This window comes from Streptomyces sp. 2131.1, assembly GCF_900105515.1.
GTDB lineage: Bacteria > Actinomycetota > Actinomycetes > Streptomycetales > Streptomycetaceae > Streptomyces > Streptomyces drozdowiczii.
The window spans coordinates 3,239,650-3,470,335 of the sequence record NZ_FNSY01000001.1; the positions used below are offsets into that span (position 1 = coordinate 3,239,650).

Sequence of the window (230,686 nt, forward strand, 5' to 3'; positions counted from 1 at the left end):
ATTCGCCGGCCTCCTCGCCCACGGTGCCTGGCCCGACGGCGTCACCCTGGCCGAGACGCCCCTGGCCCTGCGCCGACTGCTCGCGGCCCCGCACGACCTCCCCGCCGCCTGGCCGACCACACCACCGGACGAACTCTCCGGATACGGCCTGTTCTGGGGCCTGCTCATCGGCGAACTGATGGTGTTCGTGGTGCTGACGGTGTTCGTCATGGGCGTCGTCACCCGCTGGCGCGCCGTCCGGGCCGACCGCCGCGCGGAACGCACCGAGCGACTGGCACTCCTCGAACAGGCACGCAGGGAGGAACGGGCCCGGCGCCGGATCCAGCAGGGCAAGGGACGCGCCCGCGGCCGACGGAGCAAGGACGGGGAGTACGCGTACGAGGCGGCGCTCCCCGCACCCGAACCGGATACCGGGCGCAGAACAGCCCCCGTTCCCGCGGAGCCCGTCACCGAAACCGCGCCCGTAGCCGTCGTCGAACCGGAGACACAGCCCCTGCCGGCCACCACAGTGCCCGTCCCGGCGGTGACCGCCCCCACCGTCCCCTCCCCGCGCACCCCCCTCGTCCTCTACGGCCACGCAGCCACCCGCCGCGCCACCGCCGTCGAGGCCATCCGCGAGGCCGAGGGCCCCGTGCTCGTCGTGACGTCCGACCCCAGCCTGTGGGCCGAGACCAAGGACGCCCGCTCCAAGCTCGGCCCCGTCCTCGTCTACGACCCCGGCCACCTCTGCGACACCCCGGACCGGCTGCACTGGGCACCCACCACCGGCTGCGAACAGGCCGACCGGGCCGCCGAACGCGCCACCGCCCTGCTCGCCCCCGTCCGCCCGCAGGCCCGCGTGGACGCGGGGACGGCCGACACCGCCGAGACCCTGCTGCGCTGCTGGCTGCACGCCGCCGCCGTGGACGGCCGCCCCTTCCGCCAGGTGCACCGCTGGGCCATGGGCGGCAACGCCCACGAAGCGGTCCGCCTGCTGCGCACCCACCCGAAGGCGGCACCCGGGTTCGCCGGGCTCCTGGAGTCCGCGCTCACCGGCCACCCCGAACGCCGCGAGATGGCACAGGAGCTGACGGTCCGTGCGTTCGAAGCCCTGTCCTCCGTCCACGTCCGGGACGCCTGCACCCCAAATCGAGCAGATGCCCTCGCACTGGATTCTTTTGCGATCGAAGGGGGCAGCCTCTATGTGGTGGGTGAATCCATCGAGACCCCGCGATCCGGTCCAGGGACGATGCCCCTGCTCACCGCGCTCGCCTCAGACGTGGTCGAGCACGGCCGCCGCATGGCCGCACGGTCATCCGACGGCCGGCTCGACCCACCAATGACCCTCGTCCTCGACGACGTCGCGGCCGTCGCACCCCTGCCCCGGCTGCCGGACCTGCTGAGATCCGGCCAGACCCAGGGCCTTGCGACCATCGCCCTGCTCCGCTCCCAGGAACAGGCCCGCTCCCAGTGGACGCAGCAGCTCCGGACACCCAGCACCCTCTGACGCGTTACGGCTCAGGGTCGCGCAACCTCGTACTCCAGCTCACGCGCCGACGGATCCCCGGGCATCGCCACCGACTCCCCCGTCGGCACGAAGCCGAACCGCCGGTAGAACGCCGCAGCGCGCGGATTGTCCTCGTGCACATACAGCCGTACGCGCTCCAGCCGCGGCTTCTCCAGCGCCCACGCCCACTCCACGGCCGCCCGGAAGAGCGCATCCGCCACCCCCGAGCCCCGCGCCTCCGGCCGCACGAACACTCCGACCAGATGCCCCTGGTTCACCGACGCCGGCTCACCGAACCGCATCTCGACGTCCGGCCCCTCGACGAGCACGGTCACCGATCCCGCCCACGAGCCGTCGGGGCCCTCGGCAACGAACTGCCGCACCTCGCCCGCGCCGCCCTCGGAGGCGTTCACCGTACGCTCACGCCATGCGTCGTCCGCCCGCTTCACGCTCTCCTCGTACGTCTCCAGGAAGGCCACCGGCGCCGCCGGGTCCCGGAGCGCGGCCTGCCGGAGTTCCTTCACCGATTGCCACTCGTCGGCGCGCACCGGCCGTATCACGTAGTCCATGAACCGATCCTGACCCGCTCTCCCGCACCCACGCAAACGCATTCGCCCCGTCGTACCCCGGTACTACCCGCCCCCGCAGATCCCCCCACTGTCCGACGACCGGCCCGCACCAGCCCCGTACCGTCGACCGCATGTTCAGGGCACACGCACTCACCAAGCGCCGCGGGCCGGACACCGCCACCCCGCTCCCGGACGCAAGGGACCGGGAGCCTGTGCCCGCGTCCACCCCGCTCACCGGCCACATACAGCGCCTCTTCCAGCACATCCGCGCCTTCGACCGCCTCCGCCCGGCCGTCTGGAACGGCACCCTCACCACGTTCTGGGTGCTCTTCGCCGTCCTCGACGTCTCCACCGGCGGCTGGCGCACGGTCGCCGTCGACCGGCAGGTGCCGGAGGCGCTGGTCTTCCCGATGAGCATCGCGTTCTCCGCTCCGCTGCTGTGGCGCCGCAGCCACCCGCTACTCGTACTGGCCTTCATGGCGCCGTTCTCCCTCGTCAACGTGTGGACGGGCGCGGTCGTCCAGGTATCGCTGCTGCAGGAGATCGTGGTCTTCAACATCGCGGTACGGCTCCCGATGCGCACCCTGGCCCGGTCCGGCGCACTGCTCGCCACACCCCTCGTGATCGCCTCGGGGCGGTTCCCGGACGACTGGGGCCGGCTGGTGCTCCCGCACGTCTGGATGTTCGCCGTCGCCGCCCTGGCGGGCATCCTGGTGCGTACGCGCAAGGAGTACACGGAGGCCCTCGTCGACCGCGCCGACCGGCTGGAGCGCGAACGCGACCAGCAGGCCCGCCTCGCCGCCGCCGCCGAACGCACCCGGATCGCCCGCGAGATGCACGACATCATCGGCCACAACCTCTCCGTCATCACGGGCCTGGCCGACGGTGGTTCGTACGCGGTGGCCCGCAGCCCGGAACGCGCGGCCCAGGCCCTGGACGCCATCGGCACCACCAGCCGCCAGGCCCTCGACGACCTCCGCCGCCTGCTCGGGGTGTTGCGCGACCAGCCGGAGGACGCCGACCGCACACCGCAGCCCACGCTCGACGACATCGACGCGCTACTGGAAGGCGTACGCCGGGCGGGACTGCCGGTGCGTCTGGATATACAGGGCACCCCTCCGACACAACCACCTTCCCCTGGACGCCAGCTGACGGCCTACCGGGTCGTGCAGGAGTCCCTTACCAACACGCTGAAACACGCGGGCGCCGCTCCCTCGCTGACGGCCGACGTCACCCTGACCTACCGGCCCGGCACACTCGAGGCCTTGATCACGGACAATGGCACCTCGCGCTCTGACGGCCGGACCTCCGGACCCACCGGACCCACCGGACAGGGCCTCACCGGGATGCGCGCCCGCGCTTCCCTGTACGACGGCACACTCGAAGCCGGGCCGTCGGCCGAAGCCGGCTGGCAGGTGCGGCTCCGGCTCCCTCTGGAGGACTCCTCGTGACGACCGTGCTCATCGCGGACGACCAGCCGATGCAACGTTTCGGCTTCCGCATGCTGCTGGAGAGCCAGGACGACATGACGGTCGTCGGCGAGGCCGCCAACGGCCACGAAGCACTCCAGCTCGTCGCCCGGCACCAGCCGGACGTGGCCCTGATGGACATCCGCATGCCGCTCCTGGACGGCATAGAAGCGACCCGCCGCATCATCAGGGCCGGTTCCCGCACCCGCGTCCTGATCGTCACGACGTTCGACCTCGACCGGTACGCCTACGACGGGCTCCGCGCCGGCGCCAGCGGCTTCCTCATCAAGGACGCCTTGCCGGAGGAGCTCCTCTCCGGCATCCGGGCAGTGGCCGGCGGCGACGCCGTGGTCGCACCGAGCCTGACCCGGCGCCTCCTGGACGCCTACGTGCAACATTTGCCCGCCGCCCCGGGGGGCGCGGGAACCCAGGACCCGCGTATTGCCGGTCTCACCGGACGCGAGCTGGAAATCCTCACGGTCATCGGCCGGGGCTGGACCAATGGGGAGATCTCCGAACGCCTGCACCTCGCCGAGTCGACGGTGAAGACCCATATCACCCGCATCCTCGCGAAGACCGGTGCAAGAGACCGCGTCCAGGCGGTGATCCTGGCATACGACACCCGTCTGGTCACTGCGGACTGACGCCGGGGCCCAGAACGCAGAAAAGCCCCGTGCCATCGGCACGGGGCTTTCCCACAATGATTGTTCGGCGGCGTCCTACTCTCCCACAGGGTCCCCCCTGCAGTACCATCGGCGCTGAAAGGCTTAGCTTCCGGGTTCGGAATGTAACCGGGCGTTTCCCTAACGCAATGACCACCGAAACACTATGAAATTTGAACACCGGGCAACAACACGGCTGTTCGTTATTTCAGAACTAACACAGTGGACGCGAGCAACTGAGGACAAGCCCTCGGCCTATTAGTACCAGTCAGCTCCACCCGTTACCGGGCTTCCACATCTGGCCTATCAACCCAGTCGTCTACTGGGAGCCTTAACCCTTCAAGAGGGTGGGAATACTCATCTCGAAGCAGGCTTCCCGCTTAGATGCTTTCAGCGGTTATCCTTTCCGAACGTAGCCAACCAGCCATGCCCTTGGCAGAACAACTGGCACACCAGAGGTTCGTCCGTCCCGGTCCTCTCGTACTAGGGACAGCCCTTCTCAATATTCCTACGCGCACAGCGGATAGGGACCGAACTGTCTCACGACGTTCTAAACCCAGCTCGCGTACCGCTTTAATGGGCGAACAGCCCAACCCTTGGGACCGACTCCAGCCCCAGGATGCGACGAGCCGACATCGAGGTGCCAAACCATCCCGTCGATATGGACTCTTGGGGAAGATCAGCCTGTTATCCCCGGGGTACCTTTTATCCGTTGAGCGACAGCGCTTCCACAAGCCACTGCCGGATCACTAGTCCCGACTTTCGTCCCTGCTCGACCCGTCGGTCTCACAGTCAAGCTCCCTTGTGCACTTACACTCAACACCTGATTGCCAACCAGGCTGAGGGAACCTTTGGGCGCCTCCGTTACTCTTTAGGAGGCAACCGCCCCAGTTAAACTACCCATCAGACACTGTCCCTGATCCGGATCACGGACCCAGGTTAGACATCCAGCACGACCAGAGTGGTATTTCAACGACGACTCCACAACCACTGGCGTGGCCGCTTCAAAGTCTCCCACCTATCCTACACAAGCCGAACCGAACACCAATATCAAACTATAGTAAAGGTCCCGGGGTCTTTCCGTCCTGCTGCGCGAAACGAGCATCTTTACTCGTAGTGCAATTTCACCGGGCCTATGGTTGAGACAGTCGAGAAGTCGTTACGCCATTCGTGCAGGTCGGAACTTACCCGACAAGGAATTTCGCTACCTTAGGATGGTTATAGTTACCACCGCCGTTTACTGGCGCTTAAGTTCTCAGCTTCGCCACCCCGAAGAGCAGCTAACCGGTCCCCTTAACGTTCCAGCACCGGGCAGGCGTCAGTCCGTATACATCGCCTTACGGCTTCGCACGGACCTGTGTTTTTAGTAAACAGTCGCTTCTCGCTGGTCTCTGCGGCCACCCCCAGCTCACCGAGTAAATCGGATCACCAGTGATGGCCCCCCTTCTCCCGAAGTTACGGGGGCATTTTGCCGAGTTCCTTAACCATAGTTCACCCGAACGCCTCGGTATTCTCTACCTGACCACCTGAGTCGGTTTAGGGTACGGGCCGCCATGAAACTCGCTAGAGGCTTTTCTCGACAGCATAGGATCATCCACTTCACCACAATCGGCTCGGCATCAGGTCTCAGACTTATATGCACGACGGATTTGCCTACCGTGCGTCCTACACCCTTACCCCGGGACAACCACCGCCCGGGCTGGACTACCTTCCTGCGTCACCCCATCGCTTACCTACTACAAGTCTGGTTCGTCGGCTCCACCACTACCCTCAACTCCGAAGAGATCGGGCCGGCTTCACGGACTTAGCATCGCCTGATTCAGTATTGGGCGTTTCAAAGCGGGTACCGGAATATCAACCGGTTGTCCATCGACTACGCCTGTCGGCCTCGCCTTAGGTCCCGACTTACCCTGGGCAGATCAGCTTGACCCAGGAACCCTTAGTCAATCGGCGCACACGTTTCTCACGTGTGTATCGCTACTCATGCCTGCATTCTCACTCGTGAACCGTCCACAACTCGCTTCCGCGGCTGCTTCACCCGGCACACGACGCTCCCCTACCCATCCATACAGGCGTTGGCCCTATGCGTATGAATGACACGACTTCGGCGGTACGCTTGAGCCCCGCTACATTGTCGGCGCGGAATCACTTGACCAGTGAGCTATTACGCACTCTTTCAAGGGTGGCTGCTTCTAAGCCAACCTCCTGGTTGTCTCTGCGACTCCACATCCTTTCCCACTTAGCGTACGCTTAGGGGCCTTAGTCGATGCTCTGGGCTGTTTCCCTCTCGACCATGGAGCTTATCCCCCACAGTCTCACTGCCGCGCTCTCACTTACCGGCATTCGGAGTTTGGCTAAGGTCAGTAACCCGGTAGGGCCCATCGCCTATCCAGTGCTCTACCTCCGGCAAGAAACACACGACGCTGCACCTAAATGCATTTCGGGGAGAACCAGCTATCACGGAGTTTGATTGGCCTTTCACCCCTAACCACAGGTCATCCCCCAGGTTTTCAACCCTGGTGGGTTCGGTCCTCCACGAAGTCTTACCTCCGCTTCAACCTGCCCATGGCTAGATCACTCCGCTTCGGGTCTTGAGCGCGCTACTGAATCGCCCTATTCGGACTCGCTTTCGCTACGGCTTCCCCACACGGGTTAACCTCGCAACACACCGCAAACTCGCAGGCTCATTCTTCAAAAGGCACGCAGTCACGACTGCATGTGCAAGCACACACAGCGACGCTCCCACGGCTTGTAGGCACACGGTTTCAGGTACTATTTCACTCCGCTCCCGCGGTACTTTTCACCATTCCCTCACGGTACTATCCGCTATCGGTCACCAGGGAATATTTAGGCTTAACGGGTGGTCCCGCCAGATTCACACGGGATTTCTCGGGCCCCGTGCTACTTGGGTGTCTCTCAAACAAGCCGCTGATGTTTCAGCTACGGGGGTCTTACCCTCTACGCCGGACCTTTCGCATGTCCTTCGCCTACATCAACGGTTTCTGACTCGTCTCACAGCCGGCAGACTGTGAAAGAGAGATCCCACAACCCCGCATACGCAACCCCTGCCGGGTATCACACGCATACGGTTTGGCCTGATCCAGTTTCGCTCGCCACTACTCCCGGAATCACGGTTGTTTTCTCTTCCTGAGGGTACTGAGATGTTTCACTTCCCCTCGTTCCCTCCACACTGCCTATGTGTTCAGCAGCGGGTGACAGCCCATGACGACTGCCGGGTTTCCCCATTCGGAAACCCCCGGATCAAAGTCTGGTTGACGACTCCCCGGGGACTATCGTGGCCTCCCACGTCCTTCATCGGTTCCTGGTGCCAAGGCATCCACCGTGCGCCCTTAAAAACTTGGCCACAGATGCTCGCGTCCACTGTGCAGTTCTCAAACAACGACCAGCCACCCATCACCCCACCCTTACCAGGTGAGTGCACTGGGGCCGGCAACCGAAGGACGACCATGACGGCCGCACCTTCAGATACCCAACAGCGTGCCCGACCCAGCCCATCAACCCTCACGTTCCACGCCGAAGCAGTACTAGTGAAGACCCATGTGCTGTGCCGAGTAGTCAACGTTCCACCCATGAGCTGACCACCGTCGAACATTTGCCGACGTAGTGGCTCTGGATTCCTTGCGGAATCTAGATGCTCCTTAGAAAGGAGGTGATCCAGCCGCACCTTCCGGTACGGCTACCTTGTTACGACTTCGTCCCAATCGCCAGTCCCACCTTCGACAGCTCCCTCCCACAAGGGGTTGGGCCACCGGCTTCGGGTGTTACCGACTTTCGTGACGTGACGGGCGGTGTGTACAAGGCCCGGGAACGTATTCACCGCAGCAATGCTGATCTGCGATTACTAGCAACTCCGACTTCATGGGGTCGAGTTGCAGACCCCAATCCGAACTGAGACCGGCTTTTTGAGATTCGCTCCGCCTCGCGGCATCGCAGCTCATTGTACCGGCCATTGTAGCACGTGTGCAGCCCAAGACATAAGGGGCATGATGACTTGACGTCGTCCCCACCTTCCTCCGAGTTGACCCCGGCAGTCTCCTGTGAGTCCCCATCACCCCGAAGGGCATGCTGGCAACACAGAACAAGGGTTGCGCTCGTTGCGGGACTTAACCCAACATCTCACGACACGAGCTGACGACAGCCATGCACCACCTGTACACCGACCACAAGGGGGGCACCATCTCTGATGCTTTCCGGTGTATGTCAAGCCTTGGTAAGGTTCTTCGCGTTGCGTCGAATTAAGCCACATGCTCCGCTGCTTGTGCGGGCCCCCGTCAATTCCTTTGAGTTTTAGCCTTGCGGCCGTACTCCCCAGGCGGGGAACTTAATGCGTTAGCTGCGGCACCGACGACGTGGAATGTCGCCAACACCTAGTTCCCAACGTTTACGGCGTGGACTACCAGGGTATCTAATCCTGTTCGCTCCCCACGCTTTCGCTCCTCAGCGTCAGTAATGGCCCAGAGATCCGCCTTCGCCACCGGTGTTCCTCCTGATATCTGCGCATTTCACCGCTACACCAGGAATTCCGATCTCCCCTACCACACTCTAGCCTGCCCGTATCGACTGCAGACCCGGGGTTAAGCCCCGGGCTTTCACAACCGACGTGACAAGCCGCCTACGAGCTCTTTACGCCCAATAATTCCGGACAACGCTTGCGCCCTACGTATTACCGCGGCTGCTGGCACGTAGTTAGCCGGCGCTTCTTCTGCAGGTACCGTCACTTTCGCTTCTTCCCTGCTGAAAGAGGTTTACAACCCGAAGGCCGTCATCCCTCACGCGGCGTCGCTGCATCAGGCTTTCGCCCATTGTGCAATATTCCCCACTGCTGCCTCCCGTAGGAGTCTGGGCCGTGTCTCAGTCCCAGTGTGGCCGGTCGCCCTCTCAGGCCGGCTACCCGTCGTCGCCTTGGTAGGCCATTACCCCACCAACTAGCTGATAGGCCGCGGGCTCATCCTTCACCGCCGGAGCTTTCAACCTTCCTCCAGGAGGAGGAAAGTATTATCCGGTATTAGACCCCGTTTCCAGGGCTTGTCCCAGAGTGAAGGGCAGATTGCCCACGTGTTACTCACCCGTTCGCCACTAATCCACCCCGAAGGGCTTCATCGTTCGACTTGCATGTGTTAAGCACGCCGCCAGCGTTCGTCCTGAGCCAGGATCAAACTCTCCGTGAATGTTTTCCCGTAATCGGGGAACACATCACGAGAGCGGAACAACAAGGTCGGAATAAGACCCGTTGTCCACTGCGTCCTCGCTGTGTTTTTGCCTGCCGAACCCGAAGGTTTCGCAGGACTTTCAAAGGAACCACCAACCTGCCGTAGCAGGCCGGGGTATCAACATATCTGGCGTTGACTTTTGGCACGCTGTTGAGTTCTCAAGGAACGGACGCTTCCTTTGTACTCACCCTCTCGGGCTTTCCTCCGGGCGCTTCCCTTCGGTCTTGCGTTTCCGACTCTATCAGACTCTTTCGTGTCCGATTCCCGGTCGAAGCGGGTCAAGCGATTTTCGCTTTCCAGTTCTTCGCTTTCGCGTTTCCCTTTCCGGCGACTCCGACTCTATCAGATCCTTTCGGGCCTGATTCCCAGTCAGCGGGGCTTGTCCTCCCGGCCGTTCAGCCGTTCCGACGTCCAAAACTCTAGCGGATTTTCCCGGCGGCTCATAATCGAGCCCTCGAAATGAATTCCGGCATGCCGAAATTTCCCCGAGCGGGAGATCGTGCTGAGTTGAGGTTGCCGCATTCGCGGCGGGATCGGTTGCCCCAGGAACCCTTCGGCTCCGTGGCAACCCGAAGAACCTTACGGATCGCGGAGGGGCATGTCAACTCCCCTCCGAGTCGGTCCAGTCGCGGGCCTCAATCCAGGTCGGTGAGGCGGCCGCCGGCGTCCGGCTGGGCGTGTTCCACCCGGCGCAGCAGCCGGGTCAGCATCTCGCCGAGCACCCCGCGCTCGCCGCTCCCGAGGTCCTGGAGCAGGTCCGCCTCGAAGTCGGTGGCCATCCGCATCGCCTCCAGCCACTTCGTCCGGCCCTCGTCCGTCAGCTCGACGATGACGCGGACGCGGTTGTTCTCGTCGCGGTCGCGGGTCACCAGGCCCTCGCCCGCCATCCGGTCGATGCGGTGAGTCATCGCGGCCGGGGTGAGACCGAGCCGCTTGGCGAGCTCGCCCGGGCCCAGGCGGTACGGCTCGCCGCCCAGGACGAGGGTCTTGAGCACCTCCCACTCGGCGTTGCTGATGCCGAGCGCGGCGAGCTGTCTTCCGTACGCCACGTTCATGCGGCGGTTCAGCCGGCCGAGGGCGGAGACGACCTGCTCGACCTGGGGGTCCAGGTCGCGGTACTCGCGCTGGTAGGCGGCGATCTGCTCGTCGAGGCTCGGCTCATCGAGTCCGGGCTCGGTGGTGTCAGACATGGCGCGCAGTATGGCACGCCACCCACAGCCGTCGAAGTCCTTCAAGTCGTAGTGTTCAACATCTAACTTTAGTGATAAAGTCTTCGGGTTCGAGTCGTTCACTTCGTACGACTCAGAGGTTTCGAGAGCTTGAGGTAGGTGAGTGTGACCAGGGAAATGGGCGCAGCACTGCGGCGGATCCAGCTGGGGAGCGCGCTGAGTGCGTTCGGGCTCGGGTTCACCGTCCCGTATCTGTACGTCTACGTGGCGCAGGTACGGGATCTGGGCGCCGGTACGGCCGGGATCGTGCTGGCGGTCTTCGCCATGGCGGCGCTCGCCGTCCTGCCGTTCACCGGCCGGGCGATCGACCGTCGCGGGCCGCTGCCCGTGCTGATCGTCGCCTCGGCCGTCGCTTCCCTGGGCGCCGTCGCGCTCGGCGTGTCCTCGCAGGTCACCGCCGCCGTCCTGTCGGCGGCCGTGCTCGGCGCGGGTACCGCCGTCATGCAGCCGGCGCTCGCCACCATGCTCGTCCGGTGCACCGGTCCCGCCACCCGCACCCGTGCCTTCGCCATGCAGTTCTTCCTGCAGAACCTGGGCCTCGGCATCGGCGGTCTCGTCGGCGGGCAGATCGTCGACACCACCAGCCCCGCTTCGTTCACGCTGCTGTTCCTGATCGAAGCCGTGATGTTCCTGGTGCTCGGCGTCATCGCGGCGACCGTGCGCATGCCGCGTATCCCCGTGACCTCGCCGGAGGCCGCTGCCGGGGCACCGGCGGCGGGCGGCGGGCTGCGGGCGCTGCTCTCGCACCGGGCGATGGTGCAGCTGTGCGTGCTGGGCTTCGTGCTGTTCTTCGCCTGCTACGGGCAGTTCGAGTCCGGGCTCGCGGCCTACGGCACCGAGGCCGCCGGGATCGAGCCCTCCACGCTCGGTGTCGCGCTGGCCGCCAACACCGCCGTCATCGTCGTCGCCCAGTTCGTGGTGCTGCGCCTCGTGGAGCGTCGGCGGCGCACCCGGGTGATCGCCGCGGTCGGCCTGATCTGGGCCTTCGCCTGGATCGTGGCGGGCTACGCGGGCCTCGGGCACGGCAGCCAGACCATGGCGACGGCCGCGATGATCTCGACGTACGCGATGTTCGGGCTCGGCGAGTCCATGCTGTCGCCGACCGTCGCACCGCTCGTCGCGGACCTGGCGCCGGAGTCGATGGTGGGCCAGTACAACTCGGCGTTCGCGCTGTGCAAGCAGCTCGCGCTTGCGGTCGGCCCCGCGGTCGGCGGTCCGATGGGGGCCTCGCTTCACGGTCCGTACATCGTGACGTTCGTGCTGTTCTCGCTGGGCATCACCGCGCTCGCGCTGCGGCTGGGCCGGCGGCTCACCCCGGTACAGGACCAGCCCTCGCTCGCGCACGTGCCGTCGCGTGTGGTGGCCGTTTCGGTGCCGGAGAGCGTGCCGGAGCCCGTGGCCGCCGCGCGCTGACCGCGGGCGCTACCGCGGCAGGACGAACTCGCACCACACCGCCTTGCCGCCGCCCGGCGTGCGGCGGCTGCCCCACGACGTGGCGATCGACTCGACGATGGTGATGCCCCGACCCGCCTCGTCCGCCGGATCGGCGCGGCGGCGGCGGGGCAGGTGGTCGTCCCCGTCCGTCACCTCGATGATCAGGCGGCGGTCGGTGCGGCGCAGGCCCAGCCGCATGGGCGGGGTGCCGTGCTGCAGGGAGTTGGCCACCAGCTCCCCCGCTGCCAGCACCCCGAGGTCGCACAGCTCCACCGGGAAACGCCACGAGGCCAGCACGCCCGTCGCGAAGGCTCGGGCGCGGGGAGCCGCCTCGATGCCGCCGAGCAGGTCGAGCGAGGCGTTGTGGAACAGTTCGGCGGCGGCCCCCGTGCGAGCGGGGTGCTGCACCACCAGGACCGCCACGTCGTCATCGTGCTCCGCGGTGACGTTGAGGGACCGGATCAGCCGGTCGCACACCACCTGCGGCGCGCCCTTCGCACCGGACAGCGCGCGCTCCAGCGCGCCCACGCCCTCGTCGATGTCCTCGCTGCGGCGCTCAACCAGCCCGTCCGTGTAGAGGACGGCCGTCGAACCGGGCGGCAGCGGGATCGTGCCCGAGCTGTGGAGCCAGCCGCCGGTGCCCAGCGGCGGGCCGATCGGATCCTCCGCACGGCGGACCGTGCCGTCCTCGTCGCGCACCAGGATCGGCAGGTGTCCGGCGGAGGAGTAGACGAGCAGGCCCTCGTTGGGGTCGTGCACGGCGTACGCGCAGGTGGCGATCTGGCTGGCGTCGATCTCGGCGGCGAGCCCGTCGAGCAGCTGGAGGACCTCGTGCGGCGGGAGGTCGAGGCGGGCGTAGGCCCGTACGGCGGTGCGCAGCTGGCCCATCACGGCGGCGGCGCGCACCCCGCGGCCCATCACGTCCCCGATGACGAGCGCGGTGCGGCCCGCGCCGAGGGTGATCACGTCGTACCAGTCGCCGCCGACTGCGGCGTCGGTGCCGCCCGGCTGGTAGGTGGCGGCGATCCGCAGGTCGTCGGGCTGCTCCAGCTCCTGCGGGAGCAGGGAGCGCTGGAGCGTGACGGCGGTCTCGCGGTGGCGGCCCTCGCTGGTGCGCAGCCGCTCGGCGGCCTCGGCGTGGTCGGTGACGTCGGCCGCGTACACGAGGACCCCGCCGTCGCGCCCCTTCTCCTTGTCGGATCGCACGGGGGTGCAGGTCACGGTGTACGAGCGGCCGTCGGCGGCCTTGCGGGACTTGACCGTGCGCGGCGTGCCGCTGCGCAGGACCTGGTCCATGAGGGGCAGCAGGCCGATCTCGGTCAGCTCGGGCATCGCGTCGGCGGCGGGGGCTCCGCAGGGGCGGCTCCCGAAGGCGGCGGCGTACGCCTCGTTGACGTAGGCGATGCGGTGGTCGGGACCGTGCACCAGGGCGACGAGGGCCGGCAGCCTGCCCAGGATGTCGAGGGCGGTGAGGTCCTCCAGATCGGGCGCCGAGGGCAGGGGGCTCCCGGCGGGCCCGTTTTGCGGCGGACCCTCGCCCGCTTCCGCCCTGCTGTACTCGGCGCGGGCCGCCGGGACGGAGCTGTGGTCGTCCCGGGCGGCGCGACGCTGCGTACCGGGGAGGCGGGCGCTCCAACGCGTGAAGTTCACGGAATTTCTGGCCTCGTGTGTCGGTCTGGTCCGCTCGGGCGGGCTGCTTCCTCTGCCAGGGCGTCGAGGGCTCCGTCGCCCCCGGGGGGTGTCTTCGCTGGTCACTGTCGGTTGCTGCCGGCCGGGTCACTCTGTGCAGATCTGGGCCCACCCATGGTCACACGTCCAGAGTGTCGGACCCTACTGACGGTCGTCCCCGCCGGGCCGCGGCCGGCGCCCCGCGGCGAGTTCGAACTCGGCCCTGGGGTGCTCCAGGGAGCCCAGGGAGACGATCTCGCGTTTGAAGAAGGCGGCGAGCGTCCATTCGGCCAGGACGCGTGCCTTCCGGTTGAAGGTGGGGACCCGGCTGAGGTGGTACATGCGGTGTATCAGCCAGGCCGGATAGCCCTTCAGCCTGCGCCCGTAGATGTGCGCGACGCCCTTGTGGAGTCCGAGCGAGGCGACGGATCCCGCGTAGCTGTGGCGGTACTCGGTGAGCGGTGTGCCGTCGAGTGCGGCGACGACGTTGTCCGCGAGGACCTTCGCCTGACGGACGGCGTGCTGGGCGTTGGGCGCGGTGGTGCGGCCGGTTTCGGCGGCGGTGAGGTCGGGTACGGCGGCGGCGTCGCCCGCGGACCATGCGTGCTCGACGCCCTCGACGGTCAGCTCGGCGGTGCAGGCCAGCCGGCCGCGTTCGTCGAGGGGGAGGCCGGTGGCGGCGAGGAGCGGGGCGGGTTTGACGCCTGCCGTCCACACGAGGGTGCGGGTCGGGAAGCGGGAGCCGTCGCTGAGGACGGCGACCCGGTCCTCGCAGGACTCGAGCCGGGTGTCGAGGCGTACGTCGATGTTGCGGCCGCGCAGTTCCCGCACGGCGTAGCGGCCCAGGGATTCGCCGACCTCGGGCAGGATCCGGCCGGTGGCCTCGACGAGGATCCACTTCAGGTCCTCGGCCTTGATGTTGTGGTAGTACCGCGAGGTGTAGCGCGCCATGTCCTCCAGCTCGGCGAGCGCCTCGACGCCCGCGTAGCCGCCGCCTACGAAGACGAAGGTCAGGGCGGCGTCACGGACGGCGGGATCGCGGGTGGCGGAGGCGATGTCCATCTGTTCGATGACGTGGTTGCGCAGCCCGATGGCCTCCTCGATCGTCTTGAAACCCACGCCGTGGTCGGCGAGGCCGGGGACGGGGAGGGTGCGCGAGACGGAGCCGGGGGCCAGGACGACCTCGTCGTACGCGATCTCCAGGGCGCCGGTGCCGTCCTCACCGCTGGCCAGGGTGGTGACAGTGGCGGTTCGATTGGCGTGGTCGATGCCGCTGACCTCGCCGATGACGATGGTGCAGTGCGGCAGGACACGGCGCAGCGGTACGACGACGTGGCGCGGTGAGATCGAGCCGGCGGCGGCTTCCGGGAGGAATGGTTGATACGTCATGTAGGGCTCGGGCGCGACCACGACGATCTCGGCCTCGCCGCATCTCAGCCGCTGCTTCAGCTTCCGCTGGAGACGCAGCGCTGTGTACATCCCGACGTAGCCTCCGCCGACGACGAGAACGCGTGTCGCCGGCGGGGGGCCGGGGGGCGTGCCCCCGGAAGCTGAAGCCATCACCACCCCATGACGCAACGTGCACCGGAGTTTGTCCACAGCCCCGGCAAATTGTGTGACCGGAGGTCGCGAACCGGCCACCGGCGCCGGAGGGACCGTTGGCGCGCAAGCCCCGCAGGTCAGGCACCGCGGTCCGGGGTATGGCTGCGGACCAACTGGTGACCAACCGGTCCTTGCTCCGATCCGGGGGCGCTCCGGGCGGAACTGCCCCCTTCTGAATTGACCCCGGCTCAACTATGTTCGTATGTCGTCGGGTGTCGGACGGTGACGATCGGTCCACCTCGACCGACACGGCGGGAGTCTCCGGGGGGAGACGTCATATCCGGGGGAACAGTTATGGATATTCAGGATTCGCATTGGTCGACCACTGCCGTGACGCCTGAAGAAGGCGTACATATCGGGGCAGTTGGCACTCTCAACGGAGTGGGGGGCGCCACGACCACGACGCCTTCCGCTTCGGTGAGCGCGCTCGGCAACGGACTCGGCGCCCCGACCGGCACCGCGTCCGCGCAGTTGCGGGCGGCCCCGCTGCGGGTGGACGCGCAGCGCAATCTGGAGCACGTACTGCGCGCTGCGCGCGAGGTGTTCGGGGAGCTGGGATACGGCGCGCCGATGGAGGACGTGGCCCGTCGGGCCAGGGTCGGTGTCGGCACGGTCTACCGGCGTTTTCCCAGCAAGGACGTGCTGGTGCGCCGGATAGCCGAGGAGGAGACCTCCAGGCTGACCGACCAGGCGCGGTCCGCGCTGGGGCAGGAGGACGAACCGTGGTCGGCGCTCTCGCGCTTCCTGCGGACCTCGGTCGCCTCGGGTGCGGGACGGCTCCTGCCCCGCAGATACTGCGGGTCGGGGTGGAGGCCGAGGACTCGACCGTGGTCGGTGAGGCCGGTGAATCCGCGGGGGACGAGCCGCGAGTGCCGCAGCAGCGGCAGGAGGCGGGCACGGCCGCGCACCGGGCGCCCGGGCAGCGGACCGCGCCGGAGGCCGACGAGGACCTGGGCGCCGGTGCGGCCGAACTGCTGGAGGTCGTGGGGCGGCTGGTCGAGCGGGCACGGACCTCGGGCGAGCTGCGCCGCGATGTGACGGTGTCGGACGTCCTGCTGGTCATCGCGACGGCGGCCCCTTCGCTGCCGGACGCCGCGCAGCAGGCGGCGGCCTCCTCTCGGCTGCTGGACATCCTGTTGGAAGGGCTGCGCTCGCGGCCCGAGTGATCCGGCGTCGGGTGATGGGGCAGGGCCATGCCCTTCCCATCACCCGCGGTCACGTCAACCCAGACCGTCGCACCTTCCCCGAATGAGTACCCATTAGGGCCTGTCCGACCGTGTCCGTCGTCGCCCGGAGGGCGGCCGGACGGCGTCAGGTGCGTGCTCTCGGCGTCCCGGCCCCAGATTCCTGTACTGGACGTACTGGGGTCTGGGGCCGGTGCGGCGAGAGTGCGTGCATGGCGTCGCCCGGCAGACGGGAATGGTCGGACAGGCCCTAGTGCTCACGTTCACGGAGGACGCCCCGGATGAGTGGTTGGTAGGACTGGAGGCCCCCCGCATCGGTGCTCTGTGGCACGCTTGCCCGGTATTCGGGTCCGATGGCGCATACGGGGGCGTCCGCGATGAGCAGTGACGGGCAGAGGGAAGAGTCGCACGACGGTGTGTCCACCGCGGACGACGGTACGGGGCAGGCCGGCCCGTCCGGGCACCACGTGCCGAGCCAGGCCGTTCCCGGCCACCAGGGTGTCGACGAGGCCGACGCAGGCGGAACGGTCCTGCCGGGGCCCTGGCCGCCCGCGCCGGTCGACGACGGCGCCGCGGGCGGCGATCCCGGAGGCGTCGGGACGGCGGCCGAGGCGGTTCCCGCCGTGCCGATGCAACGGTCGGGGCGGGGCTCGGGTCCCGTGGACGCCGCCGCGGCCGGTCCTTCGGACGCGCAGCTGATCCAGCGGATGCGCGAGGGCGACGACCTCGCGTACGACGAGCTGTTCCGGCGCCACTCGCAGTCCGTCCGCCGGTACGCCCGCACCTGCTGCCGGGACGCGCACACCGCTGACGACCTGACGGCCGAGGTGTTCGCCCGGACCCTGCAGGCGGTACGGGGCGGCAAGGGGCCAGAGGAGGCGGTGCGCGCCTACCTGATGACGGCCGTCCGGCATGTGGCCGCCGCCTGGACGAAGACCGCGAAGCGCGAGCAACTGGTCGACGACTTCGCCGCGTTCGCCGCGCAGGCCGCCCGGTCGTCGGAGGTGTCGGACGCGGACACCCTCGACCTCGGCGCGGACGTGCTGGCGATGCACGAGGCCGAGCAGTCGATGGCGATGCAGGCCTTCCGCAGCCTCCCGGAGCGCTGGCAGGCGGTCCTGTGGCACACCACCGTCGAGGAGGAGTCGCCCAGCGACATCGCCCCGCTCTTCGGGCTGACCGCGAACGCCACATCGGTGCTGGCCAGCCGGGCTCGTGAAGGGCTCAAGCAGGCCTACCTCCAGGCCCATGTGAGCCAGGCGCTCACCGCGGGCGGCGACTGCGCGCGGTACGCCGACCGGCTCGGCGCGTATGCCCGGGGCGGGTTGCGGATGCGGGCGGAGCGCGGGCTGCGGGGGCATCTGGACGAGTGCGCGAAGTGCCGGGTGGCGGCGGGCGAGCTCGCCCAGGTCAACGCCGGCATCCCCGCGCTGCTGCCGATCGCGGTCATCGGCTGGTTCGCCGCCGGATACACGCTCAAGGCTGCCGGGATCGTGGCGGGAGGCGCCGTCGGAGCCGCCGGTGCGGGGGCCGCGGCGGCGGCGACCGGAGGGGGCTCATCCGCGGGCTCCGCCGGTGGCGCGGCCGCATCCGAGGGGCTCGGTGCCCCGGCCAAGGCAGGAATCGCCGCGGCGGTCGCCGTCGCGGCGGCGGCCGGGCTCGTCTGGGCCCTGGTGGGCGACGACAGTCCCCGGCCCGAGGCAAAGCCGGCCGTCACGCCCCCGGCCGTGGCGCCCGCGGTGCCCTCGCCGACGCCGCCGGAGCCGACACCTCCGAAGCCCGAGCCGATCCCGCCGCAGCCCGCTCCGCCGGCTGCCACGCCACCGACGCCCACGCCGACTCCGACACCCGCCCCCCCGACACCCACCCCGACGCCAACGCCTACACCAACCCCGACACCCACGCCGACACCCACACCGCCCCCGAAGCCCACGCCCACGCCGACTCCGACGCCTCCCGCGCCGGCGCCGGAGGTCTACCAGGTCAGCGAGATGGACTACACGCTTCTCGGCGACCACACCGAGCCCGAGGTGGTGCTCGGTGAGAGCGGCTGGGTCTGGCAGCGCTCCGGGATGTCGATCGGCGGCTCCCGGTACGCGCACGGGGTGACGGTCAACGGCCGCTCCTCGGTGGTCATCCAGCTGAACCGCCAGTGCACCCGGTACGAGGCCATGGCCGGGGTCGACGACCTCACCCTGGGGCTCGGAGCGGTGCGGTTCTCGGTGTTCGGCGGGGACGGGACACGGCTGTGGCAGTCCCCGGTGGTGCGCGGCGACGACCCCGCCGTACCGGTCGGGATCAACGTCACGGGGCAGCAGCGGATCCGGCTGGTCGTGGAGCCGGAGCAGCCGTTCGGCGGGGTCGCCCTCGCCGACTGGGCCGAGTCACGCATCAGCTGCCGCTGACGGGCCGCACCCGGTCCGCTGCCCCTTCACGGCAGGTCCGCGACGATGCCCTCCAGCAGACCGATGACGTCGTCGAGGGTCAGCGCACGGCCGGCGGCGATCTCCTCCTCGTAACGCGCGTCGCCCAGCGTCTCCCGGCACACGCGCTCTGCCGCGTCGATCTCGGCCTGCTCCCCCTCGGTCCTCCGGCTCGACGTCCGCCGCCAGTCGTCGGCGGCGGCGAGGATACGGACGGCGGCCGCCTCGTGGCCCAGCCTCGACAGGACCGTCACAGCACCGTCCGCCAGTTGCCCGGTGACGATCTCGGCGCACTGCGCCTCCCTCGCCGCGACGAGGGACGCGGTCAGCCCGCGCACCCCGGCGACCGGGCCGCCCTCCGGCCCCGGCTCGTGCACGGCGACCCGGGCCGACAGGCCGCCCATCGCCACGGTGAAGTGCGACGGCGGACCGCCGCGCCCGGCCTCCTCCATCGCCGCGTCGACCCGGCGCCGGGCGTCCGCGATGTCGCCCCGGTGGAACGCCATGATGGCGCGCAGGTAGTGGACGTACGCGGTGGCGTCGTGCGCCTGGTGGCGCTCCGCCTCGGCCTCCGAACTGTCCAGCCGCTGTTGGGCGTCCACCATGTCGCCGGTGCGGTAGGAGAGTTCGGCCAGCCGGGCCAGATGGAACGGGGCCTCGGCATGGGCGCCGACCTCGCGGGAGAGCAGCAGCGCCTCCTCGTACGCGGCGCGGGCCTCGTCATAACGGCCGCGCATCATGCCCGCCTCGGCCACCGCGCTCGCGACCTGCGCCCGCATCCAGCGGTCCCCGACGCGGCGGCCCAGGGCGCGCAGTTCGTCGAGGTCGTCGTCGATGCCGGGCATACCCCCCGGCATGTCGACCAGCATGTGCGCGCGGAACATCAGGATGACGCCGTACTCCCACGGGCCGCCGTGCGCACGGGCGTTGTCGACCGCCTTGTCGATCTTGGCCCGGGTGTCCTCCGACGTACCGGTGAGATACGAGGTCATCGGCCAGAGCAGCCCCGGGAAGCGGACGCTCTGGGCAGGTGAGGCGGCGAACACGTCGGCCACCCGGATCACGAGCGCGTGAAGCGCGGGATCGTCGTACGCCGTCGCGGCCTGCCCGCTCTCCGCCGCGTAGAAGAACCACAGCAGGTGGAGGTTCATCCGGGGCCAGTACCGCGGGTCCGACTCGTCGGTGGGCTCGGGACCGATCGAGCGGGCCTTCCGGGTCCAGGACAGGCCCTCGGGGCGGTAGTTGCGCAGCCACCAGAACCAGCCCATCCCGAGCACCAGACGGGCGGCCTCCGCCTCGGAGTGGGCGGCAGGGTCCATGGTGCGATGGAGGGCTGCCCGAATGTTGTCGAGCTCGGTCTCCAGGCTCTGGATCCAGGGCAGCTGGTCGCCGGAGCGCAGGCGCGGCTCGGCCTCCTCGACGAGGGCGAGGAAGTACGCGGTGTGCGCCCTCTCGGCAGTCGCGCGGACCTCGGGGGCCTCGGCGGACCGCTCGGTGGCGTATTCGTGGATCGTCTCCAGGAGGCGGTAGCGCATCGCGCCGTCCGCCGCCGGGGCGGCCACGACCAGGGACTTGTCGACGAGCGCGCCGAGCAGGTCGGCGGTGTCGGACGGTGTCCTGATGACGGCTTCGGCGGCGGTCAGGTCCCAGCCGCCCGCAAAGACGGAGACCTGGCGCAGGGCGGTGCGCTCGTCCTCGTCGAGGAGGTCCCACGACCAGTCGACGACCGCCCTCAGGGTCTGCTGGCGGGGCAGTACGGTCCGGCTTCCGCCCGTGAGCAGCCGGAACCGGTCGTCGAGCCGGTCCGCGATCTGACGCGGTCCGAGCAGGCGCAGCCGGGCGGCGGCCAGTTCGATGGCGAGCGGCAGCCCGTCCAGCCGGCGGCAGATCTCCGCGACGGCTTCCGCGTCGTGTGCGGGCTCGTGGTCGGGGTCGAATCCGGGGCGTACGGCCCGGGCACGTTCGGTGAACAGCCGGTGGGCGGGATCGGCCGGGAGCGGACCGACGGGGCGTACGGACTCACCGGGGACGGCGAGCGGTTCCCGGCTGGTGGCAAGGACGCGCAGGTGCGGGCACCGGGTCAGCAGCGTCTCGGCCAGCGCGGCGGCGGCCCCGATGACGTGCTCGCAGTTGTCGAGGATGAGGAGGACCGGTGCCGGGCGGGAGCCGTGTCCCAGGCGGTCGACGAGTAGGTCGACCGGGTCGGTGCGCGGGGGTACCCCGTCGAGCGTGGTGTCCCGCAGCAACGTGGTCTCGCGCAGCCCGAGCGCGGAGAGCACGGCATCCGGGACGGCCTCGGGGTCTTCCACGGGGGCGAGTTCCGCGATCCAGACGTCCGGTGCCGGAGTGCCGGGGGCGGGCTCATGGCGGGCCGCTGACTCCTCGGCTAGGCGGGTCTTGCCGGAGCCACCGGGGCCGGTGAGGGTGACCAGCCGCGACCGGGTCAGATCATCGTGGATGGCGCGCAGTTCGGGCTCGCGCCCCACGAAGGAGGTCAGCCGGGGGCGGAGATTGCTCCGACCGGGTTTCACGTGAAACAACCCGGTTTCGGCGCGGTCGGGCGTGGGGGTCAGGAGTTCGCGGTGGAGGGCCGCGAGTTCGGGCCCGGGATCGGTGCCGAGGCCGTCGGCGAGGGCACGGCGCGCGTCCTCGTACGCGGCCAGCGCATCGGCCTGCCGGCCGTCGGCACGCAGGGCCCGTATGAGCTGTGCCCGGAAGCGCTCGTCGTACGGATGGGCGGCGGCCAGCTCCGTCAGCTCAGCTGCGAGAGACGCGGCGGGCGGGGCGGGCGGGACCGAGGCGTCGGCTTCCGGTGAGACCGCGCCGGGGGCGGCATCCGTGAGACCTGCACCTCCGGCGCCGTGGGAGTCGCAGGCGTCGCCCGCCGTCACCCGACGCAGGTCCGCCTCGATGCGGCGTTCCAGGGCGGCCAGGCGGTGGGCCTCGGGGCGGAGGGCGTGGCCCCGGTCTCCGTCGGGCAGGTCGGCCAGGGCCGGGCCGCGCCAGAGCGCCAGGGCAGTACGCAGAGTGCGGGCGGCCTCCTCGGGGGCGCCCGCCTCCAGCTCGGCGCCGCCCTGCCGGGCCAGCCGCTCGAACACGTACAGGTCGACGTCGTCCGGGCCGGCCGTCAGCCGGTAGCCGCCCGGGGTACTGGCCAGCACCTCCCGGCCGAGCACTCTGCGCAGTCGGCCGACGAGGGCCTGGAGTGCGGCGAGCGCGTCGGCCGGGGGATCGTCCGCCCAGACGTCGTCAACGAGATCGGCGACGGGCACTGGGCGTCCCGGGCGCAGGGCAAGGGCGGCGAGAAGGGCACGCAGCCGGCTGCCGCCGAGGGGCAGCACGCCACCGTTCTCGTCTCGCGCCTCGGTGGCGCCCAGGATCAGATACCGCACGCCACCATTGTGTCCCGGCGGCACCCCGGGTGAGCCGTGGTCGGACGGACCGGGAGGTCTCCGGACGATCCCTCCGGACCTGCTGGCCGGCCGCGAAGAGGCAAGGGCCCGAGCCGCCCCCGCGCACTCGACCGGCCCCGCGACAGCCGCGCTCAGTCCTGCAACAGACACCCGGCCCCGCGGCAACCGCACTCAGCCCTGCAACAGACACCCCGCCGCACTCAGCCCCTGCAACAGACACCCCGCCGCACTCAGCCCCTGCGACAGACACCCGGCCGCACTCAGCCCCTGCAAGGGAGCGCCTGGCCGCGTTCAGTCCCGCAACAGGCACCTGACCGCGCTCACCCCTGCAACGACCGCCGCGCCGGGACCACGCCCCCCGCCACCGCGCGCTGGCGCGGGGCCGCCGTGCCCGTCCAGCAGGTGCCGCGTCGTGAGACGAGCCGGCGCAGCCACAGTTCCGTGGAGGCCAGCTCGGCGAGGCCGTCCAGCGGCAGCGGCTCGCCCTCGGAGGCGGCGCGCAGGGCCTTGCGTACGACCCGGGCCTCCACCAGGCCGGCGTCGGCGAGCAGCGGGGCGTCGAAGAGGGCGATCAGCTCGGGCAGGGCGGCACGCAGGCCCGTCCGGGTCACCGCGGTAGAGGTGTGCTGCGAGGGGGCACCCCAGCCGGGGGGCAGCTCGTGGATGCCCGCGCCGGCCAGCACGCGCCGCAGGATCGCCGCACGGGCACCCGGTTGGACCCGCAGGGACTCCGGGAGCGCCCGGGCGGCGCGTACCACCTGGTTGTCGAGGAAGGGAGCATGGAGCCGCTGGCTGCGGATCTCGGCGGCCTGCTCCAGGATGCGGTGGTCGGCGGCGCTGCGCGCGAGGGCTGCCCTGGCGCGGGCCTCGCCGGGGCGCTGGACGGAGGAGGGGCGGATCGCCGCCTCCTGGAGGCGAACCGATACTTCAGCCAGCGCCTCCCCGGTCAGCCACCGGGCGGCCGGCCCCGGTCTCGACCAGGCGAGCGCGGCGAGCGAGGCGTCGGCCGGGGTGTCGAGTCCGGGAGCGATCCGGTTGGCGTCGGGCAGCCGGACGGCGGCAGTTTCGAGACCGGTGCGGTACGACGTACGGGCGAGCCGGCGGGCCGCCCGGTAGACGGTCAGCGGAACGAACAGGGACTGCGCGGAGGGCCCTTCGGCCTTGGCGAGGGCCGCGACCGGGCGCAGCAGGTGGCGGCGGCGCCGGTCCATCAGCAGGTCGGCGAGACGGGCCGGGTGGGCGTCGAGCACCTGTCGGGCACCGGCCCCCACGAAGTGGTCGGCGCTGCCCGCGGAGAGCCGGCGCCGGTGGCGTTCGGCCAGGACGAGCGAGGGAGCCGGCTCGTCGGTGAGCGCGCCGGCGCCCAGTTCGGCATAGGGCAGGGCCTCCTCGCCGGCCGCGACGACGACGTGGTGGAGCCGGGGGTTGGCCGCGATGGCGCGGGCGCGTTCGAGTTCGGGCTCGTGGGCGCGGGTCGTCAGGTCGTTGAAGGTGACGGCGAGCAGCCGCTCCCCCGCTCCGGTGCCGTGGCCCAGGATCGTGCCGGGCAGCCCGGGGAGACCGGCGGCGAGCAGGGCGAGGGTCGCCGAGGCGCTGCCACCGGAGAGGTCGGCGCCGATGCCGGGGACGGGGGCGCCGCGGGCGGCGCGGCGTTCGGCCGGTCCCATGCCGGGGACCGGGCCGGGGTCGGGCGGCAGGGTCTCCGGAGCGTGGCGCGGGGCGAGCAGCCGGGCGCGTACGGCTTCGACCAGCGCGTCGCGCACGCCGTCGACCGCGCTCACCGGATCGAGCTCGGGCGCGGCCACGGCGAGGGAGGCCACGGCCTCGTACCCGGTGATCTCGCGCGAGCCCTCGCGGAGGATCAGGGCGTGTCCGGGCGGGATGCGCTTCACGCCCGCGTAGGGGGTGCCGTCGCGCAGCGCCTCCGGGGTCTCGGGGCAGGCGAGCAGCGCGGCGAGGTGCCCGATGTCGAGCTGTGCCTCGATGAGGTCGGCGAGGGGGAGCGCGGCGGTGGCGTACGCCGTGCCGCCGGCCCAGGGAGTGTAGAAGACGGGGCGGGCTCCGGCGAGGTCGCCGACGACGGTGATCCGGCGGCCGATCTGGACGACGGCCGTGTAGCTGCCGGTCCACGCCGTGAGGTGGCGGAGGGCACCGCCCCGGGCGGCGAGCAGACCGACGCGCAGCTGTTCGTCGGTGGCGCCGCAGCAGCCGAGGACCGCGAGCCTGACCATGGGGGCGCCCTCGGCGGTGTCCACCCGGACCGTGCGGATCTCGTCGGGGCGCCAGTCACCGACCGCCCAGAGCGGATCGGGGTCGCCCCACAGGAGTTGGGAGCCCACGGGGTGCATCGTGCGCCCGTCGTCGCTGCCGCCGACCGCCCCGGCCGTGCCGAAGCTCGCGGCGATACTGCTCCAACCCACCAACCAACGCATCGCCGCCTCCACAGGCTGTGGACAAAAACGGCGCGGCAGGCAAGCACCTGGAGAACTCCGGTGACGATCGGCGCCGTTGCGGACATGCTGCCACGACAACGGCGCGCAGGAGTGGCTACGGACGGCGCACGTCGTGAGCGCATGCGCCCCTGGCAAAGGCCGCAGGGCGGACGCCGGGTCCGACGTCCCGCACACCGCCCGCGCGCGTCGCGCACCGGGCCAACGGAGCTGTCGATTCCGGGCGTTGCGTTCCCCGGTACCTCCTCGGGTGAACGGCTCGCTTCCGGCCATCGCCCGTAACCGGTGGGCACGGTCACCCGGAGGTACGCGCTTCCCCCGGCTCGACCGCATCCGACCGTCGACATCCGGCCAATCTCAGGCCCCCAAGGAACCGTTGGACCGGTGACCTTTTGACCTTTTCATCCTTATTCACACCAGTTCGGGCGGGTCTTCCCCCGTCGGCACACCCGGCCCGCCGCGCACCCGCCACTCGCCGGCGGAACACCCCCGCACCCCCGGGAACACACGGCCCGGGAGGCGGGCCTCGCCCCCCGGACCGGTTTCGCCGCCTGCGGGGAATGAGACGGCGTTATCCCCCAGCCCCCCGCGTACAGCGCAGCGGGCCGATCCACGCAGCACCCATGCAAGCGCCGCCCCGGGGGCCGGGCCAGAGCGCACGTACAGGCGCACGGCCACACACCGGGGGGCACGCGCGATGACCCCGCAAGGGCCTCCCGGAAGCAGCCGTGCACGAGGAGGACCGCACCGCACCCGTACGCCCCGCGCGCCGGTCCGCGCTGGTCGGCGGGCGGAAGCACAGCGGGCACCGAGCCCTTCCCCGCCGGGACGGCGACCATCCCCGAGCGGCCGCCGACCCGCCGGAGTTCCGGGCCGGCGACCTCCACTCCGCCTCCCCCGCTCCCCCGTCGTTCCCCCGCTTTTCCTTCGCTCTTCCTCCGTCGCGTGTTCGCCCCTGCCGCCCCGTACGCCCCTCGCGTCCTCCCCCGCCCCACAGCCCTCCCCGAGTGGCCGGGACGGACAACAATCCCGCCATACGGACGTCCAGCCCTTAACGGTAGGGATGCGACGAACTACGCTGGGTGCACTGATGTTCTCAGCAGGGCGGCATATTCCCCGGGGCACGGCCAAATGCGTGTGCGGGCGGAGTGACAGGGTTCGTCCCTGGGGAGAACACGGTACGAATGCCGCGCGCCGTGACGGTGACGCGGCTGCCGTCTGTGTGTCGAGGGGTGGCCATGTCCAGGGAGCAACGCGGACCGAACGAGAAGCTCGGCACCGTTCTCGCCCTCGCGGGAATCAGTAACGCCGGGCTTGCCCGGCGGGTCAACGACCTCGGGGCGCAGCGCGGGCTGACCCTCCGGTACGACAAGACGTCGGTCGCCCGGTGGGTGTCCAAGGGCATGGTGCCGCAGGGCGCCGCCCCCCATCTCATCGCCGCGGCGATCGGCGCCAAGCTCGGCCGGCCCGTCCCCCTGCACGAGATCGGGCTCGCCGACGCCGATCCGGCGCCGGAGGTCGGCCTGGCCTTCCCGCGCAACGTGGACGCGGCGGTGCGGTCGGCGACGGAGCTCTACCGGCTGGATCTGGCCGGGCGGCGGGCCGGCAGCGGCGGGATCTGGCAGTCGCTGGCGGGTTCCTTCTCCGTGAGCGCGTACGCCACACCCGCGTCCCGCTGGCTGATATCCCCCGCCGACCCGTCGGTGGCGCGTACACCGGCGACGGTCGGGGGGCAGCCGCCCGGCGCACAGGGCGCACCGGGGGCGCACGGCGCCGCCGGAGCACCCCCGCCGCCGGGTCTCCCCGAAGCGTCCCCCCAGCAGAACGGCACCGCACCGGCCCCCGGCCACAGCCTGCTGATCCCGAAGCAGCCCGGCCCCGAGTCCGGAGCCGACGCCTCCTCGCTGCGCGTGGGCCACAGCGACGTCTCCAAACTGCGCGAGGCCGCCCAGGACGCGCGCCGCTGGGACTCCAAGTACGGCGGCGGGGACTGGCGTTCCTCGATGGTCCCCGAGTGCTTACGGGTCGACGCGGCCCCGCTGCTGCTCGGCTCGTACAGCGACGAGGTCGGCCGGGCGCTGTTCGGCGCCGCGGCCGAGCTGACCCGGCTCGCCGGCTGGATGGCCTTCGACACCGGCCAGCAGGAGGCGGCCCAGCGCTACTACATCCAGGCGCTGCGCCTGGCCCGCGCGGCTGCCGACGTACCGCTCGGCGGCTACGTACTGGCGTCCATGTCGCTCCAGGCCACCTACCGCGGCTTCGCCGACGAGGGCGTCGACCTCGCGCAGGCCGCCGTCGAGCGCAACCGGGGCCTCGCCACCGCGCGCACGATGAGCTTCTTCCGGCTGGTCGAGGCCCGGGCGCACGCGAAGGCGAATGACGCGCCGGCCGCGGGGGCCGCGCTCAAGGCGTCCGAGAGCTGGCTGGAGCGTTCCCGCGAGGGCGACGCGGACCCGGCCTGGCTGGGCTTCTACTCGTACGACAGATTCGCGGCCGACGCCGCCGAGTGCCACCTCGACCTGAAGGCACCGCGCCAGGTCCGCCGCTTCACCGAGCAGGCGCTGTCCCGGCCCACCGAGGAGTTCGTCCGCTCGCACGGGCTGCGCCTCGTCGTGTCGGCGGTCGCCGAGCTGGAGTCGGGGAACCTGGACGCGGCCTGCGCGGCGGGCACCCGGGCCGTGGAGGTGGCGGGCCGCATCTCGTCGGCGCGCACCACGGAGTACGTACGCGACCTGCTGCACCGGCTGGAGCCTTACGGGGACGAGCCGCGCGTCGTCGAGCTGCGCGAACGCGCCCGCCCCCTGCTGGTCGCCCCGGCATAGAACCCCCGCCCTCGGGAAGCGCCACGCTGGCCGAACGGGTTTGAGCCCGTTGTCAGTGGGTCAGTGCACTATCGGGGTGGGAGGTGGCGTGATGATGACGCACGCGGCGTACGACTGCGATGTGCTGGTGATCGGCGGCGGGATCGTCGGCCTGTCGGCCGCGTACGCGCTCACGCGTGCCGCGCCCGGCACCCGCGTGACGGTGCTGGAGAAGGAGGATGCCCCGGCGCGCCACCAGACGGGGCGCAACAGCGGGGTGATCCACAGCGGGATCTACTACCCGCCGGGCTCGCTCAAGGCGCGGTACGCGCTGCGCGGCGGCACCGAGCTCGTCGACTTCTGCCGGGAGCACTCCATCGCGCACGCGGTGACCGGCAAGCTGATCGTCGCCACGGACCGCGCCGAGCTGCCCCGGCTGCACGCCCTGGTCCAGCGCGGCCGTGAGCACGGGCTGCCGGTGCGCGAGCTGGGGCCCGCGCAGATCGCCGAGTACGAGCCGAAGGTGCGGGGCCTCGCCGCGATCCGGGTCGGCACGACGGGGGTGTGCGACTTCGGGGCGGTCGCCGGACGGCTCGCCGACGAGGTACGGGGCGCGGGCGGCGCGATCCGGTTCGGCGCGGAGGTCACCGCGGTCGACCGCCGCCCCTGGGGCGTCGCCGTCCGCACGGCCGACGGCCTGGTGGTCCGGGCCAGGGTCCTCGTGAACTGCGCGGGGCTGCACTGCGACCGGATCGCCCGGCTGGCCGGCGACGACCCGGGCATGCGGATCGTGCCGTTCCGGGGGGAGTACTACGAGCTGGCGCGGCCCGAGCTGGTGCGCGGCCTCGTCTATCCGGTGCCCGATCCGGCGTTCCCCTTCCTCGGCGTCCATCTGACCCGGGGCTTCGACGGCTCCGTCCACGTCGGCCCCAACGCGGTGCCCGCGGCGGCCCGCGAGGGCTACGGCTGGCCGGTCGTCCGCCCCCGCGAGCTGATGGACACCCTCAGCTGGCCCGGCTCGTGGCGCATCGCCCGCCGGCACTGGCGGTACGGGGCGGGCGAGGTGCACCGCTCGCTGTCGAAGCACGCGTTCACGGAGGCCGTCCGGCGCCTCCTGCCCGAGGTCACGCATGAGGACCTGCGTCCTTCACCGGCCGGCGTCCGCGCCCAGGCCGTGCTGCGGGACGGCACCCTGGTGGACGACTTCCTGATCCGCGAGGCCCCGCACACGGTGCACGTGCTGAACGCCCCGTCGCCCGCCGCCACCGCCTCGCTGCCGATCGGCCGCGAGGTGGCCCGCCGGGCGCTGCTCCGGGCGCGGGCGGCCGGGTGGAAGCCGCCGACCCCGGCGAAGGCGGGGTGAGCGGCCGGGCCTGCCGGCGGACGCCCCTCCCCGCGCGGCCCCCTCCGCGCGCGGCCCCGTCGGCGGACGCCCTCTCCGCGCGCCGCCCCGTAGAATCAGGGCATTGTGTCTGAGCCCATGAACCCCTCCCGCCCGGCCTCCGGCGACCCCGCCGGGCCGGACGGCACCGCGCCCACCACCGCCGGAATCCCGGACGACATCCGGGCCGCGTCCCTGGAGCGCGCCCGCCGGATGCGCCAGGAGCCCCGCTTCCCGGGCGGTCCCGCGGCCGACCCGGCCGGCTCGCACCACGAGCGCCGGATCCGCAGCTTCCAGCCGCGCCGCAGCCGGGTCACGCCCGGCCAGCAGGACGCCCTGGAGCGGCTGTGGCCCAAGTGGGGCCTGGACATCGACGGGCTGAGCGTCCTCGACCTGCCCGCGATGTTCGACGGGCTCCCGGTGGTGCTTGAGATCGGCTTCGGCATGGGCGAGGCCACCGCGCAGATGGCCGCCGCCGACCCGGGCACCGGCATCCTCGCGGTGGACGTGCACACCCCCGGCCAGGGCAACCTGCTCGGCCTCGCCGACCGGAACGGCTCGGCCAACGTCCGGGTCGCCAACGGTGACGCGATCATCCTGCTGCGCGAGATGCTGGAGCCGGAGTCGCTGGACGGGCTGCGGGTGTACTTCCCCGACCCGTGGCCCAAGACCCGCCACCACAAGCGCCGGCTGATCCAGCCGGAGTTCCTGGACCTGGTCGCGGGCCCGCTGAAGCCCGGGGCGATCGTGCACTGCGCGACCGACTGGGAGCCGTACGCCGAGCAGATGCTCGAAGTCCTCACCGCCCACCCCCGCTTCGAGAACACGATGGCCGACGGCGGCTACGCCCCGCGCCCCGAATTCCGTCCGCTGACCCGCTTCGAGGGCCAGGGCCTGGGCAAGGGCCACGTGGTGCACGACCTGCTCTTCGCGCGCGTCTGACCGGCAGGGGCCGGCGCCCCGCGCCGCCCCATGCGCCATGGCCGTTGTCGGTACCGCTCGTTAGGGTCGAGGGGTGTCGGACGGTTCTGTTCAGCAGCGATGGCAAGGTCAGCCGGTCGTCCCCGTGCTCCAGGAGCAGCGGGTCGACGAGATTCTGGCTGCCGTGCCGGAGCGGAGCCAGTGGCGCTACCGGCCGCGCCACGTCGCCCCGTTGTGGCGGAACCGGACGTTCCGAGTGGTCGCCGTCTTCGCGGTGCTGGCGCTCTGCGGTGTGGTGATCCTGGCCCTGGTCCGCGACCAGACCGGGACCGAGGGGTTCCTCGTCGGCCTGGGACTGGCCGTGCTGCCGGTCCCCGCGCTGATGTCGGCCTTCCGCTGGCTGGGCCGGATCGACCCCCGGCCGTGGCAGAACCTCCTGTTCGCCTTCGCGTGGGGCGCGTGCGCCGCGGCCCTGGTCGCGATCCTCGCCAACTCCTTCGCCACCCGGTGGATAGCCGGATCGGACCCCGGCAACGCGGACACCCTGGGGGCCACGGTCATCGCGCCGGTCGTCGAGGAGAGCGCCAAGGCGGCGGCCGTCCTGCTGCTCTTCCTCTTCCGCCGACGGGAGTTCACCGGTCTCGTCGACGGCGCGGTGGCCGCCGGTTTCACCGCGACGGGCTTCGCCTTCACCGAGAACATCCTCTATCTGGGCAACGCCTTCGGCGAGGACCAGCAGATGGGCACCGCCTTCGCGTCGGTGACGGTGATGACGTTCCTCATCCGGGCGGTCATGACGCCGTTCGCCCATCCGCTCTTCACCGTCATGACCGGCATCGGTCTCGGGATCGCCGCGAGCACCGCGCCCGGCCGCCGGTTCAGGCGCATCGGGGCTCCGCTGCTCGGCCTGGTCCTAGCGATGGGCATGCACGCCCTGTGGAACGGCTCGGCCACCTTCACCCGGTACGGCTTCTACATCGTCTACGGGGCGTTCATGGTCCCCGTCTTCGGCCTGATCACGTGGCTCCTGGTCCGGGCGCGCCGGCAGGAGCTGCGCTCCCTGGCCGTCGAGCTCCCCGCGTACGCCGAGGCCGGCTGGCTGTCCCCCGACGAACCCCTCGCCCTCGCCTCGATGCGAGCCCGCGCCCTCGCCCGGAACGCGGCGCGCCAGCGGTACGCCACGGCGGCCGGCGCCTACCGCCGACCGCACCCGACGGCCCCGTACGGGCATCCGCACGCCACGGCCCCGTACGGCCACGCCCACGCCCCGGCCCACGCGAAGCACCCCAAGGAGGCCAAGGAGCACGGCAGGGCCGCGGCCCGTGCGGTCGCGGAGTACGAGGCGTTCGCGACGTCCCTCGCCTTCCTGCGCCGGCAGGCCGGCCGGGGCACGCCCGATCCCGACTTCGCCGCCCGCGAGCTGGAGCTGCTGCACCACCTGTGGCAGCGCCGGGACGTCGCGGGACCCGCCCTGGCGTACGCGGCCCGTGCCACGCACCGCCGGCCCCCGGGCTTCCCACCGCCGTGGCCGCACCACGCGTACGGACCGCACGCCTACGCCGTGGCCCCCGCTCCGTACCCGTACGGCGCCCCGGCCCCGTACGCCCCGCCCCCGTACGCTCCGTACGCGGTCCAGTCGTACGTCCGACAGCCCGTACCGCCGTACACCGCACCGCCGCCCCACACCCCGCCGCCCTACGCCGGCCCGCCGTACGCCGGCGGCCCGCCGGCCTGAGCCACTGCCGACGGGCCGCTGCCCGGGCGGGAAGCGGCCCGTCGGGAAGCGGCCCGGGCCGGGTCGACGCCGCTACGCGGACGCCTCGGTGAGCGTCGACAGCTCGTCGTCCGTCAGGCGCAGGTCGGCGAGCGCCAGTAGGGCGGGGAGCTGTTCGACCGTGCGGGCGGAGGCGATCGGCGCGGCGACCGTCGGCCGGGAGGCGAGCCAGGCCAGGGCCACCGTCGCGATCTCGGCGTCCCGCTCCCGCGCCACCGTGTCGAGCGCGGCGAGCACCCGCTGCCCGCGCTCCGACTCCAGGTGGCCGGCGGCGCTCCCGGCACGGGCGCTGTCCACGGCTGTTCCCGGGCGGTACTTGCCGGTGAGGAAGCCGGCGGCCAGCGCGAAGTACGGGACGGCGGCGAGCCCGGCGCGCGCGGCGGCGTCCTGGAGCTCGCCCTCGTAGGTGTCGCGGGAGACCAGGTTGTAGTGCGGCTGGAGCGCCACGTAGCGGGCCAGGCCCTCGCGCTCGGAGAACTCCACCGAGGCGCGCAGGCGCTCCGCGCTGATGTTGGAGGCGGCGATCTCGCGGACCTTGCCCTCCTTCACCAGCTGGTCCAGAGCGGTGATGATCTCCTCGACGGGCACGGTCTTGTCGTCGAAGTGCGTGTAGTAGAGGTCGATGTAGTCGGTGTTCAGCCGGCGCAGCGACTCCTCGGCGGCCGCCTTGATCGTGGGCGCCGACAGCCCCTTGTACCCGGGGAGCGCGCCGACCTTGGTGGCCACCACGACATCGGACCGGTTGTCGCGCGCCGCGAGCCACTTGCCGATGACCGTCTCCGACTCGCCGCCCTCGTTGCCGGGAACCCAGTGCGAGTAGGCGTCGGCGGTGTCGACGAAGTTCCCGCCGGCCGCCGCGTACGCGTCGAGGACGGCGAAGGACCGGTCCTCGTCCGCGGTCCAGCCGAAGACGTTTCCACCGAGGCAGAGCGGGAAGACCCGGAGGCCGGACTGACCGAGAGTGCGCAGTGAAGTCATAAGAGGCACAACGGTTTCCGGCCAACCCACTATTCCGTGCCACCTACATCCAGCCAGGCGGACGGGCAGGCAGGCGGACGGACGGGCCGGCAGGCAGGGAGGGAGGCAGGGGCATGGCCACACGCAGACCGGCAGCCCTGACGTCGGGGGGTGTGCGTCAGGGCTGCCGGGGTTCGGAAGGCCGCGGACCGGGTACGGCGAGGGCCGTCCCGGACTCGCGGGAAGTACTGCGGAGGGTCAGACGGTCAGACCGCGGGCGCGCAGCCAGGCCATCGGGTCGATGCCGGTGCCGTCCGGGGTGTGGACCTCCAGGTGGAGGTGCGGGCCGGTGACGTTGCCGGTCGCGCCGACGCGGCCGATGGTGTCGCCGGTGGTGACCTTCTGGCCGACGGTGACGCCGATCGAGGACTGGTGGCAGAACCACAGCTCGGTGCCGTCCTCGAGCTCCAGCACCGTGCGGTAGCCGTACGCGCCGGACCAGCCGGCCGACTTGATGGTGCCGGTGTGGATGGCCTTGATCGGGGTACCGGTCGGCGCCGCGAAGTCGAGGCCCGTGTGGTAGCCGGAGGACCACATCGAGCCGGCCTCGCCGAACGTCGAGGTGATCGTGTACGAGGAGGTGGGGATGGCGTAGCTGGCGGCGAGCTTGGCCAGGCGCAGCGCCTCGGCCTTCTTCTTCGCCTCCTCCTCCGCCTTCTTCTTCTCGGCGGCGACCTTGGCCTCGGCCTCGTCCTGCTGCTTCTTCGCCTCGGCCGCCGCCTTCTCGGCCGCCGCCTTCTCGGCCGCCGCCTTGGCCTCGGCGTCGGCGGCGCCCTGCTGCTGCTCGGCCTGCTGGAGGATACGGGCGCGCAGTGCCTCGCCGGCGTCCGTGGTGCCCTGCTCCGCCTCGGCGGTGGTGATGCCGGCGGTGGTCAGCGGGGCGGTGGCGGTCGTGGTGGCCGGAGTCTCCGCCTCGGTCTCGCCGGAGAACAACGCACCGACGCCCGGAAGGGAGTTGGCGTCGGGAAGATTGTTCGCGATGGAATCGGGAAGAGAAATGGAGACCGGCGGCTTGCTCTGCGCGGTGGCCATGCCACCCGCACCGACGGCCGCGATGACACCGACGCCGAGGACGGTGGAGCTACGGGCCAGACCATTGCGCTGCTTGGCGACACGGTGCTTGCCGCGGACGGGACGGACGGTCTCCTCGGTGGGGTTCCATTCCTCCCAGGTCCGCTCGGAGTCGGCATCGTCGGCGCGGAAGCCGCTGCCGAACCCGGCGCCGTAGCCGTTGCCCCCGTCGGTCGCGTAGTCGATCCCCTGTTCCGGGATGTACGCGGTAGCGGGGCCGTTCGCGAAGTCGGCGCCGTACTCGGGCACGAACCGGGAAGGTGATTCGGGGGCAGGCTTGTTGGACGCCACGCGGGCGCACTCCTTTCCTTCCTTCTCGCCTACCGGGTTAGCTGACGGGTTCGGAGCAGGAAGGTCTCCTACGGGTCCCTCCGCCTCTCGTGAAGACAGAGATGCCCGATTCACCCCATTTAGGTGGTTCCCCGGTTCCCTTGCGGAATTCGGCGCTCGCGCACGGTGCCGCCACTGACGACGGCTGTGACAACCGCGCTGCGTTATCGAACGTTAATAGACAGACGGGTCCGATTCCAAGCTGTTCCCACTGGTCGTTCACCCACAAGGGCCGGACTTTATGGGACACAACCGGGTGGAATCGGGCGAGTTGAACGAGGTCCCCCCACTACGCGTTTTCTGACGTTGCGTCAAATGTTATGCGGAGCGGCGCCCTTCGATCACGCAGGGTGGTCCTCCCGCTTGACGATCTTCACCGTCCTGCGCCGGTCGGGCTGCCCCTTCGCCGGCCGCGCCACCGCGAGCAGCGCCAAGTCGTCGGTCGACTCGCCCCCCGTATGCAGCCGTACGTCGTCGGTCAGCGCGGACAGCAGCTCCTCGGGCCCCGGGAAGAGGCGCCCGCGCAGCCGCTCCGCCGGGTCGTAGAAGACCCCCTCGGCATCACGCGCCTCGGACAGGCCGTCCGTGTAGAACAGCAGCGTCCCCCCGGTCGGCAGCTCCCACTCGTCCGAGCGGTCCGGCCGCACCCCCAGGTCCATGCCGAGCGGCAGCGCGGGCTCCGAGGGCGCCAGGGCCTCCACCGCCCCGTCCCCGTGCAGCAGCAACGGATCCGGATGGCCCCGGTTCACCGTCCGTACGTGCCTCGCACCCGGCGGGATCTCCGCCAGCACGGCGGTCACGAACCCCTCGGCCGCGTCCAGGTTGTTCCGCCGCGCCGCCTCACGTGCCAGTGCCCGCTCCAGCCGCTGCGCCACGCCCTCCAGCGACTTCTCCTGCTCGGCCGCCTCCCGGAACGCCCCGATCACCACCGCCACGGCCCCGACCGCCTCCAGCCCCTTCCCGCGCACGTCCCCGAGCACCAGCCGCATGCCGTACGGGGTGTCGGCGGCCGCGTACAGGTCGCCCCCGACGAACTCGTCCGCCTGCGCGGCCTCGTACCGCGCGGCCACCTGGAGTCCGCCGATCCGCTCGGGCGGCTCCGGCAGCACGGCCCGCATGGCGGTCTCGGCGATGATCCGGGCGGACGCCAGCTGCTCGTTGCCGCGCCGCACAACCCGGTTGATCACCCCGGCCTGGACGGCGACCGTGACCACGGTGAGCATCTCGATGAACGGGACCACCCCCGGCAGATCACCCGTGTACAGCCGCATCGCGGCAATGGCGACTACCCCGGCGAACCCAACGCGCAGAACGGTGCCCAGACCGAAGAAGGGCGCGGCGATCAGCGGGGCGGCGGCGAACATCGGGACGGCCGTGAAGACGGGCGGGGTGAAGTAGTCGAACACCACTCCCACGAGGATCATCGCGGCCGGCAGCAACCGGACGAACCGACGGCTCCGCGCGCCGCCGCGCCCTCGCCACCGACGCTCCCACTTCCCCACCTGCGGTCTCCTGCCCGGTGCAGCCACGGCCGCGGACGGTACCGCGCACCTCCCCCAGCCTCGCCGCCACCCGGTCGGCGGGCGACTCATCGGCCGCCGATGGGGCGAAACGCGTATACACCGACAACGCATCAGGCCCGGCACGCTGCTTGCGTGCCGGGCCTGATCCTTCAGTAGCGGGGACAGGATTTGAACCTGCGACCTCTGGGTTATGAGCCCAGCGAGCTACCGAGCTGCTCCACCCCGCGTCGATGAACACAACTCTACGGCATGTTCGGAGCTCTCATGACCACCTGCCTCGCACACCCATGCGCACCCGCCTTCACCCGAACGTCAAAGTGCGGAAAACGAGAAGGTGTTGCAAGGAACATGTGTTCTGTCGCAAGGTATCTGCTGCACCCCCCGGCTCGGTGGGCTGCCCGTGTGAGCAGGCCTCCGACCGCGCATACCGGCGCGCCCGGGTAGCCGCTCCCGGTCTCTGATCGCAGCCTGTCTGGAGGGCTCTCGACCATGACCGCACCGCTCGCCCCCGATCACACCCCGACCCCCGTCGCCACCCCGACGTCACCGGTACGCGCCGCCGCCACGGGCGGCCTCATCGGCGGCGTGATGGGCGCGGTGATGAGTGCGGCGGTGAACTACCTGGCGATCGGCCTCCCGGGCAGCGAGTCCGTCAACGCGGTCAACCACGCGATATCGGGCCTGATCAGCGGGTTCCTCGCCGGCTTCATCGGCATCATGGTGAACAGCAGGAAGGCGTCCGCGGCCACCACCGCCGGCGCCGTACCGGATGCCGGAGCAGCCGCCGAGGCGCCCGACGCGGACACCGACAAGGCTCCGGCCACCGCGTCCGGGCCGGAGAAGTAGACGCCGCACTCCACCCGTCCCCTCCCGGCCGAAGCCTGGATCCCCTCAACGGGCGCGCACACCCATATGGCGATATGACTGGTTTCAGACTCAGCCATTTCGACGGCGCCGGGAGTGGACGATGGATGACTATCCCCTGCTCAACCTGTTCTGGACGATGCTCTGGTTCTTCCTCTGGATCATGTGGCTCTTCCTGCTCTTCCGGGTGATCATGGACATCTTCCGCAGCCAAGACCTCAGCGGCTGGGCGAAGGCCGGCTGGCTGATCCTGGCGCTGGTCCTGCCCTACCTGGGCGTGCTGATCTACGTGATCGCCCGCGGCAAGTCCATGGGCAAGCGCGACGTCCAGGAGGCGAAGGAACGCGACGCCGCGTTCAAGGCGTACATCAGGGACGCGGCGGGCACGGACGGCGGCAACGGCCACAAGGGCGGCCACGTCGACGACCTCGCGAAACTCGCCGACCTCAAGGACAAGGGCGCGATCACGGAGGACGAGTACCAGCGCGCCAAGTCGAAGCTCCTGGTCTGACGCCCCGTCCCCCGGACAGCGGAACGCCCCGGCCGGCGAAAACCGGTCGGGGCGCTCCCTGCTGTCGGTAGGCCGTGTGGGACTCGAACCCACAACCAACGGATTAAAAGTCCGCTGCTCTGACCAATTGAGCTAACGGCCCTCGGCAGATCACCCCCGAGCATAGCCCGCCCCGGCCGCGCAGCCGATCGGGTATCGGCCGCGCGGCCCCGTCATCGGGGTGGGGGCGGGCTCAAGGGCTCAGAAGATGCCCTTGTACGTCCAGCCGGTGGCAATCTCTGTGCGGCTGCTGAAGGAGCCCTTGCCGTTCCCGTCGTTGCGGAACAGCTTGCCGGTCTTGTCGCGTTCGATGATGTCGGCCTTCCCGTCCCCGGTGATGTCACCCACGCCCACGACGGTGTCGTACGAGGAGCCCCAGTTCTTGAAGACCAGCACCCGCTCCTTGAACTGGCCCGCGGCCGTGCCGTCGTAGCGCCACAGGTTGTTCGAGGTGTCTGTGGCGAGCAGGTCGCCGTATCCGTCGCCGTTCAGGTCGCCCACGCCCATGACCTTGGTGTAGGTCCAATGGGTGCGGATCTTCTTCGCGGCCGCCAGCGTTCCGTCGCTCTTCCGGGCGAAGAGGTGGATGTCACCTGTTGCCTTGTCCCAGCCGAGCAGGTCCGCAAAGCCGTCGCCGGTCAGGTCACCGGCCGTGGTGAGGGTCTTGTACGCCTGGAAGCCGGTCCCGAGCGCCGTGTAGGGGGTGGTGGGTGTTACGGCCGCCCCGCACTTCAGCTTGTAGCCGCGCAGCGAGCCGTCCGGCATGCGGATGAGGACGTCGTTGCAGTGGTCGCTGTTGAGGTCGCCGAACGGGACCGCGACCGAGGACGTCGACCAGCCGCCGGCGAAGGTCTTCCCGGAGAACTTCCCCGTCCCGGTGCCGTGCTGGAAGGTGAACTCGCCCTTATTGTTCAGGGTCAGCGCGTCGCCGAAGCCGTCACCGGTGTAGTCGCGCAGCACCGGGCCGGCACCGGTCACCCGCAGTGATCCGGTCTTCGTCATCGCCGGACCCGAACCGTCGGCGGGCAACGCGGTGAGCGTCCAGGAGTACATACCGTTGGGCACGGGCTCGCCGCCACTGGACCCCCCGTACCAGCGCACGTCGAGCAGCCCGCGGGCCTCGCCCCCGGAGAGGGTCTGCACCGTGACACCGGTCGCCTTGTTCCTGAACGACAGCGTCCAGGAGCCGACCGCCTTCGACAGCCACCATTGCGGATTCCACGGACTCTCCTCATGGTCCGCGTCCGTCGCCGTCGCCACGGTCGAGTCGATCGCGGTCAGCGGCGCCGCGCCGGTCCCGGTCGGGACGAGATGAACCTTCCCGTCCGTACCGGTGTAGGCCACGAGCGAGCTGTACGGATCGGCCGTGAAGCCGATGCCGGGAACCGTCGAGGCGGCCGTCCCCACAACGGCCTGGGCCGGGGAGGCGCCGGTGAGGTCCGTGACCGTCACGCGGTTCGCGGCGTCCAGCCGGACAACGAAACCGTCGCCGAGCCGGCCGGGGGTGGTGGCGGCGAGCCCGCGGGCCTTGCCGTCGGCGAGCGTGACGACTCCGGCGGCGGTCGGGACCGCACCGCACTCCCAGTACAGATACCGCTCGGACGCCTGCAGCGAGGGGGTGGCGCAGGAGCTCGCCGTGGAGAGGGTCCGGACCACCGCGCCCGTCGCCACATCGGTCCCGGTGACCTTGCCCGTCGTGGACAGCTGCCACAGGGTGCCGCCCCAGAGGGCTGCGGCACCACCGGGGACCGTGCGCACGTTCGCCAGGGTGCCCCTGTCGCGCACCGACGTCTGCGCGGTGGCTCCCGTGCCCGTCCCGTAGGCCAGGTAGCGGCCGGACACTCCGTAGATCGTCGGCGCGGCGTCACCGACGATCAGGCCCCGGCCCGGGGACAGGTGACTCTTGTCGGCCACCCGGATCACGTACCCGGCGGTCTCCTTCGTCACGTACGCGACGGTCCCGTCGGGCCCCGCGTAGATCTGAGGGCAGGCCGCCGCGTCCGCGCAGCCCTCGCCGTGGACCGGCGCGGCCGATCCGAGGGACCTCCCACCGCTCACCGACGGCACGCCCGTCAGGGCGGGAAGGCGCTCGTAGAGTGAGACACCATTGCCGCTCGCGGTCGTCTCGTTCGTGAGAAGCCGGTTCCCGCTCAGCGCGAGGGCCGCGCTGAACGTCGGCGCCCATGGCAGGGTGTACAACTCGTCACGCCGCAGCGCCCCGTCGGGCCCTTCGGTGAAGCGGAACACCCCGTAGTCCCCAGAGGCGCCCTTTCCGAGAACGATGAGGCTGCCGTCCGGGCCGGCGAGGGCGCGGATCCCGTAGGCGAAGGGCAGCTGCGTGGTGGTCGTGCCGTCGGGGGCGACGGACTTGAGCGCTCCAGTGCCCGAGCCCAGCGTGAGGACATGACCGCCGACGAGGTACACGTAGGAATTGGCCGTCGGGGCTATGGGCACACTGCGCGGAACACCCCCCAGATCGGCACGCGGGAGCACCTTGAACACCCCGGCCGATTTGTCGTACCAGCCCACGGAGTCCTTGCCGACCCGGATGTTCGTCACGAACCCGGCGAACGGCAGCTCGGTGACCGAGGCGTCCTCCAGATCGAGAATGCCGTACGTGGTTCCGGCCTTGCCCGCGTACGCGACCGCCATGCTGGAGACGTCGCCGCCCCCGTACGACGCCAACGGACTGACCTGCCCGCACATGACGCCGGCGGGCAGCCCCGTCACCGGGCGGTCGACGAGCTCCGCACCGTTGAGGCGGAACACGTGGCAGGCGTTCTCGCCGGACGTCGGCGACATGGCCACCACCGTGTCGCCCTGCACCGCCGCCAGCCGGAATCCCTCGGGAAGCCGCAGGGTCCGGGTCGCCCCGCCCGGCTGGTCGACCAGTCGGACCGAGACCGGCTCGCCGGACGCGGCCGGGACGACGTAGGCGAGGGTGTCCGACATGGTGTTGTGGAGCGAGACGGAGGTGTCGGGGAGCCGCAGTTCGGAGGACGCGCCGCTCGCGTAGTCGATCCACCGGTACACGCCGGAGCCGTCCCGGTACGCGAAGCCGGTGGCGCCCGCGACCTTGGGGTAGCCGGTGCTGACCGTGCGTGTGGCCGCGTCGAGTACGGCCTCGGGCGACGGAACAGCCGCGCCCGCCGGGCCGCTGAGCGGCCCGATGGCACCGGCGACGGCCGCCAGGACGGCGGCGGTCGCGACGACGCCCCGTCGCGCACCGGAGTGTGTCAGGACATGACGCCCCATAGGTTCCCCCACTTCAGCGAAAGCCGGGGTACGCCGTGGCGTACCCCGGACGGTGACGAGGTGTGGGGCCCTCGGGCAGTGGTCCCGGGCGGGTGCGCCGGAACCAGAAGATGTGCGCCGGGTACGTGGCAGGTTCACGTCCACAGCGGAGAGCGACGTTATCAGCCGTCGGCCCCCCTGGCGCGACCGCATTACCCCGCTGACCCGCCAACTTGCCCGGAACGGCCGAAAGGCCCTGCCCGGCATGCGGGCAGAGCCTCTCGTACGAACCTCACGGCACGGGCCTCACGGCCTGCGCCGTGCGCGGCGCTCCGGATCAGCCGTTGCGCTTCCAGCGCGGCTTGTCGTCGCGGCGGCCGAAGGAGCCGGTGCTCGTGCCGGTCGAACGGTGGTCGTCACGGCGGCCGTTCGGGCGGTCGCCGCCGGAGCGGAAGCCACCGGAGGGGCGGTCGTCGCGGCGGTCGCGGTTGAACGGGCGGTCGCCGCCGGAGCGGAAGCCGCCCGAGGGGCGGTCGTCGCGGCGGTCGCGGTTGAACGAGGGACGCTCGTCGCGGCGCTCGAAGGAACGGCCACCACGGTCGTCACGACGGTCGCCGCCGGAGCGGAAACCGCCCGAGGGACGGTCGTCGCGGCGGTCGCGGTTGAACGAGGGACGCTCGTCGCGGCGCTCGAAGGAACGGCCACCACGGTCGTCACGACGGTCGCCACCGGAGCGGAAACCGCCCGAAGGACGGTCGTCGCGGCGGTCGTTGCTGCTGCGGAACGACGGACGGTCGCTGTTGCCCCGGTAGCCGCTCTGGCCGGCGGGACGCCCGGAGCGCTCACCGATGCGGTCGTCGCGCCGGTCGTTGCCCCGGTAGCCACCGCGGTTGTCGCGGCGCTCGTAGTTGCCCCGCTCGTCGCGGCGGTCCTCGCGCACGGCCGACTGCTCCGGCACGGAGGCGGCGGCTGCCGCGAGGGCGGCCTCGGCCTCGGCGGTGACCTCGGCCACGGCGGCCTCGGGGTCGTCGCCGCGCTCGCGGGCGGCACGGGCCACCAGGCGGTCGGCCTCCTCGCGGAGCTCGACGGCACGGCGCTGGGCGCGCTCGAGCTGCTTGGTCAGCTCGGCGGCCTCGCGCTCGGCCTGCTTCGCGACGTTGTTCGCGGAGTCGGCCTGGACCTCGGTGAGCGAGCGGGCACCGGTGATCTCGGCGACCTCCGGCTCGAAGACGCCCGCGCCCTGGACGATGTGGCGCGAGGCGTCGACGCCCGCGTCCTCCATCAGGCGGAAGATCTGGCGGCGCTGGTGCGGCAGGGCCAGCGAGACGACGACACCGGACTTGCCGGCGCGCGCGGTACGGCCCGAGCGGTGCAGGTAGTCCTTGTGGTCACCGGCCGGGTCCACGTTGAGGACCAGGTCGATGCCGTCGACGTGGATACCGCGCGCGGCGACGTCGGTCGCGACGAGCGCGTTGACGTAGCCCTTCTTGAAGTCCTCCAGGACGCGGGTGCGCGCGCCCTGGGTCATGCCGCCGTGCAGCGCGTCCGCCTTGACGCCCGCGTCGACGAGCTGCTCGGCGATGCGGTCGGCGCCCAGCTGGGTGCGGACGAAGATGATGGTGCGGCCCTTGCGGGCGGCGATGGCGGAGGTGACCGGCGCCTTGTCCTTCGGCTTCACGACGAGGACGTGGTGCGACATGGTCGAGACGTTGCCCTGGGCGGAGTCGACCTCGTGGGTGACCGGGTTGCTCAGGTAGCGCTTGACCAGGGTGCCGATCTCGTTCTCCATGGTGGCGGAGAAGAGCATGCGCTGGCCGCCCTCGGGGATCTGGTCCAGCAGCTCGGTGACCTCGGGCAGGAAGCCCAGGTCGGACATCTGGTCGGCCTCGTCGAGGACGGCGACCTGGACGTTCTCCAGCGAGCAGGCGCCGCGGTTGATGATGTCGCGCAGACGTCCCGGGGTGGCGACGAGGATGTCGACGCCGCGCTCCAGGGCGTAGATCTGGTTGCCCATCGACGTACCACCGCAGACGACCTTCATCTTCAGGCCGAGCACGTCGCCGTACGGCTGCAGCGCGTCCGCGACCTGCATCGCGAGCTCACGGGTCGGGGTGAGGATGATCGCGCGGGGCTTCTTCTTCTCGGTGCGGCCGTCCGCCAGGGCGGAGAGGGTCGGCAGACCGAAGGAGAGGGTCTTGCCGGAGCCGGTACGGCCGCGGCCGAGGATGTCCTTGCCGGCCAGGGCGTCCGGAATGGTCGCCGCCTGGATCGGGAAGGGCGTGGTAACACCGTTCTGCGCGAGCTTGCGGACGATGCCCTCGGGCAGGCCCAGGTCACCGAAGGTGACAGTCGGCTCGGCGGTCTCGACGGACTCGGCGGTCTCGGCGACGACGGCCTCGGCGACAGCGGTGAGCTCGTCGTTCTCGACGTTCTCGGGCATGACGGTGCGGTCAGAACTGGAAATTGACATGCGAAATGCGAAACCTTCCGGAGTCTCGGCACGCGCCCATAACTCCGTGATTTCGCAATGTCGACCGCCTCAATGCGGTCCAGCCACGGCAAGGGAGAGTACGCGCCACACGGCGCTCTTCTGTGTCGGCGCCGGGCAATGGGATCAAACGATCTACCACCATACGCACTCCTACCCGCATTGTGCAACCCACCTCCCTCCGGCCACCTCTCAGGCGGGCCCCGCCTGCGGTGACGCCTCGGGCGTGCGCGGCACCTCGACCTCGTCCGGCCACCCCATGGCGTCGGTACGGAACTGTGCCGCCGGAGACGTCGACGGCGCCGGCGGCTCCGGCTCCGAGGGCTCCGGTTCGGGCTCCGGGTCCGCCGGCGAGGCCGTGTCCTCCGGGTCCGGTACGGGGTCCGGGTCGGCCGGAGCCGGAGGTTCCGGCTGCTCCGGCACCCCCGGCCCGGGCGAAGCGGCAGGTGGGGAGGGGTGGGCTCCCCGGCCCTCTCCCGCGCCCTCCCCCTTGCCCACGCTCCGGCCCCCCTCGGACTCGTCGGCGTCCGGGCCGCTCCCCGAGGGCGAAGCGGAGGCGCCCGCTCCGGCGCTCCGGCGCTGCGACTGCGCTCCGGGGCCGCCCATGCGGGAGCCGCCGGTGCCCGCCACCGTGGAGCCGTTCGGCTCGACCGCGGCGCCCTCGGGTTCGGCGGAGCGCGAGGGCGCCGGTTCCGCGCCGTCGGAGCCGACACTCATACAGCCGGTGGACGTGGCGAGCGTCACAGCGGTGACGGCCGCCCAGCGGACGGGGACGGAGAACTGGCGCACGAGGGCACCTCCGGGAGCGCGGGGAGGGACGGGGCCTGACATGAAAGCCGGGTGCGTTGTGCCCAACTCCCGTGACACCGCCCGGGACACGCCCACCGGGCCGGCATGTTCACATCGGCCGCCCCGCGCCTGTCACCCGTAACCCAGCGCGTGCAGCCTCTCGTCGTCGATGCCGAAGTGGTGGGCGATCTCGTGGACGACGGTGATCTCGGTCTCGGCCACCACGTCCTCGCGCGTCTCGCACATCCGCAGCGTCGGCCCCCGGTAGATGGTGATCCGGTCCGGCAGCACACCCGCGTACCACTCACCGCGCTCGGTCAGCGGCGTGCCCTCGTACAGCCCCAGCAGTTCCGGATCGCCGGATTCCGGTTCGTCCTCGACAAAGACCGCGACGTTGTCCATCAGCCGGGTCAGCTCCGGCGGAATCCGGTCCAGTGCCTCGGCGACCAGTTCCTCGAACGCTTCCCGCGTCATCTCCAGCACCCGGCCATTGTCCCGCACGGCAGCCCGGACCGCCCCGGGCATACCCCCGCCACGACTGGGGCAGGGGCACCCAATGGCCCGCGCCCGACTCCCCTTCCGCCGCCCGATATCCCGCCGCGCCAGGGATGGGCCCCTCGCCGCCTCCCGCCCGTTCGTCCGCGCGCTCGGCATGGTCGTCGTCGTGCTGTTCGGCGCCTGGCTGGGGCTGCTGGCGGTCGGCAGTGTCCGTACGACCGTGGGGCCGATGGACACGACGATGACCCTGCGGCCCTCGCTCAGCGGCGGCACCAAGATCAACGTCTCGCCGCTCGGCGCCCTGGAGCTGGACTCGCACCACGCCCCGGTCCGCCTCGACGTCGACGTGGACCGCCTCGACCCGGTCCGCTCCCAAGCCCTGGTCCAGCACCCCGAGCGGCTGGCCGGGCTGGAGGACGAGGTCACCTCGGACGTGGCCTCCGGCACCCGCGAGCTGGCCCTGCGCTCCTGCGTGGCGGTCGTGACCGGCGCCACCGCGTTGGGCCTCGCGGTCTACCGCCGGCCGCGCCGGGCCCTGGCCGCCGGGGGCCTCGCACTCGCGCTGCTGGCCGCGTCCGGGGTCGGCGCGTACGCCACCTGGAACCCGAAGTCCGTCCTGGAGCCCAAGTTCTCCGGGCTGCTCTCCAGCGCCCCGTCCGTAGTCGGCGACGCCCGCTCGATCGTCAGCGACTTCGACGTCTACCAGCAGGAACTGGCCCGCCTGGTCACCAACGTCACCAGGCTGTACGACGCCACGTCGACGCTCCCCGTCTACAGCCCGGACCCGGCGACCCTGCGCGTCCTGCACATCTCCGACATCCATCTGAACCCGGCCGCGTGGCACATCATCGGCTCGCTCGTCGAGCAGTACGACATCGACGTGATCATCGACTCCGGCGACACGATGGACCACGGTGCCGCCGTCGAGAACAGCTTCCTGGACCCCGTCGCCGACCTCGGCGTCCCCTACGTATGGGTGCGCGGGAACCACGACTCGGCGGTGACGCAGAAGTACCTGGAGAACAAGAAGCGCTTCACGAACGTGCACGTCCTGGACCAGGGCCGGGCGGTGAGCGTCGGCGGGCTGCGGATCGCCGGGATCGGGGACCCGCAGTTCACGCCCGACCGGACCGGCCCCGAACAGGCCGAGGACGTCGAGAGCGTGGCCGGCCGCACGCTCGCCGCCGCCCTGCGCGAGCAGCAGCGCTCCGGCACCCCCGCCGACATCGCCGTGGCCCACGAGCCGGAGGCGGCGAAGGAGACGGACGGCGAGGTCCCGCTGGTCCTGGCCGGCCATGTGCACCACCGGCAGAACGAGGTCCTCAAGGGCGGCACCCGGCTGATGATCGAGGGCTCCACGGGCGGCGGCGGGCTGCGGGCCGTCCAGAACAAGAAGCCGGAACAGGTGCTCGCCTCGGTGCTCTATCTGGACCGCTCCACCCGCCGGCTCCAGGCCTGGGACGAGATCACGCTCGGCGGCCTCGGCCTGACGACGGCCGAGGTCAGCCGCCATCTGCCGGAGCAGAAGCCGGCTCCCGCGAGCCCGTCCCCGACCGCCCCCACCCCGTCCCCGTAAACCGTTTTGGCGATCCCCGCCGGCATCCCATATGCTTCTCACGTCCCCGACGCGCTGGAAAGCGCGCAGGTGGGCCCTTAGCCCTCATCGTCTAGTGGCCCAGGACGCCGCCCTTTCAAGGCGGTAGCACGGGTTCGAATCCCGTTGGGGGCACGCTTGAACGTGTGCGAGACTTGTTCTCGCACATTGCTTGGTCCTGTGGAGCAGTTAGGAGTGCTCGCCACCCTGTCAAGGTGGAGGCCGCGGGTTCAAATCCCGTCAGGACCGCTGCAGCCCTTGTGAGCTGCGTGGCTGGGTAGCTCAGTTGGTACGAGCGATCGCCTGAAAAGCGATAGGTCGCCGGTTCGATCCCGGCCCCAGCCACCACCCGAAGGCCCCGTCCGTTGGACGGGGCCTTCGTCGTACCGGGCCACGGGAAGGGCCGTCCGAAGGACCACGGGAGTGCCCGCCCGAAATGGGTTCGCCCTTCCTCGGGCCCGGGTGAGATCCTGGGATCCGTATGTCTACTTCCTTCGCCGATCTCCAGTCCCGGCTCGCGCAGGTCTCGCTCCGCGACGCGAGCCGGCTCGGCCGCCGCCTCGAGGGCGCCCGCCGCATCCGCAAGCCCGAGGCCCAGCAGGCCGTGCTGGACGAGATCGCCGCCCAGGCGGACAAGGCGGCCGGGCGGCTCACGCAGCGGGCCGGCCGGGTGCCCGCCGTCACGTACCCGGAACAGCTTCCGGTCAGCCAGAAGAAGGACGAGATCCTGGAGGCGATACGCGACCACCAGGTCGTGATCGTCGCCGGTGAGACCGGGTCCGGCAAGACCACGCAGATCCCCAAGATCTGCATGGAGCTGGGCCGGGGCGTCCGCGGCATGATCGGGCACACCCAGCCGCGCCGGATCGCCGCGCGCACGGTGGCCGAGCGGATCGCCGACGAGCTGAAGACGCCGCTGGGCGAGGCGGTCGGCTGGAAGGTCCGCTTCACCGACCAGGTGAACCCGGACGCGACCTTCGTCAAGCTGATGACGGACGGCATCCTGCTCGCCGAGATCCAGACGGACCGCGAGCTGCTGGCGTACGACACGATCATCATCGACGAGGCCCACGAGCGGTCGCTGAACATCGACTTCCTGCTCGGCTACCTGGCCAGGCTGCTGCCGAGACGTCCCGACCTGAAGGTCGTCGTCACCTCCGCGACCATCGACCCGGAACGCTTCTCGCGCCACTTCGGGGAAGCGCCGATCATCGAGGTCAGCGGCCGTACGTATCCGGTCGAGGTCCGCTACCGGCCGCTACTCGAAGGGGCCGCCGAAGACACAGAGGATTCCGACCGCGACCAGATCACCGCGATCTGCGACGCCGTCGACGAGCTCCAGTCCGAGGGCCCGGGCGATGTCCTGGTCTTCCTCTCCGGCGAGCGCGAGATCCGCGACACCGCCGACGCGCTCGGCAAACGGAACCTGAGACACACCGAGGTGCTCCCCCTCTACGCGCGCCTGTCGCACGCCGAGCAGCACCGCGTGTTCCAGCGCCACACGGGACGCAGGATCGTTCTGGCGACCAACGTCGCCGAGACCTCGCTGACCGTCCCCGGCATCAAGTACGTGATCGACCCGGGCACCGCCCGCATCTCCCGCTACAGCCACCGCACCAAGGTGCAGCGGCTGCCGATCGAGCGGATCTCGCAGGCCAGCGCCAACCAGCGCAAGGGCCGCTGTGGCCGTACCTCGGACGGCATCTGCATCCGGCTGTACTCCGAGGACGACTTCCTGACCCGCCCGGAGTTCACCGACGCGGAGATCCTCCGTACGAACCTGGCCTCCGTCATCCTCCAGATGACCGCCGCCGGCCTCGGCGACATCGAGAAGTTCCCCTTCATCGACCCGCCGGACCACCGCAACATCCGCGACGGCGTGCAACTGCTCCAGGAACTGGGCGCACTCGACGCCGCGGAGAAGGACCCGAAGAAGCGCCTCACCCCGCTCGGCCGCAAGCTCTCGCAGCTGCCGGTGGACCCGCGCCTGGCCCGTATGGTCGTCGAGGCCGACCGCAACGGCTGCGTACGCGAGGTGATGGTCATCGCCGCCGCGCTCTCGATCCAGGACCCGCGCGAGCGGCCCTCCGACAAGCAGACGCAGGCCGACCAGCAGCACGCCCGGTTCAAGGACGAGACCTCCGATTTCCTGGCCTTCCTGAACCTGTGGCGCTACATCCGCGAGCAGCAGAAGGAGCGCGGCTCCTCCAGCTTCCGCCGGATGTGCAAGCAGGAGTACCTGAACTTCCTCCGCATCCGCGAGTGGCAGGACATCTACGCGCAGCTGCGGTCCGTCGCCAAGCAGATGGGCATCGAGCTGAACGAGGAGGACGCGCCCGAGCAGTCGGTGCACACTTCTCTGCTGGCCGGACTGCTGTCGCACATCGGGCTGAAGGACACCGAGAAGAACGAGTACCTGGGCGCCCGCAGCGCGAAGTTCGCGATCTTCCCCGGTTCGGCGCTGTTCAAGAAGCAGCCCCGCTTCGTGATGTCGGCGGAGCTGGTGGAGACGTCCCGGCTGTGGGCGCGGGTCAACGCCAAGGTCGAGCCGGAGTGGATCGAGCCGGTCGCCCAGCATCTGCTGAAGCGCACCTACAGCGAGCCGCACTGGGAGAAGGACCAGGCCGCGGTGATGGCGTACGAGCGGGTCACGCTGTACGGCGTGCCGATCGTCGCCCAGCGCAAGATCAATTTCGGCCGTATCGACCAGGAGACCTCGCGGGACCTCTTCATCCGCAACGCCCTGGTGGAGGGCGACTGGCGTACGCACCACCAGTTCTTCCACGACAACCGCAAGCTGCTCGGCGAGGTCGAGGAGCTGGAGCACCGCGCCCGGCGCCGCGACATCCTCGTGGACGACGAGACGCTCTTCGACTTCTACGACCGGCGCATCCCCGAACACATCGTCTCCGGCGCGCACTTCGACTCGTGGTGGAAGCACAAGCGGCGCGACGAGCCGGACGCGCTCGACTTCGAGCGCTCGATGCTCATCAACGAGAAGGCCGGGGCCGTCACCAAGGACGACTACCCGGACTCGTGGCGGCAGGGGAAGCTCAAGTTCCGGGTGACCTACCAGTTCGAGCCGGGCGCGGACGCCGACGGGGTGACCGTCCACATTCCGCTCCAGGTGCTGAACCAGGTCACGTCGGAGGGCTTCGACTGGCAGATCCCGGGCCTGCGCGAGGAGGTCGTCACGGAGCTGATCCGCTCGCTGCCGAAGCCGATCCGCCGGCACTACGTGCCCGCGCCGAACTACGCGGACAAGTTCCTGGACCGGGCCGTGCCCCTCCAGGAACCGCTGCCGGCGACGCTGGCCCGTGAGCTCCAGCGGATGGTGGGCGTTCCGGTCACCGCGGACGACTTCGATCTGGGCCGGGTCCCGGACCACCTCAAGATCACGTTCCGGATCGTCGACGAGCGGCGCCGCAGGGTCGCCGAGGACAAGGACTTGGAGGCGCTGAAGCTCCAGCTGCGCCCGAAGGCCCGTCAGGCCCTCTCCAAGGCCGCCGCGGCGACCGCGGGGCCCTCCGGGGAGTCCATCGAGCGCTCGGGCCTCAAGGACTGGACGATCGGCACGCTGAACAAGGTCTTCGAGACCCGCAGGGCCGGCCAGCCGGTCAAGGCGTATCCCGCGCTGGTCGACCAGGGCGAGACCGTGGCCGTACGCCTCTTCGACACGGAGGCCGAGCAGCAGCAGGCGATGTGGCGGGGCACCCGGAAGCTGATCCTGCTGAACATCCCGGTGAACCCGGCGAAGTTCGCCTCGGACAAGCTGACGAACCAGCAGAAGCTGGCCCTGTCCCGCAATCCGCACGGCTCGATCCAGGCCCTGTTCGACGACTGCGCGACGGCGGCCGCCGACCGGCTGATCGCGGCGCACGGCGGCCCCGCGTGGGACGAGGCGTCGTTCCGGACGCTGTACGACAAGGTGCGCGCGGACCTGGTGGACCTGACCGTCCGCACGGTCGGGCAGGTGCAGCAGATCCTGGCGGCCTGGCAGGCCTGCGAGCGCCGGCTGAAGGCCACCAACAGCCTGGTCCTGATCAACAACGTCACGGACGTACGCGACCACCTGGCGCGCCTGATGCCGCCCGGCTTCGTCACCGCGACCGGGCTGCGCAGACTGCCGGACCTGATGCGGTATCTGGTCGCCGAGGACCGCAGGCTCCAGCAGATGCCGACCAACGTCCAGCGCGACACCACGCGCATGGAGAAGGTCCACGAGATGCAGGACGAGTACGCCTGGCTGCTGGAGCAGCTGCCGAAGGGCAGGCCCGTCCCGCAGGAGGTGCTGGACATCCGGTGGATGATCGAGGAGCTGCGGGTGAGCTACTTCGCGCACGCCCTGGGCACCGCGTTCCCCGTCTCGGACAAGCGGATCGTGAAGGCGATCGACGCCGCGGCCCCGTAGGGGAGATCCGTGACGGGACCGCCACCAGGAGTGAGTTCGACCGCACCCTCTGAACTCCTGTACAGTCTGGTTTCGCAGCCGGACGCGAGGAAGGCAGCGAAACCTGGTCCTGTGGAGCAGTTAGGAGTGCTCGCCACCCTGTCAAGGTGGAGGCCGCGGGTTCAAATCCCGTCAGGACCGCAGTAAAGAAAGCCCGGATCCCCTGGATCCGGGCTTTCGCGCGTCTTGACTGCGGTGTCCGCCGACGAGTACTCAGAAACCAGGGGTCGCCCCCGGATTTCCCGGAGAGGGGGCGGCGCGCATCCACCGGGAGGTGGCGCGATGGGGGCATCGGCGGGTGAGGACTACCGCGAGGCGAAGCGGGGCCGCGCGAGGGCGCCCCGGCACGACGTCCGCGCGCTGTTGCGCGCGCACCTGGCGGCCGCGTCCGGCTACCGCCACCTGACCCGTCACTGCGCGGTCTGCGCCCGGCTGCTGCGGCTCGCCACGGAGCCCGTGGCGGCCCCACACGGCGCCGGAACGGCCGATGAGCCGGCCGGGGTGCCCGAAGCGCCCGGGGGACGTCGACGGGCTCCAATACGGGCATCGCGGGGCGGGGACGTAAGTCCTCCCACGACATGACCTTCGGCGGTGCCGTCGGCTTCCTCACAGTGGCAGGCTCGTAGTTGGCAACACCCGTGCGGTGTGACGGGTGTCACTGAATCAGTTTTGAGAAGGGGGGACTTTACACCCTTCCTACAACTGTCGAATTTAATATGTGCAATTGCACCGTCCGGAGGGGCGCCCTTCAAGTACCCGTGGACCGACCGCCGACACCCCGGGCGAGCACCCCGGCCGCCACGCGGGTCTGCGCAAAGGGCCCCCGTAGACCGGGCGGGACCGCGTACGGGCAAGGGCGGGCGCGGGTGAGGGCACGGCGGGAGCGGGTCCGGGCAGGGTGAGCGCGGGCACAAAAAAATCGCGCTGGACCCGGCGGAGTCCAGCGCGATCGGATGACATGACCCGTACGACACAGGTACGGCGCCCGTTGGGGCGGGCGCCCGTCATATGGAGCTATGGGTGAGCAAGTGGGTTGGGGGACCCAAAAGCCCAGGTGTGGCGGGGTGACAGGGGGTTTGTCAGGCCTCGCTGCGCTGCTGCGGAATACCCGCAAGCAGTGCGCGGACCTCTGCCTCGCGGTACCGGCGATGCCCACCGAGCGTGCGGATGGACGTGAGCTTGCCTGCCTTCGCCCAACGGGTAACCGTCTTCGGGTCCACGCGGAACATCGTGGCAACCTCAGCCGGGGTCAGCAGCGGCTCGGCATCAGGGGTGCGAGCGGTCATGAGCGGCCTCCTCGGGAGAACCGAACCATCTCGGTTCTTTCCTCTAAATTCTGCACCTTGACCCACGTTGCCCGAAATGGCGGACGCGGGCCGAGTCGGTTATAGGACGAACGGCTTGTCCTCGGCACTACAACTACACCATCCGTCCAGCCACGTCGGCCAAACCGATGGAATTGCCCTCCCAGGTGTTCATCAGCGAAGGAAAGCCGATGGACCATGCCATAGCGGACAGTCACGCCACCGTGACGATCAGTCACAGAGCGATCAGGAGTCATCAGACCCCCCATAGCGTGCAATGCAGAGCGATCCGCCCATACATGGACGGATGGAGTCCTCGCCGGACTCCTTGTCCTATTTTGGCACGAGGGGTAGGGAAGGGCGCAAGGGCCCCGTAAGTGCTATCCATCACGGTTGAACCAAAGGCCCGGTTCGGGACGTAGGTCCCGCCGCCTCTCAGGACCCTTCAGCCCCTTCACCCTCACGTGTCACATCCGGAACGGGTTCACACTCGGCTCCGCGCGGGTGAAATCCCGGCCGTCGGCTCGCCCCGGCGGCCCGGCCGGCCCGACCCGGTCAGTTCGCGAACTGACGGTCCCTCACGGCCCGCCAGCGCTCCGCGAGCCTCGCATAGGCCTCGGCGGCCTGCTCGGCCTCGCCCGCCCGCAGCGCCGCGATGCCCTCCGCCACGTCGGCCGCGCTCCGGTCCTCGCTCAGGTGCCGCTCCGGCAGCGCGTGAACGAGCCCGCCGTAGTCCAGCTCGACCAGTGCGCGCGGGTGGAACTCCTCCAGCCACCGCCCGATGTCCACCAGCCCCGCGGTCAGCGGCCCCTCGTCCATCGTCTCCCGCAGCGTCCTCAGCGACCGCGCCAGCCGGCGCCGCGCCTCGACCATCCGCGTCCGGTACCGGAACACCGGCGGCTCCCCGTCCGGCCCGGCCACCACGTGCTCCCGCTCCCCGTCCTCGAAGAGCACGAACCAGCGCACCGGAACCTGCCACACCGCCGTCCTGATCCACGGCCGGGCGTCCGGATTGCGCTCCGCCCACCGCTCGTGGTCGGCCAGCGCCTGGCCGCGCACCACCGGCGGCAGCACCGCGTCGAGCACCGGCGCCGGAAACAGCTCCGCCAGCCCGTCCAGGGCCAGCCAGCCGCGCAGCCGGGTCCGCCACGGGCAGACGCACACCACGCCGTCCAGCTCCGCCACGAACGCGTCGGCGCTCTCGTGTACGGGCACCCCCGCGGGCGGGGTCGCCACCAAGTCGGCCAGGGAGCGCCGCAGTTCGTCCTGGGCGGTGGGGATCCGGTCGCGGGCCGCGTACCGGGCCCAGTGGGCGCGCTCGTCCTCCGGGAAGGCCGCCAGCGGCTCGTACACCCGAAGGTAGGACGCGTAGGGAACCAGCACCGAAGACACCACCGACATGCGGTGATCGTGTCACGCCTGTCCCCCGGTGGGGGGTGATCCTTGGCACTGGAACAGATCTACGTGGGGGTAGGACTTACGCTTCTGCCCACCGGGCCGGCCCACGCGGCCGGGCCGGTGGGCCCTCCCCACCTTCAGGAGGGTCTTTCCGCCGCTTCGTACTTGGGAGTCACCACAGTGACCGATGTGACCGGCGCGCCTGTCGATGTCCTGCACACCCTGTTCCACTCGGACCAGGGCGGACACGAACAAGTCGTCCTCTGCCAGGACCGGGCCAGCGGCCTCAAGGCCGTCATCGCCCTCCACTCCACCGCCCTGGGCCCCGCCCTCGGCGGCACCCGCTTCTACCCGTACGCCTCCGAGGCCGAGGCCGTCGCCGACGCGCTGAACCTCGCGCGCGGCATGTCGTACAAGAACGCCCTGGCCGGGCTCGACCACGGCGGCGGCAAGGCCGTCATCATCGGCGACCCCGAGCAGCTCAAGAGCGAGGAACTGCTCCTGGCCTACGGCCGGTTCGTGGCCTCGCTCGGCGGCCGGTACGTCACGGCCTGCGACGTCGGCACGTACGTCGCCGACATGGACGTCGTGGCCCGCGAGTGCCGCTGGACCACCGGCCGCTCCCCCGAGAACGGCGGCGCGGGCGACTCCTCGGTGCTCACCGCGTTCGGCGTCTTCCAGGGCATGCGGGCCTCGGCCCAGCACCTGTGGGGCGACCCGACGCTGCGTGGCCGAAAAGTGGGGGTCGCCGGAGTCGGCAAGGTCGGCCACCACCTCGTCGAGCACCTGCTCTCGGACGGCGCCGAGGTCGTCATCACCGATGTGCGCGAGGAGTCGGTGCGCCGGATCACCGAGAAGCACCCCGAGGTCGCCGTGGCGGCGGACACCGAGGCCCTCATCCGCACCGAGGGCCTCGACATCTACGCCCCCTGCGCGCTGGGCGGCGCCCTCAACGACGCGAGCGTGCCGGTGCTCACCGCGAAGGTGGTGTGCGGCGCGGCCAACAACCAGCTCGCGCACCCGGGTGTCGAGAAGGACCTCGCGGACCGCGCGATCCTCTACGCGCCGGACTACGTGGTGAACGCGGGCGGGGTCATCCAGGTCGCCGACGAGCTGCACGGCTTCGACTTCGACCGGTGCAAGGCGAAGGCCACGAAGATCTTCGACACCACGCTGGCCATATTCGCACGTGCGAAGGAGGACGGCATTCCGCCGGCCGCGGCGGCCGACCGGATCGCCGAGCAGCGCATGGCGGAGGCCCGCCGCCGCTGACCCGGAGGCCCTCCGTACGGCCGCGGCCCGCCGGCCGGCGAGACAAGACTCACGCCGGTCGGCGGGTCGCCTGCCGATAAGAGGTTAAAATCGCAGTTGACCAGCGAGGACGGGGCGTCTCGCGGGTCCTCTTCCGGGGCGCTTGATGCGGGCGGCGTACCGTATGGCCGCGGAAGCAGGTACCGTTAAAGCTCTACAGGCACGGTCTCTCTGCCGAGAGTCCGGCCTGAAACATGAACGCGTGTCAAGACTCTGGGGCCGTCGAGCCCCGTCACCGAGGGGGTCGAGCCATGGGGCGCGGCCGGGCAAAGGCCAAGCAGACAAAGGTCGCCCGCCAGCTGAAGTACAGCAGCGGCGGGACGGACCTGTCACGTCTGGCCAATGAGCTGGGCGCATCGACTTCGAGTCAGCCACCGAACGCGGAGCCGTTCGAGGACGACGACGAGGAAGATGACCCGTACGCACAGTACGCGGATCTGTACAACAACGACGAGGACGAGGACGAGAACGACCAGTCCGGTCCGTCGTCCAAGCGCCGCGGCGCTTGACCTCGCGCTGACACATCACCCCGGTCCGGACCTGCTCCGGACCGGGTTTTGTGCTGTCCCGACACGGGTTTGCGCTTTTCCCGTACGGGAAGGCCGCTGACCGGCCGGGCCCGTCGGCCCGACCGGTGCTTCCCGCTCAGCGTGCGTACGAACCCACCAGCTCGGCGCCCGTCGCGTGGTCGCCGCGGGCGGTGATCTCGCCGGCGACCCAGGAGTCGACGCCCCGGTCGGCCAGCGTGGTCAGGGCCGCGTCCACCGACTCCGCGGGGACGATCGCGATCATGCCGACGCCCATGTTGAGCGTCTTCTCCAGCTCCAGCTGCTCGACCTGGCCCGCCTTGCCGACGAGGTCGAACACCGCGCCCGGCGTCCACGTGGAGCGGTCCACCGTCGCGTGCAGGGTGTCGGGGATGACCCGGGCCAGGTTGTTGGCCAGGCCGCCGCCGGTGACGTGGCTGAAGCCGTGCACCTCGGTCGTACGGGTGAGCGCGAGGCAGTCCAGCGAGTAGATCCGGGTCGGCTCCAGGAGCTCCTCGCCCAGGGTCCGGCCGAACTCCTCGACCTGGCGGTCCAGCGTCCAGTCGGCCCGGTCGAAGACCACGTGGCGGACGAGCGAGTACCCGTTCGAGTGAAGCCCGGAGGACGCCATGGCGATCACGGCGTCGCCCTCGCGGATGCGGTCGGGGCCCAGCAGGCGGTCGGCCTCCACGACGCCCGTGCCCGCGCCTGCCACGTCGAAGTCGTCCGCGCCCAGCAGGCCCGGGTGCTCGGCCGTCTCGCCGCCGACCAGGGCGCAGCCGGCCAGCACACAGCCCTCGGCGATGCCCTTGACGATGGCCGCGACACGCTCGGGGTGCACCTTGCCGACGCAGATGTAGTCGGTCATGAACAGCGGCTCGGCGCCGCAGACGACGAGGTCGTCGACGACCATGCCGACGAGGTCGTGACCGATGGTGTCGTACACGCCCATCTGGCGGGCGAGGTCGACCTTGGTGCCGACGCCGTCCGTGGCGGAGGCCAGGAGCGGACGCTCGTAGCGCTTGAGTGCCGAGGCGTCGAAGAGGCCGGCGAATCCGCCGAGGCCGCCAAGGCCTGCGACCTCGGGGCGCTGCGTCTTCTTCACCCACTCCTTCATCAGCTCGACGGCGCGGTCGCCGGCCTCGATGTCGACGCCCGCTGCCGCGTAGGAAGCACCTGTTGTCTCAGACATTGCCTGGGATCTTTCGTGTGGAAATACGGGGCTGGGGGAAGGGCTGCCGGACGGTCCGGGTCACGGACGCCGCAGCGCGTCGGCCGCCGCGGTCGCCGCGGGGCCTGCCGCCAGCTCGGTCTCCAGCAGCTGCTTGCCGAGCAGCTCCGGGTCCGGGAGCTCCATCGGGTACTCGCCGTCGAAGCAGGCGCGGCACAGGTTCGGCTTGTCGATGGTCGTCGCCTCGATCATCGAGTCGATCGAGATGTACGCGAGCGAGTCGGCGCCCATCGACGTGCCGATCTCCTCGACGGACATGCCGTTGGCGATCAGCTCGGCGCGGGTCGCGAAGTCGATGCCGAAGAAGCAGGGCCACTTCACCGGCGGGGACGAGATCCGGATGTGGATCTCGGCGGCACCGGCCTCGCGGAGCATCCGGACCAGTGCGCGCTGGGTGTTGCCGCGGACGATCGAGTCGTCGACGACCACCAGGCGCTTGCCCTTGATGACTTCCTTGAGCGGGTTGAGCTTGAGGCGGATGCCCAGCTGGCGGATCGTCTGGGACGGCTGGATGAAGGTCCGGCCGACGTAGGCGTTCTTCACCAGGCCGGCGCCGAACGGAATCCCGCTGGCCTCCGCGTAACCGATGGCGGCCGGGGTGCCGGACTCCGGGGTCGCTATGACCAGATCCGCCTCGACGGGCGCTTCCGCGGCCAGCTTCCGGCCCATCTCCACACGGGAGAGGTAGACGTTGCGGCCCGCGATGTCGGTGTCGGGGCGCGCCAGGTAGACGTACTCGAAGACGCAGCCCTTGGGCTTCGCTTTCGCGAATCGAGAGGTACGCAGACCGTTCTCGTCGATGGCGACCATCTCGCCCGGCTCGATCTCGCGGACGTAGCTGGCGCCGCAGATGTCGAGGGCGGCGGACTCCGACGCGACGACCCAGCCGCGCTCCAGGCGGCCGAGGACCAGCGGGCGGATGCCCTGCGGGTCGCGGGCGGCGTAGAGCGTGTGCTCGTCCATGAAGACCAGGGAGAAGGCGCCCCGCACCTCGGGAAGCACCTTGGCGGCGGCCTCCTCGATGGTGAGCGGCTTGCCGTCCTCGTCGGTCTGGCCGGCGAGCAGCGCGGTCACCAGGTCGGTGTCGTTGGTCGCGGCGACCTGGGTGGCACGGCCGTCCTTGCGCGGAAGGTCGGCGACCATCTCAGCGAGCTGGGCCGTGTTGACCAGGTTCCCGTTGTGACCGAGGGCGATCGAGCCGTGCGCGGTCGCACGGAACGTCGGCTGCGCGTTCTCCCACACCGAGGCACCGGTGGTGGAGTAGCGGGCATGACCGACCGCGATATGGCCCTGGAGCGATCCCAGGGAGGTTTCGTCGAAGACCTGCGAGACCAGTCCCATGTCCTTGAAGACCAGGATCTGGGACCCGTTGCTCACTGCGATGCCCGCGGACTCCTGTCCACGGTGCTGCAGGGCATACAGTCCGAAATAGGTGAGCTTGGCGACCTCTTCGCCCGGAGCCCAGACACCGAAGACGCCGCAAGCGTCCTGGGGGCCCTTCTCTCCGGGGAGCAGGTCGTGGTTGAGTCGTCCATCACCACGAGGCACGCCATCGAGTGTAGGGGAGATCGACCACTGGTCCGAATTGGGGATCCCCCGCCGGACCGCTGGTGCGAAGCCCTTCGAGCACGCTCCGGAACCCGCCGATACCGTCACGCACGGTGACCTCGGCTCTTCCCGGATCTACGCGCGGCAACCGTCACAGGGCAGGCGACGCCCGGACTGCCGACGGGTTACCGGCGGGTTCCGGTCACTGTGCGAGCCGGGTCGCCGGGCCGGTTCGTGGCACTGTGTGAGGCGGTACGCGGCCCCCGAAGGCAAGGAGCCCGAACGGTCGTTTCGTGGCGAGCCTCACACTTCCGCCGCCCGGTATGCGCCGTCTCGTCACGTCCCCGGGCGCTCCCGCCGGCCGTCCGGTCAGCCGTTCCGGCCGGCTGCCCGGGCGCCGAGCCCCCGCGCACCGTCCTTCGTGGTGAGGGTCAGAGTGCGGCCGTCGATGCCGAAGGTCGTCGTGGTCCCGTCGAGGACCGCCCGCACGGCGCGTTCGAGGCGCATCTGCGGGTCCGGGCACAGCTTGCGGGTGACGGCGAGTGTGCCGAAGGCGATGGCCGGGCCGGACACCTTCGCCGTGCCCCGGAAGGTGTTGCAGCCGAGGGTGCCGTGGACCGTGCCGTCCCGCCCGAAGGTGATCCGCGCCCGGTTGTCCGTACCGGCGGGCACGGAGGAGGCGGTGGTTCCGGTGGCGAGGGTGGTGACCCGCCAGTCGGTGCCGGCGAGCGGGACCGGGCGGCGGGCGGTCAGCGCGATGGTCTCGCCCTTCTCCGTGGTCAGGGTGAGGGTCCTCTTCTTCACGGCCGCGGTGAGCCTGCCCCTGAAGGCGCCGGCCAGCAGGGTCTCGAAGCGCTGCACGTCCGGCGGACAGCCCATCTCGGTGGTCAGCTCCGGGTCGACGGTGACGGTGTGCCCGTCGACCCGGGCGCGCGCGGTGAACCGGTTGCAGCCGTACCGGCCGCTCGCCCACCCCCTCGCGTCGATCTCGACATACGCGCCCTCGGGGGCGTCCGTCCGTTTCCCGTCGACCGTCACCGCGTCGACGCTCCAGCGCACACCGGTCAGGTCGGCCGCGGGCTGTACGGAGCCGCTGTCACCGGCGGGTGCGGGCCGGGAGCCCGCGCCGGGTTCGCCGGCCTTCTCCGTACCGCAGGCGGTGAGGGCGAACAGGGCGGCCAGCAGGCCGACGGCCAGACGGTTGCGCTGCGCGGGTGCCGCGATGGGGAGCTGCATGGGGGTGAGACGGTCGGCACGGGCGATCCGGTTCCCGCGCGCGGGCCGACCGGGGCGGCTCAGCCCATCAGGGGCAGCAGCTCCGACAGGTCCGCCCGCTCGCCGCTCGCCGCGACCTTCGCCGCGTCGACCTCGCGCGCCCACCCCGTACGCCCGGTCGCCAGCCGTATCCAGGTCAGCGGATCGGTCTCGACGACGTTGGGCGGGGTGCCCCGGGTGTGGCGCGGGCCCTGGACGCACTGGACCACGGCGAACGGCGGCACCCGGACCTCGACCGAGCCGCCGGGCGCCTTCTCGGCCAGGGCGTCGGCGAGCAGCCGGCTGCACGCGGCGAGCGCCTGCCGGTCGTACGGGACGGAGAGCCCGGTCGCCGCGTTGAGGTCGTAGGTGTGGACGATCAGCTCCACGGTCCGGGTGACCAGGAAGTCGCCGAGGCGCATCGCACCGACCCGGGTGGCCAGCAGCCGGTCCTCGGAGGCGCCGGGCACCAGCGCCTCGAAGCGTGCGGCGACCTCCGCGTACAGCGCGTCCAGGTCGGTGTGGCCGGCGGCCCGCTCGGCGGTGTCGTCCGCGATGCTGGAGGCGCGGGCCGCCGTGGTGAACGGCCACTCCAGGAGGGTCACCTCGGGTTTGGCGAGAGCCGGTGCGGGAAGCTCCAGCGTCTGGCTGACGTGCGAGAGGGCCATGGTGATGTGGGCGGCGAGCTCGCGCACCGTCCACTCCCCCAGCCCGCTCGGCGCGGCGAGCCGCTGCGGGGTCAGCGTGCGTACGGCGTCCCGGACGTGCGCGAACTGGGCGAGGACCGCGGTGCGGGTCCTGGCCGGGTCGTAGCGACGGGCGCGCTTCTGCGAGGGCGGCATGCGGGGGAGCCTACGGCGTGGCACCGACAGGGCGGGCGTCTCGGACGGGACGCCCCGGCTCGGCAGGTGGAGCGCCCCCGGCCCGGGCCCACAGGCGGGGCCCCGGCTCAGGCCACAGGGGGCGCCGGCTCAGCCCACAGGAGGTTCCGACTCAGGCCCGGGTCGCGTAGGCGCCGAGGCCCTTCTCCAGCAGGTCGAAGCCCCGGTGGGCGAGGACGACGGCGTCCGCGGCGACCGCGGCGGACGGTTCGCCGGCCAGCAGGCGGCGGCGGTTCTCGGTGAGCAGCGCGTTCCGGGTGCCGAGGATCTGGGCGGCGACGATACGCGCGACGACCGGCTCCTCGCCCTCCTCGATCAGCGCTTCGGTGAGCTGGTCCTGGGTGCGGACGAAGAAGGAGTGGGCGCGGGTGAGCAGGGCCGGCGTCTCCATGATGAGCCGCACGATGCCGAGCGCCAGCGGCTTGTCACCCATCCCCACCGACGGGTCGTGGCGCTCGATGGCCTCGATGAACTGACGGCGTATCGCCGCCACCGCCGATTCACCGGGCGCGCGGTCCCGCACGACCTGGGCGGCGTCGCCGACGTGCTCCTCCAGCGGCGCGAAGACCAGGTCCTCCTTGCTGTCGAAGTAGTTGAAGACGGTCATCTTCGACACATCGGCCGCGTCGGCGATCTCCGCGACGGAGACCTGGTCGAACCCGTGCTCGGAGAAGAGCCTGGTGGCCGTTTCCAGCAGCCGCCGCCGGGTTTCCATCTTTTTGCGCTCGCGCAGGCCCATCCCCTCGGTCATGACCTCACTGTACCAGGATGAAAATTAATCCCGGACGAAAACTTGACTCGGTACATAAATCAAGGGGACAGTGAAGCGACCACAGCGGCGCGCCTCGGCGCCGCTCAGGAGGGGGCTCCCTGTCATGTCTGGAACGAAGATCGCGTCTGAAACGAAGATCGCGCCCGCGCCGGAGCAAACGGCCGCCGCTGAAGGGCCGGCCGGCACCCGCGGCACCACGATCGCCGTGGTGCTCTGCGTCGTCACGATCCTGCTCGCGGTGCTGGACTCGAACATCGTGTCCTCGGCGACCGTGCCGATCGTCCGGGACCTCGACCCGGTCCACGGCGTCGACCGCATCCCGTGGCTGATCGCCGCCTACCAGCTCGCTGCCACCGCCGCGCTGCCGCTCTACGGCAAGCTCTGCGACTCGCTCGGCGCGAAGAAGATCTTCATCGGGGCACTCGCCACCTTCCTGGCCGGGTCGGCGCTGTGCGGCATGGCCCAGTCCATGGGCGAGCTGATCGCCGCCCGCGCCTTCCAGGGCATCGGCGGCGGCGGGCTGATGAGCGTCACCATGGTCGTCCTGCGCCAACTCGGCGCGGCGGGCCCGAAGGACGGCGAGGGCGCGAAGACCGAGGACGGCGAGGGCGCGAAGACCAAGGGCGGCGACAAGAAGGGCAACATCGGCGGGATCATCGCCGGTGCCGGCATGGCCCTCGGTCCCTGGCTGGGCGGCGCCCTCAGCGACCACGCGGGCTGGCGCTGGATCTTCTACGTCAACCTGCCCGTCGGCATCGCCGTCCTGCTCGCCGCGGCCGTCGTGGTGAAGCTCCCCGCCCACACCACCCGTCACCGCATCGACTTCCTCGGCGCCGGTCTCGCGGCCGCCTTCTCCACCGCGCTGCTCCTGGTCACCGAGTGGGGCGGCGAGGACTACGCCTGGACCTCCCCCACCATCGTCGGTCTCGCCGCCGCCGCGGCCGTCGCGCTCGGCCTGTTCCTGTGGCGCCAGGCCACGGCCGCCGAACCGATCCTGCCGCTCTCCCTCTTCGGGATCCGGACCATGCGGTACGGCTTCGCGATCCAGGGGCTGGTCGGCGTCGCGATGATGGGGTCGATCGTCTACGTGATGATCTACCTCCAGGTCGTCCGCGGGATCGCCGCGACCTCGGCCGGTCTCTTCCTGGTCCCGATGGCCATCGGCATGACCGTCGTCGGCCTCGTCTCGGGGCGCCTGGTCGCGGCCGGCTGGTCGCAGAAGACCTTCGTCATCAGCGGCACGGTCTTCGCCTCGGCAGCCCTCGCCCTGCTCACCACGCTCGACACGGACACCGGCCTGTGGACGCTGCGCGGCGCGATGCTGCTCATGGGCGTCGGCTTCGGCCAGCTCATCGGCCAGCTGATCGAGCTCGTCCAGGACACGGCCCCGCCGAGCCGGCTGGGCGTCGCCACCACCGGGGTCCGCTTCTTCCAGACCCTCGGCACCGCGCTCGGTGCCTCCCTCTTCGGAGCCGTACTCAGCAGGGTCTACGCCGCCAAGGGCCCCGGCGGCAGCACCAGCGACATCGCCCGGCTCACCGGCACGGCCCGCGTTCACGCCCTGGACGCCTTCGCCTCCTCGGCCGACGTGGTCTTCGCCTGCGCCACCGGCGCGATGGTCCTCGCCCTGATCCTGGCGACTCGGCTCCCGGGCACCCGTACGAGGGCCTGACCCTTCCCCGTACGAGCAAGGACCGAACCTCCCGCACGAGCCCTGCGCTTCCCCGTACACGGAACGCGAAAACCCCCGACCGGGCGAATCGGTCGGGGGTTTCGGCGTGAGCCGTCCGGCAACTACGCGAGCAGCGCCGGGATCGTCCCCTCGTGCGCCGTGCGCAGCTCGCTCAGCGGGATGCTGAACTCGCCCTGGACGTCGATCGTGTCGCCGTCCACGACACCGATGCGGGTCACGGGCAGACCGCGCGCCCCGCACATGTCGTTGAACCGCAGCTCCTCGCTGCGCGGCACCGAGACGACCGCGCGGCCCGCGGACTCGGAGAACAGCAGCGTGAACGCGTCGAGACCGTCCGGCACGACCAGCCGGGCGCCCTTCCCGCCGCGCAGGCAGGACTCGGTGACCGCCTGGATCAGACCGCCGTCGGACAGGTCGTGCGCCGCGTCGACCATGCCGTCGCGGGAGGCGGAGATCAGGATCTCGGCGAGCAGCTTCTCGCGGCCGAGGTCCACCTTGGGCGGCATGCCGCCGAGGTGGTTGTGGACGACCTCGGACCAGGCCGAGCCGCCGAACTCCTCGCGGGTGTCGCCCAGCAGGTAGAGGAGCTGGCCCTCTTCCGCGAAGGCGACCGGCGTGCGCCGCGTGACGTCGTCGATCACACCGAGCACGGCCACGACCGGCGTCGGGTGGATCGCCGTCTCACCGGTCTGGTTGTACAGCGAGACGTTGCCGCCGGTAACCGGCGTGCCCAGCTCCAGGCAGCCGTCCGCGAGACCGCGGGTGGCCTCGGCGAACTGCCACATGACATCCGGGTCCTCGGGCGAACCGAAGTTCAGGCAGTCCGAGATCGCGAGCGGCTTGGCACCGGACGCGGCGACGTTGCGGTACGACTCGGCCAGCGCCAGCTGCGCGCCGGTGTACGGGTCGAGCTTCGCGTACCGGCCGTTGCCGTCGGTCGCCATGGCCACGCCGAGGTTGGACTCCTCGTCGATGCGGACCATGCCGGCGTCCTCGGGCATCGCGAGGACGGTGTTGCCCTGCACGAAGCGGTCGTACTGGTCGGTGATCCAGGACTTCGACGCCTGGTTCGGCGACGAGACCAGCTTGAGGACCTGCTCGCGCAGCTCGGCACCGTTCGCCGGGCGGGCCAGCTTGCCGGCGTCGTCAGCCTGGAGCGCGTCCTGCCAGGACGGGCGGGCGAACGGGCGGTGGTAGGTCGGGCCCTCGTGGGCGACGGACCGCGGCGGAACGTCCACGATCTGCTCGCCGTGCCAGAAGATCTCCAGCTGCGAACCCTCGGTCACCTCACCGATGACGGTGGCGATGACGTCCCACTTCTCACAGATCTCCAGGAAGCGGTCGACGTGCTGCGGCTCGACGATCGCGCACATGCGCTCCTGCGACTCGCTCATGAGGATTTCCTCGGGCGAGAGGGAGGAGTCGCGCAGCGGCACGGTGTCCAGCTCGACGCGCATGCCGCCGGAGCCCGCGGAGGCCAGCTCGGACGTGGCGCAGGAGAGCCCGGCGCCGCCGAGGTCCTGGATGCCCGCGACGAGCTTCTCCTTGAAGATCTCCAGGGTGCACTCGATGAGGAGCTTCTCCTGGAACGGGTCGCCGACCTGGACGGCGGGGCGCTTGGCCGGGCCGGTCGACTCGAAGGTCTCCGAGGCCAGCACGGAGACACCGCCGATGCCGTCGCCGCCGGTGCGGGCGCCGTACAGGATGACCTTGTTGCCGGGGCCCGAGGCCTGCGCGAGGTGGATGTCCTCGTGCTTCATCACACCGATGCAGCCGGCGTTGACGAGCGGGTTTCCCTGGTAGCAGGCGTCGAAAACGACCTCACCGCCGATGTTCGGCAGACCGAGGCAGTTGCCGTACCCGCCGATGCCCGCGACGACACCCGGCAGGACGCGCTTGGTGTCCGGGTGGTCGGCCGCGCCGAAGCGCAGCGGGTCGACGACGGCGACCGGGCGGGCGCCCATGGCGAGGATGTCGCGGACGATGCCGCCGACGCCGGTGGCCGCGCCCTGGTAGGGCTCGATGTACGAGGGGTGGTTGTGCGACTCGACCTTGAAGGTGACCGCGTACCCCTGGCCGACGTCGACCACACCGGCGTTCTCCCCGATGCCGACGAGCATCGCGTCGTTCTCGGGGACCTTCTCGCCGAACTGCTTGAGGTGGACCTTGCTGCTCTTGTACGAGCAGTGCTCGGACCACATCACGGAGTACATGGCGAGCTCGGCGCCGGTGGGACGGCGGCCCAGGATCTCGCGGATGCGGGCGTACTCGTCCTCCTTGAGGCCGAGTTCCTTCCAGGGCTGCTCGGTCTCCGGGGTTTCGGCCGCGTGCTTGACCGTGTCCAGGCTCATGCGTTGACCAGCTTCTTGATGATCGAGGTGAAGAAACCGAGACCGTCGGTGCGACCGGTGCCGATCAGCGGCTCCACGGCGTGCTCCGGGTGCGGCATCAGGCCGACGACGTTGCCTGCGGCGTTGGTGATGCCGGCGATGTCGCGCAGCGAGCCGTTGGGGTTGCCGCCCAGGTACCGGAAGGCGACCCGGCCCTCGGCCTCCAGCTCGTCGAGCGTGTGCTCGTCGGCGGTGTAGCGGCCGTCCATGTTCTTGAGCGGTACGGAGATCTCCTGGCCCGCGGAGTAGTCCGAGGTCCAGGCGGTCTCCGCGTTCTCGACGCGCAGGGTCTGGTCGCGGCAGATGAAGTGCAGGTGGTTGTTGCGCAGCATCGCGCCGGGCAGCAGGTGCGCCTCGGTCAGGATCTGAAAGCCGTTGCAGATGCCGAGGACCGGCATGCCCGCCTTCGCCTGCTCGATCACCGTCTCCATGACCGGCGAGAACCGGGAGATGGCACCGGCGCGCAGATAGTCGCCGTACGAGAAACCGCCCGCGAGGACGACCGCGTCGACCTGGTGCAGGTCCTTGTCGCGGTGCCACAGCGATACGGGTTCGGCACCCGCGACGCGTACGGCCCGGAGGGCGTCCTGATCGTCGAGGGTGCCCGGAAAGGTGACGACTCCGATACGAGCGGTCACTTCGACTCCTCGGCGTTCTCCACCTTGACGGTGAAGTCCTCGATCACGGTGTTGGCGAGGAACGTCTCCGCCATCTCGTGAATACGGGCGAGGGCGGCGTCGTCGACCGGCCCCTCGACCTCCAGCTCGAAACGCTTTCCCTGACGTACGTCCGCGATTCCCTCGTAGCCGAGACGGGGCAGTGCGCGCTGCACCGCCTGTCCCTGCGGGTCGAGGATCTCGGGCTTGAGCATGACGTCGACTACGACGCGTGCCACTGGCACTCCCGGTGTGGTGGTGTGGTGCGGCTGTTTCTCCGGAGGGGGTACCCCGGACCCCCGCGGGTCCACTCAGCGTACCTGGCCGGAAATTCTACGCGGGTAGATATCAAACGGGATAGATCACGCCCAGATTTCGGCCGATCACCGGACGGCAGAAAAGCCGCGAAACAAATGCCTATGAGCCGCGCACTTAGCAGGCGGACACGCGCAGGTAATTGGACGGTCTTCACAATGCGGCACCACTCGCTGTACAAATGATTACCGGGGAATGCAGCATTGCCCCGGAGCACCGACAGCAGTCGGCCCGCATCCGCGCTCACAGCCGGAAGGCCGGCATCGACGCATGTCAGACGCGTCGATGCCGTAGGAAAGGACCGATATCCGTGGCGCAGCGCGTAGTGGTCACACTCTCCGACGACATCGACGGGGGATCAGCGGCGGAAACGGTCACCTTCGCCCTGGACGGGAAGTCGTACGAGATCGACCTCAATCCGTCCAACGCAAAGAAACTGCGCAACGCCCTGGCCCCGTACATGGCGGCCGGCCGTAAGCAGACAAATACCGGCAAGGGCGGCAAGACCCCCGTTCCGTACCGGCACACCTCGCTCGCGCCCGACCCCGCGGCGGTGCGCGCCTGGGCGCGCTCGCACCGGATGGACGTGCCGGCCCGGGGCCGGATCCCCAAGAGCGTCTACGAGGCGTTCCAGGAAGCGAGTTGACCCGGCGAAAGGTGCCGCGGAGGACCTGCGGGGGAGCCGACTTGCGCTACACCCCCGCAGGTCGGCTAGAGTCTGGAGCACGCCGAGGGGCAAGGCCGAAAAGGCCGAACCCCACGCAGCGTGCGGGTGTAGTTCAGTAGTAGAACATCCCCCTTCCAGGGGGAAGGCGCAGTGTGCAATTCCTGTCACCCGCTCCGCACGACTCCTGCAGGACCACTCCGGTGGATCAGGTAGAGTAGTGATCGCTCCACCGGTGAAAGCCGAGTGGCTGCAATGCGGACGTAGCTCAGTTGGTAGAGCGCAACCTTGCCAAGGTTGAGGTCGCCAGTTCGAACCTGGTCGTCCGCTCAGAAAATGAAGGCCCCGGTCGATTTCGACCGGGGCCTTCGTCGTGTCTCGGGTCCTCATGTGTCTTCCCCACTCCTCGGGCACCACCCATGACGTTTGTCATGGGTGGTGGTGACAGCCCGCACTGCCCCCGGCCTTCCGAGGCCGGAAACCTGGAGACATGACCAGCGACGACAAGTCCCGTGAGTACGTGATCCAGACGGAGGACGTCCGGCGCAGCTACGCCGGCGGCTTCGAGGCCGTGTCCGGCGCCTCCTTCGCCGTGGCGCGCGGCGAACTGTTCGCCCTGCTCGGTACGAACGGCGCCGGCAAGACCTCCACCGTCGAGCTCCTGGAGGGCCTGGCCCGCCCCGACGGCGGCACGGTACGGGTCCTGGGCCACGACCCGTACGCCGAGCGCACCCGGGTCCGCCCCCGGATAGGCGTGATGCTCCAGGAGGGCGGCTTCCCGTCCGAGTTGTCGGTCACCGAGACGGTACGGATGTGGGCGGGCTGCACCAGTGGCGCCCGGCCGACCGGGGAGGCCCTGGAGCTCGTGGGGCTGGGCCACCGCGCCCGCGTCCGGGTCAAGCAGCTCTCGGGCGGTGAGCGGCGGCGGCTGGACCTGGCGCTGGCCCTGCTCGGCCGGCCCGAGGTCCTCTTCCTCGACGAGCCGACCACGGGGCTCGACGCCGAGGGCCGGCGCGACACCTGGGCGTTGGTGCGCCGCCTCCAGGAGGACGGCACCACCGTGCTGCTCACCACGCACTACCTGGAGGAGGCCGAGGCGCTCGCGGACCGGCTGGCGATCATGCACCGCGGCCGGATCGTCACCGCGGGCACCACGGCCGAGGTGACGGCCGCCCGCCCCGCCCGCATCCGCTTCGAGCTGCCCGACGGGGTCCCCGCGGCGCGGCTCCCCCTGGAGCTCCGCGCCGCCGCCGACGGCCCGCGGATCGAGATACGTACGCACCGGCTCCAGGACTCCCTGACCGAACTGCTCCGCTGGGCCGCGGAGTCGGACGTCGCACTGCGGGCGCTCGACGCCCGCTCGGCCTCGCTCGAAGAGGCCTTCCTCGACATCGCGAAGTCCGCCGCCGAAACCGAAGAGGTGTCTGCCGCATGACCACCACTACCACCACCGCGCCCAGCACCCCGCGCACGACGCCCCTGACCCGGCTGACGGCCCTCGGGCGGGCGGAGCTGACGCTGCTCGTCCGGAACCGGACGGCGGTCTTCGTCGCGCTGCTCATGCCGGCGGCCATGATCATGGCCATGAAGTCGACCTTCGAGAAGATCGACCTCAAGAGCACCGGCCTCACCGTCGCCGGCGCGGCGCTCATCGGCGGCATCGGAACGGTGCTCGTCCAGGCCGTCTACATGAACATGGTCGCCGCCTACGTCGCCCGGCGCGAGGAGCTGGTCCTGAAGCGGCTGCGTACCGGTGAGGTCACCGACGGTGAGATACTCGCCGGGACCGCCCTCCCGGCCGGCGCCCTCGCCCTGGCGCAGAGCGCGGTGATCATCGTCACAGGCACGGCATTCTTCGGCCTCGACGCACCCGAGCGCCCGGAACTGCTCGTGGCCGGGTTGCTGTTGGGCGTGGTGCTGCTGACGGTCCTCGCCGCGATCACCTCGGTGATCACCCGCACCGTGCAGACGGCCCAGCTGACGACCCTGCCGCTGTTCCTCGTCTCGATGATGGGCTCGGGGCTCTTCGTCCCGCTGGAGATATTCCCCGACCGCCTCGCGACGGTCTGCGAACTCCTGCCGCTGACCGGGGTGATGACGCTGATACGGGCCGGCTGGCTCGGTACCTCCGACGGAACGGACCTGCTCGGCGCCGCGCTGACCGGGCTGGTCTGGACGGCCGCCGCCGTGTTTGCTGTGCAGCGGTGGTTCCGCTGGGATCCGCGACGCTGAAGAGGGGGAGACACCGTGATGCGCGTACGGAGTTGGCGCCGCAGCTGGCAGGAGCGCAGCAAGATGGAGCGGATCGACCTGTACTCGCGGTTCACCAATTCCTGCGTCCCCTGGCTCTTCGCCCTCTGCTGGCAAGCGGCACCCTTCCAGTCGGACATCCGCCACGCGCCGGTCCCGCTGACGCTCGGGGTGGCGCTGCTCCTGGTCAGCCTGGTGCAGTGCCTCCTGAGCAACCGCAACGTTTCCGCGTCGTACGAGCACTACCTGACCGGCTCCGTCTTCCCTCAGCGGCGTCTGCTGGCCCCTGTCACGCTCCTGGTCGTGGCCGTCGGGCTGCTGGCGGCGCTGGTGGCCGTGGACGGCGTCCATGGCGCGGGGCTGCTGCTCATGACGCTGAACGCGCCGATGGCCCTCGTGATCACGCGGGTGCTGCTGGTCCCGGTCCGCCGCTTCCTGATCGAGTCGCTCTGCCTCACCGCCCTGATCACGAGTGCCCTGGCTGCGGCCGGCGTACGGGGCGGCACCTTGGCCGGAGTGGTGGCCTGCAGCCTCTTCGGCTGTGTGCTGGTCCTGATCTCGGTCCGGCCCAGCGTCTGGAGCATGAGCGTGATGTGGCAGGCGGAGCAGGCCCGGGACATACAGGCCAGACTCGCCGTGGCCGAGGAGCGGCTGCGCTTCGGGCGGGACATGCACGACGTGCTGGGCCGCAACCTCGCGGTGATCGCGCTCAAGAGCGAACTGGCGGTGGAGCTCGCGCAGCGCGGCCGGCCGGAGGCGGTGGACCAGATGGTCGAGGTGCAGCGGATAGCGCGGGCCTCGCAGCAGGAGGTGCGCGACGTGGTGCGCGGCTACCGGGAGGCCGACCTGAGCACGGAACTGGCCGGGGCGCGGGGCGTGCTGAGCGCGGCCGGCATCGATTGCGCGGTGACCGGGGACAGCGGTGAGCACCTGCCCGCGCCCGTGCAGTCGGCGCTCGGCTGGGTCGTCCGCGAGGCCGCGACCAACGTGCTGCGGCACGGCGATCCCCGGCACTGCGCGATCCGGGTGCGCGTCACCGCGGACGCCGTGACGCTCCAGGTGGAGAACGACGGGGCGACGGCCGCGACCGCTGGGGCGACCGCGTCCGACGGGCCGGGCTCCGGGCTGGCCGGCCTCCGGGAGCGGCTCGGCGCGCTCGACGGCTCGCTGGAGGCGGGGCCCGCGAAGGGCGGCGGCCTGTTCCGGCTGACGGCGACGATCCCGCTGGGCGACCGCGACTGGCCGAAGGCGGAATCCGGTCGCCCAGGCCGCCCCGGCGCGAACGGCCCGCTCAGGGCGGCCGGCCCACTCGGCGCGAACGGCCCGCTCAGGGCTTCCGGCGCGGGCGGGGCGCTCGGCGCCGAAGGACTGCGTCCCGGGACCGTGGTGGCTCCCGGTGTGATGGTGGGGCCGGGGCCCGGCCTGGTGGAGGGACGACGATGACCGCGGTACGGGTGCTGCTCGCCGACGACGAGCATCTGATCCGGGGCGCGCTCGCCGCCCTCCTCGCGCTGGAGGAGGACCTGGTGGTGGTCGCGGAGGCGGCGACGGGGCCGGAGGCGCTCGCCATGGCCCGGGCGCACCGCCCCGATGTCGCGGTGCTGGACCTGGAGATGCCGGGGGCCGACGGTGTGAGCGTAGCCACATCGCTGCGGGCCGAACTCCCGGACTGCCGGACGATGATCGTGACGAGCCACGGCCGGCCCGGCCACCTCAAGCGGGCCCTGGCGGCGGGCGTGCGGGGCTTCGTGCCCAAGACCGTCAGCGCCCGTCAGCTCGCCGGCATCATCCGTACCGTCCAGGCCGGAAACCGTTATGTGGACCCGGAGTTGGCGGCGGACGCGATCGCCGCCGGGGACTCGCCGCTGACCGCGCGCGAGACCGAGGTGCTGGAGCTGGCGGCCGACGGCGCACCGGTCTCGGAAATCGCCGACCGGGCCTCGCTGTCGCAGGGCACCGTGCGGAACTACCTCTCGGCGGCGGCCTCGAAGCTCGGGGCGGAGAATCGTCACTCGGCAGTGCGTCTCGCACGCGAGCGGGGTTGGGTATAGTAGGTCTCGCGCTTCGGCGCTTGCGGACGTAGCTCAGTTGGTAGAGCGCAACCTTGCCAAGGTTGAGGTCGCCAGTTCGAACCTGGTCGTCCGCTCCGCACGAAGAAGCCCCCGGTCTTTCGGCCGGGGGCTTCTTCATGTGCGCGTGGCTGTGTGCGGTGACCGCGGGGTGTCCCGCCGGTCATGGCCGGCGGGACACCCCGCTGCTACCAGGACGTGCCGGTGAGGAGTTCGTACGCCTCGATGTACTTGGCGCGGGTGGCGTCCACGATCTCCTGGGGCAGCGCCGGCGGCGGCTGCTCGCTCCTGCGGTCCCAGCCGGAGGCCGGGGACGTCAGCCAGTCGCGGACGAACTGCTTGTCGTAGGACGGCTGGGCGTGGCCCGGCTCCCAGGTCTCGGCCGGCCAGAAGCGGGAGGAGTCCGGGGTCAGCACCTCGTCGGCGATGATCAGTTCTTCGCCGCCGTCGGCGGTGGGCGCGAAGCCGAACTCGAACTTGGTGTCCGCGAGGATGATCCCGCGCTCGCGGGCGATGTCGCGGGCCCGTCCGTAGACGTCGAGCGTGGTGCGGCGCAGCGCGGCGGCTGTCTCCGTGCCGACCTGGCGGGCCACCTCCTCGTAGCTCACGTTCTCGTCGTGGTCGCCGACGGCGGCCTTGGTGGCGGGGGTGAAGATCGCGCCCGGCAGCTCGGAGCCGTCGACGAGGCCGTCGGGGAGCCCGATGCCGCAGACGGTCCGCGAGGCGTCGTACTCGACGAGGCCGGAGCCCGCCAGGTAGCCGCGGGCGACGCACTCGACCGGGACCATCCGCAGCGACTTGCAGATCATCGTGCGGCCCTCCCAGTCGGCGGGGGCCCCGGCGGGCACCTCGGTCGACAGGACGTGGTTCGGCACGAGGTCGGAGAGCTGGTCGAACCACCACATCGAGAGGCGGGTCAGGACGCGGCCCTTGTCCGGGATCTCGGTCGGCAGCACCCAGTCGTACGCGGACAGCCGGTCGCTGGCGACCATGACGAGGTCACCGGCCTCGTTCCGGTACAGGTCGCGGACCTTGCCGGTGTGCAGGTGGGTGAGCCCCGGCACCTGCACCGGCTCGGGCTTTTCTACGAATCCGGACACGCTGCCTCCGCGTACGTTGTTCCAAGAACCGTTCCGATTGTCCCGTATCCGGGAACGGCCGGCTGCGGAGGGGTGCCGACCGGGTGGCCCGTGGGCGCCCGTGGTTCAGGCGCGCTTGCAGATCCGGTCGAGGAGGTTGGCGGTGGCCTTCTGGATGCGGGGGTCCACATGGCCGGGGCGGTCCAGGGCCGGCGACCAGGCGAAGGTGCCCGAGGCGAAGACGAGCGCTCCGGACGGGGCCCGGTACAGCGAGGTCTCCTGGTGCCGCATCACGCCTTCGCCGTCCTGGTACGGGGAGTGGGCGAGGAGGATGCGGTTGTCGTGTTCGGGCAGCGTGGTGCGCGGGAAGTAGCGGTCGGCCTCGCCCGCCACCAGGCCCTCGATCTCGTCCCCCTCGACGGCGCCCGTCGCGTCCCACAGCCAGTGCTCCGCGTTCCGCACGACCAGGGGGTGGGGCTCGGGGACCCGGCCCGCGTACTGGATGCCCAGCAGCTGCTGCTCCGGGCGGTCGATCTCGCGCCAGAGAGCGGGCCTGCCGGGGCCTCGGCGCTTGCGGCAGGTGAGCAGCCGGTCCGGCACCCCGGACGCCGAGGGCCCGAGGCTGACCTGCCAGTACATGGTGTTGGCGGAGAGGTAGACCAGCGAGGTGCCGTGGTCGCGGGCGCGCTCGGCGGTGCGGCGCATGGGCACCGACCAGTACTCGTCGTGGCCGGGGAAGACCAGGCCCCGGTAGCGCGCGGGGTCGACCCGGCCGGCGTGCAGGTCGCGGGTGTCCGCGTAGGCGAGGTCGTAGCCGTAGCGCTCGGCCCAGCGGATGAAGTCGTACGCGTGCCCCACGTGCAGCGGGAGGCCCGCACCCGCGTAGGGGCGGTCGAAGGAGACCGTGACCGCCGCGTCCTCCTCGCCGAGCAGCCTGCCCTCCTCGTCCCAGGCGTGGTAGAGGCTGGCGCCGGTCCGGCCGTCCTCCGGGTAGAGGTTGTACGCCTGCCAGGTCACGTCCGGGAGTACGAGCAGCAGATCGGCCGGGTGGTCGTCGCGGACGGTGAACGGGATGTGGGAGCGGTAGCCGTCGAGCGTGGTGAGCACGGCGACGTACGCGCCGATCGACCAGTAGGACGGGATCTGCAGCCGCCAGGACAGCCACCAGTGGTGGCAGGAGACCGTGCGGTCGGCGGTGAGGGGGGCCGGCTGGACGATGCCGGACAGCCGGGGGCTCGTGGTGATCTTGGAGGCGCCATCGCCGCCGTAGTGGCCGATCCGGTACACGTCCACGGAGAACTGCTGGGGCGGGTCCACCGTGATGTGGAAGTCGATCGCCTCACCGGGGGCGGCGGCGCCCGTGGAGGTGAAGCCCTTGATCTGCCGGCGCACGTCGTCCGCGGTGCGCGTGCCGCCGTCGGTGGAGGCGCGGGACAGAGTGGGGTCCGCGTACCAGGGCACGACCTGGCCGGTGTCGTCGAAGTAGTTCTCGCTGCCGCGCAGCCAGGGCAGCGGCCCCTGGCCGAAAGGGTCGGTCACGGCATGCGCCAGGGCACCCGATTCCCACCGACGGATCTGTTCCGCCCCCATCTCGCTCCCCCTCCCTCAGGCCCCCGGATCAACAGTGGCGCGCCGACAGTCAGCGCCATTCCCCAGCACATCACATAACGCACGCACTCCGTCACCGTTCGTCGTGAATTGACGTGAACGGAACCTGGTGCTCCGGTTATGCGGTTGTTCTCGGCCATCCCGTCCGCCGCATCTTTCCGTCGGCGGGGCCTGTTTCAGACGAGGCGGACGGGCTTGTCGGTGCGCACGCCGACCGAGGCGAGCCAGGAGCGCAGCGGCCCCGCGTCGCCGTCCTCGATGAGGCTGAGGACCGGGCTGCCGAGGTCCGCGCGGCGCTCGCCGTCGACCAGCAGCGCGGGCCCGTCGAGCCAGTCGAGGCCGGGCGCCGCACCCGCCGTGTCCACGGCCGCGCAGCAGACCATCGCCGCGACGTGGTCGGCGAGCAGTTCGGTCCCCGTACGGGGCGGCTGGAGCGGGAAGAGGGGGAGCGGGTCGGGGCCCCACAGGGCGAGGAGGTCGTCGCCGGGGGCGGGGGCAGCCGCTCCCGTGGCGCCCGTGCCCTGCGCCTCGGCCTCCTCGCGGGCCACGGCCGCGCTGATGCCGGCCGCCAGCTCGTCGCCGCCGCCCTCCCCCGCCTCCAGGTGCTCGACGACGCGGGCCAGGGTGGGCACCCCGCCGACGGCAGCGGCGGGCGGAACCCCCATGGTGTCGAGGACGCGGTGCAGCCGGGCCGCCTCCGAACGCCACTTCCGGTCGACCACCTCGTCCGGATACTGCTGCCAGTCCACCGGGGCCCAGTCCGGCCCCGTCTCGGCGGGCCCGCCGTGGAAGAGCCGCGCCGCCAGCAGGGACGCCGCCTCGTCGGCCGCTCCCGGCTCCTCCAGAAGGTCGCAGGCCGGCCGCTCCCCCAGCCGGGAGGCATACCCCTCGGCCAGTCGGTCGCGGCGGGACAGCTCGGTGAGCGCGGAGACCACGCCCGCGTCCAGCTGCGAGGGCCAGCGGCCCATCCGCCAGGCGGGCAGCGCGACCCGGGTGAGCAGCCGGTCCCAGCCGGCGTAGGCGAGGCCGACCTGCTCCTGGGCGACGATCCGCAGCCCGTAGTCCACCGCCTGGGCGCGCGTCGACGCGGCGGCGGCGACCCCCCGCTCCATCTCGGCGGCATGCCCGCGACAGCTGCGCAGCAGTATCCGGGCGATCCGGCCGACGAAGGCACGCGGCAGCCGCAGCGCCCTGCGCACCGGCCCCTTGGCGGGCGCGGAGCCGTCGGCGACGGCCCCGTCGAGACCCCGGACGAAGCGCCGGGCGGCGGCTATGTCGGGCTGGGCGGAGGCGCTGGTGCCCGCGACGACCGGGGCGAGCAGGGCGCGCAGCTCGGCGACCCGCATCCACCACAGGAACGGGGAACCGATGACCAGCACGGGGGCCTCCCCGGTCCGGCGGGCGGGGCCGCCGGACACCGGGTGGGCACGGTCCTCCAACCAGCTGTCGCAGTCGGGCGTGAGCGCTATGGCCGAGGGCGCAGGCACCTCCAGCCGGTCCGCCAGCTCCCGGACCAGGCGGTAGAGGTCGGGGGCCGCCGCCTCGCTGAGCGGGACGGTCGGGCTGACCGCGGGCTTCGCCCGCGCCACCGCGATCGCGACGGCCGCCGCGATCAGCAGGACCACGACCGCGCAGGCGGCCACCGCCCAGCGCGCCGCGTCCCAGCCGCCGCCGTCGGCGAAGCCCTGCGCGCCCGCGGCGAACAGCACCACGGCCAGCGCGGCGGGCAGCAGCGCGACCGCCGTCGCCCTGCCGCGGATGCGCAGCAGGACGAGCGCCCGGGTCCGCGCGGCGCGCGCACCCGGCTCCTCACCCGTACCGGTACCGGACACGGCTGGACCTCACCCCCTCTGCCCCCACGGCGGTGTTGCTCACTCCCCCACTGTGGCACCCGCCACCGACATCGCAATGCCGGTGGGCCAAGTGCCGGAACGCTTGCGCCGCACCCTAGTTGGGGGTGCGGCGGGCGTCATCCGGATGGCTCAGCAGTCACTCGATGGAATGGCTTTGGGCAAAGGTGTTGAGGGCCGGGGGGTCGGCGGGGTACGTGTTCGCCCCGCCGAGTGCGCCGGCTCAGGCCCGCGCGGCCGCCGCGTCCTGGGCGGCCTTCTTCGCGATGTCCGTACGGAGCTGGGAGCCCTCCAGCCGGATCCTGGCCGCCGCCGCGTAGGCGCGCTCACGGGCGCCCGCGAGGTCTTCGGCCGTCGCCGTCACGGAGAGCACCCGGCCGCCCGCGCTGACGACCGCGTCGCCCTCGCGCCGGGTGCCGGCGTGCAGCACGTACGCGTGGGGGGCGTCCTGCGCCGCGACCTCGTCGAGCCCCTCGATCGGGTCGCCCGTGCGCGGGGTGCCCGGGTAGTTGTGCGAGGCGATGACCACCGTGACGGCGGCGTCGTCGCGCCACTTCAGCGGCGGCAGCTGGTCCAGGGTGCCGTCGGCGGACCCGAGCAGCACACCGGCCAGCGGCGTCCGCAGGCGCGCCAGGACCACCTGGGTCTCCGGGTCGCCGAACCGGGCGTTGAACTCGATGACCCGTACCCCTCGCGAGGTGATCGCGAGGCCCGCGTACAGCAGACCCGAGAACGGGGTGCCGCGCCGGCGCAGCTCGTCGACGGTCGGCTGGAGCACCGACTGCATGACCTCGTCGACCAGCTTGGGGTCGGCCCACGGCAGCGGGGAGTACGCGCCCATGCCGCCGGTGTTCGGGCCCTCGTCGCCGTCGAGGGCGCGCTTGAAGTCCTGGGCGGGCTGGAGCGGCAGCACGGTGGTGCCGTCGGTGATCGCGAAGAGGCTCACCTCGGGGCCGTCGAGGAACTCCTCGATGACCACCCGGTCGCAGGCCAGCGCGTGCGCCCGGGCCACCTCAACGTCGTCGGTGACGACGACGCCCTTGCCGGCGGCCAGGCCGTCGTCCTTGACCACGTACGGGGCGCCGAACGCGTCGAGCGCGGTGTCGATCTCGGCGGGCGTCGTGCACACGTAGCTGCGGGCGGTCGGTACGCCCGCCCCGGCCATGACGTCCTTGGCGAACGCCTTCGAGCCCTCCAGCTGCGCGGCCGCGCCGGACGGACCGAAGCACGGGATGCCCGCGGCGCGCACCGAGTCGGCGACACCGGCGACGAGCGGCGCCTCCGGGCCGACGACCACCAGCCCGGCGCCCAGCTCGGCGGCGAGGCGCGCGACGGCGACGCCGTCGAGGGCGTCGACCGGGTGCAGTTCGGCCACCTCTGCGATGCCGGCGTTGCCGGGAGCGCAGTACAGATCGGTGACGTCGGGGTCGAGGGACAGAGAGCGGCACAGGGCGTGTTCGCGGGCGCCGCCGCCGATGACGAGGACCTTCACGGGGTGCAGCCTAGCCGCCGGGGCGCGGTGGCCTTGCCGGGCGCCGGTCCGTGGACAGGTGCGGACCGACGCGCGGGCGCGCCTACTCGTTCGTGAACTCCTCGACCACCGTGGCGCCCAGCTCGCGGACGATCAGCTCGTGGCCGGAGAGCGCGGAGTCGACGAGGTCCGGGTCGTCGGCCTCCGGGATGTCGTCCTCGGGCGAGACCGGCATGGGCGGCTCGGGGGCCGCCTGCGAGGCGGGCGGGGGCCCGGCCGGGGAGCCGCCGCCGCTCGGCTGCTGCGGGGCGGGGGCCGGTGCGGGGGCGGCGGGGGGCGGCTCGTACGCCTGCGGCGCGGGGGCCGCGGGGCGCTGCGGGGCGGGCGGCGGGGTGTACGGCCGCTGGCCACCGCCCGTCGGCGGCTGCGGGGGCTGTCCGGCGCCGCCCGACGGGTCGACGATCGCCTCGATCTTCCACTGGGCGTTGAACTGCTCGGCCAGCGCCTGCCTCAGCACGTCCTCGCTGCCGCTGCTCGTGAAGTTGTCCCGCGCACCGGCGTTGAGGAAGCCGATCTGCAGGGTGCTGCCGTCGAACCCGGTCACCTGGGCGTTCTGGCTGAGAAGGATCCACGTGAAACGTCGGCGGTTCTTCACCGCCTCCAGGATGTCGGGCCACATGTTGCGCACCTGGCCGGCACCCTGCGCCATGCCCGGAGCAGGGGCGGAGGCGGGCGCGGGGGCGCCCTGCGGGGCGGGGGCCGGCGGCGCCGCGGGGGCCTGGGCCGGTGCCGGTCCACGGCCGGGCGCGGCAGCGGTGGGCCAGCCACCGGGCCGGCGGCCCTGGTCGGGGGCGGACGGCGCGGGGGCGGACAGCGCGGGGGCGGACGGCGCGGACGGTGCGGCGGCGGGCCAGGCCCCCGGCCGCTGCTGCCCGGCGGCCGACGCCTCGGCGGGGGGCGGTGCCTGTACGGGTGCGGCCGTGGCGGGGGCCTGCGGGGCGACCGGGGCGGGGGCCTGCGGCGCGGGTGCGTCCCCCCGGGCCGCGGCGCGGGCGGCGGCGGGCGCGGCGTCCGGCTGCGGGGCGGGGGGCGCCGGGGCGTGGGCGAGGGCCTCGGGGCCGGGGACGTACCCCATGGCGGGGCCGGGGCCGGTGGTCTGGAAGGAGGCGCCGCGCTCCAGCCGGTCCAGCCGGGCCTGGAGGGAGCGCTCGTCGTCGAAGGCGGCGGGGAGCAGGACCCGGGCGCAGATCAGCTCGACCTGGAGGCGCGGCGAGGTCGCCCCGCGCATCTCCGTAAGCCCTTGGTTGACCAGGTCGGCGGCGCGGCTCAGCTCTGCGGCCCCGAACACGGACGCCTGGGCCTGCATCCGCTCGACGACGTCGGCGGGGGCGTCGATCAGCCCCTTCTCCCCGGCGTCCGGCACGGCGGCGAGGATCACCAGGTCACGGAGCCGCTCCAGCATGTCGGCGACGAAGCGGCGCGGGTCGTTGCCGCCCTCGATGACCCGGTCCACGACCTCGAAGGCCGCCGCCCCGTCGCCCGCCGCGAACGCGTCCACGATCGAGTCGAGCAGCGAGCCGTCCGTATAGCCGAGCAGTGCCGTCGCCATGGCGTACGTCACACCCTCGTCGCCCGCGCCGGCGAGCAGCTGGTCCATGACGGACATCGAGTCACGCACGGAACCGGCACCGGCCCGTACGACGAGCGGCAGGACGCCGTCGTCCACGTGGCTCTTCTCCCGCCCGCACACCTCGGCGAGGTAGTCGCGCAGGGTCCCGGGCGGGACGAGCCGGAACGGGTAGTGGTGCGTACGCGACCGAATGGTCCCGATGACCTTCTCGGGCTCCGTGGTCGCGAAGATGAACTTCAGGTGCTCCGGCGGCTCCTCCACCACCTTCAGCAGGGCGTTGAACCCGGCCGACGTCACCATGTGCGCCTCGTCGATGATGTAGATCTTGTAACGACTGGAGGCCGGCCCGAAGAACGCCTTCTCCCGCAGGTCACGGGCGTCGTCCACGCCACCGTGCGAAGCTGCGTCGATCTCGATCACGTCGATCGATCCCGGCCCGTTGCGCGCCAGGTCCCGGCAGGACTGGCACTCCCCGCAGGGCGTGGGCGTGGGCCCCTGCTCGCAGTTCAGACAGCGGGCCAGGATGCGCGCACTCGTCGTCTTGCCGCAGCCGCGCGGGCCGCTGAACAGGTACGCGTGATTGACCCGGTTGTTCCGCAGGGCCTGCTGGAGCGGGTCAGTGACATGCTCCTGACCGATGACCTCGGCGAACGACTCGGGGCGGTAGCGGCGGTACAGCGCAAGGGACGACACACCTACGAGGTTATCGGGGCCGACTGACAACCGGCCCCGCCCGTGACCGGCACCACCCCGCCCCCGGAAACGCAAGGGCCCCCCACGCACCCGCCAGAGCCAACCTACCCTTGCTGCCTTCCGGCCCTGGGGGAGTTCAGTCAGATAGCGCCACGTGAGGGGCTGACGCCCACCTTAACCGATCCCCACCCCCACAAGTCCACCTCCCCCACCTCCCCGAACCCCCTCGGACGCCCTCCCCGGGAACAGGTTCGCGAGCACTCCCCAACGTCTTGTATTGTTTGCCGCGGAGGATTCGCCTAGTGGCCTAGGGCGCACGCTTGGAAAGCGTGTTGGGGGCAACCCCTCACGAGTTCGAATCTCGTATCCTCCGCCATTGCTCTCACCGGGCAATACGTCGAAGGGCCCCGCAGCTTGCTGCGGGGCCCTTCGACGTTACGCGGTCTCACATGTTGGTCAACCGATGTCGAAGTGGCGGGAGACCTCCTCGATCGTGAAGCGGGCCCGCAGCTTGCAGGCGGAGTTCTGGTTCGCGAAGAGGCCCGTCCGCCAGAACGCCCTCTCTCTCGGCACGGATCGTTCCCAGTCGATGGGCACGACCCACTCGCGGCGGTCCCCGGTGTCGCTCTCCGCCGTCGGCCTGCTGTCGGGCCGGTAATCGCCTTGGAGTGGGAGGTCAGGCATCCGCCGACTTTCACCGTCCACGACGAGGACAGCTTCGTCGAAGGGGCGCGGCTCACCGCACACCGTGCCCGCACCCACGTAACCCACCTTGGGGATGTGTGTGAACACTCGCGCTCCCACGGGCAGGGAGCGGATCGTCCGGGAGAACCACTCCCCTCCGCCGGCCGACACGAAGCCGTATTGCCGGGCGTCTTCCCAGCTGCGCCCTCCTGGCTCGTCACCGAACGAGACGTACCAATCCGCGCCGTTCCACAGCTCCTGTTTGGCCCGCCTCGTGGTTCCCGCAGGCGCCGCAGCTGCGTCGGCGTCATCGATCAGCCAGGTGCGGGCCAGGTAGGACCGGCCCTCGTCCTCGAAGTAGCGGAAGAACAGCACGTTGAGGGGAACCTGGTAGCCGGACGCCAGGTAGGTGACGATCCGCTCCGTTGCCGCATCGACCTCGCTCGCGACGACCGTGAGGGTGTGGGTGCTGTTCAGCTCCTCCGGCGGGCTACTGCCGAAGCGCAGCGCGAACGCCTCGTCCAGCTCCTCCCCCAACCTGCGGCTTCGCGCGTAGGCACTGTAGATCTCACGCACCTGCTCATTACTGAGGTCCTGCACCCAGGAGCCGTAGTCGAGCAGCTGGGCGACGACCTCGCGCGGCGTGCGGTCCCGTTTGAGTTCCAGGACGTGCAGTGCGCCCTCGGCATCCATGCCGAGCAGGTCGATGACCTTTCCGTGGTCGGTCTGCACCTGCCGGCCGACAAGAAGCAGCGGCTTCCCCAAGATCTCCGGGTCGGCCTCTATGAGCTCTTCCAGCCGAGCCTCCAACCGCATCGGCCGCGTGGCGACCCGCACCGGCTTGTCGTCCACCCTCCACAACCCGAATTCCAACGGCATCGTGCGCCCCCTCCTTCGATCCGCCATCCGATCGCGTCAGGAGACCTGAACCTCGTGATGCGGATACCCCATCCACTGATCGAGGCAGATCTCGTAATGGGATGTCGTACGTTTACATGCCTTGCCGCTGTTACGCCAGATCGCGCTGAAGTCGGCATCCCGCCGTTCATGCCTGCCAGGCGCGTCGCGGTGCCGTCGTACGGTGGAAGCACGCCACCAATACGCGGAGCCCCTCGATGCGCTGGGCGTAGACGCGACGATCACGCCGTCCATGCTCAACACGAGGCAGAAGGCCCCCAGGCGCATCAAGCCGCCGGGCTGGCTGGGGGACACGGCCGAGCACACCCGCGGGCATCTGCTTGCGAGATCTCTGGGCGGGTGGTGGGGCCCTTCGGCGTTCTCCCGCACGCGGTCGCACATGCCGCAAAGCCCTCACCCGCCCGGACCGCAGCGTCTAGGGTTCGCTCACCGGTCTCATCGCGGAGGGTCATATGTCCGAACCCAGCGCGTCACCCACACCGCCGGACCCCGGGGCTGCCGGAGGGCCGCTGGAGTTATGGGAACAGGTTCTGTCCGCCGCGTCCGATGTGCTCGTCGGCATCGCGGAGAGCCTGAAGGTCGAGCCGGTCCTGCTCGCCGGGTTCGCGACCATGTTCCTCGTCGAGCTGGCGGGAGCCCTGTACGGCGGGACCTTCCTGCTCGTCGCGTCGTTGATGTTCGGCGCGTACGCCCTGTCCCTCGTCGCGCTCTTCGTGTTCCGGCGGTGGGGCAGTCCTCCTACCGCGCGGGCGGCGGGGGACAGCCGGCGGGCGAAGGTCCGGCGGTCCCGCAGGGTGCAGGTGTCCGACTTCGGGGCGTGGCGCGGGGACTCGCGGGTGGATGTGCGCCGCAGCGAGGACGTGGTCATCGGCGGCAGCCCTGCCCGGGACTCCGCGCCCGCGATCCTGCCGGTACCGGAGAGCGAACCGGCCGCCGAGCCCGAGCCGTTCACGCCCCGCAAGCCGTACACCCCCACCCTGGCCCGCACCCGCGACACCGTGCTGAGCGCCGCGCGCGGCGGTGCCCGAGGAACGGGCGTGCGCTTCGAGGTCGTCGCCGACAGCGGCTGCGGCAAGACGCTGTTGCTGGAGGAGATCGCCGCCGGGCTGAAGGAGGACCGCCGTCTGGTCCTGTTCATCACCGCCGGCGCCCCGCAGTACGGCGAGGCCGGGGCCATGGGAGCCGCCGGGCGGGAGATGGCCGAGTACGCGGCCTGCCGGCAGATCATCGACGCGATCGCCACCGACGTGCACCGGGCGTACGTTCCGGAGGGCGGCGAGGAGCCCCTCCTCGATGCCGCGGCCGGGCGCGAGCTGGAGACCTCGGTCCTGGGCACACGCGACGTCTGGCAGCGGGAGTCGCGGTCGGCCGGCACGAACGTCGTCATCGATGTCAGACGCTCCCGCGATGTGAGCGTCGGCGACATCGGCGAGGCGGTCGCGGGTGCGCTCCCCCGTGAACCCGCGCTCTCCCGGCTCGCCGAGATGCAGCAGCAGCTGACGCGGGTCATGGACCGGACGGCCAGGTCCCGGCCGACCGCCCTGCTCGTGGACGACGTGCACGCCGTGGCCGGGACGCCGGTCGAGAACTGGCTGATGGGCGTACTCAGGGGGATGTCCACCGCCGTGGTCGTCCATGCCGGGCGCCCCGCGGACAACGGCGGCGAACGCGCGCCGGCGCCGGGCGCCCAACGGCTCAGGCTGGGCCTGCTGGCCCACGACGAGACCACCGCGTTCGTGAAGGAACGGCTGGTGGAGGCCGGTTGGCAGTCGGCCGGGGCCACCGCCGCCGCCGGCGAGATCGCCGTCCTCACCCGGGGCCACCCGATCGGTGTGGCCACCTGCACCACGATCGTCCGCGACTCGCTACCGGCCGACGCCTCGACGGCCGAGGTCCGCGCGCTGCTCCTGGGCGGAGCGGGGCACTGGGACGACGACGGCGCCTTCGACGCGGTACGCACGTACGTCGACGACTACGCGGCACGCATCACCGGCCGTCCCCTCCCGCTCTTCGACCTCCTCGTGGTCCTGCGCCGGTGCACCGCCCCGATCCTCACCGCGGTACTCGGCGAGACCGAGGGGGTCGATGGGAGACAGGCGTCCCGGCTCTACGACTGGCTGTCGCGCTGCGCCTTCGTCACACCCTTCGACGACGACGAGAACGAGGGCTGGCGGCTGCACGACTATCTGCGGGAGAACCTCGACCTGCGGTTCCGGCGCACCCGGCCGACACAACACGCCGCCCTGCACGCCTCGGTGGAGCGCTACTACCGGACCAGGCTGAACTTCGACGAGGAGCGCGAGGAGCAGCCGATCGGCGCGGTCGGCGCGCGCTACGAGGACGCGGACTGGCAACGCGACTCCCAGGAGTGGCTGCACCACGCCGCGTTCCTGCCCCGCGAGGCGTACGAGAGCAGCAAGCGCGCCATGATCCGGCTGTTCCTGGAGGCCTTCTTCTGGTGGGACATGGAGGTCTCCTCCAGCTACTGCGCCCAGCTCGTCTCCGCCTACCGGGCCCTGCCCACCGAACGCGACCTGCGCTGGGTCGACTGGCTGGACGATCTGCGCACCGGCTACGTCGCCGGACGCGTCAACCAGGTGCCCGGCCGGGACCGGGAACGGTGGGAGCGGGCCGGCACGGCTCTGGACGCCGTCACCTCATACCTCGGGCTGCGGCGCGGGCACATCCCCGCCGACCCCGACCTGCGGCGCATCTACATCATCTCCGCCCTGCTGCAGGGAGAGGCCCTCTGGTTCTCGGGCAGCGGAGGCGACCCGGAGCGCGACCGCGCGGCGGCCTGGTTCCGGGCCGCCGGGGACGCGTGCACGGACGAGAACGAGTTGTGGATCGGCAACTGGGCCGTTCACGAGGAGGCCAGTCTGTGGTCCACCTCGGACCCGGCCCGTGCCCGAGCGCTCCTGGCAGGTTTCGAGGACCGCCTCGCGGCGCAGGAAGACACCGAACTGCCGGTGTGGCTGGCCGACACGTACGCCGACATCGCCTGGGCCGAGAACGATCCCCGGCGGTGCTTCGACGCCCATGCCCGCGCCGCCCTGCACGGCTTCGTCTACCACGTACGCCAGGAGACCTACGGCCAGTACCCCAACCACTACACCGACTCGCTCTACCGCAGCGTCCTCACCCACGTGGAACGGAGGGAACGCGCCGCCCTCGACGCCGGCCTCACGGACGAGGTCGCGGCCGCGAAGGCGCGGAGCCGGGCCCTCTTCGCGCCGTACTGGCGGCACGTAGGGCGGGACCCGGGTGACACCTTCGGCCTGCCGGACCCGCCGGCCGCCACCGACCTCGGCAGCGACCTCACCCCGTTCGCGAGAGCGGCGAAGTGGGTGGTGCGGAACATGGAGGACGAGCTGGAGAAGTCCGTCGAGGAACCGTTGCGCGATCCGGCGGCGCCCTGACACGCCCGTCGGTGTCACGGGCGGGCCGCCGCCCTGGGTAACGTCAGGACCGAGCGTCTAAGTGAGGGCGGTATGCGAGTAATTGACGTCGGGTCGGATGATCCGCTGCTGGACGTGGTGTACGACGAACTGCTCGTCCCCAACTTCCCGGCCCACGAACTGGTCACCCCCGCGGCGCTGCGGGCGGGGCTGAAGTCGGGGCTCCAGTGGATCTCGGCCGCCGTCCGCGACGGCCGGCCGGACGGTGCCGCGGTCGCCGAGTGGTCCCCGGACAGCGGGGTCCTGCTGCTCTCCTACCTGGCGGTGCGCCGGGACCTGCGGTCCGGGGGCATCGGGGGAGCCCTCCTGTCAGAGGTCCTCACCGGCTGGCAGCAGCGGGTGCGCCCGCTGCTCACCCTCGCGGAGATCGAGCACCCCGCCGCGCACACCCCGGACGACGACAAGGGCGACCAGTCCGCCCGGCTGCGCTTCTACGCCCGGCACGGCGCCCGCGTCCTCGACGTGCCCTACTTCCAGCCCGCCCTGCGGCCCGGCGCCGCCAGGGTGCCCGGGCTGGTCCTGGCCCTGCTCACCGCCGCACCGGAACTGGCGGACGCGCAAGTCGTGCCCTCCGAGCCCGTACGCGCCTACATGACGCAGTACTTCGAGGAGAGCGAGGGCGGGGTGCCCGACGACCCGGCGGCCACCGCGCTGTTCGCCGCGATGGTTCCGGGCGGGATCAGGCTGCTGCCCATGGACGACGTCGCCGCGCTGCCCTGCACCACAGACGTGTGACACCGGCGCCGGGAGCCGCCGGACAGGCCCTGATGCCTGTCCGGCGGGGGATGCGCTACGCCCCCGGTGTCCCGTCCGGCGCGATCCGGCGGAACCCGAGGTACGGGACCAGGGCCTCCGGAAGCACCAGCGAGCCGTCCTCCTGCTGGCACTGTTCGAGGAGGGCGGCCAGGGTGCGGCCGATGGGCAGGCCGGAGCCGTTGAGGGTGGCGACGAGCTTGGGCTTGCCGTTCTCGTCACGTGTGCGGATGTTCGCCCGACGGGCCTGGAACGTACCGAAGTCGGAGACCGAGGAGATCTCGCGGTACGTGTTCTGGCTCGGGATCCAGACCTCGATGTCGTACGTCAGCCGGGCCGAGAAGCCCGTGTCGCCGGCGGCGAGCATGACGACGCGGTAGGCGAGCCCCAGCTCCTTCAGGCACGCCTCGGCGTGACCGACCATCCGCTCCAGCTCGGCCCCGGACTCCGCCGGGTCGACGATGCGGACCATCTCCACCTTGGAGAACTGGTGCTGCCGGATCAGCCCCCGGGTGTCGCGGCCGTACGAGCCCGCCTCGGACCGGAAGCACGGCGTCTGGGCGGTCAGGGCGAGGGGGAGCTCGGCGGGCGGGACGATCTCGTCCGCGTACAGGTTGGTCAGCGGGACCTCGGCCGTCGGGATGAGGAAGAGCTCGCGGTCGGCCACGCCGGTCTTGAACAGGTCCTCCTCGAACTTCGGGAGCTGTCCGGTGCCGGTCATCGTCTTACGGGTGACGAGGTACGGGACCGCGTGCTCCACGTACCCGTGGCGGCGGGTGTGCAGGTCGAGGAAGAGGGTCGCCAGGGCCCGCTCCAGGGCCGCGCCCGCGCCGCGCGTGACCGCGAAGCGGGGGCCCGAGAGCTTGGTCGCGCGGGCGAAGTCGAGGATGCCCGTGGCCTCGCCGAGGTCGACGTGGTCCTTCGGCTCGAAGGAGAACCCGGGCGGCGTGCCCACCCGCCTGACCTCGACCGCGTCCGCGTCGCTGTCCCCGTCCGGGGCCTCGTCGGCCGGCAGGTTCGGGATGCTGAGCAGCAGCTCGCGCAGCTCCTCCTGGACCTGCTCCTGCCCGGCCTCGATCACCCGGATCTCGTCCTTCAGCTCGCGGGCCCGCTCCTTCAGCTTGGAGATGTCACCCCCGGCCTTCGCCGTCTGCTGGACCTCGCTCGCCACCCGCTTGGACTCCGCCCGCAGCTCGTCGGCCGAGCGGATGTTCTGGTTCCGCCGGGACTGGAGGCCCTCCAGAGCGGCCAGATCCAGCGCGTAACCGCGACGAGCGAGCCGGCGTACCGCTTCGGCACCCATGTCGATCAGGGCGCGGGCATCATGCATGAGGGGTCCTTCTGGTCCGGCGAGTGGGGTCGGTGCGTTGTGGCACCGACGGTAGCAACCACCGGACCGCACGCGATCCGGTTTATCGGCGGGACGCCCCGGACCACTCGGTACCCGCCCCCGTAGGCGCCTGAGCCCCGCCCCGGTGACCGGCAAACGGCTGCAAACCGGGGGGTCGGCGGTGGTTGTGCTGGCCGTTGCCTTCCGTGCTCGCCATGATTCGGGCCATGACCAAGAGCGAAGGCCGAGACATCACCCTCCGGATCGCCCAGGAGCCGGCGGCGGACGAGTTCCTCGCGCGTAGTCCGCTCGCCGCCCTGGTGGGCATGCTGCTGGACCAGCAGGTGCCCATGGAGTGGGCCTTCGCCGGCCCGTACGCGCTCGCGCGGCGCATGGGGCAGGACGATCTGGACGCCCATGAGATCGCCGCGTACGACCCGGAGGCCTTCACCGAACTGTTCACCGCCAAACCCGCGCTGCACCGGTACCCGGGCTCGATGGCCAAGCGGGTGCAGCAGCTGTGCCAGTTCCTGGTGGCGCAGTACGACGGTGAGGCCGCCGCCGTGTGGGAGGGCGCCGCGACCGGGGCGGACCTGCGCCGGCGGCTCAACGCGCTGCCGGGGTTCGGTACGCAGAAGGCGCAGATCTTCCTGGCGCTCCTCGGCAAGCAGTTCGGGGTGCGGCCGCCGGGCTGGCGGGAGGCGGCGGGGGCGTACGGGGAGGAGGGCTCGCACCGGTCCGTGGCGGACATCACCGGGCCCGAGTCGCTCGCCGAGGTGCGCGCGTACAAGCAGGAGGCGAAGCAGGCCGCGAAGGCCGCGAAAGCCGCGGCGAAGGGCAAGTAGCCCCCTCGTACACGGGGTCGTGGCGAGCATGGCTGCGCCCGGTGGCTCCCGACCGGTAGGCTTTCCGTGTGATCTTCAAGCGCATCGGAAATGGGAAGCCTTATCCCGACCACGGCCGGGAAAGCACCCGGCAGTGGGCGGACGTCGCGCCGCGCCCGGTCCGCCTCGACCAGCTCGTCACCACCAAGGGCCAGCTGGACCTCGAAACCCTCCTCGCCGAGGACTCCACGTTCTACGGCGACCTGTTCGCGCACGTCGTGAAGTGGCAGGGCGACCTGTACCTGGAGGACGGGCTGCACCGCGCGGTCCGCGCCGCGCTCCAGCAGCGCCAGGTGCTGCACGCCCGCGTGCTCGAACTGGGCTAGGAAAGGATCGTTCCGGGGTTCGTTCGGGTGTTTTCCCACCCGGACGGGTGCGATCAACTGATCATTTAGTAGGCATCATCACCGGGTCGCACTACGCTGCGCCCATGAGCATGCTCACTCCCCCCGGCATGGGCGGAAAGTACCGCATCACGGGTGACAAGTACCCCCGCATGCGACGCCCCCGCCGCCGCAGCAAGATGATCGTCGCGACCGTCGCCTCCGTGGTCGCCCTCGGGCTGGCGGGATGGGGCACGCTGCAGCTCATCGACGTCTTCACCGGCGGCGACAAGACGGCCAGCGCCGCCGACCGCACCGAGCGCTGCGCGTCGCCCAAGCCGTCCGCGCCCGCCAAGGCGCTGCCGAAGCCCGGAAAGATCACGGTCAACGTCTACAACGCGACCACGCGCAGCGGTCTCGCCAAGGCGGCCGCCGACGAGCTGAAGAAGCGCGGGTTCAAGATCGGCGAGGTGGGGAACGCCACCGCCTCGTACGACAAGAAGGTGCCGGGTACGGGCCTGCTGCTCGGCGCCCCGGCCGCCGTCGACGGCTCGTTCCCGGTGCTGGGCACCCAGCTGCCCGGGGCCACGACGAAGACCGACGCCCGCAAGAACGCGGAGGTCGATCTGATCATCGGCAAGAAGTTCACGGCGTTCAACAAGCCGCAGGTGGCCGCGTCCGCGCTGACCGCGCTGACGAAGCCGGCCCCGGCACCGTCCTCCTGCTGAGGACGCCGCCGGGCGGGACTTCGGAAGGGCGCCCCAGGGCCTAGTCGACGGTGCCGTACATGCGGTCGCCCGCGTCGCCGAGGCCCGGCACGATGTAGCCGTTCTCGTTGAGCCGCTCGTCGACCGAGGCGGTGACCACGGTGACCGGCGTCCCGGCGAGCTCGCGCTCCATCACCTCGACGCCCTCCGGGGCGGCGAGGAGCACGACCGCGGTGACATCGTCCGCGCCGCGCCTGATCAGCTCCTGGATGGCCGCGACGAGCGTGCCGCCCGTGGCCAGCATCGGGTCAAGCACGTAGACCTGGCGGCCCGAGAGGTCGTCGGGCATCCGGCTCGCGTACGTGGACGCCTTGAGCGTCTCCTCGTCGCGGATCATGCCCAGGAAGCCCACCTCGGCGGTCGGCAGCAGCCGGACCATGCCGTCGAGCATGCCCAGGCCGGCCCGCAGGATCGGGACGACCAGGGGACGGGGGTGCGACAGCTTCACGCCGGTGGTGGGTGTCACCGGGGTCTCGATGTCCACCTGTTCGGTGCGCACATCGCGGGTGGCCTCGTACGCGAGCAGGGTCACCAGCTCGTCGGCGAGGCGCCGGAAGGTCGGGGAGTCGGTGCGCTTGTCGCGCAGGGTGGTGAGTTTGTGCGCGACCAGCGGGTGGTCGACGACGTGGATCCGCATGACACCCAGCGTAGCCGCGCCTCCCGCACCCGTGCGCTGGCATCATCCACACGTTCGGGGGGAAGGTGATGGCATACGGACCCAGCGACGAGCCGGCATGGGGTGAGCAGCCGATGGCCGACGGGGCACAGAGCGCCGAGGACCCCGCACACGCACGCGACCCCGGCAGCACGGCGGACCCCCGCAGCACACCGGACGACCCCGACGCTCCGGAGACCGACGCCCAGCGGCGCCGGCGGCGCGCCCAGTTCCTCCGCGAACTCCACGAGGCCAAGGCGCTGCGCGACCGCGTCCAGCCCCGGCGGGTCAAAGCCGCCCGAATGCGCCAGGCCATGCGGATGCGTACGTTCCGCTGGTAGCCCTCCGGCCTGCGGAAAAGCCGCTGGTGGCGGTGGTGGAGAGAACTGATGGCCGACTCAACCGCCGAACTGCTCTCGCGAAGCGCCGGTTTCTGCCACGATGCCGAATGGGCGGGACACAGGGCAGCCGGAGCACCGGCTGCTCCCCGCCCGGACCGGCCCTTGGCCCCGAGACCAGTGGGAGAGTCACGGTGTACTTCGCCGCACTGCTCGCGCGCACCGAAGACGGGTGGGAAGCGAGCGACACGGAGCTCGACGATGTGGAGACCCTGTCCGACCTGACGGATCTGGCCCGTGAGGCCTCGGTTGACGAGGACACGGTGCTCGTATTCATCGAGCAGGAGGACGCCTGGTTCGGCGTCGTCCGCGTGGACGGTGAGGAGGACCCCCGGATCTACGTCTCGGACGCCTCCGCCGCCGCCCGCTCCTCGTACGGGGAGATCCTGCTCACCGACGAACTGCTCGGCCGCGAACCCGGGGCCGAGGACACGATCGCCGCCCTGGAGGAGCTCGTCGGCCTCGACGGCACCGAGGACGGCGAGCCGACCCCTGCCGACAACGACACCACCGACAACGACGACGATGACGACGACGGGCCCGGCGCGGGCGTCGTCCCGGCGGGCCCGATCGGTGACACCGGGGTCCTGTCCGACCTCGGGCTCCCCGAGGCCGAGCTGCTGATGCTGCGGACGGACGCCCTGACCGAGATCGCGGACGCGCTGGGAGCGGCCGAGGTCCTGGAGACCGTCCGCTAGGGCCGGCCCGAAGGAAAGGCGCTAGGGTCCGCGGGTGACCGAAGCACCCCACCCGTACGACCCGGACGACCTGCCCGATCCCGTACGGGAACCGTGGCGGGAGCCCATGCGCCGCGCCCTGGCCGAGGCCGACCGTGCGGCGGCGACCGGTGACGTACCGGTCGGCGCCGTCGTCCTCGGCCCGGACGGGGCGCTGCTCGCCACCGGTCACAACGAACGCGAGGCGACCGGTGACCCCACCGCGCACGCCGAGGTCCTGGCGCTGCGCCGGGCCGCAGCCGCGCTCGGTGAGTGGCGGCTGTCCGGCTGCACCCTGGTGGTCACCCTGGAGCCCTGCACGATGTGCGCGGGCGCCCTGGTGCAGGCCCGGGTGGACCGGGTGGTCTACGGCGCCCGGGACGAGAAGGCCGGGGCCGCCGGCTCGCTCTGGGACGTCGTGCGCGACCGGCGCCTCAACCACCGCCCCGAGGTGGTCGCCGGGGTCCTGGAGGCCGACTGCGCGGCCCCGCTGACGGCCTTCTTCCGTGACCGCTGACCTGCCCGGGCCGGGGCGCGCGGCGTCGTCCCGTAACGGATTTCGGCGTACGGCCAACATGGTCTAAGCTCTCTCTCGGTAGCGTGTCCGAGCGGCCGAAGGAGCTCGCCTCGAAAGCGAGTGTGGGGAAACTCACCGAGGGTTCAAATCCCTCCGCTACCGCCAGCGAGAACCGCCCCCGAACCGTGTGAACGGCTCGGGGGCGGTTTTGCGTGTGCCCCGCCGGTTGGTCAAGGGGACGGGCGCTGGGGGATCATTCGGGGGCGGGACGCCCTCCGGGGCCGGCTCCGCCGCCGCCCGGGTAGCCGAGAGAAGAAAGCACTGGCCGTGATGCAGATCGTGCGAGGCAAGAAGCTCGAAAAGGCCGCCGAGGGGGAATTCGAGCAGCTCGTCGGGGAAAGGTCCCGGGTCGTCGTCGACGTCGGTACGGGTGACGCCAGGGCTTCCTACCGCATTGCCAAGGAGAATCCGGACTGGCTGGTCGTGGGCGTGGACCCGGCCTGGCAGCGGATGACGCAGACGAGCATTCGCGCCCGCCGCAAACCCGCCAAGGGCGGCGTACCGAATCTGCTGCTCGTGAATTCCGCGATCGAGAACGCGCCGCAGGAGCTTCTGGGCGCCGCCGACGAATTGCTGGTCCTGATGCCGTGGGGGAAATTGCTGCACGGTCTCGTGCGCGGCGACGAGGACATCTGGAACGGGCTGCGGGCCGTCGCCAAGCCGAATGCGCCGCTCACCGCGACGGTCGGCACCAGCATTTGGCGGGAGCCCGTTCCGCGGGACATCCAGGGCCTTCCGGAGCTGACCCCTTCGTACGTCGAAGAGGTGCTCACCGGAAAGGCGCTCGCCGCCGGCTGGAGGATCACCGGCTTCCAACTCGCCAAGGCGCAGGACACGGCCGCCGTCTCGTCGTCGTGGGCGCGGCGGCTGGACTCGGACAGCACCGAGATCATCGCCACGCTGACGGCGGTCACCGCCGAGCCGGAGCAGTAGGCCGGGTCGGTCCGCCGGTCAGCCCGTCAGTCAGCCCGTCGGGAACTGCCGGCAGTACTCGTACATGGCCATGGCGCCCGCGGTGGCGACGTTGTAGCTGTGCGGGGAGCCCCAGACCGGGATCTCCACGCACTCGTCGACGCACGCGAGCTCGTCCTCCTTCAGGCCGGTCCGCTCGTTCCCGAGGACGATGACCGACTTACGGGGGAAGCTGATCTCGTGCAGGCTCTTCGAATTGGTGGCCTGTTCGAGCGCGATAATGGTGTAGCCGTCCTCGCGCATCTTCTTCAGCACCGGCGGAAGGCTCCGCCGCATTTCGATCTCGACGTTCTCGGCGCCGTCCCGCGCGATCTTCGGGTCGAGTTTCACATTGCCGCAGGCGATGATCCGCTCGACGCCGCAGCACCCCGCCGTCCGCACCACGCTCGACAGATTCACGCGGCTGCGGAACGCCGAGCACGCGATGACGAGCTCACGATTACGGAGCAAAGGGGTGCCCGGCTTATGGCGGAGGTGTTCGAACATGCCGGAAGTCTACTGGGCCTCCGCCGGCCGACTCCGCGTACGGGAGTGCGGACTACGATGACCGGTCGGGACAACCCACCTAGGGCCTGGAGAAGGCAATGAAGATCCACGCCAGGGGCCACGAGAACGTCCGCGCGACCCATGCCAAGACCCTGGAGATCACCGGCGAGCGGGACATCACGGCCCGGGCGACCTGCGTCGTCGGGGTGGGCGCCGCCTTCGACGCGGAGGGTCTGGCCCTCCTGCGCGGCCCGGTCGCCGTCCGCCTCTCGGCCGGACCGCACGTCGCGACCGGCACCGCCGTGGTCAACCCGCACCACGAGGTCACCGACCGGCTCGTGCTCCGGCGCAGCGAGCACGCCTCGCCCGACACCTTCGCCTTCCGCAGCACCCTCGTGGCGAGCGACCTCGACCCGGACTTCGCGGCCGCGCTGGCCGATCCGGCGAACGAGGTGACGCTGACGCTCACCGAGACCGGGCCGCGCCGGCCGCTCGTGCTGGTGCACCGCCGGGACCTGCCGGAGCCCACGGGGCGCCCGGGGCTGCTGTGGCGCGAGGCGGACGCCTCGGTGGACCTGGACGCGGCGCGCGTCCCGGCCGAGGCGCGCACGGCCCTCGCGGACGGCGGTGTGATCGCCGCGTCCGTCTCCGGGCCGCTGGAGGGCGTCTCACAGGCGGCCGGGGCGTGGCTGGCCGAGGCAGCTGGTCAGGGGGCCCGGTTCGAGGTGCGGGGCGACGCGACCGGGACCGTGCCGGCGCTGCTCGCGGCGGGCCTGCCGGTCGCTCCGGCGGTCCACCTCGGCCGGACCGACCGCCGCTCGCTCGCCGCCCCGCCGCACGCCGAGCTGCTGCGCACGGCGTCGGTCCCCGTGGTGTTCCGGGCGCCCGCCGCCGATCTCGGCGTGCTGGCGGAGGTGCTGGCCGGGTCCTTCGAGGAACGCCGGATCGCCGTGCCGGACGGGGACGCGGATCTCGGGCACGGGGTGAGTTGGCTGCCGCTGCCCGAGGCGGTCGCCGCCGTCGGGGGCGAGGAGGAGCGCGTGTTCGTGCTGGCGCCCCCGGAGCGCGGCGCGTGGAACGTGGACCTGCGCCCACTGCTGCCGCTGCTGGTGGAACAGGGGGTCACCGCGCGGACCCTGAGCACGGTGCTGCGCCCGTTCGGGATCAGCCGGCGGGACCTCTACGACGCGCTGGGCGATGCGCCGGGCACGCGGGAGAAGGGCACGCGGGAGCAGGGCGCGCGCGACAAGGGGCGCGGGGAGAAGTAGAGGAGGGGGAAGCGGCATCGGGGGGGATGTGCCGCTTCCCCCGGGTACGGGGCCTGCCGCTCCTTGCCGAGGTCGGGGGAGGCCTCGGCATGGGTCCCCGGCAGGGTTCCCGTTCCCGGCCCCTCGGAGTCCGAGGGGCTCACCTTCCATGGTGCCTCGCCGGAGGGCGCGTACGGGCGGACCAACGGCCCCGACGCGCGGGTCGTTGGTCCCTGCCGGGACTCCCCCGGGACACGGCACGTGACGGAAACGGCAGCAGGATACGAGCACGTGTGTGGATAGACTCGCCCGACCGCACAGGGGATCGAAACCTCAGGGGATCGAAGGGGAGTCAGGGGCCGATGGTGCAAGCGAAGAAGATAGCTCTCTACTTGATAGTCGTCTTCGTGCTCTACACGATCATCAACTCCCCCGCCCGGGCCGCGGACCTGGTGCAAGTAGGGTTCGAGGGCATAGCGAGCGCCGCGCAGAGCGTCGGCGACTTCATGTCCGAGCTCGTCAACTAGGAGTACCGCCGTGATCCGCCATCTGGTCCTCTTCAAGCTGAACGACGGCGTCGAGCGGGACGATCCGCGGGTCGTCGCGGGCGCCGAGGCGTTCCGGGCGCTGGAGGGGAAGGTCCCGGAGCTGGAGTTCTGGGAGTGCGCCTGGAACATCACCGACCGGCCGATCGCGTACGACTTCGCCATCAACTCCGCGGTCGCCGATGAGGCCGCGCTGAAGCGGTACATCGAGCACCCGGACCATCAGGCGGCCGCCGGTCAGTGGCGTGAGTTCGCCACCTGGGTGATCGCCGACTACCCGTTCTGACGCCTTCGGCCCTGCGAGCCCCTCACCACGCCGGTGAGGGGCTTTTCTTTGTTCCGGGACCCGGTGGGACGCCCGGCGGACGGTTTAAACCCGGTCGAGGTCAACACGGCGCTATGGGGTGCTTGCACATAGTGGTCATGTCTTGTGATGCTATGACCGCTTTTGACGGATGGATTGACCGAAGTTGACCGCGTACCGAAGTTGACCGCGAAGGGGTGGCGTCACCGTGCCGGCCAGTACAGCGCCTCAAGTGCCTCCCCAGGTCCACCAGGCGGCACCGGCCGCCCCCGCGCCGGGCCAGTTGCAGACGACGGTCCACGAGACCCCCGACGAGACGGTCGCGCCGGCCAGGACGCGGGCGGCCGACACCAGGGCGCTGACCCAGGTGCTGTTCGGGCAGCTGAAGAACCTGGAGCCGGGCACCGCGGAGCACCACCGGGTCCGCACCGCGCTGATCGAGGCGAACCTGCCCCTCGTGCGGTACGCCGCCGCGCGGTTCCGCAGCCGCAATGAGCCGATGGAGGACGTCGTCCAGGTCGGCACCATCGGACTGATCAACGCGATCGACCGCTTCGATCCCGAACGGGGCGTCCAGTTCCCGACGTTCGCGATGCCCACCGTCGTCGGCGAGATCAAGCGGTACTTCCGGGACAACGTGCGCACCGTCCACGTACCCCGCCGGCTGCACGAGCTCTGGGTGCAGGTCACCGGCGCCACCGAGGACCTGACGACCGCGCACGGGCGCTCCCCCACCACCGCGGAGATCGCCGAGCGGCTGAAGATCTCCGAGGACGAGGTGCTGGCCTGCATCGAGGCCGGCCGCTCGTACCACGCCACCTCGCTGGAGGCCGCCCAGGAGGGCGACGGACTGCCCGGGCTGCTCGACCGGCTCGGCTACGAGGACCCGGCGCTGGCGGGGGTGGAGCACCGGGACCTGGTCCGGCACCTCCTCGTACAACTGCCCGAGCGGGAGCAGCGGATCCTGCTGCTGCGGTACTACAGCAACCTGACGCAGTCCCAGATCAGTGCCGAGCTGGGAGTCTCGCAGATGCATGTGTCAAGGCTCCTGGCCCGAAGTTTCGCCAGACTCCGATCCGCAAACAGGATCGAGGCGTAACCGAAACGGGTAGACCGTTCCCGAGGCGTTTCCCGGGGTCCAAAAGCCCCACACCCCTTGTTAACTGCGCAGACTCCCCCTGGACTTGTCGACAAGTCACTACAGCGTGTTGCCGACATGTGACATTCTGCGGGAAGTGAGTTTGCCGCAGTCCCCGCTCCGGTATTCAGGTGGAGGCTGCGTTCCTCCGATGGTCGTGGCCACCGCGACCGTCCGCGACCTCAAGGGGGTGGCATGTCCGTAGAACAGGGCAGCTCGAAGGTGCTCACGCTCACCAAGAGCGAACCCGCACCCGTTGCGCTCACCAGCTCGCCGGAAGCCATCGACACCCGCACGCTCTCCCGCTCCCTGTTCCTGCGGCTCGCCGCGCTGGGGCCGGCGCCGGGGCCCGGCGGCACCGACAGCCCGGAGCGTGCCTATGTGCGGGACACGCTCATCGAGCTCAACCTGCCGCTCGTGCGGTACGCCGCCGCGCGCTTCCGCAGCCGCAACGAGCCGATGGAGGACATCGTCCAGGTCGGCACGATCGGCCTGATCAAGGCGATCGACCGCTTCGACTGCGAACGGGGCGTCGAGTTCCCGACGTTCGCGATGCCCACCGTCGTCGGCGAGATCAAGCGGTTCTTCCGCGACACCTCGTGGTCGGTACGGGTGCCGCGCCGGCTCCAGGAGCTGCGGCTCGCCCTGACGCGGACCAGCGACGAGCTCGCGCAGAAGCTCGACCGCTCGCCGACGGTGCCTGAGCTGGCCAAGGCGCTCGGGGTCTCCGAGGAGGAGGTCGTGGACGGCCTGGCCGTGGGCAACGCCTACACCGCCTCCTCGCTGGACTCGCCCGCCCCCGAGGACGACGGCGGCGAGGGCTCGCTGGCGGACCGGCTCGGTTACGAGGACACGGCGCTGGAGGGCGTCGAGTACCGCGAGTCCCTCAAGCCGCTGCTGGCCAAACTCCCGCCGCGCGAACGGCAGATCATCATGCTGCGGTTCTTCGCCAACATGACGCAGTCCCAGATCGGCGAGGAGGTCGGCATCTCGCAGATGCACGTCTCACGCCTGCTGACCCGCACGCTCGCCCAGCTCCGGGAAGGGCTCATCGCGGACTGAAGCCCCTCGGGCCCCGCGGGCCGCCGAGGCACCGCCTCGGCGGCCGTGCCGCGTTCCGGGGCGGGGACGCTCGCGCGGACGGGCCCGGAACCGACGGCGCCGCCGCTCGCGCGGGTCGGCGCGGGCGGCGGCGCATGAGGGGTGGGCGCGGCCCGGAACGGGACGCGGAGCGGAAGGTCAGCCGAGCGCGAGCCAGGCGACCGCGCCGAGCACGACGACGACCGCGACGATTCCGGCGATCAGGCCGGTCCTCGGGCCGGAGGAGACGGCTGCGGGCTGCTGCGCGCGCTGCGGCTCGCCCTCGTCGACGAAGGCGCGGAACATCTGGGTGCTGCCGGCCGGGTCGTAGGAACCCTCGGGACCCTGCGGTGCGTGGGGATTGTGTGCCATGTCGCAGGACCCTAGCGAACTCGGGCGAACGGCCCAACCCCCGGGCGCCGCCTCCCGATCCCCCGCCCGTGTGTCACGAACCACACCGGACCCTCCCCTACCGCAGACCCTGCGGGTTTGACCAGCGCCCTACGCAGCCTTTTGCGTTCCTTTACTCCCGCAAGCCCCTTTTCGTTTGCCTGCAGCAACCAACGGCTTCTATGGTTGCCCTAAGCAACAAGATGACCGGTGAGATGTCTGGGGGTCCCGTGGCCGCACGGAGTCAGTACGAAGAACTGGCCCGGCAGCTGAGCGCCATCGGGGCCGTCAAGAGGGGTCTCGCCCGCATCCTCCCCGCCGAGTGCCCGGGCGGCTCCGCCGCCGTGCTGACTCTGCTGAGCCGGCACGGCGAGATGCGGATCAGCCGGCTGGCCGAGCTCCTCGCGGTCGACATGTCGGTGACCAGCCGGCACGTCGCCCACGTAGCGGAACGGGGCTGGATCGAACGGTTCCCGGACCCGGCGGACAAGCGCTCCCGCATCCTGCGGCTGACCCCCGCGGGGGAAGGGGTGCTCGACGACCTCTACCGCCGGTCGACCGAGATGTTCGCCTGCCATCTGCAGGACTGGTCCGACGACGAGGTCGGACAGCTCAACACGTTGCTGGCCCGGCTGCGCGACAGCTTCTCCTGTCGCGGCACCGGAGGGTGCGCTGCCGGAAAGCACAGCGGCGAGTGCCGCTCCCGGCAGGCCGGCACCGACCACGACTCGTACACCCGTACACCCGTGTAAAAGAAGCAAAGACAAGGACTTAAATGGCTACGACCACACCAACCGGTGTGCGGGGCGGCCACGCCAAGCACGGAGGGCACGACGCCTCCGCCGGCACGCCGATGACACACCGGCAGATCATGGAGGCGCTGACCGGGCTGCTGCTCGGCATGTTCGTCGCCATCCTGTCGTCCACCGTCGTCTCCAACGCCCTGCCGGAGATCATCTCCGACCTGGGCGGCGGCCAGAGCGCGTACACCTGGGTCGTCACCGCCTCGCTGCTTGCGATGACGGCGACCACCCCGCTGTGGGGCAAGCTCGCCGACCTGTTCAGCAAGAAGCTGCTGGTCCAGATAGCCCTGGTCATCTACGTCGGCGGCTCGGTCGTCGCCGGGCTCTCGAACAGCGCAGGCATGCTGATCGTCTGCCGCGTGGTGCAGGGCGTCGGCGTCGGCGGTCTCTCCGCCCTCGCCCAGATCGTCATGGCCGCCATGATCGCCCCGCGCGAGCGCGGCCGTTACAGCGGTTACCTCGGCGCGGTCTTCGCCGTCGCCACCGTCGGCGGCCCGCTGCTCGGCGGCGTCATCACCGACACCAGCTGGATGGGCTGGCGCTGGTGCTTCTACGTGGGTGTGCCCTTCGCGGTCATCGCCCTCATCGTGCTCCAGAAGACCCTGAAGCTCCCGGTCGTCAAGCGCGAGGTCAAGGTCGACTGGACCGGCGCCTTCTTCATCAGCGCCGCCGTCTCGCTGCTGCTCCTGTGGGTCACCTTCGCGGGCGACAAGTACGACTGGATGTCCTGGCAGACCGGCGTGATGCTCGCGGGCTCCGTGGTCCTCGCGCTGCTCTTCGTCTTCACCGAGTCCCGCGCCAGCGAGCCGATCATCCCGCTGCGGCTCTTCCGCAACCGGACCATCACGCTCGCCTCGCTCGCCTCGCTGTTCGTCGGTATCGCGATGTTCGCCGGCACCGTCTTCTTCAGCCAGTACTTCCAGCTGGCGCGCGGCAAGTCACCGACGATGTCCGGCGTCATGACGATCCCGATGATCGGCGGGCTGTTCCTCTCCTCGACGCTCTCCGGCCAGATCATCACCAAGACCGGCCGCTGGAAGGCCTGGCTCGTCAGCGGTGGCTTCCTGCTCACCGCCGGACTCGGGATGCTCGGCACGATCCGCTACGACACGACGTACTGGCACATCGCCGTCTTCATGTTCGTGATGGGTCTCGGCATCGGCATGATGATGCAGAACCTGGTGCTCGCCACGCAGAACCAGGTGGACCCGTCCGACCTCGGTTCGGCCAGCTCCGTCGTCACGTTCTTCCGTTCCCTCGGCGGTGCGATCGGCGTCTCCGCGCTGGGCGCCGTCATGGCGAACCGCGTCACCCACTACGTCAAGGACGGCCTCGCGGACCTCGGTCCCCAGGGCGCGGCCCTGGGCCACGGCGGCACCGGCGGCGGGGGCATCCCCGACCTGGACAAGCTGCCCGCCCCGTTCCGTACGGTCGTCGAGGCCGCCTACGGACACGGCGTCGGTGACGTCTTCCTGTACGCCGCTCCGGCCGCGCTGCTCGCCTTCCTGATCACGCTGTTCATCAAGGAGGTCGCGCTGAAGACCCGGGCCGGCAACGACGCCCAGGCTCCGGCCGAGGCGCCTGCCGAGGTTCCCGCCGGCGCGGTCGAGGCCGTCGCGGAGGGCGCCGCCGGGGTCACCGCGGTCGACACCGCCGAGGCCCCGACGGTCCCGGCCGACGCACCGGTGGACTTCGGCAAGGGCGGCACCCCCGTCCGCGGCGTGGTCCGCGGCGCCGAGGGCGCACCCGTCACCCGCGCCGCCGTCACGCTGATCTCGCTCGGCGGCCGGCAGCTGGGCATCGCCGCGGCGCAGGCCGACGGCGGGTACGCACTGGACGCCCCGGGCGCCGGTTCGTACGTGCTGATCGCGTCCGCCGACGGCTTCCAGCCGCAGGCGTCCACCGTGGTCGTCGGCGACGAGCCGCTGGCGTACGACATCCTGCTCTCCGGTACGAGCGGCCTGGCCGGCACCGTGCGTGCCGCCGAGACCGGTACGCCGGTCGCGGACGCCATGGTCATCGTCACCGATGTCCGCGGCGACGTGCTGGCCACCGGGAAGTCCGCCGAGACGGGCGACTTCACCTTCGGCGAGCTGGTCCCCGGCGCGGTCACCGTCGCGGTCAACGCGGCCGGTTTCCGCCCGCTGGCCCTCCCGGTGGAGATCGGCGGCCAGGGCGTCACCCGGGTCGAGGTCGCCCTCCAAGCGGGTGCGCTGGTCCAGGGCGTCGTGCGGGCCGGTGCGAGCCGGCGCCCGCTGCCGGACGCCCGGGTCACACTGGTCGACGCGGCAGGGAACGTGGTCGCCAACTCGACGACCGGGGAGGACGGGGCGTACGCCTTCGCCGACCTGGACGCGGGCGAGTACACGGTCATCGCGACCGGCTACCCGCCGGTGGCCGGTGCCCTGACGGTGGCCGGTCACGGGGTCGACGGGCACGACATCGAGCTCGTCCACCCGGGCGAGTAACCCGAGGGGTACGGGGTAGAACCCCCGGCCCGCATCAGAACCCCTGGCGGGGGCGGCGCTCTTCGAGCGGAGGCGCCGCACCGGCCGGTGGAAATGGGCCCCGGCGGCGGGGACGGCAGGCAGGGGACGGCCTGCCGCCCCCGCCCCGGGGCCCGACTCATTGACGACCCTGTCCGGTGAGCGGGCGGGTCAGAGCAAGGAGAGAGAACGGGATGGGACTTCGCGCACAAGTACGGACGCGGGACGGCTGGGCCGTCCAGCACGCGGTCGTGACGGTCACGGACATGACCGGCACGCAGGTGCTGCGGGCCGCCGCCGACGAGGCCGGGGCGGTACGGGCCGACACCCGGCTGTCCGCAGGCGCGTACACGGTGATCGTGACGGCCGTCGGGTACGCCCCCGCCGCCTCCACCGCCCTGGTCACGGCGAGCGGCACGGTCGACGCCGGCACGGTGGTGCTGAACCGCCAGGGTGGCGTGGAGCTGCCGCCGCCGGGCGCCTGGTCGCTGGACCCGGCGCACTCCTCGGTGGGCGCGGTCGCGCAGCACCTGGGCATCTCCAGCGTTCACGGCCGGTTCACCGACTTCGGCGGGCGCATCGAGATCTCCGAGGACCTCGGAAGCTCCCGGGTCGAGGCGGTCATCGACGCCGCGAGCATCGACACCGGCAACGGCATGCGGGACAAGCACCTGCGCTCCCCCGACTTCCTGGACACCGAGCGGTTCCCCGAGATCACCTACCGCTCAAGCGGGCTGACCCCGGCCGGGCCCGACCGCTGGACCGTGCACGGCGAGCTGACCATGCGCGGGGTGAAGCGCCCCGTGGACCTGGACCTCAGCTACCTCGGCACCGGCCCCGACCCGTGGGGCGGGGTGCGCGCGGCGTTCAGCGCGACGGCCGAACTGCGCCGCGAGGACTTCGCCATGAACTACAACCAGGTCGTCCAGGCGGGCATCGCGGCGATCGGCACCACGCTCCGCGTCGAGCTGGACATCCAGGCCGTGCAGGGCGATTCCCTGCCCGCCGTCTGACGGCGGGCAGTCGTATGGTCGGTTCCATGGCACCCAACATCGCAACGAACACCGCCGTGGAACTCGACGCACTGCTGGACTTCGTACGGCCCCGGCACCGGGCGATCCTGCTGACCACCCGGGCCGACGGCCGCCCCCAGGGCTCCCCGCTCACCTGCGGCGTCGACGACGCGGGCCGGATCGTCGTCTCCACGTACCCCGAGCGCGCCAAGACCCGTAACGCCAGGCGCGACGAGCGGGTCAGTGTGATCGTGCTCTCCGACGACTGGAACGGGCCCTGGGTCCAGATCGACGGGTCCGCCGAGGTCATCGACGCGCCGGACTCGGTCGAGCCGCTCGTCGAGTACTTCCGGAACATCTCCGGCGAGCACCCCGACTGGGACGAGTACCGGGCGGCGATGCTGAAGCAGGGCAAGTCGATCATCCGGATCACCCCGGAGCGCTGGGGCCCGGTCGCCACCGGCGGCTTCCCGGCCCACCTCGCCCCGTGATCTCCCCCGCCCTGCTCGGCCGGGCCCGGATCGTCGCCGGGCCCGAGGTCTCCGACGCCACCGTGCGCGGGCTGGCGGCGGCCATCGGGCGGCCGGTGGAGCGCGGCCCCGTCGAGGGCCCCTTCGTGTACGTGGGCGCCTCGCTGCCCGATGCGGTGCGCGGGGCGGACCCGGTCTGGTTCCACAGCGTCAACGCGGGCACGGACGCCCTGCTGCGGTCCGGGCCCTGGCCGGAGGGCGTACTCCTGACCCGGACCGTGGGCCGGATGGGCGAGCGGATCGCGCAGTACGTGCTGGGCTGGGTGCTCGCGGAGTGCCAGTCGGTCCCGGAGTTCGCCGCACAGCACGCCCGCGCCGAGTGGCGCCGTATCGACTCCGAACTCGTCGCCGGGCAGACCACCGTGGTGCACGGGACCGGCCGCATCGGCTCGGCCGTCGCCGCGCTGCTGCGGGCCTGTGGCATCCGGACCGTGGCCGCCGCCCGCACCCCGCGCCCGGTGCCGCCCGGCTTCGACGCGGTGGTCGTGGGCGACGAGCCCGTGGACGCCCGCTGGGTGGTCGCCGCGCTGCCGCTGACCGGGGCGACCGCCGGGTACTTCGGGGCGGACCGGTTCGCCGCGATGGGCGGGGCGACCTTCCTCAACGTGGGGCGGGGCGCGACGGTGGACCTGGGGGCGCTGGACGCGGCGCTGCGCTCCGGGGCGGTGGGGCGGGCGGTGCTCGATGTGCTGGCCGACGAGCCGGCCGGGCCCGGCGACCCGTGCTGGCGGCTCCCCCGTACGGTCGTCACCTCGCACTCCGCGGGCATCACCGCGGACGAGGACATCGTCACCGACTTCACCGCGTGCATGCGGGAGTTGACGGCGGGCCGGGTCCCGGCGCTCACCGTGGACACCGCGCGGGGGTACTGAGCGCGGGGCTACTGAGCGCGCGTACGCATCGCGTCGATGCCCGCGATCAGCAGGTCGAGGGCGAAGGTGAAGTCCCGGTCGCGCATCTCCTCGATGGCGACGCCACCGCGCGCGGCCATCAGGTCCCGCGAGTCCTCCACGAACTCGTCGAGGTCCGGCTGCTCCCGGATCGCCGACATGGCCTGCCGGAAGTACTGGTCCTGGGTCAGCCCCGCCTCCGCGCTGCGCTGCGCGAACTGGCCCTCGACCGTGCCGAATCCGTACACGAACTGGAAGACCGCCGCGAGCGCGCCGCTGCGGCCCTCCACGGGGAGGCCGGTCGCCCGGATCACGTCCTGGATGGTGTGGGTCACCAGCAGCGAGTGCGGGCCCAGGTTGAGGAACTTGCCCGCGAGCGGGGAGACCCAGGGGTGGCGGACGAGCAGCCCCCGGTACGCGGCGGCCACCGCGCGCAGCCGGTCCTGCCAGGACGCGTCGGCGGGCGGCGGGTCGATCTCGCTGTAGACCGCGTCGAGGGCCAGTTCCAGCAGGTCGTCCTTGGTGTCCACGTACCAGTACAGGGACATCGCGGTGACGTTCAGCTCGGCGGCGAGCCGGCGCATGGAGAACTTCGCCAGTCCCTCGGCGTCCAGCAGCCGGACCGAGGCGGCGGTGATCCGCTCCCGGTCGAGCCCGGCCGGCTGGTCCGCCCGCCGGGAGCGGGCGGGCGGCCGGGTGTTCAGCCACACGCTGGTCCGGACAGGGTTCTTCACGCGGTCGGCCGCGGACACCATGGCGCACTCCCTCGTCTCGCCGGCGGCACGGACGGACCGGCTCCGTACCGCGTACCCGTAAACCGGAGCCGTACGGTCCGGTAGGTCCCGCCCGATGCTATGCCGCTGTCGCGGCCGGATCGGCCTGTGCTGATTGTCCTCGCCCGGCCCGGCGCAGGAGTACGGCTGCCAGGAGTCCGCCGGTGGGGACGGCGGCCCCGGTGAACGCGGTCAGCAGCACCCTGGCGGACGTCCAGCCGTGCTCCGGGCCCGAGATGATCGCGTACACGACCGCGGCCATGCCGATCGTGGAGAGCAGCACGCCCAGCAGGTCGGGGCGGTCGCCGCTCGGGTTCCGACCCGTTGGGGCGTACAAGCGACCTTTCGTGGGTACGGTGCCGGTCGCCCAGCCCATGCCGACCCGGATCCCGGAAGCAGGATTGATATGTCACTGCGTCGTCGAACGGTGGAAGTACTGGTGGCCGCAGGTCTGCTGGGGGCGGCGTTCGCGCCTCCCGCGACGGCCGCGGGGCACGGCCCCGGTCCTTCGGTGCCCCTGCGCGTCGCCACGTACAACATCCATGCCGGGGCCGGCATGGACAACGTCTTCGACCTCGACCGGCAGGTGGCCGCCCTTCGCGCGCTGGACGCGGACGTGATCGGGCTCCAGGAGGTGGACGTCCGCTGGGGTGACCGCAGCGAGTGGCGGGACCTGGCGGCCGAGCTGGGCCGGCGGCTGCGGATGCATGTCTCCTTCGCGCCGATCTACAGCCTGGACCCGGTGGTTCCAGGTGATCCGAGGCGCGAGTTCGGCGTCGCCGTGCTCTCCCGGTACCGGATCGTGAGCGCCGAGAACCACGACCTCACCCGGCTCTCCACGCAGTACCCGAACCCGGTCCCGGCGCCCGCGCCCGGCTTCGGCGAGGTGGTGCTGAAGGTGCGCGGGCTCCCCGTCCACGTCTACGCCACGCACCTCGACTACCGGGCCGACCCGTCCGTCCGCGTCGCCCAGGTCGCGGACACGCGGCGGATCATGGCGGAGGACCAGCGGGCCGAGCGGCGGCCGGTGCGGCAGATCCTGCTCGGCGACTTCAACGCCCCGCCGACCGCGCCCGAGCTGGCCCCGCTGTGGAAGGAGCTGACCGACATCGAACCGGGCGGCCCGACCTATCCGGCGCAGGACCCGGTGCAGCGGATCGACTATGTGGCCGTTTCGAAGGACACGGTCCGGGTACGCGGCGCGGCGGTGGCCGAGACGCTTGCCTCGGACCACCGCCCTGTCGTCGCCGACCTGTTGCTGCGGCGCTGAGTTCTCCTGCCGTCAGCTGCTCGTCTTCGGCTGGGTCAGGTCGTAGAAGGTGGCGCTGCCCGCCGTCACCTCCTTGAAGTTCTTCTCCACCCAGGAGGAGATCTGGGAGGCGGTGCCGCTTCCGCTGCCGCCCATGCCGCCACCCATTCCGCCGCCCGAGACGAAGTAGTGGATGCGGCCGTCCTCGACGTACTGCTCGAACTGCGCGAGCGTCGGGGACGGGTCGCTTCCGTTGAAGCCGCCGATCGCCATGACCGGCTTCTCGATGGCCAGTTGGTAGCTCGCCGCGTTCTGCGAGCCGATGGCCGCCGCGGCCCAGGTGTAATCGTCGGCGTTCTTCTCCAGGAGCGCCTCGGCCTTGGAGCCGACGGACGCGCCGTTGAGGAGGCCGCCCATGCCGCCGGCTCCGCCGCGTTCGCCCGTGCCGGGGAAGGTGCCGCCTTGCCGGGTGTTCCCGCTGGGAGCCTGGCCCTGGTTCTGGCCGGGGGCCTGGCCCGTTCCCTGGCCCGTTCCCTGGCCGGGCGGGGTGCCGGTGGGGGGCCGGCCCATGCCGGTGCCTTGCTGGTTCGTTCCCTGTTGGTTGGTGCCCTGCTGGTTGGTGCCGCCCTGGCCCGGGGGCTGCATGCCGCCGGGGCCGCCTCCGCCCGGGCCGCCGCCGCGGCCTCCGCCGCCGGGGCCGCCTCCCATGCCGCCCGAGGACGGGCCGGCCGTGACGATCGAGCCCTGGTGGCCCGTGTTCAGGGTGCTCACGGTGTACGCCGTCGGCCCGGCGAGCGACGCGGCGAAGCCCAGCACCACCGCGGCCAGCGCCAGCCGGCGCCCCAGGCGCGCCGCGAGCAGCAGCCCCACCGCCGCCACGAGGCCGGTGGCGAGCACCGCCGTCCGCAGCCACGGCAGGTAGTCCGGGATGCGGCCCAGCAGGACGTACGCCCAGTGCGCCGTCGCCGCGACGGTCGCGGCCAGCGCGGCGCCCGCCCACCAGCGGGACCGTTCCTCCCACAGGACCGTGGCGCCCATGCCGGTCAGCGCGGCCAGGTAGGGGGCCAGGGCCACCGTGTAGTACTGGTGGAAGATGCCGGCCATGAAGCTGAACACGGCCGCCGTCATCAGCAGCGAGCTGCCCCAGGCGAGGAACGCCGCCCGCGCGGTGTCCGTCCTCTTCGCGCGCCAGGTCAGCCAGATGCCCGCGACGAGCAGGATCAGGGCGGCCGGCAGCAGCCAGGAGATCTGCGCCCCGATCTCGGAGTTGAACATCCGGCCGATGCCGGTCTCGCCCCACTGACCGCCGCCGCCCCGGCCGCCGCCTCCGCCCCCGACGCTGCCGGTCTCCTCGCCGTTGATCCGGCCGAGGCCGTTGTAGCCGAAGGTCAGCTCCAGGAACGAGTTGTTCTGCGAGCCGCCGATGTACGGGCGCGAGGAGGCGGGCCACAGCTCGACGACCGCCACCCACCAGCCGCCCGCGACGACCGTGGCGAGCGCGGAGAGGCCCAGCTGCCCGAACCTCTTCCGTACGGAGACCGGCGCGAACACCGCGTACAGCACCGCGAGCGGCGGCAGGATCAGGAACGCCTGGAGGGTCTTGGACAGGAACGCCAGTCCGACCGCGATCCCCGCCCACACCAGCCACTTCGTACGGCCGTGCTCCATCGCGCGCAGCACGCAGTAGACCGTGACGGTCATCAGCAGCGCGAGCAGCGCGTCCGGGTTGTTGAAGCGGAACATCAGCGCGGCGACGGGCGTCAGCGCGAACACCGCCATGGTGATCAGCCCGGCGGCGGCGCTGAACCGGCGGCGCACGGCCGCGTACAGCACCCCGGCCGTCGCCGCACCCATCAGGACCTGCGGGGCGAGGATCGCCCACGAGCTGAGGCCGAAGAAGCGCACGGACACGGCCATGGGCCACAGGGTGGCCGGGGGCTTGTCGACGGTGATCGCGTTGGCCGAGTCCAGCGAACCGAAGAAGAACGCCTTCCAGCTCCGGCTGCCGGCCTGCACGGCCGCGGAGTAGAAGGAGTTGGCGTAGCCGGAGGCGCTGAGGTTCCAGAAGTACGCCAGCGTGATGGCAAGCAGCAGGGCGAGGAAGGCGGGCCGCACCCAGGGGGCGTCCCCGGCCCGGCCGCGCCAGACGCGGCGGGGGAAGGAGGTGCCGGCCCGCGCGTGCCCCGGGGGCGTGTCCGGCCGGGCCGGCGCGTAGGCGGGGTCGAGCGTCGTCATCGGGCGTCCCTGAGGTCGTGGATGGTTTCGGCGGTGGGCGGTGCGGGAACAGCTGCCGGGTCCGCCGCCGCCCGGTCGCGGTCCGGGAAGACCCAGGCGCGGAACAGCAGGAACCGCAGCACCGTCGCGGCGAGGTTGGCCGCGATCAGCACGGCGAGTTCGGTGGTGTGCGAGGGCGAGCCCGACGCGGCGCCCAGGGCCGCCAGCGAACCGGCGGTCAGGGCGAGGCCGATGGCGAACACCACGAGCCCCTGCGCCTGGTGGCGGACGGCGCCGCCTCTGCCGCGTACCCCGAAGGTGAGCCTCCGGTTCGCCGCCGTGTTGGCGACGGCCGAGACGAGGAGCGCGCCCCCGTTGGCGAGCTGCGGGCCGACGCCGATGCGGAAGAGGGAGTACAGCGCCAGGTAGAACAGCGTGGACAGGGCGCCCACGACGCAGAAGCCGACCAGCTGCCGGGCCAGTCCGCGCGGCACCCCGCCGATCCCCCGGTCGCGCGGGTCGTCCCCGAAGGGCCGCGCCAGCCGGTCCAGCGGCAGCGCGCCGACGGCCAGCGCCCGGCCCACCCGCCACACGCCCTTCAGGTCCTCGGTGGCGGTGCGCACGATGTGCACCGTGGAGTCGGGATCGTCGACCCAGTCGACCGGCACCTCGTGGATGCGCAGCCCGGCCCGCTCGGCGAGCACGAGCATCTCGGTGTCGAAGAACCAGCCGGTGTCCTCGACCATCGGCAGCAGGCGCTGCGCGACCTCGCGGCGGATCGCCTTGAACCCGCACTGCGCGTCACTGAACCGCGCGGCCAGCGACGAACGCAGGATGATGTTGTACGCCCGCGAGATGAACTCCCGCTTCGTGCCCCGCACGACCCGCGAACTGCGGGCGAGGCGGGAGCCGATGGCGAGGTCCGAGTGGCCCGAGATCAGCGGCGCGACCAGCGGGAGCAGCGCGTTGAGGTCGGTGGACAGGTCCACGTCCATGTACGCGAGCACCGGCGCGTCGGAGTGGCTCCAGACGGTACGCAGCGCCCGCCCGCGCCCCTTCTCCTCCAGCCGGAACGACCGCACCCCCGGCAGCGACCGCGCCAGCCGCTCCGCCACCTCGGGCGTGCGGTCGGTGCTGGCGTTGTCGGCGACGGTGATCCGGAAGGCGTACGGGAAGGTGCGGGCCAGGTGATCGTGCAGCCGCAGCACGCACGGTTCGAGGTCCTTCTCCTCGTTGTAGACGGGTACCACCACATCGAGCACGGGCGCACCCGCCGCACCGCCCACGCCGGCGAGGAGGTGGTCCCGGGCCGGCAAGGTGCTCCAAGGAGTCTCTGTTCGCATGCCATCGACAGTCGCCAACCCCGCTGTCACGGGTGTGTGGTGACGCTGTGGCCCGTCTGTGAACCGGCCGGTGACCCACGAGCCGCAGCTCGGAGATCACCCCTAGGCTGGTGCACCGGACCCGCGCCGACGGAGGTGCTGTGATGCTCGCCCTGCCGGAAGTCGCCGAGAACCCGTCGGTTCTGACAGGTCGCCTGACTCTCGACGACGGTTCGGACGTGGTGTTCCGGCCGCTCGTCCACGGTGACGCGGAGGGTCTGGCGGGCTTTCTGGGGGGTCTGTCGGGGGAGACGAGGCGGCTTAGTCCTTTCGACGGGTACGGGCTCGTGGCGGCGACGGAGTTGTGCGACGCCATCGCGCGCTACGACAAGCTGCGGCTCGTGGTGGAGGACGTGGTGTCGGGCAGGATCGTCGGCCTGGTGGAGTTCAGCTTCGATGTCGTCGCCGGGGACGTCGCGCGCTACCGGGAAGCCGGTATCCGTCTCGGGGCCACCGACTGCCGCTTCGGTGTCACCCTGGCCGACGACCACCAGGGCAGAGGCGTGGGGTCGCGGGTCTTCCCCCTCGTGGCGGACGTCGCGCGCCGCTTCGGCAGGAAGAGGGTCATCCTGTTCGGCGGCGTGCTCGCCGAGAACGCGCGTGCCATCCGGTACTACGAGAAGAACGGGTTCCGGGCGGTCGGTTCCTTCACCGGGGGCGACGGGGCGCGGTCGCTGGACATGGTCCTGGATCTCGACGCGTGACCCCCTGCCGCCGCCGGCCGTGCCGGGCCGCCTTCTAAAATCTCCCCATGGGTCTGACAACGGGTGACGACGGAGGAGTGCTGCCCGGTCCGGCGGCCCCGGCGCAGGGCTGGCAGGCGCCGAGCGCGGTCGAGAAGGGGCTGTACGAGGCGAAGGCGCGCGGCGACTGGCCCGCGTACTACGACCTCGTCGCCCGGGCGGACCTGTACATGATGCAGTCGCGGGCGTACGTCGACGCGAACCCGGGCAACACCCGCTTCCACCCCTACTGGAACCCGCAGACCGGGACCATGTGCCTGGCCGTCTACACCGGCGGGATGCTGCCGCCGCCCGTCGCCGACCCGGTCTACAACAGCTACGACCTGGGCTGGTTCGCGGAGGCCTGGGAGCAGAACGACCCGCCCTACCTCGTCGTCAACCCCGGCAGCCCGTGCGAGGGCATCCTGCCGGCGGGGCCGGAGGGCCGCGCCCTGTGGCAGCACCACTCGGCCTCCGTCGAAGAGCCCGGGCTGGCCCGGGACGCCGTCCACACCTTGGAGACGGGCGGGCCGCGGAGCGGGGCCGTCGCCTTCGGGCTCGCGGTCGGCGCACACATCAACGTGCGCAACGGGCAGTACTGGAACGCGATGGCCTACCACGGTTCCGGCTACCGCATCGAGAAGAACACGCTGGAACGCTGGTGGAGCGTCACCACCCGTGAGCAGTGGCAGAGAATGCAGGAACTGCTGCTGAGCGCCGGAATGGTCAGCGAGGTCTGGGAGTTCGTCCTGCAACTGCGCCGGACCATGGCCCTGGACTTCGCCGGCCCCGTCGACGTCGACCACTGGCGCGAGGCCGCCGCGAAGGTGGTGCGCCGGCGCATCGAGGCCGCCACCGAACCCCGCCTGACCCCGGACGGCGTCACCCAGGGCCACACCGTCAGCCCCGCGGAGCTGGAGGGCCAGGTGACCGGCGTGCAGCGGCTGATCGGCCGCATAGCCCGTTACGAGGCACGGTTCAGGGCCGACGGCCTCCTGCCTGAGGGCGGCTTCGTCCGGAGCGTCGAGGCCTGGGACTACGGCCGCGCCTCCGGGATGGCCCGCTGGGGCCTCGCCGCCCGTTTCTGCTCCCTGCCGGAGGCGGAGGCGGCCGTGGTCCGCGCCGGCCGTCTCGTCCAGCTCAACTACCGCTCGTGGGAGGCCTTCTCGGCCGCCTACATCCTCGGCCGCTGCCTCCACTTCGACGAGGAGGAGTTCGGCGAGTGGTACGAGACCGCCCTCGCGACCCACCGCGCCCTGACCACGGACCCGGCCAGCCCCTGGCTCACGCTCCCCTGGAGCTGAGGCGTCCCCTCCGACCGCCTCCTCGGTCCGTGGTCACGTCCCGGTGACCGCCCGCGCGGCGGCCCCCCGGTCCGCCAGGGGCCGGTCCGCCGGCAGCCGTACCGCGAACACCGTCTCGCCCGGGACCGAGCGCACCTCCACCACGCCGCCGTGGGCCGTCACCACCGCCTGCACGATCGCTAGGCCGAGGCCCGTCGAGCCCGCGTGGCGGGAGCGGGAGGCGTCGCCCCGGGCGAAGCGTTCGAAGACGTGGGGGAGGAGGTCCGGGGGGATGCCGGGACCGTCGTCCTGGACCTCCAGGGTGACCCAGGGGTGGGCGGGGCCGGCCAGGACGCGGGCGGTGACCGTGGTGCCCGGTGGGGTGTGGGTGCGGGCATTGGCCAGGAGGCTGACCAGGACCTGGTGGATGCGGGTGGGGTCGGCGCGGACCGTGGCGGGGACCTCCGGGAGGTCCAGGCGCCAGTGGCGGGCGGGTTCGGTGCGGTCCGCCGCGCGGGCGTCGCTCACCGCGTCCACGACGAGCGGGGAGAGATCGGCGCTCTCGTACGAGAGCGGGCGGCCCGCGTCCAGGCGTGCGAGGAGGAGCAGGTCCTCGACCATGCCCGTCATGCGCTGCGCCTCGGACTCGATGCGGCCCAGGGCGTGCCGGGTGTCCGGGCCCGGCTCCTCGCGTCCGCGCCGGGTGAGTTCGGCGTAGCCGCGTATCGAGGCCAGCGGGGTGCGCAGCTCGTGGCTGGCGTCCGCGACGAACCGGCGCACCCGCGTCTCGCTGCGCTGCCGGGCGTCCAGGGCCGAACCGACGTGGCCCAGCATCCGGTTGAGTGCCGCGCCGACCTGCCCGACCTCCGTGCGCGGGTCCGCCTCCGCGTCCGGGACCCGCTCGAAAAGAGCCACCTCGCCGCTGTGCAGGGGGAGTTCGGAGACCCGGGTCGCCGTCGCGGCCACCCGGCGCAGCGGGCGCAGGGCGACCCCGACCATCGCCGCGCCCGCGATCCCGGCGGCGACGAGCCCCGCGCCGGTGACGCAGACCTCCACCAGGATCAGGGTGCCCAGCGCACGGCTCACCTCGGTGGTGGGGATGCCGACCAGCACCGTGGCGCCGCCGCTCGCGGGCACCGCCCGTACGCGGTAGCCGCCCAGGCCGGGGAGGTCGACGTCGTGGGCGTGGTCGTCCGCCGTGACACCGGCCGACGTCAGGGCGTCGCGCTGGGCGGTGCTCAGCGGTTCGGTGTTCTCGCCGGCGTCGAACCCGCCGTCCTTCACCACGGCCGAGTCGGTGACCGCCCCGTGCTCGATCAGCGCGCCGAACGTCTCCAGGGGCTGGCCGCCCATGCCGACGAAGCCCAGCGGGTCACGGTCCTTGGGGCCGCCGCCCGGACTCGGGGCGCCCGGCACCCGCTGGGCCCGGACCGCGATGTCCCGCAGCTGGTCGTCGAGCTTCCCGTACATGTAGCTGTGGAACGCGATCGCGGTCACCGAGCCGATCACGGCTGCGACCACCGCGATCAGCGTCACCGCCGAGACCACCAGCCGGGTGCGCAGGGTCCACGGCCGTCCCGGGCGCACGGCGCTACTCACCGGGCTTGATCAGGTATCCCGCCCCGCGCCGGGTGTGGATCATGGGCGTGCGGCCCGCGTCGATCTTCTTGCGCAGGTAGGAGATGTACAGCTCGACCACGTTGGCCTGGCCGCCGAAGTCGTAGTTCCAGACGCGGTCCAGGATCTGGGCCTTGCTGAGCACCCGGCGCGGGTTGCGCATCAGGAACCGCAGCAGCTCGAACTCGGTGGCCGTGAGGTGGATGTTCTTCCCGCCCCGGCTCACCTCGTGGCTGTCCTCGTCGAGCATCAGGTCGCCCACGACGAGCTGCGACTCGCTGCGCGCGGTCGCCGTGCCCGAGCGCCGGATCAGGCCGCGCAGCCGGGCCACCACCTCCTCCAGGCTGAACGGCTTGGTGACGTAGTCGTCGCCGCCCGCCGTGAGCCCGGCGATCCGGTCCTCCACGGCGTCCCGCGCGGTCAGGAACAGCACCGGCACGTCGGACAGCTCCCGGCGCAGCCTGCCGAGGACGGCCAGCCCGTCCATGTCGGGCAGCATCACGTCGAGGATCACCGCGTCCGGCCGGAACTCCCGGGCAGCCCGCACCGCGCCCGCCCCGTCACCGACGCTGCGCACCTCCCAGCCCTCGTAGCGGAGCGCCATCGAAAGCAGCTCCGTGAGCGAGGCCTCGTCGTCCACGACCAGGACCCGCACGGGGGTGCGGTCCGGCCTGAGCAGTTCGGTACGCCCCTGGGGCGAGGTCGTCGTCGTCATGACGCCAAGCCTGCGAGACGGCTCTGAGAGTCTTCTTGCCCGTTTCTGTGAATTCCCTGAGAAAGCGGGGCCGGCGTTCTCAGACGCCGAACAGCGCCTTCGCGTTGTCGTGGCAGACCGCGCGCAGCCAGGGGTCGCCGAGGTCCAGGCGTTCCAGGGCGTGGAGCTGGTGGGCGTACGGGTACGGGATGTTCGGGAAGTCCGTGCCCAGCAGGATGCGGTCGCCGAGGTCCGCGAGGCGGGGGTGCTCCGCCTTCGGGAACGGCATGAAGTCCTCCGTGAAGTCGGTGAACGCCATCGTCGTGTCGAGCCGGACCTCCGGGTACCTCTCCGCGAGCGTCAGGAACTCCCCGTACTCCGGCATGCCCATGTGGGCCACGATCAGCGGGAGGCGGGGGTGCCGGGCCAGGACGCGGGCGATGGGGCCGGGTCCTGTGTGCTTGCCGGGGGCCGGGCCCGAGCCGCAGTGCGTCACGACGGGGATGCCCGCCTCCGCGAGCAGGCCCCAGACCGGGTCGAGCAGCGGGTCGTTCGGGTCGTACGCGCCGACTTGGAGGTGCGCCTTGAAGACCCGGGCCCCGGCCTCGACGGCCTCGCGGACGTATGTCCCGGCGTCCGGCTCGGGGAAGAAGGTCGCGGTGTGCAGGCAGTCCGGGGTGCGGGCGGCGAAGTCCGCGGCCCAGGCGTTGAGCCAGGCGGCCATCGACGGCTTGTGCGGGTAGAGCATCGACGTGAAGCGCAGGACGCCGAACGAGCGGAGCAGGGCGAGGCGTTCGTCCTCCTCGTGCCGGTAGGTGATCGGCCACTCCAGGCCGGTCAGCGGGCCCGCCGAGTCGAAGTACGCCCAGACCTTGCGCAGCACCCGCTCGGGCATGAAGTGCGTGTGTACGTCGATGAGCCCGGGCAGCCCGAGCCGCTGCCGGAACCGCGCCACGGCGTCGTGATCGTCACCCATACGGCCGACCATCTCAGAACAGCCCGTCCTGCGCCGCGCCGCCCCCCACCGCGACGGTCGGCACGCCGACCCCGGCGGGGGCCGCGCCGGCCGCCGTCAGCGCCCAGCCGGTCATCAGCCGGGTGTCGACGACGACGAGGCCCCGCGCGCCCGTGTCCAGGTGCAGGTCGGGCCCGGCCGCCGCGACCAGCCGCCCCGCGACCGCCCCACCGTCCACCAGCCCGGTCACCGCGCGGACCGGTCCGGACGCCGCCCCGAGACCGAAGATTTCCGCGTGGTCCACCGCCCCGAACGGCAGCCGCTCCAGCGCCTCCGGCCAGCCGCCGCCCTCCAGGGCCGCCGCCTTCCCGTACAGCTCCGCCACCTCGGCGGCCCGCTCCCCCGGCGCCGGCAGGTCCGCCCGCACCGCCCGCTTGCGCGCGTACGGGATTCGGTCCGGGACGCCGAGAGCCGCCCGCAGCACCTCCTCGGCCCGGCGCGCCGCCATCAGCGGACCCCGTCCCAGCCAGCTGAAGACCACCGCCCCCTGCTCCCGCAGCCGCGCCGCGCCCCGCTCCTCGGCGGTGATCCCGACCTTCACCATGCCGGGCCCGAACCACGCCAGGTACACCCGGTACGTGCGCGGGTCGTCCGGGATCGTGTCGGCGGCCACCGAGTGCGCCCGGTCGAGCCGCCCGCACTCCGCGCACCGCCCGCCCGTGCTCGTCGCCGGGACCACGGCCGCCACCGGGCACGCGTTGCCCCGCGCCCCGGAACAGCGCCGCTCACCGGCCGCCCGGAAGCCGAACTCCGTCCCGTACGACAGCGGACTCGACCGCGTACGCGTGCCCTTGCGCCAGCCGAGCGCGGGGCCGCCGGAGTCCTCGGGCCAGCGGAGGCCGGTGCACTGCCAGTCCATGCCGGCACCCTACGGGCGGCCACTGACAACGCGGGCGCGACTAGGATTCGGGCATGACCCCGACCGTGCAGGACGTGGACCGGTTCGAGGCGGCCAGGCCCCGGCTGGAGGCCATCGCCTACCGGCTGCTGGGCTCCGCGAGCGAGGCCGAGGACGCCGTGCAGGACACGTACCTGCGATGGCAGGCCGCCGACGTCCGGCGGATCGAGGTCCCCGAGGCCTGGCTGACCAAGGTCCTCACCAATCTCTGCCTCAACCAGCTCACCTCCGCCCGCGCCCGCCGCGAGACGTACGTGGGCGCGTGGCTGCCCGAGCCGCTGCTCGCCGGGGACGCCATGCTCGGCCCCGCCGACACGGCCGAACAGCGCGAGTCCGTCTCGTACGCCGTGCTCACGCTCATGGAGCGGCTGACGCCGAGCGAGCGGGCGGTCTACGTGCTGCGCGAGGCGTTCGGCTACCCGCACCGGGAGATCGCGGAGATCCTGGACATCGGCGAGTCAGCCGCGCAGCAGGTCTACCACCGGGCGAGGAAGCACATCGCCGACGGCCGGACGCGCACCCAGGTCGACGAGGCCGCCGCCCGGCGGGTCATCGAGGAGTTCCTGCTCGCCGCCGCAGGCGGCCGTACCGAACCGCTCGTGGAACTGCTGACGTCGGACGCGATCTCCATCGGGGACGGCGGCGGCAAGGTGCCGGCCCGTGCCAAGGCGTTCGAGGGCGCGAAGGCGGTCGCGACGTTCATGCGCGGCCTGCTCAAGCCGGGCAAGGCGAAGACGGCGGTGACCGGCGGTTCCGTCGACCTGTACCTGACGTCCGCCAACGGCTCCCACGCCGTCGTGGCGGCCGTCGGCGGACGGGTCATCGGCGTCATGTGCGTGGAGGTCGCCCCCGAGGGCATCGCCTCCTTCCGCAACCAGGTCAACCCGGACAAGCTGGAGCGGGCGACCCGGCAGTGGGCGGCCATGGAACACGGAAAGCCGCTGCTCACGGCCTTCTGAGTGCTTTGTGACGCAGGTCACGTTCTTCTTCTGTCAGGAAAGCGCGGGCTGCCCGGTTCAAGGGGCGAGAAACCACCCCGTAGGGGCGAACCCGCGCGAGACAGGAGCAGGCACATGCAGCAGCACCGCATCATCGTCCTCGGAGCCGGATACGCCGGAGCCATCGCGGCGGGCCGCGTCGCCAAGCGGCTGCGTCCCGAGGACGTCCAGGTCACCCTCGTCAACGCGGAGCCCGACTTCGTCGAGCGCGTCCGCATGCACCAGCTCGCGGCGGGCCAGGACCTCAAGCCCCGCCCCTTCTCCGAGATGTTCGCCGGCACCGGTGTGGAGCTGAAGGTCGGCCGGGTCACCGCCGTGGACGTCGACCGCAGGGCCGTCACCGTGCGGGGCGCGGACGGCGAGGAGGAGCTGGCGTACGACAGCCTCGTCTACGCCCTCGGCAGCGCCTGGAACACCCACGGCGTCCCGGGCACCGCCGAGCACGCCCACGAGATCGCGAGCCGCCCCGGCGCGCTCCGGCTGCGCGACAGGCTGGCCGCCCTCGCGCCCGGGCAGTCCGTCCTCGTCGTCGGCGGCGGACTGACCGGCCTGGAGGCCGCGACCGAGTTCGCGGAGGCCCGCCCGGACCTCGACATCGCCCTCGCCGCGCGCGGTGAACTCGGCGACTGGCTCTCGCCCAACGGTCGCGCCCACGTCCGCAAGGTCTTCGGCCGGCTCGGGATCACGGTCCACGAGAACACCGCCGTCGCGGAGGTCGGGGCGGGTCACGTCACCACGGCCGACGGCACCTCGTTCCCGGCGGCGGTCACCGTCTGGACGGCGGGTTTCGCGGTCCACCCGCTCGCGGAGGCCACCGCGCTGGAGACCGACGAGAACGGCCGGATCGTGGTCGAAGAAACCATGCGCTCGGTCTCGCACCCCGACGTGTACGCGATCGGCGACGCGGCCCTCGTCGCGGGCCCCGGCGGCAAGCCGCTGCGGATGTCCTGCGCCTCGGGCGTCCCCACCGCCTGGCAGGCGGCCGACGCCATCGCGGCCCGGCTCACCGGCGCCAAGGTCCCGTCCACACCGCTGCGCTACTTCAACCAGTGCGTCTCGCTGGGCCGCAAGGACGGCCTGATCCAGTACGTCACCGCCGACGACCGCGCTGTCCGGGCCTCACTGAGGGGCCGGGTCGCCGCGCTCTACAAGGAGCTGATCTGCAAGGGCGCCGCCTGGGGCGTGGCCAACCCGACCGCCGGCCTGATCATCCGGCGCCGCCCGGTCGTGGCGGGGCGCGACGGGACGGCGGCACCGGTGGTGGCCGAGCAGCGGTGACCGGGGGTCAGAAGAGGCGTTCGGGGGGCGGTCCCGCGCTCGGTGTCCGGGTGGTGGGGCCGTCCGGGGTGACGTACTCGACGTCGCCCAGGGGGTCCGCCGTCACCTCGCCGACCACGGCGGCGTGCCGGCCCTCGGGGCGGGCGTGGAGCGCGGCGAGCACGGTGTCCGTGCGTTCCGGGGGGACGAACAGGCACAGGCTCCCCGCGCACGCCGCGTCCAGGGGGGCGAGGCCCCGGGTGGCCAGGGCGACCCGGGCCTCGTAGCTGACGGGCAGCGCGGACTCGTCGACGCGCAGGGTGAGCCGGCGGGCGGCGGCGGTCAGGCGCAGGGTCTCCGCGAGGCCGCCGGCTCCGACGGGGCGGGCGTGGTGGAGGCCGTCGCGGACCTCGCGCAGGAGGCCCGTGAGGGGGGCGCAGTCGCTGGGCACGTGGTGCTCGTAGCCGAGGCCGTCGCGCAGGGAGACCAGGTGGGCCGCGTGGTCGCCGAGGGGGCCCGTCACCACGATCCGGTCGCCCGGGCGGACGCGGTCCGGGGCCAGCGCGGGCCCCCGGCGGTCGCCGAACGCGGTGGCGGTGACGTAGACCCGGTCGGCCTCACCGGCGCGGACGACCTGGGTGTCCACGGCGGCGACGGTGACCCCGGCCTCGGCGGCGGCGTCCCGGATGGACGCGGTGAGCCTGTGGACCAGGTCGAGCGGGAGCCCGGCCTCCAGCACGATGCCGAGGGCCAGGTGGCGGGGGTCGGCGCCGGTGGCCGCGAGGTCGTTGACGGCACCGCAGACGGCGACCCGGCCGATGTCCCCGTTGCCGAAGAACGGCGGGTCGACGACGTAGGTCCCCGCCCGGACGACGAGGTCGGGCTCCCGGGGCGCCAGGGCCCGGGTGATCAGCTCGCGCACCTCCGGGCCGAAGCCGACCTGCGTGGTGTACCGGTCTCGCGTGTACGTCACGGAACCCACCCCCCGATGCGCGCGTCACGGCCGTGCCCATCATGCTGCGGGGGTGCGGGCGCGCCTACCCGTGTTCACGCCCTAGGGGGACTGGTTAGGGGCGGCCCGGACGGTCGTACGCGCGGAGCAGGAGGACCGCCGCGACGGCGGCCAGGGCCGGGAGGGCGCCGAAGCCGGCCAGGATGCCGACGCGGGCGGTGAGGGACTGGGCGGCCGCGTCACCGGTGCCGGAGGAGACATAACCGGTGAGCTGGAGGACCAGGCCGTAGAGGAACGGGCCGACGGCCACGCCCAGACCCTCCGCCGTCGTGAACACCCCCGACAGCACGCCCCCTTGGCGGCGGCCGGTCCGGGCCGTGTCCCGCGCGACGCAGTCCGGCAGCATCGCGTACAGGAAGAGCAGCTGGCCCGCGTGGCCGGTGCCGGCGAGCGCCATCGTGACCAGGACCGCGCCCTGCGGCAGCACCGGCGAGGCGAGGAAGAGCAGGCAGCCCGCGATGAACAGCGCGGAGGCCAGGGCGTATCCGCGCGGGCCGCGCAGCCGGGACCACAGCGGCATCGTCAGCAGGTTCGGCGCGACGAACGCGGCCACCAGCGGGCCGACCCCGGACGAGTCGTGCAGCACGTGGTCGGCGAAGTACGGGGCGCCCGCGAGGAGGACGCCGGTGGCGACGGACTGGAGGACCACGCAGCGCAGCAGCGCCATGAAGGGCGGGTTGGCCCGGGCGGCGGCGAACTGCTCGCGGAGGGCGGGGCCGTCGGCCGCGACGCGCGGTGCCCCGCCCGCCGTACGGGTTCCCGCGAACACCCACACCGCGCCCAGCGCCACCACCACCGCGCCGAACGCCCCCGCGTACCGGTGGCCCGCCAGGCCGCCGCCGCCCGCGTCCACCAGGGCCGGGGCGGCGGCGCCCGTGACCAGGGCCGCCACGCCGATCACCGCGACCCGGCCCGCGACCAGGCGCATCCGGTCCTCCTCGCGGTCCGCGAGTTCGGCGGGCATGGCCACGTACGGGACCTGGAAGAAGGCGAAGGCGGTCGCGGTGAGCAGGTAGCCGGCGGCGGTGAACCAGGCTCCGGCCGCGCCGGGCAGCGGGCCCGCGAAGGTCAGCGCGAAGCCCAGGGCCATGACGAGCCCGCCCCACAGCACGTACGGGCGGCGGGAGCCCCAGCGGGTGCGCGTGCGGTCGCTGGCGCGGCCGACGAACGGGTTGAGGACGACGTCCCACGCCTTCGGCAGGAAGACGACCGCCCCGGCCAGCGCGGCGCCGACACCGAGCGTGTCGGTGAGGTACGGGAGCAGGAGGAGCCCCGGAAGCGTGGTGAAGGTGCCCGTGACGAGCGAACCCGAGGCGTAACCGAACCGCACGCGGCGGCTCGGTCCGCCGGTGCGCGCGGACGCGGGCGGGGCGGTACGGTCGCCGCCGGTTTCGGTGATGGCCATCGCGGTGCCTCCCTCGGAAAGCCCCGCCGAGGGCGCGGGGGATGTCCCTCGGCGGGGCTGTCGGGGCACAGCATCGCGCCCCGCCCATGGGCGCCGCTTAAGCGCCCCCGCATCCGCGAACGCACCTTCCTGCCATGCATTTTGTGGTCAGCGGCGACGGGTGGCCGGGTCTTGCCACGGGCTCCACCATGTGATGGGAGAAGGGGAGGGACATGACAGTCGACAACCGCACGGCCTCGGCTCCCGCCATCCACGGACTTGCGACAGCGGCTGCGGGGAGCGCGGGGGCCGCCCAGCACCTGATCCACCGCCCGGCCGCCCGGTCGTACTACGGCCTGGACGCGCCGAGTCTGGGTGAGGAGCTGTTCACCCTCGTCGGCGACACCCCCGTGTCCCACCCGCTCTTCAACGACGGCCCCGGACGCTTCCACGACCTCCAGATCGCCACCGCCGGGGTGCGGGACGTCGGTGAGCTGGTCGGCCACCGCTACTTCGGGGTGCCCGAGGACCGTCCCGGCCTCTTCTACCGCTTCTCCCTCGACCTCACCGACCTGTCCGCCTGGCGCACGGAACCGGCCGGCGGCCGGGGCGTGGTCATGGAGACGCAGATCAGGGCCAGGCCCGCCAACGTGGTCGCCGAGGTGCCGCGCGGACTCGACTTCCACCTGGACGTACGGATCGACGGGCGGCCGTGCGGAGTCGGGGCCGCCGGGATGGTCTTCCTGATGCCGAAGCTGTACCGCAAGCACGTCGCGCACGCCCGGCAGGCGATGCGGGCCGTGCCCGAGCTGCACGACGCCCCCGACGCCCCGCCGCGCCCGGCCGCCGCCGCCGAGGCCGGCCGGTCCGCCGGGGAGAACGTGGTGATCAGCGAACCGGTGGACGCCTCGCGCGGCCGGATCAGCACCTGGGTGCTGTCCGCACCGGTCAGCCCGGTCTTCGACGTCACGGACGGTCGCCAGGAGGGGCAGTTCTCCGGGCTGCACCTGCTGGAGGCGCTGCGCCAGAGCTCGCTGCTCACCGCCGGCCGCGCGCACGGCCTGGACCCGGAGCGCAGCACCCTGGGCGCCTGCCAGGTGCACTTCCGGGGGCAGGCGGAGCGCGCGCTGCCGCTGCGCTGCGTGGCCGTGGCCGGGCCGCTGGACCGGGACGCCGAGGGACGGCCCTCGGTGCCGGTGACCCTGACCCTGACGCAGCAGCGGTGGGCGGTCGCCGAGGCCCGCACCTGCGTGGTCCAGGACTACTGACCCATGAACGCGGTGCGTTTCGGCATCCTGGGCCCCCTGGAGGTCAGCGGCGGCGCGCCGGCGGCCGCCAAGCTGCGGGGCGTCCTCGGCACCCTGCTCGTCCGCGCGAACGAGGTCGTCTCGGTGGACGCCCTCATCGACGAGCTGTGGCCCGATTCCCCGCCGCGCACCGCCGCCACCACCCTCCAGGTGTACGTGTCCCACCTGCGCAAGGCCCTGCGCACCGCCGACCCGCACGACGACCGGGAGACGCTGCTCACCCGCCGCCCCGGCTACCTCGCGCGGGTCACCCCGGACGAGCTGGACAGCACGGCCTTCATCGGACTGACCCGGCGCGGCCACCAGGCTCTGAGCGACGGGGATTTCGCCGCCGCCGCCGACCTCCAGCGCCGGGCCCTCGCCCTGTGGCGCGGGCCGCTGCTCTCGGACATCCCGCACGGGCCCCTGCTGGAGGGCGCCGCCGTCCGGATGGACGAGGCGCGCACCACGGCACTCGACGAGCGCGTGCGGGCCGAGCTGCACCTCGGCATGCACCGTGAACTCGTCCCAGAACTCCACGAGCTGGCGGCGGAGTTCCCGCTGCGCGAGGAGTTCCACGCGCACCTGATGGTCGCCCTCTACCGATGCGGGCGCCAGGCCGAGGCACTGCGGGTCTTCACACGGCTGCGCCACACGCTGGTCGACGAGCTGGGCATCGAACCGGGGCCCCGGTCCCGCCGGCTCCAGCGGCTCATCCTGGCGGGCGACCCGGTCCTGGCCCGGCCCGAACCGGGTCCCCGCCCGGTGGCCGCCGGCGCGGCCGGCGGGGACACCGCGCTGCCCGGGCCCGACCCGTCGTTCGTGGGGCGTACGGAGGAACTCGCCGCTCTCGAAGCGCTGTTGCGGGGTGCCAAGGCCGGTGACGTCCTCGCCGTGACCGGGATGCCCGGTGCTGGGAAGACGGCTCTGGCGGTCGAGGCCGCGCACCGTTCCGCCGACGCGTTCCCCGGCGGGCTCCGCCTGCTGGACCCGCGCGACGGCGGGCCCCCGCCGCGCCCGGCCCCCGCGCCCGGGACGCTGCTGATCGTGGACGGGGTGGCCTCGGAGGCCGAGGTGCGGCCGCTGCTGCCGCTCGGCTACATCCTGCTGCTCACCGCCCGCCGCGTACCGGCCGGGCTACCGGGACTGCGGACCGTGCTCCTCGGGCCGTGGCGCCCGGAGGAGGCACGGCAGTTGGTGCCGCTGCTGGACGGGCCCGACGGGCGCCGCGTCTCCGTCGAGCAGGCCGAGGCCGTCGCCGAACGGTGCGGGTGGCTGCCGCTCGCCGTGCGCGCCGCCGCCGCGCAGCTCGCCGCCCGGCCGCACTGGACGCCCGCCACGCTCATCGACCGGCTGTACGCGGAGGAGAGCCGGCTCGACGCGCTGCGCACCGGCGACATGGACGTCCGGGCCCGGCTGCTGACCGCGTACGAGGACTGCGACGAGGGGCGGCGCCGGCAGTTCCGGCTGCTGTCCCTGCTGCCGCCGGGCCCTTTCGACGCCGCCCGGGCCGCCGCCGCGCTCGACCTCACCGGTGCGCGCGCCCTCGCCGCGCTCGAAGGGCTGGCCGACGACCGGCTGGTGGAGGCGGACCGGGACGCCTGGCGGCCGGCCGACGACCGGCTGGTGGAGGCGGACCGGGACGCCTGGCGGCTGCCCGAGCTGCTGCGCATCGTCGCCGCCGAACGGCTGGCCGCCGAGGAGGACCCCGCGACCGTCCGGGCCGCCGTGCGGCGCGTGTGCCTGGCGTACCTGCCGGGCGCGGCGGGCCCCCGGCGCGCGACGGCCCCGGACGCACCGGCGCTCGCCCGGCTGGCCGGGACCGCGTACGACGCGGGGCTGTGGGAGCTGACCGTACGCCTGACGGAAGGCCTCGCCGGGTTCGCGCGGCCCGACGCGGTCGCCGAGGAGGCGTCCTACGCGCTGGCCCTGGACGCGGCGCGCCGGTGCGCGGACCGACCGGCCCAGGCCCGGATGCTCCGGCTGCTCGCCGAACTGGCCTGGCGCTACCGGCGCTTCGAGCGCGCCCGCGACCTGCTGGGGCGGGCGCTGGAGCTGGCCCGGGAGTGCGGTGACGAGGAGGAGACCGGGCAGGCGCTCGTGGGTCTGGCCGAACTCCTGCTGGACGGCGGTGCGGCCGACGAGGCGGCGGACCTGCTCGGACCGGCCCTGGCCGCGCCCGCGCACACCAGGGCCCGTTACGAGGCGACGCGGGCGCGGGCGCTGGTGGCCCTGGCCCAGGAGGGCCCGGAGGCGGCCAGGACCTGGTTCACCGAGTGCCTGACGCTGGCGGGCGCGCTGGACGACCCGGGGCTGCGGATGTACGCGCGGCGCTCGCTGCGCGCGCTGGACGCGGACGCCGACGCGCCGGGGGCGGGGTTCGGGGCCGTGGAGATCCGGCCGGGGCTCTGGCGGATTCATCAGGGCGGCCCGTTCGCGCGGTCGTCCACGGCCTGTGGAGAACCATGCCGGTAGTGCTCGGCCCCGACACGGAACTGATCGGCAGGGCCCGCGAGACCGCCGCCCTGCGGGAGCGCCTGCTCTCCCCCGGCGTACGCCTGGTGACCCTCACCGGACGGGCGGGCGTGGGCAAGACCCGGCTCGCCCGGGAGGCGGTACGGGAGCTGGGGGACGCGTTCGCGCGTGTGGAGGTGGTGGACGCGGGGGCGCTGCCCGCGCCCGCCGGTCTCCCCGCCGACGGGCGGGTGCTGCTGGTCCTCGACGGGTGCGACCATGACGCCCGGGGCCCGGCCGCCGACGCGGTCGTCGCGCTGGCCGCCGAGCCGCAGGTCGTCGTACTGGTCACCGCCGTGGAACCGCTCGGGGTGTACGGGGAGCAGCTGCTGCCGCTCGGACCGCTGGCCGTGCCCGGCGAGGGGGACGGGGAGGAGCCGCACTCCGTGGCGTCCGTGGAGCTGTTCGTGCGGCGGGCGCGGGACGCCGACCCGTCGTTCGCGCTGACCCTGGAGAACAGCGCGGCCGTCGCGGAGATCTGCACCCTGCTCGGCGGACTGCCCCTCGCGCTCGAACTCGCCGCCCTGCGCCTGCGGTTGCTGCCGCCGCAGCTGCTGGCGGCCCGGCTGCGCGGGCGTACGACCGTCCTCGCGGGCGGACCCGTGAACGCGCCCGCCCGGCACCGCTCGCTCACCGCGCTCGCCGAGTGGAGCTGCCTGGGCCTGGAACCGGCGGCCCTCGCGCTGCTGGGGCGGCTCGCGGTGTACGAGCCGGGCTTCGGTCTCGCCGCCGCCGGGCTCGACGAGGAGGAGGGGCTCGAACTCCTGATGGACCGGGGGCTGCTCACCGTCATGGGCGAGGAGCGCGGCGAACTGCGGCTCGCGGTCCCCGAGCCCGTACGGTCCCACGTCCGCGCCCGGGCGCCGGAAGGGGCGGCGGACGCGCACGCCGAGCGCTACCGGCGGCTGGTCGCCGCCGCGCTGCCGGGGCTCGCCGGGACCGGGCAGGACCGGCTGCTGCGGGAGGCGGCGGCCGAGAGCGCCAACGTCCTGGCGGCCCTGCGCCACCTGCACGAGCGGGGCGACGGCGAGGCCGCGGCGGCGACGGTGCTGGGCTGCCGCCTGCCGTGGCTGGCGCAGGGCCGGTTGCGGGAGGGCCTGGAGTGGTGCGACGCGGTCGCCGACGCCGGACCGCTCCCGGAGGCGTCACGGGCCCGGCTCGCCGACGTGTCCGGGGTGTTCGCGCTGGCCCTGGGCGACCCGCAGGAGGCCGTGCGCCGCCACCGGCGCGCCCTCGCCCTGGGCAAGAGCGTCGGCGACCGCCGGCAGAACGCCCTCGCCTCGCTCCGGCTCGGCACCGCCCTCCTCAGGTCCGGCGACGCGGCGGGGGCCCGCAGCGTGCTCGTCACCGCGCACAGCGCGCTGTCCACGATGGGCGTCACCGGGGGCACCGCCGAGGCGGCGGTCTCGCTCGCCGCCGCCCTGCACGCCGAGGGCGACCGGCGCAAGGCACGGGACATGCTGCTCAGGGCCGAGGAGACGTTCCGCCGCAGCCGCGACGGACGCGGGCTCGCCGGAGCGCTGCGGGCGCTGGCCGCGCTGGACCTGGAGGGCGACGAGCCGGAACCGGCGGAGACCGCGCTCAGGGAGGCCCTGCGGCTGTACGAGGCGATCGACGAGCGCACGGAACTCCCCGGCCTGCTGGAGGAGTTCGCGCTGCTGCTGCTCCGCTCGCAGCCCGCGCAGCGCCCGCGCGCGGTCCGGCTGCTCGCGGCGGCCGACGTGCTGCGGCAGCGGACCGGCGCCGAGGTCCCGCAGGAGTGGCGCTCGCAGGCCGAGCGGGCCCGTACGGAGCTGGGTGCCCGGCTCGACTGGCCCGACTTCGCGACCGCCTGGGCGGAGGGCGTGCGGATGTCCGCGGCCACGGCGGTGGCAGAGGCGCTGTCCTCGCCGGCGCCGTCGCGCCGCACGGTCGCCGGGGCGGCGGCCGAGGCGCAATCGCTCACCCCGCGCCAGGCACAGGTCGCGCTCCTGGTCGCCGAGGGGCTCACCAACCGGCACATCGCGGCCCGGCTCGACATCTCCGAGTGGACAGTCGTCAACCACGTCCGCCAGGTGATGCGGCGGCTCGGGTGCACCTCGCGGGTGCAGGTCGCGGGGGCGGTGGGGCGGTGGGGATGACCCGGGGCACCGGCACGGCCGAGCGCCGCCTCCTGGAGCTGACCGCGCCCGACGAGGTCGTCCGGCGGTTCCGGGCGGCCGGGTGGTGGCGGGAGGAGACATTCCTGGACGACCTGAACCGCACGGCCGCCGGTGCGCCGCAGCGGCCCGCGATCGTCGCGGAGCGCATGCTGCGACCGGAAGGCGAACGCCGGATCACCCTCACCTACGGACAACTCGTTCTGTACGTCGACCGGTTCGCGGCGGCCCTGGCCTCGCTCGGGGTCGCTCCGGGCGATCCGGTCGCCTACCAGCTGCCGAACTGGTGGGAGACGGCCGCGCTCACCCTCGCCTGCTGGCGGGCCGGGGCGGTCGCGGTGCCCGTGCTGCCGACCGTGCGTGCCCACGGGCTGCGGCACATCCTGGACGGCACCCGGGCCCGGGTCTGCGTGGTCCCGGACGCCTGGGAGGGCTTCCCGCACGCCGAGGCGCTGGCCGACCTCGCGCCGGGGCTGCCGTGGCTGCGCCACCGCGTGGTGGTGGGGGACGCGGCGGCGACCGGGGCCGTCGACTTCGCCGCGCACTTCGTCCGCACCCCGCACGAGCGGACCGCGGCGGGCCGCCGCCTCGCCCCGCTGCCGGGGCGCGCGGACCGGCCGGCGCTGCTGATCAGCGTGATGGGGCTGCGCGACGCGTACACCTCGGTGGTGCACTCCCCCGACACGCTGTACGCCAACGTCTCGACCCAGCACCACCCCGAAGGCCCGGGGCGGCGGCCCGGGGAGGTCTTCCTGTCCACCCTCCCGCTGACCTCGCTGGCCTCGCTGATCTACACCGTGTGCTGGCCGCTCGCGGTCGGCGGCACCGGCGTCTGGCAGGACGTGTGGGACCCGGGCAGGTGCCTGGACCTGATGGCGTACGCGGGTGTCGACCAGGTGTACGCGGAGCCCGCCTACTTCGCGGAACTGCTGACCACCCAGCGGCAGCGGCCCCGGAGCCTGGAGCGGCTGCGGCTCGTCCTGTCCGGCGGGCGCACCAGCACCCCGGAGCCGCTGGCGGACGAACTGCGCGAGGTGTTCGGGGTGCCGGTGCTCTCCGCGTGGGGGGCGCCCGAGCTGGGCATGGGCGCGCTGTCGGCGGCGGCCGGCGAGTCACGGCTGCTGAGGGGCCTGGAGGTGCCGGCCGAGGACGGTACGGGCCCCGCCCCGCTCCGGGTGCGCGGGCCGTCGGTGGCCCTGGCGACCTGGCGGCACGGGGAGGCGGTGCCCGTCTCGACCTGGGAGGACGGGGACGGCTGGCTGGACACCGGCGACCTCGCGACGACGGACGCCGGGGGCTCCATCCGGGTCCGGGCCCGGGCAGGCACCCGCACCGGGGCGATCTTCATGGTCCCGGTCGCGGAGGTGGAGGAGGCCCTGCTCACCCACCCCAGGGTCGGCGAGGCGGCCGTGGTCGCCTACACCGACCCGGAACACGGCGAGCTGCCGTGCGCAGTGGTGGTCCCGGTCGCGTGGGACCGGCCGCCCGGCCCCGCCGAACTCCGCGAACACCTCACCGCGCGGGGCGTCGCCGAGGCGTTCCTGCCCACCCGCCTGGAGGTCGTGGGTGCCCTCCCCCGCGACGAGGACGGCCGCCTGCGCCGGGCGGCGCTGCGCGCGTGGCTGCTGCGGGGGCGGCCGGGGAGCCCTCGGCCGGCGCCGGTGTAGGGGGCACGTGGGGCTCGTACGGCCGGCACGCCTCCGCCGGGCTGCGCTCGCGTGGCGCGTCCGTCGTCCCCGTACAGCCGCGCCCCGTCGTCACTCGCAGCCCGCCACCCTGCGGGCGAACGCCTTCAGTTCCGTGCGCCAGCGCGGGGAGACCGGGGCGGCCGACGCCACCTCGTCGGCGCGGACCAGGAGGCGCGCGATCGTCTCCTCCGCCTTCTCGCGGGCCTGCGCGTCGAAGAAGATGTCCCGCAGGAACTGCGCGTCGCCGTCGAACCCCGGCCCGCCGCGCAGGAAGCCGCGGATCCGCCAGGCCGCGTGCAGGGCGCGCGCGTACTCCTCGTACGGCTCGCGCAGGTCGTCGCGGCCCGCGAGCGCCGCGCCGATCAGCAGGGCATGGCGCAGCCCGTACCAGCCGGCGCCGCAGCCGGCCCCGCAGCCGTCGAGGCACTGGCCGGGCCAGGCGTCGTCGAGGTACTCCGTCGCCTCGGCGGCTTCCGCGTGCGCGCCGATGGTGCGTTCCGTGCGCAGGGCGTCCCACAACTCCCGAGCGACCAGCGGGAGACGGGCGGCGATGCGGTCCCCGTAGGCCGTGGCGAGGTCGCCCGCGAGGACGGCGGTGTCCTCGCCGAAGCGGCGGGACTCACCGCGCCAGCCGTTGCGTTCGTGCTCGGCGGCGTGGCTGATGTGCAGGGTGGGGATGCCCCGGCGCAGGGTCGCGTTCTTGCGGACGTCGTCGCGGATCATCAGGCAGGTGTCGAGGAGTTCGAGCGCGGCGCACGCGGACACCACGTCCTCGCCGGCCGGGTCGCCGTCCGCCGCGAGGTATCCGGTGAGGCAGATGACCGGATGGGCCCGCTCGGCCCCGGCCTGGACCAACTCGGCCACACCCGCCACCAGGACCGCGCTGCGCGGATCGGCCGTGCGGCGGCTCCGGGTCTCGTCGGCGAGGAGGCGGGCGAGCCGCTCCTCGACCCGGTCGAGCATGGCGTCGCGCAGCTGTCCGGGGCTCGCCGCGCTTCCCGGCTGACGTTGCGTCGGTGTGGTGGTCATGGCGCCCTCCCTGGTGGGCTACGGCCTCATGACCGACCTTCCAGGCGGTGCCGCCGGCGAACCACTCCGTCTCACATCCAGGGGTATGGACCACTGAATGCGGGGTCCGGCCACAGCAGTTGTCTGCCATGGCCGGCCGGGCCCGGGCACCGGGCTGCTACGACCTTGCCATGCCGTCAGATGAACTCGGCGACCCCCAGGTGGAAGTCGACGGGGAGCGCCTGGCGGCCGGGGATCTCCAGCTTGCGGTACACGCGGGTGAGGTGCTGCTCCACCGTGCTCACGGTGATGTACAGCTTCTGGGCGATCTCCCGGTTGGTGTGGCCGTGCACGGCAAGCAGGGCGACCCGCTTCTCCGACTCGCTGAGGCTCGCCACCAGGTCGGCGTGCGGGGCATCGGCCGCCGACGCCTCCTGCGGGGCCTCGCCGCTGTGGCCGGGCAGGATCTTCACGCACAGGGCCTGCGCCCCGCACTCCTTCGCCACGTGCCAGGCCCGCCGGTTGACCATGGCGGCCCTGGCCGGCTCGCCCAGGACGCGCAGCACCTGGCCGAAGTCGCTCATGGCGCGGGCCAGTTCGTAGTTGTCGCCGGAGCGGTGCAGGTCGTCCACGGCCTTGGTGAGCATCGCCTGCCGCTCCTTCGGCTCCCGCAGCGAGGCCCGCAGCCGCAGCGTCATCCCGCGCACCCATGGGTCGCCCGCGTCCCGGGTGGTCAGCTGGTCGGCCAGGAAGCGGTCGGCCTGCTGGGTCTCGCCGAGCCTGAGCAGCGCCTCCGCCGCGTCGGCCCGCCACGGCAGGACCCTCGGCCGGTCCAGGCCCCAGCGCTTCATGTGGCGGCCGATGTCCAGGAAGTCGCCGAGCGCCGCGTGGAACCGGCTGGTCGCCAGGGCGTAGTGGCCCCGGGCCCTGAGGTAGGCCAGGCCGTGGACGCTGCCGGTCAGCCGCTCCGGCACGGGCCGGCTGAGCACGGCGGCCGCCGCCTCGGGCTGACCCATGGCGGTCCGGGCCCGCACCAGCGTCGCCATCAGCCCGCACAGCTGGACGCCTCCGCCCCTGGCGGGCACCACGCGCAGGGCGTCCTCGGCCGTGTCCGCGGCGCCGCTCAGGTCGCCGAGGCGCAGCCGGGCCTCGGCGAGGAGGCCGGCGAAGACGGCCTGCCAGCCGGTCGCGCCGCGCTCCGCCGCCTGCCCGGTGAGCGTCTCGCACCACGGCACCGCGCGCTCCGCGCCGTCCAGGAAGAGCAGGGTGCGCAGGGCCTGGACGGCCGGCTCGACCATGCCCTCGGCCAGCGTGGCCCCGCGCAGGAAGAGTTCGGCGGCCTGCGCGGCGGCCACCTCGTCCGCCTCGGCAGGCAGCGCCCACAGGGCGGCCGGGTGGACGGCACCCCGGACCACGCGGCCGAGGTGGTGCCCGGGCGCTCCCGGCGACCGGCGGCCCGCGGCACCCCACTGCGGGAAGGCGGAGAGGCCGTCGAGCGGGTCGTCGCCGGGGATGTCGCCGTGTCTGCGCTCGGCGCCGGGGTGGCGGCCCTCACCGGCGGCGAGCCGTTCCAGCACCTCCGTCGACTCGTCCACGCGGCCCTGCGCGGCCAGCACCCGGGCGAGCGGGCCCAGCGCGCGGGCGTCCAGCTGTCCGGCGGCGACGGCGGCCAGGGGTTCGGTGAGGTGGCGTTCGGCGCCGGCCGGGTCGGTGCGGCCGGTGACGACGGCGAGCCGGACGCCCAGCTCGGCGCGGACGGTGTCGTCCGCGCACGCCTCATGGGCGAGCCCTAGCAGGGCGGTCGCCCTGTCCGGCCCGCCGTCGGCGGCGTGCTGGTCGGCGGCGGCCCGCAGCACGGACAGCGCCCAGTCCTCACCCGTGTGCCGGGCGGCGAGCAGCTGTGCGGCGACGACGGTGTCGGGGGCGCCGGCGGCACGGGTCAGCAGGGCGGCCTCCCGGTGCAGGGCGCGGCGGGTGTCCGGCTCCGTCCGGTCGAGCACGGCGGCCCGGGCGGCCGGGTGGCAGAAGCCGCGCTCCCGGGTGAGCAGCCCCGCGTCCTCCAGGGCGGAGAGCGCGCGGGCGGCGGCCGGTTCGGTGGTGCCGGCGAGGCGGGCGACGTGCGGGACTGCCGCCAGGGGGTCGAGTACGGCGATGGCCTCGGTCAGCGCGGTGGTGGCGGGCCCGCAGCGGTGCAGGCAGGCCAGGACGGCCTGGCCGTAGGCCTCGCCGGGGCGGGTGCCGGGGTCCTGGAGCAGGGCGCGCAGCAGCAGCGGGTTGCCGCCGCTCGCCCGGTGCAGCCGGGCCGTCTCGGCGTCGGTGCGGTCGGGGAGCATGGCCCGGACCGCGTCGGGCGTGAAGCGTTCGAGGCGCAGCCGCGAGAAGTGCGGCAGCCGCAGCAGTTCGGTGCGCAGCAGCGGGTCGTCGCCGTGCTCGTGGACGGACTCGGTGAGGGCGAGGAGCACCTTGGCCTCGCGGGTGCCCCGGGCGAGCTGGAGCAGGTAGCGGCCGGAGAGCTCGTCGACGTGGTGCAGGTCGTCCACGCAGATCACCACGGGCGCGGTGGCGCTCAGCTCGCGTACGGCCGAGGCGAACTGCCGCATGGCACCGACCCGGCCGGCCTCGGCGGGTGACGGAGGCAGCGGCGGGAGTGCGCCGGTCGGGGCGTCGGCGGTCAGCTGGCGCAGCACGCCGAGCGGGTGGCGCCGCTCGTCGGCGGTGGCCATTCCGCGCAGCACCAGGGCGCCGTGTTTCTCGGAATTTACGGCAACGGTCTCCAGGAATTCGCTTTTTCCACAGCCGACCGCCCCTTCGATGAGGAGCAGTCCGGAATTCCCTTCGGCACATCCTTCGATGAGCTTTTCCAGAAGAGACAGTTCTTCGGCGCGACGGAACAACACCATGAGATCCCCCATGCCCATGTTCCGGCTCTCGGTAAAGATACGGGAATGCGAACCGGATACAGGACCGATCGAGCGGCGCTTGAGAAGCAATCGAACTTCAGCATAGGGGCGCGTGCGGCGCGTTCACGGTGGCCGGAACCTGCCAGTCAGCTATCCCCGGGGACGGCCGGAAAGATGCGCCGGGGCGCCACCCCTGTCTGCCCCCGTTGCCGCCGCTCCCTCGGGTAGCCGACGGAGACCTCCTCGAAGCGCACACCGTCGTACCACGTGGTGCGCGGGATGTGGAGGTGCCCGTACACGACGGCGGCGGCGCGGAAGCGCGTGTGCCAGTCGGCAGTCAGTTCGGTGCCGCACCACTGGGCGAACTCGGGGTGGCGCAGGATGCGGGTGGGCGTACGGACCAGCGGGAAATGGTTGACCAGCACGGTGCGAAGTTCGGGGTCGCAGGCGGCCAGGCGCTGTTCGGTGGCGGCGACCCGGGCCCGGCACCAGGCCTGGCGGGAGGGGTAGGGATCGGGGTGCAGCATGAACTCGTCGGTGCACACCACACCGGCCTCGTACGCCTGCTCCAGCGCCTGTTCCCGGGTGGCGGCGGTGGGCGTGCGGAAGGTGTAGTCGTACAGCAGGAAGAGGGGGGCCACGACCAGCGGGCCGCCCGGCCCGGACCAGACCGGGTACGGGTCCTCCGGGGTGTGCACTCCGTACGAGCGGCAGATTTCGACCAATCTTCGGTACCGAGCGTCTCCACGCAACGACACAGGATCATCGCGAAGGGTCCACAGATCATGGTTTCCCGGCGCCCAGATGACGGTGGCATAGCGGCGGGTGAGCAAATCGAGCACCCAGCTCAGATCGTCGGGTGACTCGCCGACGTCACCGGCGACGATGAGCCAGTCGGCGGGGCTGTCGGGATACAGCTCCTCGACGATCCGGCGGTTCTCCGGGAATGCGACATGGAGGTCGCTGATGCCCATGAGGTTTCCGTGCGCCATTCCCCCAGGCTGGCCGGAGCGGCCCGGCCGCGAACACCCCTCTAGAACCCCTCAGTTGACGGTGCGTGACCGAACTGTGTAGCAGGGGCATGGCAAGGGCGGTGCCGGGCGGTGACAGACCGGCGGCGGACGGGGCCGGCGGGGCGGGCCGGATGGCAGCGGGCTGGCAGGAATGGCGGAGTGAGAGGGCCGGTCCGCCCGCGCGGAGGCGGCTTCGCTGGCCGGCGCGGGGCGGCGGCGGGAGCGTGGGAAGCGTCCACCCGACGCCCCGACCTGAAGGACTGCCGTGCTCACCAAGCTCCTGCCTTCGACCGTCGCCACCGCCGAGGCCACCGCCGACCCGGCCGGTGTGTTCCTCTTCCCGGAGGAGGAGTCCCTGATCAGCAACGCCGTCCCGAAGCGCCGCCTGGAGTTCGCCACCGTGCGGTGGTGCGCCCGGCGGGCCATGGGGGCGCTCGGGGTGGCACCGGCCGCCGTGCTGCCGGGCCGGCGCGGGGTGCCGCAGTGGGCGCCCTCGGTCGTGGGCTCGATGACGCACTGCGCGGGGTTCCGGGGCGTGGCGCTCGCCCGCAGGGAGGACTTCCTGTCGGTCGGGATCGACGCCGAACCCAACGCCCCGCTGCGGCCGGGCGTGCTGGAGTCGATCGCGCTGCCGCAGGAGCTGCGCCGGACGCGTGAACTGGCGTGGGCGGTGCCCGAAGTCGCCTGGGACCGGCTGCTGTTCTCCATCAAGGAGGCGGTGTACAAGACGTGGTTCCCGCTCACCGGCCAGGAACTCGACTTCACCGACGCGCTGGTGAGCGTCGACGCGGCGCAGGAGACGTTCACCGCCCGGCTGCTGCCGGACCCGGCCGGACTGTCCCCGGCGGGGCCCACCTCGTTCAGCGGGCGCTGGTCCGCTCGGGACGGGGTGCTGCTGAGCGCCATCGCCGTGCCCGCCCGCAGGCCGGCCGGGGCCGCACACGGAGATGCTCCCCGCATGTGCGCTGCGGGGAGCATTCGCTGAGCCTCGTTTCTTGGGCCCCGGGCGGCCCGATGGTCAGTTCAGAGGGCCCCAGCGGTCGTCGTCCGGGTGCTCGCCCCCCGTCGGCCCGGGGCTCACGGGCGCCGTACCCGCCGCGCTGACCGCGCTGTGGCTGGGCATCGCCTGCGAGAGCCCCAGCATGAACTGCCCCCCGATAACGGCCAGAAGTACACCCATCAGCAAAGTCAAGCGAACCAAAGATTCTTTACCATAACTTGCCATTGCGACTCCCCCTAGGTCAATGAATGAGCCTTACCTCCGGCTACTGCGTCACCCGAAACCTCCGGCTCGGGAGCTCTCCGGCGACGGGAAAAGAATCTCGGACGCCGATCATTCGCGCCAAGGGCCCCACGTTGGCGTAAAGTTACGTGGCAGCAATTACACCGACCAGTGGGGGCTGGCGTGTTCCAAGGGGAGTACGCGGATTCGGGCTTCGCCGAACTGGATGACGTGAGCGCTGCGGCATACGGGATCGCCGTCGAGTGCGGCCGGTTCGACCGGGAACGGATTGCCAAGGACCTGTCGCTCACCCACGACGAGGTCGCCCGGGTCGAGAGCGTGCTGGTCGGTGTCCGCCTGCTCCAGTCGGTGCCCGGTCACTCGCACCAACTGACCCCCGTCACGCCCGACGCGGCCGCCGCCTCCCTGGTGGGCCCCGCCGAGCGGCAGATCCGCGACCTCCAGCAGGCCGTCACGGACGTCCGGGCCCAGCTGATGTCGCTGACCCCCCTGTACTTCGAGGGCCGGCGGCTGCGCAACCATCTGGAAGCCATCGACATCATCAGCGACCCCGCCCGCATCCAGGCACTCCTGGACCACCTCGGGCAGACCTGCAAGCACGAGCTGATCACCGTCCAGCCCGGCGGCGCGCGCCCGGCGGACATGCTCGACGACGCCAGGGCCAGCGCCCTGTCCATCCTGTCGCGCGGGGTGCACATCCGGACCATCTACCAGCACACCGCGCGCAACGACCTGCCCACCCGCTCCTACGTCCGTGACGTCACGCTGGAAGGCGCCGAGATCCGGACCGCCGACGAGGTGATCGACCGGATGATCATCTACGACAAGGAGGTCGCCTTCCTGCCGGCGCGGTCCGCCTGCGAGGGCGGCTTCCCGGGCGCGGCCGTCGTCCGCGAGCCCACGCTCGTGGCGTTCCTCTGCTCCGTCTTCGAGTACCTGTGGGAGGGCGCGACCCCGTACGTCGTGGAGTCGCAGCGCCCCCCGTCCTCGACCGACGAGCTGAAGTGGTCGATCATCCGGCTGATGACCAAGGGCTACAAGGACGAGATGGTCGCCCGCAGGCTCGGCATGTCCGTGCGCACCTGCCGGCGCCACATCGCGGAGATAACCGAGCAGTTGGAGGCCACCAGCCGCTTCCAGGCGGGCTACAACGCCGCCCGTCAGGAGATGCTCGCCGGCGAGACGGCCACGAAGCCGCACTGACCGGGGGCACCGCCTCACGCTCCCTCACCCACCGGTGCCCCCGCTCTCCTCCTCGTCCAGCGCCTCCGTGATCGCGTCCACGCAGTCCTGGTCGAGCATCGTCGTGACATGGGCGTCCTGGAGCTTGCCGAACCCCGCGTCGTACACCGCCGCGCTGACCACGTAGCCGTCCTCGAGGGCGAAGGTGCGGAAGGTCCACTCCTCGCCGGTGCCCGGGGTGCCGTCGGGCCGCTGCACCCGCACCGGGCGGCCGTCCGGGCCGAAGCCGAATTCGGTGAAGCGGAACTGCATGCCCTGCCCGATCGCCTTGGAGTACGCCTCCTTCAGCGTCCACAGCCGCACCAGCGCGCCGTTGCGCTCCTTCTCCGGCATCCCGGACAGCAGCACCGCCTCGTACGGCGTGCAGATGTGCCGGACGAGCCCGCCGCCGTACATGTCGCGGTCGGCCCGCTCGGCGTCGACACCGATCAGCCCGCAGGTGGTCAGCCCCACGAGCAGCAGGTCCTCGGTGTGGCTGAGGCTGATGTCGATCTGGTCGCAGCCGCGCAGGTACGGGCGCCCGGTCGGCCCGTACGCCAGCTCCAGGTCGGCCGGATCACTGGCGAGCACCGCCCCCGCCGCGTGCTTGAGCAGCATCCGGGAGGCCACGTACCGGTTGCGCACGTCGGCGTGGGTCAGGTCCAGGTAGCGCGTCCAGTCCCGGCCGAGGAGCTCGCGCAGGTCGTCGCCCGAGGGCACGGCGGGCTCCAGGTCCTTCAGCCAGGCGTAGGCCAGGGCGCTGCCGTGGGCGGCGAGGTCTTCCCCGACCCTGCTCCACGAGTCACCCCCGGGAACCACGGCGACGGGCTCACCGAGCGGTGAGCCGAGCGTGACGCTGCCCGGGGCGGTCATCCGTACTCCTTAACGAGGGTGTGAATGTCCCGGAGGCTCTGCGCCTCCAGCAGACGGTGCACCGGTACGCGGTGGCCGGACTCCTCCAGGAGCACCACCAGCCGGAGCAGGTTCAGCGAGTCCCAGCCGGGCACCTCGGTGAGGGCGAGGTCGGCACCAGCGGGGTGTTCCACGTCCAGGCCCAGGTCGTCGCCCACGATCCGCAGGAACGCGTCGAGGCCCGTCAGGTCGGCGGCGCTCATCGGGGTGCCTTTCCGGACTCGGTGACACAAATGTGGCCGGGGATCCCCGGCAGAACCGTCAGATCGTGGCGGTACCCCGAAGCCCCGTCTCCGTGCTCCCCGGACCCGGGCAGGCGGCGGACGGCGAACCCACAGGACGGATAGAGGTCCCCGGCCCGGTGATTGCGGGCGGTGGGTACGTAGCGGGCGTCGACGGTGTGCAGTCCGAGACGCCGGGCTCTACTCAACAGTACGGCGACAAAAGCGCGTTCGACGCCCCGCCCGAGCACCCTGCAACTGAGCCACAAGTTCTCCAGCCGCCACTGCCCGGGCGACCGGCCGATCAGCACCGCGCCGACCAGCCCGTTGTCCCCGAACCGGTCGGCGGTACGGGCCACCAGAACCTCCCGCTCCGGGTCGGCCGCCAGGCCCTTCACGGCCGCCTCGGTGAGACCGCCTCCAGCGAGGTTGAACTGGTTGGTCCGCAGGGTCAGCTGCGAGATCCGGGCCGCCTCGTGCGGACGCGGCGGCCCGACCTCCAGCCGTAAGCCGAGGGCGCGCAGGAACTCCTCGTGCGAGCCCGATCCGGCATGCAGCTCGCGGCGCGCGCGGCGGGCCCGGTACTCGCCGGTCCTGGCCCGGTCCTCGTCGGTCAGGCCGACCGCGTCGAACCAGCCGTCCGCGAGGAGCCGCGCGATGTGCGTCGCGGGCTCGTCGTCGAGCGGCACCACGGCGACCCCGGGCAGGCCGTGGCGCACCTGCGCCCGCTCGGCCGCCGAGTCGTCCGCGAAGACCAGGGCGTCGGTGGACAGGTCCAGCTGCCCGGCGATGTCGGCGAGGTTGCCGTCCTTCGGCTCCCAGTTGGCGTTGACCGCCGCGAAGTCCCGTTCGCGCAGCACCAGATCGGGGTGGTCCGCCAGCACCCGGGCCACCTCCGCCGCGTCGTTCTTGCTGCTCACCGCGAGCAGGACCCCCTGGGAGGCGAGCTGCTTGACGCAGGTCTGGAAGGCGCCGAACGCCTCCCCGCGCAGGGTTCCCGCGGCGGCGATGCCGTCGGGCCCCTCCTCCGCGAGCACCCCGTCCCACAGCGTCCGGTCGAGGTCGAGCACCAGGCACTTGCGGGTGGCGCCGCGCAGGGCACGCGCCAGGTGGGCGACCTCCCTGGCGTACCCGGCCAGCAGCCCGGCGCCGAGCCGGACCTTGGCGTATCGGGCCAGGCGGGCGTCGGTGACCGGGCCGCCGTCGGCCGTGAGCGGGTCCAGGTCGATGACCACCAGGGCCGGTGACCGCTCGGTGAGCCGCAGCAGCCGGGCGTTGAACTCCCGCCACACCGCCCCGAGCCGGGCCCGGGACCGGTGGTCGATGAGCTGCCTGCTGTACGTGAGGGGCAGCGGCAGGGTGTTGAGGACGAGGGTGCCCGGCGCGGCGTCGGCCAGTGCGGCGCACCGGTCCAGCACCTCGCAGGCGGCCGCCTCGACGTCCTCGGGCCGCCACACCCCGGGGACCTGCTCGAACACCGTCTCGGCGTCCAGCAGGCACAGGGTGAGGTCGGGGGCGGCGGCGTGCAGCTCGCTCGTGGGGTCGGTCAGGTCGCGCAGATACGTGCCGTGCTCGCCGAGGACGGGGCGCAGGAGCAGCCCGTGGCGGGCGAGTTCGCCCCGGAGCGGGTCGAGGACCTGGCCGACCGTGGACTGGCCGGTGACGGCGACCGTGACGACCGGGGTCGCCGGGTGGTGGCTCAGCACGGCCTCGGGGTCGAGGCCGCCGAGGAGCCGGCCGGCCGCGGCGGTGTCGGCCCGGGCGCCGCCTGGCTCCTCCTCGGCGAGGGCGGCGGCCACCTGGTCGTACGCCTTCTCCAGGAGCCCGCGTTTTCGCAGCTCGCGGAGGTGGTCGATCCCCGTGCTCATCGCCACCTCACACCTTCTCCAGGGCGAACCCGGCCCGGATCCACCGGCTGGACTCGACGCACAGGCCGAGCGCCCGGTCGCCGTCGGCGAGTTCGGGCACCAGCCGGTCGAGCTGGAGGAACGGCAGGGCGTTTCCGGTGTTGCCGGTATCGGCGACGCAGGAGACCTCGCGGGCGGCGCAGTCGGGCAGCCGCTCCACGATCCGGGCGGTCATCCGCTCGGAGAGCTGCGGCGGCAGCAGGAACCCGATGTCATCCAGGCTCCAGCCGAGGCCGCCGAGCAGGTCCCAGAGGATCTCCGAGGCGATCGGCGGCACGTGCTCCTCGATCGCCTTGTAGTCCTCGGCGAGCATCGGCCGGTCGGAGTCGCGGTCGGTGGTGCCGTACCAGTCGAGGAGCTGGCCGGGCTGTCGGCCGCGTCCGGTCCAGGAGTTGAGCACCGAGCGCACGGCGATCCGCTCGCCCTCCGGCTCGGCGGTGAGGACGGCCGCGCCGGCTCCGTCCCCGAACAGGACGTAGTTGACCAGCTCGTTGGTGGGGATCTTCGCGGCGTCCTGCCGGGGCGACAGGAAGCGGTACGTGACGTCGCCGCCGATGACGAGCCCGGCGTGCCGCCCGCCCGCGATCAGGCTGCGGCCCAGGTCGAGCGCCTGCACGGCCCCGGAGCAGCCGGCCTGGATCTGGTAGACGGGCAGATGGTCGAGGCCCAGCCGGTCGGCGACCTCGGTGGCGGTGGTGGGCAGGAGCGTGTCCGGGGTCGCGGTCGCGAGCACCAGGAACTCGATGTCCGCGAGGCCGAGCCCCGACGCCCGTACGGCCTGGGCGGCGGCCTCGGCGCACAGGTCGGCCAGCGAGCCGTGCACCTCGCCGGTGGCCGGATCCCAGCCGAAGTAGCGGGTCCGGGTGCCGACGAAGAGGTCGATCCACTCCTTGCTCGCCCCGAGCATCTTGGCCAGCGTGGTGTTGTCGACCGGGTCGCCGGGCAGTGCCGTGCCGGTCGCGGCGATATGGACGTCGGTCATGCCGACCTCGCCATGATCACGCCGTCCAGGAACTCGGCCAGCGAACCGACCGAGCGCAGTGCGGGCAGCATCTGCTGCACGGATACCTCACCGACTCTCGGGAGCCGGGCCTCGACCCGGTTCTTGAGCTGCATGATCATCACCGAGTCGAAGCCCAGGTCCTCGTGGAAGCGGGCCTCGCGCACCACGCGCTCCGTGGGGTAGCCGCCGACCTCGGTGACGGCTTCCACGACGGCGACGAGCACCGGGTCGCCGCTCCCGGCCCCGTTACTCTCTGTTTCACGTGAAACAACGGGGCGCGGTGGTTCCTCGGGGCGTGGCGTCTCCTCGGGGCGTGGCGTCTCCCCGTGGCGTGGCGTCTCCCCGCGGCGTGGCGTCTCCCCGCGGCGCGGTGGATCATCGGTTCGCCGTTCGACCGGCGCCCCGACCGAGGCCGGCGGCCGGTCCCAGTAACGCTGGGCGGACGAGAAGACGTACGGGACGAGCGGTTCGGGCCTCCGGTGCTCCGGTGCGTACAACTGCTCCCAGTCCGGGTCGAGTCCGCAGCGGTACAGCGCCGCAACCGTCTCCGCCAGGTCCCGGCCGGTGCCCTGGGGCCCGGGCGCGGGGTGCAGGAGTTCGGCACCGCCCAGGCTGCCGGCGCGGGCGGCGATCCGGGTGAGCTGGGGCTGCGGGCCGATCTCGACCAGGTGGGTCGGGGCGATGTCGCGTACGAGGGCACCGAGCGCCGCGTCGAAGAGCACCGGCTCCTCGGCCTGCCCGGCCCAGTACTCCGCGTCCATCGGCTCGTCGCGCAGCATCCGCCCGTACCGGGTCGAGGCCACCGGCAGCGCGGCGGGCGCGCAGTCCACCGGGGCGGTGCGCAGTCCGGCGGCGACCGGGGCCGTCCGGGCGGAGTGGAAGGCGTACGGAGAGGCCAGCTCCCGGGTCCGGATGCCGAGCCCGGTCAGCTCCTTGGCGATCCGGGCCAGGGCGTCCAGCGGACCCGACAGCACGGTGTCGGCGGGCCCGTTGAGCGCGGCGGCCACCACCTCGGGCTCCGTTGCCAGGGCCGGGGCGAGCGTCTCCGGGCCGGCCGAGACGGTGATCATGCCCCCGCCCGGGGGCAGCGCGGCGGTGAGCCGGGCGCGCCGGGCCACGAGGGCGGCGGCCTCGCCGAGCGGGAGGACCCCGGCCGTGACGGCGGCCGCGTACTCGCCGAGGCTGTGGCCGAGCACGGCGGCCGGGGTGACACCCAGCTCCGTGAGGGTCCGGGCCAGCGCGTAGCCGACGGCGAACAGCGCGGGCTGGACCAGCTCGGGCCGGCCGCCCCACTCCTCACCGCCGAGCACCGCCTCGCGCACCGAGGTGCCCAGGTGCGCGGCCAGCGCCTCGTCGGCGGCGTCGAAGTGGCGCCGGTAGGCCGGGGATTCGCGGTACAGGCCCGCCGTCATCGCGGGGTACTCGCTGCCCTGGCCGGTGAAGAGGAACGCCACCACCGGACGCCCCCAGGGCCGGTCGGCGGCGGCCCGCAGCTCGCCCGGCGCGGGGGTGCGCAGCGCGACCGCCCGGCGCAGTCCGTCGACGAGTTCGCCGGTGTCGTGGGCGGTCAGCGCGAAGCGGTGCGGCAGACCGGTCTTGACCCGGTTGCTGCTCCGGCACAGGGCGGCCGCCCCGCCCTTCGGCAGCGCGGCGAGCGCGTCGGCCTGGGCGGCGAGGTTGCGGCACAGCGCCTCCGGGGTGTCGGCGCTGACGGTGAACACCCCGGCCGCACCGGCGTCCGCGCGGGCCCGGGCGGGGACGGCGCGCGGGGACCTGGGGGCGCTCGCGAGGACGGCGTGCGCGTTCGTACCGCCCATGCCGAAGCTGCTGACCCCGGCGATGTTCTCGCCGCGCGGCAGCCGGACCGGGGACTTCAGCAGCCGCAGACCGCGCTCGCCCAGCCGCAGCCGGGAGTTCTCGCGCTCCGCGTAGAGGCTGGCGGGGACGATGCGGTGGTGCAGGGCCAGCGCGGCCTTGATGAACCCGGCGATCCCGGCCGCGGCCTCGGTGTGGCCCAGGTTGCCCTTGACCGAGCCGATCGCGCACGGGGTCTCGCGCGGGACACCGTGCACCGAGCCGAGGGCCGCGCACTCGATGGCGTCCCCGAGCACGGTCCCGGTGCCGTGCGCCTCCACGAACGCGACCTCGGCGGGGCTGACCCCGGCGCGCTTGTAGGCGGCGTTCAGGACACGCTCCTGGGACCAGCGGTTGGGCGCGATCATCCCGTTGCTGCGGCCGTCCTGGTTGACCGCGCTGCCGCGCAGCACGGCGTAGACGCGGTCACCGTCGGCGAGCGCGTCCTCCAGCCGGCGCAGCACGACCAGGCCGACGCCGTCGCTGCGGCCGATCCCGTCCGCCTCGGCGCTGAACGGCTTGCACCGCCCGTCCGCCGCGGCCAGGCCGAGCTGCCCGTAGACCAGGCCCAGCGAGGGCGAGAGCACGATGTTGACCCCGCCCGCGAGCGCGGTGTCGCACTCCCCGGCGAGCAGCGAGTTCGCGGCCAGGTGGACGGCGACCAACGAGGACGAGCAGGCCGTGTCGACGGCGAGGCTCGGGCCGGTGAAGTCGAAGTGGTACGAGATCCGGTTGGCGGCCATGCCCGCGCTGCTCCCGGAACCGAGCAGCGGGGTCACCTGGGCGAGGTCGCTCATCGTGAGCCGCCCCCACTCGCCGCCCATCACGCCGACGAACACCCCGGTCCCGGATCCCGCCAGTCCGCCGGGCGCGCGGCCCGCGTCCTCCAGGGCCCGCCAGGCGCAGGGCAGCAGCAGCCGCTGGTGCGGGTCCATCGCGGCGGCCTCGCGCGGGGTGACCGAGAAGAAGTCGCTGTCGAAGACATCGGCGTCGTCGATGAAACCGCCGCTGTCGCCGACCGCGGGGAAGTCCCGCGCCTCCCAGCGCTGTCCGGGGACGGGCCCGATGCCGGCCCTGCCCCCCACCAGCAGGTCCCAGTACGCCCGCACGCCCGCCGCTCCGGGGAACGCGCAGTCGATACCGACGACGGCGATGTCCCCCATCAGCTCTGGCCCCGCGCGGCGGCCGGGTCCGCCGGGACGTCCGGCAGCACGGCGGTCAGATGGCGGACGAGCGCAGAGACGGTCGGGAAGTCCCAGAGCAGGGTGGGCTCGACCTCCAGGCCGAACTCCTCCTCCAGGTCGCCGCAGAGGCTGAGCGCCGCCACCGAGTCCATGCCGTACTCCGCGAGCGGCACGGCCGGGTCGATCGACTCGGGCGCCCGCCGCAGGTAGAGCGAGAGGCGGGCCGACAGCCACTCGTACACGCCGTCGGCCTTCGCGGTGTCGGCGGCAAGGGCGTGCCGGCCGGTGGGGATGGTCATGGCGGACTCCTTCGGTCAACCCGGGATCGGGGTCGAGTAGAGGTCGTAGCTGGTCCGGGTGGAGAAGCGGAGCTGGACCTCGTGCCTCAGCCGCGTCTCGCACTCCGGGGGGAGGGCGTCGACGCGTGTGCCGAGCCGCCCGCAGATGCGGTGCAGCGCGGCGGCGGCCCAGGACGGGTCGGCGAGGAACGGGTCGGAGCCGTAGCGGGCCTGGTCCCAGACGCCGAGCACGGCGGCCCCGGCGAGCAGCAGCGTGTACCGGTCCATCAGGGCGAACCTGGCGGGCTGGGCGCTGGTGGCCGGTCCCGCCGCCTCCAGCCGGAGCACCCGCCGCCGCACGTCCCGGAACTCCTCGACGAGCAGCCCCGCGAGGGCGCGCAGGGCACGCTCCACGGGGCCGTGGCCCTCGATGCGCGCGGCGACCGCGAGCAGCGAGGCGCTGAGCGAGTCCCGGCCGCAGGCCAGCGCGAGCCGGTCGGTGCGCAGCGGCGGCAGGTCCCCGTCCAGCCGGAAGAGCCCGGCGGGCGCCTCGTCCTCGACGAACCAGGAGCGGCGGGCCAGCCGGGGCATCTGCGGGATGACGGTGGCCTGGCAGGCGACGGTGCCGGCGTGGCCGAGGCTGAGCACGGGCACGTCCCTGACGTGCTTCTGGAAGATGCCCCGGGTGCCCTCGCGGGTGTAGAAGTCGGAGCCCAGGACGATCGACAGGTCGTACATCGTCTCGCCGAGCACGCGCGGCATCAGGTATTTGAGCGCCGCCGAGGTCACGCTCGTCTCGGCGGGCAGCAGGTGCAGGGCGCGGGCGGCGACCACGGCGAGCGCGTCGTAGAGCAGCAGGCTGACGAAGGCGTTGGTGAGGGCCGCGCCGGTGCGGCTGTTGTCGGTGGGCCGGCCCTGCCAGCCGCCGGACTGCTCGCGGTCGATGCGGACGGCGGTGCGCAGGCTGGTGTCCAGGGCGGCGACGGCGGTCGCGGCGATCACGGTCCGGCTGATCTGGAAGGAGCGCAGCGCGGTCTCGATCCCGCTGCCCTCCGGGCCGAGGAGCGCCCCGTCGGGCACCGGGCAGTCGTCGAACTCCACCCCGGCGAACCGGCAGCCGCGCAGCCCGACCGGGGTCCGGCGGGCGGTGACGGCCGCGTGGGCGTCGGACAGCTGCTCCGGTGCCAGCAGCAGCACGGAGTGGCTGCGGCTGCCCGGGGCCGGGTCGGTGCGGCAGAACAGGACGAGCGCCCCGGCCCGTTCCAGGTTGTTGACCAGCGGCTTCCCGCCGCTGATCAGATAGCCGCCGCCGGGGCCGCGCCGGGCGGTGACCTGACTGCGTACGAAGTCGTTGCTGTGCGCGGTCTCGTGCTGGGCGATGGCCGCGCGGCCGCCCGCACGCAGCAGCCCGGCCAGCCACTCCCGCTGCCGGTCGCTGCCCGTGGCCCAGACGTCGGACGCGGCCATGAACGTGGTCATGCCGTGCCCGATGGCCAGGCCCACGTCCCGGCGCATCACCGGCCGCATGACCCGGACCAGGGTGTCCATCGCGTCGAGCCGGCCGCCCAGCGCGCGCGGCACGTACTCGTCGACGATCCCGAACTCGTCGAGCAGCGCCTCCCCCGCGGCGAACGGCACCGCGGCCCGGTCGGCTTCGAGGAGCGCGGTGTACCCGGCCGGGTTGGCCGGGTCGGAGGGGTCGCCGAACAGGTCCTCCAGCTCGGCGACCCGGGCCCGGACGGCGCTCTCGCGCCGGCGCGCGGCCGCTTCGGAGGTGTGCGGGAGCGCGGTGGGCAGGGTCGTCACCACCGCCTTCCTCCGTCGGCTCCCTCCGGCCGCAGCAGGTCGCCTCCGAACAGCACGTCCTCGGCGCGGGCCAGCGCCCACACGTCCGGGGTCAGCACCTCGTACTCGCCGCGCACCACACCGTCCAGGAACAGCTTCCGCATCAGGGTCCGCTGGACCTTGCCGCTGCTGGTGCGGCGCACGGCACCGGGGCGCACCAGCAGGATGTTGCCGGCCGGGATCTCGAATTCCTGGCCGATCAGGGCCTGGATCTTCTGGGCCACCGTGCGCAGTTCGGTGCTGTCGGCGACGCCCCGCACCTCCTGCACGAGGACCAGGTGCTCACGGCCGGCGTCCACCGAGAACGCGGCTCCGGCGCCGAAGGTCAGGGCCGGGCTGACGGTGCGGGCGGCCCACTCGACGTCCTGCGGGTAGACGTTGCGGCCGTTGATGATGATGACTTCCTTGAGCCGACCGGTGACGAACAGCTCCCCGTCGACCATCATCCCGAGGTCGCCGGTGCGCAGGAAGTTGCTCTCCTCGTCGTTGACGGCGGCGAGGAAGGTCCGGACGGTCTCGGTGGGCCGCCGCCAGTAGCCGCGGGCGACGCTGTAGCCGCGTACCCATATCTCGCCGACCGCGCCGGGCGGCAGCTCGTGGTGGGTCAGCGGGTCCACGATCCGTACGTCGGTGTCCACGGGCACGCCGCAGCCGACGAGGGTCCGCCGGCGGGTCTCCGTGCCCGCCGCCTCGGCCCGGTCCCGCTCCAGCTCCGCCTGGTCGAACTCCTTGCGGACGTACGGGGTGCCGGGTTCGCCGCCGGAGACGACGAGCGTGGCCTCCGCGAGCCCGTAGCAGGGGCGCAGTGCCTCCGGCCGGAACCCGGCGGGCGCGAACCGCTCCGCGAATGCGTCCAGGCTCTCGGCGCGCACGGGCTCGGCGCCGTTGAGCGCGAGCCGCCAGCGGGACAGGTCGAGCGCGGCGATCTGCTCGTCCTTGACCCGGTGGACGCACAGGTCGTAGCAGAAGTTGGGGCCGCCGCCGACGGTGACACCGTACTCGTCGATGGCCTGGAGCCAGCGCAGCGGGCGCTTCACGAAGGAGAGCGGGGTGACCTGGACGCTGTGGCTGCCGAGGTACACCGGATGCAGCAGGTGCGCGACCAGGCCCATGTCGTGGAAGTAGGGCAGCCAGCTGCCGAAGACGTCCTCGCGGGTGGTGTGCAGCAGCTTCTTCAGACTGGCCTGGTTGGCGAGGAGGTTGCGGTGCGAGACGGTCACGCCGCGCGGTTCGGAGACCGAGCCGGAGGTGTACTGGAGGAAGACCAGGTCGTCCCCGCGGGCCGCGACCGGCCGCCACGCCTCCGGGTCGCCGATCTCGGACACGTCGGTGACCAGGCACTCGGCGGTGGACCGGGTGTTGCGGGCGAGCCAGAGCGCGACCTCGGGCGCGGCGTCGGTCTCGGTGAGGACGACGGCGGCGCCGGTGTCCTTGAGCACGGCGGTGGTCCGGTTGAGCCGCTTGTCGCGGCCGGCCTCGCCGGGCAGCGGTACGGGGACCGCGACGGCTCCCGCGTACAGGCAGCCCGCGAAGCCCTTGAGGAACTCCACGGTCGAGGAGTAGGCGAGCAGCACGGGCTGCTCCGCCACGCCGTAGCTCTGGAGGCAGGCGGCGATGCGTCTCGCCTCCCGGTCCAGCTCTCCGTAGGTGAGGTGCTCGGCCACCGGACCGTCCGCGGTGTCACGGAGGAAGACGTGCACGTCCTCGTCGGCGAGTTCGGCCGTCCGGGCGCGGAGCAGTTCGGTGAAGGTGGCGAAGCGTGACTCTGACATCCGCGGCATCCCCTCGCGTCTGCGGGCCCGTGGATGTGCGGCCCTCGTTCCCGCCGATCCTCCGCAAAGGCCCTTGCAGCTCGCTTGCGCGCCCCGGCGCACGCGCCGAACTCAGGGGGCGGCAGGGGTGCACCGAGGGAGGGGGTACGGGTGACGCTCGGCCCATGGACACCCACACCGAACCCGCAGAGGCGACGCGGACGGCGATCGTCTTCCCCGGCATGCAGCCGACGGCCTTCTCCGAGGTCTCCCGGTTCATGCTGGTCAACCCGTACGCGCGCGAGCTGTACGCGCGCGCCGACGACACCCTCGGCTACCGCCTGGCCGACCGCTACCAGGAGACCGAGGGCGACTACTCGCTCTACGGGCAGATCTCCTTCGTGGTGAACTGCCTGGCCCTGGCGCACTTCGCCGGTGAGCGGCTGGAGGTCGACCCGTCCCATGTGACGGGCCCGAGCTTCGGCGCCCGCGCCGCCGCCGTGTACTCCGGGGTCCTGGACTTCGCCGACGCGGTGACGATGACGGCCCGGCTCGCGGAGACGGTGGACGACTACTTCGCCCGGGAGCACCCCGCCCTGGTCACCCAGTCGATGGCCCGGGTGCCGCAGGAGGGCGTGGCGGAGCTGCGCCGGGAGCTGGAGGAGCGCGGCGAGTGGAGCGACATCGCCTGCGTCGTCGACCACGACTTCACGATGCTGACCGTCCACGAGTCGGTCCTGGACTGGCTCCAGCGCCGTATCCGCTCGCTCGGCGGGATGGCGATGTACACGATGAAGCCGCCGATGCACTCGTACCTCTTCGACGGGCTGCGCGACCGGGTCGACGAGGAGATCTTCGCCGGGCTGACCTGGTCGGACCCGCGGCTGCCGGTGATCGCGGACCAGGACGGCCGCACGGTGACGACGGGTGCGGGCGTGCGCGAGATGCTGCTCGACGGCTTCGTACGCACGGTGCGCTGGCCGGACGTGGTGGCCTCGCTGAAGGCGGCGGGCGTGGCCCGGCTCTGCGTCTCCGGCGCGGACGGGCTGTTCACCCGCGTCGCGTGCACCACCCGGAACTTCCGGGTAATGCCGGTGACCCCCCGCTCGGCGATGCGGCCGGCGCGGCGCCGGATGCCGGTCGCGGCCTGAGAGCGGTACGCACGCGGAAGGGGCCGGTGCCGTCGTGGCACCGGCCCCCTCTGTCGTACCGCTTACCTGCCGTCCACCGTGAAGGCGTAGAACGTGCCCTCGGTGCTGCTGCCGGTGGTGCCGGCGCCGTCGGCGAAGCGGGCGTAGCCGTTGCCCCAGTAGACCGTGCCGTCGACGACGGCCGGGCCGGCGTTGGAGGAGTACGGGGCGGTGAACTCCCACAGGTAGTTGCCCGTGGCCGCGTCGAACGCGTACATGTGGCCGCTGGTGGAGCCGCCGAAGACGACGCCGTTCGCGGCGGTCAGGGCGCCCCAGGCGAAGCCGTCGGTGCGGTCCGCGACCTGCCAGATGATCTTGCCGGTCTGCGGGTCGAGTGCGGCGAACGAGCTGCGGTTGGTGACGGTGCCGTCGGCCATCGGATAGTCGAGCTTGTTGAAGTTGGCCTCGGCGATGTAGATCCGCTTGTCGTCGTTGGCCGTGCCCCACTCGATGCCGCCGACGTGTCCGCCGGGTCCGGCCGCCGCGCTCCAGACGACCTCGCCGCTGGTGGCGTCCATCAGCCAGTACTCGCCGCTCTTCTCACCCGCGCCGATCACCTTGCGGGGGCGGCCGCTCGCGTCCTTGATGGTGAACAGGTGGGCGCCGTCACCGAAGTCGTAGTCGTAGCCCGGGTTCGGCGGGCAGTTGTTCGGCGGGAGGCCCGGCAGGCAGCCCGTGTTCCAGGCGTCGAACCGCTTGGCGCCGGTGTGCCACTTGATCCGGCCCGTGGTCATGTCCAGGGCCAGGACCGTGTCGACGTAGTTGTCCTCCTGGTAGCACTGGGCGGGCGTGCCGCCGGCCGTCTGGCAGTCGGAGACCTCCTTCGGCACGGTGTAGTTGTTGCCGGTGGTGAAATAGACCGTGTTGGTCGACGGGTCCAGGGCCGGGGTGCCCCACACGGCGACACCGCTGTAGCCGCCCGGCTTCCCGCCGTTGTCCGGGGTGGTGAACTGCCGCCACAGCACCTTGCCGGTCTTCGCCGAGATGGCGTTCACGCTGCCGCGGAAGGTGCAGCAGGGGTACGAGGGGTCGTACGCGCCCTCGGACTCGCGCGAGGAGACGCCCTGGTAGATGACGCCGTCGTGGACGACCGGCGACTGCGTCAGCACTGCCTTGTACTGCTGGTCGATCTCGCGCGTCCAGATCTTGTCGCCGGTCTTCGCGTCCACCGCCATCAGGACGGCCTTCGTCCAGTCGGCTATGTAGACCCTGCCGTCCACGACCGTCGGGCTGGACCGGGAGACCGAGGCCGCGTCACCGGTGTACTCGGAGACCTTGTGCGACCAGATCTCCTTGCCGGTCTTCGCGTTGATCTTGTGCAGGTAGCCGCCCCAGTCGGGGAAGTACACCGCCCCGCCCACGACCGCCGGGGTCGCCGACACGTCGCCGTGGGTGGCGTACGTCCACTTGGCCTTCAGCCGGCTCGCGTTGTCCTTCGTGATCTTGTGCTCCGCCGAGGCGGAACGGCTGTTGGCCAGGTCGTGGCCGCCGGTCGACCAGTCGACCTGGGCCGCGCACGCGTTGGAGGGGGCCATACCGAGCGTGGTCGCCATCGCCACGGCGGCGAGCAGCGTGAACCTGCGGGCCGTCTTCCGCTGCGCGCGGAGTCTTGTGAACATGACTGACTGTCCTCCTGAGGACGGTGGTGAGGGTGATACCTGTGGGGTCTGTGGGGGCCGGGAAGGCCCTGGGGTTACGCGAGCGGGCTCAGGCGGCCGCAGGGGTCACGCGCGCCGGCTCCGGCGCCTTCGTGCCGTGCCGCTCCGTCGCGAGGGCGGTGAGCGCCAGCCGGTCCGTCTTCTTGTTGGTGTTGAGCGGGAACTCGTCCAGCCGGTGGTAGTGGCGCGGAATCAGCTGCGGCGGCAGCACCGCCGCCAGATCGCGGTGGAAGTCCCTGGGGGCGCGCGGCTCACCGAGGTAGAACGCGACCAGCTCGGTGCTGTTGGCCACCGGCACGCCGACCACGACCGCCCCCGTCACCGGGCACGCGGCCCGCATCGCGTGCTCCACCTCGGCCAGTTCGACGCGGTAGCCCTGCACCTGCACCTGCGAGTCCATCCGGCCGAGGTAGACCAGCTGGCCGTCGGCGAGCCGGCGGACCCGGTCCCCCGTCCGGTACCAGCGCAGCCCGTCCCGCTCCAGGTACTTGCCGTGCCCGTCCTCCTCGTCGAGGTAGCCGGCCGACAGCTGCGGACCCGCGAGCCAGAGTTCACCCTCGTCCGCCGCCTCCTCGCCCCGCTCGTCGAGCAGCAGCTCCGCGTGGCCCTCGTGGAGCAGGCCCAGCGGGACGACGCCGTTGACGCCGAGCCGGACCGACTCCTCGGGCGACCAGCGGTGGCGGTGCGTGGTGATCGTCATCTCGGTCGGCCCGTAGACGTTGATCACCGCGGAGCCGGGCGCGGCGCGCTGCCAGGCGTCGGTGTCCTCGAACTGAAGGGCCTCGCCGCCGAAGTACGTCCAGCGCAGCGTGGGCATCGAGCCGGGCAGCAGCCGTCCGGTGCGCCGGGACAGCGAGATCACGCTGGGCGCCGAGAACCACACGGTGATCCCGTGCTCCGCGACGAACCCGGGCAGATCGCGGTACGCGTGCGACGGCACCGACACCAGCGACGCCCCGGCCGCCCACGCGCACCACAGGTCCGAGACCGCGGAGTCCCAGTTGAGCCCGGCGGCCTGGGAGAACACGTCGTCGGCCGAGAAGTCGTACCGGTCGTCCATCAGCGCGAAGTAGTGCGCCATGTTGCCGTGGGTGAGCCGGACCCCCTTGGGGCGGCCGGTCGAGCCCGAGGTGAACAAGATGTACGCCACGTCCTCGGGCGCCGCGTCCCGGGGCCCGTCCAGCGCGGTGTCCGGGCCCGCCGCCAGCGCCGGAAGGCCGGTCCCCTCGGCGAAAGCCCGCGCCCCGGCCGCGTCCAGGTGCGGCGCCAGCACCGGCAGGCCGCCCAGCTCCGCCCCCGGGCCGCCGGCGAGCAGGGCCGCGCCCTCCTCGTCGACGACCAGGGCGGACACCTCGGCCGCGCCGAGCATCGAGACGACCTTGCCGGCGGGGAAGTCGGCCGGGATCGGGACCGCCGGGAGCCCCGCGTACAGGCTCGCCAGGATGCCGACGTACGCGGTGGTACCGCGGCCGGTCAGGATGCCGATGGCCGTGGGCGGTCCGCCGGGGGCGGCCAGCAGGGCGCCCGCCCAGGCCAGGGCCGTCGCATGGGCCGTCGTGTAGTCCACGGTGTCCCCGCCCACCCGGACGGCGATCCGATCCGGGGATTTCTCCAGGCCCCGCAGGAAACGCGCGTGCAACGCCTTCGACGTCATTGGTTCCATTTCCGCTCCTCATTTCCCGGCATACTCTCGGGCTTTCCCGGGACATTTCCGTGACACGTTGACAGCCGCCGACGGACGCCCTCATCATTCCCGTATGCCAGAACTCGCGAATCACACCTGGGACGAAGCCTTCGAGGCCGTCATCCGCCCGTTCCTGCCCTATCTCGATCCGGGCGAGAAGCTGACCGACGATTCCCCGCTCAAGGAGCTGGGACTCGACTCCATGGGCACGATCGAGCTGCTCGCCGCACTGGAGAGCGCCTATTCCGTGCGCTTTCTGGACGACGCCCTGAAGCTGGAGAATTTCGCCAGCCCGGACATCCTGTGGAACACCCTGATCACCAAAACAGAATCCGCGTGAGGAAACGGATCCACCGCCCGGCCCGACTAGGATTTCCCGTCCGAGTCGGGCCGCTCCCGTTCAATGAGCCCGCAGAAGTCCAGCGGATTTCACAGAAGGCGTTGAAAACTTTCCTCGACCCGGTCGAGCACCGACCGCACGTGCGGCAGTTCCAGCGGTTTTTCTGCGGCCAGTGACATTTCCTGCTGCTCCGCGCTGTCGCCGTAGAGCATGCTCGTCGCGCACTTGAAGCGGAGGGCCCCCGGCTCGTCCCCGAGGAGGTGCCCCGCGAGCACCACAGTCCCCAGGTCCAGCATCCTCCGGGCCAGCGAGGCCGAGTCCGTCACGCCGTGCTTGCCGAGCTCCTCCCGGACCGGCTCGAAGTCCGGGTACACGTAGAACGCCCCGGTGGGCGGCCGGCAGCGTGCCCCCGCGTCCACGGCGATCCGGTGCACCTCGCGGGCGACGGCCCCGTGCAGCCGGGCACTGGCGCGCAGCCGCTCCCGGATCTCCTCCGGCTCCCCGAAGGCGTACTCGGCGGCCTCCTGCATCGGGCCCGCGAGCGTGGACCAGATCTCACTGGCCACCGAGACGGCCCCGGCGCGGATCGACCCGCCCCACGGCCCCTCGGGGAAGCGGGCCGCCCCGATCCGCCAGCCGCCCACGGCGAGGGACTTGCTGAGCCCGGTGCAGACGACGGTCCTGGCCGGCGCCACCTCGGCGGGGCTGAGGTAGTCCGCCTCCGGGTCGTGCATGACGTCCCGGTAGATCTCGTCCGAGACGATGAGCAGGTCCTCCTCATCGGCGATGGCACACAGTTCACGGATCATCGCGTGCGAGGCGAGGGTGCCGGTCGGGTTGTCCGGCAGCGTCAGGATCATGAGGCGCGGATCGCGGCCCCCGGCGCGCGCCGCCCGGATGTGCTCGCGCAGCACGGCCGGGTCGGGCACCCCGCCGCACTCCTCGGGGATCGGCACGGGGACCGGGTGCTTGCCGGCCAGCCGGGCCTGCGGGGCGTAGGTGTTCCAGGCCGGGCGCGGGATCAGCACGTCGCCGGGGACCGTGTGGTTGACGGCCATGAGCAGCGGCTTGCTGCCCGGGGCGACCACGATCTGCTCGGCTCCGGTGGGCAGGCGGCGCCGCGCGAAGTACCCGGCGACGGCCTCCCGTACGCCCGGCGAACCGGCCACCGGGCCGTAGGCGTTGCGCCGCGCTCCCGCGACGAGGCGCTCGACGAGCGGCCCGAAGGCGGGCAGCCGCGACTCGCCGAAGCCGAGGTGGACGAGGCTCTCGCCGGCCGCCCGGCGTTCGGCGACGAGCTGGTTGAGCGCGAGGTTCGGGGACATGCCCATCGTGCTCATGCCTGGCCCCCCACCCCGGCGACGGCCGTCCGGCTCCCGAAGAGCTCCGGCTCGGTGGACCGGACCGGCCCGGCGATGGCACGGGCGATGTCGGCGGGCACCGAGTGGTCGAGGCGGAGGTCGTCCAGCCAGGCCGCGTCGGCGTCGTAGTGCGCGAGGAACGGGCGCCCGACGAGCTTCGGGTCGCGCGCCTGCATCATGCGCAGCTGGAAGAACAGCCCCTCGGCCTTCTCGACGACCCCGTCGACGGCCACCTTGCCGGGCGTCGCGGACATCACAGGGCCGCGCACCGTACGGGCGAGGCCGGGCAGCGTCGCGTAGGCGTCCCGGTAGATCTCCGCCGCCCGCGCGAGGGGCACCCTGAAGTAGTCGTACGGGCCGGTGTCGCGCTCCACGAACATGTAGTACGGCACGGCGCCGACGGCCAGTTCGGCCCGCCACATCCGCGCCCACACGTCGGCTTCGTCGTTGACCTTCGCGATCAACGGGGCCTGGCAGTAGACCAGCGCGCCGGTGGACCGGATGCGGGCGACGGCGCGTCGGGCGAGGTCGGTCTCCAGCTCGCGCGGGTGGCTGAAGTGCGCCATCACGGCGAGGTTCCGGCCGGTGGCGACGACCTCCTCGAACAGCCGCAGCACGTCGTCGGCGTCCGGGTCGGTGACGTACCGCTGCGGCCAGTAGGCCACGGACTTCGTCCCGATCCGGATCGTGCGCACGCTGTCCAGCGACAGCAGCGGCTCCAGGTGGGTGCGCAGCCGCGCGGTGGACATCACCATCGGGTCGCCGCCGGTCACGAGCACGTCGCCGGCGTCCGGGTGCGTCTCCAAGTACGAGATCAGGCCACGCGGGTCCGGTGCGGCGAACCGCAGTTCGCTGTCGCCGACGAACTGCGCCCAGCGGAAGCAGTACGTGCAGTACGAGTGGCAGGTCTGGCCCTGGCTCGGGAAGTACAGCACCGTCTCGCGGTACTTGTGCTGGAGGCCCGGGAGTTCGACGCCGTCGCGGGTGGGGACGTTGAGCTCCTTCTGCCCGGACGGGTGCGGGTTGAGCCGGCCGCGTATCTGCTGCACCAGGGCCCGCAGCGCGACCTTGCCGGAGGGGTCCGCGGAGAGCTTGGCCAGATCGCGTTCGTTCTGCCCGCTCAGCATCCCCTTCTGCGGGAAGACCAGCTGGAACATCGGGTCGTCGGGGATGCGGTCCCAGTCGATCAGCTGCGACAGGACGTACTCGTTGACCCGGAAGGGCAGCACCATCGACACGAGCCGGACGGTCTCCCGTATGTCGGCGGGCAGGCCGTGGCGGTCGGCGATCTCGTCGAGCTGCCGTGGTCCGTAGGCGCGGAACCGTGCCGCCTCGGCAGGATCGGTTGCCAGCAGGGACATGCGGATATTCCTCCAGCCTGGTGCCCGGCAGTCCGAGCGTCTGCTCGAACACGATGCCGATGCTAGGGACGTGAATCGGCCACCGGACCCCAGAACCGACCCCAGCCGGACCCTTACGAACAGCCGCCACCCCTGCGGGTTTTCCGCGGCTCCCGGGCATGGCGAAGCCGCCCAGGAGCGACGGGGGACGCGCTCCTGGACGGCTGCTTTCGGACCCCTTGAGGGGTGGGTGTTACGGGCGGGAACGGCGTTACGCGACCCCCGCGCGGGTGGAGGTTACGCCCGGCCCCGCGCGGGAACGGCGCTACGCGAGCCCCGCGCGGGTGGAGGTTACGCCCGGCCCGCGCGGGAACGGCGCTACGCGAGCCCCGTGCCCGGCTCCTGCACGCCCGCCGTCGAGGACTGCGCGGCAGCCCCTTCGCCCTCGGCCGGCTCGGTCGCCTTCGCGTTGTCCTGCTGTACGGATCGCAGCCCGACGAGTGCCACGACGGCGGCCCCGGCCATCACGACCGCGCCGGCCACGGATGCCGCGTGCACCTCGGTGGTGAAGGCGGAACGGGCCGCGTCCACGAGGTTCCCGCCGGCCTCGCCGGGCAGCCGGGCCGCCGCCGCGAGCGCGCCGCCGATCGTCTCGCGCGCCGCGTCCAGCGCGCTGTCCGGCACTCTGGCGGGGTCGTCCAGCGCGGAGCTGTTGCGGTAGGCGGTGGCGCCGATGGAGCCGAGTACGGCGACGCCGAGGGCGCCGCCCAGCTCCTGGCAGGTCTGGAGCAGCGCGGACGCGGTGCCGGCGCGCTCCGGCGGCACCTGGCCGACGACGAGTTCGGTGACCAGGGTGAGGACGGGGGTGAGGCCGACCGCGAGGGCGATGATGCCGATCAGGATCAGCACGAGGCCGTCCTCGTCCGGCACCTGGGTGAGCATCAGCAGCGCGACGGTGGCCAGCCCGAAGCCGCTCGCGATGATGACGGCCGGGCGGATCGTCCGGACGAGCACCGTCGCCAGGGGCACGACCGCGCCGACCGCGATGGTCCCCGGGATCGTCCACAGCGCGGACTTCAGGGCGCTCATCCCGAGCACGGACTGCATGTACTGCGTGGAGAACAACGAGTACCCGACGAGGGTGAAGCAGGCCAGCATGTTGACGGTCACCGAGGCGCCGAACGCCCGGTTCCGGAACAGCGACACGTCGATCATCGGGTCGGCGCTGGTGCGCTGACGGCGCAGGAACATCGGGACGAAGGCGAGCCCGACGACGATCGCGACGACGTACGGAATCGTGAACCCGTCCACGGCGATCTTCTTGAACCCGTAGACGACCGGCAGGATCGCGGCCAGCGAGAGCACGGCGCTCACCAGGTCGAACTTCCCGGCGGCGGGGTCCTTGAACTCCGGCAGCAGGAACGGCCCCGCGACCAGCAGCAGCACCATCACCGGCACGTTGATCAGGAACACCGACCCCCACCAGAACCCGGCCAGCAGCGCCCCGCTGACCACGGGCCCGAGCGCCGCGCCCGCCGCCATGCCCGTCGACCACACCGCGATGGCGGTACGCCGCTGGGTCTGCTCCCGGAACAGGTTCCGGATCAGCGCCAGCGTCGACGGCATCAGCGTCGCCCCGCCGATGCCCTGGAACGCCCGGGCGCTGATCACCATCTCCGGGCTGTTGGCGTACGCGGCGAGCAGCGAACCGCCGCCGAAGACCACGGCCCCGATCAGCAGCAGCCGCCGGCGCCCGATGCGGTCGCCGAGGGCGCCCATGGTGAGCAGGACGCCGGCGAGCACGAAGCCGTAGATGTCGATCATCCACAGCTGCTGGCTGCCGGACGGCCGCAGCTCCTCGCTGATGGACGGGATCGCGAAGTAGAGGACGGTCAGGTCCATGGAGACGAGCAGCACGGGCAGGAGCAGAACGCCGAGGGCGATCCATTCCTTCCGGCCCGCTCTGGCCTCCGGTCCGGTAGGTGCGTTCTCGCTCTGGGAGCTGGTCATGGAGACGGTCCAATGCTGGGGGGACGGGACGTACGTATCAGTGAACGGAAGTACTGGCGCGTAGGGGCCCCGCGCGCAAGGGAACAGGGGTACAGACAGGGCCCCGAATAGGGGTCCGTGACGCCCGCGCCCGGGTAGGAAAGGCGCCTGCGGCCGTGTGCTGTAATCGGCGCCGGCATGCGGATGAGGGGGTACGTGGATGGGTGTCCGGGGTGCACGTGCGGCGGGGGCGGTGCTCGTGGTGGCGGCGATCCTGCCGGCGGCGTGGTTCGGTGGTGACGGTGATGCCGGCGAGGACCGCACGACGGCCGCGGTCGAGGCCGCCCGGGCCTACCAGCAGGCCCAGTTGGACATGGACTGGGAAGCCGCGTGCGAGGCCATCACCGACCGCCTGCGGCGGCGCTGGGAGGCCGACACGATCGCCGAGTGCGTCGCCGTCAGGGGCGTCCCCCGGATCAACGACGGCTCGGGCGCCCGGGTGACCACGGGCGAGCCGATCGACCTCCCGGCATCCGGCGTCCACCCCGCGGGCATCGGCCTGCGGGTTTCCCTGGGCCCCATAGGGAACGGCGTGACCATCGACACGGCACACCGCGTCGTGCCCGGCGAGGACGGCACCTGGCTGATCGACCAGTCGGTCAACCTTTCCGAAGACACGGACACGGTGGCGGTACGCAAGGCACTCACGCGCAAGTAGGTCCGAGGGCGCGGAGCGCGACCCCGGTCGCCATACAGACCGAGCAGGTGCGAGGGAGGCGCCCGCTCACTCCTCCGCCACCAGCGCCGCCAGGGCGCGGCGGTCCGTCTTGCCGTTCGGGGTGAGGGGGAGGGACGGGGTCAGGGAGACCTTGCGGGGGACCATGTAGTCGGGGAGGGTCTGCTTGCAGAAGGCGCTCAGGGCCACCGGCTGGGCGTCGAAGCCGTGGGCCGGGACGACGTACGCGTACAGCTCCGGGTCCTCGCCGGGGCGCGGGCGGACCACGACCGCCGCGGCCTCCACGCCGGGGAACTCCAGGAGCCGGCGCTCGATCTCGCCCAGTTCGACGCGGTTGCCGCGCATCTTGACCTGGAGGTCGGAGCGGCCGACGAAGTACAGCTCGCCGCTCTCGCCCCGGTACGCCAGGTCGCTGGACTTGTAGACGACCTGGCCGGAGCGGGGGTTGAGGGGGTCCGGGACGAGAACGGACCGGGTGGCCTCGGGGTCGTCCCAGTAGCCGGTGAAGAGGGACGGGCCGCGCAGGTGGATCTCGCCCACCTCGCCCGGCTCGTCGACCGGGCGGCCCTCCTCGTCGAGCAGCAGCATCTCCGCGCCCGGGTAGGCGAAGCCGATGGAGAGCTTGTCGATGTTCTCGGGCAGCGGGTTCGGCACATCGGTGAGGGAGAACGCCATCGCCTCGGTCGGGCCGAAGCAGTTCACCACCCGGACCCGGTCCAGCAGCGTTTGCAGTTGACGCAGCTCGGGAAGCGGGAACGCCTCACCGGAGAACAGGACCCCGCGGATCTGCCCGGACAGGGCCGCGAGGCCGGCCGCTTCGTGGCGCAGCACCGGCCGCCAGATGGACGGCACCCCGTCGACCTGCGTGGCCCCCGTGTCCGCGAGGAACTTCAGGAACCGGCGCGGCCAGTGCATGAGTTCGCGCGGTACGGGAATGAGCTGCGCCCCCGAGCCCAGGGCGAGCCCGATGTCGAGGAGCGCGAAGTCGAACTGGAGCGGGGACGTCGTCGCGAGCCGGTCCTGCGGCGTGACGATGGAGTGCCGCAGCATGCCCCGGTAGAAGGAGAGCACCCCGCGGTGGCTCATCACGACGCCCTTGGGGCGGCCCGTGGTGCCCGAGGTGAAGATCATGTACGCGGCGTCGGTGGTGACGGCCTCACGGCGGTGCCGGGTGCGCGCCACCGGGACGCGCTCCACGGTCACGCCGTCCGGGCCGAAACGGGCCGTGCCGACGGTCGAAGGGATGCCCTCGCGGGTGCCCTTCAGCGTCTGGAGGTGCAGCGCCGGTTCCGCCGTGTCGATGATCGTACGGAGGCGGGGGTCGGGGACGTCGGGGCTCACCGGGATGAAGGTGAGCCCGAGCATCGAGCAGGCCAGCAGCGCGGCCACGGCGGCGGCCGAGTTGTCGCTCTCCAGGACGACCCGGTCACCGATGTCGAGGCCGAGGGAGTCCAGGGTGACCGCGTAGTCGTGGGCCCTGCGCTCCAGTTGGCGGTAACTGAGGACCCGGTGCGAACCGTCCTCCGCCGCCTCCCAGGCCGCCGGGCTGTCCGGCGCGGTGCGGGCCGCGGCCAGCATGAATTCGTGGATGCGCTCGGCCGGCGCGCCGACCGCCGCCGGGTGCTCCGTGCTCAGGCTCATCGGCCCGCCTCCTGCGCTCGTCGGGGTGTGTGGCGTTCAACAGTCACGAGGAGATCCGCTCCTTGAGGTCCTTCAGCCAGCCGTCGATGACGGGGGCCGTCGTGTCGACGTGCTGCTCGACGATGGTGAAATGCGTGCCGGGAACGGTCGCCACGGTCTCGGCGCCCTGCCAGTCGGCCTGCCAGCCGCCCTCGCCGACACCGGCCCGCTCGCCCGCCTCGAAGAGGTCACCGGCCCGGACGAACAGCACCGGCGCCTCGATGTCCGCCTGCGTGAACTGCGGCAGCAGCTCCACGTACCGGCCCATCGCGGAGAGTTCGGCGCTGCTGAACGAGCCGAGGGTGGCCGCCTTGTCGGGGACGGCGGACGCCATCTGGTCGAAGATCGCGTCGTTCGCCGCGCCCATGTAGTACGTGTCCAGCAGGACGAGCCCGGCCGGCCGCACCCCGTGCACCCGCTCCAGGCGGGCGACGGTGGCGTGGGCGAGGAGCCCGCCGGAGGAGAAGCCGAGCAGCACGAACGGCTCCCCGTCGGCAGTACGCAGCACCGCCTCCGCGAGGACGTCGACGGCCGCGTCGAACGACTCCGGCAGCGACTCGCCACGGGCGAATCCGGGGGTCGGGATTCCGGACACCGGCACGGACAGCCGGGCCGCGAGCCGCGCGTGCTGGTGCACGCCGCCGGCCACGGTCGGGGTGCTGAGGCAGATCAGCCGGGGCACCGGAACCTCCGCCTTGGCCCGTGCCCCGTACGAGACCGCCTCGGGCAGTGCGTCCAGGTCGGCGGCCGTGGTGAACGAGGGCCGCAGGGCCGCCACCGAACGCAGCATCGCCAGACCGGGCTTGATGTTCCCGGCCATGATCGCGTCCAGGAACAGCCCGTACAGGGTGTCGTCGACCGGGCTCGCGGCCTCCGGGGCGGCCGTGGCACCAGGGCCCGCCTCTCCCCCTTCGGCGCCCAGCCGGCCGGCGACGAGCCTGGCCAGCTCCAGCGGGTTCCTGCTGTCGAATACCACCATGGCCGGCAGCGCGAGCCCGGAGGCCGCGTTGAGACGGTTACGGAGTTCGACGGCGGTCAGCGAGTCGAACCCGGCCTCCAGGAAGCCCGCTTCGGCGTCCACCGCACCCGCGTCCGCATGCCCCAGGACCTCGGCCGCGTGGCTCAGCACCTCGTCGAGCACGACCCGGACGCGGGCCGCCTCGTCCAGCCCGCGCACCTTCCGCACGAGCCCGCCGGCCTCGCGGACGACGGCCGCGGCACCCGCGCGCCGCCGTCCGGCGGGGGCCAGGGCCCGCAGCAGCGCGGGCACCTCGTCGGTGCGGGCGCGCAGCGCGGCCAGGTCGACGCGGAGCGGGACGAGCGCCGGGGCGTCGGCGGCGACCGCCGCGTCGAACAGCCACAAACCCTCTTCCTCGGTGAGCGCCGGGGTCCCGGTGCGCCGCATCCGCTGGAAGTCCGCCTCGCCGAGCCACTGGCTGAGCCCGGTCTCGGTGGCCCAGAGCCCGAACGCCATGGAGGTGGCGGCCAGCCCCTGGGAGCGGCGGTGGGCGGCGAGACCGTCCAGGAAGACGTTGGCCGCCGCGTAGTTGCCCTGGCCGGCGGCCATGACGAGCCCGCCCGCCGAGGAGAACAGCGCGAACACGGACAGGTCGAGGTGGGCGGTCAGTTCGTGCAGGTGCCAGGCGGCGTCCGCCTTGGCGCGCAGGACGTGGTCCACCTGCTCGGGGGTGAGCGCCCCGACGAGCCCGTTGTGCGCGACGCCGGCCGCGTGGACTACACCGCGCAGCGGGTGGTCCGGATCGATGCCCGCGATGAGCGCGGCGACGGCCGCCCGGTCGGAGACGTCGCACGCGGCGATCTCCACCCGGGCGCCGAGCGCGGTCAGTTCGTCGCGAAGCCCGGCCGCATTGGGCGCGCCGAGCCCGCGCCGCCCCGCGAGCACCAGGTGGCGTACGCCGTGTTCGGTGATCAGGTGCCGGGCGACGATCGCGCCGAGACCGCCGGTGCCGCCGGTGATCAGGACGGTCCCCCCGGTGTCCCAGGGGGTCTCGCCGCCGGGCGCCGAGGACCGGACGAGGCGGGGTGCCAGCACCTTGTCGCGGCGTACGGCCAGCTCGGGTTCGTCCGTGGCGAGGGCCGCCGCGAGCGCCCGGGGCGAGGGCTCGCCCTCCTCCAGGTCGAGGAGGACGAACCGGCCCGGGTTCTCCGCCTGCGCCGCCCGCACCAGACCCCAGACGGGGGCCTGCCGTACGTCGACGGGGTCGCCGTCCGAGACGGCAGCCGCGGCCCGGGTCACCAGCACCAGACGCGACCGCGCGAACCGCGGCTCGGCGAGCCACTGCTGCACGGCGGCCAGGGCCCCGTCCACGGCGGTACGGGTGCCTGCCGGGATCTCGTGCTCGGTGCCGGCGCCGTCCGCGTCCGCGAGGACGGGCAGCAGCACCACGTCCGGTACGGCGTCGCCGAGGGCGTCCAGCCCCGCGACCACCGGCATCCCGGCGACGACCAGGCCGGGCCCGGCGACCGCCCAGTCACCGCGCGGCCCGCTGCCGCCGCCGACCGGCTGCCACTCGACGGCGAGCAGGGCCTCCCGGAACCCGCCGCCGCCCAGCTGCTGCGCGGCGACCGGCCGCAGTTGGAGCGCCTCCACCGAGGCGACGGGCACCCCGGCCGGGTCGCTCAGGTCCAGGCGTACCGCGTTGCGCACGCCCTCGACCGGCGCGAGCCGGACACGTACGGCGGTCGCGGACGCGGCGTGCAGGGTGACCCCGGTCCAGGAGAACGGGAGCAGCGCCTGCCCCTCGTCCTCGTCGGCCCCGAGCCCGCCGAAGCCGAGCGCATGCATGGAGGCGTCGAGCAGGGCCGGGTGCAGACCGAAGCGTCCGGCGTCCGGGTGCGCCTGCTCGGGCAGCGCGATCTCCGCGTACAGCGCGTCGCCGTGCCGCCAGGCCGCCGTCAGTCCCTGGAACACCGGCCCGTACCCGAACCCGCGCTCCTGAAGCCCGTCGTACAGGCCGTCCGCGTCCAGCTCCTCCGCGCCGACGGGCGGCCATGCGGTGAGGTCGGAGGCGGCGGTGTTCCCCGCCCCGGGGGCCAGCACACCTTCGGCATGCCGGGTCCACGGCTCGTCCGGGTGATTCTCGGGCCGCGAGTAGACGCGGACCGCGCGCCGGGCCTGTGCGTCGGGCTCACCGACGACGACCTGGAGCGAGACCCCGCCGCGCTCGGGCAGCACCAGCCGCGCGTACAGCGTCAGCTCGTCCAGCAGCCCGCAGCCGACGTGGTCGGCGGCCTGGAGGGCCAGCTCCACGAACCCGGTGCCGGGGAGCAGGATGCTGCCGTGCACCGCGTGGTCGGCCACCCAGGGCTGGGTGTCCAGCGAGACCCGGGCGGTGAGCGTCACGGCCTCGGAGTCGGGCGACGCCACGACGGCCGCGAGCAGCGGGTGGTCGAACGCGTCCTGCCCGACCGCCACCGCGTCGGTGGCCGGCTTGGCCGCGTCCACCCAGAAGCGGGTGCGCTGGAAGGGGTACGTGGGCAGCTCGACCCGGCGCGCACCCGTACCCGCGTAGTACGCCTCCCAGTCGACCCGCGCCCCGTCCGCGTACAGCCGCCCCAGGGCGGTGACCAGCGCCTCGGGCTCGGGACGGTTCCTGCGTACGGACGGTACGAGCACGGCCGCGCCGCCCTCGCCCCGGTCCAGGACCTGCTGGGCGAGGCCGGTCAGGATGCCGTCGGGCCCGATCTCCAGGAACCGGGTGACGCCCTGCGCCTCCAGCGCCTCGACGGCATCCGCGAACCGGACAGGGCGGCGGACCTGGTCGACCCAGTACTCGGGGGTCTGCCAGTCGGTGGAGGGGGCGCCGGTGACGGTGGAGACGACCGGGATGCGCGGCTCGTTGAACGTCAACCCGCGCGCGAGCGCCCGGAAGTCGTCGAGCATCGGGTCCATGAGCGAGGAGTGGAAGGCGTGCGAGACGGGAAGACGGCTGGTCTTGCGGCCCAGCGCGGCGAAGTGCTCGCCCACGGCGAGGGCTTCGGACTCGACACCTGAGACGACGACCGCTTGCGGGCCGTTGACGGCCGCGATGCCCACCCCGTCCGTGAGGAGGGGAACCACTTCGTCCTCGGTCGCCTGCACGGCGACCATCGCGCCACCGGCCGGAAGGGCCTGCATCAGCCGGCCCCGGCTCACGACCAGCTTCGCCGCATCCGCGAGCGAGAGCACCCCGGCAACGTGCGCGGCAGCGATCTCACCGATCGAATGACCCGCGACCACGTCCGGGTTGACGCCCCACGCCTCCACCAGCCGGAACAACGCGACCTCGAAAGCGAACAACGCGGGCTGGGTGCACGAAGTCGCATTCAGCGCCTCCGCGTCCTCCCCCCACACCACGTCCTTCAACGCCGTTTCAAGATGCGCGTCCACCTCCACACACACCGCGTCAAACGCCTCCGCGAACGCCGGGAACACGTCGTACAACTCACGTCCCATACCCAGCCGCTGCGCCCCCTGCCCCGTGAACAGAAACGCCGACTTGCCGCTCCGCCGTGCCTGACCACTCGCGACGGCCGGGGCGTTGCGGCCCTGTGCCAGGGCGGTCAGGCCGCGCAGCAGTTCCTCGGTGTCCGCGCCGAGGACGACGGCCCGGTGGGGGAAGGCGGTGCGGGTGGCGACCAGGGACAGGCCCAGGTCGGCCGGGGTGGGCGTCGGCTCGTCCGCGGCCCGGTCCAGCAGCCGCTCGGCCTGAGCGGCGAGGGCCTGCGGGCTCTTCCCCGACAGCACCAGCGGAAACACCGGGAGTTCGCGGTCACCGGCGTTCCCGGCCGCCGTCTCCGGCGCCTCCTCGACGATCACGTGCGCGTTCGTCCCGCTGATCCCGAAGGACGAGACCCCGGCGCGGCGCGGCCGGTCGGTGGGCTGCCACTCCCGCGCCTCGGTGAGCAGGGCGACGTTTCCGGCCTCCCAGTCGACCTGGTCCGAGGGCGCGTCGACGTGCAGGGTCTTCGGGAGGACGCCGTGGCGCATGGCCATGACCATCTTCATGACGCCCGCGATGCCCGAAGCGGCCTGCGTGTGGCCCATGTTGGACTTGATGGACCCCAGCCACAGGGGAGCCTCGTCCGCGCGCCCCTGCCCGTAGGTGGCGAGCAGCGCCTGCGCCTCGATCGGGTCGCCCAGGGTCGTCCCCGTGCCGTGCGCCTCGACCGCGTCGACCTCCGCCGCCGTCAGGCCCGCGTTGGCCAGGGCCTGGCGGATCACGCGCTGCTGGGACGGGCCGTTGGGGGCGGTCATCCCGTTGCTGGCACCGTCCTGGTTGAGCGCGGAGCCCCGGAGGACCGCTACCACCGGGTGGCCGTTGCGGCGTGCGTCGGAGAGCCGTTCCAGGAGCAGGACGCCGGCGCCCTCGCCCCAGGCGACGCCGTCGGCCGACGCGGCGAAGGACTTCGACCGGCCGTCCGGGGCGAGCCCGCGCTGCCGGCTGAACTCGATGAACATGCCCGGCGTGCCCATGACGGCGACACCGCCGGCCAGGGCGAGCGAGCATTCACCGGCGCGCACGGCCTGGGCCGCCATGTGCAGCGCGACGAGCGAGGACGAGCACGCGGTGTCGACGGTGACGGCCGGGCCCTCCAGGCCCAGCGTGTAGGCGGTGCGGCCGGAGACGAGGCTGCCGCCACTGCTGGCCGCGGCCTCCACACCGAGCGCGTAGTCGTGGTACATCACCCCGGCGAAGACACCGGTCGACGAGCCCTTGAGCGTCGTCGGGTCGATCCCGGCCCGCTCGATCGCCTCCCAGGCCACCTCAAGGAGCAGTCGCTGCTGCGGGTCCATCATCAGCGCCTCGTTGGGGCTGATCCCGAAGAACACCGGGTCGAACTCGGGTGCTTCGTAGAGGAATCCGCCCTCGCGCGCGTACGTACGGCCGGGCGTCCCGGGCTCGGGGTCGTACACCTCCGCGTCCCAGCCGCGGTCGGCCGGGAAGTCACCGATGGCGTCGACCCCGTCCGCGACGATCCGCCACAGCTCCTCCGGGGTGGTGACCCCGCCCGGGTAGCGGCAGCCCATGCCGACGATGACCACCGGATCGTCGTCCCCGCCGGCCCCGCCCGCCGCCGGGGCGCGGGTGGGCACGGGCAGGGCGCGGTCCGAACCGGCCACTTCCTCGCCCATGTACGCCGCGACGGCGTCGGCGGTCGGGTAGTCGAAGATCAGCGTGGCGGGGAGCCGGAGGCCCGTCGCCGAGCCGAGCCGGTTGCGCAGCTCGACGGCCGCGAGCGAATCGAAGCCCAGCTCGCTGAAGGCCCGCTCCGGTTCGATCGCGTCGGCCGACGCGTGGCCGAGGACCCCGGCCACGTGCGTGCGTACGAGATCGAGGAGCGCGGCGGCGCGTGCGGGGGTGTCCAGCCCCGCCAGCCGGGCGAGGAGCCCGTCACCCCCGTCGGTGGATTGCGCGGTCCTGCGTACGGGTACGCGCACCAGGCCCCGCAGCAGGGCGGGGAGTTCGGTACCCCGGTCGCGCAGGACGTTGGTGTCGATGCGGAGGGGGACGGTGGCCGCGAGACCCGACTCCAGGGCCGCGTCGAACAGGGCCAGGCCCTCCGCCTCGGAGAGTGCGGGCAGCCCCTGGGCCGCCATGCGCTCCTCGGCCAGGCCCAGCATGTCGATGCTGGTCATCCCGGTGTCGACGCCCCAGAGCCCGAAAGCCATGGCGGTCGCCGGAAGGCCCTCGGCGTGGCGCTGGGCGGCGAGTGCGTCGAGGAAGACGTTGCCCGCCGCGTAGTTGCCCTGCCCGGCCGCCAAAACCAGCCCGCCGGCCGAGGAGAACAGCACGAACGCCGACAGGTCCAGCTCCCGGGTCAGTTCGTGGAGGTGCCAGGCCGCGTCCACCTTCGGCCGCAGGACCGCACTCACGCGTTCGGGGGTCAGCGCGCCGACCACGCCGTTGTCGACGACACCGGCGACGTGGACGACTCCGGAGAGCGGGTGTGCCGGGTCCACGGAGGCGAGGACGGCGGCCAGGGACTCCCGGTCCGCCACGTCGCAGGCCGCCACGGAGACCGAGGCGCCCAGCCCGGACAGCTCGGCGACGAGGTCACCGACGCCCGGAGTGCTCGCGCCCCGGCGGCCGACCAGAAGCAGCTGCCGGACCCCGTGCCCGGCCACCAGGTGGCGGGCCACCCGGGCGCCGAGGCCGCCGGTGCCGCCGGTGATCAGTACGGTCCCGTCCGCGTCCCACACCGGGCCGGCGCCGTCGAAGGAGCCCGGCGCGGCGAGCACCAGGCGCGGCACCCACACCTCGCCGTCGCGCACGACCAGTTCCGGTTCGCCGAGAGCGGTCACCTGGTCCCAGGGCACGGAACCGTCGGAGTCGACGAGCACGAAGCGGCCCGGATTCTCGGCCTGCGCGGCCCGGACCAGCCCCCAGACCGGTGCCTGGCGCACATCGACCGGCTCGCCGTCGGACACGGCCACCGCGCCGCGCGTGGCGATCGCCAGCACCGCGCCCTCGGGGCGGTCCTCGGCCAGCCACTCCTGTACGGCCTCCAGCGCCTGGCTCACCAGCCCGTGCACCGCACCCGGCATGTCCGCGTCGAGGCCCCGCGTCCCAGCGGTGAAGACGACCGGTGCGGGCGCGTCGGACGGCGTACGGGTGGGGACCGCGGGCAGCTTGCTCCAGGCGATGCGGAAGAGTGAGTCGTTCCCGCCGGTGGCGAGCTGCTCGGTGGAGACGGGCCGGCCGACGACCGCGCCCACCGTCGCCACGGGGGCCCCGGTGGCGTCCGCGACCTGCAGGGACAGGCTCTCGGGGGTCGGCTGCGTGATCCGTACGCGGACGGCGGAGGCGCCCGCCGCGTGCAGGGACACCTCGCGCCACACGAAGGGCAGCACGGTCTCGTCGCCGCCGGTGCCGTTGACGAGGGCCGCGTGCATGGCGGCGTCCAGGAGCGCCGGGTGCAGCCCGAACTTCTCGGCCTCCGCGTGAGCCTGTTCGGGCAGCGCGACCTCCGCGAACAGCACGTCACCCACGCGCCAGGCGGCCTTGAGGCCCTGAAACGTCGGCCCGTACCCGAACCCTCGCTCCCGCAAACCGTCGTACGCGCCCTCCAGGGGCAGCTCCTCCGCCCCGGCCGGCGGCCAGGCCGCGAGGTCGAACGCTGCGGTCTGCGTACCGGGCGCGAGTACGCCGTCGGCGTGCAAGGTCCACGGCAGGTCCGGGCGGTCCTCGGCGCGCGAGTACACGCTCACCGAGCGCCGGGCCGTCGCGTCGGCGGCCCCGACGACCATCTGCACGGTGACGGCACCGCGCGCGGGCAGGATGAGCGGCGCCTGCAGGGCCAGCTCCTCCAGTACCGCGCAACCGACCTGGTCACCGGCGCGGATGGCCAGCTCCACGAAGCCCGTGCCCGGCAGCAGGACGCTCCCGAGGACGTCGTGGTCGACGATCCAGCCGTGCGTACCGGCGGACAGCCTGCCGGTGAAGGTCACCATGTCCGTGTCCGGGGACGGCACGACCGCCCCGAGAAGCGGGTGCCCCGCATCGGTCAGCCCGGCCGTCGCCATGCTGCTGCCGCCGCCGATCCAGGAGTTGGCGAGGTACTCCTCGGTGCCGACCCAGTAGCGGGTGCACTGGAAGGCGTACGTGGGCAGCTCCACGGTCCGCGGCCCGCTGCCGGCGTAGAACGCCTCCCAGCCCACCCGGACGCCGTCCACGTACAGCCGGCCCAGGCCCGCGATCAGGGACTCGGCCTCGGGACGCTTCTTGCGTACGAGGGGGGTGAAGGCGCTGGTGTCCTCGGCGGCGGAGGCGGCTCCCAGGGCGGTGAGGACCGCGTCGGGGCCGACCTCGACGAAGGTGCGCGCGCCCAGGGCTTCGGCCGCGTTCACGGCATCCGCGAACCGGACAGGGCGGCGGACCTGGTCGACCCAGTACTCCGGGTTCTGCCAGTCGGCGGACGGTTCGCCGCTGACCGTGGAGACAGCCGCGACCGTCGGCTCGTCGAACGTCAACTCACGCACTGTGGCACGGAAGTCGTCGAGCATCGGGTCCATGAGCGAGGAGTGGAAGGCGTGCGAGACGGGAAGGCGGCTGGTCTTGCGGCCCAGCGCGGCAAAGTGCTCGCCCACGGCGAGGGCTTCGGACTCGACACCTGAGACGACGACCGCTTGCGGGCCGTTGACGGCCGCGATGCCTACCCCGTCCGTGAGGAGGGGAACCACCTCGTCCTCGGTCGCCTGCACGGCGACCATCGCGCCACCGGCCGGAAGAGCCTGCATCAACCGGCCCCGGCTCACGACCAGCTTCGCCGCGTCCGCGAGGGAAAGCACCCCGGCGATGTGCGCGGCAGCGATCTCACCGATCGAGTGACCGACGACGACGTCGGGCTTGACGCCCCATGCCTCCACCAGCCGGAACAACGCCACCTCGAAAGCGAACAACGCGGGCTGGGTGAAGGCGGTGGCGTTGAGCGCGTCCGCGTCCTCCCCCCACACGACGTCACGCAACGGCATATCGAGGTGCGCGTCCACCTCCGCGCACACCGCGTCGAACGCCTGCGCGAACACCGGGAACGCCTCGTACAGCTCACGCCCCATCCCCAGCCTCTGCGCACCCTGCCCCGTGAACAGGAACGCCGACTTGCCGACCGGTCGCGTGACCCCCCGCACCAGCCCCGGGTGCTCCTCACCCGCCGCCAGTGCGGTCAGCGCGCCCGTACGGTCTCCGAAGACGACGGCCCGGTGCTCGAAGGCGGGCTTCGACACCACCAGTGAGTGGCCGATGTCCTCGGCGCGGTGGTCGTCGGCCACCGTCAGCAGCCGCGCCGCCTGACCGGCCAGCGCGTCCGCGCTCTTCGCGGACACCACCCAGGGAGTGACGGCCATGTCGGGCCCGGCCGCCTCGGTCGCGGCGGTTTCGGCGGCCTCGGGGGCCTCCTCCACGATCACGTGGGCGTTCGTGCCGCTGATACCGAAGGAGGAGATGCCCGCACGCCTCGGACGGCCCTCCGGCGCCCACTCGCGGGCCTCCGTCAGCAGTTCGACGTCACCCTCGGACCAGTCGATCCGGTCCGAGCGCTCCTCCGCGTGGAGGGTCGGCGGGAGGACGCCGTGGCGCATGGCCATGACCATCTTGATGATGCCCGCGACACCGGCGGCGGCCTGCGTGTGGCCCATGTTCGACTTGATGGAGCCCAGCCACAGCGGCTGTCCGTCCGGCCGGTCCTGCCCGTAGGTGGCGAGCAGCGCCTGCGCCTCGATCGGGTCACCCAGAACCGTGCCGGTGCCGTGCGCCTCGACCGCGTCGACCTCCGCCGCCGTCAGGCCCGCGTTGGCCAGTGCCTGGCGGATGACGCGCTGCTGCGAGGGGCCGTTGGGGGCGGTGAGGCCGTTGCTGGCACCGTCCTGGTTGAGCGCGGAGCCCCGGACCACGGCGAGGACCGGGTGGCCGTTGCGGCGCGCGTCGGACAGCCGCTCCAGGAGCAGCATGCCCGCGCCCTCGCCCCAGCCCGTGCCGTTGGCGCCGATGCCGAAGGACTTGCAGCGGCCGTCCGGGGCGAGGCCCCGCTGCCGGCTGAACTCGACGAAGACCTCGGGGGTCGCCATGACCGCGACACCACCGGCGAGGGCGAGCGAGCACTCACCCGACCGCAGCGCCTGCGCCGCCATGTGCAGCGAGACCAGCGACGACGAGCACGCCGTGTCGACGGTGACGGCCGGGCCCTCCAGGCCGAACACGTACGAGACCCGGCCGGAGGCGATGGCGCCCGTGCTGTTGTTGGCCGCGTAGTCGTGGTACATCATCCCGGCGTAGCAGCCGGTCATGCTGCCCTGCAGGGTCTCGGGGTCGATCCCGGCCCGCTCGAACGCCTCCCAGGCCGTCTCCAGCAGCAGGAACTGCTGCGGGTCCATGATCGCGGCCTCGTTGGGGCTGATCCCGAAGAACGCGGGGTCGAACTCGCCCGCCTCGTGCAGGAATCCGCCCTCGTTCGCGTACGTGGTGTGCGGGCGCTCGGAGGCCGGGTCGTACACCCGGTCCAGGTCCCAGCCGCGGTTGGCGGGGAAGTCGGAGACCGCGTCCACACCGTCCGCGACGAGCCGCCACAGCTGCTCGGGGCTGCGTACCCCGCCCGGGTAGCGGCATGCCATGGAGACGATGACGATCGGGTCGTCGTCGTTCCCCGCACCGGCACCGCTCACACCTCGCGCCGGGGCCACCTCGGCGAGGGAGCCGTCGAGTTCGCCCAGCAGGTGCCGGGCCAGGGCGCGCGGGCTCGGGTAGTCGAAGGCGAGGGTGGCGGGCAGCCGGACCTCGGCGGCGGCGCTGACGGCATTGCGGAACTCCACGGCCGTGAGCGAGTCGAAGCCCAGCTCGCTGAAGGCCCGGGTCTCGTCCACGGCGTCCGCGTCCGGGTAGCCGAGGGCCACCGCGACCTGCGTACGGACCAGATCGAGCAGGACGCGCTCCTGCTCCTCCCGGTCGAGCCCGGCCAGCCGGCCGCGCAGCGCCCCGGCCGCCTCCGGCGCGGAACCGGCGGTGCGCCGGGCCCGTACGCGTACGAGCTTCCGGAACAGCGGCGGCAGCGTTTCACCGGCCTCGGCGAGGGTGCGCACGTCGAGCCGGATCGGCAGGACGACGGGCACGTCCACGGTCAGCGCCCGGTCGAAGAGGTCCAGGCCGTACGCGGCGGTGAGGGCGCCGATGCCGGTGCGGCTCATGCGCTGGAGGTCGGCGTCGGTCAGGGTGCCGGACATCCCGCTCGCCCACAGGCCCCACGCGAGGGAGCGGGCGGGCAGGCCGTGGGCGGTGCGGTGGGCGGCGAGGGCGTCGAGCAGCGCGTTGGCGGCGCCGTAGTTGCCCTGGCCGGGGACGCCCAGGACGCCGGTGGCGGAGGAGAACAGGACGAACGCCGACAGGCCCAGGTCCCGGGTCAGCTCGTGCAGGTGGAGCGCGGCGTCGGCCTTGGCGCGCAGGACGGTGTCCAGGCTCTCCGGGGTCAGCGACGCGATCAGCGTGTCGTCCAGGACACCGGCGAGGTGCACCACCCCGGTCAACGGCACCCCGTCGAGCGCGGCGGCCAGGGCGTCCCGGTCCGCGACATCGCAGGCGGTGACGGTGACCTCGGCGCCGAGCGCGCGCAGTTCGGCGGACAGCTCCGCCGCACCGGGGGCGTCCGCGCCGCGCCGGGAGACCAGCAGCAGGCTGCGGACCCCGTGGGCCTCGACGAGCCGCCGGGCCACCAGGCTGCCGAGCGCGCCGGTCGCGCCGGTGACGAGGACCGTGCCGGTGCCGAAGTCGGGGCCGACGCGCGTCTCGGGGTCGTCCGTGAGGCGGGCGAGGCGGGCGCCGTGGACGGTCGTGCCGCGCACGAGGGCCTGGGACTCGCCGGTGGCCAGCGCGGCGGCGGCCTGCGCGTCGTCCGCGAGGTCGTCCAGGTCCGCGAGGAGGACCCGCCCGGGGTGCTCGGCCTGCGCGGAACGCACGAGGCCCCAGACTGCGGCCCCGGCGAGGTCGGTGACGTCCTCGCCGGGCAGGGCCACGGCACCGCTGGTGGCGACGAGCAGGCGGGAGCCCGTGAAGCGCTCGGCTCCGAGCCAGTGCTGGAGTGCGGCAAGGATTTCGGTGGTGGCGGCCCGGACGGCCGCCGGGTCCGCACCGGTGTGCCGGGACCGCAGGACCACGCTCTCGGGCACGGGTCCGTCGGCGCTCAGCTCTGTCCAGTCGACGGGCACCGAAACCTGGGCGTCCGCCGGGATTTCGACCCACTCCAGTCCGAACAGCGACTCGTGCGCGACCGTGCGGGCGGCGGCGAGCTGCTCGGCGGAGACCTCGCGCAGGACGAGCGAGTCGACCGACAGCACGGGCCGGCCCGTCTCGTCGGCGACGGACAGGGCGACGGCTCCCGCACCGTCCGGGGCGATCCGGACCCGCAGCCGCGCGGCCCCGGAGGCGTGCAGGCGTACACCGGTCCAGACGAACGGCAGCACCGGACCGCTCGCCTCCGCGAACAGGTCGGTGAACACGGAGCCGTGCAGCGAGGCGTCGAGGAGCGCCGGGTGCAGCCCGAACTTCCCGGCGTCCGCGTGCGCCTTCTCGGGCAGCGCGACCTCGGCGAAGATCTCGGTCCCGGACCTCCAGGCGGCCGTCAGCCCCCGGAAGGCGGGCCCGTACGCGAGGCCGGCCTCGGCCAGCGACGCGTACACCCCGTCCGTGTCGATGGCCTCGGCGCCGGCGGGCGGCCAGGCGGCCAGGTCGAAGGGGGCCGGGTCCGTGGTGGTGGCCGCCAGGACCCCGGCCGCGTGCAGCGTCCAGGGCTGGTCGGGCTGGTCGTCGCGGCGCGAGTGAACGCTGAACGGGCGGCGCCCGGACGCGTCGGACGCGCCGACCTCCACCTGGAGCGCCACCGCCCCGCGTGCGGGCAGCACCAGGGGGGCCTGGAGCATCAGCTCGTCGAGCGTCTCGCAGCCGACCTGGTCCCCGGCCCGGACCGCGAGTTCGACGAAGCCGGTTCCGGGGAAGACCACGGAGTCCCCGACGACGTGATCCGCGAGCCAGGGCTGCGCGGACACGGACACCCTGCCGGTGAGCACGACGCCACCGGAGTCCGCGAGCGAGACGACGGCCCCGAGCAGCGGGTGCCCGGCCGCGGCGAGACCGGCGGCGGAGACGTCGCCGGGGGCGTTGGTGCCCTCGACCCAGTAGCGGGTGCGCTGGAAGGCGTACGTGGGGAGCTCGGCCTGCTGCGTACCGGTGCCGGCGTAGAACGCCTCCCAGTCGACGGCTAGGCCGGTGGTGAACAGCCTTGCCAGGCCCGCGACCAGGGCCTCGGACTCTCCGCGGTCCTTGCGTACGAGCGGGACGCAGGTGGTGTTCTCGTCGGTCGCGGAGGCGGTCCCGAGGGCGGTGAGAACGGCGTCGGGGCCGATCTCGACGAACGTACGGGCACCGAAGGCTTCGGCCGCGTTTACGGCGTCGGCGAAGCGGACAGGGCGGCGGACCTGGTCGACCCAGTACTCCGGGGACTGCCAGCCCGAGGCCGAAGCGGCGCCGGTGACGGTGGAGACGACCGGGATGCTGGGCTCATTGAACGTCAACTGCGAGGCGATGGCGCGGAAGTCGTCCAGCATCGGGTCCATCAGCGAGGAATGGAACGCGTGCGAGACGGAAAGACGGCTGGTCTTCCGCCCCAGCGCGGCGAAGTGCTCGCCGATACCCGTCGCCTCGACCGCCAACCCTGAAACGACCACGGACTGGGGCCCGTTGACCGCCGCGATGGACACGCCATCCGTCAGGAGCGGCAGCACCTCTTCCTCGGATGCTTGCACCGCAACCATCGCGCCACCGGCAGGAAGCGCCTGCATCAGCCGACCACGCGCGACAACAAGACGTGCGGCATCCGCCAGCGAGAGCACGCCCGCAACGTGCGCGGCGGCCAACTCACCGATCGAGTGACCGACGACGACGTCCGGCTTGACGCCCCACGCCTCCACCAACCGGAACAGCGCCACCTCAAAGGCGAACAACGCGGGCTGGGTGCACGAAGTCGCGTTCAGCGCCTCCGCGTCCTCCCCCCACACCACGTCCTTCAACGCCGTTTCGAGATGCGCGTCCACCTCCGCACACACGGCGTCAAACGCCTCCGCGAACACCGGGAAGGCCGCATACAACTCACGGCCCATACCCAGCCGCTGCGCACCCTGCCCCGTGAACAGAAACGCCGTCTTCCCCTTCGCGGCGACGCCACGCACCACGGAAGGGTGGTCCTCCCCCGCGGCCAGAGCCGCGAGCCCGGTCAGGGCCGCCGCGCGGGTCTCCGCGAGCACCACCGCGCGGTGGTCGAGCGCCGCGCGGGCGGTCGCCAGGGAGTACGTGAGGTCGGCGTCGCTCGTCTCCGCGTCCGCCGTGACGTGGGCGTGGACGCGGTCGGCCTGCGCGGCGAGAGCCGTCGCGTCGCGACCGGACAGCAGCCACGGCAGTACCGCGGGCAGCGGCGTGACGACAGTCGCCGGCGCTTCGGGGGCCTCGTCGGTCTCGGCGGGCGGCTCCTGCGCCGGCGCCTCCTCCAGGATCACGTGCGCGTTCGTACCGCTCACGCCGAAGGCCGAGACGCCGGCCCGGCGCGGGCGGTCCTCGGCGCGCTCCCAGGCCCGGGTCTCGGTCAGCAGCCGCACCCGGCCCGCCGACCAGTCGACGTGGCTCGACGGCTCGTCCACGTGCAGGGTCTTGGGCAGCACGCCGTGGCGCAGGGCCTCGACCATCTTGATGACGGAGCCGACACCGGCGGCGGCCTGTGCGTGGCCCATGTTGGACTTGATGGACCCCAGCCACAGGGGCCGGTCCTCGTCGCGCCCCTGCCCGTAGGTGGCGAGCAGCGCCTGCGCCTCGATCGGGTCGCCCAGGGTCGTCCCCGTGCCGTGACCCTCGACGGCGTCCACGTGGGTCGCGGAGAGCTTGGCGTTGGCGAGGGCCTGGCGGATGACGCGCTGCTGGGCGCGCCCGTTGGGGGCGGTGAGGCCGTTGCTGGCGCCGTCCTGGTTGACCGCGCTGCCGCGTACGACGGCGAGCACGGGGTGGCCGTTGCGGCGGGCGTCCGCGAGGCGTTCGAGGACGAGCATGCCGGCGCCCTCGGACCAGCCGGTGCCGTCCGCCGCCTCCGCGAACGCCTTGCAGCGGCCGTCCGGGGCGAGCCCGCGCTGACGGCTGAACGCGATGAACGGGGACGGGGTCGACATCACCATGACGCCACCGGCCAGGGCGAGCGTGCACTCGCGGCGGCGCAGCGCGGTCGCCGCCAGGTGGAGCGAGACGAGCGACGAGGAGCAGGCGGTGTCGACGGTGACGGCCGGTCCTTCGAGGCCCAGGGTGTAGGAGATCCGGCCGGAGATGACGGCAGCCGCGTTGCCGGTCGTCATGTACGCCTCGGCGACCTCGCCCGCCGCGCCGACGATGTACTCGTAGTCCTGGATTCCGGAACCCGCGAACACGCCGACGGGCTTGCCGCGCAGGGACGACGGGTCGATCTCGGCCCGCTCGATCGCCTCCCAGGACACCTCCAGGAGCAGCCGCTGCTGGGGGTCCATGGTCAGGGCCTCGTTGGGGCTGATCCCGAAGAAGCCGGCGTCGAAGTCGGCGACGTCGCGGACGAACCCGCCCTCGTTCACGTAACTGCTGCCGGACGCGGTGTCGCCCTCGTCGCCGCGCAGCGCGTCGAGGTCCCAGCCGCGGTCGGTGGGGAAGGTGGAGACGGCGTCGCGGCCCTCCGAGACGAGCCGCCACAGCTCCTCGGGGGAGGAGACCCCGCCCGGGTAGCGGCAGCTCATCGCCACGACGGCGATGGGCTCGTGGTCCTGGTTCTCGGCCTCCTGGAGCCTGCGCCGCGTCTGGTGCAGATCTGCCGTGACCCGCTTGAGGTAGTCGAGAAGCCGTGCGTCGTCATTGGACATGTTGGGTCCCACCGAGTCCTTGTTCATGCCGGTTCATGCCGAGAGGTCGAGTCGGGTCGCAGATGCGGGACGGGGCCGGTGCCGTCGCGGGCACCGGCCGCGCGGTCGGTCAGGTGAGGCCGAGTTCGTTGTCGATGAAGGCGAAGACGTCGTCCGCCGAGGCGGCTTCCAGCTGGTCGCCGACCTTCTGGCCGCCGTCGCCGTTCTGCGCGTCGAGCGTTCCGGTCAGCCGGGTGAGCAGGGACTGGAGCCGGGCCGTGATCCTGGTGGCCTCGATGTCCTCGGCGGCGAGCGCCGAAGCGGCCTCCTCCAGGCGGTCGAGCTGCGCCAGTACGGGGAGTTCGCCGAGGCTGTCCCCCTGGCAGAGCTCCGACCACAGGTGACCGGCCAGCGCACCGGGGCTCGGGTGGTCGTAGATCATGCTGGTGGGCAGCGGGCGCCCGGTCGCGGCGACGAGCTTCGTGCGCAGGTCGACGGCGGCGACCGAGTCGAACCCGAGGTCCGTGAACCCCCGGTCCGCCCCGACCCCCGCCGGGTCGTCGTACCCGAGCAGGGCCGCGACATGCGTACGGACGAGGTCCAGCAGCACGGACCGCTGCTCCGGTTCGGGGAGACCCGCCAGCCGGTCCGCGAGGCCGGAGTCCCCCGCTCCGCCGTCGGCGCCACCGTCCGTGCCGAGGGCGGCCCGCGCGTCGGGCAGGGCGTCCAGAAGGGGGCGGGGGCGGGCGAGTACGTAGGTGGGGGCGAAGCGTTCCCAGTCGAAGCCGGCCACCACCGCGTGCGAGCCGCCGCCCGTCAGGATGCGGCGCAGGGCGCCGACGGCGAGGGCCGGGTCCATCGCGGGGGCGCCCATGCGGCGCATGACGGCGGCCAGTTCGGCGTCGACCATTCCCCCGTCCCACGATCCCCATGCCACCGAAGTGGCGGCGAGTCCACGGGCACGCCGGCTGTGCGCGAGCCCGTCCAGGTAGGCGTTGGCGCTGCCGTACGCGGACTGGCCCGCGCTGCCCCAGACGGCGGCGCCGGACGAGAACAGGACGAACGCGTCGAGAGGGGTGTCGCCGAGGAGTTCGTCCAGGTGACGGGCGCCGAGCACCTTCGCGTCGGCGACCTGGGCCAGCTCCGCGAGGGACAGCTCACCGAGTGGGGCGATGCGCTGCGCGAGCCCGGCCGCGTGGAAGACGGCGGTGAGGTCCGTGAGGCCGGCGAGCAGCCCGCGTACGGCTTCGCGGTCGGCCATGTCGCAGGCCGCCACGGAGACGCGGGCGCCCATGGCTTCGATCTCCTCGGCCAGCTCCGTGACACCCCGGGCGTCCGGGCCGCGCCGCCCGGCGAGGACCACGTGTTCCGCACCGTCCGCGGCGAGCATCCGGGCCACGTGGGCGCCGATCCCGCCGGTGCCGCCGGTGACGAGGACGGTGCCCCGGGCCTGCCAGGTCGCCGCCGGATCGGGCTGGGCGGGCCGGACGAGTCGGCGGGCGTGGACACCCTGCGGGCGTACGGCCAGCTGGTCCTCGGCGGTTCCCCGGGCGAGGGCGTCGCAAACCCGGCGCAGGACCGCCTCATCGGCGTTCTGCGGCAGGTCGATCAGGCCGCCCCAGGTGTCCGGCGCCTCAAGCGCGAGGGCCGCGCCGAGCCCCCACACGGCGGTCTGCTCGGGCCGCACGGCCGCGTCCCCGTCGTCGGTGGCCACCGCGCCCCGGGTGAGGCACCACACCGGGGCCGTCCACCCCAGGGCCGACGTCTCCCGCAGCAGGGCGGCGGTGTCCGCGAGCCCCTGGGAGAGCACGGGGTGGTCCGGGTGCGGGGTGTCGTCGAGGGCGAGGAGGCTGACGACTCCGGCGGGGGCGGCGGGCAAGGCCGAGCCGGCGGCAGACAGCTCCACGCCCTCCGTCAGGACGGGTTTCGCGCCCCGCTCCGCCAGCATCCCGGCCAGCGCCTCCGCCACGGCACGTTCCCCCGCAGCGTGCACGACGAGCCAGTCCCCGGTGAGCGGGGCGGGCGGCGCGGGGTCCGCGACCGGTGCCCAGGAGACCCGGTAGCGCAGCGCGTCAACGGCCGACGCCTCGCGCCGTCCGGCGCGCCAGCTGGTGAGCGCGGGCAGCACGGGGGCCAGGTCTGCGGGGTCCACACCGAGCCGCTCCGCGAGCCCGGCCACGTCCTCCTGCTCCACGGCCTCCCAGAACCCGGTCTCACCCGGCTCCGCCGTGGTCGCAGCCGGGGCGGTCTCGGGCGCGGCGGCCCAGTAGGTACGGTGCTGGAAGGCGTACGTGGGCAGGTCGACGCGGTGCGGGCGGTGGCCGGTCGCGGTGAAGCAGGCGTTCCAGTCGACGGGCACACCGCGCGTGTGGACGAGCGCGACGGCCTCCGTCAGCACCCGTGCCTCGTCGCGGTCCCGGCGCAGGGCCGCCGTGAAGACGGGCTGATCGGTGCCCTCGTCGGCGCCGGTCAGGCAGTCGGGGCCGAGCGGGGTCAGGGCCGCGTCGGGGCCCAGTTCCAGGAAGGTGTGGACGCCCTTGGCGGCGAGCGCGCGCACGGCGTCGCCGAACCGGACGCTCGCGCGGACGTGCCGCACCCAGTAGTCCGCGCAGGCCAGTTCGTCGTCACCGGCGAGCTCACCGGTGACCGTGGAGACGACCGGGATGCGGGCGGTGGCGTACGTGATGCTCTCGGCGACCGTACGGAAGTCGTCGAGCATCGGGTCCATGAGCGGCGAGTGGAAGGCGTGCGACACGGCGAGCCGCTTGGTACGGCGGCCCTCGGCCGCGAAGTGGGCGGCGACGGCGAGCGCGTCGGTCTCGCCGCCGGAGACGATCACGGAACGCGGTCCGTTGAGAGCGGCGATCCCGGTCGCCGGGGTGAGCAGCGGCGTCACCTCGTCCTCGGACGCCTCCACGGCGACCATCGCGCCGCCCGCCGGGAGCGCCTGCATCAGCCGGCCCCGGGCCGCGACGAGCTTCGCGGCGTCCGCCAGGGAGAGCACGCCCGCGACATGCGCGACGGCGAACTCGCCCACGGAGTGCCCGGCGAGGAAGTCGGGCCGCACGCCCCAGGACTCCACGAGGCGGTACAGCGCCACCTCGCACGCGAACAGGGCCGGCTGCGCGAGCCCCGTACCGTCGAGCAGCGCACGGTCCTCGCCCCACATCGCCGCCCGCAAGGAGGTGTCGAGGTGCGCGTCGAGCGCCTCCACCGCCTCGTCGAAGGCGCGGGCGAACACCGGGTAGGCGGCGTGCAGCTCCCGGCCCATGCCGAGGCGCTGCGAGCCCTGCCCCGTGAACAGCACGGCGCTCAGCGCGTCGGGTCGCGCGTCCCCGGTGACGGCCGCATCAGCGGACCCGTCCGCGAGCGCGCGCAGCGCCCGTACGAGATCGGCGTGACCGGCGGGCGCCTGCCCGTCGGCGACGACCACCGCACGGTGCTCCAGGGCGGCCCGGGTGGTGGCCAGCGACCAGCCGGTGTCGGCCGACGGCGTGGCCGGGTGGGCCTCCAGGTGGTCCGCGAGGCGGGCGGCCTGCGCGGCCAGGGCCTCGGGGCGGCGGGCGGAGAGGAGCACGGGGACGAAGCGGGGGGCGGGGGCCTGGCTCGTACGCCCCTCGTCGGCAACCTGCGCCGTACCCGGCTCGTCGGCGGCGGAAACCGCCTCGGCCGGCGCCTCCTCCACGATCACGTGCACATTCGTGCCGCTCAGCCCGAACGACGACACCCCGGCGCGCTTGGCGCGGCCCAGCTCCGGCCAGGCGACCGGTTCGGTCAGCAGCCGTACGCTGCCCGCGCTCCAGTCCACGTTGTGGCTCGGCTCGTCCACGTGCAGGGTGCGCGGCAGGACGCCCGCCCTCATCGCCTGCACCATCTTGATCACGCCACCGACACCGGCGGCGGCCTGCGCGTGGCCGATGTTCGACTTGAACGAGCCCAGCCACAGCGGCCGGCCGGCGGGCCGCTCGCGCCCGTAGGCGGCGATGAGGGCCTGCGCCTCGATCGGGTCGCCGAGGGTGGTGCCTGTGCCGTGCGCCTCGACGGCGTCCACGTCGGCGGGGGCGAGGCCGCCGGAGGCCAGTGCCTGCTGGATGACGCGCTGCTGCGAGGGGCCGTTCGGCGCGGTCAGCCCGTTGGACGCGCCGTCGGAGTTCATCGCGGAGCCGCGGATGACGGCGAGGACGGGGTGACCGTTGCGGCGGGCGTCGGAGAGCCGCTCGACGAGGAGCATGCCGGCACCCTCGGACCAGGTGGTGCCGTCGGCCGCCGCCGCGAAGGACTTGCAGCGGCCGTCGGGGGCGAGGCCCCGGTCCTGGCTGAAGCCCACGAAGGAGTCCGGGCTCGCCATGACGGTGACGCCGCCCGCGAGCGCCAGCGCGCATTCCCCGCTGCGCACCGACTGAACCGCGAGATGGAGGGCGACGAGCGAGGAGGAGCAGGCCGTGTCGACGGTGACCGCGGGGCCTTCGAGCCCCAGCGTGTAGGCGACGCGCCCGGAGGCGACGCTCGCCAGGCCGCCGGTACCGCCGCCGCCCGGGTAGTCGTGGTAGACCACCCCGGCGAACACACCGGTACGGCTGCCCTTCAGCGAGGTCGGGTCGATCCCGGCACGCTCGACGACCTCCCAGGACACTTCGAGCAGCAGCCGCTGCTGCGGGTCGGTGTCCTTCGCCTCACGCGGGCTGATCTTGAAGAAGTCCGCGTCGAACTCCCCCGCGTCGTGCAGGAAGCCGCCCTCACGGCAGTACGTCCTGCCGGGCGTCGACGGCTCGGGGTCGTACAAGGCGTCCATGTCCCAGCCGCGGCCGTCCGGGAACAGCGACACCGCGTCCCGGCCCGCGTCCACCAGCTGCCACAGGTCCTCGGGCGAGGTGATGCCACCGGGGAAGCGGCAGCCCATCGCCACGATCGCGACCGGCTCGCTGCCCCGCGCCTCGGCCTCCGACAACTGGCGCCGGGTCCGCTGGAGTTCGGCGGTGGCGCGCTTGAGATAGTCCCGGAGCTTGTCGTCGTTGCTCATCGAACCTCAACCAATCTGCAGCTGATCGCTGGCTAGGAGATGCCGAATTCGCTGTCGAGCACGTCGAACAGCTCCTCGTCGGTGACCGTTTCGAAGTCGGGCCCCTCGCCGGCCGACGCCGGGTCGCCCTGTGCGTCGCGCCACCGCCGCACGATGGCTTCCAGCCGGGCGGTGATCGCGTCCGCGCGGGCACTGACCGCCTCGGCGTCCCCGCCGGCGACGGGGAACCCGCCGAGTACGTCCTCGATCCGGTCCAGCTCGGCCAGCACGGCCGCGGCCGGGTCACCGGCCCCCGCACCGGCCTCGGAGTCCAGGCGCTTTGCCAGGAACGCGGCGACGGCGCGCGGGGTCGGGTAGTCGAAGATCAGCGTCGCGGGCAGGTCGCAGCCGGACGCGGCGGTCAGCCGCTTGCGCAGCTCCACGGCCGCCAGCGAGTCGAAGCCCATGTCACGGAAGGCGAGATCGGTCTCGACGACGCCCACGGAGGTGTGTCCGAGCACGGCCGCCACATGGGTACGGACGAGCGCCAGCAGCACCCGCCCTGCCTCGGCCGCCCCGAGCCCGTCGAGCTCCGCCCGCAGCCCGGCCGCCGCCCGCTGCGACTCCTCGACAGTGGGCACGTCGTGCGCCGCGTTCGGGACGGCGGCACCGGTGGAACCGCTGCCCTCGACCCAGAACCGGCTGCGCTGGAAGGCGTACGTGGGCAGCTCGACGGTCCGCGCCCCGCTGTCGGCGAAGTACGTCCGCCAGTCGACCCGGACGCCCTGCGCGTACAGCTGCCCGACCCCGCCGACCAGCGACTCCGCCTCGGGGCGGTTCCTGCGCAGCAGCGGGACGAGCGCGGTCTCCTCGTCGGTCACGGAGGCAGCACCGAGAGCGGTGAGCACCGCGTCGGGGCCGACCTCCACGAAGGTGCGCGCGCCCAGGGCTTCAGCCGCGTTCACGGCATCCGCGAACCGGACAGGGCGGCGGACCTGGTCGACCCAGTACTCGGGGGTCTGCCAGTCGGTGGAGGGGGCGCCGGTGACGGTGGAGACGACCGGGATGCGCGGCTCATTGAACGTCAACCCGCGCGCGAGCGCCCGGAAGTCGTCGAGCATCGGGTCCATGAGCGAGGAGTGGAAGGCGTGCGAGACGGGAAGACGGCTGGTCTTGCGGCCCAGCGCGGCGAAGTGCTCGCCCACGGCGAGGGCTTCGGACTCGACACCTGAGACGACGACCGCTTGCGGGCCGTTGACGGCCGCGATGCCCACCCCGTCCGTGAGGAGGGGAACCACCTCGTCCTCGGTCGCCTGCACGGCGACCATCGCGCCACCGGCCGGAAGGGCCTGCATCAGCCGGCCCCGGCTCACGACCAGCTTCGCCGCATCCGCGAGGGAAAGCACCCCGGCGATGTGCGCGGCAGCGATCTCACCGATCGAATGACCCGCGACCACGTCCGGGTTGACGCCCCACGCCTCCACCAGCCGGAACAACGCGACCTCGAAAGCGAACAACGCGGGCTGGGTGCACGAAGTCGCATTCAGCGCCTCCGCGTCCTCCCCCCACACCACGTCCTTCAACGCCGTTTCAAGATGCGCGTCCACCTCCACACACACCGCGTCAAACGCCTCCGCGAACACCGGGAAGGATTCGTGCAGTTCACGGCCCATACCCAGCCGCTGCGCCCCCTGCCCCGTGAACAGGAACGCCGACTTGCCCGCCCGGCGGGCCCGGCCGACGACCACCGCCGGGTGCTCGTTCCCCGCCGCCAGCGCGGCCAGCGCGTCCGCGCGGTCGGTCCGCGTCTGTCCGAGGACCACCGCCCGGTGGGTGAAGGCGGTCCGTGTGGTGGCCAGGGAGAGCCCGATGTCCGCCGCATCGGCCTCGGGCTCTCCCAGGGCCTGTTCCCGCAGGCGGGCGGCCTGAGCAGCGAGGGACTGCCCGGACTTTGCCGACACCACCCAAGGAACCACGGGGGGCGCGGCCCGCACGGCCGTCTCCCCTGTCTCTTCCGGCGCCTCCTCGACGATCACGTGGGCGTTCGTCCCGCTGATCCCGAAGGAGGACACCCCGGCCCGCCGCACCGCGCCGCCGGGCACCCAGGGGCGCGACTCGGCCAGCAGCTCGACCGCGCCCTCTGCCCAGTCCACCTGGTCCGAAGGCGTTTCGGCGTACAGGGACTTGGGAAGCACGCCGTGGCGCAGGGCCATGACCATCTTTATGATCCCCGCGACACCCGCCGCCGCCTGGCTGTGGCCCATGTTCGACTTGATGGACCCCAGCCACAGGGGCCGGCCCTCCGGCCGCTCCTGCCCGTAGGTCTCCAGGAGCGCCTGCGCCTCGATCGGGTCGCCGAGGGTGGTGCCGGTGCCGTGTGCCTCGACCGCGTCCACCTCGGCCGCCGTCAGGCCCGCGTCCTCCAGGGCGCGGCGGATGACTCGCTGCTGGGCGGGCCCGTTGGGGGCGGTGAGGCCGTTGCTGGCGCCGTCCTGGTTGAGCGCCGAGCCGCGGACCACGGCGAGGACCGGGTGGCCGTTGCGGCGCGCGTCGGACAGCCGCTCCAGGACCAGGACACCGGCGCCCTCGGAGCAGGCGACGCCGTCGGCGGAAGCGGAGAAGGACTTCGAACGGCCGTCGGACGCCAGGCCCTGCTGCGTGCTGAAGTACACGAACATGTCCGGCGTCGACATGACCGTCACCCCGCCCGCCAGGGCGAGTGAGCACTCACCCGCCCGCAGCGACTGCGCCGCCAGGTGGAGCGCGACCAGCGAGGAGGAGCAGGCCGTATCGACGCTGACCGCAGGGCCTTCGAGCCCCAGCGTGTAGGCGACCCGGCCCGACACCACGCTGCCGGCCGTGGTGCTCCCGGGCTCCGCGCCGAGCGCGTAGTCGTGGTACATCACCCCGGCGAACACGCCCGTCGAGGAGCCCTTGAGCGTCGTCGGGTCGATCCCGGCCCGCTCGATCGCCTCCCAGGCCACCTCAAGGAGGAGCCGCTGCTGCGGGTCGGTCACCAGGGCTTCGTTGGGGCTGATCCCGAAGAACACCGGGTCGAACCCGGGTGCGTCGTAGAGGAACCCGCCCTCGCGCGCGTAGGTCTTGCCGGGCTTGCCCGGCTCGGGGTCGTACACACTCTCGTCCCAGCCGCGGTCGGCGGGGAACTCCCCGATCGCGTCGACGCCGTCCGCGACCAGCTGCCACAGGGTCTCGGGGCTCGTGACGCCGCCCGGGTAGCGGCAGCCCATGCCCACGACGACCACCGGGTCGTCGTGGTGCGCGCCGCGACCGGACGGGCCCGCCTCCTCCAGTCGACGCTCGGCGTCCGCCAGCCGGCGGCGCACCTCCCGCAGGTCGGTCGTGGCCCGCTTCAGGTATTCGAGAAGTCGCTCTTCGTTGCTCACAGAGACCTACTCCCTCTGGCTCGACGATCCGTGGCGACTCACTCACGCGGCGTCCAACGTTGATCGGATTCGAACGCTACTGACGGCTCCGAGGGGCGGCCTACCCTTAACCCACCCCTGCCGAGGGCCCCTGTCCGGCGGGGGACGGGCACGCGAAAGGCCGGGGTGCGTGACAGCTGCCGTACAGCTGTCACGCACCCCGGCCGGGGCCCGTACCGCCTGGTGAGGCGGGGCCGGGGGTCAGGGGGTCGCGGGGGTGCCGAGCTCGTTGTCGAGGATGTCGAACAGCTCGTCCGCGGTGACCTCACCGAGGTCCTGCGCCGCCTCCTCGGTCGCGTCCGGCTCAGGTGCGTCGAGCCGGCCGGCCAGCTCCCTCAGGCGCTGTACGAACCTGGCGCGTTCGGGTCCGGCGGGCGGGGCGTCGGTGGTGAGCAGGGCCTCCAGCTTCTTGAGGTCCGCCTCCGCCCTGGACACCGGCACGGCCGGGACCAGACGGGCGGCGATGTACGCGGCGACCTCCGCCGCGCTCGGATAGTCGAAGATCAGCGTGGCGGGCAGCCGCACCCCGCTCACCGCGCTGAGCTGGTTGCGCAGTTCCACCGAACCCAGGGAGTCGAAACCCAGCTCCCCGAACGCGCGGTCCGGTTCGATCGCCTCACCGGACGCGTGACCGAGTACGGCCGCCGCGTGCCCTCGTACGACGTCCAGGACGATCCCGGTCCGCTCCTCCTCGTCGCACCCCGCGACCCGCGCCGCCAGCCAGGCGCCCTTGGCCGCACCGGCCGCGGACCGCTTGCGGGCGGGCGGGGCTGTCGCGCGCAGAAGGGCGGGGAGTTCGTCGGTACGGGTGCGCAGGGCGCCCGGGTCGACGCGGAGCGGAACGGTGGCCGCGACACCCGACGTGAGGGCCGCGTCGAACAGGGCCAGGGCCTCCGCCTCGGACAGTGCGGGCATCCCCGCCCGGCGCATGCGCTCCAGGTCGGCGTCGGCCAGGTGGGACGCCATACCGGTGTCCACGGCCCAGAGCCCGAAGGCCATGGAGGACGCCGGAAGACCCTCGGCATGACGTTTGACGGCGAGCGCGTCGAGGAAGACGTTGGCCGCCGCGTAGTTGCCCTGGCCGGCCGCCAGCACGAGCCCGCCGGCCGAGGAGAACAGCACGAACGCCGACAGGCCAAGGTCCCGGGTCAGCTCGTGCAGGTGCCAGGCCGCGTCCGCCTTCGGTCGCAGGACCGCGTCCACCCGCTCGGGCGTGAGCGCGCCCACCACGCCGTTGTCCGCGACACCGGCGACATGGACGACACCGGAGAGCGGATGCGCCGGGTCCACGGCATCGATCGCCGCCGCCAGGGACTCCCGGTCCGCGACGTCACAGGCCGCCACGGAGACCGAGGCGCCCAGGCCGGACAGCTCCGCCACCAGGTCGGCGGCGCCGGGGGCGTCCGCACCACGGCGGCCCAGCAACAGCAGGCTCCGCACCCCGTGTTCGGTGACCAGGTGCCGGGCGACGCGCGCGCCCAGCCCGCCGGTGCCACCGGTGATCAGTACGGTCCCGTCCGCGTCCCACACCGGTCCGGCCCCGCCGCCCGCGCCCGCCGGAACGAGGCGCGGCACCCGCACCTCGCCGTCGCGCACCAGCAACTCCGGCTCACCGAGGGCGGCCAGGCGACCGAGCGGTACCGAGTCGTCGGAGTCGATCAGGACGAACCGCCCCGGATTCTCCGCCTGCGCGGCCCGGACCAGACCCCAGACGGGGGCCTGCCGCAGGTCCACCGGTCCGGCAGCCCCGGCATCGACCGCGCCCCGCGTGAGGACCGCCAGCAACGCGCCCTCTTCCCGCTCCTCGGACAGCCAATCCTGTACGGCCTCCAGCGCACGGCCCACCACGCCCCGTACGGCGTCCGGCACATCCGCGTCCTTCTCCTCCACCACGCACTCGTAAACAGCGGGCACCTCGGATGTCCCGTCGCCCAGGGGCACCGGCTGCCAGTCCACCCGCAGCAGCGAGTCGGCGGTCCCGGAGGTGGACTGCTGGTCCCAGACGGGCCGGGACAGCAGGGACTCCACCGACAGCACCGGGTTGCCGTGCTCGTCGGCGACGGTCAGCGAGAGGCCGTCCTGCTGGGCGACGGGCCTGACACGCACCCGGAGCGCCTTCGCCCCGGCCGCGTGCAGGGCGACGCCGTTCCAGGCGAAGGGGAGCAGCGTCTGCCCGCCGTCCTCACGCCCCGGGATGGCCAGCAGCCCGACGTGCATCGCCGCGTCCAGCAGGGCGGGGTGGAGACCGAAGCGGGCGGCGTCCTCGTGGGCGGACTCGGGCAGGCGCACCTCGGCGTACAGCTCCTCGCCGAGGCTCCAGGCCGCGGTGAGGCCCTGGAACACCGGCCCGTAGTGGTAGCCGGCCTCCGCGAGATCCTGGTAGGCACTGTCCACGGCCAGCTCGTCGGCCCCGGCCGGCGGCCACTCCATGAGCCCGTCCGGCCCGCCCTCGTCGGCCGCGGGTGCCAGGATCCCTTCGGCGTGACGGGTCCAGGGCAGGTCCGGCTGGTCCTCGGCGCGGGAGTGGACCGCCACGGTCCGGCGCCCGGTCTCGTCCGCCGCCCCGACGGCCACCTGGACGGCGAGGCCGCCGAGGGGTCGCAGGACGAGGGGCGCCTGAAGGGTCAGCTCCTCCAGCAGCCCGCAGTCGAGCAGTTCGCCCGCCCGGGCGGCCAGTTCGACGAAGCCGGTGCCGGGCAGCAGGACGCTCCCGAGCACGTTGTGGTCGACGATCCAGCCGTGCGTCCCGGCGGACAGCCGGCCGGTGAGCACGGCCCCGCCGTCGTCGGGCAGGACCACGGCCGCGCGGAGCACCGGGTGTTCGAGCGCGAGCTGCCCGGACGCCGCGACGCCGCCGCCCTGGGAGGCGGGCGCTTCGAGCCAGTACCGGCTGCGCTGGAAGGCGCACGTGGGCAGCTCGACGGTCCGCGCGCCGGCACCGGCGTAGAACGCCCGCCAGTCCACCTCACCGCCGTCCACGAACACCCGCGCCAGGCCCCCGGCCAGGGACTCCGGCTCGGGGCGGTTCCTGCGGACGAGCGGGACGAACGCGCTGGTGTCCTCGGTGGCGGAGGCGGCCCCGAGTGCGGTGAGGACCGCGTCCGGGCCGATCTCGACGAACGTACGGGCGCCGAACCCTTCGGCCGCGTTCACTGCGTCCCCGAAACGGACGGGCAGGCGGACCTGGTCGACCCAGTACTCGGAGGACTGCCAGTCGGAGGAGACGAAGCCGGTGACGGTGGAGACGACGGGGATGCGCGGCTCGTTGAACCGCAACCCGTCCGCCAGGGACCGGAACTCGTCGAGCATCGGCTCCATGAGCGAGGAGTGGAAGGCGTGCGAGACGGGAAGGCGGCTGGTCTTCCGGCCCAGCGCGGCGAATCGCTCGCCGATACCCACCACCTCGTCCGCCAACCCTGAAATTACAACGGCGTGCGGCCCGTTGACGGCGGCGATACCTACCCCGTCCGTGAGGAGGGGAACCACCTCGTCCTCGGTCGCCTGCACGGCAACCATCGCGCCACCGGCGGGAAGGGCCTGCATGAGGCGGCCCCGCGCGACGACAAGCTGTGCGGCATCCCCGAGAGAGAGAACTCCGGCAACGTGTGCGGCGGCAAGCTCACCGATCGAGTGACCGACGACGACATCAGGCTTGACGCCCCACGCCTCCACCAGCCGGAACAGCGCCACCTCGAACGCGAACAGCGCGGGCTGAGTGAAGCCGGTGGCGTGCAACGCCTCAGCGTCTTCCCCCCACACGACCTCACGCAACGGCATATCGAGGTGCGCGTCCACCTCGGCACACACCGCGTCAAACGCTTCCGCGAACACCGGGAACGCCTCGTACAGCTCACGCCCCATCCCCAGCCTCTGCGCACCCTGCCCCGTGAACAGGAACGCAGTCTTCCCCTTGGCCACCGCACCCCGCACCAGCCCCGGGTGCTCCTCGCCCGCCGCCAGCGCGGCCAGCGCGTCCGTACGGTCGCCGAGAACCACGGCCCGGTGCTCGAACACCGGGCGCGAGGACACCAGCGAGTGGCCGATGTCCTCGGCGCGGTGGTCACCGGCCACGGACAGCAGCCGCGCCGCCTGCTCGGCCAGGGCCTCGGGGGACTTCGCGGACACCACCCACGGGGTGACGGCGAGGTCCGTCCCGGGCTCGATCGCCGCAGCTTCGGGAGCCTCCTCCACGATCACGTGCGCGTTCGTCCCGCTCAGTCCGAACGACGACACACCTGCCCGCCTCGGACGGCCCTCCGGCGCCCACTCCCGGGCCTCCGTCAGCAGCTCCACGTCACCCTCGGACCAGTCGATCTGGTCCGAGCGCTCCTCCGCGTGCAGGGACGGCGGCAGCACACCGTGCCGCATCGCCATGACCATCTTGATGATCCCCGCGACGCCGGCGGCGGCCTGCGTGTGACCCATGTTCGACTTGATGGAACCCAGCCACAGGGGCTCCGCCTCCGAGCGCCCCTGCCCGTAGGTCGCGAGCAGCGCCTGCGCCTCGATCGGGTCACCGAGCCGGGTGCCCGTGCCGTGCGCCTCGACCGCGTCGACCTCCGCCGCCGTCAGGCCCGCATCGGAGAGCGCCTGGCGGATGACGCGCTGCTGGGCGGGCCCGTTGGGGGCGGTGAGGCCGTTGCTCGCACCGTCCTGGTTCAGGGCCGAGCCACGGACCACGGCGAGCACGGGGTGACCGTTGCGCCGCGCGTCGGACATCCGCTCCAGGAGCAGCACACCCGCGCCCTCGCCCCAGCCCGTACCGTCCGCGCCCGCCCCGAAGGACTTGCAGCGCCCGTCCGGCGAGAGCCCGCGCTGCTCGCTGAAGTACACGAGCATGTCCGGCGTCGACATCACCGTCACACCGCCCGCCAGGGCGAGTGAGCACTCACCCGACCGCAGCGCCTGCGCCGCCGTGTGCAGCGCGACCAGCGAGGAGGAGCAGGCCGTGTCTACGGTGACCGCCGGGCCTTCGAGCCCCAGCGTGTAGGCGACCCGGCCGGACACCAGGCTTCCCGCCGTGCCGCCCGCGTAATCGTGGTACATCACACCGGCGTAGACCCCGGTCCGGCTGCCCTTGAGCGTCGTCGGGTCCACACCCGCGCGCTCGATCGCCTCCCAGGACACTTCGAGCAGCAGTCGCTGCTGCGGGTCCATGATCGCCGCCTCGCGCGGGCTGATTCCGAAGAACGCGGGGTCGAACTCCGCCGCGTCGTAGAGGAATCCGCCGTCCCGCGCGTACGACTTCCCGGGCACGCCCGGTTCCGGGTCGTACACGTCCGGGTCCCAGCCCCGGTCGTCGGGGAGCGGGGCGATGGCGTCGACGCCGTCCGCGACCAGGCGCCACAGCTCGTCGGGGGTGGTCACACCGCCCGGATAGCGGCAGGCCATGCCCACGATCACGACCGGGTCCTCGGCGCCCGCGCGGGAGACCGCCGGGGACGGTGAGCGCTCCGCGTCCGGGGCGCCGTCGAGCAGCGTGAGCACGAAGGCGGCGACGGCCTCGGCGGTCGGGTGGTCGAAGATCAGCGTTGCCGGGAGCCGGAGTCCGGTCTCGGCGTCGAGCCGGTTGCGCAGTTCGACGGCGGTGAGGGAGTCGAAGCCCAGCTCGTCGAAGGCACGACCCGGTTCGATGGCCTCACCCGAGGCGTGGCCGAGAACGGCCGCGATCTTCGTACGGACCAGCTCCAGGACGGCCCCGGCACGCTCGGCGCCGGTCAGGCCCGCGAGCCGCGTCCGCAGCACTGGCGAACCACCGCGCGCCGCACGGCGCCCCGGCGACCGCACGAGGCCCCGCAGCAGGGCGGGCACCTCGTCGGCGTGAGCGCGCAGGACCGCGAGGTCGAGGCGTACCGGCACCGAGGCCGCGACGCCCGACCCCAGGGCGGCGTCGAAGAGGGCGAGGCCCCGGTCGGCGGGGATCGCGGGCGTGCCGGCGTCGCGCATCCGGTCCAGCTCGGCCGCACCGAGCCCGGTGCCCATGCCCCCGGGGGTGTCCCAGAGCCCGAAGGCGAGGGACGACGCGGAAAGGCCCTCGGAGTGACGTTTGACGGCGAGTGCGTCGAGGAAGGCGTTGGCCGCCGCGTAGTTGGCCTGACCTGTGGAGCCGAGGGTCCCCGCGATCGACGAGAACAGGACGAACGCCGTGAGGTCCAGGTCCCGAGTCAGCTCGTGCAGGTGCCAGGCGGCATCCGCCTTGGGCGCGAACACGCCCCGGAGGCGGTCGGCGGTCAGCGAGGTGACCATCGCGTCGTCCAGGACGCCCGCCGCGTGGACGACGCCCCGCAGCGGCTGCGCCGGGTCGACACCGGCCAGCAGCGCGGCCACGGCCTCCCGGTCGGCCACGTCGCAGGCGGCGAAGGACACGCTCGCGCCCGACTCGGCCAGTTCCGCGCGCAGTTCCTCGGCCCCGGGAGCCTGGGCGCCCCGGCGGCCGGCCAGCAGCAGGTGGCGCACGCCGTGTGCGGTGACCAGGTGGCGGGCGACGAGCGCGCCGAGGCCGCCCGTGCCGCCGGTGATCAGTACGGTCCCGTCCGCGTCCCACACCGGGGCGGCCTCGGAGGCCGCGGTGACCCGGGCCAGCCGGGGTGTCAGCGCCCGCCCGTCCCGTACGGCGGACTCCGGCTCCTCGGCGGGTCCGGTGTGCGGCAGCCCCTCGGGGGCGTCCGTGTCGAGCAGTACGAACCGGCCCGGGTTCTCCGCCTGCGCGGCCCGGACCAGACCCCAGACGGGGGCCTGCCGTACGTCGACCGCCTCGCCGTCCGCCGTGGCGACCGCGCCGCGTGTGACGACGAGCAGGGTGGCGGCGGCGAACCGCTGGTCCGCCAGCCACTGCCGTATGACGTCCAGGACGTGCACCGACACCGTGTGCGCGGCCGAGGGCATGTCGTCCCCCGCCGCTGCCGCGACCGGGGCGCAGTCCAGGACGACCGTGCCGGTCACCGGGCCGCCGGTGGGCGCGTCCTCCCAGCGCGGCCACGCACCGGGAGCGGGCGCGGCACCGGCCGGCTGCCACACGACCCGGTACAGCGGGTCCGTCGCCGTACCCGCACCGCCGGGCGTCGAATCCATCGCGCGGCCGACGACTCCGCCGACCGAGGCGACCGGGGTGCCCGATCCGTCCGCGATCTCCAGGGCGAGGCTTTCCGGGGTGGGCCGCGAGATGCGGACCCGGGCCGCCGACGTGCCGTCCGCGTAGAGCCGCACGTCCTTCCAGACGAACGGCAGAACCGTTCCGCCGCCCTGCTCCCCGGCACCCTCGACGAGCGCGGCGTGCATCGAGGCGTCCAGCAGGGCCGGGTGCAGGCCGTAGTCGGCGGCCGGTACGTCGTCGTCGAGCGCGATCTCCGCGTACAGGTCGCCGCCGAGCCGCCAGGCCGCCGCCAGCCCCTGGAAAGCGGGGCCGTAGGCGAGCCCCTGTTCGCGCAGGCTCTCGTACGCGCCGTCCAGCGCGACCGGCTCCGCGCCGGCGGGCGGCCAGGCGGACAGCGCGAAGGCGGGCGCGTCCGCGTCCTCGGCCAGCACACCTTCCGCGTGCAGCACCCAGTCGGCTTCGGCCGCGTTCTCGTACCGCGCGTACACGCCGACCGTGCGCCGGCCGGACTCGTCCGCCGCGCCCACGACGACCTGCACGGCCACGGCACCGGCCTCGGGCAGGACGAGCGGCGCGTGCAGGGCCAGCTCCTCCAGCACCGCGCAGCCGACGTGATCACCGGCGCGCACGGCGAGTTCGACGAACCCGGCACCGGGGAAGAGCACCGCATCCCGCACCACATGGTCAGCGAGCCACGGCTGAGCCGCGACGGCCAGCCGCCCGCTCAGGACCGCGCCCCCGGAGTCGGCCAGAGTGACCACGGAGCCGAGCAGCGGATGCGGGTGAGGCGTGCTCCCCGGCTTCACCGCGTCGAGCCAGAACCGGGTGCGCTGGAAGGGATACGTGGGGAGGTCGACCCTGGCCGCGCCCGTCCCCGCGAAGAACGCCTCCCAATCGACCCGCACCCCGTCCGCGTACAGCCGGCCGAGCCCGCCGACCAGCGACTGGGACTCGGGGCGGTTCCTGCGCACGAGCGGGACGAAGGCGGTGTTCTCGTCGGTCGCGGAGGCGGTCCCGAGGGCGGTGAGAACGGCGTCGGGGCCGATCTCGACGAACGTACGGGCACCGAAGGCCTCGGCGGCGTTCACGGCATCCGTGAAGCGGACAGGGCGGCGGACCTGATCGACCCAGTACTCGGGGGACTGCCAGTCGGAGGACAGCGCGCCGGTCACCGTGGAGACGACGGGAATGCGCGGCTCGGAGAACGTCAACCGGGCCGTGACGGCACGGAAGTCGTCGAGCATCGGCTCCATGAGCGAGGAGTGGAAGGCGTGCGAGACGGGAAGGCGGCTGGTCTTCCGCCCCAGCGCGGCGAAGTACTCGCCGATACCCGCCGCCTCGACCGCCAACCCTGAAACGACCACGGAACGGGGGCCGTTCACCGCCGCGATGGACACGCCATCCGTCAGGAGCGGCAGCACCTCTTCCTCGGATGCTTGCACCGCAACCATCGCGCCACCGGCAGGAAGCGCCTGCATCAGCCGACCACGCGCGACAACAAGACGTGCGGCATCCGCCAGCGAGAGCACGCCCGCAACGTGCGCGGCGGCCAACTCACCGATCGAGTGACCGACGACGACGTCCGGCTTGACGCCCCACGCCTCCACCAACCGGAACAGCGCCACCTCAAAGGCGAACAGCGCAGGCTGGGTGCACGAAGTCGCGTTCAGCGCCTCCGCGTCCTCCCCCCACACCACGTCCTTCAACGCCGTTTCGAGATGCGCGTCCACCCCCGCGCAGACCGCGTCAAACGCCTCCGCGAACACCGGGAAGGCCGCATACAACTCACGCCCCATACCCAGCCGCTGCGCCCCCTGCCCCGTGAACAGAAACGCCGACCTGCCGACCGACCGCGTGACCCCCCGCACCAGCCCCGCGTGCTCCTCGCCCGCCGCCAGTGCCGCCAGCGCGTCCGTACGGTCGCCGAGCACCACCGCGCGGTGGGTGAACGCCGTACGGGCGGAGACCAGCGAGCGCCCGATGTCCTCGGCGCGGTGGTCACCGGTCACGGACAGCAGCCGCGACGCCTGCTCGGCCAGCGCACCCGGCGTCCTCGCGGACAGCACCCACGGCGTGACCGCCAGGTCCGCACCCGCCTCGCCGCCCGCAGGGGCCTCCGGCGCCTCCTGCACGATCACGTGCGCGTTTGTCCCGCTCAGCCCGAAGGAGGACACACCGGCCCGCCTCGGCCGCCCCGGGCGCGCCCACTCCCGGTTCTCCGTGAGCAGTTCCACGTCACCCGCCGACCAGTCCACCTGGTCCGAGGGCGCGTCGACATGGAGGGACCGGGGAAGGACGCCGTGGCGCATGGCCATGACCATCTTGATGATGCCCGCGACACCGGCGGCGGCCTGCGTGTGACCGAAGTTCGACTTCACCGAGCCCAGCCACAGCGGCCGGTCCGCCGGCCTGCCCTGGCCGTAGGTGGCGAGCAGTGCCTGCGCCTCGATCGGGTCACCGAGCCGGGTGCCCGTGCCGTGCGCCTCGACCGCGTCGACCTCGGCGGCCGACAGGCCCGCGTCCTTGAGGGCGCTGCGGATCACGCGCTGCTGGGCGGGACCGTTGGGCACCGTCATCGCGGCGGACGCGCCGTCCTGGTTGACAGCCGAGCCGCTGACGAGGGCGAGCACGGGGTGGCCGTTGCGCCGGGCGTCCGACAGGCGCTCCAGCAGCAGGACACCCGCGCCCTCGCCCCAGCCCGTACCGTCGGCAGCCGCCGCGAACGGCTTGCAGCGGCCGTCCGGGGCGAGGCCGCGCTGTCCGCTGAAGTACACGAGCATGTCGGGCGTGGACATGACCGTCACACCGCCCGCGAGGGCGAGTGAGCACTCACCCGACCGCAGCGCCTGCGCCGCCGTGTGCAGCGCGACCAGCGAGGAGGAGCAGGCGGTGTCGATGGTCACCGCCGGGCCCTCCAGGCCGAGCGTGTAGGCGACCCGGCCGGATACGAAACTTCCCGCCGCGCCGTCCGCGTAGTCGTGGTACATCACACCGGCGTAGACCCCGGTCCGGCTGCCCTTGAGCGTCGTCGGGTCCACACCCGCGCGCTCGATGGCCTCCCAGGAGACCTCCAGGAGCAGTCGCTGCTGCGGGTCCATGGCCAGGGCCTCGCGGGGGCTGATCCCGAAGAAGTCCGGGTCGAACTCCGCCGCGTCGTACAGGAACGCGCCGTCCCGGGCGTACGACTTGCCGGGCAGCCCCGGCTCGGGGTCGTACACGTCCGGGTCCCAGCCCCGGTCGGCCGGGAAGCCGGACACCGCGTCGACGCCCCCGGCCACCAGCCGCCACAGGTCCTCCGGTGTGCCGGCCCCGCCGGGGTAGCGGCACGCCATGGCGACGATCGCGATCGGGTCGTTGCTCGCGGCCGTGAGCCGGGCGTTCTCCTCGCGCAGCCGCTCGTTGTCCGTGAGCGACTTACGGAGCGCCGCCACGACCTGTTCCATCGATGTGCTGGTCACGTCATCCTCATCATCCAGCGTCGGGATCAGCTGAGTTCGCCGCCGGCCAGGGCGGCTCGTACGAGGTCGTCCACGGCCATCTCCTCGATGGCCTGCCCCGGTTCCTCGGTCGTGGTTCCGGCGTCCGGGCCGGGCTCGGTCCCCGCCAGGCCGAGCAGTGTGTCGAGCAGCCCCGCTTCGCGCAGGCGGGCGGTGGGAATCGACAGCAGGGCCCGCCGGACGGACTCGTCGTCGATGCCGCCGGTGTCCACCGCCGGTTCGGGCGCCAGGCCCTCGCGCAGGAATCCGGCCAGCGCGGCCGAGTTGGGGTAGTCGAACATCAGCGTGGCGGGCAGCCGCAGCCCGGTCGCCTTCTGGAGCCGGTTGCGCAGTTCGATCGCGCCGAGGGAGTCGAGGCCCAGTTCGGTGAAGCCCCGGTCGGCGGCGACCCCGGCGGGATCGCCGTGGCCGAGCACGGCGGCGGCGTGGCCGCGCACCAGCTCCTCCAGGTAGCGGTCCTGTTCGGCCCCGGTGGGCAGCCCGGCGAGCTTGGCGCGTACGAGGGAGCCCCCGCCGTCGCCCGCGCCGGCGGCCGGTACGGCTGCCGGCCTGGGCCCCTTGCGGGCGGGCGGTCCGGCCAGTCCGCGCAGCAGCGCCGGGATCTCGTCGGCCCGTTCGCGCAGCGCGGCCCGGTCGAGCCTGACCGGTGCGAGAAGCGCCGCGTCCTGGGCCATCGCCGCGTCGAACAACGCGAGCCCGTCGGGGAAGGACAGCTCCAGGACCCCGGAGCGGCCCATGCGGCGCAGGTCCGCGTCGGTGAGTTCGGGCCCTTCCCCGACCGTGCCCTCCCACAAACCCCAGGCGAGTGAGGTGGCGGCCAGTCCGGCAGCCCTGCGCTCGGCGGCGAGTGCGTCGAGGAACACGTTGGCCGCGGCATAGGTGGCCTGCCCGGCGGGAAGGATCTGGCCTCCCGCCGAGGAGTACAGGACGAACGCCGTCAGATCCAGGTTCCGGGTCAGCTCGTGCAGGTGCCAGGCGGCGTCCACCTTGGGCCGCAGCACCTTGCCGACCTGCTCCGGGGTGACCGCGCCGACCAGGGCGTTGTCCATGACGCCGGCCGCGTGCACGACCCCGGTCAGCGGGTGCGCGTCCGGGATCTCGTCGAGCAGTGCGGCGAGCGCGTACCGGTCGGCTGCGTCCACGGCGACGATCCGCACCGATTCCGCACCGGCCCCGATGAGTTCGGCGTGCAGCTCCGAGGCGCCCGGCGCGTCCGTGCCGCGCCGGCTGGTGAGGACCAGATGGCGCACGCTCTGCTCGGCGACCAGGTGCCGGGCGAGCACGGCGCCCAGCAGACCGGTGCCTCCGGTGATCAGTACGGTGCCGCCCTCGCGCCACACGGTCGCCTCGCCGCCGCCGGTGGCGGGGGCATAGCGGGGGACCAGGACCTTGCCACCGCGTACGGCGATCTCGGTCTCGGCCGTGGCCAGGGCGGCGGGCAGGGCGGCAAGGGACTCGGGGGCCGCGTCGAGGTCGACGACGGTGAACCGCCCCGGGTTCTCGGCCTGCGCCGCCCGCACCACACCCCACAGCGGTGCCTGTACGCAGTCCACCTCGTCCCCGTCGCCGGCGACGACGCCGTCACGGGTCACGAGCACAAGCCGGGTGTCCGCGAACCGCGCCTCGGACAGCCACTGGCCGAGCGTGTCGAGGAGCCGCCCGACGGACGTACGGACCTGCTCGGGCACGCCGCCCGTGGTGCCGAAGACATCGGAGACGTCCGGCGCGGTCAGCAGCACCGTGCCCGGAACTCCGGATTCCGCGAGGGCCTCGGTGAGCGTGGGGACCGACCGGATGCCCGGCAGCGCGCTCCCGACGACCAGCCAGTCATCGGTGCCGCCCGCCGCTCCGCCCGGCTGCGGTGCCTGCCAGTCGATACGGAACAGCTCGGCGCCCCTGGCGTTCCCGGCGCCCGACAGCTGGGCGGCGGACACCTCGCGGACCACCAGCGACTCCACGGTGGCCACGGGCTCGCCGGTCGGTGCGGTGATCCGCAGCGCGACGGCGTCCGGGCCCGGCTTCGTCAGCCGTACACGCAGGGCCGTGGCACCCGTGGCGTGCAGGGTGACCCCGTTCCAGGCGAACGGCAGGGCCGCCCGGACGGGCCCGTCGTGGTCCCCGTCGAAGACGCGCTCCACGTGCAGCGCCGCGTCGAGCAGCGCCGGGTGCAGAGCGAAGGCCGCGGCCTCGGTGCGGGCGTGCTCCGGCAGCCCGATCTCCGCGAACAGCTCGTCCCCGCGCCGCCAGGCGGCCGTGAGCCCCTGGAACACCGGCCCGTACCCGTACCCGAGCCCCGCCAGGTCCTCGTACATCCCGCTCACGTCCACCGGCCGCGCCCCGGCCGGCGGCCACGACTCCAGGTCCGGCACGACGGGCGCGGGCTCGACGGCCAGGACGCCCCGCGCGTTGCGGGTCCACGGCGCGTCGGCCGGCAGCTCCTCGGCGCGCGAGTACACGACGACATCACGCCGCCCGGTCTCGTCCGCCGCGCCCACGGTGACCTGGACGGCGACGCCGCCCTTGGCCGGCAGCAGCAGCGGCGTCTCCTGCGTCAGCTCCTCCAGCCGCGCGCACCCGGCCTCGTGCCCGGCCCTGAGCGCCATCTCGATGTACGCGGTGCCGGGCAGCAGCACACTGCCGTGCACGGCGTGGTCCGCGAGCCACGGATGCGTGACGACGGACAGCCGGCCGGTGAGCACCGGGGCCCCGGTCTCCGCCGACACGACGACCGCGCTGAGCAGCGGGTGCCCGGCGGGCAGCTGCCCGAGCCCGGCGGCGTCCCCGACGGCGGCGGGAGCGTCGAGCCAGTAACGGGTGCGGAGGAAGGGATACGTGGGAAGGGCGACCTTCCGCGCCTCCGTTCCCGCGTGGAGCGCCTCCCAATCCACGTACAGCCCCCGCGTCCAGGCCGCCCCGGCACCGGACAGAGCGTCCCGGACCTCGTCGCGGTTCTTGCGTACGAGGGGGATGAAAGCGGTGGTGTCGTCGGTGGCCGAGCCCGCGCCGAGAGCGGTCAGAACGGCGTCGGGGCCGATCTCGACGAACGTACGGACACCGAACGCTTCGGCAGCGACCACGGCGTCCGCGAAACGGACGGCCTGACGGACCTGATCGACCCAGTAGTCCGGGGACTGCCAATCGGAGGACAGCGCACCGGTCACCGTGGAGACAACCGGAATCCTCGGCTCGTTGAACGCCAACCCGCCCGCGATGGCACGGAACTCGTCCAGCATCGGGTCCATCAGCGAGGAATGGAACGCGTGCGAGACGGAAAGACGGCTGGTCTTCCGCCCCAGCGCGGCGAAGTGCTCGCCGATACCCGTCGCCTCATCCGCCAACCCCGAAACGACCACGGAACGGGGGCCGTTCACCGCCGCGATGGACACGCCATCTGCCAGCAGCGGAAGCACCTCTTCCTCGGTCGCTTGAAGGGCGACCATCGCACCACCGGCAGGAAGCGCCTGCATCAGCCGACCACGCGCGACAACAAGACGTGCGGCATCCGCCAGCGAGAGCACTCCGGCAACGTGTGCGGCGGCAAGCTCACCGATCGAGTGACCGACGACGACGTCCGGCTTGACGCCCCACGCCTCCACCAACCGGAACAGCGCCACCTCGAAGGCGAACAGCGCGGGCTGGGTGTACGAAGTCGCGTTCAGCGCCTCCGCGTCCTCCCCCCACACCACGTCCTTCAACGCCGTTTCGAGGTGCGCGTCCACCTCCACACACACCGCGTCAAACACCTCAGCGAACACCGGGAACGACGCATACAACTCACGCCCCATACCCAGCCGCTGCGCCCCCTGCCCCGTGAACAGGAACGCCGTCTTCCCCTTGGTCACCGCACCCCGAACGCCCTCGCCGTTCACGAAGGCGTCCAGCTCACGCAGCGCGCTCTCCGTGTCGGCGGCCAGGACCACGCCTCGGTGCTCCAGGTCCGCCCGGCCGGCGGCCAGGGTGTGGGCGATGTCGCGGAGGTCCAGGTCAGGGGCTGCGAGCAGGCGGTCGCGGAGGGCGGCGGCCTGACGCACGGGGGCTTCGGGGTCCGAGCCGGACAGCAGCAGGGGCATCGGCCTCACAACGGCCGGTCGCGGCTCCTCCGCCGGGTGGACCGGCTGCGGCGCCTCCTCCACGATCAGGTGGGCGTTCGTCCCGCTGAGCCCGAACGAGGAGACGGTCGCGCGACGCGGCCGGTCCTCGCGGCGCGGCCACGGCCGGGCCTCGGTGAGGAGGCGTACGTGCCCTGCCTCCCAGTCCACCTCGGGCGAGGGCTCGTCCACGTGCAGGGTCTTCGGCATCAGGCCGTTGCGCAGGGCCATGACGGACTTGATGACACCGCTGACGCCGGCCGCCGCCTGGGCGTGGCCGATGTTCGACTTGATGGAGCCGAGCCACACCGGGTCCTCGGCGGTCCGCCCCTGGCCGTAGGTGGCGAGGAGTGCCTGCGCCTCGATCGGGTCGCCGAGCCGGGTGCCCGTGCCGTGGCCCTCCACCAGGTCCACGTCGGCGGTCGTGAGGCCGCTCGCGGCCAGGGCGCGCTGGATGACGCGCTGCTGCGAGGGTCCGTTCGGGGCGGTGAGCCCGTTGCTCGCGCCGTCCTGGTTGATGGCGGAGCCCCGGATGACGGCGAGGACGTCGTGGCCGAGGCGCTCCGCGTCGGACAGCCGCTCGACGAGCAGCAGGCCGACGCCTTCCGCCCAGCCCGTGCCGTCGGCGCCGCCCGCGAACGCCTTGCAGCGGCCGTCGGCGGCGAGTCCGCGCTGCTGGGCGAACTCCACGTAGATCTCGGGCGTCGACATCACCGTGACACCGCCCGCGAGCGCCATGCCGACCTCGCCGCGCCGCAGCGCCTGGCAGGCCATGTGCAGGGCGACCAGCGACGAGGAGCACGCCGTGTCCACGCTGACGGCGGGCCCCTCCAGACCCAGGGTGTAGGCGACCCGGCCCGTGAGGATCGAGGCCGCGGTGCCGTTGCCGAGGTAGCCGGCGACGTCGTCCGGGATGTGCTGGAGGCGGGAGGCGTAGTCGTGGTACATCACGCCCGCGTAGACACCGGTCTGGCTGCCGCGCATGGCCGTCGGGTCGATGCCCGCGTCCTCGAACGCCTCCCACGCCGACTGGAGCAGCAGCCGCTGCTGCGGGTCCATCGCCACGGCCTCGCGCGGGCTGATCCCGAAGAACGCCGGGTCGAACTCGGCGGCGTCGTAGAGGAAGCCACCTTCCCGCGCGTACGTCTTTCCATGCAGCCCGGGCTCGGGGTCGTAGATGCCGTCCGTGTCCCACCCGCGGTCGGCCGGGAAACCAGCGACGGCGTCGCGTCCCTCGGCGACCAGCTTCCACAGGTCGTCGGCGTTGCGGACACCGCCGGGGAACCGGCAGCTGATGCCGACGATCGCGATGGGCTCGTCGTCGGAGAGCGCGGTCACCGGCACGGCCTCGGCGGCCGTCTCCTCCCGCGCACCGCCGAGTTCGGCGTCCAGGTAGTCCGCGACGGCCCGGGTGTTCGGGTAGTCGAAGACGAGCGTGACGGGCAGCCGGAGACCGGTGGCGGCGTTGAGGGCGTTACGCAGCTCCACCGCGGCCAGCGAGTCGAAACCGAGCTCCTTGAACGCGCGGTCGATGCCGACGGTGTCCGCGGACTCGTGGCCGAGGACCGCCGCGACCTGCCCGGCGACCAGTTCGCGCAGCATACGGGCGCGTTCGTCGGCGGTGAGCGGCGACAGCCGGCGGGCCAGCGTGTCGACGGCCGGTGCGGCGGCTGCCGTACGGCGGAGCGCGGGCCGGACGGCGGCCGCGGCGGCCCGCAGCATCGGCGGGACGTCGGAACCCCGGGCGTGCAGGGCGGTCGCGTCCACGAGGAGCGGGGCGACCAGGGCGTGCCGGGTGCGCAGCCCCTCGTCGAACAGGGTGATGCCCCGCTCGGCGGGCAGGGCGGGCAGCCCGAGCCGGTTCATCTTCTCCACGTCGGCGTCGGTGAGTTCGCCGCCGAGCCCGGTGTTCACGGCCCACAGCCCGTACGCGAGTGAGGTGGCCGGCAGTCCGAGGGTGTGCCGGTGGGCGGCGAGGGCGTCCAGGAACACGTTGGCCGCCGCATAGTTGCCCTGCCCGGCGGGAAGGACGAGCCCTCCGGCCGAGGAGAACATCACGAACGCCGACAGGCCGAGCCCGGCGGTGAGTTCGTGCAGGTGCCAGGCCGCGTCCGCCTTGGGCCGCAGTACGGTGTCCAGGCTCTCCGGGGTGAGCGCCCCGATCAGGCCCGGGTCGACGACCCCGGCCGCGTGCACGACCCCGCCCAGCGGGTGCGCCTGAGGGACGGCGTCGAGGACACCGGCGAGCGCTTCCCGGTCCGAAACATCGCATGCCGCGATCCGGACATCCGCCGCTCCCGCCTCCAGGAGCCGGTCGCGCAGCTCGGCCGCACCGGGCGCTTCGATGCCCCTTCGGCTGGTGAGCACCAGGTGGCGGACGCCGTGGCGCCCGACGAGGTGCTGGGCGACGCGGGCGCCGAGTCCGCCCGTGCCGCCGGTGACCAGGACGGTGCGCTCGCCGTCCCAGGGCGCGTCGGCCTCGGGGACGGCGGTCCGGACGAGCCGGGGGATGAGGAAGCGGCCCTCGCGCCGGGCGAGTTCGGGCTCGTCCTGGGCGAGGGCGGCACCGGCGACGGCCGGGAAGTCCTCCGCGTCCAGGTCGTCGCCCGGCTCCACGTCCAGCAGGACGATCCGGCCCGGGTTCTCCGCCTGGGCCGCCCGGACGATGCCCCACACGGGGGCCTGGGTCAGGTCGGGGGCGGTGCCCGGGTCGGTGGCCACGGCACCCCGGGTCACGACGACCAGGGTGGTGGACTCGAACCGCTCGTCGGTCAGCCAGGACTGCACCAGGTCGAGCACGTACGAGGTGGTGGTGCGGGTGGCCTCCGGCACCGGCCAGCCGCCCGGCGTGGGGCGGCACGCCAGCACGACGGCCGACGGCTCGCAGAGGATCGCGAACCCGTACTCGTCCAGCACGGCGGCCGACGACGGAAGCGGCTCGGCCTGTTGCTGGAGCGGCGTCCACTCGATGTGGTGCAGAGCGTCCGAAAGCGGGCCTTCCGCCGGAACGAGCTGATCGGCGGAGACGGGGCGGCAGATCAGCGACGACACGGTCATCACGGGGCTGCCGGTCTCGTCGGCGACGACCATCGCCGACTCCTCCGCGCCCCGGATGCGCCGCACGTACACGCGCAGCGCGGCGGCGCCCGTCGCGTGCAGCGACACCCCGCTCCAGGCGAACGGCAGCAGGGCCTCGGTGCCGCCCTCGCCCTGGTCCACCAGGACGTCCACGTGCATGGCGGTGTCCAGGAGCGCCGGGTGCAGCCCGTAATCAGCGGCCTCCGCGCGTACGGACTCGGGCAGCGCGACCTCGGCGAACAGCTCGTCACCGCGCCGCCAGGCCGCCGTCAGCCCCTGGAAGGCGGGGCCGTACCCGTAACCGCGCTCGCTCAACCGCTCGTAGGCGCCCTCGACCTCCACGGGAGTGGCCCCGCGCGGCGGCCACTGCGTGAGGTCGGCGCCGGGCACCTCGGGCGGTGCGCCGGTGGTGAGGAAGCCGGTGGCGTGCCGGGTCCAGGCGTCCTCGGGTGCGCCGTCGAGGCGCGAGTGGATGTGCAGGGGGCGGCGGCCCGAGGCGTCGGGGGCCCCGGCGGCGACGCGCAGGGACGCGCCACCGTGCTCGGGGAGGACGAGCGGCGCCTCCAGGGTCAGTTCCTCCAGGAGGTCGCAGCCGACCTGGTCCCCGAGGCGCACGGCCAGCTCGACGAACCCGGTGCCGGGCAGCAGGACCGCCCCGTGCACCCCGTGGTCCGCCACCCAGGGCTGCCCTGCGGCCGAGAGCCGGCCGGTCAGGACGACCGACCCGGACTCCGGCGCGAACACGGCAGCACTGAGCACCGGGTGCTCCACGGCATCCAGCCCGGCCGAGCCCACATCACCCGCCTTCGCGGTGACGTCGAGCCAGTAGCGCTTGCGCTGGAAGGCGTACGTGGGCAGGTCGACGAGGCGTCCGGTCGCACCCAGGAGCGCGCTCCAGTCCACCTCGGCACCCCGCGCCCACGCGGCCCCGAGACCGCCGAGGGCCTCGCGGGGCTCGTCGCGGTTCTTGCGTACGAGGGGGATGAAAGCGGTGGTGTCGTCGGTGGCCGAGCCCGCGCCGAGAGCGGTCAGAACGGCGTCGGGGCCGATCTCGACGAACGTACGGGCACCGAACGCTTCGGCAGCGACCACGGCGTCCGCGAAACGGACGGCCTGACGGACCTGATCGACCCAGTAGTCCGGGGACTGCCAATCGGAGGACAGCGCACCGGTCACCGTGGAGACAACCGGAATCCTCGGCTCGTTGAACGCCAACCCGCCCGCGATGGCACGGAACTCGTCCAGCATCGGGTCCATCAGCGAGGAATGGAACGCGTGCGAGACGGAAAGACGGCTGGTCTTCCGCCCCAGCGCGGCGAAGTACTCGCCGATACCCGTCGCCTCATCCGCCAACCCCGAAACGACCACGGAACGGGGGCCGTTCACCGCCGCGATGGACACGCCATCCGTCAGGAGCGGCAGCACCTCTTCCTCGGTCGCTTGAACCGCGACCATCGCGCCACCGGCAGGAAGCGCCTGCATCAGCCGACCACGCGCGACAACAAGACGTGCGGCATCCGCCAGGGAGAGAACGCCCGCAACGTGTGCGGCGGCAAGCTCACCGATCGAGTGACCGACGACGACGTCCGGCTTGACGCCCCACGCCTCCACCAACCGGAACAGCGCCACCTCGAAGGCGAACAACGCGGGCTGGGTGCACGAAGTCGCATTCAGCGCCTCCGCGTCCTCCCCCCACACCACGTCCTTCAACGCCGTTTCGAGATGCGCGTCCACCTCCACACACACCGCGTCAAACACCTCAGCGAACACCGGGAAGGCCGCATACAACTCACGCCCCATACCCAGCCGCTGCGCCCCCTGCCCCGTGAACAGGAACGCCGTCTTCGCCTCCTGCACGCTGTCCGCACCGGCCAGCTGCTCCAGTGCACCGGCGAGCTCCGCCCGGTCGGTGCCCAGCGCGAGGGCACGGTGTTCCAGGGCGGCGCGGCCGGTGGCCAGGGTGCGGGCGGCGGCCGCCAGGTCCTCGTCGGAGAGACGGGCGAGCCCGTCGTGCAGGCGGGCGGCCTGGGCCCGCAGCGCCTCCGGAGTGAAACCCGAGACCGGCCAGGCGAACAGCGCGGGGGCCTCGCCGGCCATGGTCGCCGCCGGCTCCTCCTGCGCCTCCTCGATGATCACGTGCGCGTTCGTCCCGCTGATGCCGAAGGACGAGATGCCCGCCCGCCTCGGACGGCCCTCCGGCGCCCACTCCCGGGCCTCCGTGAGCAGTTCCACCTCACCGGCCGACCAGTCGACCTGGTCCGACGGGGTTTCCGCGTACAGGGACTTGGGAAGCACGCCGTGGCGCATGGCCATGACCATCTTGATGATGCCCGCGACACCGGCGGCAGCCTGCGTGTGGCCCATGTTCGACTTGATGGAACCCAGCCACAGCGGCTGCCCCTCGGGCCGCTCCTGCCCGTAGGTCTCCAGGAGCGCCTGCGCCTCGATGGGGTCGCCGAGCCGGGTGCCCGTGCCGTGCGCCTCGACGACGTCGACCTCGGCGGCCGACAGACCGGCGTTGGCGAGCGCGCCACGGATGACGCGCTGCTGGGCCGGCCCGTTGGGGGCGGTGAGGCCGTTACTCGCACCGTCCTGATTGAGCGCGGAACCACGGACCACGGCGAGCACGCGGTGGCCGTTGCGACGCGCGTCGGACAGCCGCTCAAGCAGCAGCACACCCGCGCCCTCGCCCCAGCCCGTACCGTCCGCACCCGCGCCGAAGGACTTGCAGCGCCCGTCCGACGACAGGCCGCGCTGGCGGGCCATGTCGAGGAAGGTGTCGGGCGTGGACATGATCGTCACGCCGCCCGCGAGGGCGAGTGAGCACTCACCCGCCCGCAGCGCACGGGCCGCCATGTGCAGCGCGACCAGCGACGACGAGCAGGCCGTGTCCACACTGACCGCAGGGCCCTCAAGCCCCAGGGTGTAAGCGACCCGGCCGGAGACCACGCTCGCGAGGCTGCCGTTGCCGTGGTAGCCGGCCACGTCGTCGGGCAGCGGGCCCAGCCGCAGTCCCCAGTCGTGGTACATCACCCCGGCGAACACCCCGGTCGAGCTGCCCTTCACCGAGCGCGGGTCGATCCCCGCACGCTCGAAGGTCTCCCAGGCAACTTCGAGGAGGAGCCGCTGCTGCGGGTCCATGGCCTGTGCCTCGCGCGGGCTGATCCCGAAGAAGGCAGGGTCGAACTGGGCGGCGTCGTACAGGAACGCGCCCTCCGCGGAGTACGTGCGCCCCGGCTTGCCCACCTCCGGGTCGTACAGGTCGGTGTCCCAGCCCCGGTCGGTGGGAAAGGGCCCGATGGCGTCGGAGCCCTCGGCGACGAGCTGCCACAGCTCCTCGGGCGAGGACACGCCGCCCGGGTAGCGGCAGGCCATGGAGACGATGACGATCGGGTCGTCGTCCGTGGCACCGGTACGGGTCACCGGCGCCGCCGGTCCCGCCGCCGGAGCCTCGCCCACGAGCTTCGTCACCAGGTGCTCGGCCAGGGCCGTCGCCGTGGGGTAGTCGAAGGTCAGCGTGGCGCTCAGCCGGAGGCCGGTCGCGGTGGCGAGGCGGTTGCGCAGCTCCACCGCGGCCAGCGAGTCGAAGCCGGTCTCCATGAAGGCCCGGGTGGCGCTGACCTCGTCGGCGCTCTGGTAGCCGAGGACGGCGGCCGTCTCGGTGCGCACCATCCGCAGGACGTGCGCCAGCCGGTCTGCGGCGCCCAGCTCCGCGAGGCGCGCCGCGAGCGGGGCGGCCCCGGCGGCGGGCGTCCCGGCCGACTGTGCGGCGGGGACCGTGCGCGGGCGTACCAGGGCACGCAGCAGGGTGGGCGTGCCGTCCGTGCGGTTGCGTACGGCACGCTGGTTGACGCGTACGGGGACCACGGCCGGTTCGAAGGTGGTGGCCAGGGCCTTGTCGAGCTGGGCGAGGTTCTCCTCGAAGGACAGCGAGTCCAGGCCGAGGCGTTCGATGCGGGTCAGCGCGGCGGCGTCGAGCGTCGCGCCCATCCCGCCGCCGCCGGCCCACAGCCCCCACGCGAGCGAGGTCACGACCTGTCCGGCGGCTGCCCGGCGGGCGGCCAGGGCGTCCAGGAAGAGGTTGCCGGCGGCGTAGTTGCCCTGCCCGGCGCCGTCCAGAACGGTCGAGGCGGAGGAGAAGAGGACGAAGGCGGTCAGGTCGAGGTCCGCCGTCAGCTCGTGCAGGTGCCAGCCGGCGTCCACCTTGGGCCGCAGCACGGTGTCGAGCCGTTCGGGGGTGAGGTGGCCGACCAGGCCGTCGTCGATGACACCTGCCGCGTGCACCACGGCGCGCAGCGGGTGCGCGGCCGGAACGGCGGCGAGCAGGGCGGCCAAGGCGTCCCGGTCCGCGACATCGGTGGCGCTGACGGTGACCTCGGCGCCCGATTCGGCCAGGTCCGCCAGGAGTTCACGCGCCCCGGGGGCGTCCGTGCCGCGCCTGCTGGTGAGGATCAGGTGGCGTACGCCGTGCTCGCGGACCAGGTGCCGGGCCAGTGCGGCGCCCACGCCGCCCGTACCGCCGGTCAGGAGCACGGTGCCGTCCGCGTCCCAGGGTGTGGGGCGCTCCTCGTCGAGCACAGGCACGGCCGCCAGCCGGGGAACGTACAAGCGGTCGCCACGCAGCGCCATTTCGGGCTCGGACGCGGCGGCGGCCAGGGCACGGCCCAGGTGGTCCGCACCGGCCTCGTCGCTGTCGACGAGCACGAAACGGCCCGGGTTCTCCGCCTCCGCCGACCGCACGAGGCCCCAGACGGGTGCCTGTCCGAGGTCGACGTCGGTGCCGGGCACGGCGGCCCCGCCCCGCGTGACGACGGCGAGCTTCGACCCGGCGTACCGGTCGTCCGCCAGCCATGCCTGTGCGGCGGCGAGCGCGTCGGCGGCGACGGCACGCACGGCGGCGGGCACATCGCCCTCGGGGGTGGGCGGCACGCGGTACACGACGACGGGCGGGACTTCCTCACCCAGCTCCTCGCCAAACACGCCGAACCCGGCTTCACCCGAGGGGAGTTCCAGCGCGTTCCACCGCACGGCGAGCAGCGGGTCCGAGCGGTCGGCGGCCAGCTGGTCGGCGGTGACGGCGCGCAGCAGCAGGGACTCGACGCGGGCGACCGGGGCGCCGGCCACGTCGGCGACCGTCACGTCCAGCTCGTCGGAGCCGCGTGCCGCGATGCGTACGCGCACTGCGGACGCTCCGGCCGCGTACAGCGCGGCCCTGTTCCAGGAGAACGGGATCCAGGTGCCCTCGGGCCGGTTGCCGGCCGTGGCGAGGGCGTGGTCGGCGGGGTGCAGGGCGGCGTCCAACAGCGCCGGGTGCAGGCCGTAGCCGGGGGCGTCGGCCCGTACGTGCTCCGGGAGTTCGACGTCCGCGTACACCTCGCCGTCGAGCAGCCAGGCGGCGCGTACGCCGTGGAAGGCGGGCCCGTAGCCGTAGCCCTCGTCGGCCATGTCGGCGTACAGGGTGCTGACGTCGAGCGGGACGGCACCGGTCGGCGGCCAGGTGCCGGACAGCGCCGCGGTGTCCGGCACGGGCGCGGCCGGGGCGAGGACACCGGTGGCGTGCCGGGTCCAGGCGTCCTCGGAGGTTTCGGCACCGTCCGGACGGGAGAAGCACTCGACGCTCCGGCGACCGGACGCATCGGCCGGGGCGACGACGACCTGGAGGTCCACCCCACCCGTCGGGGGCAGCATCAGCGGCGCCTGGAGCGTCAGCTCCTCGACGAGTCCGCAGCCGGTCTCCGTGGCCGCGCGCAGGGCGAGTTCGACCAGGGCCGTGCCCGGAAGCAGGGTGATCCCGGCGATCGTGTGGTCGGCGGTCCACGGGTGGGTGCGCGGCGACACGCGTCCCGTGAGGACCGTGGTACCGGTCCCGGCGAGGTCGCCGGCCGAGGTCAGGACGGGGTGCTGCGAGGCGAGCCGGCCGAGCCCGGTGGTGGCGGTGGACGGCTCGGGGGTCAGCCAGTAGCGGCGGGTGCGGAAGGCGTACGTGGGCAGCTCGACGCGGCGCGTGGCGCGGCCCGCGTACAGGGCCTCCCAGTCGATGTGCGCGCCCCGGGCCTGGGCGAGTCCGGCGGCGCCCAGCGCCTCGCGGACCTCGTCCTTCCCGGCGCGAAGCAGCGGGGCGAAGAAGGTGTCGGACTCGCGTTCCTCGGGAAGGCAGCCCTGCCCGAGGGCGCTGAGGACACCGTCCGGGCCCAGCTCCAGGAAGGTGCGGGCGCCGCCCTGTTCGACGAGCCAGTCCATGGCGTCCGCGAAGCGCACCGCGCTGCTGACGTGCCCGGCCCAGTAGTCCGGCGAGCACAGCTCCTCGGAGGTCGCGAGGCGCCCGGTGACGGTGGAGACGAGCGGGATCCGGGGCGGGGAGTAGGTCAGGACGCCGGCGATCCGGCGGAACTCCTCCAGCATCGGCGCCATGAGCGGCGAGTGGAAGGCGTGGCTGACCTGGAGCCGCTTGGTCTTGCGGCCCTGCGCGGCGAACCGTTCGGCCAGCGCGACGGTGGCCTCCTCCTCGCCGGAGAGCACCAGGGAACCGGGCCCGTTGAGCGCGGCCACGGCAACCCGCTCCCCGAGGAACGGAGCGACCTCCTCCTCGGTCGCCCGGACGGCGATCATCGCGCCGCCGGACGGGAGTTCCTGCATCAGCCGGCCCCGGGCACCGACGAGGATCGCCGCGTCCTCCAGGTTCAGCACCCCGGCGACGTGGGCGGCCGCGATCTCCCCGATGGAGTGTCCGGCCAGGAAGTCGGGCCGGATGCCCCACGACTCGACGAGCCGGAACAGGGCGACCTCGACGGCGAACAACGCGGTCTGCGCGTAACGCGTCTGGTCGAGCAGGGCCGCTTCCCGCGAGCCCTCCTCGGCGAACAGGACGTCCCACAGCGACGGGCCGAGCTGGAGGTCGAGCCAGCCGATGGCGTCGGCGAGAGCGTCCGCGAAGACCGGAAAGGCGTCGTACAGCCGGCGGCCCATAGCGAGGCGCTGGCTGCCCTGGCCGGTGAAGAGGAACGCGAGCCGCCCGGCGGGCAGCGTGCCCGTGTGCGTGTCGGCGGCGGCGGTGCCGTCGGCGAGAGCGCGCAGCTTGCCGAGGAGCTCGTCACGGCCGTCCGCGACGACGGCGGCGCGGTGTTCGAGGGCGGCGCGGCCGGTGCCGAGCGCGTGCCCGAGGTCGGCGGCGGTGAGCTCGTCCCGCTCCTCCAGGAAGTCCGCCAGCCGGGCGGCCTGGGCGCGCAGCCCGTCCTCGGAGCGCGCGCCGACGGGCACGAGCACCGGCCCGGCGACAGGCTCCTCCGCGACCGGGACCGCGTCCTGCGCCGGCGGTTCTTCCACGATCACATGGGCGTTGGTGCCGCTGATCCCGAAGCCGGAGACGCCCGCACGGCGCGGCCGGTCCTCCGTCTGCGGCCACGCGACGGGCTCGGTGAGCAGCTGTACGGTCCCGGCGGACCAGTCGACGTTGCCGGTGGGGGTGTCGACGTGCAGGGTGCGGGGAAGGACCCCGTTCCGCATCGCCATGATCATCTTCATCAGCCCGGCCACGCCTGCGGCCGCCTGGGTGTGGCCGAGGTTCGACTTGACCGAGCCGAGCCACAGCGGCCGGTCCCCGGGCCGGTCCTTGCCGTAGGTCGCGATGAGGGCGCTCGCCTCGATCGGGTCGCCGAGGGTGGTGCCGGTGCCGTGCGCCTCGACCGCGTCGACCTCGGCGGGGGTGAGCCCTGCGTCGGCGAGGGCCTGGGCGATGACGCGCTGCTGGGCGGTGCCGCTGGGGGCGGTGAGCCCGTTGCTCGCGCCGTCCTGGTTGATGGCCGAACCCCGGACGACGGCGAGGATGTTGTGGCCGTTGCGCCGGGCGTCGGAGAGCCGTTCCACGACGAGCAGGCCGACGCCCTCCGCGAAGGAGGTCCCGTCGGCGCCGTCCGCGAACGCCTTGATCTGCCCGTCCGGGGCGAGCCCGCGCTGCCGGCTGAACTCCGTGAACAGGCCGGGCGTGCTGAGGACGGTGACGCCGCCCGCCAGCGCCATCGAGCACTCGCCGCGGCGCAGCGACTGGACGGCGAGGTGCAGGGAGACCAGCGACCCGGAGCAGGCGGTGTCGACGGTGAGCGCCGGGCCCTCCAGGCCGAGCGCGTACGCGACCCGCCCCGAGGTGACACTGAGCGCGCCGCCGGTGACGAGGTACCCGGTCAGGTTCTCGGGGGCGTCCTGCACCCGTGGCCCGTACTCGGAGGGGCCGGCTCCGATGAACACGCCCGTACGGCTGCCGCGCAGCGAGGTCGGGTCGATGCCCGTACGCTCCAGCGCCTCCCAGGCCGTCTCCAGGAGCAGCCGCTGCTGCGGGTCCATGGCCAGCGCCTCGCGCGGCCCGATCCCGAAGAACTCGGCGTCGAACTCGGCGGCGTCGTGCAGGAAGCCGCCGGTTTGCGTGTAGCAGGTGCCGGGAACGGTGGGGTCCTCGTCGAACAGCGCGTCCAGGTCCCAGCCCCGGTTGTCGGGGAACGGCCCGACGGCGCTCGCACCCGCGTCGACCAGGTTCCAGAGGTCCTCGGCCGAACGGATCCCGCCGGGGAAGCGGCCGCTGATGCCGACGACCGCGATGGGCTCACCGTCGAAGGCCGGTGCCGGCTCCGCGACGGCTGCGGCGGCGGCCGGCCCGGCGGAGGCACCGAGCAACTCCGTACGGACGCGGTCGGCGAGCAGTTCGGGGCTCGGGTGGTCGAAGGCGGCGGTCACGGGCAGCGCGAGCCCGGTCGCCGCGTTGAGGCGCGCGTGCAGGTCGACGAGGGCGATGGAATCAAGCCCCAGTTCCCGGAAGGAGGTTTGGGCGACGACCACCGGCTCACTGTCGGGACGCACCTTGCGCAGGCACTCCGCGGTCTGCTCGCAGACGAGGTCGGTCAGGAGCCTGGACTGCTCGCTCCCGGGAAGCCCGGAGAGGCGGCCGGCCAGGGCGGCCCCGGGGTTCTCCCCCGGCTGGGCCTCCGAGCGTCCCTCCGGGCGGACCTCCGCGCCGGACATGTCATCAGCGACAGGATCGAAGCCCGCGGACATCTGCACGCTCCCAGCTCGTATCGAATCCCCCGAGTCATTCCAGCCACGGGGTGTCCGCACGCTAGGTCGCCCGCGAAGGGCGGCGACACCCCTATCCCCCCAGGTGTTGACCCTGCCCACGCGACCCTCGCGCCCCTGCGAAACCGCCGGTGACAGGGGTGGTGGGCGACGAGATGCCTGTTGGGCCGGGGTCCTGCCGGGCCCGGGAGCGGTCAGGGGGGTGGTCGGTGTTCTCCGCGCACGCCCCCGGCCCCTTCAATGACACGCACTGCCCAGGGCGCCGCCAACGGCGGGCCCGATGGCCGAAGAGACGGGTGGATCATGACCGTTGCCGATGTCAGTGTCCGAGTGGCCGAACGAGGAGCGATCAAGGAGGCCGTGGAGCTGGGCCCTTCACCGAGCGCCACCGAGGCGCAGCGCGCGCGGGGCAAGCTCACCGTGCGCGAGCGGCTGGACCTGCTGTTCGATCCGGGGACCTTCCGCGAGATCGAACAGCTGCGCCGCCACCGCGCCGCGGGATTCGGCCTGGAGGACCGCAGGCCACACACCGACGGCGTGGTGACCGGCTGGGGCCAGGTCGAGGGCCGGAAAGTGTTCGTGTACGCACACGACTTCCGGATCTTCGGCGGCTCGCTCGGTGAGGCGCACGCCCAGAAGATCCACAAGGTGATGGACCTCGCCCTGGCCGCCGGCGCCCCGCTGGTGTCGCTCAGCGACGGCGCGGGCGCCCGTATCCAGGAGGGTGTAACCGCACTTGCCGGTTACGGCGGCATCTTCCGCCGCAACGTGGCCGCGTCCGGGGTGATCCCGCAGATCAGCGTGATGCTCGGCCCGTGCGCCGGCGGCGCCACGTACTCCCCGGCACTCACCGACTACGTGTTCATGGTCCGCGACATCTCACAGATGTACATCACGGGCCCCGACGTCGTGCAGGCCGTCACCGGCGAGAAGATCACGCACAACGACCTCGGCGGAGCGCAGGTGCACTCCACGGTGTCGGGCGCGAGCGCGTTCCTGTACGACACCGAGGAGGAGTGCCTGGAGGAGGTACGCCACCTGCTCTCCCTCCTCCCGTCCAACAACCGCGAACTCCCGCCGGTCGTCCCCTGCGAGGACCCGGTCGACCGCCCCGGCGACACCCTGTCCCGGCTGGTCCCGGCCGACCCCAACCTCTCGTACGACATGCGCGCGGTGATCGAGGAGATCGTCGACGAAGGCGACCTCTTCGAGGTGCACGCCAACTGGGCGACCAACATCATCTGCGGCCTGGCCCGCCTGGACGGCCATGTGGTCGGCATCGTCGCCAACCAGCCCGCGTCCCTCGCCGGCGTCCTGGACATCCACGCCTCCGAGAAGGCCGCGCGCTTCGTGCAGACCTGCGACGCGTTCAGCATCCCGCTGGTCACGCTGGTCGACGTGCCCGGCTTCCTGCCCGGCAGCGACCAGGAGCACAACGGCGTCATCCGCCACGGCGCGAAGCTCCTGTACGCGTACTGCAACGCGACGGTCCCCCGCGTACAGGTCATCCTGCGCAAGGCGTACGGCGGCGCGTACATCGTGATGGACTCCCGCTCCATCGGCTGCGACCTGTCCTTCGCCTGGCCCACCAACGAGATCGCCGTCATGGGCGCGGAGGGCGCCGCCAACGTCGTCTTCCGCCGCGAGATCGCCGCCGCCGACGACCCGGAAGCGGCCCGCGCCCAGCGCGTCAAGCAGTACCGCCAGGAGCTGATGCACCCGTACTACGCGGCCGAACGCGGCCTGGTGGACGACGTCATCGACCCCGCCTCCACCCGCCAGGTGCTGGCCGACGCCCTGGACGTCCTGCGCGCCAAGCACGTGTCGCTACCCGAACGCAAGCACGGCAACCCTCCGTTCTGACATGGCCGACTCCTCCATCCGCATCGAAGGCGGAACCCCGACCCCCACCGAACTGGCCGCCGTCCTCCTGGTCCTGCTCTCGGCGACGAGAGCCCAGGAGGCGCCCGAGAAGCGCACCTCCTCGCCCCGGTCCAACTGGGGCCCCGCACGAGGCTGGCGCCCCCCGGGCACCTGGCCGGCGGCCCGATGACAGCACTGCGTAAGGACACCGCACCCAGATGACCACCTCAACGCGCCCCGCAACGAGCTGGCTACGCCGCTTCCACCCGGCCGAACAGGCCCCCGTACGTCTCTTCTGCCTGCCCCACGCGGGCGGCTCGGCGAGCTACTACTTCCCGGTCTCCCGAGCCCTCGCCCCGGCCGCGGACGTGATCGCGGTCCAGTACCCCGGCCGCCAGGACCGCCGCAACGAACCGTGCGTGGACGACGTCCGCCGCCTGGCCGACCTGGTCACCGCCGAAATGCTCCCCTGGTGCGACCGGCCCGTCGCCCTTTTCGGCCACAGCCTCGGCGCGACCCTGGGCTTCGAGGTCGCCCTCCGCCTGGAGGCCGCCGGCACCACCCCGCGCGTCCTCTTCGCCTCGGGCCGCCGCGCCCCTTCCCGCCCCCGCGAGAACGAAAACGTCCATCTCTCCCCGGACGCCCGACTCCTGACCACCATCCGCCGCATGAGCGGCACCGACCCCGCGGTCCTGGCCGACGACGAACTCCTCCGCTCCATCCTCCCGGCCATCCGAGCCGACTACAAAGCCGCGGAAACCTACCGCTTCCAGGGCTCCACCCCTCTGACCTGCCCCATCGAGGTCCTGAACGGCACAGAAGACCCCGAGGTAACCGCCGAGGAAGCCACAGCCTGGACCACCCACACCACGTCAACGACCAACTTCCACACCTACAGGGGCGGGCACTTCTACCTGAACGACCACGCTCCCGCAGTCATCAACCTGATCCGCGAACGCCTGGCGCAGTAGCCCCTGAAGGGCGAGGACTCACCCGGGCCCTCGCCCTTCCCCGTGGACGCGTCCCTACTCCTCGTCCGCCGTCGTCCCACCGACACTTTCGGGATCGGGTGCGGGATTCACGCTGACCCGCAAGCACCCGTCCGTACCGAACATGTCGATCAACTGCGAAAGATGGTCACGGGCCGCGCTGCGGTCGGGGCTCTCTTCGGTGCTCACCCGCGCCCCTCCAGGTCAGCCCACACGACCTTGCCCCAACGACGCGTATCCGTACCCCAGTCGGACGCCAAGGCAGCGACGAGTAAGAGACCCCGCCCACCTTCGTCACCGTCCCCCGGCCGACACTCCACGGGCAGTTCCCGGGCGAAGTCGGTAACGGCCACACGCACGGTCCGCTCCGTGACACGCTCCACCACCACCCGGATGGAACCCCGCCTGGCATGCAGCACGGCATTGGCAACCAGTTCGCCCACGATCAAGGCGCCGTCGTCGGCCAGCTCCCCCAGGCCCCAACAACAGAGGGCGGTCTCAGCGAGGCGTCTGGCGACCGCGGCGCTTTCCGGCCGGCGCGGCAATGTCTGGCTGTACCCCGGCGGCCCGGTCGGACGGGCCCGCGTTGTAGCTTGCGGCATGTCGGTCTGCTCTCTCGGATCGGCCGAGCCCCGGGGCCGGTCGCACGGCCGCCGGGACGCTGTCCGCTCATGGAAGCGACATGCAGGAAGCGGTGACAGGGACGCCACGTCCCACTTTCACCACGCTATTCGCAAACGCCCAAGAACTCCGCCAACGGCCGGAGCCCCGCAGGGTGGTTGGGCAGAGCCCAAAGATCCCGGACGATGGCCACGGCCAACGTGTGGTGCTGCATCCAGGTAGGGGCCACCCGCCGCAGGGACTCCAGAGTCTTCACGGCGCCGGCCGCGTCCCCGGTGTCCGTATGCGCACGCGCCACGTCCAGGAGCAGCCACGTACGCCAGGACGGCGGTGTGTCCCTGCTCAGCCGCATCCCCTTGGCCAGCGCCAGGGCCTCCTGCGGGTGCCCGTACTGCACAGCCAGCCGGACCCGTTCAATACGTACGGAGGACGGGCTGAAGACACTGACCATCCGGTTGTCACCACCGTCCGGCAGTGTGGCGACGCGCACAGCCTCCTTCTCCGCGGCCTCCATCATCGCCGCCGCACGCTCGTAGTCCCCACTCCGCGCCGCAGAGGTGGCGGCGCTCATGGTCAGCGCCCCCCAGACCTTCAACCCGTCGGCGGTGTCGAGCCGGCCCTCGCCCACCAGGTCATCGGCATGGCGGAGCGCGATGCCCAACGCGTCGTCCAGCCTTCCCTGCCTCTGATACGTCCAAGCCGTCGAATTGACGATCATCGGCACAAGCAGCGGATCTCCCGCCTGCCCTGCGGCCTCTATCGCACGCTCCAGACCGATCAGCGCCAGGTCGGTCTTCCCCATCCGCACGGCAACATGCCCAGCAAGCTGAAGCGCCTTCCCCAAGGCACCGAACCCGGCCCGCCGCACCTCCCCATCGGCCGAAGCAGTAGCTGTACGCGCATCCGCGATCAGATCCGGCAACGCCTTCATCACCGTGTCGAACTCGGCGGAGTGGTACTGCGTCCACCCGGCCGCGATCCGCTCCCGCAACCGCTCCAACGAGAAGCCGTCCCCGGGCACCTCCGGCTCCGGCCCCCCGAGCACGGGCATGATCGCCCGCCGCACAGCCACGAACCGCGGCCCGTCGTTCTCCCCCGAAGCGACAGCAGGCGGGTCCCCCAACAACGTGGTGAGCTCCACGCCCAGCCCATTCGCCAACGCGTGCAGCGTGGGAAGCCGAGCCGACTGCTTCCGCCCCTGCTCAAGCTGCCGGACCACATCAACAGAGACCCCGGCCCGCTCGGCCAGCTCCTCCTGCGTCAACGAAGCCAGCCGCCGCAAGCGCCGCAGAGTCCGCCCCAACTCATCACTCGCCACACAGCCACGGTACGCGGAGACCCAGCACCCTCACCGATCAACAACCCACCGCACATCAGCCGGCCAGGCCCCGTGCTTGCTAGGTTGCCCGGTGGATAGAGACCGGTCGGAGAACCTTCGAGGTCCGCGGTCAAGAGGGGCGGGCACAAAGGTCACCGGGAGCCACCTCGGGACTATGTTGCAGGCCGTAGATCCCCGCCCCTCTCATCCTCCGAGCGGCTGACACGGTTGCTGCACTTCGTGCTGTACGGGCAACGCGAGAGGCCCCCAGGATTTGTCCTGGGGGCCTCTCGTCTGCTGTGCACTCGGCAGGATTCGAACCTGCAACCTTCTGATCCGTAGTCAGATGCTCTATCCGTTAAGCTACGAGTGCTTGTGCTTCCGGGGTTTTTTCTGCCCCGTTGGCGTTGCGAGAACAACATTACATGACCTGCGCCGGGACGCGAAATCCATTGCCCGGACCCGGCCTGAGCTGGGCAGACGCCGGGAACGGGCGAAGCCCCGGTCCTGGGGACCGGGGCTTCGTGGTGGTGCGGAGGCGGAGGGATTTGAACCCTCGATGGGGGGTAAGCCCCAAACCGCATTAGCAGTGCGGCGCCATAGACCGGACTAGGCGACGCCTCCAGCGCAACGCCCGCGCGAACGCGGATGGTGCGTGCAGATGATGACACAGCTGCACGCTGCGCCACCAATCGCGGCCTACGGTACTAGGCGGTCGGCCGGGAGGGCAAAGCGGTTGCCGTGCGCAACGCCGGGGCGCGTCGCGCGTTAGGCAGGGCGGGGGCGCCGCCCCCGCAGGTTCTTCCGCCACAGGAGTCCGCAATGATGCGCCGTCTCGCCCTCACCGCTGTCGCGTCCCTCGCCGCGCTGTCCGCCGCCGCGCCCGCCGCCACCGCCGCGTCCGGCCCCCTCCCGTTGCCGCTGTCCCTGCCGCTCCTCCAGGACGACGCGGGCACCCGGCTCACCGTCGTCGTCGCCGGCTCCGGCAACCCGGAGGCCGACGGGAGGTACGAGCTGGAGTGCGGGCCGGCGGGGGGAACGCATCCGGTCGCGGCGCAGGCGTGCGAGCGGCTGGGGCAGCTGGAGGGGGAGGGGACGGACCCGTTCGCACCCGTGTCCAGGGACGCGATGTGTACGCAGCAGTACGGCGGGGAAGCGACCGCCCGGGTCACCGGGACCTGGCACGGGCGCCACGTCGACGCCACGTTCAGGCGGACCAACGGTTGCGAGATCGCCCGGTGGAACGGCCTGCGACCGGTCCTGCCGAACGTGCGGTGAGCCGCGCCCGAGGCCCCGCGGCGGCTCCCCGCGGGGCCCGGCGCGGGTCGGAGCCGTACACCGAATGCACCAAATCTTGGTGAGAGCTCCCCCTCATCCGCAGCCCCACGCGCCTCCCCTGCCTTTAGACTCCTTCAGTGACAGCCTGAGGCCCGAGGGGCAGGATGGGGCCCGCTGTCGGCAAGGTGCAGTAATCAGGGAGGAAGCGTCGTCGTGAGCAGCAGGCCATCCCGAGGCGCTGCTCGCCTCGCAGCCATACTCGATGCCCTTCCGGACGGGCTTCTGCTCGTCAACTGCAACGGTACGGTCGTCAACGCCAACACCATCGCCCTCGAAATGTTCGAGACGCCGGGCACCGCGCTCGTCGGTCGCGGGCTGCTCGATCTGCTGCCGGAGTTCGACTCCAAGCTGATCCCGGGGTCGATGCGCCGGCCCGAGGCTGCGGACGAGCGGGGCCGTACGAAGCCCACGCGCATGATCGCGCGGCGTACCGACGGCAACGAGTACCCCGTCGAGGTGACGAGCGCCAGCCTGGAGGACGGGCAGGCGGCGTACAAGGACGTCCAGGGCTCGTACGGGGGCAGCTACACGGGCGACGAGCTGCTGATGCTCGTCGTGCGCGACCTCTCCGGCACCGTCGACACCGAGGCCGAGCTGGCCCGCTCGCAGCGCCAGACCGAGATGATCCTGCGGGCCGCGGCCGAGGGCGTCGTCGGTACGGACACGGACGGCCGGGTCGTCCTGGTCAACCCCGCCGCCGCGCAGATCCTCGGCTTCCGGGCCAGCGATCTCGGCGGCCAGGAGCTGCACCCGCTGATCCTGCACTCCCGCGCGGAGGGCGAGCCCTTCCCGTACGAGGAGTCCCCACTCGCCGACACGCTGAAGTCGGGACGCAAACATCGGGTGCGCGGCCAGGTTCTGTGGTCGAAGAGCGGGGAACAGGTGCCGGTCGACCTGACCACCGCGCCCGTCCGCGACGGCGACCAGCTCGTCGGCGCCGTGATGACGTTCACCGACCGCCGCCCCTACGAAGACCTGGACAAGCAGCGCAAGTCCGAGGTCGCCGAGCTGACCGCGAGCCACACCGCCGAGGTCACCGAGCTCACCGAACGGCATGCCGCCGAGCTCGCCGCCCTCAAGGAGGCGCACGCCGCGGAGCTGGCCGACCGCACCGAGCGTTACGCCTCCGAACTGGAGGAGCAGACCGAGCGGCTGACGGACCTCACCGCCCGGCACACCCAGCTCACCGCCGTACTCGGCGAGTCGCTGCGCGGCCCCCTGGAGGAGCTGCGCGGCGAACTCTCCGCGCTCGCCGCCGACCCGGCCGGCCAGCTGTGGCCCGAGGCGAACCAGATCCTGCACCACCTGGCCGCGGGTTACGCGCGTATGACGACGCTCATCGACAACGTGCTCGGCTACCAGCGCCTCGACGGCGGCGCGGAGGCGCTCGTCAAGACGCGGGTGCTGCTCGACGGGGTCGTCACGGCCGGCATCGACGCCTCGGTCGAGCTGATCGGGCCGGGGCGCGCTCAGTTCGCGGTGCACGCCCCGCCGATCGAGGCGGAGGTCGACGCCGGACGCCTGGTGACCGCCCTCGCCCACCTCGTCGCGGATGTCGCCGGCGTCGATTCGACAGGCAAGGCGCGGGTCGTGCCCGGTGGCGGTTACGTCGACTCGACCGTCGTGGTCGCCGCCGCCCAGCGCGGTGACGTCGTACGCATCGAGGTGCGTGGGCCGTTCGCCGGGGGAGACCCGGTGCACGTGCCGATCGTCAGCGGAATCGTCCGCGCGCACGGCGGTGTGCTCCAGACGCACGAGATGCCTGGTATGAGCGGCAGCGCGTACGTCCTCGAGGTGCCGATCGGCGCCGGTGCGGGGACGGTGGCACCGCCGGAGCCGGCTGCGGTGCCACAGGTGGAGGCAGCTCCCCCCGTGGCACCCGAGTCCGTTCCCGTCGGGGAGCCGGATCATGCGGGTCCCGCGCCGGCCGATGGCCCCGAGGCGGGCAGGGGGCGGCGACGGGCGCGGCGTTCGTCCACCGACGCCTTCCTGGACAGCCCCGTGGGCGGCTCCGACGGCACCGGCGAACTGGAGACGGCCGAGGACACCGGCGCGGCCGCGCCGACCGGGCGCCGGCGTGCGCGCCGTGCGGCCCCCGCTCCCGAGGCCGCCCCGAACGAGCTGATCCCCGCCCAGCAGGCCGCCGAGGGCTCCGGACGCCGTCGCGGGCGCCCCAGCCCCGCCGAGACGGGCGCTCCGGGGCAGGCCCTCGCGCTGCCCTCGGCCGCTCCGTCGGAGGGGTCCGTGGTGACTGCCGCCGAGGGTGCGCAGGGTGCGGGTGCCCGGCCGCAGCGCGGGCAGACCGTGCCGCCGCAGGGCGTTCCGGCCGAGGCGCAGGTCCCGGTCGCGGCCGGTGGGCACCGGGGTAACCCGGGCGAGGAGGGCCGGCTGGCCCTGCCCCCCGTCGTGAACGCCATCGAGTCCGCCGCCCCCGCCGCCTTCTCGAACCTCGACCAGGCGGCCCGTCCGGCTCCCGGCGCGGTGGCCCCCTCCCCGGAGCTGCCCGCACCGGCACCGCAGCCGACCGGCCGACGCGCCCGCCGCGCGCTGGCCGCCGCCCAGGACCGCGCCGCCGCCGACGCCGGCCCCCGCGTCCCCTTCGCCCTCCCGCCCGCCGACGCGGACCGCGCGCCGGCGGAGGGCATGGAGCCGGAGGGCTCGGGACTCGCTGCTGGTACGCGTGGGGCCCCGGGCGGTTCGTACGAGGTCGGCGTGGGTACGCGTGAGGCTTCCGGCGGTACGTATGAGCCCGGAGCCGGGGCGCCTGGTACGCCCGACGCCGCCGCGCCCAACGCTCCGGCCGTCGCGCCCGACGCTCCGGCCGGGGCGCCGGAGCACGCCCCCGTTCCGCCGCAGGTACAGCCCGCGCCCACCGGCCGGCGGCGCGCCCGGCACGGGGACACGAGTGCGCAGGAGAAGCAGCCGGCTCCGTTCGCACTGCCCGGGCAGATGGCGGGGGTCCCGGTGGCCCCGTCCGCGCCGGGTGTCCAGGGCGACGGATCCCCGCCCTTCCCCCAGCCCGCGCAGCCCACGGGAACCCCAGTCGCACCGGCCGCCCCCAGCAACCAGGCCCCGCCCTTCCCGCAGCCCGCACAGTCCACACCTCCCGCGGGGACCCCGGTTGCACCGACGGCACCGAATACCCCTGGCGCCCAGGCCCCGCCCTTCCCGCAGCCCGCACAGTCCACACCTCCCGCGGGCACCCCGGTCGCGCCGGACGCCCCCAGCGACCCGAGCCTCGGGGCGCCCGTCGCGCCCCCCGGCGCCTGGGACGACGACGCCTCGGGGCAGGGCCCCGCCGTGCCGGAGACGCAGAGCACCGGTGCGACCGCCCACACCACCGGCGCGGCGGCGCCCACCGCAGCCGCGCCCACCGCATCCCCGGCCCGTCCCCGGACGCCGGCGCCCACGCCCGACGCGCGGCGGCAGCCGTTGCCCGCCGAGGCGCCCATGCCGGAATCGCCGGACTCGACGCAGGGGCGCGCGTTCAGCGTGCGCACGCTCGGGCAGGGCGTGCCGTTCGCCCAGCACATCGCCCACCAGCAGAACCAGACGCTCGGCGGCGGCAGCAGCGTCGGGCGACGCCGCAAGCTGGCCGCGCCGCCCGAGCCCGATGCGGGCCAGGAGGAGCGCCCCGCGCTCGCCGCTCCCGCGCCCGCCGCGCCGGCTCCGGCCGCCCCGCAGCCCGCACCCCCGGCCCCGGCGACCGGCGGCACCGTGCACGGGCAGGGGTCCGGGCAGCTGCTCTCCGCGCCGGCGGCCGAGGGCCGCGCGTACGCCATCGGGGCGCCCGACGAGGGCGCGGCCGAGGGTCCCGAGCCGCTGGACGGTCCCGGCGGCGCGGTCGAGGTCGCGAACCGGCCCTCCCCGCAGCCCGTCGACGACGAGCTGCCCCCCGAGCCACTGGACAACCCGCGCCGCCTGCTCGTCTGGCCCGCGCCCGACGTCTCCACGCAGCAGGCGCTGAGCGACCGCGGTTACCGGCCGGTGATCGTGCACTCGCGCGAGGAGGTGGACGCGCAGATCGCGGCGTTCCCCGCCGCGCTGTTCGTAGACCCGCTGACCGGGCCGATCACCCGCAAGGCGTTGCAGTCCCTGCGGCAGGCCGCGGTGGCCGCCGAGGTGCCCGTACTGGTGACGGCCGGTCTGGGGCAGGCATCGCGGGAGGCGGCGTACGGCGCCGACCCCGCCGTACTCCTGAAGGCGCTCGCACCGCGCGACAGCGAACAGCACCCGCCGCGCGTCCTGCTGATCGAGGAGCACGAGGACATCGCGGTCGCGCTGACGGAGACGCTGGAGCGGCGGGGCATGCAGGTGGCGTGCGCCGCGACGGACAGCGAGGCCGTGTCGCTGGCGACCCGGATGCGGCCGAACCTGGTGGTGATGGACCTGATGCAGGTACGCCGCCGGCGGGCCGGAATCGTGGACTGGCTGCGCGCCAACGGACAGCTCAACCGCACCCCGCTGGTCGTCTACACCTCGGCCGACATCGACCGGTCCGAGCTGCCCCGGCTCGGCTCGGGCGAGACCGTGCTGTTCCTGGCGGAGCGCTCGACGAGCGACGAGGTGCAGTCCCGCATCGTCGACCTGCTCGCGAAGATCGGCACCAACTGACGGCGCACGGACTGAGGGCGCGCGCCCGGGGCGCACTGCGCGTACGCGTCGACTGACCAGCGTACGGAGGCATAGGACGAGGGCGGTACGGGAACGCACCCCTACCGCCCTCGCTCTGTCGGACCGTGGCTCAGAGCTGTGTGATGTCCAGCTCGCCCTGCGCGTACTGCTTGCGGATGACCTTCTTGTCGAACTTGCCGACGCTCGTCTTCGGCACGGACGGGATGACCGACCAGCGCTCGGGCAGCTGCCACTTCGCGATGCCGGACTCGGCGAGGAAGGCGCGCAGCGACTCGTAGTCCGCGGCGGCGCCCTCCTTGAGGACGACCGTCGCGAGCGGGCGCTCGCCCCACTTCTCGTCCGGGACGGCCACGACGGCAGCCTCCGCGACGTCCGGGTGCGCCATCAGGGCGTTCTCCAGCTCGACGCTGGAGATCCACTCGCCGCCGGACTTGATGACGTCCTTGGCGCGGTCGGTGAGCGTGAGAAAGCCGTCCTCGCTGATGACGCCGACGTCACCGGTCTTCAGCCAGCCGTCCTCGCTGAACTTGTCCGCGGGGCGCAGCGCCTCGCCGTCCGCGCCGCCGTAGTACGCGCCCGCGATCCACGTGCCGCGCACCTCCAGCTCACCGGCCGACTCGCCGTCCCACAGCAGGTGCTCGCCGCCCGGCCCGACGAGGCGTGCCTCGACGCCGGCGGGAAAGCGGCCCTGGGTGACGCGGTAGGGCCACTCCTGCTCCTCCGTCAGACCGGCGGGCGGGTTGGCCATGGTGCCGAGCGGGGACGTCTCGGTCATGCCCCAGGCGTGACAGAGGCGCACACCGAGCTTGTCGTACGCCTCCATGAGCGAGGGCGGGCAGGCGGCGCCGCCGATCGTCACGTTGGCCATGGAGGTGAGGTCGCGCGGGTTGGCGGTGACCTCGGCGAGCAGGCCCTGCCAGATGGTGGGGACGGCGGCGGCGTGCGTCGGGCGCTCGCGCTCGATCATGTCGGCGAGCGGGGCGGGCTGGAGGAAACGGTCCGGCATCAGCATGTTGACGCCGGACATGAACGTCGCGTGCGGCAGACCCCAGGCGTTCACGTGGAACTGCGGGACGACGACGAGGGTGGTGTCCTTGTCGGTCAGCCCCATCGACTCGGACATGTTGACCTGCATGGAGTGCAGGTAGATCGAGCGGTGGGAGTAGACGACGCCCTTGGGGTCGCCGGTCGTGCCGGAGGTGTAGCACATGGCGGCGGCCTGCCGTTCGTCCAGCTCCGGCCAGTCGAAGCTGGTGGAGCGGCCGGCGAGCAGCTCCTCGTACTCGTGCACACGCACCGTCGCCCCCTCCAGGACGGAGCGGTCGCCCGGGCCGGACACGATGACGTGTTCGAGCGATGTCAGCTGGGGAAGCAGCGGCGCGAGGAGCGGCAGCAGGGTGCCGTTGACGATGACGACCCTGTCGTCGGCGTGCTTGACGATCCAGACCAGCTGCTCGGCGGGGAGGCGAAGGTTGAGCGTGTGGAGGACGGCGCCCATGGACGGGATGGCAAGGTACGCCTCCACGTGCTCGGCGTTGTTCCACATGAGGGTGGCGACCCGCTGATCAGCGTCGATGCCGAGTTCGTCGCGCAGGGCGTTGGCGAGCTGCGTGGCGCGCCGGCCGATCTCGGCGAAGCTGCGCCGATGCGGCTCCGGCTCTCCGGTCCAGGTCGTGACCTGCGACTTCCCGTGAATCGTCATCCCATGCGTCAGGATGCGGGTGACAGTCAGCGGTACGTCCTGCATGGTGCTGAGCACGGCGTCCTCCCGGTGGGCGCTACGCGGCAGTAGGGTTCCGCTGATTCTGCGCACATACCGAGCGGTATGTCACTACTCCCGAGGGTACGAATCGACGTCGTCCCGCAATGTCACGCCGGCCGGGACGGTGGCGGACGGATCGATTCCGTTTGTGTGGGGCCCGTGTACGGAAGGCTCGGTGGCCGCACTCAGCGGACCGGGGTCAGCTCCGGGTCCTGGCGCAGCTTGCCGAGCGCCCGGGAGACCGCGCTCTTGACCGTACCGACGGACACACCGAGCACCTCGGCGGTCTGCGCCTCGCTCAGATCCTCGTAGTACCTCAGGACGACCATGGCCCGCTGCCGGGCCGGCAGCTTCAGCACCGCGCGCCACATCGCGTCGTGCAGCGACTGCCGCTCCGCGGGGTCGGGGCCGGGGGCCGCCTCCTGCTCGGGCAGCTCGTCGCAGGCGAACTCGTCGACCTTGCGCTTGCGCCACTGCGAGGTCCGGGTGTTCAGCAGGGCCCTGCGCACATAGCCGTCGAGTGCCCGGTGGTCCTCGATCCGGTCCCAGGCGACGTACGTCTTGGTGAGCGCCGTCTGCAGCAGGTCCTCGGCGTCGCTCGGGTTGGCGGTGAGCGAGCGCGCTGCCCGCAGCAGCACCGGGCCGCGCGCCTGAACGAACGACGTGAACGAGGGGTACGGAAGGTGCGGCGCCGCCGACGCGCGCGCACCGTGCGAGGCGCGGGTGCCCGGCTTGCGTACCGGGGCGGAAGCGCGTGCCGGCGCGAACGTGCGTACCGCAGCCGACGTGCAGGCCGGTGCGGCTCCCCCGGAGGTCCTCGTACGGACTGGCGTGGTCATGGCTCCACGCTAGGAGCGGGGCCCCTCGCCCGGATCGCCCCCAGGTCCCGAAACCGCGTCCGACTCAGGGTGTAGGACCGGGCGCCCGTCCACCTCCTGTAGGTGGAGGGCGCCGCACTCCGGGAGTCGGGGTCACCCCTGAGGTGCGCACCCCGTGCGCGGCCCGGCCCCCCGACCGGGCCGCGCACGGGGCCGGGGCTCACCAGAGGTTCGTGAAGTTCACCGCCAGGTTGTACGTGGACTGGTCGATGTCGGTGAAGCCGGAGCCGTTCACCTGCGCGGAGTTGCTCTGGTTCGACGCCCCGGCACCGGTCGCCTGCTGCTGCGAGGTCGACGAGTTGCCCGCGTTGTCCCTGCCGACCCCGCTGCCGCTGATCGTGGCCACGCCCGCGTTCGATCCGTTGCCCGCGAACGAGCCGTTGTCCGCCTGGGCCACTCCGCCGAGGAGAACGGCGGCGAGAGGCAGCGCGGCGACGACGGCGAGGGCACGAGCGGTACGGATGCTTGCCATGTCTGTTCCTCCAGGAACCGGAAATAGGGCTGAGGCTGAACCCGGGCCGGCGGCCGCCCGCCCGGTGTCGATCACGACGTCGCGGACCAGAACTGCCCACCGCCCCACCGGCGAACCACCCACAGCTTCCGATTCCCCCGCAAGCGTGAGGAACGAACCCCAAACCCCTGACCTGGGGCGAACCATGCGCCCGACGTCGGCGTAAGCGCCGCCCGAAGCGGGAAAGGCGAAGGCGGAGCCGACCGGATTCGAACCGGCGTCCTCACGGTTTTGGAGACCGCGCGCGACGACCTCTGCGCTACGACCCCGCCCCCGCCGGCCATCCTAGAAGCCCCTGCGCCCACGGCGACGGCCCCCGACCGATACGCCCGGTCGAGGGCCGTTCACCTGCGGTGGGTGTGGGATTTGAACCCACGGTGACTCGCGCCACGACGGTTTTCAAGACCGTTCCCTTAGGCCGCTCGGGCAACCCACCCCGCGCCGGCGCGGTCGGTGAGACCGGTTCGGCGCGGGAACAGCCTAGCCGGTCAGCTGTCGCCCTTGCGCTGCCCCAGGGTGACTTCGGCCGTCGCCGACTTGCCGTCGCGCTCGTAGGTGAGGGTGACGCGGTCGCCCGGCTTGTGGGTCCAGATCTCGCCGATCAGGGTCGGGCCGCTGTCGATGGGGGTGTCGTTGAACTTCGTGATGACGTCGCCCGCGCGCAGACCCGCCTTGGCCGCCGGGCCGTCCTTCGTGACCGCGTCCGTGCCGCCCGTGCCGCGGTCCGAGATGACGGCGCCACCGCTTTTCTCGTCCATCGTCACCGTGGCGCCGATGACCGGGTAGACCGGCTGGCCGGTCTTGATCAGCTGCTGGGCGACGGTCTTCGCCTGGTTGATCGGGATCGCGAAGCCGAGGCCGATGGAGCCGGCCTGGCTCTGGCCGGAGCTGCCGGTCGACTGGATCGCCGAGTTGATCCCGATGACCGCGCCGCCCGAGCTGAGCAGCGGACCACCGGAGTTGCCCGGGTTGATCGACGCGTCGGTCTGCAGGGCGCTCATGTACGAGTTGCTGCCGCCGCCGGCGTCACCGGAGGCGACCGGGCGGTTCTTCGCGCTGACGATGCCCGTGGTGACCGTGTTGGAGAGGCCGAACGGGGCGCCGATCGCGATCGTCGAGTCGCCGACCGCCACCTGGTCCGAGTTGCCCAGCGGCAGCGGGGTCAGGGACTGCGGCGGATTCTTCAGCTTGATGACGGCCACGTCGTAGCCCTGGGCCCGGCCGACCACCTCGGCGTCGTACTTCTTGCCGTTCGAGAACGTCGCCGTGAGCTGGCCGCTGTCCGCCGCGGAGGCCACCACGTGGTTGTTCGTGAGGATGTGGCCTTCCTTGTCGTACACGAAGCCGGTGCCCGTGCCGCCCTCGCCGTCACCGCCCTGCGCCTCGATCGTGACCACACTGGGCAGCGCCTTGGCGGCCACACCGGCGACCGTGCCGGGGTCGCGCTTGAGGTCCTGCGGGTTGGCCGAGGCCGAGACCGTCGTCGAGCCGGAGTCGTCGTTCCGGTCGGCCGCCCAGAACCCGAGGGCGCCGCCGATGCCGCCGGCCACGAGCGCCGCCACCACAACGGCCGCGACCAGGCCGCCCGCGCCCCGCTTGCGCGGCGCGTCGGGCGCGTGCGTTCCGCCGGGCGGGCCCCAGACCGGGCCGTTACCGCCGCCGTGCGCCCCGTGGGCGTACGCGGGGAATGCGGGCGGAGGCGGGGGCCAGCCGGCGTCGGCCGCGGACTGCGGCGGGGGCGGGGGCGCGTACTGCGGGGTCGTCGGGAACGCGGCCGTCTGCTCCGGCGCGGGCGACGGCGCGGCAGCCTGCTGCTCGGGCGCGGGGTGGACCGGCTGCTGCCGGGTCTCCGTGGCGTCCGGGTGGGACGCGACGGGGGGCGCGTCCTGCGGGTGCGCCTGGGGAGCGTCGGCCGGCACGGGAGGTGCGGACGGAACGGACGAGGCGGACTCGGCCCCGGTGCCCTCGTTGCCCTCGTTCTCTGTGCTCACAGCTCTTTACTCCTCGGTTCCACATCAGTCATTCGGCAAGAGATCCGCTGTGTACGTGTCTGGAGTCAGCTTTTCCCACAACACGTCAGGCCACTGTAAGCAGGACCTGTGCATCTGCGCACGACCCTTACATCGGACAAAACGGCCCCGCGTCGCAAGGTGCGCACGGCCGTGTTCCCGCGGTGACACCATGACCCGGGTGAATCGAGCACGGCAGCAGCATCCCATCCAGGTCATCGCCCACCGCGGCGCGTCCGACGACGCCCCCGAGCACACGCTCGCCGCGTACCGGAAGGCCATCGAGGACGGTGCCGACGCCCTCGAGTGCGACGTACGCCTCACGGCCGACGGGCACCTCGTCTGCGTACACGACCGCAGGGTGAACCGTACGTCCAACGGTCGCGGCGCGGTCTCCGCCCTGGAGCTGAACGCGCTCGCCGCCCTCGACTTCGGCTCCTGGAAGGACCGCGACGAGACGGAGTCGCCGGACTGGGACCCGGTGCCGGGCGAGCTCACCTCCGTGCTCACCCTGGAGCGGCTGCTCGAACTGCTCGTCGAGACAAGAGCGGCCGGGCGGCCCCTCCAGCTGGCCGTCGAGACCAAGCACCCGACGCGCTGGGCGGGGCAGGTCGAGGAACGGCTCCTGCACCTGCTGAAACGCTTCGAGCTCGACGCGCCCCCGCCCACGGACATGCCCGCGCCGGTACGCGTCATGAGCTTCTCGGCCCGCTCCCTGCACCGCGTCCGGGCGGCCGTACCCCATCTGCCCACCGTGTACCTGATGCAGTTCGTGTCGCCCCGGCTGCGCGACGGACGGCTCCCGGCCGGTGCCCGGATCGCCGGCCCCAGCATGCGGATCGTGCGCAGCCACCCCGATTACGTCGAGCGCCTGCATCGGTCCGGGCACCGGGCGCACGTCTGGACGGTCAACGAACCGGAGGACGTCGAGCTCTGCGTACGGCTCGGGGTCGAGGCCATCATCACCAACCGCCCCAAGCAGGTCATGGCCCAACTGGGCCGTTCGTAACATCAGCGAACCGTTACATATGCCCATCTGCGCATGAACCCATCTGCGCATCACCGGATCAACTACGGGGAGTACACCGGCGCACTCGGAGTGTGCCCGTTCGTGTCGAGTGCGTCACTGGCAGACCACTGGCCGGTTTCCGGCACAGCTCAGGAGGGCATCCACTCCGTGGCGTGGGGGCAAAGGAGGTCTCGGGGGTGGCGTTGGTGGTGGCACAAGAGGTGCCCACGTCGTCGAGCATGGCCGTTCCCCATGGTCCTGCGGGCGTGGGCCAGGCGCGGCACCGGATGCGCGAGCAGTTGCGCAGCAACGGGGTGTCGGATTCGGTCGTCGACGACGCAGTGTTGATTCTTTCCGAGCTGCTCAGCAACGCCTGCCGGCACGGCAGGCCGCTGGGATGGCAGACCGAGAGGGGCGACGGCGCCGTGCGCGTCGCCTGGCGCGTCGACAGGACGGGCGGGCTGACCGTCGAGGTGACGGACGGTGGCGGTCCCACTCGGCCGGTTCCGGCCACGCCTTCGGTGACTGCCCGCGGCGGCCGGGGGCTCAACATCATCGGCGCGCTGGCCGAGGAGTGGGGCGTGCGCGACGACGCCTCGGGCGAGGTCACCGTCTGGGTGCTCGTCGACGGGGGCCACGGCTCCCACGGGCGCCCGGGCGAACGGCGCGGCAACGGCCGGGCGGCGGGTATGGGCGGACTGCCGAGTACGCAGCGGCCCACCGTCGTCCCGGGCTTCGACGGGCTGGATTTCTCCGACGCGTTCGATGAAGCGTTCGACGACGTGGGCTGAGGAAGCGGACCGGGGCCGGCGGGCCCGAGAAGGCCGGTGGCGCGGGCCCGGACGGGCGGGCGGCCGAGTGGTGCGCCGGTGGGCGGCCGGGCGGCTAGGCTCGCGGGCCAGACCGCACTGTCGCAATCGGGAGTATGCCCACCATGGCGAAGAAGCGCCCTCAGACCAAGGCCGGGAAGCAGCAGCTCAAAAACGGCGAGATCCCGGTGGTCGGGGCTCGTGAGCCCTGCCCGTGCGGTTCGGGCCGCCGCTACAAGGCGTGTCACGGCCGTGCCGCCGCCCAGGCCGTGACGGAGCTGGTCCAGCGCCCGTTCGAGGGCCTGTCCGGGGAGTGCGACTGGGTCGCGCTGCGCGAGCTGGTCCCCGCGGCCACGGCCGAGCTGACGCTCAAGGGCGGCCTGCCCGACGGTGTGCCGTCGGTGACGCTGGCGACGGTCCTTCCGATGGCGTGGCCCGCGCTGCGCCGCGACGACGGCTCCGTCCTGCTCGCCCTCCAGAACGACACCTCCTCCGGCGACCTCAGCCGGGACCTCGCGGACACCCTGCAGCGTGCGCTGGAGGCGGAGCCCGGTTCCCCCGTCACCGCCCGCCGCGTGCCGGCCGACGGGCCCCGGCTGCAGGACCTCCTGGACGCCGACGCGCCTTTCGAGCCGGTCGTCCACTCCGGCTTCGAGTTCTGGGTGCCGGACGCGGAGAACGCCACGGCCGAGGTGACGGCGTCGCTGGAGCGTGCGAACGAGGCGGCGATCCCGACCACCCTGCTCTCCGGGGTGGACGCCGCGTACTGGTGCGAGACGCCGGAGAAGAACCACCTGCGCTGGGTCATGCCGCACGCCGAGGAGCAGCTGCTCGACGCGCTCGCCCGGCTGCACGCCGCGGGCGAGTCGTCCCTCGGCGACGACACCCGGCTGGTCGGCTCGTTCCGGGCGCACGGGCTGATGGTCCCGGTCTGGGACCTGCCGAGCTCCATGGGCGCCGAGGACTGCGAGAAGCCCGCTGCCGCGTTCGCGGAGCGGCTCGCGACGGCGCTCGCCTCGGACGCGCCGCTCACCGCCGAGGAGCGACGAGCGCGCGGGGGGCTCACCAACCGTCAGGTGACGCTCAGCTGACCGTGACCGCCGCCGGGGCCGGACGGTGACCCCCGTCACAACTCCCCGTACTGGCAGGTAAATCGCTGACCGAATACCCGAGATCGAATTTGCGAACGGCAGATCTCTTGTTACGGTTCTAGAAGCCCGGTCGCTGGTGCATCCCCCGTCGCCAGCGATCGGGCGTCCTCATTTCCGGGTACGGCGCGTCCCGCGCACCCGGGGGCGCGCAGGCCCGCGCACGGGCCTCGCACAGGTGGTGCAGAGACCCACCGCGAACCCTCCAGCCCGGGCTCCCTCCGCCTCCTTCGGCACGATGGCTCGTCGTCAGCCCTGCTGCCGATGAAGCCGGTTGAGCGCGTACCCGCAGGGGAACGCCGCCCGAGGCCCCCTCAGAAAGCCCGGACGGCGACCCGTTTTCCAGCCGCCCGAATTCGCGCGCCGACCGCCTCGCGGAACAGCCGGCCCCCCTCGCGGAACAAACGGATGACATACGAGCAGTCCGGTCGTTTACGCGGAAATCGTGAAGCGGAGGGAAGGGGCGGGGAAGAACGTGAGGGTTTCACCGGAGATCGGACAAGGAAGCGACAGAACTCCGTATTGAATGCCGCCGGAAAGAACAAGCGCGCATCAGATTCTGGCCAACCCCGGCACCAATCGCTCAATGAGCGAGTCTGCTGCCGCCGTCCGGGGCACTCGTACTCGCCTCGACCAGCGCGTCCAGCACCACCCCCACGTCCGGCAGCCAGGGCGCCGCGGCGGCGCGCTCACGGCGCGGGCCGGTAGCGCGCTCCGGCGCACGCTCCCAGCGGACCTGCCCCGTGCCGATCTCCGAGGGCGGCAGGACGACATAGCCGCCCTCCCCGTGGAACCGCAGCGAGCTGGGCACCCAGTCCTGCGCGTACAGCAGCTCACCGAGCCGTTCGAGGGTGTAGGGGGCGACCAGCAGCGCCCACCGGGTGGGCGTCGCCACCACGGGCCCCGGCCGCAGCCCCGCCCGGTCGAGTCCGGCCAGTGCGCGGGCACCGGCCACCGCCGGCAGGCTCAGCGCGCACGGCGCCCGCCCGCCCGTCGCCAGCAGCACGGGCGCGGCGGGCCGGTTCGTCCACCACCAGCGCACCATCCGGGCCTCGGTGGTCGAGGCGAGCAGTCCGGGATCGAAGGGGTGCGCGCCCGGCACCGCGCACTCGGGATCGGGGCACGCGCAGCGGCGGTCGCGGTCACCCGCCCCCCGCAGCCCCACTCCGGGGACCACGGGCCACTGCCACTCCGTGGCGCAGGTCAGGGCCGCGTCGAGTCGGGCGGAGCCGCCCCTGCGGCCGAGCCTGCGTCGCCTTCCGAGGATCTCGCGCATGAACGCTCGTTCCTTTCCGTTGAACGCCGAGGGTCCGCCTCGCATCGTGCGCGGTCACACCATGCCTGCGGATCTTCTGGGTGTACGTGCTCGTCGAGCCTGCGGTACGGGCCGTTCGTCGGTACCGAGCGTGAGCTGTGCTGAGCCGGATCGAGCTGCTTGCAGTCGACGACGTGGCGAGTGCGGGGCGCACGGCGCGCCTGCCGTCCGTGCTTACGGCCTCACCACTCGGGGGTGGGGCGCGGCCGTCACAGGAGAGGACGTCCGGGCCCGCTGCCAGGTTCCGGGGGCGGGCGGGGCCACCCCTGGCCGTCCAAAGAATTACGTACCCAGCATGCCCGGAATGACGCTCCCCCTGCGGCTCCGCCCGGAGGTGCACCCCTTCGGGCAGACCCAGTCGACCTCCAATGGTCACTGCGGGGTGCGGTTTTTGGCCAAGTTGATTAAGGCTCGGACACCGCGTTTCCCGTGGTGACAATGCTGGACATCGCCTCACTTGTACGTGTACATGTGGATGCACTGGTAGCGGCGCAAAATGACATGGGGGTTTGCGATGCTATTCGACGGAACACACCGCTCGGAAAGCCGACGACCATGAGCGCTCCGCACCTGCCAAAAGTGGCTGGAATCGATCCTACAGTTCCGGTTTCGGCGCAGACTGCCGCGCCGATCGACGAGGTCCCCGCAGCACCCGGCGCCTTCATCCAGGACCGGCTGGCCGGCTGGGTCTCCGACCTCACCACGCTCCACGAACTCACCGAGCGGCTGGCCGGAACCAGCACCCTCGACGACGCACTGCACGAGCTCCTCGACGCCGGGGCCGCCCTGGTCGGCGCCCGCCGGGGACTGGTCGCCTTCGAACCCTCCGACCGCCGCGGCCCCGTCTCCACCATCGGGCTCGGGCTCGCCCACGCCGAACTGGGCCAGATCGAGACCGTGCCGCGCAGCGCCACCTCCTACGGTCGCGTCCTGGAGGGCCTGCCCAACCCGGACGGCCCGCTGACCACTCCCGACCTGCTCGGCGACAGCAGCCTGGACCCCCGCAGACGCGAGGTCGCCGCCCGTCTCGGCTACGCCGCCAGCTACGCGCTCCCCCTCACCACCGACACGACCGGCGTCCTCGGCGCCGCCGTCTGGCTCTACGACGAACCCGCCGAACCGACGGAGCGCCAGCGCCATCTCGCCGGGCTCTACGCCGGATACGCCTCCGAGCACCTGGCCCGCCTGCTGGAACTGGAACGGGCCAGGACGGATGTCGCCACCGTGACCGAGGAACTCCTGCCCACCCGGCTGCCCCGCGTCCCCGGCGTCCAGCTCGCCGTCCGCCACGAGGTGGCCCCGCAGGGCGGCAGCGACTGGTACGACGCGCTGGCCCTCCCCGAGGGCGCGCTCGGTCTCGCCGTCGGCTCGGTGGACGGCTCGGGTCCCACCGCGCTGGCCGCCGTGGGACGGCTGCGCGCCGGACTGCGCGCGTACGCGGTGATGGAGGGCGAGGACCCGGTCGCCGTGCTCTCCGACCTCGAACTGCTGCTCCGGCTCACCGAACCCGCCCGGTCGGCGACCGCGCTCTTCGCGTACTGCGAACCGGCCCGCCGCAAGATCCTGCTGGCCGGCGCCGGGCACACCCCTCCGCTGATCATCGGCGAGCGCCGCACCTCGTACGTGGAGACCACGCTGTCCGCCCCGCTGGGCATGCTGTCCTGCTGGGAGGCGCCCAGTGTGGAGATCGCCCCCGCACCTGGCGAGACGGTTCTGCTGTACACCGACGGGCTGCTGCACCGGGCAGGCGACTCGATGGACCGCGCGTACGCCCGGCTCCACGCGGCGGCGGCGAGCGTCCCGAGGGCGCTGCGCCGGGACGCCGCGGCGGTGGCCGACCACGTGGTGCGCAGCGTGCTGCCGCAGGGCGCCGGGCGCGCGGACGGCGCCGAGGACGTGGTCGTACTCGCGGCCCGGTTCGACTGACACGGCACGCACAGGCCCCTTCCCGTGTAAGAGGTCTTCCGGCCCTGGGCCCCCTTCCGTACGCCCGTACGATGGAGGAGGTCCAGTGTCGTATCAAGGAGAACAGTCGTGTCTGAGGAGTTCCCGGAGACCCCGGAGACCGAAGAGACAGAGCCGGTCAAGCAGCGGAAGAACGGCCTGTACCCGGGCGTTTCCGATGAGCTCGCCGCCAGCATGAAGTCCGGCTGGGCCGACACCGAGCTGCACGGTCTGGAGCCGATCGCCCAGGCCGGTCACACCGCCGACCGCCGTGCCGCGCTGTCCGCGCGCTTCCCCGGCGAGCGGCTGGTCATTCCCGCGGGACGGCTGAAGACCCGTTCCAATGACACCGACTACGCGTTCCGCGCCTCCACCGAGTACGCGTACCTCACCGGCGACCAGACGGA

The 230,686-nt window shown here is 72.5% G+C and carries 137 protein-coding genes, 15 tRNA genes, 3 rRNA genes, 1 other RNA gene, 4 pseudogenes and 1 riboswitch (2 of these 161 running past the window's edge); of the genes and pseudogenes, 75 read left to right on the top strand and 85 right to left on the bottom strand.

What is annotated here, in order from left to right; genetic code table 11:
* Positions 1–1,486 carry the 3' portion of a type VI secretion protein gene (locus tag BLW14_RS14655; protein ID WP_093707745.1) on the top strand. Its footprint begins 125 nt before the window's first position, so 1,486 of the gene's 1,611 nt are visible here — the last part of the coding sequence; its start codon lies beyond the left edge, outside the window; the stop codon is at positions 1,484–1,486.
* 11 nt (positions 1,487–1,497) lie between these two features.
* Here the strand turns inward: BLW14_RS14655 and BLW14_RS14660 are convergent, their stop codons facing one another.
* Entirely contained in the window at positions 1,498–2,055 is a 558-nt protein-coding gene (locus BLW14_RS14660; protein ID WP_093707746.1) for a GNAT family N-acetyltransferase, read from the bottom strand.
* A 131-nt stretch (positions 2,056–2,186) separates the two neighbouring features.
* Here BLW14_RS14660 and BLW14_RS14665 point away from each other — a divergent pair, with 131 nt between their 5' ends.
* Positions 2,187–3,506, top strand: a complete 1,320-nt coding sequence (locus BLW14_RS14665) for a sensor histidine kinase (protein WP_093707747.1) — start codon at positions 2,187–2,189, stop codon at positions 3,504–3,506.
* Positions 3,503–4,168: a response regulator gene (locus tag BLW14_RS14670; protein WP_093707748.1), complete on the top strand. Its 666-nt coding sequence runs from the start codon at positions 3,503–3,505 to the stop codon at positions 4,166–4,168. The genes BLW14_RS14665 and BLW14_RS14670 overlap by 4 nt, the downstream gene beginning before the upstream one ends.
* Before the next feature lie 62 nt (positions 4,169–4,230).
* Here the strand turns inward: BLW14_RS14670 and rrf are convergent.
* From rrf to BLW14_RS14695, 4 genes are all read right to left on the bottom strand, one after another.
* Positions 4,231–4,347, bottom strand: a 5S ribosomal RNA gene (gene rrf, locus BLW14_RS14675).
* Between the two features lie 77 nt (positions 4,348–4,424).
* Positions 4,425–7,550: ribosomal RNA gene (locus BLW14_RS14680) — 23S ribosomal RNA — on the bottom strand.
* 299 nt (positions 7,551–7,849) lie between these two features.
* Positions 7,850–9,375 (bottom strand): 16S ribosomal RNA (locus tag BLW14_RS14685).
* The 16S, 23S and 5S rRNA genes sit together here, the layout of an rRNA operon.
* 677 nt (positions 9,376–10,052) lie before the next feature.
* Positions 10,053–10,607, bottom strand: a complete 555-nt coding sequence (locus BLW14_RS14695) for a MarR family winged helix-turn-helix transcriptional regulator (protein WP_093710730.1) — start codon at positions 10,605–10,607, stop codon at positions 10,053–10,055.
* 156 nt (positions 10,608–10,763) lie between these two features.
* Between BLW14_RS14695 and BLW14_RS14700 the strand changes: the two genes are divergently transcribed.
* Positions 10,764–12,059, top strand: a complete 1,296-nt coding sequence (locus tag BLW14_RS14700; protein ID WP_093707749.1) for an MFS transporter — start codon at positions 10,764–10,766, stop codon at positions 12,057–12,059.
* A gap of 9 nt (positions 12,060–12,068) precedes the next feature.
* On the opposite strand, the gene BLW14_RS14705 is transcribed toward BLW14_RS14700, so the two are convergent.
* Positions 12,069–13,730, bottom strand: a complete 1,662-nt coding sequence (locus BLW14_RS14705) for an ATP-binding SpoIIE family protein phosphatase (protein ID WP_093707750.1) — start codon at positions 13,728–13,730, stop codon at positions 12,069–12,071.
* Between the two features lie 180 nt (positions 13,731–13,910).
* Positions 13,911–15,308 (bottom strand): NAD(P)/FAD-dependent oxidoreductase, encoded by a 1,398-nt coding sequence (locus BLW14_RS14710; protein ID WP_093707751.1) that lies wholly within the window; start codon positions 15,306–15,308, stop codon positions 13,911–13,913.
* A 459-nt stretch (positions 15,309–15,767) separates the two neighbouring features.
* On the opposite strand from BLW14_RS14710, the pseudogene BLW14_RS14715 reads away from it, so the two are divergent.
* Together BLW14_RS14715 and BLW14_RS14720 are read left to right on the top strand one after the other, a co-directional pair.
* Positions 15,768–16,516: pseudogene (locus tag BLW14_RS14715) on the top strand (TetR/AcrR family transcriptional regulator).
* Positions 16,517–16,911: 395 nt separating this feature from the next.
* Positions 16,912–18,939, top strand: a complete 2,028-nt coding sequence (locus BLW14_RS14720) for a sigma-70 family RNA polymerase sigma factor (protein WP_177153979.1) — start codon at positions 16,912–16,914, stop codon at positions 18,937–18,939.
* A gap of 26 nt (positions 18,940–18,965) precedes the next feature.
* Here BLW14_RS14720 and BLW14_RS14725 read toward each other — a convergent pair whose 3' ends face one another.
* Positions 18,966–22,349, bottom strand: a complete 3,384-nt coding sequence (locus tag BLW14_RS14725; RefSeq protein ID WP_093707753.1) for an AfsR/SARP family transcriptional regulator — start codon at positions 22,347–22,349, stop codon at positions 18,966–18,968.
* 341 nt (positions 22,350–22,690) lie between these two features.
* Positions 22,691–24,802, bottom strand: coding sequence for an asparagine synthase-related protein (locus tag BLW14_RS14730; protein WP_107468440.1), 2,112 nt, complete (start codon positions 24,800–24,802; stop codon positions 22,691–22,693).
* Between the two features lie 1,256 nt (positions 24,803–26,058).
* Here BLW14_RS14730 and BLW14_RS14735 point away from each other — a divergent pair.
* The 4 genes from BLW14_RS14735 (at position 26,059) to BLW14_RS14750 (ending at position 31,658) form a co-directional block, all read left to right on the top strand.
* Positions 26,059–27,642: an NsdA family TPR-like regulatory protein gene (locus tag BLW14_RS14735; protein WP_093707755.1), complete on the top strand. Its 1,584-nt coding sequence runs from the start codon at positions 26,059–26,061 to the stop codon at positions 27,640–27,642.
* A 91-nt stretch (positions 27,643–27,733) separates the two neighbouring features.
* Positions 27,734–28,984, top strand: coding sequence for an L-2-hydroxyglutarate oxidase (gene lhgO / locus BLW14_RS14740; RefSeq protein ID WP_093707756.1), 1,251 nt, complete (start codon positions 27,734–27,736; stop codon positions 28,982–28,984).
* Positions 28,985–29,101: 117 nt separating this feature from the next.
* Positions 29,102–29,944 carry a tRNA (guanosine(46)-N7)-methyltransferase TrmB gene (gene trmB, locus BLW14_RS14745; RefSeq protein ID WP_018521881.1) on the top strand — a complete coding sequence of 281 codons (843 nt, stop codon included), beginning with the start codon at positions 29,102–29,104 and terminating at the stop codon, positions 29,942–29,944.
* Between the two features lie 73 nt (positions 29,945–30,017).
* On the top strand, positions 30,018–31,658 hold the full coding sequence (locus BLW14_RS14750) for a PrsW family intramembrane metalloprotease (protein WP_177153980.1): 1,641 nt from the start codon (positions 30,018–30,020) through the stop codon (positions 31,656–31,658).
* 72 nt (positions 31,659–31,730) lie between these two features.
* Here BLW14_RS14750 and BLW14_RS14755 read toward each other — a convergent pair whose 3' ends face one another.
* The 4 genes from BLW14_RS14755 to BLW14_RS14770 form a co-directional block, all read right to left on the bottom strand.
* Positions 31,731–32,675: an aldo/keto reductase gene (locus BLW14_RS14755; RefSeq protein ID WP_093707758.1), complete on the bottom strand. Its 945-nt coding sequence runs from the start codon at positions 32,673–32,675 to the stop codon at positions 31,731–31,733.
* A gap of 237 nt (positions 32,676–32,912) precedes the next feature.
* Positions 32,913–34,076, bottom strand: coding sequence for a M23 family metallopeptidase (locus BLW14_RS14760; protein ID WP_093707759.1), 1,164 nt, complete (start codon positions 34,074–34,076; stop codon positions 32,913–32,915).
* 11 nt (positions 34,077–34,087) lie between these two features.
* A riboswitch (cyclic di-AMP (ydaO/yuaA leader) is annotated at positions 34,088–34,241 on the bottom strand.
* Between the two features lie 215 nt (positions 34,242–34,456).
* Positions 34,457–35,617 (bottom strand): PP2C family protein-serine/threonine phosphatase, encoded by a 1,161-nt coding sequence (locus BLW14_RS14765; RefSeq protein WP_371128071.1) that lies wholly within the window; start codon positions 35,615–35,617, stop codon positions 34,457–34,459.
* A gap of 174 nt (positions 35,618–35,791) precedes the next feature.
* A tRNA-Met gene (locus BLW14_RS14770) sits at positions 35,792–35,865 on the bottom strand.
* 262 nt (positions 35,866–36,127) lie between these two features.
* Here BLW14_RS14770 and BLW14_RS14775 point away from each other — a divergent pair.
* Both BLW14_RS14775 and BLW14_RS14780 read left to right on the top strand, forming a co-directional pair.
* Positions 36,128–36,484 carry a hypothetical protein gene (locus tag BLW14_RS14775; RefSeq protein WP_093707761.1) on the top strand — a complete coding sequence of 119 codons (357 nt, stop codon included), beginning with the start codon at positions 36,128–36,130 and terminating at the stop codon, positions 36,482–36,484.
* Between the two features lie 121 nt (positions 36,485–36,605).
* Positions 36,606–37,013, top strand: a complete 408-nt coding sequence (locus BLW14_RS14780; RefSeq protein ID WP_093707762.1) for an SHOCT domain-containing protein — start codon at positions 36,606–36,608, stop codon at positions 37,011–37,013.
* Between the two features lie 68 nt (positions 37,014–37,081).
* Here the strand turns inward: BLW14_RS14780 and BLW14_RS14785 are convergent.
* The 5 genes from BLW14_RS14785 to BLW14_RS14810 all read right to left on the bottom strand — a co-directional run bounded on the left by BLW14_RS14785 (position 37,082) and on the right by BLW14_RS14810 (position 44,046).
* Positions 37,082–37,155: transfer RNA gene (locus BLW14_RS14785), tRNA-Lys, on the bottom strand.
* Between the two features lie 98 nt (positions 37,156–37,253).
* Positions 37,254–40,307, bottom strand: coding sequence for an FG-GAP repeat domain-containing protein (locus BLW14_RS14790; RefSeq protein ID WP_256332784.1), 3,054 nt, complete (start codon positions 40,305–40,307; stop codon positions 37,254–37,256).
* 316 nt (positions 40,308–40,623) lie between these two features.
* Positions 40,624–42,726, bottom strand: a complete 2,103-nt coding sequence (locus BLW14_RS14800; protein WP_093707763.1) for a DEAD/DEAH box helicase — start codon at positions 42,724–42,726, stop codon at positions 40,624–40,626.
* A 240-nt stretch (positions 42,727–42,966) separates the two neighbouring features.
* On the bottom strand, positions 42,967–43,563 hold the full coding sequence (locus tag BLW14_RS14805; protein WP_093707764.1) for a hypothetical protein: 597 nt from the start codon (positions 43,561–43,563) through the stop codon (positions 42,967–42,969).
* A 132-nt stretch (positions 43,564–43,695) separates the two neighbouring features.
* Positions 43,696–44,046, bottom strand: coding sequence for a metallopeptidase family protein (locus tag BLW14_RS14810; protein ID WP_218137684.1), 351 nt, complete (start codon positions 44,044–44,046; stop codon positions 43,696–43,698).
* A gap of 73 nt (positions 44,047–44,119) precedes the next feature.
* On the opposite strand from BLW14_RS14810, the gene BLW14_RS14815 reads away from it, so the two are divergent.
* The 7 genes from BLW14_RS14815 to BLW14_RS35155 all read left to right on the top strand — a co-directional run bounded on the left by BLW14_RS14815 (position 44,120) and on the right by BLW14_RS35155 (position 50,687).
* The gene (locus BLW14_RS14815) at positions 44,120–45,637 is read left to right on the top strand and encodes a metallophosphoesterase family protein (protein ID WP_093707766.1); all 1,518 of its coding nucleotides are present in this window, start codon (positions 44,120–44,122) and stop codon (positions 45,635–45,637) included.
* Positions 45,638–45,717: 80 nt separating this feature from the next.
* Positions 45,718–45,790: transfer RNA gene (locus tag BLW14_RS14820), tRNA-Glu, on the top strand.
* Positions 45,791–45,829: 39 nt separating this feature from the next.
* A tRNA-Asp gene (locus BLW14_RS14825) sits at positions 45,830–45,904 on the top strand.
* A 22-nt stretch (positions 45,905–45,926) separates the two neighbouring features.
* Positions 45,927–46,003 (top strand) — tRNA-Phe (locus BLW14_RS14830).
* Positions 46,004–46,136: 133 nt separating this feature from the next.
* A complete protein-coding gene (gene hrpA, locus BLW14_RS14835; RefSeq protein WP_093707767.1) occupies positions 46,137–50,066 on the top strand; it encodes an ATP-dependent RNA helicase HrpA in 3,930 nt (1,309 codons plus the stop codon).
* Between the two features lie 105 nt (positions 50,067–50,171).
* A tRNA-Asp gene (locus BLW14_RS14840) sits at positions 50,172–50,246 on the top strand.
* A 141-nt stretch (positions 50,247–50,387) separates the two neighbouring features.
* Positions 50,388–50,687, top strand: a complete 300-nt coding sequence (locus BLW14_RS35155) for a DUF6274 family protein (protein ID WP_093707768.1) — start codon at positions 50,388–50,390, stop codon at positions 50,685–50,687.
* Between the two features lie 497 nt (positions 50,688–51,184).
* Here the strand turns inward: BLW14_RS35155 and bldC are convergent, their stop codons facing one another.
* Positions 51,185–51,391 carry a developmental transcriptional regulator BldC gene (gene bldC / locus BLW14_RS14850; RefSeq protein WP_003949541.1) on the bottom strand — a complete coding sequence of 69 codons (207 nt, stop codon included), beginning with the start codon at positions 51,389–51,391 and terminating at the stop codon, positions 51,185–51,187.
* A gap of 573 nt (positions 51,392–51,964) precedes the next feature.
* Positions 51,965–52,810 carry a DUF8083 family protein gene (locus BLW14_RS14855; protein WP_093707769.1) on the bottom strand — a complete coding sequence of 282 codons (846 nt, stop codon included), beginning with the start codon at positions 52,808–52,810 and terminating at the stop codon, positions 51,965–51,967.
* 177 nt (positions 52,811–52,987) lie between these two features.
* Between BLW14_RS14855 and BLW14_RS14860 the strand changes: the two genes are divergently transcribed.
* On the top strand, positions 52,988–54,079 hold the full coding sequence (locus BLW14_RS14860) for a Leu/Phe/Val dehydrogenase (protein WP_093707770.1): 1,092 nt from the start codon (positions 52,988–52,990) through the stop codon (positions 54,077–54,079).
* A 290-nt stretch (positions 54,080–54,369) separates the two neighbouring features.
* The gene (locus BLW14_RS14865; RefSeq protein WP_018101730.1) at positions 54,370–54,627 is read left to right on the top strand and encodes a DUF3073 domain-containing protein; all 258 of its coding nucleotides are present in this window, start codon (positions 54,370–54,372) and stop codon (positions 54,625–54,627) included.
* 136 nt (positions 54,628–54,763) lie between these two features.
* On the opposite strand, the gene purM is transcribed toward BLW14_RS14865, so the two are convergent.
* The 5 genes from purM to BLW14_RS14890 all read right to left on the bottom strand — a co-directional run bounded on the left by purM (position 54,764) and on the right by BLW14_RS14890 (position 60,310).
* Positions 54,764–55,837: a phosphoribosylformylglycinamidine cyclo-ligase gene (purM, locus tag BLW14_RS14870; protein WP_093707771.1), complete on the bottom strand. Its 1,074-nt coding sequence runs from the start codon at positions 55,835–55,837 to the stop codon at positions 54,764–54,766.
* 60 nt (positions 55,838–55,897) lie between these two features.
* Positions 55,898–57,424 (bottom strand): amidophosphoribosyltransferase, encoded by a 1,527-nt coding sequence (gene purF / locus BLW14_RS14875; protein WP_093707772.1) that lies wholly within the window; start codon positions 57,422–57,424, stop codon positions 55,898–55,900.
* A gap of 369 nt (positions 57,425–57,793) precedes the next feature.
* Positions 57,794–58,660: an META domain-containing protein gene (locus tag BLW14_RS14880; RefSeq protein ID WP_093707773.1), complete on the bottom strand. Its 867-nt coding sequence runs from the start codon at positions 58,658–58,660 to the stop codon at positions 57,794–57,796.
* 59 nt (positions 58,661–58,719) lie between these two features.
* Positions 58,720–59,520: a maleylpyruvate isomerase family mycothiol-dependent enzyme gene (locus BLW14_RS14885; RefSeq protein WP_093707774.1), complete on the bottom strand. Its 801-nt coding sequence runs from the start codon at positions 59,518–59,520 to the stop codon at positions 58,720–58,722.
* A 151-nt stretch (positions 59,521–59,671) separates the two neighbouring features.
* On the bottom strand, positions 59,672–60,310 hold the full coding sequence (locus tag BLW14_RS14890; protein WP_093707775.1) for a TetR/AcrR family transcriptional regulator: 639 nt from the start codon (positions 60,308–60,310) through the stop codon (positions 59,672–59,674).
* A 124-nt stretch (positions 60,311–60,434) separates the two neighbouring features.
* Here BLW14_RS14890 and BLW14_RS14895 point away from each other — a divergent pair, with 124 nt between their 5' ends.
* Positions 60,435–62,003 (top strand): MFS transporter, encoded by a 1,569-nt coding sequence (locus tag BLW14_RS14895; protein ID WP_256332785.1) that lies wholly within the window; start codon positions 60,435–60,437, stop codon positions 62,001–62,003.
* A gap of 122 nt (positions 62,004–62,125) precedes the next feature.
* On the opposite strand, the gene purL is transcribed toward BLW14_RS14895, so the two are convergent.
* From purL to purS, 3 genes are read right to left on the bottom strand one after another with little or no spacing between them, the layout of a single operon-like run.
* Complete coding sequence (gene purL, locus BLW14_RS14900) at positions 62,126–64,375, bottom strand: phosphoribosylformylglycinamidine synthase subunit PurL (protein WP_093707776.1); 2,250 nt, start codon at positions 64,373–64,375, stop codon at positions 62,126–62,128.
* Positions 64,372–65,052, bottom strand: a complete 681-nt coding sequence (gene purQ, locus BLW14_RS14905) for a phosphoribosylformylglycinamidine synthase subunit PurQ (protein ID WP_093707777.1) — start codon at positions 65,050–65,052, stop codon at positions 64,372–64,374. The genes purL and purQ overlap by 4 nt, the downstream gene beginning before the upstream one ends.
* Positions 65,049–65,309, bottom strand: a complete 261-nt coding sequence (purS, locus tag BLW14_RS14910) for a phosphoribosylformylglycinamidine synthase subunit PurS (protein ID WP_093707778.1) — start codon at positions 65,307–65,309, stop codon at positions 65,049–65,051. The genes purQ and purS overlap by 4 nt, the downstream gene beginning before the upstream one ends.
* 386 nt (positions 65,310–65,695) lie before the next feature.
* Here purS and BLW14_RS14915 point away from each other — a divergent pair, with 386 nt between their 5' ends.
* The 8 genes from BLW14_RS14915 (at position 65,696) to BLW14_RS14950 (ending at position 70,445) form a co-directional block, all read left to right on the top strand.
* Positions 65,696–66,031: a histone-like nucleoid-structuring protein Lsr2 gene (locus BLW14_RS14915; protein ID WP_177153981.1), complete on the top strand. Its 336-nt coding sequence runs from the start codon at positions 65,696–65,698 to the stop codon at positions 66,029–66,031.
* A 122-nt stretch (positions 66,032–66,153) separates the two neighbouring features.
* Positions 66,154–66,225: transfer RNA gene (locus BLW14_RS14920), tRNA-Gly, on the top strand.
* 81 nt (positions 66,226–66,306) lie between these two features.
* Positions 66,307–66,379 (top strand) — tRNA-Gly (locus BLW14_RS14925).
* A 160-nt stretch (positions 66,380–66,539) separates the two neighbouring features.
* Positions 66,540–67,484, top strand: a complete 945-nt coding sequence (locus BLW14_RS14930; protein ID WP_093707780.1) for an ABC transporter ATP-binding protein — start codon at positions 66,540–66,542, stop codon at positions 67,482–67,484.
* Positions 67,481–68,281 (top strand): ABC transporter permease, encoded by an 801-nt coding sequence (locus BLW14_RS14935; RefSeq protein WP_093707781.1) that lies wholly within the window; start codon positions 67,481–67,483, stop codon positions 68,279–68,281. The genes BLW14_RS14930 and BLW14_RS14935 overlap by 4 nt, the downstream gene beginning before the upstream one ends.
* Positions 68,282–68,299: 18 nt before the next feature.
* Positions 68,300–69,742, top strand: a complete 1,443-nt coding sequence (locus BLW14_RS14940; protein WP_093707782.1) for a sensor histidine kinase — start codon at positions 68,300–68,302, stop codon at positions 69,740–69,742.
* The gene (locus tag BLW14_RS14945; RefSeq protein WP_093707783.1) at positions 69,739–70,350 is read left to right on the top strand and encodes a response regulator transcription factor; all 612 of its coding nucleotides are present in this window, start codon (positions 69,739–69,741) and stop codon (positions 70,348–70,350) included. The genes BLW14_RS14940 and BLW14_RS14945 overlap by 4 nt, the downstream gene beginning before the upstream one ends.
* Before the next feature lie 22 nt (positions 70,351–70,372).
* A tRNA-Gly gene (locus tag BLW14_RS14950) sits at positions 70,373–70,445 on the top strand.
* 111 nt (positions 70,446–70,556) lie between these two features.
* On the opposite strand, the gene BLW14_RS14955 is transcribed toward BLW14_RS14950, so the two are convergent.
* The 6 genes from BLW14_RS14955 to ffs all read right to left on the bottom strand — a co-directional run bounded on the left by BLW14_RS14955 (position 70,557) and on the right by ffs (position 78,866).
* Complete coding sequence (locus tag BLW14_RS14955; protein WP_093707784.1) at positions 70,557–71,468, bottom strand: phosphoribosylaminoimidazolesuccinocarboxamide synthase; 912 nt, start codon at positions 71,466–71,468, stop codon at positions 70,557–70,559.
* Positions 71,469–71,573: 105 nt separating this feature from the next.
* Complete coding sequence (locus BLW14_RS14960) at positions 71,574–73,037, bottom strand: N,N-dimethylformamidase beta subunit family domain-containing protein (protein WP_093707785.1); 1,464 nt, start codon at positions 73,035–73,037, stop codon at positions 71,574–71,576.
* A gap of 194 nt (positions 73,038–73,231) precedes the next feature.
* Positions 73,232–74,887 (bottom strand): hypothetical protein, encoded by a 1,656-nt coding sequence (locus tag BLW14_RS14965; protein WP_093707786.1) that lies wholly within the window; start codon positions 74,885–74,887, stop codon positions 73,232–73,234.
* A 241-nt stretch (positions 74,888–75,128) separates the two neighbouring features.
* A complete protein-coding gene (purD, locus tag BLW14_RS14970; protein ID WP_093707787.1) occupies positions 75,129–76,397 on the bottom strand; it encodes a phosphoribosylamine--glycine ligase in 1,269 nt (422 codons plus the stop codon).
* Between the two features lie 82 nt (positions 76,398–76,479).
* The gene (locus tag BLW14_RS14975) at positions 76,480–78,699 is read right to left on the bottom strand and encodes a DNA polymerase III subunit gamma and tau (RefSeq protein WP_093707788.1); all 2,220 of its coding nucleotides are present in this window, start codon (positions 78,697–78,699) and stop codon (positions 76,480–76,482) included.
* Between the two features lie 70 nt (positions 78,700–78,769).
* An RNA gene (gene ffs, locus BLW14_RS14980) (signal recognition particle sRNA small type) lies at positions 78,770–78,866 on the bottom strand.
* 121 nt (positions 78,867–78,987) lie between these two features.
* Here ffs and BLW14_RS14985 point away from each other — a divergent pair.
* Positions 78,988–79,075, top strand: a tRNA-Ser gene (locus BLW14_RS14985).
* A gap of 80 nt (positions 79,076–79,155) precedes the next feature.
* Here BLW14_RS14985 and BLW14_RS14990 read toward each other — a convergent pair.
* Positions 79,156–80,235: an endonuclease NucS domain-containing protein gene (locus BLW14_RS14990; protein WP_256332786.1), complete on the bottom strand. Its 1,080-nt coding sequence runs from the start codon at positions 80,233–80,235 to the stop codon at positions 79,156–79,158.
* A 518-nt stretch (positions 80,236–80,753) separates the two neighbouring features.
* Here BLW14_RS14990 and BLW14_RS14995 point away from each other — a divergent pair.
* Together BLW14_RS14995 and BLW14_RS15000 are read left to right on the top strand one after the other, a co-directional pair.
* Complete coding sequence (locus tag BLW14_RS14995) at positions 80,754–83,720, top strand: AAA family ATPase (RefSeq protein WP_256332787.1); 2,967 nt, start codon at positions 80,754–80,756, stop codon at positions 83,718–83,720.
* 72 nt (positions 83,721–83,792) lie between these two features.
* Positions 83,793–84,494 (top strand): GNAT family N-acetyltransferase, encoded by a 702-nt coding sequence (locus BLW14_RS15000; RefSeq protein ID WP_093707791.1) that lies wholly within the window; start codon positions 83,793–83,795, stop codon positions 84,492–84,494.
* 55 nt (positions 84,495–84,549) lie between these two features.
* Here BLW14_RS15000 and serS read toward each other — a convergent pair whose 3' ends face one another.
* On the bottom strand, positions 84,550–85,842 hold the full coding sequence (serS, locus tag BLW14_RS15005; protein ID WP_093707792.1) for a serine--tRNA ligase: 1,293 nt from the start codon (positions 85,840–85,842) through the stop codon (positions 84,550–84,552).
* A 227-nt stretch (positions 85,843–86,069) separates the two neighbouring features.
* Here serS and BLW14_RS15010 point away from each other — a divergent pair, with 227 nt between their 5' ends.
* The 3 genes from BLW14_RS15010 (at position 86,070) to BLW14_RS15020 (ending at position 87,777) form a co-directional block, all read left to right on the top strand.
* Entirely contained in the window at positions 86,070–86,687 is a 618-nt protein-coding gene (locus BLW14_RS15010; RefSeq protein WP_093707793.1) for an HhH-GPD-type base excision DNA repair protein, read from the top strand.
* Between the two features lie 68 nt (positions 86,688–86,755).
* Positions 86,756–87,052 carry a type II toxin-antitoxin system VapB family antitoxin gene (locus BLW14_RS15015; protein WP_018101777.1) on the top strand — a complete coding sequence of 99 codons (297 nt, stop codon included), beginning with the start codon at positions 86,756–86,758 and terminating at the stop codon, positions 87,050–87,052.
* A gap of 128 nt (positions 87,053–87,180) precedes the next feature.
* Complete coding sequence (locus BLW14_RS15020) at positions 87,181–87,777, top strand: LytR C-terminal domain-containing protein (RefSeq protein WP_093707794.1); 597 nt, start codon at positions 87,181–87,183, stop codon at positions 87,775–87,777.
* Between the two features lie 40 nt (positions 87,778–87,817).
* Here the strand turns inward: BLW14_RS15020 and upp are convergent, their stop codons facing one another.
* Positions 87,818–88,453, bottom strand: coding sequence for a uracil phosphoribosyltransferase (gene upp / locus BLW14_RS15025; RefSeq protein WP_018521931.1), 636 nt, complete (start codon positions 88,451–88,453; stop codon positions 87,818–87,820).
* Positions 88,454–88,566: 113 nt separating this feature from the next.
* Between upp and BLW14_RS15030 the strand changes: the two genes are divergently transcribed.
* The 5 genes from BLW14_RS15030 (at position 88,567) to BLW14_RS15050 (ending at position 91,095) form a co-directional block, all read left to right on the top strand.
* Positions 88,567–88,812, top strand: coding sequence for a hypothetical protein (locus tag BLW14_RS15030; protein WP_093707795.1), 246 nt, complete (start codon positions 88,567–88,569; stop codon positions 88,810–88,812).
* A 191-nt stretch (positions 88,813–89,003) separates the two neighbouring features.
* Positions 89,004–89,567, top strand: coding sequence for a tRNA adenosine deaminase-associated protein (locus BLW14_RS15035; protein ID WP_093707796.1), 564 nt, complete (start codon positions 89,004–89,006; stop codon positions 89,565–89,567).
* A gap of 34 nt (positions 89,568–89,601) precedes the next feature.
* Positions 89,602–90,102 carry a tRNA adenosine(34) deaminase TadA gene (tadA, locus tag BLW14_RS15040; protein WP_177153982.1) on the top strand — a complete coding sequence of 167 codons (501 nt, stop codon included), beginning with the start codon at positions 89,602–89,604 and terminating at the stop codon, positions 90,100–90,102.
* 77 nt (positions 90,103–90,179) lie between these two features.
* Positions 90,180–90,267, top strand: a tRNA-Ser gene (locus tag BLW14_RS15045).
* A gap of 165 nt (positions 90,268–90,432) precedes the next feature.
* Positions 90,433–91,095, top strand: coding sequence for a class I SAM-dependent methyltransferase (locus BLW14_RS15050; protein WP_093707797.1), 663 nt, complete (start codon positions 90,433–90,435; stop codon positions 91,093–91,095).
* 30 nt (positions 91,096–91,125) lie between these two features.
* Here BLW14_RS15050 and BLW14_RS15055 read toward each other — a convergent pair whose 3' ends face one another.
* On the bottom strand, positions 91,126–91,620 hold the full coding sequence (locus BLW14_RS15055; RefSeq protein ID WP_018101784.1) for a TrmH family RNA methyltransferase: 495 nt from the start codon (positions 91,618–91,620) through the stop codon (positions 91,126–91,128).
* Positions 91,621–91,718: 98 nt separating this feature from the next.
* Here BLW14_RS15055 and BLW14_RS15060 point away from each other — a divergent pair, with 98 nt between their 5' ends.
* The 5 genes from BLW14_RS15060 to BLW14_RS15075 all read left to right on the top strand — a co-directional run bounded on the left by BLW14_RS15060 (position 91,719) and on the right by BLW14_RS15075 (position 95,916).
* Positions 91,719–92,888: a DUF371 domain-containing protein gene (locus BLW14_RS15060; RefSeq protein WP_093707798.1), complete on the top strand. Its 1,170-nt coding sequence runs from the start codon at positions 91,719–91,721 to the stop codon at positions 92,886–92,888.
* A 341-nt stretch (positions 92,889–93,229) separates the two neighbouring features.
* Complete coding sequence (locus tag BLW14_RS34495; RefSeq protein WP_018521938.1) at positions 93,230–93,394, top strand: hypothetical protein; 165 nt, start codon at positions 93,230–93,232, stop codon at positions 93,392–93,394.
* 10 nt (positions 93,395–93,404) lie between these two features.
* Positions 93,405–93,698: a Dabb family protein gene (locus tag BLW14_RS15065; RefSeq protein ID WP_018521939.1), complete on the top strand. Its 294-nt coding sequence runs from the start codon at positions 93,405–93,407 to the stop codon at positions 93,696–93,698.
* A gap of 226 nt (positions 93,699–93,924) precedes the next feature.
* A complete protein-coding gene (locus tag BLW14_RS15070) occupies positions 93,925–94,815 on the top strand; it encodes an RNA polymerase sigma factor SigF (protein ID WP_093707799.1) in 891 nt (296 codons plus the stop codon).
* A 234-nt stretch (positions 94,816–95,049) separates the two neighbouring features.
* Positions 95,050–95,916, top strand: coding sequence for an RNA polymerase sigma factor SigF (locus BLW14_RS15075; RefSeq protein WP_018521941.1), 867 nt, complete (start codon positions 95,050–95,052; stop codon positions 95,914–95,916).
* 177 nt (positions 95,917–96,093) lie between these two features.
* Here the strand turns inward: BLW14_RS15075 and BLW14_RS15080 are convergent, their stop codons facing one another.
* A complete protein-coding gene (locus BLW14_RS15080) occupies positions 96,094–96,306 on the bottom strand; it encodes a hypothetical protein (RefSeq protein ID WP_093707800.1) in 213 nt (70 codons plus the stop codon).
* Positions 96,307–96,554: 248 nt separating this feature from the next.
* On the opposite strand from BLW14_RS15080, the gene BLW14_RS15085 reads away from it, so the two are divergent.
* From BLW14_RS15085 to BLW14_RS15105, 5 genes are all read left to right on the top strand, one after another.
* Positions 96,555–97,076, top strand: a complete 522-nt coding sequence (locus BLW14_RS15085; RefSeq protein WP_093707801.1) for a MarR family winged helix-turn-helix transcriptional regulator — start codon at positions 96,555–96,557, stop codon at positions 97,074–97,076.
* Between the two features lie 23 nt (positions 97,077–97,099).
* The gene (locus tag BLW14_RS15090) at positions 97,100–99,595 is read left to right on the top strand and encodes an MFS transporter (RefSeq protein ID WP_093707802.1); all 2,496 of its coding nucleotides are present in this window, start codon (positions 97,100–97,102) and stop codon (positions 99,593–99,595) included.
* A gap of 212 nt (positions 99,596–99,807) precedes the next feature.
* Positions 99,808–100,626 carry a YceI family protein gene (locus BLW14_RS15095; RefSeq protein ID WP_093707803.1) on the top strand — a complete coding sequence of 273 codons (819 nt, stop codon included), beginning with the start codon at positions 99,808–99,810 and terminating at the stop codon, positions 100,624–100,626.
* Between the two features lie 26 nt (positions 100,627–100,652).
* Positions 100,653–101,117, top strand: coding sequence for a PPOX class F420-dependent oxidoreductase (locus tag BLW14_RS15100; protein WP_093710734.1), 465 nt, complete (start codon positions 100,653–100,655; stop codon positions 101,115–101,117).
* Positions 101,114–102,028, top strand: a complete 915-nt coding sequence (locus tag BLW14_RS15105) for an NAD(P)-dependent oxidoreductase (protein WP_093707804.1) — start codon at positions 101,114–101,116, stop codon at positions 102,026–102,028. The genes BLW14_RS15100 and BLW14_RS15105 overlap by 4 nt, the downstream gene beginning before the upstream one ends.
* A gap of 8 nt (positions 102,029–102,036) precedes the next feature.
* Here BLW14_RS15105 and BLW14_RS15110 read toward each other — a convergent pair whose 3' ends face one another.
* Both BLW14_RS15110 and BLW14_RS33995 read right to left on the bottom strand, forming a co-directional pair.
* Entirely contained in the window at positions 102,037–102,801 is a 765-nt protein-coding gene (locus BLW14_RS15110) for a TetR/AcrR family transcriptional regulator (protein WP_093707805.1), read from the bottom strand.
* Between the two features lie 169 nt (positions 102,802–102,970).
* Positions 102,971–103,147: pseudogene (locus BLW14_RS33995) on the bottom strand (MFS transporter); the annotation flags it as partial.
* 78 nt (positions 103,148–103,225) lie between these two features.
* Between BLW14_RS33995 and BLW14_RS15120 the strand changes: the two are divergent.
* Positions 103,226–104,089 (top strand): endonuclease/exonuclease/phosphatase family protein, encoded by an 864-nt coding sequence (locus BLW14_RS15120; protein WP_093707807.1) that lies wholly within the window; start codon positions 103,226–103,228, stop codon positions 104,087–104,089.
* Between the two features lie 12 nt (positions 104,090–104,101).
* On the opposite strand, the gene BLW14_RS15125 is transcribed toward BLW14_RS15120, so the two are convergent.
* Both BLW14_RS15125 and BLW14_RS15130 read right to left on the bottom strand, forming a co-directional pair.
* Positions 104,102–106,303 (bottom strand): ArnT family glycosyltransferase, encoded by a 2,202-nt coding sequence (locus BLW14_RS15125; RefSeq protein ID WP_093707808.1) that lies wholly within the window; start codon positions 106,301–106,303, stop codon positions 104,102–104,104.
* A complete protein-coding gene (locus tag BLW14_RS15130; protein ID WP_093707809.1) occupies positions 106,300–107,625 on the bottom strand; it encodes a bifunctional glycosyltransferase family 2/GtrA family protein in 1,326 nt (441 codons plus the stop codon). Before BLW14_RS15130 ends, BLW14_RS15125 begins: the two co-directional genes overlap by 4 nt.
* Positions 107,626–107,768: 143 nt before the next feature.
* On the opposite strand from BLW14_RS15130, the gene BLW14_RS15135 reads away from it, so the two are divergent.
* Together BLW14_RS15135 and BLW14_RS15140 are read left to right on the top strand one after the other, a co-directional pair.
* Positions 107,769–108,368 carry a GNAT family N-acetyltransferase gene (locus BLW14_RS15135; protein ID WP_093707810.1) on the top strand — a complete coding sequence of 200 codons (600 nt, stop codon included), beginning with the start codon at positions 107,769–107,771 and terminating at the stop codon, positions 108,366–108,368.
* A gap of 47 nt (positions 108,369–108,415) precedes the next feature.
* Positions 108,416–109,690 carry a DUF1266 domain-containing protein gene (locus BLW14_RS15140; protein ID WP_093707811.1) on the top strand — a complete coding sequence of 425 codons (1,275 nt, stop codon included), beginning with the start codon at positions 108,416–108,418 and terminating at the stop codon, positions 109,688–109,690.
* 33 nt (positions 109,691–109,723) lie between these two features.
* Here the strand turns inward: BLW14_RS15140 and BLW14_RS15145 are convergent, their stop codons facing one another.
* From BLW14_RS15145 to BLW14_RS15160, 4 genes are all read right to left on the bottom strand, one after another.
* Complete coding sequence (locus tag BLW14_RS15145) at positions 109,724–111,268, bottom strand: sensor histidine kinase (protein WP_093707812.1); 1,545 nt, start codon at positions 111,266–111,268, stop codon at positions 109,724–109,726.
* Positions 111,261–112,001 carry a response regulator transcription factor gene (locus tag BLW14_RS15150; protein ID WP_093707813.1) on the bottom strand — a complete coding sequence of 247 codons (741 nt, stop codon included), beginning with the start codon at positions 111,999–112,001 and terminating at the stop codon, positions 111,261–111,263. The genes BLW14_RS15145 and BLW14_RS15150 overlap by 8 nt, the downstream gene beginning before the upstream one ends.
* A gap of 79 nt (positions 112,002–112,080) precedes the next feature.
* On the bottom strand, positions 112,081–112,956 hold the full coding sequence (locus BLW14_RS15155) for an amidohydrolase family protein (RefSeq protein WP_256332790.1): 876 nt from the start codon (positions 112,954–112,956) through the stop codon (positions 112,081–112,083).
* Between the two features lie 13 nt (positions 112,957–112,969).
* Entirely contained in the window at positions 112,970–113,854 is an 885-nt protein-coding gene (locus BLW14_RS15160) for a DUF2797 domain-containing protein (protein WP_093707815.1), read from the bottom strand.
* Positions 113,855–113,907: 53 nt separating this feature from the next.
* Here BLW14_RS15160 and sigJ point away from each other — a divergent pair, with 53 nt between their 5' ends.
* Together sigJ and BLW14_RS15170 are read left to right on the top strand one after the other, a co-directional pair.
* Positions 113,908–114,852, top strand: coding sequence for an RNA polymerase sigma factor SigJ (gene sigJ / locus BLW14_RS15165; RefSeq protein WP_093707816.1), 945 nt, complete (start codon positions 113,908–113,910; stop codon positions 114,850–114,852).
* A gap of 114 nt (positions 114,853–114,966) precedes the next feature.
* Positions 114,967–116,169 carry an NAD(P)/FAD-dependent oxidoreductase gene (locus tag BLW14_RS15170; RefSeq protein WP_093707817.1) on the top strand — a complete coding sequence of 401 codons (1,203 nt, stop codon included), beginning with the start codon at positions 114,967–114,969 and terminating at the stop codon, positions 116,167–116,169.
* A 7-nt stretch (positions 116,170–116,176) separates the two neighbouring features.
* Here BLW14_RS15170 and BLW14_RS15175 read toward each other — a convergent pair whose 3' ends face one another.
* Complete coding sequence (locus BLW14_RS15175) at positions 116,177–117,121, bottom strand: AIR synthase-related protein (RefSeq protein ID WP_256332791.1); 945 nt, start codon at positions 117,119–117,121, stop codon at positions 116,177–116,179.
* A 94-nt stretch (positions 117,122–117,215) separates the two neighbouring features.
* Entirely contained in the window at positions 117,216–118,565 is a 1,350-nt protein-coding gene (locus BLW14_RS15180) for an MFS transporter (RefSeq protein WP_093707819.1), read from the bottom strand.
* Between the two features lie 212 nt (positions 118,566–118,777).
* Between BLW14_RS15180 and BLW14_RS15185 the strand changes: the two genes are divergently transcribed.
* The 4 genes from BLW14_RS15185 to BLW14_RS15200 are packed head-to-tail and all read left to right on the top strand — an operon-like array spanning position 118,778 to position 126,149.
* Entirely contained in the window at positions 118,778–119,812 is a 1,035-nt protein-coding gene (locus BLW14_RS15185) for an AfsA-related hotdog domain-containing protein (protein ID WP_093707820.1), read from the top strand.
* A 3-nt stretch (positions 119,813–119,815) separates the two neighbouring features.
* Positions 119,816–122,305: an AfsR/SARP family transcriptional regulator gene (locus BLW14_RS15190; protein ID WP_093707821.1), complete on the top strand. Its 2,490-nt coding sequence runs from the start codon at positions 119,816–119,818 to the stop codon at positions 122,303–122,305.
* Positions 122,296–124,464, top strand: coding sequence for an ATP-binding protein (locus BLW14_RS15195; protein WP_093707822.1), 2,169 nt, complete (start codon positions 122,296–122,298; stop codon positions 124,462–124,464). Before BLW14_RS15190 ends, BLW14_RS15195 begins: the two co-directional genes overlap by 10 nt.
* Positions 124,461–126,149, top strand: a complete 1,689-nt coding sequence (locus BLW14_RS15200; RefSeq protein ID WP_093707823.1) for an AMP-binding protein — start codon at positions 124,461–124,463, stop codon at positions 126,147–126,149. The genes BLW14_RS15195 and BLW14_RS15200 overlap by 4 nt, the downstream gene beginning before the upstream one ends.
* A gap of 90 nt (positions 126,150–126,239) precedes the next feature.
* Here the strand turns inward: BLW14_RS15200 and BLW14_RS15205 are convergent, their stop codons facing one another.
* The 3 genes from BLW14_RS15205 to BLW14_RS15215 form a co-directional block, all read right to left on the bottom strand.
* The gene (locus BLW14_RS15205) at positions 126,240–127,199 is read right to left on the bottom strand and encodes a polyprenyl synthetase family protein (RefSeq protein WP_256332792.1); all 960 of its coding nucleotides are present in this window, start codon (positions 127,197–127,199) and stop codon (positions 126,240–126,242) included.
* Positions 127,200–127,375: 176 nt separating this feature from the next.
* A complete protein-coding gene (locus tag BLW14_RS15210) occupies positions 127,376–130,078 on the bottom strand; it encodes a helix-turn-helix transcriptional regulator (RefSeq protein ID WP_093710736.1) in 2,703 nt (900 codons plus the stop codon).
* 146 nt (positions 130,079–130,224) lie between these two features.
* The gene (locus BLW14_RS15215) at positions 130,225–131,052 is read right to left on the bottom strand and encodes a metallophosphoesterase family protein (protein WP_093707824.1); all 828 of its coding nucleotides are present in this window, start codon (positions 131,050–131,052) and stop codon (positions 130,225–130,227) included.
* Between the two features lie 304 nt (positions 131,053–131,356).
* Here BLW14_RS15215 and BLW14_RS15220 point away from each other — a divergent pair, with 304 nt between their 5' ends.
* Complete coding sequence (locus BLW14_RS15220; RefSeq protein WP_093707825.1) at positions 131,357–132,076, top strand: 4'-phosphopantetheinyl transferase family protein; 720 nt, start codon at positions 131,357–131,359, stop codon at positions 132,074–132,076.
* Between the two features lie 33 nt (positions 132,077–132,109).
* Here the strand turns inward: BLW14_RS15220 and BLW14_RS34500 are convergent, their stop codons facing one another.
* The gene (locus tag BLW14_RS34500; protein ID WP_177153846.1) at positions 132,110–132,271 is read right to left on the bottom strand and encodes a hypothetical protein; all 162 of its coding nucleotides are present in this window, start codon (positions 132,269–132,271) and stop codon (positions 132,110–132,112) included.
* Positions 132,272–132,544: 273 nt separating this feature from the next.
* Here BLW14_RS34500 and BLW14_RS15230 point away from each other — a divergent pair, with 273 nt between their 5' ends.
* A complete protein-coding gene (locus BLW14_RS15230; RefSeq protein ID WP_256332794.1) occupies positions 132,545–133,537 on the top strand; it encodes a LuxR C-terminal-related transcriptional regulator in 993 nt (330 codons plus the stop codon).
* Between the two features lie 24 nt (positions 133,538–133,561).
* Here BLW14_RS15230 and BLW14_RS15235 read toward each other — a convergent pair whose 3' ends face one another.
* The 8 genes from BLW14_RS15235 to BLW14_RS15270 are packed head-to-tail and all read right to left on the bottom strand — an operon-like array spanning position 133,562 to position 144,531.
* The gene (locus BLW14_RS15235) at positions 133,562–134,428 is read right to left on the bottom strand and encodes a 4'-phosphopantetheinyl transferase family protein (protein ID WP_093707828.1); all 867 of its coding nucleotides are present in this window, start codon (positions 134,426–134,428) and stop codon (positions 133,562–133,564) included.
* Complete coding sequence (locus BLW14_RS15240) at positions 134,425–134,670, bottom strand: phosphopantetheine-binding protein (protein WP_093707829.1); 246 nt, start codon at positions 134,668–134,670, stop codon at positions 134,425–134,427. Before BLW14_RS15240 ends, BLW14_RS15235 begins: the two co-directional genes overlap by 4 nt.
* Entirely contained in the window at positions 134,667–136,556 is a 1,890-nt protein-coding gene (locus BLW14_RS15245) for an HAD-IIIC family phosphatase (RefSeq protein WP_093710737.1), read from the bottom strand. Before BLW14_RS15245 ends, BLW14_RS15240 begins: the two co-directional genes overlap by 4 nt.
* Positions 136,557–136,563: 7 nt before the next feature.
* Positions 136,564–137,577, bottom strand: coding sequence for a 3-oxoacyl-ACP synthase III family protein (locus BLW14_RS15250; RefSeq protein WP_093707830.1), 1,014 nt, complete (start codon positions 137,575–137,577; stop codon positions 136,564–136,566).
* Positions 137,574–140,615 carry a type I polyketide synthase gene (locus BLW14_RS15255; protein ID WP_093707831.1) on the bottom strand — a complete coding sequence of 1,014 codons (3,042 nt, stop codon included), beginning with the start codon at positions 140,613–140,615 and terminating at the stop codon, positions 137,574–137,576. Before BLW14_RS15255 ends, BLW14_RS15250 begins: the two co-directional genes overlap by 4 nt.
* A complete protein-coding gene (locus BLW14_RS15260; RefSeq protein WP_093707832.1) occupies positions 140,615–140,935 on the bottom strand; it encodes an acyl carrier protein in 321 nt (106 codons plus the stop codon). The genes BLW14_RS15255 and BLW14_RS15260 overlap by 1 nt, the downstream gene beginning before the upstream one ends.
* A 15-nt stretch (positions 140,936–140,950) precedes the next feature.
* The gene (locus BLW14_RS15265; protein ID WP_093707833.1) at positions 140,951–142,720 is read right to left on the bottom strand and encodes an acyl-CoA dehydrogenase family protein; all 1,770 of its coding nucleotides are present in this window, start codon (positions 142,718–142,720) and stop codon (positions 140,951–140,953) included.
* Positions 142,717–144,531, bottom strand: a complete 1,815-nt coding sequence (locus BLW14_RS15270) for a fatty acyl-AMP ligase (RefSeq protein WP_256332795.1) — start codon at positions 144,529–144,531, stop codon at positions 142,717–142,719. The genes BLW14_RS15265 and BLW14_RS15270 overlap by 4 nt, the downstream gene beginning before the upstream one ends.
* Before the next feature lie 164 nt (positions 144,532–144,695).
* On the opposite strand from BLW14_RS15270, the gene BLW14_RS15275 reads away from it, so the two are divergent.
* Entirely contained in the window at positions 144,696–145,661 is a 966-nt protein-coding gene (locus BLW14_RS15275) for an ACP S-malonyltransferase (RefSeq protein ID WP_093707835.1), read from the top strand.
* 62 nt (positions 145,662–145,723) lie between these two features.
* Here BLW14_RS15275 and BLW14_RS15280 read toward each other — a convergent pair whose 3' ends face one another.
* Complete coding sequence (locus BLW14_RS15280) at positions 145,724–147,319, bottom strand: outer membrane protein assembly factor BamB family protein (protein ID WP_093707836.1); 1,596 nt, start codon at positions 147,317–147,319, stop codon at positions 145,724–145,726.
* Positions 147,320–147,407: 88 nt separating this feature from the next.
* Positions 147,408–149,012 (bottom strand): AMP-binding protein, encoded by a 1,605-nt coding sequence (locus tag BLW14_RS15285; protein ID WP_093707837.1) that lies wholly within the window; start codon positions 149,010–149,012, stop codon positions 147,408–147,410.
* A 103-nt stretch (positions 149,013–149,115) separates the two neighbouring features.
* Between BLW14_RS15285 and BLW14_RS15290 the strand changes: the two genes are divergently transcribed.
* A complete protein-coding gene (locus BLW14_RS15290; RefSeq protein WP_093707838.1) occupies positions 149,116–149,382 on the top strand; it encodes a phosphopantetheine-binding protein in 267 nt (88 codons plus the stop codon).
* An 89-nt stretch (positions 149,383–149,471) separates the two neighbouring features.
* Here BLW14_RS15290 and BLW14_RS15295 read toward each other — a convergent pair whose 3' ends face one another.
* The 3 genes from BLW14_RS15295 to BLW14_RS15305 all read right to left on the bottom strand — a co-directional run bounded on the left by BLW14_RS15295 (position 149,472) and on the right by BLW14_RS15305 (position 154,093).
* Positions 149,472–150,722, bottom strand: coding sequence for a pyridoxal phosphate-dependent aminotransferase (locus tag BLW14_RS15295; protein ID WP_093707839.1), 1,251 nt, complete (start codon positions 150,720–150,722; stop codon positions 149,472–149,474).
* Positions 150,719–152,104: a KamA family radical SAM protein gene (locus tag BLW14_RS15300; RefSeq protein ID WP_093707840.1), complete on the bottom strand. Its 1,386-nt coding sequence runs from the start codon at positions 152,102–152,104 to the stop codon at positions 150,719–150,721. The genes BLW14_RS15295 and BLW14_RS15300 overlap by 4 nt, the downstream gene beginning before the upstream one ends.
* 357 nt (positions 152,105–152,461) lie before the next feature.
* The gene (locus BLW14_RS15305; protein ID WP_093707841.1) at positions 152,462–154,093 is read right to left on the bottom strand and encodes an MFS transporter; all 1,632 of its coding nucleotides are present in this window, start codon (positions 154,091–154,093) and stop codon (positions 152,462–152,464) included.
* Between the two features lie 199 nt (positions 154,094–154,292).
* Here BLW14_RS15305 and BLW14_RS15310 point away from each other — a divergent pair, with 199 nt between their 5' ends.
* The gene (locus tag BLW14_RS15310; RefSeq protein WP_093707842.1) at positions 154,293–154,790 is read left to right on the top strand and encodes a hypothetical protein; all 498 of its coding nucleotides are present in this window, start codon (positions 154,293–154,295) and stop codon (positions 154,788–154,790) included.
* A gap of 66 nt (positions 154,791–154,856) precedes the next feature.
* On the opposite strand, the gene BLW14_RS15315 is transcribed toward BLW14_RS15310, so the two are convergent.
* The 7 genes and pseudogenes from BLW14_RS15315 to BLW14_RS35745 all read right to left on the bottom strand — a co-directional run.
* Positions 154,857–156,449: an AMP-binding protein gene (locus BLW14_RS15315; protein ID WP_093707843.1), complete on the bottom strand. Its 1,593-nt coding sequence runs from the start codon at positions 156,447–156,449 to the stop codon at positions 154,857–154,859.
* A 43-nt stretch (positions 156,450–156,492) separates the two neighbouring features.
* The gene (locus BLW14_RS15320; RefSeq protein WP_256332796.1) at positions 156,493–172,893 is read right to left on the bottom strand and encodes a type I polyketide synthase; all 16,401 of its coding nucleotides are present in this window, start codon (positions 172,891–172,893) and stop codon (positions 156,493–156,495) included.
* A 109-nt stretch (positions 172,894–173,002) separates the two neighbouring features.
* Complete coding sequence (locus BLW14_RS15325; protein ID WP_093707845.1) at positions 173,003–177,892, bottom strand: type I polyketide synthase; 4,890 nt, start codon at positions 177,890–177,892, stop codon at positions 173,003–173,005.
* Between the two features lie 32 nt (positions 177,893–177,924).
* Positions 177,925–181,275, bottom strand: a complete 3,351-nt coding sequence (locus BLW14_RS15330) for a type I polyketide synthase (RefSeq protein ID WP_093707846.1) — start codon at positions 181,273–181,275, stop codon at positions 177,925–177,927.
* A gap of 240 nt (positions 181,276–181,515) precedes the next feature.
* Complete coding sequence (locus tag BLW14_RS15335; protein ID WP_371128072.1) at positions 181,516–192,696, bottom strand: SDR family NAD(P)-dependent oxidoreductase; 11,181 nt, start codon at positions 192,694–192,696, stop codon at positions 181,516–181,518.
* 53 nt (positions 192,697–192,749) lie between these two features.
* A pseudogene (locus tag BLW14_RS35740) lies at positions 192,750–202,445 on the bottom strand (SDR family NAD(P)-dependent oxidoreductase); the annotation flags it as partial.
* 108 nt (positions 202,446–202,553) lie between these two features.
* Positions 202,554–208,112: pseudogene (locus BLW14_RS35745) on the bottom strand (type I polyketide synthase); the annotation flags it as partial.
* A 321-nt stretch (positions 208,113–208,433) separates the two neighbouring features.
* On the opposite strand from BLW14_RS35745, the gene BLW14_RS15345 reads away from it, so the two are divergent.
* The 3 genes from BLW14_RS15345 to BLW14_RS15355 are packed head-to-tail and all read left to right on the top strand — an operon-like array spanning position 208,434 to position 210,964.
* Positions 208,434–209,993, top strand: a complete 1,560-nt coding sequence (locus BLW14_RS15345) for an acyl-CoA carboxylase subunit beta (RefSeq protein ID WP_177153983.1) — start codon at positions 208,434–208,436, stop codon at positions 209,991–209,993.
* Position 209,994: 1 nt separating this feature from the next.
* Complete coding sequence (locus tag BLW14_RS15350) at positions 209,995–210,183, top strand: acyl-CoA carboxylase epsilon subunit (RefSeq protein ID WP_093707848.1); 189 nt, start codon at positions 209,995–209,997, stop codon at positions 210,181–210,183.
* 28 nt (positions 210,184–210,211) lie between these two features.
* The gene (locus tag BLW14_RS15355) at positions 210,212–210,964 is read left to right on the top strand and encodes a thioesterase II family protein (protein ID WP_093707849.1); all 753 of its coding nucleotides are present in this window, start codon (positions 210,212–210,214) and stop codon (positions 210,962–210,964) included.
* 54 nt (positions 210,965–211,018) lie between these two features.
* On the opposite strand, the gene BLW14_RS34505 is transcribed toward BLW14_RS15355, so the two are convergent.
* From BLW14_RS34505 to BLW14_RS15375, 5 genes are all read right to left on the bottom strand, one after another.
* Positions 211,019–211,171, bottom strand: a complete 153-nt coding sequence (locus BLW14_RS34505; RefSeq protein ID WP_177153984.1) for a hypothetical protein — start codon at positions 211,169–211,171, stop codon at positions 211,019–211,021.
* Positions 211,168–211,584 (bottom strand): ATP-binding protein, encoded by a 417-nt coding sequence (locus BLW14_RS15360; protein WP_093707850.1) that lies wholly within the window; start codon positions 211,582–211,584, stop codon positions 211,168–211,170. Before BLW14_RS15360 ends, BLW14_RS34505 begins: the two co-directional genes overlap by 4 nt.
* A gap of 125 nt (positions 211,585–211,709) precedes the next feature.
* Positions 211,710–212,921, bottom strand: coding sequence for a helix-turn-helix domain-containing protein (locus BLW14_RS15365; RefSeq protein ID WP_093707851.1), 1,212 nt, complete (start codon positions 212,919–212,921; stop codon positions 211,710–211,712).
* Positions 212,922–213,221: 300 nt separating this feature from the next.
* Positions 213,222–213,294 (bottom strand) — tRNA-Arg (locus tag BLW14_RS15370).
* Between the two features lie 160 nt (positions 213,295–213,454).
* A tRNA-Ser gene (locus BLW14_RS15375) sits at positions 213,455–213,545 on the bottom strand.
* Positions 213,546–213,743: 198 nt separating this feature from the next.
* On the opposite strand from BLW14_RS15375, the gene BLW14_RS15380 reads away from it, so the two are divergent.
* Entirely contained in the window at positions 213,744–214,199 is a 456-nt protein-coding gene (locus BLW14_RS15380; protein WP_093707852.1) for an SSI family serine proteinase inhibitor, read from the top strand.
* 213 nt (positions 214,200–214,412) lie between these two features.
* Positions 214,413–218,873 (top strand): response regulator, encoded by a 4,461-nt coding sequence (locus BLW14_RS15385; RefSeq protein ID WP_093707853.1) that lies wholly within the window; start codon positions 214,413–214,415, stop codon positions 218,871–218,873.
* A 130-nt stretch (positions 218,874–219,003) separates the two neighbouring features.
* Here the strand turns inward: BLW14_RS15385 and BLW14_RS15390 are convergent, their stop codons facing one another.
* The 6 genes from BLW14_RS15390 to BLW14_RS15415 form a co-directional block, all read right to left on the bottom strand.
* On the bottom strand, positions 219,004–220,653 hold the full coding sequence (locus BLW14_RS15390; protein WP_093707854.1) for a long-chain fatty acid--CoA ligase: 1,650 nt from the start codon (positions 220,651–220,653) through the stop codon (positions 219,004–219,006).
* A 188-nt stretch (positions 220,654–220,841) separates the two neighbouring features.
* Positions 220,842–221,495, bottom strand: a complete 654-nt coding sequence (locus BLW14_RS15395) for a SigE family RNA polymerase sigma factor (RefSeq protein WP_093707855.1) — start codon at positions 221,493–221,495, stop codon at positions 220,842–220,844.
* Positions 221,496–221,694: 199 nt separating this feature from the next.
* Entirely contained in the window at positions 221,695–222,006 is a 312-nt protein-coding gene (locus BLW14_RS15400; RefSeq protein WP_093707856.1) for a hypothetical protein, read from the bottom strand.
* Positions 222,007–222,239: 233 nt separating this feature from the next.
* A tRNA-Trp gene (locus BLW14_RS15405) sits at positions 222,240–222,314 on the bottom strand.
* 82 nt (positions 222,315–222,396) lie between these two features.
* Positions 222,397–222,481 (bottom strand) — tRNA-Ser (locus BLW14_RS15410).
* 52 nt (positions 222,482–222,533) lie between these two features.
* Positions 222,534–224,036, bottom strand: coding sequence for a S1C family serine protease (locus BLW14_RS15415; protein WP_093707857.1), 1,503 nt, complete (start codon positions 224,034–224,036; stop codon positions 222,534–222,536).
* Positions 224,037–224,226: 190 nt separating this feature from the next.
* On the opposite strand from BLW14_RS15415, the gene BLW14_RS15420 reads away from it, so the two are divergent.
* From BLW14_RS15420 to BLW14_RS15435, 3 genes are all read left to right on the top strand, one after another.
* Positions 224,227–225,063, top strand: coding sequence for a glycerophosphodiester phosphodiesterase family protein (locus tag BLW14_RS15420; protein WP_093707858.1), 837 nt, complete (start codon positions 224,227–224,229; stop codon positions 225,061–225,063).
* 314 nt (positions 225,064–225,377) lie between these two features.
* Complete coding sequence (locus BLW14_RS15430) at positions 225,378–225,854, top strand: ATP-binding protein (RefSeq protein ID WP_256333003.1); 477 nt, start codon at positions 225,378–225,380, stop codon at positions 225,852–225,854.
* A 143-nt stretch (positions 225,855–225,997) separates the two neighbouring features.
* Positions 225,998–226,963 (top strand): DUF5926 family protein, encoded by a 966-nt coding sequence (locus BLW14_RS15435; protein WP_093707859.1) that lies wholly within the window; start codon positions 225,998–226,000, stop codon positions 226,961–226,963.
* A gap of 640 nt (positions 226,964–227,603) precedes the next feature.
* Here BLW14_RS15435 and BLW14_RS15440 read toward each other — a convergent pair.
* Entirely contained in the window at positions 227,604–228,296 is a 693-nt protein-coding gene (locus BLW14_RS15440) for a bifunctional DNA primase/polymerase (protein ID WP_093707860.1), read from the bottom strand.
* A 477-nt stretch (positions 228,297–228,773) separates the two neighbouring features.
* On the opposite strand from BLW14_RS15440, the gene BLW14_RS15445 reads away from it, so the two are divergent.
* Entirely contained in the window at positions 228,774–230,261 is a 1,488-nt protein-coding gene (locus tag BLW14_RS15445; RefSeq protein WP_256333004.1) for a PP2C family protein-serine/threonine phosphatase, read from the top strand.
* 108 nt (positions 230,262–230,369) lie between these two features.
* Positions 230,370–230,686: the beginning of an aminopeptidase P family protein gene (locus BLW14_RS15450; RefSeq protein ID WP_093707862.1), read on the top strand. It continues 1,144 nt past the right edge of the window; only the first 317 of its 1,461 coding nucleotides appear in the window; its start codon is at positions 230,370–230,372; the stop codon falls past the right edge of the window.

Coding starts and splice junctions, on each gene's coding strand:
- BLW14_RS14730 (WP_107468440.1), bottom strand. CDS start 24,802: ATGCGTTGGTTGGTGGGTTGGAGCAGTATCGCCGCGAGCTTCGGCACG.
- upp (WP_018521931.1), bottom strand. CDS start 88,453: ATGCGGATCCACGTCGTCGACCACCCGCTGGTCGCGCACAAACTCACC.
- BLW14_RS14660 (WP_093707746.1), bottom strand. CDS start 2,055: ATGGACTACGTGATACGGCCGGTGCGCGCCGACGAGTGGCAATCGGTG.
- BLW14_RS14775 (WP_093707761.1), top strand. CDS start 36,128: ATGACCGCACCGCTCGCCCCCGATCACACCCCGACCCCCGTCGCCACC.
- BLW14_RS15285 (WP_093707837.1), bottom strand. CDS start 149,012: ATGACGTCGAAGGCGTTGCACGCGCGTTTCCTGCGGGGCCTGGAGAAA.
- BLW14_RS15305 (WP_093707841.1), bottom strand. CDS start 154,093: ATGACCAGCTCCCAGAGCGAGAACGCACCTACCGGACCGGAGGCCAGA.
- BLW14_RS15130 (WP_093707809.1), bottom strand. CDS start 107,625: ATGCGAACAGAGACTCCTTGGAGCACCTTGCCGGCCCGGGACCACCTC.
- BLW14_RS15100 (WP_093710734.1), top strand. CDS start 100,653: ATGGCACCCAACATCGCAACGAACACCGCCGTGGAACTCGACGCACTG.
- BLW14_RS15160 (WP_093707815.1), bottom strand. CDS start 113,854: ATGGACTGGCAGTGCACCGGCCTCCGCTGGCCCGAGGACTCCGGCGGC.
- BLW14_RS15245 (WP_093710737.1), bottom strand. CDS start 136,556: ATGAGCACGGGGATCGACCACCTCCGCGAGCTGCGAAAACGCGGGCTC.
- BLW14_RS14890 (WP_093707775.1), bottom strand. CDS start 60,310: ATGACCGAGGGGATGGGCCTGCGCGAGCGCAAAAAGATGGAAACCCGG.
- trmB (WP_018521881.1), top strand. CDS start 29,102: ATGAACCCCTCCCGCCCGGCCTCCGGCGACCCCGCCGGGCCGGACGGC.
- BLW14_RS15440 (WP_093707860.1), bottom strand. CDS start 228,296: ATGCGCGAGATCCTCGGAAGGCGACGCAGGCTCGGCCGCAGGGGCGGC.
- BLW14_RS15180 (WP_093707819.1), bottom strand. CDS start 118,565: ATGGCCATCACCGAAACCGGCGGCGACCGTACCGCCCCGCCCGCGTCC.
- bldC (WP_003949541.1), bottom strand. CDS start 51,391: ATGACCGCTCGCACCCCTGATGCCGAGCCGCTGCTGACCCCGGCTGAG.
- BLW14_RS15110 (WP_093707805.1), bottom strand. CDS start 102,801: ATGGTGTCCGCGGCCGACCGCGTGAAGAACCCTGTCCGGACCAGCGTG.
- BLW14_RS15240 (WP_093707829.1), bottom strand. CDS start 134,670: ATGAGCGCCGCCGACCTGACGGGCCTCGACGCGTTCCTGCGGATCGTG.
- BLW14_RS15195 (WP_093707822.1), top strand. CDS start 122,296: ATGCCGGTAGTGCTCGGCCCCGACACGGAACTGATCGGCAGGGCCCGC.
- BLW14_RS15260 (WP_093707832.1), bottom strand. CDS start 140,935: ATGACCATCCCCACCGGCCGGCACGCCCTTGCCGCCGACACCGCGAAG.
- BLW14_RS15310 (WP_093707842.1), top strand. CDS start 154,293: ATGGGTGTCCGGGGTGCACGTGCGGCGGGGGCGGTGCTCGTGGTGGCG.
- lhgO (WP_093707756.1), top strand. CDS start 27,734: ATGATGACGCACGCGGCGTACGACTGCGATGTGCTGGTGATCGGCGGC.
- serS (WP_093707792.1), bottom strand. CDS start 85,842: ATGCATGATGCCCGCGCCCTGATCGACATGGGTGCCGAAGCGGTACGC.
- BLW14_RS15355 (WP_093707849.1), top strand. CDS start 210,212: ATGACCACCTCAACGCGCCCCGCAACGAGCTGGCTACGCCGCTTCCAC.
- BLW14_RS15400 (WP_093707856.1), bottom strand. CDS start 222,006: ATGGCAAGCATCCGTACCGCTCGTGCCCTCGCCGTCGTCGCCGCGCTG.
- BLW14_RS35155 (WP_093707768.1), top strand. CDS start 50,388: ATGGGGGCATCGGCGGGTGAGGACTACCGCGAGGCGAAGCGGGGCCGC.
- BLW14_RS15420 (WP_093707858.1), top strand. CDS start 224,227: ATGACCCGGGTGAATCGAGCACGGCAGCAGCATCCCATCCAGGTCATC.
- BLW14_RS15190 (WP_093707821.1), top strand. CDS start 119,816: ATGAACGCGGTGCGTTTCGGCATCCTGGGCCCCCTGGAGGTCAGCGGC.
- BLW14_RS14930 (WP_093707780.1), top strand. CDS start 66,540: ATGACCAGCGACGACAAGTCCCGTGAGTACGTGATCCAGACGGAGGAC.
- BLW14_RS15320 (WP_256332796.1), bottom strand. CDS start 172,893: ATGTCCAATGACGACGCACGGCTTCTCGACTACCTCAAGCGGGTCACG.
- BLW14_RS15395 (WP_093707855.1), bottom strand. CDS start 221,495: ATGACCACGCCAGTCCGTACGAGGACCTCCGGGGGAGCCGCACCGGCC.
- BLW14_RS14945 (WP_093707783.1), top strand. CDS start 69,739: ATGACCGCGGTACGGGTGCTGCTCGCCGACGACGAGCATCTGATCCGG.
- BLW14_RS15155 (WP_256332790.1), bottom strand. CDS start 112,956: ATGGGTGACGATCACGACGCCGTGGCGCGGTTCCGGCAGCGGCTCGGG.
- BLW14_RS14940 (WP_093707782.1), top strand. CDS start 68,300: ATGCGCGTACGGAGTTGGCGCCGCAGCTGGCAGGAGCGCAGCAAGATG.
- hrpA (WP_093707767.1), top strand. CDS start 46,137: ATGTCTACTTCCTTCGCCGATCTCCAGTCCCGGCTCGCGCAGGTCTCG.
- BLW14_RS15095 (WP_093707803.1), top strand. CDS start 99,808: ATGGGACTTCGCGCACAAGTACGGACGCGGGACGGCTGGGCCGTCCAG.
- BLW14_RS14885 (WP_093707774.1), bottom strand. CDS start 59,520: ATGCCGCCCTCGCAGAAGCGCGCCCGTCGCTACGACCCGGCCAGGACC.
- BLW14_RS15345 (WP_177153983.1), top strand. CDS start 208,434: ATGACCGTTGCCGATGTCAGTGTCCGAGTGGCCGAACGAGGAGCGATC.
- BLW14_RS15290 (WP_093707838.1), top strand. CDS start 149,116: ATGCCAGAACTCGCGAATCACACCTGGGACGAAGCCTTCGAGGCCGTC.
- BLW14_RS14800 (WP_093707763.1), bottom strand. CDS start 42,726: ATGCCCGAGAACGTCGAGAACGACGAGCTCACCGCTGTCGCCGAGGCC.
- BLW14_RS15080 (WP_093707800.1), bottom strand. CDS start 96,306: ATGGCACACAATCCCCACGCACCGCAGGGTCCCGAGGGTTCCTACGAC.
- BLW14_RS15250 (WP_093707830.1), bottom strand. CDS start 137,577: ATGACCGACGTCCATATCGCCGCGACCGGCACGGCACTGCCCGGCGAC.
- BLW14_RS14935 (WP_093707781.1), top strand. CDS start 67,481: ATGACCACCACTACCACCACCGCGCCCAGCACCCCGCGCACGACGCCC.
- BLW14_RS14735 (WP_093707755.1), top strand. CDS start 26,059: ATGTCCAGGGAGCAACGCGGACCGAACGAGAAGCTCGGCACCGTTCTC.
- BLW14_RS14700 (WP_093707749.1), top strand. CDS start 10,764: ATGGGCGCAGCACTGCGGCGGATCCAGCTGGGGAGCGCGCTGAGTGCG.
- BLW14_RS15380 (WP_093707852.1), top strand. CDS start 213,744: ATGATGCGCCGTCTCGCCCTCACCGCTGTCGCGTCCCTCGCCGCGCTG.
- BLW14_RS15270 (WP_256332795.1), bottom strand. CDS start 144,531: ATGTCAGAGTCACGCTTCGCCACCTTCACCGAACTGCTCCGCGCCCGG.
- BLW14_RS15055 (WP_018101784.1), bottom strand. CDS start 91,620: ATGTTCGAACACCTCCGCCATAAGCCGGGCACCCCTTTGCTCCGTAAT.
- BLW14_RS14880 (WP_093707773.1), bottom strand. CDS start 58,660: ATGCAGCTCCCCATCGCGGCACCCGCGCAGCGCAACCGTCTGGCCGTC.
- BLW14_RS15170 (WP_093707817.1), top strand. CDS start 114,967: ATGCAGCAGCACCGCATCATCGTCCTCGGAGCCGGATACGCCGGAGCC.
- BLW14_RS15075 (WP_018521941.1), top strand. CDS start 95,050: ATGTCCGTAGAACAGGGCAGCTCGAAGGTGCTCACGCTCACCAAGAGC.
- BLW14_RS15445 (WP_256333004.1), top strand. CDS start 228,774: ATGCTGGACATCGCCTCACTTGTACGTGTACATGTGGATGCACTGGTA.
- BLW14_RS14720 (WP_177153979.1), top strand. CDS start 16,912: ATGAGCAGTGACGGGCAGAGGGAAGAGTCGCACGACGGTGTGTCCACC.
- BLW14_RS15325 (WP_093707845.1), bottom strand. CDS start 177,892: ATGAGCAACGACGACAAGCTCCGGGACTATCTCAAGCGCGCCACCGCC.
- BLW14_RS15125 (WP_093707808.1), bottom strand. CDS start 106,303: ATGACGACGCTCGACCCCGCCTACGCGCCGGCCCGGCCGGACACGCCC.
- BLW14_RS14895 (WP_256332785.1), top strand. CDS start 60,435: ATGTCTGGAACGAAGATCGCGTCTGAAACGAAGATCGCGCCCGCGCCG.
- purL (WP_093707776.1), bottom strand. CDS start 64,375: ATGAGCCTGGACACGGTCAAGCACGCGGCCGAAACCCCGGAGACCGAG.
- BLW14_RS15295 (WP_093707839.1), bottom strand. CDS start 150,722: ATGAGCACGATGGGCATGTCCCCGAACCTCGCGCTCAACCAGCTCGTC.
- BLW14_RS15435 (WP_093707859.1), top strand. CDS start 225,998: ATGGCGAAGAAGCGCCCTCAGACCAAGGCCGGGAAGCAGCAGCTCAAA.
- BLW14_RS15150 (WP_093707813.1), bottom strand. CDS start 112,001: ATGACGACGACGACCTCGCCCCAGGGGCGTACCGAACTGCTCAGGCCG.
- BLW14_RS15255 (WP_093707831.1), bottom strand. CDS start 140,615: ATGGGGGACATCGCCGTCGTCGGTATCGACTGCGCGTTCCCCGGAGCG.
- BLW14_RS15060 (WP_093707798.1), top strand. CDS start 91,719: ATGAAGATCCACGCCAGGGGCCACGAGAACGTCCGCGCGACCCATGCC.
- BLW14_RS15140 (WP_093707811.1), top strand. CDS start 108,416: ATGGGTCTGACAACGGGTGACGACGGAGGAGTGCTGCCCGGTCCGGCG.
- BLW14_RS15050 (WP_093707797.1), top strand. CDS start 90,433: ATGCAGATCGTGCGAGGCAAGAAGCTCGAAAAGGCCGCCGAGGGGGAA.
- BLW14_RS15120 (WP_093707807.1), top strand. CDS start 103,226: ATGTCACTGCGTCGTCGAACGGTGGAAGTACTGGTGGCCGCAGGTCTG.
- BLW14_RS14790 (WP_256332784.1), bottom strand. CDS start 40,307: ATGGGGCGTCATGTCCTGACACACTCCGGTGCGCGACGGGGCGTCGTC.
- BLW14_RS15235 (WP_093707828.1), bottom strand. CDS start 134,428: ATGACCGCCCCGGGCAGCGTCACGCTCGGCTCACCGCTCGGTGAGCCC.
- BLW14_RS15300 (WP_093707840.1), bottom strand. CDS start 152,104: ATGTCCCTGCTGGCAACCGATCCTGCCGAGGCGGCACGGTTCCGCGCC.
- BLW14_RS15010 (WP_093707793.1), top strand. CDS start 86,070: ATGACCAAGAGCGAAGGCCGAGACATCACCCTCCGGATCGCCCAGGAG.
- BLW14_RS34500 (WP_177153846.1), bottom strand. CDS start 132,271: ATGGGTGTACTTCTGGCCGTTATCGGGGGGCAGTTCATGCTGGGGCTC.
- BLW14_RS14695 (WP_093710730.1), bottom strand. CDS start 10,607: ATGTCTGACACCACCGAGCCCGGACTCGATGAGCCGAGCCTCGACGAG.
- BLW14_RS15215 (WP_093707824.1), bottom strand. CDS start 131,052: ATGGGCATCAGCGACCTCCATGTCGCATTCCCGGAGAACCGCCGGATC.
- BLW14_RS15350 (WP_093707848.1), top strand. CDS start 209,995: ATGGCCGACTCCTCCATCCGCATCGAAGGCGGAACCCCGACCCCCACC.
- BLW14_RS14710 (WP_093707751.1), bottom strand. CDS start 15,308: ATGGCTTCAGCTTCCGGGGGCACGCCCCCCGGCCCCCCGCCGGCGACA.
- BLW14_RS14665 (WP_093707747.1), top strand. CDS start 2,187: ATGTTCAGGGCACACGCACTCACCAAGCGCCGCGGGCCGGACACCGCC.
- BLW14_RS14865 (WP_018101730.1), top strand. CDS start 54,370: ATGGGGCGCGGCCGGGCAAAGGCCAAGCAGACAAAGGTCGCCCGCCAG.
- BLW14_RS15280 (WP_093707836.1), bottom strand. CDS start 147,319: ATGTTCACAAGACTCCGCGCGCAGCGGAAGACGGCCCGCAGGTTCACG.
- BLW14_RS15210 (WP_093710736.1), bottom strand. CDS start 130,078: ATGGTGTTGTTCCGTCGCGCCGAAGAACTGTCTCTTCTGGAAAAGCTC.
- BLW14_RS14755 (WP_093707758.1), bottom strand. CDS start 32,675: ATGACTTCACTGCGCACTCTCGGTCAGTCCGGCCTCCGGGTCTTCCCG.
- BLW14_RS14995 (WP_256332787.1), top strand. CDS start 80,754: ATGTCCGAACCCAGCGCGTCACCCACACCGCCGGACCCCGGGGCTGCC.
- BLW14_RS15090 (WP_093707802.1), top strand. CDS start 97,100: ATGGCTACGACCACACCAACCGGTGTGCGGGGCGGCCACGCCAAGCAC.
- BLW14_RS14815 (WP_093707766.1), top strand. CDS start 44,120: ATGGCCCGCGCCCGACTCCCCTTCCGCCGCCCGATATCCCGCCGCGCC.
- BLW14_RS14855 (WP_093707769.1), bottom strand. CDS start 52,810: ATGTCGGTGGTGTCTTCGGTGCTGGTTCCCTACGCGTCCTACCTTCGG.
- BLW14_RS15315 (WP_093707843.1), bottom strand. CDS start 156,449: ATGAGCCTGAGCACGGAGCACCCGGCGGCGGTCGGCGCGCCGGCCGAG.
- BLW14_RS15135 (WP_093707810.1), top strand. CDS start 107,769: ATGCTCGCCCTGCCGGAAGTCGCCGAGAACCCGTCGGTTCTGACAGGT.
- purM (WP_093707771.1), bottom strand. CDS start 55,837: ATGTCTGAGACAACAGGTGCTTCCTACGCGGCAGCGGGCGTCGACATC.
- BLW14_RS15030 (WP_093707795.1), top strand. CDS start 88,567: ATGGCCGACGGGGCACAGAGCGCCGAGGACCCCGCACACGCACGCGAC.
- BLW14_RS15000 (WP_093707791.1), top strand. CDS start 83,793: ATGCGAGTAATTGACGTCGGGTCGGATGATCCGCTGCTGGACGTGGTG.
- BLW14_RS15360 (WP_093707850.1), bottom strand. CDS start 211,584: ATGCCGCAAGCTACAACGCGGGCCCGTCCGACCGGGCCGCCGGGGTAC.
- BLW14_RS34495 (WP_018521938.1), top strand. CDS start 93,230: ATGGTGCAAGCGAAGAAGATAGCTCTCTACTTGATAGTCGTCTTCGTG.
- BLW14_RS15185 (WP_093707820.1), top strand. CDS start 118,778: ATGACAGTCGACAACCGCACGGCCTCGGCTCCCGCCATCCACGGACTT.
- BLW14_RS15275 (WP_093707835.1), top strand. CDS start 144,696: ATGGACACCCACACCGAACCCGCAGAGGCGACGCGGACGGCGATCGTC.
- BLW14_RS15205 (WP_256332792.1), bottom strand. CDS start 127,199: ATGACCACCACACCGACGCAACGTCAGCCGGGAAGCGCGGCGAGCCCC.
- BLW14_RS15200 (WP_093707823.1), top strand. CDS start 124,461: ATGACCCGGGGCACCGGCACGGCCGAGCGCCGCCTCCTGGAGCTGACC.
- BLW14_RS14960 (WP_093707785.1), bottom strand. CDS start 73,037: ATGGGGGCGGAACAGATCCGTCGGTGGGAATCGGGTGCCCTGGCGCAT.
- sigJ (WP_093707816.1), top strand. CDS start 113,908: ATGACCCCGACCGTGCAGGACGTGGACCGGTTCGAGGCGGCCAGGCCC.
- BLW14_RS15020 (WP_093707794.1), top strand. CDS start 87,181: ATGGGCGGAAAGTACCGCATCACGGGTGACAAGTACCCCCGCATGCGA.
- BLW14_RS14780 (WP_093707762.1), top strand. CDS start 36,606: ATGGATGACTATCCCCTGCTCAACCTGTTCTGGACGATGCTCTGGTTC.